Source organism: Streptomyces sp. NPDC087310 (assembly GCF_044744405.1).
GTDB lineage: Bacteria > Actinomycetota > Actinomycetes > Streptomycetales > Streptomycetaceae > Streptomyces.
Genome location: NZ_JBIUYF010000004.1, coordinates 1 through 227,423, shown reverse-complemented (window position 1 = coordinate 227,423; position 227,423 = coordinate 1). Strand labels below are relative to the sequence as shown.

Annotated in this window: 206 protein-coding genes, 4 tRNA genes, 1 rRNA gene, 2 pseudogenes and 2 riboswitches (1 of these 215 running past the window's edge); of the genes and pseudogenes, 77 read left to right on the top strand and 136 right to left on the bottom strand. The window is 70.7% G+C overall.

Annotated features, from left to right (window positions below; translation table 11 throughout):
• The 3 genes from ACIO3P_RS16115 to ACIO3P_RS16105 all read right to left on the bottom strand — a co-directional run.
• A protein-coding gene (locus ACIO3P_RS16115; protein WP_401978166.1) for a hypothetical protein crosses the window boundary here: on the bottom strand, positions 1–113 show its start. Its footprint begins 271 nt before the window's first position; only the first 113 of its 384 coding nucleotides appear in the window; its start codon is at positions 111–113; its stop codon lies off the left edge, out of view.
• Positions 114–218: 105 nt separating this feature from the next.
• Positions 219–620 (bottom strand): DUF3592 domain-containing protein, encoded by a 402-nt coding sequence (locus ACIO3P_RS16110; RefSeq protein WP_401854715.1) that lies wholly within the window; start codon positions 618–620, stop codon positions 219–221.
• Positions 621–734: 114 nt separating this feature from the next.
• Positions 735–959 (bottom strand): DUF3592 domain-containing protein, encoded by a 225-nt coding sequence (locus tag ACIO3P_RS16105; RefSeq protein ID WP_329828564.1) that lies wholly within the window; start codon positions 957–959, stop codon positions 735–737.
• Positions 960–1,187: 228 nt separating this feature from the next.
• Here ACIO3P_RS16105 and ACIO3P_RS16100 point away from each other — a divergent pair, with 228 nt between their 5' ends.
• From ACIO3P_RS16100 to ACIO3P_RS16055, 10 genes are all read left to right on the top strand, one after another.
• Positions 1,188–1,784, top strand: a complete 597-nt coding sequence (locus ACIO3P_RS16100) for a hypothetical protein (RefSeq protein WP_329828563.1) — start codon at positions 1,188–1,190, stop codon at positions 1,782–1,784.
• Between the two features lie 62 nt (positions 1,785–1,846).
• Positions 1,847–3,043 carry a phage tail protein gene (locus tag ACIO3P_RS16095; RefSeq protein WP_401854718.1) on the top strand — a complete coding sequence of 399 codons (1,197 nt, stop codon included), beginning with the start codon at positions 1,847–1,849 and terminating at the stop codon, positions 3,041–3,043.
• On the top strand, positions 3,040–4,335 hold the full coding sequence (locus ACIO3P_RS16090; RefSeq protein WP_401854721.1) for a tape-measure protein: 1,296 nt from the start codon (positions 3,040–3,042) through the stop codon (positions 4,333–4,335). The genes ACIO3P_RS16095 and ACIO3P_RS16090 overlap by 4 nt, the downstream gene beginning before the upstream one ends.
• A 52-nt stretch (positions 4,336–4,387) precedes the next feature.
• A complete protein-coding gene (locus ACIO3P_RS16085; RefSeq protein WP_401792113.1) occupies positions 4,388–5,314 on the top strand; it encodes a phage distal tail protein in 927 nt (308 codons plus the stop codon).
• 94 nt (positions 5,315–5,408) lie between these two features.
• The gene (locus tag ACIO3P_RS16080; protein WP_329828556.1) at positions 5,409–6,545 is read left to right on the top strand and encodes a hypothetical protein; all 1,137 of its coding nucleotides are present in this window, start codon (positions 5,409–5,411) and stop codon (positions 6,543–6,545) included.
• Positions 6,546–6,556: 11 nt separating this feature from the next.
• Positions 6,557–7,675: a hypothetical protein gene (locus tag ACIO3P_RS16075; RefSeq protein WP_329829644.1), complete on the top strand. Its 1,119-nt coding sequence runs from the start codon at positions 6,557–6,559 to the stop codon at positions 7,673–7,675.
• A 4-nt stretch (positions 7,676–7,679) separates the two neighbouring features.
• Complete coding sequence (locus ACIO3P_RS16070; protein WP_329828555.1) at positions 7,680–8,393, top strand: hypothetical protein; 714 nt, start codon at positions 7,680–7,682, stop codon at positions 8,391–8,393.
• A gap of 193 nt (positions 8,394–8,586) precedes the next feature.
• Positions 8,587–10,044 carry a phage tail protein gene (locus tag ACIO3P_RS16065; RefSeq protein ID WP_329828554.1) on the top strand — a complete coding sequence of 486 codons (1,458 nt, stop codon included), beginning with the start codon at positions 8,587–8,589 and terminating at the stop codon, positions 10,042–10,044.
• Between the two features lie 105 nt (positions 10,045–10,149).
• Positions 10,150–11,085 (top strand): peptidoglycan-binding protein, encoded by a 936-nt coding sequence (locus ACIO3P_RS16060; RefSeq protein ID WP_401854724.1) that lies wholly within the window; start codon positions 10,150–10,152, stop codon positions 11,083–11,085.
• 12 nt (positions 11,086–11,097) lie between these two features.
• On the top strand, positions 11,098–11,361 hold the full coding sequence (locus ACIO3P_RS16055) for a hypothetical protein (RefSeq protein ID WP_329828552.1): 264 nt from the start codon (positions 11,098–11,100) through the stop codon (positions 11,359–11,361).
• Between the two features lie 71 nt (positions 11,362–11,432).
• Here the strand turns inward: ACIO3P_RS16055 and ACIO3P_RS16050 are convergent, their stop codons facing one another.
• The 10 genes from ACIO3P_RS16050 to ACIO3P_RS16005 form a co-directional block, all read right to left on the bottom strand.
• Positions 11,433–15,347, bottom strand: coding sequence for a DNA-directed RNA polymerase subunit beta' (locus ACIO3P_RS16050; RefSeq protein WP_329828551.1), 3,915 nt, complete (start codon positions 15,345–15,347; stop codon positions 11,433–11,435).
• 125 nt (positions 15,348–15,472) lie between these two features.
• Positions 15,473–18,955 carry a DNA-directed RNA polymerase subunit beta gene (gene rpoB / locus ACIO3P_RS16045; protein ID WP_329828550.1) on the bottom strand — a complete coding sequence of 1,161 codons (3,483 nt, stop codon included), beginning with the start codon at positions 18,953–18,955 and terminating at the stop codon, positions 15,473–15,475.
• Positions 18,956–19,575: 620 nt separating this feature from the next.
• Entirely contained in the window at positions 19,576–19,959 is a 384-nt protein-coding gene (gene rplL / locus ACIO3P_RS16040; RefSeq protein WP_329828549.1) for a 50S ribosomal protein L7/L12, read from the bottom strand.
• 104 nt (positions 19,960–20,063) lie between these two features.
• Entirely contained in the window at positions 20,064–20,624 is a 561-nt protein-coding gene (rplJ, locus tag ACIO3P_RS16035) for a 50S ribosomal protein L10 (protein ID WP_329828548.1), read from the bottom strand.
• A gap of 247 nt (positions 20,625–20,871) precedes the next feature.
• Positions 20,872–21,807, bottom strand: coding sequence for a hypothetical protein (locus tag ACIO3P_RS16030; protein WP_329828547.1), 936 nt, complete (start codon positions 21,805–21,807; stop codon positions 20,872–20,874).
• 152 nt (positions 21,808–21,959) lie between these two features.
• Positions 21,960–22,682 (bottom strand): 50S ribosomal protein L1, encoded by a 723-nt coding sequence (gene rplA, locus ACIO3P_RS16025; protein ID WP_401854727.1) that lies wholly within the window; start codon positions 22,680–22,682, stop codon positions 21,960–21,962.
• Positions 22,683–22,764: 82 nt separating this feature from the next.
• Positions 22,765–23,199, bottom strand: coding sequence for a 50S ribosomal protein L11 (rplK, locus tag ACIO3P_RS16020; protein WP_023539372.1), 435 nt, complete (start codon positions 23,197–23,199; stop codon positions 22,765–22,767).
• Positions 23,200–23,365: 166 nt separating this feature from the next.
• Positions 23,366–24,241, bottom strand: a complete 876-nt coding sequence (nusG, locus tag ACIO3P_RS16015; RefSeq protein WP_401792104.1) for a transcription termination/antitermination protein NusG — start codon at positions 24,239–24,241, stop codon at positions 23,366–23,368.
• Between the two features lie 72 nt (positions 24,242–24,313).
• Positions 24,314–24,598, bottom strand: a complete 285-nt coding sequence (gene secE, locus ACIO3P_RS16010; RefSeq protein WP_329828543.1) for a preprotein translocase subunit SecE — start codon at positions 24,596–24,598, stop codon at positions 24,314–24,316.
• 108 nt (positions 24,599–24,706) lie between these two features.
• A tRNA-Trp gene (locus tag ACIO3P_RS16005) sits at positions 24,707–24,779 on the bottom strand.
• Between the two features lie 261 nt (positions 24,780–25,040).
• On the opposite strand from ACIO3P_RS16005, the gene ACIO3P_RS16000 reads away from it, so the two are divergent.
• Together ACIO3P_RS16000 and ACIO3P_RS15995 are read left to right on the top strand one after the other, a co-directional pair.
• Positions 25,041–26,267, top strand: coding sequence for a pyridoxal phosphate-dependent aminotransferase (locus ACIO3P_RS16000; RefSeq protein WP_401854729.1), 1,227 nt, complete (start codon positions 25,041–25,043; stop codon positions 26,265–26,267).
• 144 nt (positions 26,268–26,411) lie between these two features.
• Positions 26,412–27,443 (top strand): adenosine deaminase, encoded by a 1,032-nt coding sequence (locus tag ACIO3P_RS15995; RefSeq protein WP_329828540.1) that lies wholly within the window; start codon positions 26,412–26,414, stop codon positions 27,441–27,443.
• Positions 27,444–27,467: 24 nt separating this feature from the next.
• Here the strand turns inward: ACIO3P_RS15995 and ACIO3P_RS15990 are convergent, their stop codons facing one another.
• The 6 genes from ACIO3P_RS15990 to ACIO3P_RS15965 form a co-directional block, all read right to left on the bottom strand.
• Positions 27,468–28,523 carry a UDP-N-acetylmuramate dehydrogenase gene (locus ACIO3P_RS15990; RefSeq protein ID WP_401792102.1) on the bottom strand — a complete coding sequence of 352 codons (1,056 nt, stop codon included), beginning with the start codon at positions 28,521–28,523 and terminating at the stop codon, positions 27,468–27,470.
• A gap of 118 nt (positions 28,524–28,641) precedes the next feature.
• Entirely contained in the window at positions 28,642–29,070 is a 429-nt protein-coding gene (locus ACIO3P_RS15985; protein ID WP_329828538.1) for a MaoC family dehydratase, read from the bottom strand.
• Positions 29,071–29,075: 5 nt separating this feature from the next.
• Positions 29,076–29,528, bottom strand: a complete 453-nt coding sequence (locus ACIO3P_RS15980; protein ID WP_329828537.1) for a MaoC family dehydratase N-terminal domain-containing protein — start codon at positions 29,526–29,528, stop codon at positions 29,076–29,078.
• Between the two features lie 87 nt (positions 29,529–29,615).
• On the bottom strand, positions 29,616–29,780 hold the full coding sequence (gene rpmG, locus ACIO3P_RS15975) for a 50S ribosomal protein L33 (protein ID WP_003956487.1): 165 nt from the start codon (positions 29,778–29,780) through the stop codon (positions 29,616–29,618).
• 93 nt (positions 29,781–29,873) lie between these two features.
• A tRNA-Met gene (locus ACIO3P_RS15970) sits at positions 29,874–29,946 on the bottom strand.
• Between the two features lie 47 nt (positions 29,947–29,993).
• A tRNA-Thr gene (locus ACIO3P_RS15965) sits at positions 29,994–30,066 on the bottom strand.
• 260 nt (positions 30,067–30,326) lie between these two features.
• Between ACIO3P_RS15965 and ACIO3P_RS15960 the strand changes: the two genes are divergently transcribed.
• Both ACIO3P_RS15960 and ACIO3P_RS15955 read left to right on the top strand, forming a co-directional pair.
• Complete coding sequence (locus tag ACIO3P_RS15960) at positions 30,327–31,595, top strand: amidohydrolase family protein (RefSeq protein WP_329828536.1); 1,269 nt, start codon at positions 30,327–30,329, stop codon at positions 31,593–31,595.
• 53 nt (positions 31,596–31,648) lie between these two features.
• Positions 31,649–32,308, top strand: a complete 660-nt coding sequence (locus tag ACIO3P_RS15955) for an SDR family oxidoreductase (protein WP_329828535.1) — start codon at positions 31,649–31,651, stop codon at positions 32,306–32,308.
• 47 nt (positions 32,309–32,355) lie between these two features.
• Here the strand turns inward: ACIO3P_RS15955 and ACIO3P_RS15950 are convergent.
• Positions 32,356–32,437 (bottom strand) — tRNA-Tyr (locus tag ACIO3P_RS15950).
• 237 nt (positions 32,438–32,674) lie between these two features.
• Here ACIO3P_RS15950 and ACIO3P_RS15945 point away from each other — a divergent pair.
• From ACIO3P_RS15945 to ACIO3P_RS15935, 3 genes are all read left to right on the top strand, one after another.
• Positions 32,675–33,163 (top strand): YajQ family cyclic di-GMP-binding protein, encoded by a 489-nt coding sequence (locus tag ACIO3P_RS15945; protein ID WP_329828534.1) that lies wholly within the window; start codon positions 32,675–32,677, stop codon positions 33,161–33,163.
• Between the two features lie 130 nt (positions 33,164–33,293).
• Positions 33,294–33,863 (top strand): methylated-DNA--[protein]-cysteine S-methyltransferase, encoded by a 570-nt coding sequence (locus ACIO3P_RS15940; protein ID WP_401792099.1) that lies wholly within the window; start codon positions 33,294–33,296, stop codon positions 33,861–33,863.
• On the top strand, positions 33,860–34,597 hold the full coding sequence (locus tag ACIO3P_RS15935) for an alpha-ketoglutarate-dependent dioxygenase AlkB family protein (RefSeq protein ID WP_401854730.1): 738 nt from the start codon (positions 33,860–33,862) through the stop codon (positions 34,595–34,597). Before ACIO3P_RS15940 ends, ACIO3P_RS15935 begins: the two co-directional genes overlap by 4 nt.
• Positions 34,598–34,643: 46 nt before the next feature.
• On the opposite strand, the gene ACIO3P_RS15930 is transcribed toward ACIO3P_RS15935, so the two are convergent.
• The 13 genes from ACIO3P_RS15930 to ACIO3P_RS15870 all read right to left on the bottom strand — a co-directional run bounded on the left by ACIO3P_RS15930 (position 34,644) and on the right by ACIO3P_RS15870 (position 46,666).
• Positions 34,644–34,913, bottom strand: a complete 270-nt coding sequence (locus ACIO3P_RS15930) for a GlsB/YeaQ/YmgE family stress response membrane protein (RefSeq protein ID WP_329828530.1) — start codon at positions 34,911–34,913, stop codon at positions 34,644–34,646.
• Positions 34,914–35,143: 230 nt separating this feature from the next.
• Positions 35,144–35,536, bottom strand: coding sequence for a YccF domain-containing protein (locus ACIO3P_RS15925; protein ID WP_401854732.1), 393 nt, complete (start codon positions 35,534–35,536; stop codon positions 35,144–35,146).
• Positions 35,533–36,396, bottom strand: a complete 864-nt coding sequence (htpX, locus tag ACIO3P_RS15920) for a zinc metalloprotease HtpX (RefSeq protein ID WP_401854734.1) — start codon at positions 36,394–36,396, stop codon at positions 35,533–35,535. Before htpX ends, ACIO3P_RS15925 begins: the two co-directional genes overlap by 4 nt.
• A gap of 333 nt (positions 36,397–36,729) precedes the next feature.
• The gene (locus ACIO3P_RS15915) at positions 36,730–38,319 is read right to left on the bottom strand and encodes an NADH-quinone oxidoreductase subunit N (RefSeq protein WP_401854737.1); all 1,590 of its coding nucleotides are present in this window, start codon (positions 38,317–38,319) and stop codon (positions 36,730–36,732) included.
• Positions 38,316–39,983: a NuoM family protein gene (locus ACIO3P_RS15910; protein WP_401792093.1), complete on the bottom strand. Its 1,668-nt coding sequence runs from the start codon at positions 39,981–39,983 to the stop codon at positions 38,316–38,318. The genes ACIO3P_RS15915 and ACIO3P_RS15910 overlap by 4 nt, the downstream gene beginning before the upstream one ends.
• 3 nt (positions 39,984–39,986) lie before the next feature.
• Complete coding sequence (locus ACIO3P_RS15905; protein WP_401854739.1) at positions 39,987–41,990, bottom strand: NADH-quinone oxidoreductase subunit L; 2,004 nt, start codon at positions 41,988–41,990, stop codon at positions 39,987–39,989.
• Positions 41,987–42,355: an NADH-quinone oxidoreductase subunit NuoK gene (gene nuoK, locus ACIO3P_RS15900; protein ID WP_329828523.1), complete on the bottom strand. Its 369-nt coding sequence runs from the start codon at positions 42,353–42,355 to the stop codon at positions 41,987–41,989. Before nuoK (ACIO3P_RS15900) ends, ACIO3P_RS15905 begins: the two co-directional genes overlap by 4 nt.
• Positions 42,355–42,915, bottom strand: coding sequence for an NADH-quinone oxidoreductase subunit J (locus tag ACIO3P_RS15895; protein ID WP_329828521.1), 561 nt, complete (start codon positions 42,913–42,915; stop codon positions 42,355–42,357). Before ACIO3P_RS15895 ends, nuoK (ACIO3P_RS15900) begins: the two co-directional genes overlap by 1 nt.
• Positions 42,912–43,463, bottom strand: a complete 552-nt coding sequence (locus tag ACIO3P_RS15890) for an NADH-quinone oxidoreductase subunit I (protein ID WP_329828520.1) — start codon at positions 43,461–43,463, stop codon at positions 42,912–42,914. The genes ACIO3P_RS15895 and ACIO3P_RS15890 overlap by 4 nt, the downstream gene beginning before the upstream one ends.
• A gap of 2 nt (positions 43,464–43,465) precedes the next feature.
• Complete coding sequence (locus ACIO3P_RS15885) at positions 43,466–44,434, bottom strand: complex I subunit 1 family protein (protein WP_329828519.1); 969 nt, start codon at positions 44,432–44,434, stop codon at positions 43,466–43,468.
• Entirely contained in the window at positions 44,431–45,429 is a 999-nt protein-coding gene (locus ACIO3P_RS15880; RefSeq protein WP_401854743.1) for an NADH-quinone oxidoreductase subunit C, read from the bottom strand. Before ACIO3P_RS15880 ends, ACIO3P_RS15885 begins: the two co-directional genes overlap by 4 nt.
• Positions 45,426–46,055, bottom strand: coding sequence for an NADH-quinone oxidoreductase subunit B (locus ACIO3P_RS15875; RefSeq protein ID WP_401854946.1), 630 nt, complete (start codon positions 46,053–46,055; stop codon positions 45,426–45,428). Before ACIO3P_RS15875 ends, ACIO3P_RS15880 begins: the two co-directional genes overlap by 4 nt.
• 218 nt (positions 46,056–46,273) lie before the next feature.
• On the bottom strand, positions 46,274–46,666 hold the full coding sequence (locus ACIO3P_RS15870; protein ID WP_240045916.1) for an NADH-quinone oxidoreductase subunit A: 393 nt from the start codon (positions 46,664–46,666) through the stop codon (positions 46,274–46,276).
• A gap of 187 nt (positions 46,667–46,853) precedes the next feature.
• On the opposite strand from ACIO3P_RS15870, the gene ACIO3P_RS15865 reads away from it, so the two are divergent.
• From ACIO3P_RS15865 to ACIO3P_RS15845, 5 genes are all read left to right on the top strand, one after another.
• A complete protein-coding gene (locus tag ACIO3P_RS15865; protein ID WP_329828516.1) occupies positions 46,854–48,086 on the top strand; it encodes a sensor domain-containing protein in 1,233 nt (410 codons plus the stop codon).
• Positions 48,087–48,458: 372 nt separating this feature from the next.
• Complete coding sequence (locus tag ACIO3P_RS15860; RefSeq protein ID WP_329828514.1) at positions 48,459–49,766, top strand: sensor domain-containing protein; 1,308 nt, start codon at positions 48,459–48,461, stop codon at positions 49,764–49,766.
• A 201-nt stretch (positions 49,767–49,967) separates the two neighbouring features.
• The gene (locus ACIO3P_RS15855) at positions 49,968–50,648 is read left to right on the top strand and encodes a response regulator transcription factor (protein WP_329828513.1); all 681 of its coding nucleotides are present in this window, start codon (positions 49,968–49,970) and stop codon (positions 50,646–50,648) included.
• Between the two features lie 277 nt (positions 50,649–50,925).
• On the top strand, positions 50,926–52,920 hold the full coding sequence (locus ACIO3P_RS15850) for a 2-oxoacid:acceptor oxidoreductase subunit alpha (RefSeq protein WP_329828511.1): 1,995 nt from the start codon (positions 50,926–50,928) through the stop codon (positions 52,918–52,920).
• A 127-nt stretch (positions 52,921–53,047) separates the two neighbouring features.
• The gene (locus ACIO3P_RS15845) at positions 53,048–54,049 is read left to right on the top strand and encodes a 2-oxoacid:ferredoxin oxidoreductase subunit beta (RefSeq protein ID WP_329829643.1); all 1,002 of its coding nucleotides are present in this window, start codon (positions 53,048–53,050) and stop codon (positions 54,047–54,049) included.
• Between the two features lie 76 nt (positions 54,050–54,125).
• Here the strand turns inward: ACIO3P_RS15845 and ACIO3P_RS15840 are convergent, their stop codons facing one another.
• Positions 54,126–54,566 (bottom strand): helix-turn-helix domain-containing protein, encoded by a 441-nt coding sequence (locus ACIO3P_RS15840; RefSeq protein ID WP_329828510.1) that lies wholly within the window; start codon positions 54,564–54,566, stop codon positions 54,126–54,128.
• Positions 54,567–54,678: 112 nt separating this feature from the next.
• Between ACIO3P_RS15840 and ACIO3P_RS15835 the strand changes: the two genes are divergently transcribed.
• Positions 54,679–55,539 (top strand): SDR family oxidoreductase, encoded by an 861-nt coding sequence (locus ACIO3P_RS15835; protein ID WP_401854746.1) that lies wholly within the window; start codon positions 54,679–54,681, stop codon positions 55,537–55,539.
• A gap of 144 nt (positions 55,540–55,683) precedes the next feature.
• Positions 55,684–56,718 carry an EamA family transporter RarD gene (gene rarD, locus ACIO3P_RS15830; protein WP_401854749.1) on the top strand — a complete coding sequence of 345 codons (1,035 nt, stop codon included), beginning with the start codon at positions 55,684–55,686 and terminating at the stop codon, positions 56,716–56,718.
• A gap of 60 nt (positions 56,719–56,778) precedes the next feature.
• Here the strand turns inward: rarD and ACIO3P_RS15825 are convergent, their stop codons facing one another.
• From ACIO3P_RS15825 to ACIO3P_RS15810, 4 genes are all read right to left on the bottom strand, one after another.
• A complete protein-coding gene (locus ACIO3P_RS15825) occupies positions 56,779–57,837 on the bottom strand; it encodes a vWA domain-containing protein (RefSeq protein ID WP_329828506.1) in 1,059 nt (352 codons plus the stop codon).
• Between the two features lie 90 nt (positions 57,838–57,927).
• Positions 57,928–58,335: a hypothetical protein gene (locus tag ACIO3P_RS15820; protein ID WP_401854753.1), complete on the bottom strand. Its 408-nt coding sequence runs from the start codon at positions 58,333–58,335 to the stop codon at positions 57,928–57,930.
• Complete coding sequence (locus ACIO3P_RS15815; protein ID WP_401854754.1) at positions 58,332–58,568, bottom strand: hypothetical protein; 237 nt, start codon at positions 58,566–58,568, stop codon at positions 58,332–58,334. The genes ACIO3P_RS15820 and ACIO3P_RS15815 overlap by 4 nt, the downstream gene beginning before the upstream one ends.
• Positions 58,565–58,807, bottom strand: a complete 243-nt coding sequence (locus ACIO3P_RS15810) for a hypothetical protein (protein WP_329828503.1) — start codon at positions 58,805–58,807, stop codon at positions 58,565–58,567. Before ACIO3P_RS15810 ends, ACIO3P_RS15815 begins: the two co-directional genes overlap by 4 nt.
• Positions 58,808–58,911: 104 nt before the next feature.
• On the opposite strand from ACIO3P_RS15810, the gene ACIO3P_RS15805 reads away from it, so the two are divergent.
• The 4 genes from ACIO3P_RS15805 to ACIO3P_RS15790 are packed head-to-tail and all read left to right on the top strand — an operon-like array spanning position 58,912 to position 60,354.
• Entirely contained in the window at positions 58,912–59,742 is an 831-nt protein-coding gene (locus tag ACIO3P_RS15805) for a Scr1 family TA system antitoxin-like transcriptional regulator (protein ID WP_401792067.1), read from the top strand.
• Positions 59,739–59,945, top strand: a complete 207-nt coding sequence (locus ACIO3P_RS15800) for a DUF397 domain-containing protein (RefSeq protein WP_401792065.1) — start codon at positions 59,739–59,741, stop codon at positions 59,943–59,945. Before ACIO3P_RS15805 ends, ACIO3P_RS15800 begins: the two co-directional genes overlap by 4 nt.
• Positions 59,942–60,148 carry a DUF397 domain-containing protein gene (locus ACIO3P_RS15795; RefSeq protein WP_401854757.1) on the top strand — a complete coding sequence of 69 codons (207 nt, stop codon included), beginning with the start codon at positions 59,942–59,944 and terminating at the stop codon, positions 60,146–60,148. The genes ACIO3P_RS15800 and ACIO3P_RS15795 overlap by 4 nt, the downstream gene beginning before the upstream one ends.
• Positions 60,145–60,354 (top strand): DUF397 domain-containing protein, encoded by a 210-nt coding sequence (locus tag ACIO3P_RS15790; RefSeq protein WP_401854759.1) that lies wholly within the window; start codon positions 60,145–60,147, stop codon positions 60,352–60,354. The genes ACIO3P_RS15795 and ACIO3P_RS15790 overlap by 4 nt, the downstream gene beginning before the upstream one ends.
• A gap of 9 nt (positions 60,355–60,363) precedes the next feature.
• Here ACIO3P_RS15790 and ACIO3P_RS15785 read toward each other — a convergent pair.
• Together ACIO3P_RS15785 and ACIO3P_RS15780 are read right to left on the bottom strand one after the other, a co-directional pair.
• Positions 60,364–61,465 (bottom strand): annotated as a pseudogene (locus tag ACIO3P_RS15785) (winged helix DNA-binding domain-containing protein).
• A gap of 204 nt (positions 61,466–61,669) precedes the next feature.
• Entirely contained in the window at positions 61,670–62,437 is a 768-nt protein-coding gene (locus ACIO3P_RS15780; RefSeq protein ID WP_401854761.1) for an SDR family oxidoreductase, read from the bottom strand.
• Between the two features lie 75 nt (positions 62,438–62,512).
• Between ACIO3P_RS15780 and ACIO3P_RS15775 the strand changes: the two genes are divergently transcribed.
• Complete coding sequence (locus ACIO3P_RS15775; RefSeq protein ID WP_401854763.1) at positions 62,513–63,133, top strand: TetR/AcrR family transcriptional regulator C-terminal ligand-binding domain-containing protein; 621 nt, start codon at positions 62,513–62,515, stop codon at positions 63,131–63,133.
• Positions 63,134–63,356: 223 nt separating this feature from the next.
• Positions 63,357–64,415 carry a M28 family metallopeptidase gene (locus ACIO3P_RS15770; protein ID WP_401854766.1) on the top strand — a complete coding sequence of 353 codons (1,059 nt, stop codon included), beginning with the start codon at positions 63,357–63,359 and terminating at the stop codon, positions 64,413–64,415.
• Positions 64,416–64,509: 94 nt separating this feature from the next.
• Here ACIO3P_RS15770 and ACIO3P_RS15765 read toward each other — a convergent pair whose 3' ends face one another.
• The 4 genes from ACIO3P_RS15765 to ACIO3P_RS15750 all read right to left on the bottom strand — a co-directional run bounded on the left by ACIO3P_RS15765 (position 64,510) and on the right by ACIO3P_RS15750 (position 69,283).
• Positions 64,510–65,457 carry an ABC transporter permease gene (locus ACIO3P_RS15765; protein WP_401854768.1) on the bottom strand — a complete coding sequence of 316 codons (948 nt, stop codon included), beginning with the start codon at positions 65,455–65,457 and terminating at the stop codon, positions 64,510–64,512.
• The gene (locus tag ACIO3P_RS15760) at positions 65,444–66,409 is read right to left on the bottom strand and encodes an ABC transporter ATP-binding protein (RefSeq protein ID WP_329828492.1); all 966 of its coding nucleotides are present in this window, start codon (positions 66,407–66,409) and stop codon (positions 65,444–65,446) included. Before ACIO3P_RS15760 ends, ACIO3P_RS15765 begins: the two co-directional genes overlap by 14 nt.
• 160 nt (positions 66,410–66,569) lie before the next feature.
• Positions 66,570–67,898: an outer membrane lipoprotein carrier protein LolA gene (locus ACIO3P_RS15755; protein ID WP_401854770.1), complete on the bottom strand. Its 1,329-nt coding sequence runs from the start codon at positions 67,896–67,898 to the stop codon at positions 66,570–66,572.
• Positions 67,899–68,272: 374 nt separating this feature from the next.
• A complete protein-coding gene (locus ACIO3P_RS15750; protein ID WP_329828490.1) occupies positions 68,273–69,283 on the bottom strand; it encodes a polyprenyl synthetase family protein in 1,011 nt (336 codons plus the stop codon).
• A 155-nt stretch (positions 69,284–69,438) separates the two neighbouring features.
• Here ACIO3P_RS15750 and ACIO3P_RS15745 point away from each other — a divergent pair, with 155 nt between their 5' ends.
• The 4 genes from ACIO3P_RS15745 (at position 69,439) to ACIO3P_RS15730 (ending at position 75,220) form a co-directional block, all read left to right on the top strand.
• Positions 69,439–70,956: a peptide MFS transporter gene (locus tag ACIO3P_RS15745; RefSeq protein ID WP_401854772.1), complete on the top strand. Its 1,518-nt coding sequence runs from the start codon at positions 69,439–69,441 to the stop codon at positions 70,954–70,956.
• A 31-nt stretch (positions 70,957–70,987) separates the two neighbouring features.
• Complete coding sequence (locus tag ACIO3P_RS15740) at positions 70,988–73,081, top strand: CocE/NonD family hydrolase (protein WP_401854775.1); 2,094 nt, start codon at positions 70,988–70,990, stop codon at positions 73,079–73,081.
• A gap of 167 nt (positions 73,082–73,248) precedes the next feature.
• Positions 73,249–74,472, top strand: a complete 1,224-nt coding sequence (fahA, locus tag ACIO3P_RS15735) for a fumarylacetoacetase (RefSeq protein ID WP_329828487.1) — start codon at positions 73,249–73,251, stop codon at positions 74,470–74,472.
• A 112-nt stretch (positions 74,473–74,584) separates the two neighbouring features.
• Positions 74,585–75,220, top strand: coding sequence for a Uma2 family endonuclease (locus ACIO3P_RS15730; RefSeq protein ID WP_399290135.1), 636 nt, complete (start codon positions 74,585–74,587; stop codon positions 75,218–75,220).
• A gap of 107 nt (positions 75,221–75,327) precedes the next feature.
• Here the strand turns inward: ACIO3P_RS15730 and nuoN are convergent, their stop codons facing one another.
• From nuoN to ACIO3P_RS15660, 14 genes are all read right to left on the bottom strand, one after another.
• Positions 75,328–76,980 carry an NADH-quinone oxidoreductase subunit NuoN gene (gene nuoN / locus ACIO3P_RS15725; RefSeq protein ID WP_329828485.1) on the bottom strand — a complete coding sequence of 551 codons (1,653 nt, stop codon included), beginning with the start codon at positions 76,978–76,980 and terminating at the stop codon, positions 75,328–75,330.
• Positions 76,977–78,554, bottom strand: a complete 1,578-nt coding sequence (locus ACIO3P_RS15720; RefSeq protein WP_401854778.1) for an NADH-quinone oxidoreductase subunit M — start codon at positions 78,552–78,554, stop codon at positions 76,977–76,979. The genes nuoN and ACIO3P_RS15720 overlap by 4 nt, the downstream gene beginning before the upstream one ends.
• A 6-nt stretch (positions 78,555–78,560) precedes the next feature.
• Positions 78,561–80,456 (bottom strand): NADH-quinone oxidoreductase subunit L, encoded by a 1,896-nt coding sequence (gene nuoL, locus ACIO3P_RS15715; RefSeq protein WP_401854781.1) that lies wholly within the window; start codon positions 80,454–80,456, stop codon positions 78,561–78,563.
• A gap of 14 nt (positions 80,457–80,470) precedes the next feature.
• Positions 80,471–80,770 carry an NADH-quinone oxidoreductase subunit NuoK gene (gene nuoK, locus ACIO3P_RS15710; RefSeq protein WP_129773108.1) on the bottom strand — a complete coding sequence of 100 codons (300 nt, stop codon included), beginning with the start codon at positions 80,768–80,770 and terminating at the stop codon, positions 80,471–80,473.
• Positions 80,767–81,702 carry an NADH-quinone oxidoreductase subunit J gene (locus ACIO3P_RS15705; protein ID WP_329828481.1) on the bottom strand — a complete coding sequence of 312 codons (936 nt, stop codon included), beginning with the start codon at positions 81,700–81,702 and terminating at the stop codon, positions 80,767–80,769. The genes nuoK (ACIO3P_RS15710) and ACIO3P_RS15705 overlap by 4 nt, the downstream gene beginning before the upstream one ends.
• Positions 81,699–82,280 (bottom strand): NADH-quinone oxidoreductase subunit NuoI, encoded by a 582-nt coding sequence (gene nuoI, locus ACIO3P_RS15700; RefSeq protein ID WP_329829640.1) that lies wholly within the window; start codon positions 82,278–82,280, stop codon positions 81,699–81,701. Before nuoI ends, ACIO3P_RS15705 begins: the two co-directional genes overlap by 4 nt.
• 76 nt (positions 82,281–82,356) lie before the next feature.
• On the bottom strand, positions 82,357–83,757 hold the full coding sequence (gene nuoH / locus ACIO3P_RS15695; protein WP_329828480.1) for an NADH-quinone oxidoreductase subunit NuoH: 1,401 nt from the start codon (positions 83,755–83,757) through the stop codon (positions 82,357–82,359).
• Positions 83,754–86,279 carry an NADH-quinone oxidoreductase subunit G gene (locus tag ACIO3P_RS15690; protein ID WP_329828478.1) on the bottom strand — a complete coding sequence of 842 codons (2,526 nt, stop codon included), beginning with the start codon at positions 86,277–86,279 and terminating at the stop codon, positions 83,754–83,756. Before ACIO3P_RS15690 ends, nuoH begins: the two co-directional genes overlap by 4 nt.
• Positions 86,276–87,643 (bottom strand): NADH-quinone oxidoreductase subunit NuoF, encoded by a 1,368-nt coding sequence (gene nuoF / locus ACIO3P_RS15685; protein WP_401854785.1) that lies wholly within the window; start codon positions 87,641–87,643, stop codon positions 86,276–86,278. The genes ACIO3P_RS15690 and nuoF overlap by 4 nt, the downstream gene beginning before the upstream one ends.
• Positions 87,643–88,545, bottom strand: coding sequence for an NADH-quinone oxidoreductase subunit NuoE (gene nuoE, locus ACIO3P_RS15680; RefSeq protein WP_329829639.1), 903 nt, complete (start codon positions 88,543–88,545; stop codon positions 87,643–87,645). The genes nuoF and nuoE overlap by 1 nt, the downstream gene beginning before the upstream one ends.
• Before the next feature lie 35 nt (positions 88,546–88,580).
• Complete coding sequence (locus ACIO3P_RS15675) at positions 88,581–89,948, bottom strand: NADH-quinone oxidoreductase subunit D (RefSeq protein ID WP_329828476.1); 1,368 nt, start codon at positions 89,946–89,948, stop codon at positions 88,581–88,583.
• Entirely contained in the window at positions 89,948–90,763 is an 816-nt protein-coding gene (locus ACIO3P_RS15670) for an NADH-quinone oxidoreductase subunit C (RefSeq protein ID WP_329828474.1), read from the bottom strand. Before ACIO3P_RS15670 ends, ACIO3P_RS15675 begins: the two co-directional genes overlap by 1 nt.
• Positions 90,760–91,314: an NADH-quinone oxidoreductase subunit B family protein gene (locus tag ACIO3P_RS15665; protein ID WP_313944763.1), complete on the bottom strand. Its 555-nt coding sequence runs from the start codon at positions 91,312–91,314 to the stop codon at positions 90,760–90,762. Before ACIO3P_RS15665 ends, ACIO3P_RS15670 begins: the two co-directional genes overlap by 4 nt.
• A gap of 19 nt (positions 91,315–91,333) precedes the next feature.
• The gene (locus ACIO3P_RS15660; protein ID WP_329828472.1) at positions 91,334–91,693 is read right to left on the bottom strand and encodes an NADH-quinone oxidoreductase subunit A; all 360 of its coding nucleotides are present in this window, start codon (positions 91,691–91,693) and stop codon (positions 91,334–91,336) included.
• Positions 91,694–92,551: 858 nt separating this feature from the next.
• On the opposite strand from ACIO3P_RS15660, the gene ACIO3P_RS15655 reads away from it, so the two are divergent.
• Positions 92,552–93,409: a C40 family peptidase gene (locus tag ACIO3P_RS15655; RefSeq protein WP_329828470.1), complete on the top strand. Its 858-nt coding sequence runs from the start codon at positions 92,552–92,554 to the stop codon at positions 93,407–93,409.
• A gap of 354 nt (positions 93,410–93,763) precedes the next feature.
• Complete coding sequence (locus tag ACIO3P_RS15650; RefSeq protein WP_329828468.1) at positions 93,764–94,315, top strand: glycoside hydrolase family 25 protein; 552 nt, start codon at positions 93,764–93,766, stop codon at positions 94,313–94,315.
• Positions 94,316–94,397: 82 nt separating this feature from the next.
• Here ACIO3P_RS15650 and ACIO3P_RS15645 read toward each other — a convergent pair whose 3' ends face one another.
• The 4 genes from ACIO3P_RS15645 to ACIO3P_RS15630 all read right to left on the bottom strand — a co-directional run bounded on the left by ACIO3P_RS15645 (position 94,398) and on the right by ACIO3P_RS15630 (position 99,192).
• Complete coding sequence (locus tag ACIO3P_RS15645; protein WP_401854788.1) at positions 94,398–96,767, bottom strand: ATP-binding protein; 2,370 nt, start codon at positions 96,765–96,767, stop codon at positions 94,398–94,400.
• 111 nt (positions 96,768–96,878) lie between these two features.
• A complete protein-coding gene (locus tag ACIO3P_RS15640; RefSeq protein ID WP_401854790.1) occupies positions 96,879–97,511 on the bottom strand; it encodes a DUF6879 family protein in 633 nt (210 codons plus the stop codon).
• On the bottom strand, positions 97,504–97,773 hold the full coding sequence (locus ACIO3P_RS15635; RefSeq protein ID WP_329829638.1) for a hypothetical protein: 270 nt from the start codon (positions 97,771–97,773) through the stop codon (positions 97,504–97,506). Before ACIO3P_RS15635 ends, ACIO3P_RS15640 begins: the two co-directional genes overlap by 8 nt.
• 126 nt (positions 97,774–97,899) lie before the next feature.
• A complete protein-coding gene (locus tag ACIO3P_RS15630; protein ID WP_329828464.1) occupies positions 97,900–99,192 on the bottom strand; it encodes a geranylgeranyl reductase family protein in 1,293 nt (430 codons plus the stop codon).
• A 98-nt stretch (positions 99,193–99,290) separates the two neighbouring features.
• Between ACIO3P_RS15630 and ACIO3P_RS15625 the strand changes: the two genes are divergently transcribed.
• Complete coding sequence (locus ACIO3P_RS15625) at positions 99,291–99,809, top strand: GNAT family N-acetyltransferase (RefSeq protein WP_329828463.1); 519 nt, start codon at positions 99,291–99,293, stop codon at positions 99,807–99,809.
• 103 nt (positions 99,810–99,912) lie between these two features.
• Here ACIO3P_RS15625 and ACIO3P_RS15620 read toward each other — a convergent pair whose 3' ends face one another.
• From ACIO3P_RS15620 to ACIO3P_RS15605, 4 genes are read right to left on the bottom strand one after another with little or no spacing between them, the layout of a single operon-like run.
• On the bottom strand, positions 99,913–100,605 hold the full coding sequence (locus ACIO3P_RS15620) for a demethylmenaquinone methyltransferase (protein ID WP_401854793.1): 693 nt from the start codon (positions 100,603–100,605) through the stop codon (positions 99,913–99,915).
• Between the two features lie 38 nt (positions 100,606–100,643).
• Positions 100,644–101,759, bottom strand: coding sequence for an acyltransferase (locus ACIO3P_RS15615; RefSeq protein ID WP_401854796.1), 1,116 nt, complete (start codon positions 101,757–101,759; stop codon positions 100,644–100,646).
• Positions 101,759–104,080 carry a bifunctional polysaccharide deacetylase/glycosyltransferase family 2 protein gene (locus ACIO3P_RS15610; protein ID WP_401854798.1) on the bottom strand — a complete coding sequence of 774 codons (2,322 nt, stop codon included), beginning with the start codon at positions 104,078–104,080 and terminating at the stop codon, positions 101,759–101,761. Before ACIO3P_RS15610 ends, ACIO3P_RS15615 begins: the two co-directional genes overlap by 1 nt.
• 4 nt (positions 104,081–104,084) lie before the next feature.
• On the bottom strand, positions 104,085–104,501 hold the full coding sequence (locus ACIO3P_RS15605) for a hypothetical protein (protein ID WP_401854799.1): 417 nt from the start codon (positions 104,499–104,501) through the stop codon (positions 104,085–104,087).
• A gap of 280 nt (positions 104,502–104,781) precedes the next feature.
• Between ACIO3P_RS15605 and ACIO3P_RS15600 the strand changes: the two genes are divergently transcribed.
• A complete protein-coding gene (locus ACIO3P_RS15600) occupies positions 104,782–105,807 on the top strand; it encodes a chitinase (RefSeq protein ID WP_401854801.1) in 1,026 nt (341 codons plus the stop codon).
• 130 nt (positions 105,808–105,937) lie between these two features.
• Here ACIO3P_RS15600 and ACIO3P_RS15595 read toward each other — a convergent pair whose 3' ends face one another.
• The 5 genes from ACIO3P_RS15595 to ACIO3P_RS15575 form a co-directional block, all read right to left on the bottom strand.
• Positions 105,938–109,087: a glycoside hydrolase family 2 TIM barrel-domain containing protein gene (locus tag ACIO3P_RS15595; RefSeq protein WP_401854804.1), complete on the bottom strand. Its 3,150-nt coding sequence runs from the start codon at positions 109,085–109,087 to the stop codon at positions 105,938–105,940.
• A 147-nt stretch (positions 109,088–109,234) separates the two neighbouring features.
• Positions 109,235–109,729 (bottom strand): imidazolonepropionase-like domain-containing protein, encoded by a 495-nt coding sequence (locus ACIO3P_RS15590; protein ID WP_401854806.1) that lies wholly within the window; start codon positions 109,727–109,729, stop codon positions 109,235–109,237.
• A 39-nt stretch (positions 109,730–109,768) separates the two neighbouring features.
• Entirely contained in the window at positions 109,769–110,968 is a 1,200-nt protein-coding gene (gene mqnC, locus ACIO3P_RS15585; RefSeq protein WP_329821849.1) for a cyclic dehypoxanthinyl futalosine synthase, read from the bottom strand.
• 115 nt (positions 110,969–111,083) lie between these two features.
• Complete coding sequence (locus ACIO3P_RS15580) at positions 111,084–112,871, bottom strand: serine/threonine-protein kinase (protein WP_401854808.1); 1,788 nt, start codon at positions 112,869–112,871, stop codon at positions 111,084–111,086.
• A gap of 119 nt (positions 112,872–112,990) precedes the next feature.
• Positions 112,991–113,887 carry a menaquinone biosynthetic enzyme MqnA/MqnD family protein gene (locus ACIO3P_RS15575; protein WP_401854950.1) on the bottom strand — a complete coding sequence of 299 codons (897 nt, stop codon included), beginning with the start codon at positions 113,885–113,887 and terminating at the stop codon, positions 112,991–112,993.
• A 414-nt stretch (positions 113,888–114,301) separates the two neighbouring features.
• On the opposite strand from ACIO3P_RS15575, the gene ACIO3P_RS15570 reads away from it, so the two are divergent.
• Positions 114,302–114,505: a cold-shock protein gene (locus ACIO3P_RS15570; protein ID WP_329821845.1), complete on the top strand. Its 204-nt coding sequence runs from the start codon at positions 114,302–114,304 to the stop codon at positions 114,503–114,505.
• A 328-nt stretch (positions 114,506–114,833) separates the two neighbouring features.
• Here ACIO3P_RS15570 and ACIO3P_RS15565 read toward each other — a convergent pair whose 3' ends face one another.
• The 3 genes from ACIO3P_RS15565 to ACIO3P_RS15555 form a co-directional block, all read right to left on the bottom strand.
• Positions 114,834–116,999: an AMP-dependent synthetase/ligase gene (locus ACIO3P_RS15565; RefSeq protein WP_401854952.1), complete on the bottom strand. Its 2,166-nt coding sequence runs from the start codon at positions 116,997–116,999 to the stop codon at positions 114,834–114,836.
• A 280-nt stretch (positions 117,000–117,279) separates the two neighbouring features.
• Positions 117,280–119,592 carry an ABC transporter permease gene (locus ACIO3P_RS15560; protein ID WP_401854810.1) on the bottom strand — a complete coding sequence of 771 codons (2,313 nt, stop codon included), beginning with the start codon at positions 119,590–119,592 and terminating at the stop codon, positions 117,280–117,282.
• Positions 119,589–120,299, bottom strand: coding sequence for an ABC transporter ATP-binding protein (locus tag ACIO3P_RS15555; protein WP_401854813.1), 711 nt, complete (start codon positions 120,297–120,299; stop codon positions 119,589–119,591). Before ACIO3P_RS15555 ends, ACIO3P_RS15560 begins: the two co-directional genes overlap by 4 nt.
• A gap of 196 nt (positions 120,300–120,495) precedes the next feature.
• On the opposite strand from ACIO3P_RS15555, the gene ACIO3P_RS15550 reads away from it, so the two are divergent.
• Entirely contained in the window at positions 120,496–121,359 is an 864-nt protein-coding gene (locus ACIO3P_RS15550; RefSeq protein ID WP_401854815.1) for a sensor histidine kinase, read from the top strand.
• Positions 121,360–121,370: 11 nt separating this feature from the next.
• Entirely contained in the window at positions 121,371–122,126 is a 756-nt protein-coding gene (locus tag ACIO3P_RS15545; protein WP_401854817.1) for a response regulator, read from the top strand.
• A 58-nt stretch (positions 122,127–122,184) separates the two neighbouring features.
• On the opposite strand, the gene ACIO3P_RS15540 is transcribed toward ACIO3P_RS15545, so the two are convergent.
• The 5 genes from ACIO3P_RS15540 to ACIO3P_RS15520 all read right to left on the bottom strand — a co-directional run bounded on the left by ACIO3P_RS15540 (position 122,185) and on the right by ACIO3P_RS15520 (position 125,746).
• A complete protein-coding gene (locus ACIO3P_RS15540; protein ID WP_329821836.1) occupies positions 122,185–122,481 on the bottom strand; it encodes a DUF4229 domain-containing protein in 297 nt (98 codons plus the stop codon).
• Positions 122,482–122,552: 71 nt separating this feature from the next.
• Positions 122,553–123,083 (bottom strand): GNAT family N-acetyltransferase, encoded by a 531-nt coding sequence (locus tag ACIO3P_RS15535; RefSeq protein ID WP_329821835.1) that lies wholly within the window; start codon positions 123,081–123,083, stop codon positions 122,553–122,555.
• A gap of 14 nt (positions 123,084–123,097) precedes the next feature.
• Complete coding sequence (mqnE, locus tag ACIO3P_RS15530; protein ID WP_401796893.1) at positions 123,098–124,291, bottom strand: aminofutalosine synthase MqnE; 1,194 nt, start codon at positions 124,289–124,291, stop codon at positions 123,098–123,100.
• 84 nt (positions 124,292–124,375) lie between these two features.
• The gene (locus ACIO3P_RS15525; RefSeq protein WP_329821833.1) at positions 124,376–124,828 is read right to left on the bottom strand and encodes an Lrp/AsnC family transcriptional regulator; all 453 of its coding nucleotides are present in this window, start codon (positions 124,826–124,828) and stop codon (positions 124,376–124,378) included.
• Positions 124,829–125,038: 210 nt separating this feature from the next.
• Complete coding sequence (locus tag ACIO3P_RS15520; protein ID WP_401854819.1) at positions 125,039–125,746, bottom strand: UbiX family flavin prenyltransferase; 708 nt, start codon at positions 125,744–125,746, stop codon at positions 125,039–125,041.
• A 106-nt stretch (positions 125,747–125,852) separates the two neighbouring features.
• On the opposite strand from ACIO3P_RS15520, the gene ACIO3P_RS15515 reads away from it, so the two are divergent.
• A complete protein-coding gene (locus ACIO3P_RS15515; RefSeq protein WP_401854822.1) occupies positions 125,853–126,476 on the top strand; it encodes a rhomboid family intramembrane serine protease in 624 nt (207 codons plus the stop codon).
• 51 nt (positions 126,477–126,527) lie between these two features.
• Here the strand turns inward: ACIO3P_RS15515 and mqnP are convergent, their stop codons facing one another.
• The gene (mqnP, locus tag ACIO3P_RS15510) at positions 126,528–127,430 is read right to left on the bottom strand and encodes a menaquinone biosynthesis prenyltransferase MqnP (protein WP_329821831.1); all 903 of its coding nucleotides are present in this window, start codon (positions 127,428–127,430) and stop codon (positions 126,528–126,530) included.
• Positions 127,427–128,878: a menaquinone biosynthesis decarboxylase gene (locus ACIO3P_RS15505; protein WP_329821830.1), complete on the bottom strand. Its 1,452-nt coding sequence runs from the start codon at positions 128,876–128,878 to the stop codon at positions 127,427–127,429. The genes mqnP and ACIO3P_RS15505 overlap by 4 nt, the downstream gene beginning before the upstream one ends.
• An 85-nt stretch (positions 128,879–128,963) precedes the next feature.
• Here ACIO3P_RS15505 and ACIO3P_RS15500 point away from each other — a divergent pair, with 85 nt between their 5' ends.
• Both ACIO3P_RS15500 and ACIO3P_RS15495 read left to right on the top strand, forming a co-directional pair.
• On the top strand, positions 128,964–129,380 hold the full coding sequence (locus ACIO3P_RS15500; protein WP_401854955.1) for a PLD nuclease N-terminal domain-containing protein: 417 nt from the start codon (positions 128,964–128,966) through the stop codon (positions 129,378–129,380).
• 31 nt (positions 129,381–129,411) lie between these two features.
• Positions 129,412–129,876, top strand: coding sequence for a nucleoside deaminase (locus tag ACIO3P_RS15495; protein ID WP_401854958.1), 465 nt, complete (start codon positions 129,412–129,414; stop codon positions 129,874–129,876).
• Between the two features lie 86 nt (positions 129,877–129,962).
• On the opposite strand, the gene ccsB is transcribed toward ACIO3P_RS15495, so the two are convergent.
• The 7 genes from ccsB to hemL all read right to left on the bottom strand — a co-directional run bounded on the left by ccsB (position 129,963) and on the right by hemL (position 138,131).
• Positions 129,963–131,054, bottom strand: coding sequence for a c-type cytochrome biogenesis protein CcsB (gene ccsB / locus ACIO3P_RS15490; RefSeq protein ID WP_401854825.1), 1,092 nt, complete (start codon positions 131,052–131,054; stop codon positions 129,963–129,965).
• Complete coding sequence (locus ACIO3P_RS15485; RefSeq protein ID WP_401854827.1) at positions 131,051–132,841, bottom strand: cytochrome c biogenesis protein ResB; 1,791 nt, start codon at positions 132,839–132,841, stop codon at positions 131,051–131,053. Before ACIO3P_RS15485 ends, ccsB begins: the two co-directional genes overlap by 4 nt.
• Positions 132,842–132,875: 34 nt before the next feature.
• A complete protein-coding gene (locus ACIO3P_RS15480) occupies positions 132,876–133,673 on the bottom strand; it encodes a cytochrome c biogenesis CcdA family protein (protein WP_401854829.1) in 798 nt (265 codons plus the stop codon).
• Positions 133,674–133,677: 4 nt separating this feature from the next.
• Complete coding sequence (locus tag ACIO3P_RS15475) at positions 133,678–134,298, bottom strand: TlpA disulfide reductase family protein (RefSeq protein ID WP_329821825.1); 621 nt, start codon at positions 134,296–134,298, stop codon at positions 133,678–133,680.
• Positions 134,299–134,485: 187 nt separating this feature from the next.
• Positions 134,486–135,757, bottom strand: coding sequence for a hypothetical protein (locus ACIO3P_RS15470; protein WP_329821823.1), 1,272 nt, complete (start codon positions 135,755–135,757; stop codon positions 134,486–134,488).
• 278 nt (positions 135,758–136,035) lie between these two features.
• Positions 136,036–136,683 carry a histidine phosphatase family protein gene (locus tag ACIO3P_RS15465; protein ID WP_329821852.1) on the bottom strand — a complete coding sequence of 216 codons (648 nt, stop codon included), beginning with the start codon at positions 136,681–136,683 and terminating at the stop codon, positions 136,036–136,038.
• Positions 136,684–136,787: 104 nt separating this feature from the next.
• Entirely contained in the window at positions 136,788–138,131 is a 1,344-nt protein-coding gene (hemL, locus tag ACIO3P_RS15460; protein WP_329821821.1) for a glutamate-1-semialdehyde 2,1-aminomutase, read from the bottom strand.
• A 116-nt stretch (positions 138,132–138,247) separates the two neighbouring features.
• Between hemL and ACIO3P_RS15455 the strand changes: the two genes are divergently transcribed.
• Positions 138,248–138,823, top strand: coding sequence for a hypothetical protein (locus tag ACIO3P_RS15455; protein ID WP_329821820.1), 576 nt, complete (start codon positions 138,248–138,250; stop codon positions 138,821–138,823).
• A gap of 243 nt (positions 138,824–139,066) precedes the next feature.
• On the opposite strand, the gene ACIO3P_RS15450 is transcribed toward ACIO3P_RS15455, so the two are convergent.
• The gene (locus tag ACIO3P_RS15450) at positions 139,067–139,573 is read right to left on the bottom strand and encodes an NUDIX domain-containing protein (protein WP_401854831.1); all 507 of its coding nucleotides are present in this window, start codon (positions 139,571–139,573) and stop codon (positions 139,067–139,069) included.
• Positions 139,570–139,836, bottom strand: coding sequence for a hypothetical protein (locus ACIO3P_RS15445; RefSeq protein WP_401854833.1), 267 nt, complete (start codon positions 139,834–139,836; stop codon positions 139,570–139,572). Before ACIO3P_RS15445 ends, ACIO3P_RS15450 begins: the two co-directional genes overlap by 4 nt.
• Before the next feature lie 1,038 nt (positions 139,837–140,874).
• On the opposite strand from ACIO3P_RS15445, the gene ACIO3P_RS15440 reads away from it, so the two are divergent.
• The 3 genes from ACIO3P_RS15440 to ACIO3P_RS15430 all read left to right on the top strand — a co-directional run bounded on the left by ACIO3P_RS15440 (position 140,875) and on the right by ACIO3P_RS15430 (position 143,785).
• On the top strand, positions 140,875–141,213 hold the full coding sequence (locus ACIO3P_RS15440; protein ID WP_329822503.1) for a MerR family transcriptional regulator: 339 nt from the start codon (positions 140,875–140,877) through the stop codon (positions 141,211–141,213).
• Positions 141,214–141,741: 528 nt separating this feature from the next.
• Positions 141,742–141,945 carry a cold-shock protein gene (locus ACIO3P_RS15435; RefSeq protein WP_401854835.1) on the top strand — a complete coding sequence of 68 codons (204 nt, stop codon included), beginning with the start codon at positions 141,742–141,744 and terminating at the stop codon, positions 141,943–141,945.
• Positions 141,946–142,270: 325 nt separating this feature from the next.
• Positions 142,271–143,785 carry a DEAD/DEAH box helicase gene (locus ACIO3P_RS15430; protein WP_401854837.1) on the top strand — a complete coding sequence of 505 codons (1,515 nt, stop codon included), beginning with the start codon at positions 142,271–142,273 and terminating at the stop codon, positions 143,783–143,785.
• A gap of 152 nt (positions 143,786–143,937) precedes the next feature.
• Here ACIO3P_RS15430 and ACIO3P_RS15425 read toward each other — a convergent pair whose 3' ends face one another.
• Positions 143,938–146,025 (bottom strand): M4 family metallopeptidase, encoded by a 2,088-nt coding sequence (locus ACIO3P_RS15425; RefSeq protein WP_401854840.1) that lies wholly within the window; start codon positions 146,023–146,025, stop codon positions 143,938–143,940.
• A gap of 326 nt (positions 146,026–146,351) precedes the next feature.
• Between ACIO3P_RS15425 and ACIO3P_RS15420 the strand changes: the two genes are divergently transcribed.
• Positions 146,352–146,864, top strand: coding sequence for a lamin tail domain-containing protein (locus ACIO3P_RS15420; protein ID WP_401854843.1), 513 nt, complete (start codon positions 146,352–146,354; stop codon positions 146,862–146,864).
• Between the two features lie 99 nt (positions 146,865–146,963).
• Here ACIO3P_RS15420 and ACIO3P_RS15415 read toward each other — a convergent pair whose 3' ends face one another.
• The 4 genes from ACIO3P_RS15415 to ACIO3P_RS15400 form a co-directional block, all read right to left on the bottom strand.
• Complete coding sequence (locus tag ACIO3P_RS15415) at positions 146,964–149,327, bottom strand: M4 family metallopeptidase (protein WP_401854845.1); 2,364 nt, start codon at positions 149,325–149,327, stop codon at positions 146,964–146,966.
• A 652-nt stretch (positions 149,328–149,979) separates the two neighbouring features.
• Positions 149,980–155,001: a DNA repair ATPase gene (locus ACIO3P_RS15410; protein ID WP_401854961.1), complete on the bottom strand. Its 5,022-nt coding sequence runs from the start codon at positions 154,999–155,001 to the stop codon at positions 149,980–149,982.
• 126 nt (positions 155,002–155,127) lie between these two features.
• On the bottom strand, positions 155,128–157,233 hold the full coding sequence (locus ACIO3P_RS15405; protein ID WP_401854847.1) for a flotillin family protein: 2,106 nt from the start codon (positions 157,231–157,233) through the stop codon (positions 155,128–155,130).
• A gap of 117 nt (positions 157,234–157,350) precedes the next feature.
• Positions 157,351–157,989, bottom strand: a complete 639-nt coding sequence (locus ACIO3P_RS15400) for a hypothetical protein (RefSeq protein WP_401854849.1) — start codon at positions 157,987–157,989, stop codon at positions 157,351–157,353.
• Positions 157,990–158,243: 254 nt separating this feature from the next.
• Between ACIO3P_RS15400 and ACIO3P_RS15395 the strand changes: the two genes are divergently transcribed.
• Positions 158,244–158,519, top strand: coding sequence for a hypothetical protein (locus ACIO3P_RS15395; RefSeq protein ID WP_401854852.1), 276 nt, complete (start codon positions 158,244–158,246; stop codon positions 158,517–158,519).
• Between the two features lie 81 nt (positions 158,520–158,600).
• On the opposite strand, the gene ACIO3P_RS15390 is transcribed toward ACIO3P_RS15395, so the two are convergent.
• The 5 genes from ACIO3P_RS15390 to ACIO3P_RS15370 form a co-directional block, all read right to left on the bottom strand.
• On the bottom strand, positions 158,601–159,629 hold the full coding sequence (locus ACIO3P_RS15390; RefSeq protein ID WP_401854853.1) for an alpha/beta hydrolase family protein: 1,029 nt from the start codon (positions 159,627–159,629) through the stop codon (positions 158,601–158,603).
• A 13-nt stretch (positions 159,630–159,642) separates the two neighbouring features.
• Positions 159,643–159,993: a hypothetical protein gene (locus ACIO3P_RS15385; RefSeq protein WP_401796838.1), complete on the bottom strand. Its 351-nt coding sequence runs from the start codon at positions 159,991–159,993 to the stop codon at positions 159,643–159,645.
• A gap of 14 nt (positions 159,994–160,007) precedes the next feature.
• Positions 160,008–160,508, bottom strand: a complete 501-nt coding sequence (locus ACIO3P_RS15380; protein ID WP_401854963.1) for a TetR/AcrR family transcriptional regulator — start codon at positions 160,506–160,508, stop codon at positions 160,008–160,010.
• Positions 160,509–160,663: 155 nt separating this feature from the next.
• Entirely contained in the window at positions 160,664–160,921 is a 258-nt protein-coding gene (locus tag ACIO3P_RS15375; protein ID WP_401854856.1) for a hypothetical protein, read from the bottom strand.
• Positions 160,918–161,913, bottom strand: a complete 996-nt coding sequence (locus tag ACIO3P_RS15370; RefSeq protein ID WP_401854858.1) for a zeta toxin family protein — start codon at positions 161,911–161,913, stop codon at positions 160,918–160,920. The genes ACIO3P_RS15375 and ACIO3P_RS15370 overlap by 4 nt, the downstream gene beginning before the upstream one ends.
• Positions 161,914–162,178: 265 nt before the next feature.
• On the opposite strand from ACIO3P_RS15370, the gene ACIO3P_RS15365 reads away from it, so the two are divergent.
• Entirely contained in the window at positions 162,179–163,495 is a 1,317-nt protein-coding gene (locus ACIO3P_RS15365) for a geranylgeranyl reductase family protein (protein WP_401796828.1), read from the top strand.
• Positions 163,496–163,534: 39 nt separating this feature from the next.
• Here ACIO3P_RS15365 and cobN read toward each other — a convergent pair whose 3' ends face one another.
• Positions 163,535–167,191: a cobaltochelatase subunit CobN gene (gene cobN / locus ACIO3P_RS15360; protein ID WP_401854860.1), complete on the bottom strand. Its 3,657-nt coding sequence runs from the start codon at positions 167,189–167,191 to the stop codon at positions 163,535–163,537.
• 34 nt (positions 167,192–167,225) lie between these two features.
• Positions 167,226–167,413, bottom strand: a riboswitch (cobalamin riboswitch).
• 85 nt (positions 167,414–167,498) lie between these two features.
• On the opposite strand from cobN, the gene cobG reads away from it, so the two are divergent.
• The 3 genes from cobG to ACIO3P_RS15345 are packed head-to-tail and all read left to right on the top strand — an operon-like array spanning position 167,499 to position 171,172.
• The gene (gene cobG / locus ACIO3P_RS15355; protein ID WP_401854863.1) at positions 167,499–168,914 is read left to right on the top strand and encodes a precorrin-3B synthase; all 1,416 of its coding nucleotides are present in this window, start codon (positions 167,499–167,501) and stop codon (positions 168,912–168,914) included.
• A 12-nt stretch (positions 168,915–168,926) separates the two neighbouring features.
• Entirely contained in the window at positions 168,927–169,568 is a 642-nt protein-coding gene (locus tag ACIO3P_RS15350; RefSeq protein WP_401854864.1) for a precorrin-8X methylmutase, read from the top strand.
• Entirely contained in the window at positions 169,565–171,172 is a 1,608-nt protein-coding gene (locus ACIO3P_RS15345; RefSeq protein ID WP_329822481.1) for a precorrin-2 C(20)-methyltransferase, read from the top strand. Before ACIO3P_RS15350 ends, ACIO3P_RS15345 begins: the two co-directional genes overlap by 4 nt.
• Here ACIO3P_RS15345 and ACIO3P_RS15340 read toward each other — a convergent pair.
• Positions 171,085–171,903: a cobalt-precorrin-6A reductase gene (locus ACIO3P_RS15340; protein WP_401854965.1), complete on the bottom strand. Its 819-nt coding sequence runs from the start codon at positions 171,901–171,903 to the stop codon at positions 171,085–171,087. The two genes, ACIO3P_RS15345 and ACIO3P_RS15340, sit on opposite strands and share 88 nt — an antisense overlap.
• A gap of 17 nt (positions 171,904–171,920) precedes the next feature.
• Between ACIO3P_RS15340 and ACIO3P_RS15335 the strand changes: the two genes are divergently transcribed.
• Both ACIO3P_RS15335 and ACIO3P_RS15330 read left to right on the top strand, forming a co-directional pair.
• A complete protein-coding gene (locus ACIO3P_RS15335) occupies positions 171,921–173,072 on the top strand; it encodes a cobalt-precorrin-5B (C(1))-methyltransferase (protein WP_401854866.1) in 1,152 nt (383 codons plus the stop codon).
• A 172-nt stretch (positions 173,073–173,244) separates the two neighbouring features.
• A pseudogene (locus tag ACIO3P_RS15330) lies at positions 173,245–173,859 on the top strand (N-acetylmuramoyl-L-alanine amidase); the annotation flags it as partial.
• An 85-nt stretch (positions 173,860–173,944) separates the two neighbouring features.
• On the opposite strand, the gene cobM reads toward ACIO3P_RS15330, so the two are convergent.
• From cobM to ACIO3P_RS15315, 3 genes are all read right to left on the bottom strand, one after another.
• Positions 173,945–174,718, bottom strand: a complete 774-nt coding sequence (cobM, locus tag ACIO3P_RS15325) for a precorrin-4 C(11)-methyltransferase (RefSeq protein WP_401854867.1) — start codon at positions 174,716–174,718, stop codon at positions 173,945–173,947.
• On the bottom strand, positions 174,715–176,061 hold the full coding sequence (cbiE, locus tag ACIO3P_RS15320; protein ID WP_401854870.1) for a precorrin-6y C5,15-methyltransferase (decarboxylating) subunit CbiE: 1,347 nt from the start codon (positions 176,059–176,061) through the stop codon (positions 174,715–174,717). Before cbiE ends, cobM begins: the two co-directional genes overlap by 4 nt.
• A gap of 95 nt (positions 176,062–176,156) precedes the next feature.
• On the bottom strand, positions 176,157–176,885 hold the full coding sequence (locus ACIO3P_RS15315) for a TetR/AcrR family transcriptional regulator (RefSeq protein WP_401854872.1): 729 nt from the start codon (positions 176,883–176,885) through the stop codon (positions 176,157–176,159).
• A gap of 99 nt (positions 176,886–176,984) precedes the next feature.
• Between ACIO3P_RS15315 and ACIO3P_RS15310 the strand changes: the two genes are divergently transcribed.
• Positions 176,985–177,620 (top strand): NAD(P)H-binding protein, encoded by a 636-nt coding sequence (locus ACIO3P_RS15310; RefSeq protein ID WP_329822476.1) that lies wholly within the window; start codon positions 176,985–176,987, stop codon positions 177,618–177,620.
• Here ACIO3P_RS15310 and ACIO3P_RS15305 read toward each other — a convergent pair.
• Both ACIO3P_RS15305 and ACIO3P_RS15300 read right to left on the bottom strand, forming a co-directional pair.
• Positions 177,610–178,434 carry a CbtA family protein gene (locus ACIO3P_RS15305; protein WP_401854875.1) on the bottom strand — a complete coding sequence of 275 codons (825 nt, stop codon included), beginning with the start codon at positions 178,432–178,434 and terminating at the stop codon, positions 177,610–177,612. The two genes, ACIO3P_RS15310 and ACIO3P_RS15305, sit on opposite strands and share 11 nt — an antisense overlap.
• Positions 178,435–178,480: 46 nt before the next feature.
• Positions 178,481–178,720 carry a CbtB-domain containing protein gene (locus tag ACIO3P_RS15300; protein ID WP_329822474.1) on the bottom strand — a complete coding sequence of 80 codons (240 nt, stop codon included), beginning with the start codon at positions 178,718–178,720 and terminating at the stop codon, positions 178,481–178,483.
• 37 nt (positions 178,721–178,757) lie between these two features.
• Positions 178,758–178,914: riboswitch (cobalamin riboswitch) on the bottom strand.
• Between the two features lie 21 nt (positions 178,915–178,935).
• Here ACIO3P_RS15300 and ACIO3P_RS15295 point away from each other — a divergent pair.
• A complete protein-coding gene (locus tag ACIO3P_RS15295; RefSeq protein WP_401854878.1) occupies positions 178,936–179,598 on the top strand; it encodes a histidine phosphatase family protein in 663 nt (220 codons plus the stop codon).
• A gap of 47 nt (positions 179,599–179,645) precedes the next feature.
• On the opposite strand, the gene ACIO3P_RS15290 is transcribed toward ACIO3P_RS15295, so the two are convergent.
• Both ACIO3P_RS15290 and ACIO3P_RS15285 read right to left on the bottom strand, forming a co-directional pair.
• On the bottom strand, positions 179,646–179,909 hold the full coding sequence (locus ACIO3P_RS15290; protein ID WP_329822472.1) for a GlsB/YeaQ/YmgE family stress response membrane protein: 264 nt from the start codon (positions 179,907–179,909) through the stop codon (positions 179,646–179,648).
• Between the two features lie 83 nt (positions 179,910–179,992).
• On the bottom strand, positions 179,993–180,595 hold the full coding sequence (locus ACIO3P_RS15285) for a TIGR03086 family metal-binding protein (RefSeq protein WP_401854879.1): 603 nt from the start codon (positions 180,593–180,595) through the stop codon (positions 179,993–179,995).
• Between the two features lie 79 nt (positions 180,596–180,674).
• Here ACIO3P_RS15285 and ACIO3P_RS15280 point away from each other — a divergent pair, with 79 nt between their 5' ends.
• On the top strand, positions 180,675–181,472 hold the full coding sequence (locus tag ACIO3P_RS15280) for a DUF6597 domain-containing transcriptional factor (protein WP_401854881.1): 798 nt from the start codon (positions 180,675–180,677) through the stop codon (positions 181,470–181,472).
• Between the two features lie 152 nt (positions 181,473–181,624).
• On the top strand, positions 181,625–182,359 hold the full coding sequence (locus ACIO3P_RS15275; protein WP_329822469.1) for a Mut7-C RNAse domain-containing protein: 735 nt from the start codon (positions 181,625–181,627) through the stop codon (positions 182,357–182,359).
• A gap of 30 nt (positions 182,360–182,389) precedes the next feature.
• Here the strand turns inward: ACIO3P_RS15275 and ACIO3P_RS15270 are convergent, their stop codons facing one another.
• Positions 182,390–182,884, bottom strand: a complete 495-nt coding sequence (locus tag ACIO3P_RS15270; RefSeq protein WP_329822468.1) for a hypothetical protein — start codon at positions 182,882–182,884, stop codon at positions 182,390–182,392.
• 86 nt (positions 182,885–182,970) lie between these two features.
• On the opposite strand from ACIO3P_RS15270, the gene ACIO3P_RS15265 reads away from it, so the two are divergent.
• Positions 182,971–183,327, top strand: coding sequence for a YnfA family protein (locus ACIO3P_RS15265; protein WP_329822467.1), 357 nt, complete (start codon positions 182,971–182,973; stop codon positions 183,325–183,327).
• A gap of 70 nt (positions 183,328–183,397) precedes the next feature.
• The gene (locus ACIO3P_RS15260) at positions 183,398–184,171 is read left to right on the top strand and encodes an SDR family oxidoreductase (protein ID WP_329822466.1); all 774 of its coding nucleotides are present in this window, start codon (positions 183,398–183,400) and stop codon (positions 184,169–184,171) included.
• Positions 184,172–184,295: 124 nt separating this feature from the next.
• Here the strand turns inward: ACIO3P_RS15260 and ACIO3P_RS15255 are convergent, their stop codons facing one another.
• On the bottom strand, positions 184,296–185,489 hold the full coding sequence (locus tag ACIO3P_RS15255; RefSeq protein ID WP_329822465.1) for an RtcB family protein: 1,194 nt from the start codon (positions 185,487–185,489) through the stop codon (positions 184,296–184,298).
• 162 nt (positions 185,490–185,651) lie between these two features.
• On the opposite strand from ACIO3P_RS15255, the gene ACIO3P_RS15250 reads away from it, so the two are divergent.
• From ACIO3P_RS15250 to ACIO3P_RS15240, 3 genes are all read left to right on the top strand, one after another.
• Positions 185,652–186,530, top strand: coding sequence for a DUF3558 domain-containing protein (locus ACIO3P_RS15250; protein WP_329822464.1), 879 nt, complete (start codon positions 185,652–185,654; stop codon positions 186,528–186,530).
• Between the two features lie 146 nt (positions 186,531–186,676).
• The gene (locus tag ACIO3P_RS15245) at positions 186,677–187,495 is read left to right on the top strand and encodes a DUF3558 domain-containing protein (protein ID WP_329822463.1); all 819 of its coding nucleotides are present in this window, start codon (positions 186,677–186,679) and stop codon (positions 187,493–187,495) included.
• 178 nt (positions 187,496–187,673) lie between these two features.
• Positions 187,674–189,248: a DUF2637 domain-containing protein gene (locus tag ACIO3P_RS15240; protein WP_401854884.1), complete on the top strand. Its 1,575-nt coding sequence runs from the start codon at positions 187,674–187,676 to the stop codon at positions 189,246–189,248.
• A gap of 66 nt (positions 189,249–189,314) precedes the next feature.
• Here the strand turns inward: ACIO3P_RS15240 and lysS are convergent, their stop codons facing one another.
• Complete coding sequence (gene lysS, locus ACIO3P_RS15235; RefSeq protein WP_329822461.1) at positions 189,315–191,060, bottom strand: lysine--tRNA ligase; 1,746 nt, start codon at positions 191,058–191,060, stop codon at positions 189,315–189,317.
• Between the two features lie 211 nt (positions 191,061–191,271).
• On the opposite strand from lysS, the gene argS reads away from it, so the two are divergent.
• Positions 191,272–193,044, top strand: a complete 1,773-nt coding sequence (argS, locus tag ACIO3P_RS15230; protein WP_401854886.1) for an arginine--tRNA ligase — start codon at positions 191,272–191,274, stop codon at positions 193,042–193,044.
• A 23-nt stretch (positions 193,045–193,067) separates the two neighbouring features.
• Here argS and ACIO3P_RS15225 read toward each other — a convergent pair whose 3' ends face one another.
• Entirely contained in the window at positions 193,068–193,919 is an 852-nt protein-coding gene (locus ACIO3P_RS15225; RefSeq protein WP_329822459.1) for a helix-turn-helix transcriptional regulator, read from the bottom strand.
• Positions 193,920–194,004: 85 nt separating this feature from the next.
• Between ACIO3P_RS15225 and ACIO3P_RS15220 the strand changes: the two genes are divergently transcribed.
• Both ACIO3P_RS15220 and ACIO3P_RS15215 read left to right on the top strand, forming a co-directional pair.
• Entirely contained in the window at positions 194,005–194,811 is an 807-nt protein-coding gene (locus ACIO3P_RS15220; protein ID WP_401854889.1) for an SDR family NAD(P)-dependent oxidoreductase, read from the top strand.
• Between the two features lie 315 nt (positions 194,812–195,126).
• A complete protein-coding gene (locus tag ACIO3P_RS15215; protein ID WP_401854891.1) occupies positions 195,127–196,287 on the top strand; it encodes a methyltransferase domain-containing protein in 1,161 nt (386 codons plus the stop codon).
• Here the strand turns inward: ACIO3P_RS15215 and ACIO3P_RS15210 are convergent.
• From ACIO3P_RS15210 to ACIO3P_RS15195, 4 genes are all read right to left on the bottom strand, one after another.
• Positions 196,192–197,058 (bottom strand): peptidoglycan recognition protein, encoded by an 867-nt coding sequence (locus tag ACIO3P_RS15210; RefSeq protein ID WP_401854894.1) that lies wholly within the window; start codon positions 197,056–197,058, stop codon positions 196,192–196,194. The genes ACIO3P_RS15215 and ACIO3P_RS15210 overlap by 96 nt on opposite strands.
• A gap of 66 nt (positions 197,059–197,124) precedes the next feature.
• Complete coding sequence (locus ACIO3P_RS15205; RefSeq protein ID WP_401854896.1) at positions 197,125–197,631, bottom strand: MarR family winged helix-turn-helix transcriptional regulator; 507 nt, start codon at positions 197,629–197,631, stop codon at positions 197,125–197,127.
• Positions 197,632–197,665: 34 nt separating this feature from the next.
• Positions 197,666–198,580, bottom strand: a complete 915-nt coding sequence (locus ACIO3P_RS15200) for an NADP-dependent oxidoreductase (protein WP_401854899.1) — start codon at positions 198,578–198,580, stop codon at positions 197,666–197,668.
• A gap of 1,377 nt (positions 198,581–199,957) precedes the next feature.
• On the bottom strand, positions 199,958–200,461 hold the full coding sequence (locus tag ACIO3P_RS15195) for an ATP-binding protein (RefSeq protein WP_401854901.1): 504 nt from the start codon (positions 200,459–200,461) through the stop codon (positions 199,958–199,960).
• Positions 200,462–200,572: 111 nt separating this feature from the next.
• Here ACIO3P_RS15195 and ACIO3P_RS15190 point away from each other — a divergent pair, with 111 nt between their 5' ends.
• Together ACIO3P_RS15190 and ACIO3P_RS15185 are read left to right on the top strand one after the other, a co-directional pair.
• The gene (locus tag ACIO3P_RS15190; RefSeq protein ID WP_401854903.1) at positions 200,573–201,400 is read left to right on the top strand and encodes a helix-turn-helix domain-containing protein; all 828 of its coding nucleotides are present in this window, start codon (positions 200,573–200,575) and stop codon (positions 201,398–201,400) included.
• A complete protein-coding gene (locus tag ACIO3P_RS15185; RefSeq protein WP_401854905.1) occupies positions 201,397–201,636 on the top strand; it encodes a DUF397 domain-containing protein in 240 nt (79 codons plus the stop codon). Before ACIO3P_RS15190 ends, ACIO3P_RS15185 begins: the two co-directional genes overlap by 4 nt.
• 48 nt (positions 201,637–201,684) lie before the next feature.
• Here ACIO3P_RS15185 and ACIO3P_RS15180 read toward each other — a convergent pair whose 3' ends face one another.
• Positions 201,685–202,095, bottom strand: coding sequence for a hypothetical protein (locus tag ACIO3P_RS15180; RefSeq protein ID WP_401854908.1), 411 nt, complete (start codon positions 202,093–202,095; stop codon positions 201,685–201,687).
• 42 nt (positions 202,096–202,137) lie between these two features.
• Positions 202,138–203,352 (bottom strand): IS110 family transposase, encoded by a 1,215-nt coding sequence (locus tag ACIO3P_RS15175; RefSeq protein WP_401854911.1) that lies wholly within the window; start codon positions 203,350–203,352, stop codon positions 202,138–202,140.
• A 528-nt stretch (positions 203,353–203,880) separates the two neighbouring features.
• Between ACIO3P_RS15175 and ACIO3P_RS15170 the strand changes: the two genes are divergently transcribed.
• The 4 genes from ACIO3P_RS15170 (at position 203,881) to ACIO3P_RS15155 (ending at position 207,287) form a co-directional block, all read left to right on the top strand.
• On the top strand, positions 203,881–204,255 hold the full coding sequence (locus tag ACIO3P_RS15170) for a hypothetical protein (protein ID WP_401854914.1): 375 nt from the start codon (positions 203,881–203,883) through the stop codon (positions 204,253–204,255).
• Between the two features lie 156 nt (positions 204,256–204,411).
• A complete protein-coding gene (locus ACIO3P_RS15165) occupies positions 204,412–205,239 on the top strand; it encodes a rhamnogalacturonan acetylesterase (protein WP_401796738.1) in 828 nt (275 codons plus the stop codon).
• 19 nt (positions 205,240–205,258) lie between these two features.
• A complete protein-coding gene (locus tag ACIO3P_RS15160) occupies positions 205,259–206,029 on the top strand; it encodes an alpha/beta fold hydrolase (RefSeq protein WP_401854916.1) in 771 nt (256 codons plus the stop codon).
• 82 nt (positions 206,030–206,111) lie between these two features.
• The gene (locus ACIO3P_RS15155; protein WP_401854918.1) at positions 206,112–207,287 is read left to right on the top strand and encodes a serine hydrolase domain-containing protein; all 1,176 of its coding nucleotides are present in this window, start codon (positions 206,112–206,114) and stop codon (positions 207,285–207,287) included.
• Between the two features lie 22 nt (positions 207,288–207,309).
• Here ACIO3P_RS15155 and ACIO3P_RS15150 read toward each other — a convergent pair whose 3' ends face one another.
• The 8 genes from ACIO3P_RS15150 to ACIO3P_RS15115 form a co-directional block, all read right to left on the bottom strand.
• Positions 207,310–208,479 carry a hypothetical protein gene (locus tag ACIO3P_RS15150; protein WP_401854921.1) on the bottom strand — a complete coding sequence of 390 codons (1,170 nt, stop codon included), beginning with the start codon at positions 208,477–208,479 and terminating at the stop codon, positions 207,310–207,312.
• Positions 208,480–208,539: 60 nt separating this feature from the next.
• Positions 208,540–209,496 carry an STM4015 family protein gene (locus ACIO3P_RS15145; protein ID WP_401854923.1) on the bottom strand — a complete coding sequence of 319 codons (957 nt, stop codon included), beginning with the start codon at positions 209,494–209,496 and terminating at the stop codon, positions 208,540–208,542.
• Positions 209,497–209,592: 96 nt separating this feature from the next.
• Complete coding sequence (gene hemB / locus ACIO3P_RS15140) at positions 209,593–210,582, bottom strand: porphobilinogen synthase (RefSeq protein WP_329822444.1); 990 nt, start codon at positions 210,580–210,582, stop codon at positions 209,593–209,595.
• A 198-nt stretch (positions 210,583–210,780) separates the two neighbouring features.
• On the bottom strand, positions 210,781–212,439 hold the full coding sequence (locus ACIO3P_RS15135; RefSeq protein WP_329822443.1) for a uroporphyrinogen-III synthase: 1,659 nt from the start codon (positions 212,437–212,439) through the stop codon (positions 210,781–210,783).
• Positions 212,436–213,449: a hydroxymethylbilane synthase gene (hemC, locus tag ACIO3P_RS15130; protein ID WP_401854926.1), complete on the bottom strand. Its 1,014-nt coding sequence runs from the start codon at positions 213,447–213,449 to the stop codon at positions 212,436–212,438. Before hemC ends, ACIO3P_RS15135 begins: the two co-directional genes overlap by 4 nt.
• On the bottom strand, positions 213,446–214,822 hold the full coding sequence (locus ACIO3P_RS15125) for a glutamyl-tRNA reductase (RefSeq protein ID WP_329822441.1): 1,377 nt from the start codon (positions 214,820–214,822) through the stop codon (positions 213,446–213,448). Before ACIO3P_RS15125 ends, hemC begins: the two co-directional genes overlap by 4 nt.
• Positions 214,819–215,637 (bottom strand): redox-sensing transcriptional repressor Rex, encoded by an 819-nt coding sequence (locus tag ACIO3P_RS15120; RefSeq protein WP_329822440.1) that lies wholly within the window; start codon positions 215,635–215,637, stop codon positions 214,819–214,821. Before ACIO3P_RS15120 ends, ACIO3P_RS15125 begins: the two co-directional genes overlap by 4 nt.
• Positions 215,638–216,003: 366 nt before the next feature.
• Positions 216,004–216,282 (bottom strand): glutaredoxin family protein, encoded by a 279-nt coding sequence (locus ACIO3P_RS15115; RefSeq protein WP_329822439.1) that lies wholly within the window; start codon positions 216,280–216,282, stop codon positions 216,004–216,006.
• Positions 216,283–216,441: 159 nt separating this feature from the next.
• Between ACIO3P_RS15115 and ACIO3P_RS15110 the strand changes: the two genes are divergently transcribed.
• The 3 genes from ACIO3P_RS15110 (at position 216,442) to ACIO3P_RS15100 (ending at position 220,130) form a co-directional block, all read left to right on the top strand.
• Entirely contained in the window at positions 216,442–217,398 is a 957-nt protein-coding gene (locus tag ACIO3P_RS15110) for an HAD family hydrolase (protein WP_401796723.1), read from the top strand.
• Between the two features lie 393 nt (positions 217,399–217,791).
• Positions 217,792–218,586, top strand: coding sequence for an ECF subfamily RNA polymerase sigma factor, BldN family (locus ACIO3P_RS15105; protein WP_329822437.1), 795 nt, complete (start codon positions 217,792–217,794; stop codon positions 218,584–218,586).
• Positions 218,587–218,894: 308 nt separating this feature from the next.
• The gene (locus tag ACIO3P_RS15100; protein WP_329822436.1) at positions 218,895–220,130 is read left to right on the top strand and encodes a DUF5667 domain-containing protein; all 1,236 of its coding nucleotides are present in this window, start codon (positions 218,895–218,897) and stop codon (positions 220,128–220,130) included.
• A 127-nt stretch (positions 220,131–220,257) separates the two neighbouring features.
• Here ACIO3P_RS15100 and ACIO3P_RS15095 read toward each other — a convergent pair whose 3' ends face one another.
• The 9 genes from ACIO3P_RS15095 to rrf all read right to left on the bottom strand — a co-directional run.
• Positions 220,258–221,355 carry a lysophospholipid acyltransferase family protein gene (locus tag ACIO3P_RS15095; protein WP_329822435.1) on the bottom strand — a complete coding sequence of 366 codons (1,098 nt, stop codon included), beginning with the start codon at positions 221,353–221,355 and terminating at the stop codon, positions 220,258–220,260.
• Positions 221,348–222,394, bottom strand: a complete 1,047-nt coding sequence (locus ACIO3P_RS15090) for an NAD-dependent epimerase/dehydratase family protein (protein ID WP_329822434.1) — start codon at positions 222,392–222,394, stop codon at positions 221,348–221,350. Before ACIO3P_RS15090 ends, ACIO3P_RS15095 begins: the two co-directional genes overlap by 8 nt.
• A gap of 204 nt (positions 222,395–222,598) precedes the next feature.
• Positions 222,599–222,697: a 30S ribosomal protein bS22 gene (locus tag ACIO3P_RS15085; protein WP_003948845.1), complete on the bottom strand. Its 99-nt coding sequence runs from the start codon at positions 222,695–222,697 to the stop codon at positions 222,599–222,601.
• Positions 222,698–222,878: 181 nt separating this feature from the next.
• Positions 222,879–223,088, bottom strand: coding sequence for a helix-turn-helix domain-containing protein (locus ACIO3P_RS15080; RefSeq protein WP_158575903.1), 210 nt, complete (start codon positions 223,086–223,088; stop codon positions 222,879–222,881).
• Between the two features lie 128 nt (positions 223,089–223,216).
• The gene (locus tag ACIO3P_RS15075; protein WP_329822433.1) at positions 223,217–224,032 is read right to left on the bottom strand and encodes a phosphatase; all 816 of its coding nucleotides are present in this window, start codon (positions 224,030–224,032) and stop codon (positions 223,217–223,219) included.
• A gap of 121 nt (positions 224,033–224,153) precedes the next feature.
• Entirely contained in the window at positions 224,154–225,326 is a 1,173-nt protein-coding gene (locus ACIO3P_RS15070) for an acetoin utilization protein AcuC (protein ID WP_401854930.1), read from the bottom strand.
• Positions 225,295–226,503 (bottom strand): MFS transporter, encoded by a 1,209-nt coding sequence (locus ACIO3P_RS15065; protein ID WP_401854932.1) that lies wholly within the window; start codon positions 226,501–226,503, stop codon positions 225,295–225,297. The genes ACIO3P_RS15070 and ACIO3P_RS15065 overlap by 32 nt, the downstream gene beginning before the upstream one ends.
• Positions 226,504–226,570: 67 nt before the next feature.
• Positions 226,571–227,257, bottom strand: coding sequence for an HAD family hydrolase (locus tag ACIO3P_RS15060; protein ID WP_401854935.1), 687 nt, complete (start codon positions 227,255–227,257; stop codon positions 226,571–226,573).
• 74 nt (positions 227,258–227,331) lie between these two features.
• Positions 227,332–227,423 (bottom strand): 5S ribosomal RNA (gene rrf / locus ACIO3P_RS15055); the annotation flags it as partial.

The following is a 227,423-nucleotide window of genomic DNA, read 5'->3' as shown; positions in this document are numbered from 1 at the left end:
TCCTCGCAGAGCGCAGTCGCCTCCACGCCTCTCTCTCGAAGAGACCTCCTCTTGAGCTGCAAGGGAATTTCAGCGAGCGCTGCGACCCCCACAGGAATCGCGAACACGAGCATCGGTATCCAGAATTCCGAAATATCTGGGCTTGATCGCATCAAATCCCCCCACCGAGATTAACCAGCACAGCACAGCACAGCACAAATCAAGCGAGTTCCGGCCGTTCAGAACGTGAACAAGAGCCCTGTCGCAGGCGCCAGAAAGAGTGCGACACCTATAGAGAGTATGAGCGTGTCGTAGCCGACCCGATTAGCCGCTTCGAACGAAAGCATCGCGCGCCGGGAGTTCTGAGGGTCATACAGGATTTCCACAACGTCCCCCACCTCGACCGGCGCAACCGTATATTTCGAGGACTTGACGGAAGCCCTCATCCCATCCCCCGCCGAGTACTCACAGATAACCCCGACATATCCTCCGGCCGGCCAGTAGTGATTCACGCACTCACCCTCGACACGCCTCCCAGAGCGTTCCAGTCCTCGCCCTTTACGTAAAGCGTAAAGGTTGACGAAGACCACCACGAGAGGCGGCAAGGCGAACATGACAAGCATAAACCTGATGACATTCACAGGTGCTCCTGCAGTCGATGGCATGGAGATGGGCCGCCGCCCTCATTTTCGCGGCGCCCGGTGGGGCTCTGCCGGGTAAGACCCCCCCGAGCCCCACCGCCCTGGCCGGCTTCTTCAGCCGAAGCGTATGACCCCGTACAGCGACAGCAGGACTCCGACGATCGCGAAGAAAGCGGTGACCGGGAGAGTGGGAAGGCGAGGCGCCTTGTCCACGAGATGCATCCGATGCGGATGCTTCGGGTCGTACACGACCTCGACCTGGTGCCCGACCCGAATCCCCAGGGACTTCCCCCGTACCGATCCTTCGGCGACCTTCCCGTTCCGGACTACCGGACCCATGTCATAGATCGTTTCGCCGAACTCCCCCGACCGGGACCCTTTACATGTGACGAAGGCCCGCTCACGACGCTTGAGCCCCCGCAGGTCGGAAACAAGGAGGGCCATTCCGAAACAGAAAAATCCTAAACCGCTGAAAAGAACCCAGTAGAGCACTGATTTTCCTTACTTTTCGCGAAATCTCATGATCCCGGGAGTGAATACCGATGAGCACAGGAAAGGGGGATCCCCATGGGAAGTGAAATGCAACCGGAAGTCGCGGGGAAGCTCCACTCACTGCAGGAGACCAAGGCCGACACCAGTTTCGTCGTGGAGGAGCTCAAGAAGAGGGCGGAAATCACCTACGTCGACAAGCTCCGGAAGGACGTCGACAAGAAGTGGGCCGAAAAAGAGAAGGAGGACAGCGAATGGAAATTCGAGTGGAACAAGGTTCTCGAAATCGCCATCATCGCCCAAGCTCTCACCGTATTTAAACTGGAAATTCCACCTCTCATAAACACCGAAGCTCTGGGCGACACCTTGCTGGGGAGATTCGGAATCACCCGGAACAAGTGGGGTGTGTTGTGGAGAGGGAAGAGCGACACGGACATCCTGTTCAAGTCCGTCGAACGTCTTCAGGCCATGACCACCGGAGCACACGAGAAGATCCACCATTCGAATCGCCGGATCAACACCCTCGAAACCAAAATGGGCCGCGCCGGAAGCGCGTCCCGAACCACCCGCAGCGAGATCCAGCGGGCGGCCCGGCCGGGTGCCTCGGGCAGTGAACTCGACCAGCTCGCGCGGCTCGAACGGCATGTCGCGGCGCTGGCGCAGGCCCTGGGCTGAGCCTCACCACCCCTCGGGCACCTCCACTCCCCCCAACCCGCCACCTAAAGATTGGACGCAACGTGTCTCTTGTACAAGCCCTGGGGCGCGCTTCGGGTTCTCTCCGGGGACTCACATCAGGGATCAACTCAGCGACCCGCGCCGCCGACGGGCTCCGGCAGAAGGCCACGTCCGGGGAAGCCGGGCTCAAGAAGCTTCAGGGGGGTGCCCAGTCCTCCGCGCGGGAGCTGAGCACCCTGAAGACCAGGGCCGACAGTGCCGCCAAGTCGCTCACCAAGGCCGGGCAGGCCGGGCAGAAGGGCGGGACGCAGGTCGGGAAGTTCAAGTCCGGGGCCGACAAGGCGTCCAAGGGTATGGACGGGCTGAACAAGTCGATGAAGGGCAACCTCATCGGCGTGCTGCTCGGGCTGCTCGCGCCGTTGATCGAGAAGGTCGTAGAGACGGCCGCCCGCTCGAAGACCATGCAGAAGGTCATGAAGACGGCCTTCGACGCGATCAAGAAGGTCATCAGCGCGGTCATGAAGGCGATCGGCCCGATCATGAAGAAGGCCGGCTCGCTGATCAAGTCGGTCTGGAACGGGATCAAGTCGGCGGTCTCCACCGTCGTCAAGGCCGTCGGCACGGTCATCAGGACGTACTTCAACGCCTGGAAGAAGGTCATCACCACGGCGATGAACGCCGTCAAGAGCGTGATCTCCAGCGTCTGGAACGGCGTCAAGAAGATCATCTCCCCGGTCGTCTCCTGGATCAGGAACGTCGTCCCGCAGGCGTTCAGCGCCGTCAAGAGCAAGCTCTCCAGCATCTGGGGCGGCCTCAAGGGGATCGCCTCCCGGGCCTTCAACTCCGTGAAGAGCGCGGTGAAGTCGCCGCTCAACGGGGTGATCGACCTCATCAACACGGCCATCAGGAAGCTCAACGGCATCAAGGTCTCGATCCCCGGCTGGGTCCCCGGTGTCGGCGGCAAGACCTTCGGGGTGAACCTGCCGACCATTCCGCGGCTGGCCGAGGGCGGCATCGTCACCCCCCGGCGCGGCGGTGTGGCAGCCCTGGTCGCGGAGGCCGGGGAGGCCGAGGCCGTACTGCCGCTGTCCAAGCTCGACCGGCTGCTGCGCCACACCGCCCGTCAGGGCCGGGCTCAGGCGTTCGGGGCCGGGGCCGTGGGCGGCGGGCTGCTCATCGAGAACTACCACGAGGCGGCCGGCAGCGATCTCCGGGAGACCGCGATGGCGCTGATGTTCCTGTCCAAGGCGCGCGGATGAGCGCCGCGGCGGCGAGCCCCGGCGCGGCGGCCGGCCGGGATCCGCTCGCCGGTGTCGGCCCCGCCCTCGCCGCCTTCCGTACCCAGCTCGGCCAGGGCGGGCGCGCACTCCAGTCGCTGCGGCAGAACGTTCAGCGGTCCGCCACCGCGGCCGGCCGGATCAGGTCCGGTGCCGAGAGCGCCACGAGCGGGCTCCGGCAGGTCAAGGGGCGTGCCGAGACCGCCGGGCAGGCGCTCACCAAGGTCGGCAGATCGGCCGGGAGCGCCGGCACCCAGGTGCGTACGGGCGGCTCCAGGGCCAAGGGCGTCGCGGGGGCGCTGTCGCCCCTGGCCACCGGCAGCGGGCTGTTCGGCGGGCTGGCGGGAAAGCTCGGCTCCGGCGCGGGCACCGTCTCCAAGATCATGGGGCCGTTCGCGACGGGGCTCACCGTCGCCGCCGGGGCCATGACCGCCGTCAATGTCGCCCTGCGCGCCAATCCGCTGGGCTTCGTCATCGGCCTGATCACCCCGATCGCCGCGTATCTGATCGATCTGGCCGTCAACTCCCAGACCGGTCAGCGGATCATGAAGCAGGTCTTCGACCAGGCGCTGAAGGTGATCCAGGGGATCTGGGCCTTTCTGGGCCCGGTCGTGAGGCTGTACGCGAAGACCGTCTCCGCCGCCTTCAGCACCGTACGCAACGTCATCGGCGGGGTGCTGAAGGTGCTCGGCCCCGCGCTGTCCCAGGGCTTCGGCCGGGCCCGCAGCGCCGTCTCCACCGCGACCCGCGCCCTCACCGGGCTGTTCCGTTCGGCGTGGAACGGTCTGAAATCCGGCGTCCGGCCGGTGCTGAACTGGATCACCAGGGACATCCCGCGCGGCTTTCAGCGGGTGAAGGACGCCCTGTCCCGGGCCTTGAACGGCATGGGCGACTTCGTCACCAGCGCCATGCAGGCACTGCTCTCCGTCATCAAGGGCCCTCTCAACGGCCTGATCTCGTTCGCCAACTGGGTCATCGACGGCCTCAACAAGCTCAGCTTCTCCGTTCTCGGCAAGAAGTTCGGGGTGAACCTCCCGAAGATCCCGCAGCTCGCCGAAGGCGGCGTCGTCCTGCCCTCGGGCGGCGGCCCGCACTCCGGCGCCGTACTCCCGCTGTCCGCGCTCGACCGGCTGCGGCCCGCCGAGCCGGGACACGGCCCGTCCACCGGCCGCTCGGCGCACCGCACCGTCCTGCCCTGCTACCACGAGCCCGAGGGGCGCAGCGCGCTGGTCATCGCCGGGGACCTGCTGTTCCTGAACCGGACCGCCGCATGAGTACCCACACCGGCGCCCGCTACGGCTCCCTTACGAAATGAGGTGACGGCCCATGGCCGAGACCACAACCGCATACCAGGAAGATCCTTCCCCCGGCTCACTGATCACCCGCGACGGGCAGATCCAGTGGGCCGGACTGCTTCTCGGTCCCGGTACCCCGTTCGAGATCGATCGCGCCGGCCTCAGCGGCTGGGACGATCTGCCCGGCATCGACGTCGGTGATGTGCCCCGCCCCGACCAGCACGGTTCCTGGCCCGGCTCGCGCTGGGCGCAGCCCCGGCTGGTCGACGCGACCGTCTGGCTGCTGCCCGCGTCCCGGGCGAACGCGCGTGCCACCCTCGGCGAGTTCCGGTCCGGCACCGGGCTGGACGGCGCCGAACGGTGGCTCGCGGTCCGGCTGCACGGGGAGACCCTGGCGGTACGGGCCCGGATCAGCCGGCGTGTCGTACCGCAGGACCGTTCCTTCCTGGTGAACGGCACGTCGAAGACCAGCCTTCAGTGGACCGCCACCGATCCGCGCCGCTTCGGCACGGACGAACAGGGGGCACGGACCGGTCTGCCCTCCGCCGAGCCGGGCGTCGACTGGCCGGACGGCGGGCTGGACTGGCCGCTGGACTGGGGTACGGCCGGTTCGAACGGCTCCCTCACCGCCGTCAACTCCGGGGATACGGCGGCCCATCCGCTGATCGAGTTCCGCGGGCCCGTGCAGCGTCCCTCGCTGACCAGGCTGTCCGACGGGCGCCGGCTCCAGTACGACATCACGCTCGCCGCCGACGACGTCCTGACCGTGGACACCTGGACCGGGACGGTGGTCCTCAACGGCACCGCCTCGCGTCTCTACACGGCCACCGCGGCCTCGGCCCCCGAGCAGTTGTTCCTCCTGGAGCCCGGCGAGACCTCGCTGGCCTTCCGCTCCGAGGACGCCGCGCCGGACCCGGCGGCGCAGACGACGGTGCGGTGGCGCCACTCCCACTGGTGACGCACGCCCCCGTACGCCCCGCCCTACCGGTGACGCACGCCCCCGTACGCCCCGTACACCCCGCCACACCCCACCCATCCGCAGAGGAGACCTCATGCCCATCCGTTCCGCATGGCTGCTCAACCGCTCCGCCGACGGCACCGCCACCGGCCAGTCCCGTACCGACACCCGGCTCGCGCCGCTCGGCGCCATGACCCCGTCCGGCCAGCTCACCACCCGCGGCGGCGTGCTGCCCGGCTCGCCGGACGGCAGGTACGTCCTGTCCGGGCTGTACGTGTACGGGGAGTCGGCCGGGATGACCGCGACCGTCGCCTCGGGCCGTGCCGTCGTGCACAGCAGCGAGGCAGCCGGTTCCTACCCCGTCGCGGTCACCGAGTACACCCCGCTCCTCCTCGCCGACGGCGACCCGGCCAACCCGCGGCTCGACCTCGTGGTGCTGCGGGTGTACGACGAGACGCAGGACGCCGGGGGACGTACGGAGGCCGCCCTGGAGGTCGTCCAGGGCACCCCGTCGCCCACCCCCGCCGCCCCGGCGATCCCGGCCGCCTCCCTGGCGCTGGCCACCGTCCGGGTGCCGGCGGGCGCCTCGGCGGGCAGCGGCGGGATCGACTGGTCCTCGGCCGTCTCCGATCTGCGCCGTACCACGGTCGCGGTCGGCGGCATCCTGCCGGAGGAGTGGGCCCGCGCCATCCCGGGCGCCTACCCGGGCCAGTACCGGGACATCGGTGAGGGCGGTCTCCAGCGCTGGGACGGTACGGCCTGGCAGCCGTACCCGCCGCTGCCGCGCTGGCGGGACTGGACGCCGGTCTGGACGACGTCCAGCGGCCTGGCGACACCGTCGTACGGCAACGCGGCGCTGCGGTGCCGTTACGTCCAGACGGGGACCGTGGTGCACGGGTCGTTCGACATCGTCTTCGGTACGACCACCCGGTTCGGCACCGGCGCCGCCTCCACCGACAACTGGCGCTTCAGCCTGCCGGTGACGGCCGCCGCGGGCTCGCAGGCCGCGGGCTTCGCCGGTCTCGTGGGCACCACCAACAAGGACCGGTACATGGCCCGGGTCCGGCTCACCACCACCAGGACGCTGGAGCTGGAGATGGCCTCCGGTTCGGCCGGGACCCTGGCGGGCCCGTTCGGCGGCATCGTGGACGCCCTCACCCCGTGGCCCTGGACCGACACCATGCGGATCTCCGGCACCTTCACCTACGAGGCGGCGGAGGCGGCCCTGTGACGCCGACGCCGATGCCCTCGGGGGCGCTCAGGACCCCCGGCACCGCCGTCTACCGCGCCCTGTTCTGCGATCTGCGCACCGACCAGGTGCTCGACGTACTCCCGCTCACCGACGCGAAGTTCGACGACTTCATCGGGAAGGCCGGTTCCCTCACCGCGACGATCCCGCTGGCCGACGCGGCCCTCGCCGAACGGACACGGGACGCGCTGGTGCCCGGCCGTACGGCGGTCTGGCTGGAGCGGAACGGGGACATCTGGTGGGGCGGCGTGCTGTGGACCAGTACCCCGCAGATGGACGAACAGGGCCGGCTGACCGTCCAGTTCCAGGCCGGCACCTTCGACTCGTACCTCGATCACCGGATCCTCTCCGCCGACCTGGTCGGCGCGGGCACCGAGCAGTTCGACATCGTCCGGCTGCTGATCGACCACGTACAGGAGCAGCCCGGCGGGGACATCGGGATCCGGTACGGGACCGAGACGTCCGGGATACGGAGGGACTTCGCGTACGCCTACAGCGGGCTGGCCCGGGTCAAGGAACTGCTCGACAAGCTCTGCCAGTTCGACGACGGGTTCGAGTGGCGGATCCACTGCTACCGCGACACGGAGGGAAAGCGCGTCAAACAGCTTCAACTCGGCCATCCGGTGATCACCACCGGTCGTACGGAGATCGTCCTCGATCATCCGGGTCCGGTGCACACCTACAGCCTGCCGTCGGACTCGACCGTGCAGGCCAACGTGTGGGTGGCGCGCGGCGAGTCGAGCAACAGCGACCAGTCGCAGGAGTCCGAGCCGCTGACCGTGAGCGTGGTCAGCGACGAGGACATCGCGGGCGGCTGGCCCCGGCTGGAGCAGACCTCGGACCACACCTCGGTGAACGACGCGGCCGCTCTCGGCTCCCTCGCCCGCGCCGAGCTGTCCCGCCACCGCGTCCCGGAGACGATCCCGGAGCTGACGGTGTGGATGGACGGCCGGATCACGCCCGCGCTGATGGGCGCCCGGATCCGGCTGCGCGTCCACGACCTGTGGCACCCCGGCGGCTCGGACACCCGGTTCCGGGTCGTCGGGCTCGCCGTCAATCCGCCGCAGCGGGCCAAGCCCGAGACGGCCACGCTCTACCTGGAAGGGATGTGACACCGTGGCGATCATCCCCGTCGACCTGCTGGACCGGATCCGGACGCTGGAGCGGCAGGTACGCGACCTGATGGGCAGCGCCAACACCCGCCCGGCGATGAACCAGATCCTGGGCGGCGACGTCGTCATCGGCGACGGCGGCCGGCTGCGGGTGCGCACCGGCCAGGGCGACGACCTGCTCTACCTGGGCCGGGTCCAGCCCGACCGCGCCGAGGGGGCCCCGCAACAGGGCCTGATGGTACGGAGGGACGACGGCTCCCTCGCCCTGACCGTCTGGACCGGCACCCCGGACACGCTGCCCGTCCAGCCGGTCCAGATCCTCGACCGCAAGGGCAATGTGGTCGTCGCCGACGACGCCGTGGGACACGGGCTGGCCAGGCCCTATGTGCCCTACCCGCTGCCGCAGCCGGTCGCCGCCGACCGGTGGGAGTCCACCGGCGCGACCGACTGGGCGACGCTGTACCGGGGTACGGGCATCGCCCAGCACGCGCGCCTGTACTGCCGGATCGCCGCCGAGAGCGCCGGGAGGGCCGAGCTGCGGCTGACGGCCGACGGCGTCCAGGTGGGGCCGGCCGGTGACGCGCGCGGCCTGGAGTTCACGGCGGTCCTGGACGTGGCGTACGACGCGACCGTCACCTTCGAGGTGCAGGCGCGGGTCCTCGCGGCGGGCGACACCGTGCGCTGCCGGCCCCTCGCCCTGTACGGCGTGCAGTCCTGACGTACGGCCGCGCGTGACGGGCCGTACGAGCCCCGCGTCCCGACAGTTACGGCCCCACGTGACGGGCCGTATGACCCGGCGTCCCGCGCGGTACGGCCCCGCGTCCCGACCGTACGGCTCCCCCTGTGCGCGTCCCGACCGTACGGCTCCCCCGTGCGCGCCCCGACCATCCCCCTCCCAAGGAGGTACCCGAGTGCTGCCCGAATCCATTCCCACGGTGACCGTCACCGCGCGCTATCTGACGCCGGACGGCAACCCCATGACCGGCCAGGTCGAGTTCCGGCCGCCGGCCCTCCTCACCCACGCCGAGGCCGACCTCTTCCTCGGCGGGCCGACGCGGGCGACGCTGGACGGCGAGGGCGCGATCAGGGTGGTGCTGCCCGCCACCGACGGTCCCGGCTGGAACCCCGAAGGGTGGACGTACACCGTCACCGAGAAGCTGGGCGCCCTGGCCCGGCCGCGCACGTACCGGATCGTGCTCGCCACCGGCCAGGAGACCGTCGACCTCGCCGATCTCGCCCCGGTGGACCCGGCCACCCCCAACTACGTGGCGGTACCGGGGCCGGCCGGGCCCGCCGGGGCACCGGGGCCGGCCGGGCCCGCGGGCGAGCCCGGAGCCGTACATTCCGTCAACGGTCACGGCGAGCCCGACATCACCCTCACCGCCGCCGACGTGGCCGCGGTACCGGCCGCGGCGGCCGGCGCCCGGGGCGGCGTGGCCACCCTGGGCGCGGACGGGCTCGTTCCGCTCGGCCAGCTCCCCGCCGCCTCCGGCGGAGCGGTCGCCTCGGTCAACGGCAGGTCCGGCGCGGTCGTCCTCACCGCCGCCGACGTCGGCGCCCTGGACGCGCCCGCCGCCGACCTGCGCTATCTGCGGCTCGGCGGCGCGCCGGTCACCTCCGTCAACGAACGTACGGGGGCGGTCGCGCTCACCGCCGGTGACGTGGGCGCCGTCGCGGCCGGGTCCGCGGTGCTGCTGGACGGGAACCAGACGGTCCAGGGCACCAAGACCTTCGCCGCCCCGCCCGCCACCACCGCCAACCCGGCCACCGCCGACCAGTTGGTCCGGCGCGGCTACCTGGACACGGTCGCCGGGGCGGGCACCTGGTCACCGGCCGCGATGGGCTTCTCCGGCTGGGCGTTCGACCCGGCGGCGGCCTCCGGCAGCACCGTCCAGTACTGCATCAACGGCTGGGTGTACCTGATCGGCATCCCGCTGCACGCGGCCACCACCGTACGGAACGTGGTCTTCTACGTGCCCGGTTACGCGGGGACCGGCCTCAGCGCCAGCTCGTTCGCCGGGCTGTACACGGCGGCCGGGGCCCGCGTCGGCCTGACCGCTCCCCTGACCACCCCGATCAAGGCCACCGAGGGGCAGACCGTCGTCTGCCCGCTGACCAGCGCGTACAACGCCGCCGCCGGCAACTACTGGGTGGCCCTCCTGATCAACGGGCCCAACCCCAGCAACAGCGGTCCCGCCTTCATGCGGGGCTCCAGCATGGGTGAGACCCCCGGCGGGAGCGCCCGGATGCCGGGGTCGTTCATCCGCCACGGCCGGATGAACGTGACCGGCCAGACCTCGCTGCCGGCCTCCTTCACCCCCTCGACCGTGGTCGCCGACTCCAACGCCATCTGGGCCGCCCTGTCCTGACCGCCCGCCCGCCCCGTACCACCGCCCGCCCCACGTGTGCCCCGTACCGGAAGGGCCGGTACGGGGCACACGCGTCCGGCCGTCCACCACCCGAAAGGAAACCTCATGGCCACCCCGCTCTCCGCCGACCAGATGGTCACCGCCCTGCGCGCCGAGGGCGTCACCGTCGTCGAACACCCCGGCTGGCGCACCCACCACCGCAACCACAAGGGCGCCTGGGGCCCGCTGAACGGCGTGATGATCCACCACACCGTCACCAGTGGCACCACCAGCTCCGTCGCCCTCTGCTACCGCGGCTACGCCGCCCTGCCGGGACCGCTCTGCCACGGCGTCATCGCCAAGGACGGCACCGTCCACCTGATCGGTAACGGCCGCGCCAACCACGCGGGCGGCGGCGATCCGGCCGTACTCCGGCGGGTGGTCGAGGAGGACTACGGAGAACGCCCGCCCGCGCCCCGCCACCACGAGGGGAGCACCGGCGCCGCCGACGGCAACGCGCACTTCTACGGCTTCGAGTGCGTCAACCTCGGCGACGGGAAGGACCCCTGGCCCACGGCCCAGCTCACCGCGATCGAACGGGTCTCCGCCGCGATCTGCCGCGCCCACGGCTGGAGCGCGAAGAGCGTGATCGGGCATACGGAGTGGTCCGACCAGAAGGTCGACCCGCGCGGATTCACCATGGCCTCCCTGCGCACCCGGATCGCCACCCGGCTCGGCGCGGCGCCCGCACCCCCGGCCCCTGTACCCCCGACGCCGACATCACCGACGCCGCCGAAGACCACCACCCCGCGCCACCAGCCGTTCCCCGGCGCCGCGTTCTTCACCGAGCGCCGCAGCTCGCCCGTGATCACCGCCATGGGCCGGCGGCTCGTCGCCGAGGGCTGCTCCGCCTACACGGTCGGCCCGGGACCGCGGTGGACCGAGGCCGACCGGCGCTCGTACGCCGCCTGGCAGCGCAAGCTCGGCTTCCGCGGCGCCGACGCGGACGGCAGACCGGGACAGACCTCGTGGACCGCGCTGAAGGTCCCGTACACCGACTGAAGGAGGGTGCCCATGACCGACACCGAAGCGAACAGCCCGGTCACCGTCGCCGTCGAACTGGAGCGGCTGCGCGGCACGCTGGAGGCGGGGTTCGCCCGCACCGACGGCTCGCTGGCGCTCCTCGTGCAGCGCAGTGACCAGACCGACCGGCAGCTCGCCGACCACGAGGCGCGGCTGGACTCCCTGGAGCGCGCCCGCTGGCCGCTCGCGAACATCGCCGCGCTGACGGCCACCTGCGGACTCGCCGTCGCCGCCTGGGAGCTGGCCGTACGGTGACCGCGCGGCCCGCGGAAACGCCGGAGGGCGGCCACCCCGTACGGGATGGCCGCCCTCCGTCCGCTCACGCCTTACTGGTTGTACGGACCGTAGTCGTAGTCCTCCAGCGGTACGGCCTGGCCGGAGCCCGTGCCGAACGGCGAGTAGTCGATGTCGTCGTAGCCGACGGCCGAGTACATCGCGGCCTTGGCCTCCTCGGTCGGCTCGACCCGGATGTTGCGGTAGCGGGACAGGCCCGTACCGGCCGGGATGAGCTTACCGATGATGACGTTCTCCTTGAGGCCGATCAGGGAGTCCGACTTGGCGTTGATCGCCGCGTCGGTCAGGACCCTGGTCGTCTCCTGGAAGGACGCCGCCGACAGCCACGACTCGGTGGCCAGCGACGCCTTGGTGATACCCATGAGCTGCGGACGGCCGGAGGCCGGGTGGCCGCCTTCCGTGACCACACGGCGGTTCTCGGTCTCGAACTTCGACCGCTCCACCAGCTCGCCGGGCAGCAGCTCCGCGTCGCCGGACTCGATGATCGTCACGCGGCGCAGCATCTGCCGGATGATGATCTCGATGTGCTTGTCGTGGATCGACACGCCCTGCGAGTTGTAGACCTTCTGGACCTCGCCGACCAGGTGGACCTGGACCGCGCGCTGACCGAGGATCCGCAGCACGTCGTGCGGGTTGGTGGCACCGACGGTGAGCTTCTGGCCCACCTGGACGGCGTCGCCCTCGCCCACGAGCAGACGGGCACGCTTCGAGATCGGGAACGGCGTCTCGTCGCTGCCGTCGTCCGGGGTGACGACGATCTTCTTGGTCTTCTCGGTCTCCTCGATACGGACGCGGCCCGCCGCCTCCGAGATCGGGGCGACACCCTTGGGCGTACGGGCCTCGAAGAGCTCGACGACTCGGGGCAGACCCTGCGTGATGTCGTCACCGGCCACACCACCGGTGTGGAAGGTACGCATCGTGAGCTGGGTACCGGGCTCACCGATGGACTGGGCGGCGATGATGCCGACCGCCTCACCGATGTCGACCAGCTTGCCGGTGGCCAGCGAGCGGCCGTAGCAGAAGGCACAGGTGCCGACCGCGGACTCGCAGGTCAGGACCGAGCGGGTCTTGACCTCCTCGACCCCGGCTGCCACGACGGCGTCGATCAGGACATCGCCCAGGTCGACGTTTGCCGGCGCGATGACCTTGCCGTCGACGACGACGTCCTCGGCGAGCATCCGCGCGTACACGGACGTCTCGACGTCCTCCGCCTTGCGCAGCACACCGTCGGCGCCGCGCTCGGCGATCCGCAGCTTCAGACCGCGGTCGGTGCCGCAGTCCTCCTCGCGGATGATGACGTCCTGCGAGACGTCCACCAGACGACGGGTCAGGTAACCCGAGTCGGCGGTACGCAGGGCGGTGTCGGCCAGACCCTTACGGGCACCGTGGGTGGAGATGAAGTACTCCAGCACGGACAGACCTTCACGGAAGGACGCCTTGATGGGACGCGGGATCGTCTCGTTCTTGGCGTTGGACACCAGACCACGCATACCGGCGATCTGACGCATCTGCATCATGTTTCCACGAGCACCCGAGTTGACCATCATGAAGATGGGGTTGGTCTTCGGGAAGTTCGCGTTCATCGCCTCGGCGACCTCGTTGGTCGCCTTGGTCCAGATCGCGATGAGCTCCTGGGTGCGCTCGTCCTTGGTGATCAGACCGCGCTCGTACTGCTTCTGGACCTTCTCGTCCTGCGCCTCGTAACCCTGGACGATCGCCTTCTTCGCCTCGGGCACGACGACGTCCGAGATGGCGACGGTGACGCCGGAACGGGTCGCCCAGAAGAAGCCGGCCGCCTTCAGGTTGTCGAGCGTCGCCGCCACGATGACCTTGGGGTAGCGCTCGGCGAGGTCGTTGACGATCTCGGAGAGCTGCTTCTTGCCGACCGAGTAGTCGACGAACGGGTAGTCCTCGGGCAGCAGCTCGTTGAAGAGCGCGCGGCCCAGGGTCGTCCGCAGCCGGAACGGGTCGCCCTGCTGCCACGGCACCGCGGTGCCGTCGGTGTCGGCCTCCTCGGAGACCGGCGGGGTCCAGCCGCGCGGCGGGATGGTGCCCACCGGGAAGCGGATGTCGACCTTGGCCTGGAGCGACAGCTCGCGGTTGTCGAACGCCATGGTGGCCTCGGCGGTGGAGCCGAAGGACCGGCCCTCGCCCTTGACGACGCGCTCTTCCTCGTCCGTGGTGAGGAAGAAGAGGCCGAGCACCATGTCCTGGGTGGGCATGGTGACCGGACGGCCGTCGGCCGGCTTGAGGATGTTGTTCGAGGACAGCATCAGGATGCGGGCCTCGGCCTGCGCCTCCGCGGAGAGCGGCAGGTGGACGGCCATCTGGTCACCGTCGAAGTCCGCGTTGAACGCGGTGCAGACGAGCGGGTGGATCTGGATGGCCTTGCCCTCGACGAGCTGCGGCTCGAACGCCTGGATACCCAGACGGTGCAGGGTGGGCGCACGGTTCAGCAGCACCGGGTGCTCGGCGATGACCTCTTCGAGCACGTCGTACACGACCGTACGGCCGCGCTCGACCATGCGCTTCGCCGACTTGATGTTCTGCGCGTGGTTCAGGTCCACCAGGCGCTTCATCACGAACGGCTTGAAGAGCTCCAGCGCCATGGCCTTCGGCAGACCGCACTGGTGCAGCTTGAGCTGCGGGCCGACGACGATCACTGAACGGGCCGAGTAGTCGACACGCTTGCCGAGCAGGTTCTGACGGAAACGGCCCTGCTTGCCCTTGAGCATGTCGCTCAGGGACTTCAGCGGGCGGTTACCGGGACCGGTGACCGGACGGCCGCGGCGGCCGTTGTCGAACAGCGCGTCGACGGCCTCCTGGAGCATCCGCTTCTCGTTGTTCACGATGATCTCGGGGGCACCGAGGTCGAGGAGACGCTTGAGGCGGTTGTTCCGGTTGATCACACGGCGGTACAGGTCGTTCAGGTCGGAGGTCGCGAAGCGGCCACCGTCGAGCTGCACCATCGGACGCAGGTCCGGCGGGATCACCGGCACGCAGTCCAGCACCATGCCCTTGGGGCTGTTGCTGGTCTGGAGGAACGCGGAGACGACCTTGAGGCGCTTGAGCGCACGGGTCTTCTTCTGTCCCTTGCCGGTACGGATGATCTCGCGGAGGCGCTCGGCCTCCTCGTCCAGGTCGAAGGACTCCAGGCGCTTCTGCAGCGCGGCGGCGCCCATCGAACCGTCGAAGTAGGTGCCGAAGCGGTCGCGCAGCTCGCGGTAGAGCAGCTCGTCGCCCTCCAGGTCCTGGACCTTGAGGTTCTTGAAGCGGTTCCACACCTCGTCGAGACGGTCGATCTCGCGCTGCGCGCGGTCCCGGAGCTGCTTCATCTCGCGCTCGGCGCCTTCGCGCACCTTGCGGCGGACGTCGGCCTTGGCGCCCTCGGCCTCCAGCTCGGCCAGGTCGGTCTCGAGCTTCTTGGCGCGGGCTTCGAGGTCGGAGTCGCGACGGTTCTCGGTCTGCTGGCGCTCGACGGAGACATGCGCCTCCAGCGACGGCAGATCGCGCGTACGGCGCTCCTCGTCCACGAACGTGATCATGTACGCGGCGAAGTAGATGACCTTTTCGAGGTCCTTCGGCGCGAGGTCGAGCAGGTACCCGAGGCGTGAGGGCACGCCCTTGAAGTACCAGATGTGGGTGACGGGAGCGGCCAGCTCAATGTGGCCCATCCGCTCACGGCGCACCTTGGCGCGCGTGACTTCCACGCCACAGCGCTCACAGATGATGCCCTTGAAGCGGACACGCTTGTACTTGCCGCAGTAGCACTCCCAGTCCCGGGTCGGACCGAAGATCTTCTCGCAGAAGAGTCCGTCCTTCTCGGGCTTGAGCGTGCGGTAGTTGATGGTCTCCGGCTTCTTCACTTCGCCGTGCGACCAGGTCCGGATGTCGTCCGCGGTGGCAAGGCCGATCCGCAGCTCGTCGAAGAAGTTGACGTCGAGCACTTGTCGTCAATCCCTCTTTCGGGGGTTCGAGCCCCTCGCGTCAGCGAGTAGATGGGGCACTTCAGCAATGGTCTGAACGGGTCCGGGGAGAGCCGGCCGGATCGGGGATCCGGCCGGCGAACCCGTCAGACCTCTTCGACGCTGCTCGGCTCTCGCCGGGACAGGTCGATACCGAGCTCCTCCGCCGCGCGGAAGACGTCCTCGTCCGTGTCGCGCATCTCGATGGACATGCCGTCCGAGGACAGCACCTCCACGTTGAGGCAGAGCGACTGCATTTCCTTGATGAGCACCTTGAAGGACTCGGGAATGCCGGGCTCAGGGATGTTCTCGCCCTTGACGATGGCCTCGTAGACCTTCACGCGGCCGGTCACGTCGTCGGACTTGATCGTCAGCAGCTCCTGGAGGGCGTACGCGGCGCCGTAAGCCTCCAGCGCCCACACCTCCATCTCACCGAAGCGCTGGCCACCGAACTGAGCCTTACCACCCAGCGGCTGCTGGGTGATCATCGAGTACGGGCCGGTCGAGCGGGCGTGCAGCTTGTCGTCGACCAGGTGGTGGAGCTTGAGGATGTACATGTACCCGATCGAGATCGGGTCCGGGAACGGCTCACCGGAGCGGCCGTCGAACATCCGGGCCTTACCGGAGCCCTTGACCATCCGCTCGCCGTCGCGGTTCGGGATCGTGGACTCGAAGAGACCCGAGATCTCGTCCTCGCGGGCACCGTCGAAGACCGGGGTGGCGACGTTGGTGCCGGGCGCGACCTCGTCGGCGCCGATGGACTTCAGCCGCTCCATCCACTCCTCGTTGCCCTCGACCTTCCAGCCCTGGCTGGCGAGCCAGCCGAGGTGGATCTCCAGGACCTGTCCCGGGTTCATTCGGGACGGGACACCCAGCGGGTTGAGGATGATGTCGACCGGGGTGCCGTCCTCCAGGAACGGCATGTCCTCGATCGGCAGGATCTTCGAGATGACGCCCTTGTTGCCGTGACGGCCGGCGAGCTTGTCGCCGTCCGTGATCTTGCGCTTCTGGGCGACGTAGACGCGGACGAGCTGGTTGACGCCGGGCGGCAGCTCGTCGCCCTCCTCGCGGTCGAAGACGCGGACGCCGATGACCTTGCCGACCTCGCCGTGCGGCACCTTCAGCGAGGTGTCGCGGACCTCACGGGCCTTCTCGCCGAAGATCGCGCGGAGCAGGCGCTCCTCCGGGGTCAGCTCGGTCTCACCCTTGGGCGTGACCTTGCCGACCAGGATGTCCCCGGCGACGACCTCGGCACCGATACGGATGATGCCGCGCTCGTCGAGGTCCGCGAGGACCTCCTCGGAGACGTTCGGGATGTCCCGGGTGATCTCCTCGGGGCCGAGCTTGGTGTCCCGGGCGTCGACCTCGTGCTCCTCGATGTGGATCGAGGAGAGGACGTCGTCCTGGACCAGCCGCTGGCTGAGGATGATCGCGTCTTCGTAGTTGTGGCCCTCCCACGGCATGAACGCCACGAGGAGGTTCTTGCCGAGCGCCATCTCACCCTGCTGGGTGGCGGGCCCGTCGGCGAGGACCTGGCTCTCGACGACCCGGTCGCCCTCGTTGACGACAACCTTCTGGTTGACCGAGGTGCCCTGGTTGGAGCGGGAGAACTTGGCGATGCGGTACGTGGTGTACGTACCGTCGTCGTTGGCGACGGTGATGTAGTCCGCGGAGACCTCCTGGACCACACCTTCCTTCTCCGCCTTGACGACGTCACCGGCGTCGACCGCGCAGCGGTACTCCATGCCGGTGCCGACGAGCGGCGCCTCGGACGTGATCAGGGGCACGGCCTGACGCATCATGTTCGCGCCCATGAGGGCACGGTTGGCGTCGTCGTGCTCCAGGAACGGGATCATCGCGGTCGCGACCGACACCATCTGGCGCGGCGAGACGTCCATGTAGTCGACGTCGTCGCCGGGGATGTAGTCGACCTCGCCGCCACGGCGGCGGACCAGCACGCGGGGCTCCGTGAAACGCATCTCCTCGGAGAGCGTCGCGTTGGCCTGCGCGATGACGAAGCGGTCTTCCTCGTCGGCGGTCAGGTAGTCGACGTCGTCGGTGACGACGCCCTCGACGACCTTGCGGTACGGCGTCTCCACGAAGCCGAACGCGTTGACCCGGCCGTACGAGGCGAGCGAGCCGATCAGACCGATGTTCGGGCCTTCAGGGGTCTCGATCGGGCACATGCGGCCGTAGTGCGACGGGTGCACGTCACGGACCTCGAAGCCGGCCCGCTCACGCGAGAGACCACCCGGGCCGAGCGCCGACAGACGGCGCTTGTGGGTGAGCCCCGACAGCGGGTTGTTCTGGTCCATGAACTGCGAGAGCTGGCTGGTGCCGAAGAACTCCTTGATGGAGGCGACGACCGGCCGGATGTTGATCAGGGTCTGCGGCGTGATCGCCTCGACGTCCTGAGTCGTCATGCGCTCACGCACGACGCGCTCCATCCTCGCCAGACCCGTACGGACCTGGTTCTGGATGAGCTCGCCGACGTTACGCAGACGACGGTTGCCGAAGTGGTCGATGTCGTCGGTCTCGACGACGATCTGGGTGCCGCTCTCGCCGACCGTCTCGGTCTCGCCGGCGTGCAGCTTGACCAGGTACTTGATGGTCGCGATGACGTCGTCGGTGGTGAGGACGCCGGCGTCCAGCGGCTCGTCGGCGCCGAGCTTCTTGTTCACCTTGTAGCGGCCGACCTTCGCGAGGTCGTAGCGCTTCGGGTTGAAGTAGAGGTTCTCGAGCAGCGTCTGGGCCGCCTCGCGCGTCGGGGGCTCGCCCGGACGCAGCTTGCGGTAGATGTCGAGGAGCGCGTCGTCCTGCCCCTGGGTGTGGTCCTTCTCCAGGGTGGCGCGCATGGACTCGTACTCGCCGAACTCCTCCAGGATCTGCTCGGTCGTCCAACCGAGAGCCTTGAGGAGGACGGTCACGGACTGCTTGCGCTTGCGGTCGATGCGGACACCGACCATGTCGCGCTTGTCGATCTCCATCTCCAGCCAGGCACCCCGGGACGGGATGATCTTGGCGGAGAAGATGTCCTTGTCGGACGTCTTGTCGATGGAGGAGTCGAAGTAGACACCCGGCGAGCGGACGAGCTGCGACACCACGACACGCTCGGTGCCGTTGATGACGAAGGTGCCCTTGTTCGTCATGAGCGGGAAATCGCCCATGAAGACCGTCTGGGACTTGATCTCGCCGGTCTCGTTGTTGGTGAACTCTGCGGTCACGAAGAGCGGGGCGGCGAACGTGAAGTCGCGGTCCTTGCACTCGTCGATCGAATTCTTCGAGGGCTCGAAGCGGTGGTCGCGGAAGGTCAGCGACATCGACCCGGAGAAGTCCTCGATCGGGGAGATCTCCTCGAAGATCTCCTCCAGACCGGACTTCCTGGGGACGTCCTGCCCACTCTCGACAGCCGCCTCGACACGAGCCTTCCAGGCGGGGTTGCCGAGCAGCCAGTCGAAGCTCTCGGTCTGAAGCGCCAGAAGGTTCGGAACCTCAAGCGGCTCCTTGATCTTTGCAAAGGAGATGCGCAGCGGGGCAGTGCTTGCGCCGTTGTTCGTATTCGTGGTCGAGGCGTTGCGCGAGGCGGCCAAGAGGGGGTCCTTCCGAGGGCTCGGACTCACTACGCGCGTACCGGTGTCCCAAGCTGGACATCGAGAGGGAAAGCCCAGTTCAGAGCTTTTCTTTCACCGATGCTCATGCGAGGGGGTGCCCCTGGTGACGGGCAGGGAGCAGCTAACAGGCAGCGCAAAGGGTCAGTGTAGCCACTTGGCACACTGATGTCCAGAGCGGGTTTTCCGACACCCTCGTTGTTCTCAACACCCTTGTCTCAACCACTGCGAGCCTCGCGCCGCAGGCGCACACCTTTACTGCCCTCTTCGTCACCGATCCATGCCTCGGATGCGGATCGATTGTGACGACGCGTCCTGAGAATTGCGCGCTCCGTGCGGTTCGTCAAGGCCCCCCACCCCATGCGGAAGGTCACTGGGCGTACGGCGGCACGGCGATGATCACGATACTCGCCGACGGCCGAAGAGCAAGGCACCCCCTGCGGGAACGCGGAAGGGCGACCACCCGACTGGGTGATCGCCCTTCATGTCAACGCCGCGCCGACGGGACCCCGCGTGGGGGGCCCTACGGCGCCGGGACTGCCTCCGTGTCCGCCCGAGCCCCTCGCGGGGCCCTCAGCGGCCGGTGACGGACCCGTACGGGGTCACTTGACCTCGACGGAGGCGCCGGCGGCCTTGAGGGACTCGGCAGCCTTCTCGGCGGCCTCCTTGGCGACCTTCTCGACGACGGGCTTGGGGGCGCCGTCCACGAGGTCCTTGGCCTCCTTGAGGCCCAGGGAGGTGAGCTCGCGCACAACCTTGATGACCTGGATCTTCTTCTCGCCGGCACCCGTGAGGATGACGTCAAACTCGTCCTGGACCTCTTCGGCCTCGGCGGCGACAGCGGCGCCACCGGCGGCGGCAGCGGCGACCGGGGCGGCGGCCGTGACGTCGAACTTCTCCTCGAAGGCCTTCACGAAGCCGGAGAGCTCGATGAGGGTCATGTCCTCGAACTGCGCGAGCAGCTCGTCCTGGGTGAGCTTCGCCATGATGGCGGTCCTTCCACTAATTCGGCTGGTGCCGTATGTACAGTTCCGCGGGCGTACCGGCCCGCTGTGACCGACCGGGTGTGATCACCCGGGACCGAGCGTGATTACTCGGAGTCGGCCTCGACGGGGGCCGGCGTACCGGCACCGTCCTGCTCTTCCTTCTGGGCACGAAGAGCTTCCGCGGTGCGGACGAACTTCGACGGAAGCGCCTGGAAGAGAGCGGCAGCCTGCGACTGCTTGCCCTTCATGGCACCGGCCAGCTTGGAAAGCAGAACCTCACGGGACTCGAGGTCCGCGAGCTTCTTGATCTCGTCGGCGCTGAGCGCCTTGCCGTCAAGGACACCGCCCTTGATGACGAGATTCGGGTTCTCCTTGGCGAAGTCACGAAGACCCTTGGCCGACTCCACCGGGTCACCGGTGACGAAGGCAACCGCCGTCGGACCCGCGAACAGGTCGTCCAGCGTGTTGATCCCGGCCTCGTTGGCCGCGATCTTGGTCAGCGTGTTCTTCACCACGGCGTACTGGGCGTTCTCACCGAGAGAACGACGCAGCTCCTTGAGCTGCGCCACGGTGAGACCCCGGTACTCGGTCAGCACGGCGGCGTTCGAGCTGCGGAACTGATCCGCCAGCTCGGCTACCGCGGCAGCCTTGTCGGGCCTTGCCATGAGCGTCGGCCTCCTTCCGGGTGATGAGGACCGCTCAGAAGGGGCTGGGCAAAACGAAACGCCCCGGCGCAGGCGCACGGGGCGTAGCTCGACCGAATGGGATCCGGGAGCTTTCCACAGTCACCTACGCGGGTCGTCCGCAGCTAGCGGATCCTTCGGCCGCCGCACCCTCTTACGAGCACACGGCAACGACCAGCGGTCTTTGGCTTCTGGGGAAGAATACGTGAGGGTGGTGCGGTACGGCAAATCAGCTTGCGGCGCCCGCGGTGGACTCGTCGCCCAGGCCCGCCATCATCTCGGCGAGGTCGAAGGTCTCACCGGCCGGCGGGGCCGTGACCTGCGTCTTCGCCCCGTAGTCCGAGTAGTGCGTGGAGATCTTCATCGTGCCCTCGGTGGTCTTCATGCCGATGTCCATCTTCACCGGGTAGTTGTCCTCGTTGACCCAGACCTCGGTGTCGTACGTCTCCATGCCCGACTTCTTCAACGAGTCGATGAGGGCCTTGCGCTCCTGCGCGTCGAGGACGGCGAGCGAGTCGTTGGACTTCATCATCTCGTCGACGCTCAGCGTGCCCTTGTAGTGCTCGGCGTCGACGCCGTCCACCTTCTCGGAGCCGACATGCTTGAGCTGCGGCGAGTCGAGCAGCAGGGCGAGCTGCTGGGCCGGGTCCTGGTTCATGTTCTCCAGGCCGCCGGTCATCTGCTTCTCCAGCGCCTTGTCACCCGACGCCTCGGCCACGGCGGCCACGTCGAGCTTCATCCAGCGCTTGCCCTCCATCTCCTTGGCGGCCTCGGCGCCCATGTCCATGTACATGACGTCGTCGACCCAGACCATGCGGATCTCCGAGAGACCGGAGGTCTCCGCGCTCAGCGCGTCGCCCTTCATCGTCATGTCCATCAGGCTCGGGTCCCACCCCATGACCCCGGACATCTCGATGTCGCCCTTGACCATGCCCGTCGACTCCGGCATCGACAGCGTCATCCGGACCTTGGCGGACTTCGCCTCGGAGGTCTTCTTGTAGGCCGCGGTGATGACCTCGGAGGCGCTGGACCCGGCCGGGGCCTTCTCGGCCGCCGGTGCGCTCTTCTTCTCCGTACCGCCGTCGCCCTGACACCCCGCGACACCGGCCATGACGGCCACCGCGGTCAGACAGACGCCCCCGCGCTTCCATACGGACGTGTTCATGAGTCCCACCCCTTGTCGTACGTTCAACTGCTGTGAACGGTAACGCACAGGTCTGACACAGCCTCGTACCCCGAAAGCCGGGCCCCGCACCTCCGGAGAGGTGCGGGGCCCGGCTTTCGTGCGTACGGTGCGACCCGCGGCTGCCGTCAGAGTCAGACGGAGGCCGGGTCCTCCTCGACGAGGAGGTTACGGGTGCGGTTGGCGTCCAGCGGAACGCCGGGGCCCATCGTGGTGGCCAGCGTGGCCTTCTTGATGTAGCGGCCCTTGGCGGAGGACGGCTTGAGACGGAGGATCTCCTCCAGCGCCGCGGCGTAGTTCTCGACCAGCTTCGTCTCGTCGAAGGAGACCTTGCCGATGATGAAGTGCAGGTTCGAGTGCTTGTCGACGCGGAACTCGATCTTGCCGCCCTTGATGTCGTTCACAGCCTTCGTGACATCGGGGGTGACGGTGCCGGTCTTCGGGTTCGGCATCAGACCACGCGGGCCGAGGACGCGGCCGAGGCGGCCGACCTTGCCCATGAGGTCCGGGGTGGCGACGACGGCGTCGAAGTCCAGACGGCCCTTCGAGACCTCGTCGATCAGTTCGTCGGCGCCGACGATGTCGGCGCCCGCGGCACGCGCGGCCTCGGCACGGTCACCGGTCGCGAAGACCAGGACCCGGGCGGTCTTGCCGGTGCCGTGCGGAAGGTTCACGGTGCCACGGACCATCTGGTCGGCCTTGCGCGGGTCGACGCCCAGACGCATGGCCACCTCGACGGTGCCGTCGAACTTGGTGGTGGTGGTGTCCTTGGCGATACGGACGGCTTCGAGCGGGGCGTACGTACGCTCCCGGTCGATCTTCGCGTCCGCGCCGCGGAGAGCCTTGCTGCGCTTCACTTCTTCTCCTGGTGTTTCTTCAGGTGTGGAGTTCGTGGTGCGGGCCGCGCTCGGCCCTCCCACTGGGGTGTGCCCTGCTGGGTCAGCCCTCGACCGTGATGCCCATGGAACGGGCGGTGCCGGCGATGATCTTCTCGGCGGCGTCCAGGTCGTTGGCATTCAGGTCGGGCATCTTGGTCGTGGCGATGTCGCGCACCTGGTCGCGGGTGAGCTTCGCGACCTTCTTGACGTGCGGCTCGCCGGAGCCCTTGTCCACACCAGCGGCCTTGAGGATCAGCTTGGCGGCCGGCGGAGTCTTGGTGATGAAGGTGAAGGAGCGGTCCTCGTAGACCGTGATCTCCACCGGCACGACCATGCCACGCTGCGACTCGGTCGCGGCGTTGTAGGCCTTGCAGAACTCCATGATGTTGACGCCGTGCTGGCCCAGCGCGGGGCCGACCGGCGGAGCCGGGTTGGCCGCGCCGGCACTGATCTGGAGCTTGATGAGCCCCGTGACCTTCTTCTTCTTGGGAGGCATTGCTCTCTCCGGGTCCATTTGAGAGTTTTCAGCCCGCCGTCCGGTCATCCGGATGGAGGCATACCGCACAACGATAACGGGTATAGCCGTACGGCCAAAAACCGACAGGTCAGACAGGCGTGAACCCCTGTCTGACCTGTCGGAAGTAGGTGTTCCGGAAGAAGGATCAGTTCTTCTGGATCTGGTCGAAGCTCAGCTCGACCGGGGTCTCGCGACCGAAGATCTCGACCAGGCCCTTGACCTTCTTCGAGTCCGCGTTGATCTCGTTGATCGTCGCCTGGAGGGTGGCGAAGGGGCCGTCGGTGACGGTGACCGAGTCGCCGACCTCGAAGTCCAACACCTGGACCTCGACCTTGCGCGACGGCGCGGGCTTGCCCTCGGCCTCGGCCGCCTCGCGGGCGGCCTTCTCCTCGGCCTCCGGGGCGAGCATCTTGACGATCTCGTCCAGGGTCAGCGGGTACGGGTCGTAGGCGTTGCCCACGAAGCCGGTGACGCCGGGGGTGTTGCGGACGACGCCCCAGGACTCGTTCGTCAGGTCCATACGGACGAGAACGTACCCGGGAAGCTTGTTCTGGCGGACGTTCTTACGCTCGCCGTTCTTGATCTGGACGATCTCTTCCTCGGGGACTTCAGCCTGGTAGATGAATTCCTCGACGTTGAGCGAGACGGCGCGCTGCTCCAGGTTGGCCTTCACGCGCTTCTCGTAGCCCGCGTAGGTGTGGATCACGTACCACTCGCCGGGCAGCCCGCGGAGTTCGTCACGGAGGGCGGCGACCGGGTCGGCAGGGGCCTCGGCGACGGCTTCCGCCTCGTCGTCGGCCTCGTCGTCAGCGGCCTCGTCGTCCGCTTCCGCGGAGTCCTCGGCTGCCTCTTCGGTCTCGTCCTCGACGTGCAGCGCGGCCTCTTCGGCCGGCTCGCCCGCGGCGACGTCAGCGGCTTCGGCCTGGTCTGGCTCGACAGCGTCCGCCGCCTCGACGATGTCGGTCTGGTCCTCTCGGGACTCCACCGACTCGCTGGCGTCGTTCAGTTTCGGGTCAGACACGGTGGCTGCTTCTTCCTGGCTCAATGGGTGGAACACGCGAAAGGGGCGCCGCACGGGGCGCCCTTCGCGGGATCAGCCGAAGACGTACTTGATTGCTTGCTGGAAGCCATAGTCAATCACGGTCACCAGACCGATCATGACGACCACGAAGACAATCACCACGGTGGTGTACGTCGTTAGCTGGTTGCGAGTCGGCCAGACGACCTTGCGCAGCTCGGCGACGATCTGTCGGTAGAAGAGCGCGAGACGGCCCAGGGGGCCCTTCTTGCCGCGCTTTCCGCCCTTGCGGGGCTTCTTCGACTCGGCGGACTCATCGTCGGCATCAGGCTTGTCGATGGAGCCCACGGCATCCGCCACTCTCTCTCACCTGATTCCGGGTCGTGACCGTGCCGCGCCCGGGGGAGCCGCACGGCGATGCATTGAATGTACGTACATGCGCACACATCCTGGCGAAGATGTGTGTAGCAGGGCCGGAGGGACTTGAACCCCCAACCGCTGGTTTTGGAGACCAGTGCTCTACCAATTGAGCTACGACCCTTTGCGTTCTCCCTCAACCTACCGCATACGACCGGATGCACGGAGTGCCCGGTACGTCTTCGGAGCTGAAGGCCAACGACCAGTGAGTGTACGTGGTCATGGGCCGTGCGTCGAACAGCTTCCCCCTGGAGCCTCAGAGGGACGTCACGGGGACGTCGCGCGAAGCGATCATCCTCTGATGCGTCCATCCGCCCGTCCCCTTTCTGTTCAGAGCATGAAACGTGTGTGCCACGGAGGTTTCAGGTCTGGGACCATGGGCCCCATGAGCCCTGCAACCCCTCCCACCGAGCGCCGGGTCTCCGCCCGCATCGGCGCGATCTCCGAGTCCGCGACCCTCGCCGTGGACGCCAAGGCCAAGGCCCTGAAGGCCGCCGGGCGTCCGGTGATCGGCTTCGGCGCGGGCGAGCCCGACTTCCCGACCCCCGGCTACATCGTGGACGCCGCGGTCGAGGCTTGCCGTAACCCCAGGTTCCACCGCTACACGCCGGCCGGCGGACTCCCCGAGCTGAAGGCCGCCATCGCCGCGAAGACGCTCCGCGACTCCGGTTACGAGGTCGACGCGTCCCAGGTCCTCGTCACCAACGGCGGCAAGCAGGCCATCTACGAGGCGTTCGCCGCCATCCTGGACCCGGGCGACGAGGTCATCGTCCCGGCTCCGTACTGGACGACCTACCCCGAGTCGATCCGGCTGGCCGGCGGTGTCCCGGTAGAGGTCGTGGCCGACGAGACCACGGGCTACCGCGTCTCCGTCGAGCAGTTGGAGGCCGCCCGTACGGAGCGTACGAAGGTCGTGCTCTTCGTCTCGCCGTCCAACCCGACGGGCGCCGTCTACAGCGAGGCCGACACCGAGGCCATCGGCCGCTGGGCCGTCGAGCACGGCCTGTGGGTGCTGACGGACGAGATCTACGAGCACCTCGTCTACGGCGACGCCGCCTTCACCTCGCTGCCGGCCGTCGTCCCCGAGCTGCGCGACAAGTGCATCGTCGTCAACGGCGTGGCCAAGACGTACGCCATGACCGGCTGGCGGGTGGGCTGGGTCATCGGCCCCAAGGACGTGGTCAAGGCCGCGACCAACCTCCAGTCGCACGCCACGTCCAACGTCTCCAACGTCGCGCAGGCCGCCGCCCTCGCCGCCGTCTCCGGCGACCTGGAGGCCGTGGCCGAGATGCGGACCGCCTTCGACCGGCGCCGCAGGACGATCGTCCGGATGCTCAACGAGATCGACGGCGTGCTCTGCCCGGAGCCCGAGGGCGCCTTCTACGTCTACCCGTCGGTGAAGGCCCTGCTCGGCAAGGAGATCCGCGGCACCCGCCCGGCGACCTCCGTCGAGCTGGCCGCGCTGATCCTGGACGAGGCCGAGGTCGCGGTCGTCCCGGGCGAGGCGTTCGGCACGCCCGGGTATCTGCGGCTGTCCTACGCGCTCGGTGACGAGGATCTCGCCGAGGGCGTCGGGCGTCTCCAGAAGCTGCTGGCCGAGGCCAAGGACTGACGCCTCCGCACGCTCCCACCAGCGACTGAACGGGTCTCCGGCCACCGGCCGGGGACCCGTTTCCCTTCCGTATCCGCGTTCGGACAAGATCTCGATCGGGGAAAGTGGCTGCCGGTGGCTCTTTTCATGCGGCAAAATCCATGGATGGAGAGCACCACCCCCCGCCCCAGGGACCTCAGCCTGCTGCCCAAGGCCCATCTGCATCTGCACTTCACGGGTTCGATGCGGCCGGCGACCCTGCTCGAACTCGCCGACAAGTACGGCGTCCATCTCCCCGACGCGCTGACCGGCGGCGAGCCCCCGAAGCTGCGCGCCACCGACGAACGCGGCTGGTTCCGCTTCCAGCGGCTGTACGACATCGCCCGGTCCTGTCTGCGGACGCCCGAGGACATCCAGCGGCTGGTGCGCGAGGCCGCCGAGGAGGACGTACGGGACGGCTCCGGCTGGCTGGAGATCCAGGTCGACCCCACCTCGTACGCCCCGCACCTGGGCGGACTGATCCCGGCGATGGAGATCATCCTGGACGCCGTGGACGCCGCGTCCAGGGAGACCGGGCTCGGGATGCGCGTGCTGGTCGCGGCGAACCGGATGAAGCACCCGCTGGAGGCCAGGACCCTGGCCCGGCTCGCGGTGCGGTACGCGGACCGGGGCGTCGTCGGCTTCGGGCTCTCCAACGACGAGCGCCGGGGCATGGCCAGGGACTTCGACCGGGCCTTCGCGATCGCCAGGGACGGGGGGCTGCTGGCCGCGCCGCACGGCGGCGAGCTGACGGGGCCCGCGTCCGTACGGGACTGCCTGGACGACCTGAGCGCCTCCCGGATCGGGCACGGCGTCCGCGCCGCGGAGGACCCCAGGCTGCTGCGCAAGCTCGCGGAGCGCGGGGTGACCTGCGAGGTCTGCCCGTCCTCGAACGTCGCGCTGGGCGTCTACGAGAAGCCCGAGGACGTCCCCCTGCGCACACTGTTCGACGCCGGGGTCCCGATGGCGCTGGGCGCTGACGACCCGCTGCTCTTCGGCTCCCGGCTGGCGGCGCAGTACGAACTGGCGCGGCTCCACCAGAACTTCGCCGACGCGGAACTGGCCGAGCTGGCCCGTCAGTCGGTACGGGGCTCCGCGGCGCCGTCCGCGGTCCAGGAGAAGCTGCTGGCGGGGATCGACGCCTGGCTGGCTTCCTGACCCCCCGCCGGTGGCGCCGGGGCCTCAGAGGCTGACGCCCACCGTCACCGGTTCGTTGACCAGGGTGATCCCGAAGGCGTCGTACACCCCGGCGACGACCTCGCGCGCGAGGGCGAGCAGGTCCTCCGTGCGCGCGGCGCCCCGGTTGGTGAGGGCGAGGGTGTGCTTGGTGGAGATCCTGGCCGGGCCCGTGCCGTACCCCTTGGTGAAACCGGCCCGGTCGATCAGCCACGCCGCCGAGGTCTTCGTGCGCCCCTCCCCCTCCGGGAAGCCGGGGGGTGTCACGTCGTCGCCGAGGCGGGCCCTGACGCGCGCGGTGAACTCCGCGTACTGGCGGTCGGTGAGGATCGGGTTGGTGAAGAACGACCCCGCGGACCAGGTGTCGTGGTCCTCCGGGTCGAGCACCATGCCCTTGCCGGCCCGCAGCTTGAGGACGGTGTCCCTGGCGGTGGCCGCGGGGACCCGGTCGCCGGGCTCGACACCGAGGGCGCGGGCGGTCTCGGCGTACTTGAGAGGGGCGGAGAGGCCGTCGGCGTCCTCCAGGCCGAAGCGGACCCGCAGCACCACCCAGCGCCCGGGGTGCTGCTTGAAGCGGCTGTGACGGTATGAGAAGCCGCACTCGGCGCCGGTGAGCGTCACGGTCTCGCGGGCGGCGCGGTCGTACGCGACGACCTCGGTGACGGTCGTGGAGACCTCCTGGCCGTACGCGCCGACGTTCTGGATCGGGGTGGCGCCGGCCGAGCCCGGGATGCCGGCCAGGCACTCGACGCCCGCGAGGCCCGCTTCGACGGTCCGGGCGACTGCGTCGGTCCAGACCTCACCGGCGGCCAGTTCCAGCGCCGTACCGTCGAGCGTGAAGCCCTTGGTGGCGATGCGCAGGGCCGTGCCGTCGAAGCCCCGGTCGCCGATGACCAGGTTGCTGCCGCCGCCGATGATCAGGAGCGGGGTGCCCGCGTCGTCCGCCTCCCGTACGGCGGCGATCACCTCGTCGTCGGTGACGGCGGTGACGAGCCGGGCCGCGGGACCGCCGAGGCGGAAGGTGGTCAGGGGGGCGAGAGGGGCGTCGCGGAGTTCGTGCACGGGCACCAGCGTAAGGGGTGAATTGCCACACCCAGGGAGCTCGCCCAGGAAGCGGTAAGGGGCGCCCGGCCATTGCGGGCGCCCCTTACCTGCGGCCTGTAGGCCGGTGGTGCGTGTGTCAGGCGAGCCGGACGACGGCGCGGGCCATACCCAGCACCTTCTGCCCCGCGCTCATCGCCGTCAGGTCCACGCGGACCCGGCCCTCCTCCAGCTTCGCCGCGACCTTCGCGCTGACCTCGACCAGCGCGCCCGTCTCGTCGTTGGGCACGACGACGGGCTTGGTGAAGCGGACGCCGTACTCGACGACGGCCCCCGGGTCGCCGACCCAGTCGGTCACCACACGGATCGCCTCGGCCATGGTGAACATGCCGTGGGCGATGACGTCGGGGAGGCCGACCTCCTTGGCGAACTTCTCGTTCCAGTGGATCGGGTTGAAGTCCCCGGAGGCACCGGCGTACCGCACCAGCGTGGCGCGGGTGACGGGGAAGCTCCGCGCCGGCAGCTCCGTACCGACCTCGACGTCGTCGTAACCGATCTTCGCGGTCATCGCTCTCACGCCCCCTCGGCGGCGCGCGCCACCAGCTTGGTCCACGCGGTCACCACGTGCTCGCCGGCCTCGTCGTGCACCTCACCGCGTACGTCGATGATGTCGTTCCCGGCGAGGGACTTGATCGCCTGGATGGTGGAGGTGACGCTCAGCCGGTCCCCCGCGCGCACGGGGCGGGTGTACGCGAACTTCTGGTCGCCGTGGACGACCCTGCTGTAGTCCAGACCGAGCTGCGGATCGGCGACGACCTCGCCGGCCGCCTTGAACGTGATCGCGAACACGAAGGTCGGCGGGGCGATCAGATCGGTGTGCCCGAGCGCCTTGGCGGCCTCCGGGTCGGTGTACGCCGGATTGGGGTCGCCCACCGCCTCGGCGAACTCACGGATCTTCTCCCGGCCGACCTCGTACGGCGCGGTGGGCGGATAGCTCCGCCCCACGAAGGACTGATCGAGCGCCACTGACTCGCTCCCTCCCTGATGTAAGTGACCACTACAAACGACGCGAGGCCGTCCCCAACCGGGGACGGCCTCGCGTACGAGCCTGATTCAGCGCGTTTCGCGGTGCGCGGTGTGCGAGTTGCAGCGCGGGCAGTGCTTCTTCATCTCAAGACGGTCCGGGTTGTTACGCCGGTTCTTCTTGGTGATGTAGTTCCGCTCCTTGCACTCCACGCAGGCCAGCGTGATCTTCGGGCGGACGTCGGTGGCAGCCACGTGAGTGCTCCTTGGACGGACAACGGATGAAAGGATGAACGCATAAAAGAGTAGCCGATCGAAGGACCGACCCCACAATCGGCTACTTTTGTGTAGCGGTGACCGGACTTGAACCGGTGACACAGCGATTATGAGCCGCTTGCTCTACCGACTGAGCTACACCGCTTCGATGCTGGATCTCCTCGCCCGAAGGCGAGGATCACCGAACATCTGAGCCCCAATACGGAATCGAACCGTAGACCTTCTCCTTACCATGGAGACGCTCTACCGACTGAGCTATTGGGGCGAGCGATGAAGACATTACACGGTCGCCCGCCGATCGCCCAAATCCGTTTCGTGGCCCGTCGCCCCAGGTGTCCCACCCCGTGTCACACGCCACTTCCGGCCCCGGTTCGACCTGGTCGCGGCGCCCGTCCGGGCGGCTCCCCGCGGGCTCGCCGGTACGACTATTTCGCTCCTCCGCGAAGCCCGGCCGGGGCGCCCCTAGGCTCGGCTCCGCGCTCCGTGATCTTGCACGCGGCGCGGACCACCTCCCCCAGGAGCCCGATGCCCGACAGCCAGCCGCAGCCGCCCGACGGGGCCACGGCCGACACCCCCGCGCTCGTGCTCTGCGGCGCCCGGCTCGCCGACGGCCGCATCGTCGACGTACGGATCGGCGCGGGCCGGATCGAAGCCGTGGGCACGGCGGGCAGCCTCCCGCCGGGCGGCGCCTCGCGCGTGGACCTCGGCGGCTATCTGCTGCTGCCCGCCCCCGCCGAACCGCACGCCCACAGCGACACCGCGCTCACCGCCGACCGCGCCGCCGAGCGGCCCGTCCCGTACACCTCCGAGGACGTGCAGCGGCGCGCCACCGAGGCCGCGCTCCTCCAGCTCGGCCACGGCGCGACCGCGCTGCGTTCCCACGTACGCATCGGCGACGCCCAGGAGCTGGGCCGGCTCGCCGCGGTCCTCCAGGCGCGGCGCTCGCTGCGCGGGCTCGCCGATCTGACCGCCGTGGCCGTGCCCCGGCTGCTGACCGGGCTCGCGGGCGCCGACGGGCTCGCGATGCTGCGCGACGCGGTGACGATGGGCGCCGGGGTGGTCGGCGGCTGCCCGGACCTCGACCCCGATCCGACGGGGTACGTGGAGGCGGTGCTGGAGGTCGCGGCGGAGCACGGCTGCCCCGTCGACCTGCACACGGAGGGCGCCGAACCGGCCAGGATCGCGCGGCTCGCGGCGCTGGCGGGCGGGGTGCCGGCCGGGGTGACGCTCGGCCCGTGCGCGGGGCTGGCCGCGCTGCCCGCCGAGGTGGCGGCGCGGGCAGCCGACCAGTTGGCGGCGGCCGGGGTGACGGTGGTCTGCCTGCCGCAGGGCGGCTGCGGGGGCCTGGAGCGGCGCGGCACGGAGCGGGTGGGCGGGGCGCGCGGGGTGGCCCCCGTGAGGCTGCTGCGGGCGGCCGGCGTACGGCTCGCGGCGGGCGGCGGGGCGCTGCGGGACGTGTCGAACCCGGTGGGGCGCGGGGATCCGCTGGAGGCCGCGTACCTGCTGGCCTCGCAGGGCGGGGTGCGCGCGGCGGACGCGTACGGCGCGGTGAGCGGGGCGGCGCGGGCGGTGATGGGGCTGCCGGAGGTACGGGTGGAGGCGGGCTTCCCCGCGGAGCTGCTGGCGGTGCGCGGGGAGCGGATCGAGGGGGTGCTGTCGCTCGCGTACAGCAGGATCGTGATCCACCGGGGGCGGGTGGTGGCGCGGACGAGTGCGGTACGGGAGTACTGCGACTCGGCCGAGGCGGGCGGGCCGGAGCTGCCGCGCCAGGGCCGGCCGGGCGGGGGCCCGTGAGCGGGGGCGCGCCCGTGCGGCGGGGCGCGACGGCGCGACGTACGGTCGTGAGCATGCGAATCGTGATTGCCGGAGGACATGGTCAGATCGCGCTGCGGCTGGAGCGTCTGCTCGCCGCGCGCGGACACGGGGTGGCGGGCATCATCCGCGACCCCGGTCAGGCGGAGGAGTTGCGGGCCCTGGGCGCCGAACCGGTCGTCCTGGACCTGGAGTCGGCCTCGGTCGAGGAGGTGGCGGAGGTGCTGGCGGGCGCGGACGCCGCGGTGTTCGCGGCGGGCGCGGGCGGCGGCAGCGGCGCGGCCCGCAAGGAGACGGTGGATCTCGGCGCGGCGGTGCTCTTCGCGGACGCTGCGGAGCGCGCGGGCGTACGCCGTCACGTGGTCGTCTCGTCGATGGGCGCCGACCCGGACCATCGGGGCGACGAGGTCTTCGACGCGTACCAGCGTGCCAAGGGCGCGGCGGACGTCTCCGTACGGTCGCGGTCCGGGCTGGACTGGACGATCCTGCGGCCGGGCGCGCTGACGAACGACGCGGGTACGGGCCTGGTCACGCTGGCGGAGTCGACGGGGCGGGGCGCGGTGCCGCGCGACGACGTGGCGGCGGTGCTGGCGGAGCTGCTGGAGGCGCCGGGCACGGTGGGCCGGACGCTGGAGCTGATCGGCGGCGCGGTCCCGGTGGCGGACGCGGTGAAGGCGGCGGCCAACGGCGGCTGACCGTACGCGAATGGCCCCTTCCTAAGGAAGGGGCCATCTCGATCGCGTGGCGGCGCCAGGATTCGAACCTGGGAAGGCTAAGCCGGCGGATTTACAGTCCGCTCCCATTGGCCACTCGGGCACACCGCCATGGGATGTCGCTGCCGTCCGAGCTGCCCTTTTCGGGGCCGTGCTCCTTGGCAACGACGTAAACGATACCCGATGCCAGGGGGTGCTCCGCCACCGGATTGTTCCGCGCTCGGGGCGGTCCCGGGTGACTAGGCTTTACGGCGACGGCGTCGGCGGCACCTCGACTGCGCCCGGCGACAACCGGCAGCACAGCAGCACCCATACAGGCAGACAGACCGATACAAGGAGCCACAGGACATGGCCGACTCCAGTTTCGACATCGTCTCGAAGGTCGAGCGGCAGGAGATCGACAACGCCCTCAACCAGGCCGCGAAGGAGATCTCGCAGCGCTACGACTTCAAGAACGTGGGGGCCTCGATCGACTGGTCCGGCGAGAAGATCCTGATGCAGGCGAACTCCGAGGAGCGGGTCAGCGCGATCCTCGACGTCTTCCAGTCCAAGCTGATCAAGCGCGGCATCTCCCTGAAGGCGCTGGACGCCGGCGAGCCGCAGTTGTCCGGCAAGGAGTACAAGATCTTCGCGTCGATCGAGGAGGGCATCTCCCAGGACAACGCCAAGAAGGTCGCGAAGATCATCCGCGATGAGGGCCCGAAGGGCATCAAGGCGCAGGTGCAGGGCGACGAGCTGCGGGTCAGCTCGAAGAGCCGTGACGACCTCCAGACCGTGATCGCCCTGCTGAAGGGGCACGACTTCGACTTCGCGCTCCAGTTCGTCAACTACCGCTGAGGACGGCGGTTCGGGGACCGCGCCCGGAGGGTGGGTGCGGTGTCCGAATACCGCCAGCTTCGCGGGTTCCGGGGGCGCAGACTCGTCACTGAGCGGTCGTTGAAACACACCGCGTGGAGAGGAACGAGTGATGACAGTCACCTTGAACACCTTGAACAGCTCGAACAGCTCGAAAGCCTTGAGCGCCTTGAGCGCGACCACCTTGTACACCACGGTCGACAGCCCCCTGGGCGAGGTACTCCTGGCCGGTGTGGAGTCCGCCACGGCACCGGGCGGTGTGGCGCTCGCCTCCCTCTCCCTGCCGGGGCAGAAGGGCGCGGCGGTCGTCCAGGACGACTGGGTCCGCGCGCCCGAGGCGTTCGCCGGGATCGTGGGGCAGCTCCGGGCGTACTTCGCCGGTACGTCGACGGGCTTCGACATCGAGTACGCGGCCGGCGGCACGGAGTTCCAGCGCCGGGTCTGGGCCGCGGTGGACGCCATCCCGTACGGCGTGACGGTGACATACGGGCAGATCGCGGCGCGGGTCGGCGCGTCGGGCGCGGGGGTGCGGGCCGTGGGGACGGCGATCGGGCGCAATCCGCTGCTCGTCGTACGGCCGTGTCACCGCGTGATCGGCGCGGACGGGGCGCTGCGCGGGTACGCGGCCGGGCTGGAGCGCAAGGAGCGGCTCCTCGGCCTGGAGGGCGCGCCGGCGGCATGAGCACCGGCGCGGCGGGAGGCGCCGTCACGGGCGAAGGGCCGGGCGGGGAGGGGCTGTTCCCCGAGCCGTTCGCGACGGGCCGGGCGCGTACGGTCGTGGCGCCCGGGGCCGTGCATGTCCCGGGCTGGCTGTCGGCCGAGCGGCAGCGGGAGTTGGTGGCGGTCTGCCGGGGGTGGGCGCGGGGGCCGGTGCCGATCCGGCACACGGTGCTGCCGAGCGGTGGCGTGATGTCCGTACAGACGGTGTGTGTCGGCTGGCACTGGCGGCCCTACCGGTACACGCGGAGCGCGGGGGACGTGAACGGCGCGCGGGTCGCGGAGTTCCCGTCCTGGCTGACCGAGTTGGGGCGCGCGGCGCTCGTGGACGCGTACGGCGATCCGGCGGCCGGTGCCGCGTACGCCCCGGACACGGCGCTGATCAACTTCTACGATGGCGACGCGCGGATGGGGATGCACCAGGACAAGGACGAGAGGTCCGCGGCGCCGGTGGTCTCCCTGAGCATCGGCGACAGTTGTGTCTTCCGGTTCGGCACCGCGGAGGGCCGGGGCCGCCCGTACACGGATGTGCGGCTCGCCTCCGGTGACCTCTTCGTCTTCGGAGGGGAGTCGCGCTTCGCGTACCACGGGGTGCCCAAGGTGTATCCGGGGACGGCGGGGCCGGGGACGGGGATGAGCGGCGGCCGGCTCAACATCACCCTGCGCGAGACGGGCCTGACGGACCCTTCCGGGACCTGAGGCCCGCCCGCAGGCGAGGACCCGCCCGCGAGGCCCGCCCGCCGGTTCAGCGGGACCGTGAGTGGCCGAAGAGGAGCCGGTAGACGACGAGCAGGACGAGCGCGCCACCGATGGCGGCGATCCAGGTGGCCCCGTCGTAGAAGTCGTTGCTGATCGGCCGGTCGAGCCATTTCGCCGAGATCCAGCCGCCGATGAAGGCTCCCGCGATCCCGATGAGGGTCGTCCCGATCAGCCCGCCGGGGTCCCGGCCGGGCAGCAGAATCTTGGCGGCGGCGCCGGCGAGAAGTCCGAGAATGATCCAGCTTATGACACCCATGCCCTGAACCTGCCTTTCTTGCGGTATCGCCCTCAATGACGCCGCAGAGGCGGGCCGTGGTTGCGATGCGTACGGTGCTCAGCAGCCCGGGGCGCGAGGCACGGCCGGACGGACTCCTGATGCTGAGTGATCAACTACCCAGCATTCCCTGGGGCATACGTCCGCATTCGGTAACAGCCCCGAGGGTGTCGTCGGGGCTGCCGGGCATGCCGGGGCTGTTCGAGGATCCGTCAGCGGGCGGTGAAGGGCTGGTCCGTGGAGACGATCTCCTTGCCGAGCGGCATCAGGGAGAGCGGGATCAGCTTGAAGTTGGCCAGGCCCAGGGGGATGCCGATGATCGTGACGCACTGGAGGACGCCGGTGACGATGTGGCCGAGCGCGAGCCACCAGCCCGCGAGGACCAGCCACAGGACGTTGCCGACGCACGAGGGCGCGCCGGCGCCGGGGCGGTCGACCGCTGTGTAGCCGAAGGGCCACAGCGCGTAGACGCCGATACGGAAGGCCGCCACGCCGAAGGGTATGCCGATGATCGTGACGCACAGCAGGACGCCCGCCAGCATGTACCCGAGGAAGAGCCAGAAACCGCTCAGGACGAGCCAGATAATGTTCAGGATTGTCTTCATGCTCGCGGACCTGCCATCTGTTCTAGTCGGGCGATGCGCTCCGCCATCGGCGGATGCGTGGAGAACAGTTTCGAGAATCCCCGACCTGGACGGAAGGGGTTCGCGATCATCATGTGGCTGGCTGTCTCGATCCGCGGTTCGGCCGGCAGCGGAAGCTGTTTCGTTCCGGCTTCCAGCTTACGCAACGCGCTCGCCAGAGCGAGCGGGTCGCCCGTGAGCTGGGCTCCGGACGCGTCCGCCTCGTACTCGCGTGAACGGCTCACGGCGAGCTGGATGACGGAGGCCGCGAGCGGCCCCAGGATCATGATCAGGAGCATGCCGAAGACGCCGGGGCCGTCGTCGTCGTCCGAGCGGCCTATGGGGATGAGCCAGGCGAAGTTCACCAGGAACATCACCACGGACGCGAGGGCTCCGGCGACCGACGAGATCAGGATGTCGCGGTTGTAGACATGGCTCAGCTCGTGGCCGAGGACCCCGCGCAGCTCCCGCTCGTCCAGGATCTGGAGGATCCCGTCCGTACAGCAGACGGCCGCGTTGCGCGGGTTGCGGCCGGTGGCGAACGCGTTGGGCGCCTGTGTGGGTGAGATGTACAGGCGCGGCATGGGCTGGCGCGCGGCCGTCGACAGCTCACGGACGATGCGGTAGAGCTGCGGCGCCTCGAATTCGCTGACGGGGCGTGCGCGCATCGCGCGTAGAGCCAGCTTGTCGCTGTTCCAGTACGCGTACGCGTTGGTGCCGACCGCCACGACGAGCGCGACGATCAGACCCGTACTGCCGAAGAGACTGCCGATCGCGATGATGAGTGCGGACAATCCCCCGAGGAGTACTGCGGTCCTGAGCCCGTTGTGCCGGCGGTGCACGGTACGCCCTCCAAGTCATGCGGCAGGGGAACCCTTTTGCCTGGTGCTGCTCCACTCTCCAGTGGACCCTTCCGTACAGGTCAACGCGAGGCGGGCGGTCCGGGTTCCCTGGGGTCTCTCGTTCGGGTCTGGCTGGATCAGGGAGCGGGTTCTGGTGCCGTGGATCGCAAGGCGGAGGAGGGAGGCGACGCGGAGCGTCGTGGACCGACGACAACACCGCGAGGCGCGGCACCAGGGCACGCGAGCCCAGCCAGACCCGAACGAGAGGCCCTAGCACCCGGACGGGGGCGTAGGCCGTCCGGGTGGTGGTGGCTTTCCGGTCGTGGCTTTCTCTCAGAAGAGGCTGACGCCGGCGAAGCGCAGGACCAGTTGCGGCGCGCCCGAGAGGGCGATGCCCGCGGCGGCGGTCAGCGCGATGGCCACGGTGAGGGCGGGCGCCGGGGTCAGGGCGGCCGTACCCGTGTCGGCGGTCACCGCCGTGGGGGCGTCGGCGCTTTCCGGCTGCCCCTCCGGGGAGCGGAAGAGGACCGCCGTCCACTGGAGGTAGTAGTAGAGCGCCACGACGACGTTGAGGGCCATGACGACGGCCAGCCAGCCCAGTCCCGCGTCGACCGCCGCGGAGAAGACGGTGACCTTGGCGAACAGGCCGATGATGCCCGGCGGCAGCCCGGCCAGGCAGAGCAGGAAGAAGCCCATCGCGAGCGCGGCGAGCGGCCGGCGGGCGTAGAGGCCCTGGTAGTCGGCGATGCGGTTCAGCGGCTTCGTACGGACCACGAGCGCGACGACGGCGAACGCGCCGAGGTTGACGACGGCGTACATCAGGGCGTACGCGACGGTGGAGCCGATCCGGTCCGTCCCGCCGCCCCCGCCGCCGCTCGCGTCCCCTCCCCCGCCGTACGCGGCGGCGGCGATCGGCACCAGGAGGTAGCCGGCCTGGGCCACGGACGACCAGGCCAGCAGCCGTACGGCGCTCCACTTGCGCGTGGCGGACTGCCGGAGTGCGGCCACATTGCCGAGCGTCATCGTCAACGCGGCGAGGACGGCGAGGACCGGCCCCCATACGGCGTGGTACGAGGGGAACGCGACAACGGTCACCAGGATGAGGCCGGAGAAGCCGACGGCCTTGCCGACCACGGACAGATAGGCGGCGATGGGCAGCGGCGCGCCCACATAGGTGTCGGGCACCCAGAAGTGGAAGGGCGCGGCGGCCGTCTTGAAGGCGAAGCCGACGAGGGTGAGGGCGACGCCCGCCTCGGCGAGGGTGGAGAGCTGTCCGGGGACCTCGTCCAGCTTCGTGGCGATCTCGGTCAGGTGCATGGTGCCGGTGGCCGCGTACACGAAGCTGACGCCCAGCAGCATGACGGCGGTCGCGGTGACCGAGGAGAGGAAGAACTTCAGCGCGGCCTCGGAGGAGAGCCGGTCGCCGCGCCGGAGCCCGACCAGGGCGAAGGCGGGCAGGGAGGCCACTTCGAGCGCGACGACGAGGGTGGCCAGGTCGCGCGCGGCGGGCAGCAGCGCCGCGCCGGCCGCCGAGGCGAGCAGCAGGAACCAGAACTCGCCCGCGGGGAGCTGGCGCGTGTCGTGGTACGAGAGCAGCGCGGTGAGCAGCGCCCCTCCGAGCACCAGGAGCTGGATGACCAGCGCGAAGTGGTCCGCGGTGTAGCTGCACACATCCGGTGCGGTGGTGAGGCAGAAGGTGGCGCGGTCGCCGTCGCGCAGCGGCAGGAGCGTGCCGAGCGCCGCGACGAGGCCGGCGATCGCGAGACCGCCGAGGAGCGGCTTGCGGTGGTCCGGTACGAAGAGGTCGGCGACCAGGATGATCAGGGCGACCACCGCCACGAGGGTGGGGGGCGCGATCGCGAGCCAGTCGACGGACTGGACGAGGCCGGCGGCGGCGCCGGCGCTCTCGGCGGCCACGGTCACGACTTGCCTCCTGCGAGGAGCTTCTGCACGGCGGGGTCGGTGAGGCCGAGGAGGACCGCGGGCCAGAGACCGGCGAGGACGGTCAGTGCGACGAGCGGGGTCCAGGCGGCGATCTCGTAGGTCTGTACATCGGCCACGTCGGGGAAGTGCGGTGCGCCCGCGCCCGTGGTTCCCGGGGTGTCCCGCGTTTCCTCGGCCTTCCCGGGTTCCGCGGCGCCTTCCGGCTCGTGGGGCGGCACGCCCATGCAGACGCGGCGCACGACGACCAGCAGGTACGCGGCGGTGAGCAGGGTGCCGAAGGCGGCGACGGCCATGAAGGTGAGGAAGGCGGGGCGGCTCAGCCCCTCCGCCGGGTCGAACGCGCCGAACAGGGCGAGCATCTCGCCCCAGAACCCGGCGAGCCCCGGCAGGCCGAGCGAGGCGACCGCGGCGAAGGCGAGCAGCCCGCCGAGGCGGGGGGCGCGGCCGTACAGCGCGGCGCCGGTCGCTCCGGCGAGGGTGTCGAGGTCGGCGGTGCCGTACCGGTCCTTGAGGGCTCCGACCAGGAAGAACAGCAGGCCGGTGATGAGGCCGTGGGCGATGTTGGCGAAGAGCGCGCCGTTCACGCCGGTGGGCGTCATCGTCGCGATGCCGAGCAGGACGAAGCCCATGTGGCCGACGGAGGAGTAGGCGATCAGCCGTTTGAGATCGCCGCCCGCGCCCCGCTTGGCGAGGGCGAGGCAGGCGAGGGAGCCGTAGATGATGCCGACGACGGCGAAGGCGGCGAGGTACGGGGCGAAGACCCGCATTCCGTCGGGGGCGATGGGCAGGACGATCCGGACGAATCCGTACGTACCCATCTTGAGCAGGACGCCGGCGAGGAGGACGGATCCGACGGTCGGCGCGGCGGTGTGGGCGTCCGGCAGCCAACTGTGCAGGGGCCACATCGGGGTCTTGACCGCGAGCCCGAGACCGATCGCCAGAACGGCGGTGACCTGCACGGATGTGCTGAGACCTGAGCCGTTGTCAGTGGCGAGTGCCATCATGTCGAATGTGCCGGCCTTGACCCCGATGAGGAGCAGGCCGAGCAGCATGACGACGGATCCGAGCAGTGTGTAGAGGATGAATTTCCAGGCGGCGGCCTGCCGGCCGCCGGTGACGCCTTCCGAGCCGCCCCAGCGGGCGATCAGGAAGTACATCGGGATCAGCACCATCTCGAAGGCCAGGAAGAACAGGATCAGATCGAGGACGGCGAAGGTCGCGAGCGTGCCGGATTCGAGCACGAGCAGCAGGGCGACGAATGCCTTGGGCGAGGGGCCCTTGGGCATCTTGAAGTAGCTGTAGAGCGCGCAGAGGAAGGTCAGCAGCGCGGTCAGGACCAGAAGGGGGAGTGAGATGCCGTCGACACCGAGGTGGATCCGCACGTCCAGTGCCGCGATCCAACTGATGTCCGTGGTGGCCTGCATCCTCGACGGCTGGTCGTGGTCGAAGCCGAGCGCGAGGACGATCGCGGCGATGAGGATCGCGCCGGTCACGGTCACGCCGTGGCGCAGGACGGCCTGGTCGGGGCTGCTGCCGCGCAGCCCGGGCGGGGCCGGGAGCAGGGCCGCGACGGCGCCGACGAGCGGGCCGACGATGATCAACGCGAGAAGGAACTGCATCACGGACTCACTGATATCGATCACGGCTCACGCTCCGGCGGCGACGAGTACGGCGGCGATCGCCAGGACGACGGAGCCGGCCAGCAGGGCGCTGAGATAGGTCTGCACATTGCCGGTCTGGGCACGGCGTACGGCGCTGCCCAGCCAGCGGGTGCCGGTGCCCGCGCCGCGTACGTAGGTGTCGACCACCTCGCGGTCCAGGAAGCGGACCAGCTCGGCGGCGGCCAGGACGGGGCGTACGAACAGGCGGTGGTAGACGGCGTCGAGATGGAAGCCGGAGGCCGCGTGGCGGTGGAGCGGGCCCAGCACCAGCCGTCCGGGGTCCGCCGGGTCGTCGGCCGCCGAGATGGAGCCGTAGGTGGCGGTGTGGGTCTCGATGGCCTCCGCCTCGGTGAGCGCGGGCTCGGTGTGCGGATGCGCGGTGACGGCGCCCATCGGCGTACGGGCGGCGAGCGCCGTGGTGTGGCGCCAGCAGCCGTAGACGATCAGGCCGCCGGCGAGACCCGCGCCGGTGCCCAGGACGGAGGTGGTGAGGTTCGGGGCGAGGCTGTGGCCGTCGAACCACTCGGCGAGATATCCGACGGTCAGACCGAAACCGAGGGAGGGAAGGGCCAGCACCCACAGGACGGCGCTCATGGACACGGGCTGTCTGCCGTGGTCGGGGGCCTCGGTGCCGTGGCCGCGGAAGGCCAGCAGCCAGAGGCGGGTGGCGTACGCGGCGGTGAGCAGGGCGGTGAGGAGTCCGGCGACCAGCACCGTCCAGCCGGCGGCCCCGGGGGCGGCGGATTCGTCGAGGGCGGCGTGCTCGGCGGCGACCAGGACGGATTCCTTGGAGAAGAAACCGGCGAAGGGAGGGATCGCGGCGAGCGCGAGCAGGGCGACGGTCATCGTCCAGTACGCGTCGGGGATGCGCCGGGGCAGGCCGCGCATCCGGGACATGGTGGCCAGCGAGTTGGTGCCGGCGGCGTGGATGACGACACCGGCGCCGAGGAAGAGGAGGGCCTTGAACGCGCCGTGCGAGACGAGGTGGAAGACGGCCGCGCTCCGGTCGCCCACGGCCAGGGCGCCCGACATGTAGCCGAGCTGACCGATGGTCGAGTAGGCGAGGACCCGCTTGATGTCGTCCTGGGCGAGGGCGGCGAGCGCCGAGCCGACCATGGTGACCGCGGCCATCACTGCCAGGACGACCAGCGCCGCCTCCGAGGCGGCGAAGACGGGGAGGAGCCGGGCGACGAAGTAGATGCCTGCCGCGACCATGGTGGCGGCGTGGATCAGCGCGGAGACGGGCGTGGGGCCTGCCATCGCGTCGGGCAGCCAGGTGTGCAGCGGGAACTGGGCGGACTTGCCCGCCACTCCGGCGAGCAGCAGCAGCGCCACGAGGGTGGGGTGGTCGAGGCCGCCGTCCGCGACGGTCTTCAGGACGCCGGTGATCCGGAACGTGCCGGCGTCGGCGGCGAGCGCGAACAGACCGATCAGGAAGGGGACGTCGCCGAGCTTGGTGACCAGGAACGCCTTGAGGGAGGCGGCGCGCGCCTCGGGCGTCTCCCAGTAGTGGCCGACGAGGAAGTACGAGCAGATGCCCATGATCTCCCAGCCGACCAGCAGCACCATCAGGTCGCCCGAGTAGACGACGAGCAGCATCGCGGAGGTGAAGAGCGAGACCAGAGCGGCGTACGAGGGGTAGCGCGCGTCACCGCGCAGATAGCCCGTCGAGTAGATCTGCACGCACGACGCGACGACGCCGACGAGGACGGCGACCAGGGCCGCGAAGCCGTCGATGTGCAGGGCGAGGTCGATGGGGACCGAGCCGGTGGGGGTGAGCTGGGTCGCGGCGTCCAGCGGCGCCTTCCCGCTGCCCGCGCCACCGCCCTGGCGTACGGCCACGATCACGGCGAGCGCGGCGGCGGCCAGGGTCGGCAGAATCGCCAGGGGGCGGACGAACCCGGGGGCGGTACGGCCGAGCAGCAGCCCGGCGACGGCGCCCAGGAACGGCAGGACGGGGACGAGGACGGCGAGGGTCGTGGTGGTCACGCGGTGGCCTCAGTCTTCTGCGTCGGAGCCTGCTGCGCCGGGGTGGCGGTCCCGTCGGGCCCCTCGGCGGTGTCGCGGAGCCGGTCGATGTCCGAGGAGCCCCGGTTGCGGTAGACCATCAGCACGATGGCCAGGCCGATGCCGATCTCCGCGGCGGCGATGGCGATGACGAAGAGGGTGAGCGCCTGGCCGGTGTGGAGCGTGTCGCGGAGCCAGACGTCGAAGGCGACGAGGTTGAGGTTGACGGCGTTGAGCATCAGCTCGACGGACATCAGGACGAGGATCGCGTTGCGGCGCGCGAGCACCCCGTACAGACCGACACAGAACAGGAGGGCCGCGAGCACGGCCGGGTAGGCGAGATGCATCAGCGCCGCTCCTTGCGGGACAGGACGATCGCGCCGACGAGGGCGGCCAGCAGGAGGACGGAGAGCGCTTCGAAGGGCAGCACCCAGTTCCGGAACAGGAACGCTCCCGTGACCTCGGTGGAGCCCTGGGCCGCGCCCCGCAGGTCGATCCAGGTCGTACGGAACGCGTCGACGACGACCCAGACCAGACAGACGGCGGCGACGGCGGCCACCCCGAGCGCGAGCGGGCGGTTGCCCGAATCGGCGTCCGGGGAGTGGCCGATGGGCGCCTTGGTGAGCATCAGACCGAAGAGGAGGAGGACCACCACGGAACCGAGATAGATCAGGACCTGCACCCAGGCGATGAACTCCGCCGTCAGCAGGAGGTACTCCACGGCCAGGCCGCCGAGCGCGACGACCAGCCAGAGGGCGGCGTGCACGAGCTGCTTGGTGGTGACGGTGATCAGGGCCGCGCCGAGGGTGACCAGACCGACGAGGACGAAGGCGATCTCGACGCCGGACGGCGACAGGAAGGCGTGTCCGGTGGCCGCGGAGGCCGCCGCGGTCGCTGCGAGGCTCACTCCCCTGCCTCCCGTTCCTGCTGGGCCGCCGCGGCGAGCTTCTCCACGGCCTTGCGGGCCGCGCCGAACTCCTTGGGCTCCTCGGCGGCGGGGTCGAGCGCGGGCGGCGCCGGCACCGTCCACATCCACTCGCGGAGCTTGTCCCGCTCGTGGGTGAGTTCGAGGATGTCCGTCTCCGCGTACTCGAACTCCGGTGACCAGAACAGCGCGTCGAAAGGACAGACCTCGATACAGATACCGCAGTACATGCAGAGCGAGAAGTCGATGGCGAACCGGTCGAGGACGTTACGGCTGCGCTCGCGGCCACCGGGGGCCGCCGCCGGGACCGTCTCCTTGTGGGAGTCGATGTAGATGCACCAATCGGGGCACTCACGGGCGCAGAGCATGCAGACCGTGCAGTTCTCCTCGAACAGGCCGATCACGCCCCGGGAGCGGGGCGGGAGTTCGGGCTGCTTTTCGGGGTACTGCGCGGTGACGGTCTTCTTCGTCATCGTCCGCAGGGTGACGGCGAGGCCCTTGGCCAGGCCGGATCCGGGGATCGGGGACATGGTTAGCTGATCGCCACCTTCACGATGCCGGTGAGCGCGATCTGCGCGAGAGCGAGGGGGATGAGTACGGTCCAGGCGAGTTTCTGGAGCTGGTCCTCGCGCAGCCGCGGGTAGCTCACCCGCAGCCAGATCACGACGAAGGCGAGGACGGCGGTCTTGAGGAGGGTCCAGACCCAGCCGAGACCGTCGGCGCCGAGCGGGCCGTGCCAGCCGCCGAGGAAGAGGACGGTGGTCAGTCCGCACAGGACGACGATGCCCGCGTACTCGGCGAGCAGGAACAGGGCGAAGCGCAGCCCGGTGTACTCGGTGTAGGCGCCGAAGATGATCTCGGAGTCGGCGACCGGCATGTCGAAGGGCGGACGCTGGAGCTCCGCGAGGCCCGCGGTGAAGAAGACCAGCGCGCCGACGATCTGCCAGGGCAGCCACCACCACTGGAAGGCGTCGAGGATGCCGATCAGGGAGACGGTGCCCGCGGCCATCGCGACGGACGCGGCGGCGAGCAGCATGGGCAGTTCGTACGCGAGGAGCTGCGCGGCGGTGCGCAACCCGCCCAGGAGGGAGAACTTGTTGGCCGAGGCCCAGCCCGCCATGAGCGAGCCGAGCACACCGATGCCCATCACGGCGAGCACGAAGAAGATGCCCGCGTCGACGACCTGGCCGACCGCGCCCTCGCCGGGACCGATCGGGATCACGAGGACCACGAGGAGGTACGGGAGGAGGGAGACGGCCGGGGCGAGCTGGAAGACCCGCCGGTCGGCCTCGGCCGGGACGATGTCCTCCTTCTGCGCGAACTTCACCCCGTCCGCGACGAGTTGGGCCCAGCCGTGGAATCCGCCCGCGTGCATGGGGCCGAGGCGGCCCTGCATATGGGCCATCACCTTGTGTTCGGCCTGTCCGACCACGAGGGGGACGACCATGAACACGGCGAAGACGATGACCAGCCGGAGGGCGACGTCGAGTACGTCGTTCACGCGTCTCCTTCCGGTTCCGGTCGGTCGTTCTCGGGGCGGGGCTCGGGTTTGGGTGTGGCGTCGGGCTCGGGCTCCGCTGCCGGTTTGGCCGTCGGCTCCGGTTTGGTTGCCGACCCGGGCTCGGGTTTGGCCGTCGGCTCGGGTTCCGTGCTGGCCGGGGCCGGGCTCGGGCGGCGCCAGGGCGCGTCCGGGGCGGGCCGTTCGGGGCGCTGGGAGGTCGAGCCCTCGGAGACGCTGCGCGCCCGGCGGGCCGGGGCCGCCGGGGGCGGGGCCGCGCCCGGCGTCGTACCGGCGGCTTCGTCCGCCCCGGCGCGCGGGCGGCGCGCCGGGCGGTCACCGGCGGCAGCGGCCCCGGCGGCACGGGCGCCGCGCGCGGGGCGGGCCGGGGCCGGGGGGAGCTGGCCCTTGAGGGGGCCCCATTCGTTCGGGTCGGGGACGCCCGGCGGGAGCATCTGGCGGCGCTTGGGGCCGCCGTGCTCGGACTCGCCCGGCTCCTTGGCGCCCGGCCACGCCTTCGCGACGCGGGCCGCGAGGACGAAGTCCTTGCGCAGCGGGTGTCCTTCGAAGGTCTCGGGGAGCAGGAGCGGGACGAGGTTCGGGTGGTCGGTGAAGGCGACGCCGAACATCTCGTGCGTCTCCCGTTCGTGCCAGCCCGCGCCCGCGTAGACGCCGATGGCGGTGGGCAGGACGGCCGCGTCGTGCGGGACGGTCGTCCGGACGAGCAGGCGGCGGACCTTACCCGGTGCGACGGCGACGACGTGGGCGCAGACCCGGAAGCCCGTGCCCGGCTCGTCGACGGCGCTCAGCCAGTCGAAGTAGGTGCAGCCCAGGGTGGACCGGGCGGTTTCGAGGGCGCTGATCCAGGACGCGGCGGGCACGTCGACCGTGAGCAGGTCGTACGCCAGCTCGGCCGTGGCACCCTCGCCGAAGATCTCGGCGGCGGCGTCGGGCAGCCGGTCGTAACCGGCCGCGGCGGCCTGGTCGGAAGCGCTCACGACGCCGACTCCCCTGTCGCGCCCGTCGTACCCGGACCCGAACCGGAGTCCGGACCCGTACCCGGGGTCGGCGGGGCCGGGACCAGGCCGCTGCGCAGTGCGGCGGTGGAGGGCCTGCCGCCCGTCGCGTACCGCTCCTTGAGCGATTCGCGGGCGATCTTCTCCTGGAGCTTCAGGATGCCCTGGAGCAGCGCCTCGGGGCGCGGCGGGCAGCCCGGTACGTAGACGTCGACCGGGATGATCTGGTCGACTCCCTTCGTCACCGAGTAGGAGTCCCAGTACGGGCCGCCGCAGTTGGAGCAGGCGCCGAAGGAGATCACGTACTTGGGCTCGGGCATCTGCTCGTACAACCGCTTGACGGCCGGGGCCATCTTGTCCGTGACCGTGCCGGAGACGACCATCAGGTCCGCCTGGCGCGGCCCCGGCGCGAAGGGGATCACGCCGAGCCGGATGAAGTCGTGCCGGGCCATGGAGGCGGCGATGAACTCGATCGCGCAGCAGGCGAGTCCGAAGTTGAAGACCCAGAGGCTGTAGCGGCGGCCCCAGTTGAGGACGACCTTCATCGGCTCGGGCGCCAGCCGGGAGAGCACCCCGAGGCGTTTCGGCTCCGGCAGCGGTACGGGCACGGAGACCGGCGTGGCGCCGTCGGCCGGAACGGATCCGGAGACCGGGACGGGCCCGGAAGCCGGGACGGATCCGGAGGCCGGGACGGGCCCGGAGACCGGGACGGGCCCGGAGACCGGGGCGGATCCGGAAGCCGGGACGGATCCGGAAGCCGGGACGGGCCCGGAGGCCAGGGCGGCTCCGGGAGCCGCGGCGGGGCCTGCGGCCTGGTCGGCGGGGGTCACGTCCATTCCAGGACGCCCTTCTTCCATGCGTAGAGCAGTCCCACGGCCAGGAAGCCGAGGAAGATGAACATCTCGACCAGCGTCGTGGCCCCGTACCCGGGCGCGGCGAACACGGTCGCCCACGGGAACAGGAAGATCGAGTCGACCGCGAAGATCACGTAGAGGAACGCGTAGACGTAGTAGCGGACCTGTGTGTGGGCCCACCCCTCGCCCACCGGGTCCACCCCGCATTCGTACGTGAGCAGTTTCTCCGGCGTCGGCACCACCGGCCGCAGCAGCCGGCCAGCTCCGAAGGCGACGGCGACGAACAGCACACCGACGACCGCGAGCAGCCCGACGACCGAATAGCTCTGGAAGTAGTCCGACGCGAGAACGGTCGGTTGCGACACGTCCGCCCCTCGCTCCCTGACCTCATAGCGACTTCATCGACTTCTTCGACGATCTGTACGCACGGGAGTCTAGGCCCTGCTAAAGAATCAGTAAGCAGCCCGTCTCTCTTAGTGGGGTTATCCCCACCGTCAACTGACCCAGCCACCCCATGGCGCCCGGCTTCCGGGCCGGGCACGCTTGGTGCTTATGACCGCGAGCCTGACCGCCCACAACGGCCTCCCCGATGACGATCGGCCGCCCCCCGCGCGTTTCGCGTACGACCGGCACACCTGGAAGGAGATCGCCTATCTCCTGAGCAATCTGCCGGTGGCCGTGGCCGGTTTCGTCTACGCGACGTTCACGGTGCTCACCGGCGTGGGCCTGTCGGTGACCGTCATCGGGCTGCCGTGGCTGGTCGCCGGACTGACGGGCGCGCGGCTGCTCGGCCGGGCGGAGCGCGCGCGGGCGCGCGCGCTCCTGGGCGTACGGATCGACGAGCCGAGCCCCCTGCACGGCTCCGGGGGCCGCAGGCGCCGCCGGAAGGGACGGGCGGCCGGTGGGCGCGGCGGCTCCGAGGGCTTCTTCGGCTGGGTGTGGGCCGGGCTGAAGGACCCGGTGGCCTGGCGGACGTTGCTGTACGAGTTCATCCGGCTGCCCTGGGGGGTGCTGACGTTCTCCGTCACGCTGGTGGGGTTCGTCGTGCTCTGGCCGGTGCTGCCGCATATCGCGCGCGGGCTCACCAACGCCGACCGGGCCATGGCGCGCGGCCTGCTCTCGCCCTCCGACGAGCTGGAGCGGCGGATCGCGGAGCTGGAGTCGGACCGCGGGGTGGTCGTGGACACCGCCGCCGCCGACCTGCGCCGTATCGAACGCGACCTGCACGACGGAGCGCAGGCCCGCCTCGTCGCCCTCGCGATGGGGCTCGGGCTCGCCAAGGAGAAGCTGCTGGAGGACCCGCGGGCGGCGGCCGACATGGTGGACGAGGCGCACGGCGAGGTGAAGCTCGCCCTCCAGGAGCTGCGGGACCTCGCGCGCGGCATCCACCCGGCCGTCCTGACCGACCGGGGGCTCGACGCGGCGCTGTCGTCCATCGCGTCCCGCTGCACGGTCCCGGTGAAGGTGACCGTCGATCTGGGTGAGCGGCCCGCCGAGGCGATCGAGGGCATCGCGTACTTCACCGTCTCCGAACTGCTCCAGAACATCAGCAAGCACAGCGCGGCGCGGTCTGCGGCCGTCGACGTGTGGCGCGCGGACGACCGGCTGCTGATCCAGGTACGGGACGACGGGCGCGGCGGCGCGCGGCTGGACGGCGGTACGGGGATGTCCGGGCTGGCCGAGCGGCTCGGCGCGGTCGACGGGCTCTTCGTACTCGACTCCCCGGAGGGCGGCCCCACGGTCGTCACCGCCGAACTGCCCTGGCGTGAGCGCGGCAGGGCCTGACCCCCCGCCGCCCGCCCCCTGCGCTCGACCTCTCCCCTCTCCCCTCTCCTCTCTCCCTCCCCTGTGGGGCTCACGGACCGTCCGTGGGCCCCACACGCGCATCACGCGCACCATCGGTCACTCCACTCTCACGGGGGTGGGGAAAACCCCAGGGTGAAGAGGGATACCGGCCTCATGGTGCGGTGCCCGGCGCGCCGGGAGCATGGACGTACAGCAAGGCCCCCCTCGCACTCCTCGCCCCTCCTCGCCCCTCCTCGCGCTCCCCTCGCGCTCCCCCTCTCGCCTCGCTCCTCGCTCCTCGCCCCTCGCCCCTCGCCCCTCGCCCCTCGCCCCTCGCCCCTCGCCCGCAGACTCGCAGAACGGACACCTCAGATGGCCATCGACTACGGATCGCGGTCACGCCCCCACGTTCTCCCCCTGCCCCTGCGCGCCCCCGTCGAGGGCCGTATGTGGCGTGAGTTCGGTTATCTGCTGCTGAGCCTGCCGATCAGCGTGGCGCTGTTCGCCTACGCGGTGGCCATGACCGCCGCCGGTGCCGGGCTGCTCGTCACCTTCCTCGGCATCCCCGTGCTGGCCGCCTCGCTGGCCGGCTGCCGCGCCTTCGGCATGCTGGAGCGGACCCGCGCGCGGGCGCTGCTGGGCCTCGACGTGGCGGAGCCCGCGCCGGCCAGGGGCGAGAAGAGCGGGCTGCTGTCCTGGGTGGGCGCGATCCTGAAGAGCGGGGTGTCCTGGCGCCATCTGCTGTACGCGGTGCTGCACCTGCCGTGGGCGGCGTTCGCGTTCGTGGTCTCCGTGACGTTCTGGTGCGTGAGCTGGTCGCTGTTCCTCTATCCGCTGTACCAGTGGATGTACCCGGCCCACTGGGGCCAGCCCGGCATGGGGATCAACACCGACGGCAGCGGCTTCTATGTCGACACCCCCTTCGAGATAGCCGTCACCAGCGTCCTCGGGTTCCTGCTGGTGCTGGTCTCCCCCTGGCTGATCCGCGGGCTGACGGGCGTGGACCGGCTGATGGTGCTCGGTCTGCTCGGCCCGTCGCTGCTGGCCAGCCGGGTCTCCGAGCTGGAGTCCGACCGCGGGGTGGTCGTGGACACGGCCGCCGCCGACCTGCGCCGTATCGAACGCGACCTGCACGACGGAGCGCAGGCCCGCCTCGTCGCCCTCGCGATGGATCTGGGGCTGGCGAAGGAGAAGCTGGCGGAGGACCCGCAGGCCGCCGCCGTCATGGTGGACGAGGCGCACGGCGAGGTGAAGACGGCTCTCCAGGAGCTGCGGGACCTCGCGCGCGGCATCCACCCGGCCGTGCTCACCGACCGGGGGCTCGACGCGGCGCTCTCCGCCATCGCGTCCCGCTGCACGGTTCCGGTGGCGGTGGACGTCGACCTGCCGGCCAGGCCCGCCGCGGCGATCGAGGGCATCGCGTACTTCACCGTCTCCGAACTGCTCCAGAACGTCAGCAAGCACTCCCGGGCCCGGCGGGCCACGGTGGACGTCTGGCAGACCGAGGGCCGGCTGATGCTCCAGGTCACGGACGACGGCGTGGGCGGGGCGGACGCGGCGGCGGGCAGCGGGCTCGCCGGGCTGACGGAGCGGCTGGACGCGGTGGACGGCGTCCTGGTCGTCGACTCCCCGGCCGGCGGCCCGACGACGGTCACGGCGGAACTGCCCTGGCGCGGCTGACCGAACACGACGGGCGGAACAGGACCACGTAAGAAACGAACGAGCGGCGCGAGCGCGCACCGCCCCCGGGGCTCCGGCCTCCGGGGGCTTCCGCGTGCCGTGCCTGCCACGGCCGGGCGGAATTAGGTGCTGGTTGCCACGGCGCCATCCGAATACTGGGATGCTGGAGGACGCAGGGGCGGACACACTTCGACATGGGGGATGAAGGTCGTGGAGGACAGGGTGCGGGTGGTCATCGCCGAGGACTCAGTGCTGCTCAGGGAGGGCCTGACCCGGCTGCTGACCGACCGTGGGCACGACGTGGTCGCGGGTGTCGGTGACGGGGAGGCCCTGATCAAGACCGTCGGGGAGCTGGCGGACCGGAACACCTTGCCGGACGTGGTGGTGGCGGACGTACGGATGCCGCCGACCCACACGGACGAGGGGGTACGGGCGGCCGTGCGGCTGCGCCGGGACCATCCGGGGATAGGCGTGCTGGTGCTGTCGCAGTACGTCGAGGAGCAGTACGCCACCGAGCTGCTGGCGGGCAGCAGCTCGGGCGTCGGCTATCTGCTCAAGGACCGGGTGGCCGAGGTCCGGGAGTTCGTGGACGCCGTGGTCCGGGTGGCCAGGGGCGGTACGGCGCTGGATCCCGAGGTGGTGGCGCAGCTCCTGGGCCGGAGCCGGAAGCAGGATGTGCTGGCCGGGCTGACGCCGCGTGAGCGCGAGGTGCTCGGGCTGATGGCCGAGGGACGGACGAACTCGGCGGTCGCCAAGCAGCTCGTCGTGAGCGACGGGGCGGTGGAGAAGCATGTGAGCAACATCTTCCTGAAGCTCGGTCTTTCGCCGAGTGACGGGGATCACCGCCGGGTGCTGGCCGTGCTGACGTATCTGCGGAACTGATCGGTCCGCTCCGGGGCCGGTGACACCGTCCGCGTCCGCGCGCCGTAGGTCGTAAGCCCTACACCCAAAGACTGAGGGCGGAGCGCTCGGCGCCGGGAAGACCAAGGGGCGGATAGACCGTAACAAAAACGACAAATTGGTACGACACGGCGTCTCAAAAGAGCGTCCGCCATATGGCTGTCCCAAGGAAGGCGACCCTTACCCACGTAGGGTGGTATCCGGACTGCCGGGCGGCCGGTCAGTCCCGAGCCGCCGCCTCGTAGGGAGGTCCAGTTCAGTGACCAGCCAGGTCAGTAGCCCAGCCGAGCAGGCCGATGAGGCCAACGACGCGAGCGATCCGAGCGATTCCGGCGATGCGCGCCCGTCGGGCAGCGGCCCGACAGGCGCGACGACCGAGGGGAACGACGGCAGGGCCGGTGAGAAGGAGGTCCGCCGGCTGGAACGGGTGATCATCCGTTTCGCGGGTGACTCCGGTGACGGGATGCAGCTCACGGGTGACCGGTTCACCTCCGAGACCGCCTCGTTCGGGAACGACCTGTCGACCCTGCCGAACTTCCCCGCCGAGATCCGGGCCCCCGCCGGGACCCTGCCGGGCGTCTCCTCGTTCCAGCTCCACTTCGCCGACCACGACATCCTCACCCCGGGTGACGCGCCCAACGTGCTGGTCGCGATGAACCCGGCGGCGCTGAAGGCCAACATCGGCGACGTGCCACGCGGCGCGGACATCATCGTCAACACCGACGAGTTCACCAAGCGCCCCATGGCCAAGGTCGGTTACGCGGTCTCCCCGCTGGAGGACGGCTCGCTCGACGGCTACCAGGTCCACCCGGTGCCGCTGACGACGCTGACGATCGAGGCGCTGAAGGAGTTCGGGCTCTCCCGCAAGGAGGCGGAGCGTTCGAAGAACATGTTCGCGCTCGGTCTTCTGTCGTGGATGTACCACCGGCCGACCGAGGGTACGGAGCGCTTCCTGCGGGCCAAGTTCGCGAAGAAGCCGCAGATCGCCGAGGCGAACGTGGCCGCGTTCCGCGCGGGCTGGAACTTCGGCGAGACGACCGAGGACTTCGCGGTCAGTTACGAGGTCGCCCCGGCGGGCGCCGCGTTCCCGGCCGGCACGTACCGCAACATCTCGGGGAACCTCGCCCTGTCGTACGGTCTGGTCGCCGCCGGCCACCAGGCGGAGCTGCCGCTCTACCTCGGCTCGTACCCGATCACCCCGGCCTCCGACATCCTGCACGAGCTGTCCAAGCACAAGAACTTCGGTGTACGGACGTTCCAGGCCGAGGACGAGATCGCGGCCATCGGCGCGGCGCTCGGCGCGGCCTTCGGCGGCTCGCTCGCCGTGACGACCACCTCGGGCCCCGGCGTGGCGCTCAAGTCGGAGACGATCGGGCTCGCGGTCTCCCTGGAGCTGCCGCTGCTGGTCGTCGCCATCCAGCGTGGCGGCCCCTCCACCGGGCTGCCCACCAAGACGGAGCAGGCGGACCTGCTCCAGGCGATGTACGGGCGCAACGGTGAGGCCCCCGTCCCGGTGGTCGCGCCGCGCACCCCGGCGGACTGCTTCGACGCGGCGCTGGAGGCGGCGCGGATCGCGCTGGTCTACCGCACGCCGGTGTTCCTGCTCTCGGACGGTTACCTCGCCAACGGCTCCGAGCCCTGGCGCATCCCGGAGCAGGACGAACTCCCCGACCTGCGGGTGCGGTTCGCGACCGGCCCCAACCACGAGCTGGCCGACGGCACCGAGGTGTTCTGGCCGTACAAGCGCGACCCGCAGACGCTGGCCCGCCCCTGGGCGGTGCCCGGCACACCCGGTCTCGAACACCGGATCGGCGGTATCGAGAAGCAGGACGGCACGGGCAACATCTCGTACGACCCGGCCAACCACGACTTCATGGTCCGCACCCGTCAGGCCAAGATCGACGGCATCCAGGTCCCCGACCTGGAGGTGGACGACCCGGACGGGGCGCGCACGCTCGTCCTCGGGTGGGGGTCCACGTACGGTCCGATCACGGCGGCGGTCCGCCGGCTGCGCAAGGCGGGCGAGCCGATCGCCCAGGCCCATCTGCGCCATCTCAACCCGTTCCCGCGCAACCTGGGAGACGTTCTCGCGCGGTACGACAAGGTCGTGGTCCCGGAGATGAACCTCGGTCAGCTCGCGACGCTGCTGAGGGCGAAGTACCTGGTCGACGCCCACTCGTACAACCAGGTCAACGGCATGCCGTTCAAGGCGGAACAGCTCGCCACGGCCCTCAAGGAGGCCATTGATGTCTGAGACGACGACGTCCGACGTGGCATCGGGCGGCGCCCCGCGCCTGCCGGGTGCGCCTGGCGCGTCCGGTCCTGCGCCCCTCGCGGGCGAACTGCTGACCCTGGTCCCCAAGGCCACGGCCAAGCAGTCCATGAAGGACTTCAAGTCGGACCAGGAAGTGCGCTGGTGCCCCGGCTGCGGTGACTACGCGGTGCTGGCCGCGGTCCAGGGCTTCATGCCCGAACTGGGCCTGGCCAAGGAGAACATCGTCTTCGTCTCCGGCATCGGCTGCTCCTCCCGCTTCCCGTACTACATGAACACGTACGGGATGCACTCGATCCACGGCCGCGCCCCCGCCATCGCCACCGGGCTCGCGACCTCGCGCCGCGATCTCTCGGTGTGGGTGGTCACGGGGGACGGTGACGCGCTCTCCATCGGCGGCAACCACCTCATCCACGCGCTGCGCCGGAACGTCAATCTGAAGATCCTGCTGTTCAACAACCGGATCTACGGACTGACCAAGGGCCAGTACTCCCCCACCTCCGAGGTCGGGAAGATCACCAAGTCGACGCCGATGGGCTCGCTCGACGCGCCCTTCAACCCGGTGTCGCTGGCGATCGGCGCGGAGGCCTCGTTCGTGGCCCGTACGGTCGACTCGGACCGCAAGCACCTCACGGAGGTGCTGAGACAGGCCGCGGACCACCCCGGCACGGCGCTGGTGGAGATCTACCAGAACTGCAACATCTTCAACGACGGCGCCTTCGAGGTCCTCAAGGACAAGGAGAAGGCCGAGGAAGCCGTGATCCGGCTGGAGCACGGGCAGCCGATCCGCTTCGGCGCCGGCGGTTCGAAGGGCGTGATCCGGGACCAGGCGACCGGCGACCTCCAGGTCGTGGCCGTCACCCCGGAGAACGAGTCGCGGATCCTCGTCCACGACGCGCACACGGAGAGCCCGACCACCGCGTTCGCGCTCTCGCGGCTCGCGGACGCGGACACCCTGCACCACACGCCGATCGGTGTGCTGCGCAGCGTGCGGCGGCCGGTGTACGACACGCTGATGTCGGACCAGCTCGACGCGGCCGTCGAGCAGCGCGGCAAGGGCGATCTGGCGACGATGCTCGCCGGTGGCGACACCTGGACGGTCGTCGGCTGACGCGACCGCGTCCTCACGAGGCCCGGATCTCCCGATACGTACCCCTGGGTACGGACTACGTGCCCCTGGGTACGGACTAGGAGGTCCGGGCCTCGTCGTGCGCCCCGGCGCGCTTCTCGTCGTACACCTCGCGGGCCTTGAGGACCTCCTCCGCGCGCCGCTCCGTCCAGCGCGCCAGCGCCCACACCTGCTCGGCGGCCTCCTGCCCCAGCGCGGTCAGCGTGTAGTCGACGCGTGGCGGGATGACGGGCCTGGCGTCACGATGGACGAAGCCGTCGCGTTCCAGGGTCTGGAGGGTCTGCGCGAGCATCTTCTCGCTGACGCCGCCGATCTCGCGCCGCAGCTCGCTGAAGCGGTACGAGCGCTCCAGCAGGGCGGCGAGGACGAGCACGCCCCAGCGGCTGGTGACGTGCTCAAGGATCAGCCGGGAGGGACACACCTGCCGGTTCACATCGGGCTGCACGCGGTTCGTATCAGGCTTCACGCGGTTGATATCGGGCTTCACGCTTACGTCCATGCCAGTACCTTACTTTGAAGTGGGTACTTTCCCCAGGTTAGTGCCCTCCGTAGGGTGAGTGACAGAACGCGAAGACAGGCACAGCACCCCGCACGAACTGGAGAGACCCCCCATGAGCATCGTCGTCACCGGAGCCACCGGACACCTCGGCCGTCTGGTCATCGAGGCCCTGCTCGCCGCCGACGTCCCTGCCGACGGGATCGCCGCCGTCGTACGGAACAAGGAGAAGGCCGCGGGCCTGGTGGCGAGCGGGGTCGAGCTGCGGGTCGCCGACTACGACGACCCCGCCTCGCTGAAGAACGCCTTCCGGGCCGGCGACCGGGTGCTGCTGATCTCCAGCAGCGAGGTCGGCAAGCGCGCGGCCCAGCACGGCGCCGCCATCGACGCCGCGAAGGCGGCGGGCGTGGCCCAGCTCGCCTACACCGGTGTCCTCGGCGGCCCCGACGCCGACTTCGACCTGGCCGCCGAGCACCGGGTGACCGAGCAGCTCATCCTCGACTCGGGGCTGCCGTACACCTTCCTGCGCCACGGCTGGTACACCGAGAACTACACCGACAACCTGGCGCCCGTGCTGGAGAACGACGCCGTTCTCGCCGCCGCGGGCGAGGGCCGGGTCGCCTCCGCGACCCGCGCGGACTACGCCGCCGCGGACGCCGCCGTACTGACCGGCGACGGCCACCTGAACAAGGCGTACGAGCTGAGCGGCGACACGGCGTGGTCCTTCGCCGAGTACGCGGCGGAGCTGTCGCGCCAGACCGGCAGGACCATCGCGTACAACAGCGTGCCGGAGGAGACCCTGCGGGGGATCCTGGCCGGCGCCGGGATCCCCGAGCCGCTGCCGGCCATCCTCGCCGACGTGGACCGGGCGATCGAGCGCGGGCGCCTCGCCGCCACGCCGGGCGATCTGGCGCGGCTCGCGGGCCGGCCGACCACCCCGCTCGCCGACACGATCGCCGAGGCGCTCAAGGGCTGACGGCCCGCCAGGCCCCGTCGTTCCCGACCCGTGCCCGTCATGACCGTATGACGATACGGACATGACACCGCGCCCCGTGTCCCGCTACCGTCGTCGAGGACGAGCCGAGGACGGGCTCGCGGCGGCACGGGGCGGGGAGGGCCAGTGAAGTCGGAGAACGAACAGCGGGCGGGGCTGCTGTACGGGATCGGCGCCTACGGGATGTGGGGACTGGTCCCGATGTTCTGGCCGCTCCTCAAGCCGGCCGGGTCGATGGAGATCCTCGCCCACCGGATGGTCTGGTCGCTGGCCTTCGTGGCCGTCGCGCTGCTGGTGCTGCGCCGCTGGGCCTGGATACCGGAACTGCTCCGGCGGCCCCGCAAGTTGGCGCTCATCACGGTGGCCGCCGCCACGATCACCGTCAACTGGGGCGTCTACATCTGGTCGGTCAACGCGGGCCATGTGGTCGAGGCGTCCCTCGGGTACTTCATCAACCCCCTCGTGACCATCGCCATGGGTGTGCTGCTGCTCAAGGAGCGGCTGCGCCCCGCCCAGTGGGCAGCGGTCCTCATCGGCTTCTCGGCGGTGGTGGTGCTCGCCGTGGGGGCCGGGCGGCCCCCGTGGGTCTCGCTGACGCTGGCCTTCTCGTTCGCCACGTACGGCCTGGCCAAGAAGAAGATCAACATCGGCGGTCTGGAGTCACTGTCGGCCGAGACCACGGTGCTGTTCCTCCCCGCCCTCGGCTATCTGGTGTGGCTGAGCGCGACCGGCTCGGCCACCGTCGGCTCGGAGGGCGCCGGGCACGTCGCGCTGCTGGCGTCGACCGGGCTCGTCACCGCCGTACCGCTGATCTGCTTCGGCGCGGCGGCGATCCGCGTACCGCTGTCGACCCTGGGGCTGCTCCAGTATCTGGCGCCGGTCTTCCAGTTCCTGCTGGGCGTCCTCTACTTCCACGAGGCGATGCCCGCCGAGCGCTGGGCGGGCTTCTCGCTGGTGTGGCTGGCGCTGACGATCCTGACCTGGGACGCGCTGCGGACGGCACGCAGGACACGGGCGGAGGCGGTACGACTGGCCGCGCTCGCCCGGCAGAAGGCGAACGCCCCCGCCCCCTCGGCCACCGACCCGGCCGCCCTGCCCCTCACGCCCCCGCTCACCTCGCCGCTCACCCCCGAACCGGCGGCCGGGGACCCGGAGCGCTGACCCCCGGGGCTCACGGCGCCGCACCCCGGACCACCCGCGCCACGGCCCTTTCCGCGCATGTCAGAGCATGATCAGCAGGCGCGTCTTCGCCTTGAGCTTCCTGTTCACCGAACGGCTCTGCACGTACACCTCCAACTTGGGGTTACGGCCCGCCTTCACGGAGACGGTCCCCTGGATGCCCGTGCCGAACAGAAGGCTGCGCGCCGCGTCGCCCGTGTACGCGCGGTCGGTGTCCTTCTCGACCACGATGACTTCCTTGTCGGGCTGCACCTGAACCCGGGTGCCGAGCTGGTAGTAGCAGGACCCGCGCTCGTACGTCACGCCCGGATGCGAATCGACGAAGGCCCGGATCTCCATCTCCGTGTCGACCTTCAGGAGTCGATACGTGTCGGCCGGGACCGGTTCGAGGTTCGCCCGCACATCGTCGACGGATATGTCCTGGCCGACCGCGAACAGGTTCTTCGTACCGCGCACGCCCTGCTCGCGGCCACGGAGGAAGCTGGTGGCCGCCGCGCGCACGGTACCGATCGCCTCCTCGACACCCGCCTGGGAATCCGCGTCCCAGATGGCGATGTTCCCGGCCGGGAAGCCGTAGTTCTGAGCGGTGCGCTTCGCCAGGGAGTTGGGGACGAGGATCGCGGACGTCCAGTGGCCGGGAAGCCCGCCCATCTTCGCCGCGATCCTGTCGAGCCAGGGGCCGAGGATGGTCATGTCGCCGTTGTGCCGCCGGTCGCCGCCGGAGGCGTTCTCCTCGCCGTCCGTCACCACGATCTGGAGGAAGCTGTGCTCGCCGTACTCCTCCCAGATGTGCCCCAGGTCGTCCAGAGACTTCAGAGATGCCTCGATGAGGGCCGTGGCGCCGTTGTTGACCTTGTACAGGCCCTGCATGGACGGCAGATGCTTCACGTCCATGTCCCAGACCAGGTTCTCCACCTGGTGGTCGAAGGAGTAGAGGCTGATCCGGGTCTCATGACCGAGGCTGTCCGACTCCGCCTTCAGGCCCGCCACGAACTCGTCCACGACACGGATGAGTTGGCTCTGGTGCGGACGCATGGAACCCGAACAGTCCACGACCAGCGCGACGTGATTGACCTTGTGCTGGATCTTGTTGACGGACATGTTTCCACTCCTTCTCCGGGGTTCCCCAAGCGATGTCCCCACACTATGGGGAGGCACTGACAACGGCCCCTGACGGACGATCACCCCAGGTCAGACGGCCCACGGCCCCGACCCCGGACTCGGTACGCACACCGATACGGGCAGCACCCTGAAGAGGTAGACCCCGCTGTGGTCAGCGGCGCTGAGAGCGAACTCCCCGCCCGCGACGAGTTGGTTCCGCGCCGCCCTCTGCGCCTCGGGATCACGGCACCACGACCGGAGTTCGGCGGGCACGTCCGGCACCCGGTTTTCCGCCGGTACGAGCGTGCCCACGGGGATCCACCCGGAACGCGGATCGGGATCGAGGCCGGAGGCGATACGCCGGGCCTGACGGCGCAGAAAGGTCATGGCGTGATCCGGGGACGTCGCCTGCCGGACGGCGAGGAGGACGCGTACCCACGTACCGTTGACCGGCCCCTCGCCGACCACGGTCACGTTGTAGAGACGTACGGCCCTCACGTCCGCCTCCGGGCGGCCGGCCGCTGCTTCCGGTGCAGCTTCGCGAGGGCACGGAGCTGAGCCCGCTCCCGCGCGGTCGCCGGACGGACCGAGATCAGCGTGGCCTGCCAGGTGAGCCCCGAAGGCCGGACCAGACAGACCACGGGCCCGGCGAAGGAGCGGATGACACCCGGCATGTCCGTCCTCCGGTCGAACACCGCCATGCCCACCCAGAGTTCGTACCCGGGCGTCATGTCGCGTCCCCCGCCCGGCGGTGCGGATGCGCCGCGATCTGCCGGGCGCAGTCCATCGCGGTGGTCGTACCGATCCCGCGATGAGCGTTGTCCCGGCGACTGGCCCACCAGGCACAGAGCTCACAGCCGGGCACGGGGGCGAGGTCGACCGGGGGGTACGGCGCGGCCGGCGAGATCCCCAACCGGCGCCGCTCCACGGGGGACATGGGTTCGTTGGGGGTGGGGGCGTCTCCGGACACGGTCCGCTCCTCTCCGTAGCGATTCCACTACTCAGGGCGGTCAGCGTGGCGTAGAGTCGGGACGTCTTCAACTTATCCAGATGGACAGGCAAGTTAGGTGCCAGATGGTGAACCGAAAGGAACTGGATCCCGAGCGGTCGCCGAGTGCGGCTTTTGGGGCGCGTCTTCGCAGCTTGCGTGATGAACGCGGTTGGACTCAGGACGAGTTGGCGGAGCAAATTGGATGCTCCGGAGCTCATATTTCTGCCGTCGAAACTGGTCGGCGAACTCCAAGTCAACAGTTTGCGGCAAGTGCTGACAGGGCGTTTGGAACGGGAGATCGACTCGAACGCCAGAGCCGAGCTGTCAGGTACAGAGCCCTACTGGAGGGATTCCCGGAGTACGTCACTCATGAGGCGAGAGCGGCAGAGATCAGACTCTACGAAGTCGGTGTCATACCTGGCCTGCTCCAGACACACGAGTACGCATCGGCGCTCGGAGACAGCACGGTGATACGAGGCGTCGCCTCGCAGGAGCAAGCCGACGAACGGATTGCGCTGGTTGCCCAGCGTCAAGCGTCACTCGCACGAACCCCGCCCCCACTGGTCTTCGTGGTACTCGATGAAAGCTGCCTCCGCCGCCCCATCGGGAACAGTGCCCTCATGGACGCTCAGTTTGCTCGGCTTATCGAGTTCTCCGAGCAGCCGAACACTGTATTTCAGGTTGCCCCCTTCGACATCGGGGTTCGTCGTCCGATGAGCTTGCCGGTAACCGTGCTCACGATGCCGGATCGCTCGCTCATGTCGTACGCCGAGTCCGCTCAACGAGGCCATCTTGAGCGGGACAACACATCGGTCCTGCCCCTCCTGACGGACTACCATCAACTACAGGCCGAAGCGCTGTCGCGAGCGGCGTCCGTGGCCATGATCCGCCAGTTACGAAAGGGCACCCCGTGACGACCGAATCTCCCCGTTGGTTCACGTCCTCCTACAGCGAGAACGGCGGCCAGTGCATCGAGGTCGCTGCCAACCTCGCCGTCTCACAGGGCATAGTCCCCGTCCGGGACTCCAAGAACCCCCACGGCCCTACCCTCGCGCTCGCCCCAGACGCATGGGCGGCATTCGTCGGGGGCGTTCAGCAGGGAGCCCTCACCCCGTGACGACCGAAACCCCCCGCTGGTTCACGTCCTCCTACAGCAGCAACGGCGGTGCCTGCGTGGAGGTGGCCACCAACCTCGCCACCACACACGGCACCGTCCCCGTCCGAGACTCCAAAGACCCCCACCGGTCCGCCCTCACACTCACCCCGAGCGCATGGGCGGCATTCGTCGGGGGCGTTCAGCAGGAAGCCCTCACCCCGTGACGACCGAAACCCCCCGCTGGTTCACCTCCTCGTACAGCAACAACGGCGGTGCCTGCGTCGAGGTCGCCGCCAACCTCGCCGTCTCACACGGCATCGTCCTCGTCCGGGACTCCAAGAACCCCCACGGCCCCGCCCTGGCACTCACCCCGGGCACCTGGGGAACCTTCGTCGCCGGTCTCCGGCAAGGTGCCTTCCCGACCGCCTGAACCCCGCTCTCAGTTCCCGGTGTCGAGGTGCACCTGCTCGATGCCGTCGTCCAGGAAGGCGGCCAGGTCCTGGGCCTCGGCGTGGACCGCTTCCTGTTCCGGGGCGGTGAGGGGGCGCAGGGGGCTGACGCGGAGTCGGTGGTCGCGCGCGGTCCATGTGGCGGTGACGCGGCCGTCGACCAGGACCGTGCGGTGGCCCGCGACGGACAGGCCGAGGGTGGGCGGCGTCGATGATGCGGCTGCGGTCCTGGTAGCCGAGGATCGCGTTGTCGAAGGCCGGGAGGAACCGGACCGGCGCCGGGGTGTCCGGGTGGGGGCGGGGCGCGTCGGGCAGGTCGAGCAGTTCGCGGCCTCGTTCGTCGCGGAGGGCGACCAGTTCGCCCCGGGCCCGTGCGGCCTTGATCGCGGCGGGAAGACCGGCGAGGCCGCACCAGGCGCGCAGGTCCGCACCGGCGGCGGGCCCGTACGCGGCGAGGTAGCGGTGGAGCAGGCGCTGCCCGACGGGGTCGTCGGCGTCGGCGGGCAGGGGGTCGATGTCCCGTTCCAGCCAGGTGGCCATCGGCAGGTTGCGTACGCCCGCGGTCCGCTGCCAGAGCCCGCGGGGCGGGAGTTGGGCCATCGGGATGAGGGCCGCGACGAGCAGTTCGCCCAGGGCCCGGCGTGGTGGGCCGGGCCAGCGGTCCTCGACGGCCTGGACGAGCTCGCTCATGGTGCGGGGCTGCCCGTCGGCCATGACCGCGCGGCCCGCGGCGGCGACCTCGGCCAGGTCGATGCCGGCCAGTTCGCTCCGGTAGGTGCCCAGGACCCGCTGGCGCAGCATGGCGTCGTGGCGGGCTCGCCAGGCGAGCGCGTCGTCGGCGGTGACGAGGTGGACGGTGCGCCGCATCAGGTGGGTGCGTACCACCGTACGGCCGGTCAGCGCGTCGTCCAGCCGCTCGGGTGTGAAGCCGGACATGCGGGACCACAGCCCGGTGAAGGGTTCCTGGGGCTCCTGCGCCTGGAGGCCGCACAGGTGGGCCACCGCCTCCGCCACGGAGGTGTCGGCTCGTGTGAGCAGGTGCTGCCGGGCGAGGGTGGCCCGGTTGAGGGCGCGGGCGTCGAGGACGGTCATGGCGCGGTGACCTCGGTGCCGGTCCGTCCCAGTTTCCGGGACATGGGCTGCTCCCTGCTTCGGTGGAGTGAGTCCGCCGCGACCAGGAGCGATGCCTCCCGAACGGCTCGTACGCCACGATGGCAGGGGTGGAGGACAGGATGTGTCCTCTACTGCTGGGGCGAGGGGCGGGCCGGCCCCCTGGGCGTCATGCGGCGCCGCGCGTCATGCGGCGCCGCCGTTGGCGTAGAGGACCTGGCCGTTGATCCAGCGGGCGGGCCCGGCGAGGAAGGCGACGGTTTCCGCGATGTCGGCCGGGGTGCCGAGGCGTTCCATCGGGGACTGGGCCGCGATGGCGTCGACGACCTGCTGCGGCTTGCCGTCCAGGAACAGCGGCGTGGCGGTCGGGCCCGGCGCGACGGCGTTCACCGTCACGTCACGGCCGCGCAGTTCGCGGGCGAGGATCAGCGTCATCGCCTCGACAGCGCCCTTGGTGGCGGCGTAGGCGGCGTACGTGGGCAACTGGAGCCGGGTGACGGACGTGGAGAAGTTGACCAGCGCGCCGCCGGGGCGCAGGGTCCGGGCGGCCAGTTGGGAGACGACGAACGTTCCGCGCACATTGGTGCGGTGCATACGGTCGAAGTCGGCGAGGTCCAGCTCAGCGACCGGCGCCAGCAGCATGATGCCGGCCGTGTTCACGACCACGTCGACCCCGCCGTACCGCTGCTCGGCCGTCTCGAAGAGCGCGGCCATCTCCTGTTCGTCGGCGACATCGCCGCCGAACGCGGTCGCGGTCCCGCCGGCCGCCGTGACGGCGTCCACGACCTCCTGGGCCCGGGACGCGTCGCGGCCGTAATGCACGACCACGGCGAGGCCGTCGGCGGCCAGGCGTTCGGCGACGGCGCGGCCGATGCCCCCGGAGGCTCCGGTGACGATCGCGACGCGTGGGGTGGGTGCGGTGGTGGCGTCCATGATGTTCGGCCTCTCGTTCATTAATGGACTGTTCGTCCATTTAAAAATGTAGACTGGCCGTCCACCTACCGCAAGCCGAGGAGAGGAGTGGGACGGATGGAGCCGACGGAGCAGCCGACGGAGCAGTCGAAGGAGCCCGTCCGGCGCGGCCGGGGCAGGCGGCCCGCCGCGCAGGTGCGGCAGGCGGTGCTGGAGGCGGCCGGCGCGATCCTGTTCGAGGCGGGGCTGGCCGAGGTCACTTTCGAGAAGGTGGCCGCCCGCGCGGGCGCGAGCAAGATGACGCTGTACAAGTGGTGGTCCTCGCCGGGCGCCCTGGCCTTCGAGGCGTACTTCGCGTCCGTCGAGGACACCCTCAGGTTCGCGGACACCGGCGACATCGAGCGTGACCTCACCGCCCAGCTCCACGCCTTCGTCGGCCTGCTCACCGAACCGCCCGCCGGGCAGGTGATCGCCCAGCTCGTCGGCGCGGCGCAGACCGATCCGGCCCTGGCCGCCGCCCTCACGACGCACTACACCCATCCGCGCCGCCTCCTCGCGGTCGAGCGGCTCACCCGGGCGCAGCGCCTCGGCCAGATCCGTGCCGATGTGGACCCCCAGGTGGTGGTGGACCAGCTCTGGGGCGCCTGCTACCACCGCCTTCTGCTGCCGGACGAGGTGCTCGACACGGCTTTCGCGGACGCCCTGATCCGTAACCTCCTGCGCGGCATCCAGAGGTGAGGCAGGAGGGGGTGTCCGCTCAGCGAACACGCCTGACCGGTTCGTGCTCTTGACGCAGAGTCAAGCTCTCCCCCACCATTCACCACGCGCAGCGCACCATCAGCTTTCGCACGCTCCAGCAGCTTCAACGCCTCACGCCACTGACGTCGTGGGGCGTCTCGCACGTTCCGTCCCGTCCCCGTTCGGAATCCGGAGCCCCCACATGAAGCTCTCCGTTCCTGGAATGCGCCGCACGACCGGCCCCACGCCCGGTCCGATATCCGGCTCGGCGCCCGCCTCGGCATCCGGCTCGGCGCCCGGTCGAATACCCGGCCGCAGAACGACCGCCGCCGCGACGGCCGCGGCCACCGGGCTCGCCCTCGTCGGGCTGCTCGGCGCCGCCGCCCCGGCCCAGTCGGCGACCGCCCCGGCCCCGGCGGCCGCCTCGGCCGCCGTGCTCGCCGCGCCCGACATCCCGCTCGCCAACGTCAAGGCGCACCTCACCCAGCTCTCGTCGATCGCCGCCGCCAACGGCGGCAACCGCGCCCACGGCCGGGCCGGCTACCTCGCCTCGCTGAACTACGTGAAGGGCAAGCTGGACGCGGCCGGGTTCACCACCTCCGTACAGCAGTTCACGTCCGGCGGCGCCACCGGCTACAACTTGATCGCCGACTGGCCGGGCGGCAACGCGAACCAGATCGTCATGGCCGGCTCGCACCTCGACTCCGTCACCGCGGGCGCCGGCATGAACGACAACGGCTCCGGCTCGGCCGCCATCCTGGAGACCGCGCTCGCCGTCTCCCGCGCCCAGCTCAAGCCGACGAAGCACCTCCGGTTCGCCTGGTGGGGCGCGGAGGAGCTGGGGCTCGTCGGCTCCCGGTACTACGTGAACAACCTGCCGACCGCCGAGCGCGCGAAGATCAGCGGCTATCTGAACTTCGACATGATCGGCAGCCCGAATCCGGGCTACTTCGTCTACGACGACGACCCGACGATCGAGCAGACCTTCAAGAACTACTACGCGGGCATCGGCATCTCCACGGAGATCGAGACCGAGGGCGACGGCCGCTCCGACCACGCCCCGTTCAAGAACGTGGGCATCCCGGTCGGCGGGCTCTTCAGCGGCGCCGACTACATCAAGACGGCCGCGCAGGCGCAGAAGTGGGGCGGCACCTCGGGACGCGCCTTCGACACCTGCTACCACCGCTCGTGCGACAGCCTGTCGAACATCAACGACACCGCGCTCGACCGCAACAGCGACGCCGTCGCGTACGCGGTCTGGACGCTCTCGGGCGCCGCGTAGCCCCCGTAACCCCGCGCCCAGCACCTGCCCCTCCCGTACGCCGCCGCGCGTACGGGAGGGGCGTACGGGAGGGGCTTCGCGGTCCGGGGCGCCCTCAGGTCGTGATGTCCCGCGTGGTCAGGCGCGCCCAGGCCGCCGAGCCGAACACCGCCGCGTACAGCACCTGGAGCCCCAGGTTCTCGGCGATGCCGTCCCAGAGGACGGGCTCGCGCAGCAGGTCCGCGAAGGACAGCCAGTAGTGCGAGAAGAGATACGGCTGTACGGCGTGGAGCTGCGGGATCGCGTCCAGGATCTGCACCGTGATCAGCAGGCCGACCGTCGCCGCCATCGCCGCGATGCCGCTGTTGGTCAGGGTCGATATGAAGAGCCCGAGCGCCGCGACCCCGATCAGCGAGGCGGCCACGACCAGGGCGATCAGCCCGGCCCGCGCGATCCCCTCGCCGAAGGAGATCCGGACGCCGGAGATCGTGGTGACGTCACCGAGCGGGAAGAGCAGCGCCCCGACGGCGAGCGCGGACGCGGCCACGACCACCGTCGCGACCAGGCAGAACGCCAGGGTGGAGGCGTACTTGACCAGCAGCAGCCGGGTACGTCCCGCCGGGGCGACCAGCAGATAGCGCAGCGTCCCGCCGTTGGCCTCGCCCGCGATCGCGTCGCCCGCTATGACGCCGACGGCCATCGGGAGGAAGACCGGCAGCGTCGCGGCGAGCGCGGCGAAGACCAGGAACAGCCCGTTGTTGGTGACCTGCCCGATGAAGGCGGGCCCGCCGCCCCGGCCGCCGCCCCCTCCGCCGCCCGTCTCGATCTTCACCGCGATGCCGATGAGGACGGGGACGGCGGCGAGCACGCCCAGCAGGGCGAGGGTGCGCCAGCGGCGGAAGGTGACCGACAGCTCGGAGCGGAGCAGCCCGAACGTCCACAGCACCCGCGGTGCCGACAGCGCCCGCGTCCCCGCGTCAGCCTGCGTCCCCGTGTCGGCCCGCGTCCCTGAGTCGGCCCGCGTCCCCTCGTCGGACTGTGTCCCCGCGTCAGCCCGCGACATCGAAGCCCTCCCCCGTCAGCGCGACAAAGGCGTCCTCCAGCGAGGCGCGCTCCTGGCCGAAGGCCCGTACCCGCACCCCCGCCCGGACCAGCGCGGCGTTGAGCTCGGCCGGGTCCACCGGCTCCCCCTCGCCCGCCGGAAGCTCGCCGGTGACCCGGTCTCCCGCCACCACCACGTCCGTGACCCCGCACTCCTTCAGCACCCGGGCCGCCTCGCCCGGGTCGGGGGTCGTGACGGCGAGTGCGCCCCGGGTCCCGGCCGCCAGCTCGGCGACCGTCCCCTGGGTGATCAGCTTCCCCTGGTTCATCACGGCGACATGGGTGCAGACCTGTTCGATCTCGTCGAGGAGGTGCGAGGAGAGGAAGACCGTCGTGCCGTCCGCGGCCAGCTCCCGCACCAGCGTCCTGATCTCCCGCATGCCCTGCGGGTCGAGCCCGTTCGTCGGCTCGTCCAGCACCAGCAGGGCGCGCGGGCGCAGCAGCGCGGAGGCCAGCCCGAGCCGCTGCTTCATCCCGAGGGAGTACGCCTTCGCCTTCTTGCCCGCCGCCGCCGTCAGCCCGACCCGCTCCAGCGCCCCGGTGACCCGGGCGGCGCGGGTGCGGGGATCGGCCGTCGGGTCGGCGGAGTCGTACCGTACGAGATTGTCCCGGCCGCTCAGATGCCCGTACAGCGCGGGCCCCTCGATCAGCGCCCCCACCCTGGGCAGCACGGTGCGCGAGGCGCGCGGCATGCGGTGGCCCAGGAGCGTGGCGGATCCCGCGGTGGGCTCGATCAGGCCCATCAGCATCCGGATGGTGGTGGTCTTGCCCGAGCCGTTGGGCCCGAGGAAACCGAAGACGCTGCCCGCGGGCACCGTCAGATCGAGATGGTCGACGGCGAGCTGGCCGCCGCGGTAACGCTTGGTCAGGCCGCGCGTCTCGATGACCGTCGCCGGTACCGGTACCGCTGTCATCCCGCTCCCCCCTTCTCCCCCAGCCCATGGGCCCGTCGATGGGCCCGCTCCGTGGGCCCGTCCGTGGTGCCGTCCATGGTGCCCTCCCGAGAACGGACCGGCCCCGGTCAGCGTTCCGCCCCGCCGCGTGGTGCACACGGCGGGGCGGTCCGTCACTGCGTCACTTGGCCTGGTCGGCCGCCTTGATCAGCGCGTCCTTGGTGACCGCGCCGACGTAGACCTTGCCGTCGTCGGTCATCAGCGCGTTGACGATACGGGTCTGGAAGACCGTCCCCGATCCGAACTTCCCGGTGACCTTGTCGCCGAGCGCGTCCATGAACTGCTGCGCCTCGGCCGGGACGTCCTCCGGCTTCACCGCGCCGGCCTTGGAGTCGGCGGTGGAGTCGGCCTTCGCGCCCGCGCCACCGTCCGGTGACGACAGGGCGTACACCGTGCTCCAGCCCTTGCCGATGACCTTCACGTCGCCGTCCGAGCCGCCGAGCGCGCCCAGCGCACCGAGGCTGCCCGGCCCCAGGGGCAGCTCCTTGGCCGAGTTGTCCGCCCCGTGCTCCTTCGCCGCCTTACCGGCGTCGCTCTCCTCCGTCACCTTCGCGCCCTTGGGGGGCGTGAAGTCGAAGGTACCGGCGGCGGGCTTGGCGAAGTCGACCTTCGTGAAGCCCACGTCGACCACGGCCTTACCGCCGCTGCTCGGCGCCAGCGTGAACTTGAGCGGCGTACCCGTCTTCGCGTCCACCGCGACCGTGATGGAGCCGACCGTGGAACCGCTCTGCTTGGGCTTGATCAGCAGCCGGTACGCGTCCCGCCCGGCCACCTTCGACGTCCCGTCGACGGTCACCGAGGTCGTGTCGCCCGCGGCCTTCAGCGCCTGCTCGGCGAAGTCCTTGGGGGTGGTGGGGGCGCCCTTCGGGGCGGTCCTGTCCTTGTCCCCGGAGCCGTCGGACCCCTTGCCGCCCTTGGCGCCCTCCGGCGCGGTCGCGTGGTAGGCCGCGTTGGAGCCGCTGTCGTACGCCCACACCTCGTCGCCGTTGTGGATCAGGCTGTACTCGGAGGTGTCGTCGAGGATCGACAGCCGCTGCTTGTCGGGGCCGTCCGTCGCCACCCGCAGGGTGTGCGTGCCGGAGGCCAGCTCCGTCAGCTTCGTGCCGGGGTCCGCCGATTCGCCGCCCTGGCCCGGAGTCTCGCCCTTCGGGGCGAAGGAGCCCGCCAGGTCGCCGAGGTTGTCCAGCGCCGGGATCCCCAGGTTCGTGCTGATCTTCACCGTGCCGGAGAGCTGCTCGGTGTCCGACGCGGCGATCTTCTCGATGAGCTGCTGCGCGCTGATCTTCGGCAGTTCGGGGTCACCGGTCGCGGCGAGCGCCGGGACGAGTCCGATGGTCGCCGCGGCCACCCCCGCCACCGCGACGGGGAGCGCGTAACGTGCCGCCTTGCGGCGGGCGGCGCCGGGCTCCCTGTCTTCCTCGGTCGCCGGTGCGCTGTCGTTCGGTGCCATGTGTGCCCTACCTCCGTGGTCGGCGGCCTTCCGTCCGTTGCTCTTGTCCACTCCTCGCCGCCATTCTCACCCGAATTGGTCAGGAGTGGTGTTGTCCATCTGACCAAATCGGGGGTGCGGAAGCGTCAGACCCCGGGCGCAACTTCCCGTACTGCTCTGGGATGACATACGGATGAGACGACTCCGGCATCCCGTAGGGGACACCCCGGCGAACGAGGGACGCCTGCGCCGGGCGAGTGAGGACGGCGGGCGGGGCGGACCCAGGTACCAGAACCCACGGAAAACGGCCCGCCCCCGGCCCGTACGACCCTCAGCCCGCGCGGCCCTCGAAGCGCGCCGGCCCCGGCCCGTACGCCCCTGAACCCGTACGACCCTCAGCCCGCGCGGTGGACCACCGCGTCGCACAGCTCCATCAGCGCCGACTTCGCGTAGCACTCCGGCAGCGGCGCCAGCGCCGCGCGCGCCTCCTCCGCGTACCGCACCGTGTCCCGTCGCGCCTGCTCCAGCGCCGGATGGGCGCGCAGCAGCCGCAGGGCCTCGGTGAGGCGCCCGTCGTCCGCGAGGTCGCCGTCCAGCAGCTCGACCAGGGCCAGGTCCTCCGGTCTGCCGTGCTGCTCCGCCTGGGCGCGCAGCAGCAGCACCGGCAGCGTGGGAATGCCCTCGCGCAGGTCCGTGCCGGGCGTCTTGCCGGACTCGTGGGAGTCGCTGGCGATGTCGAGGAAGTCGTCGGCGAGCTGGAAGGCGATGCCGAGCCGCTCCCCGTACTGGGTGAGGATGTCGACGACCGTCTCGTCGGCGCCGGACATCACCGCGCCGAAGCGCCCCGCGACCGCGATCAGCGAGCCGGTCTTGCCGCCGATGACGTCGAGGTAGTGGCTGACGGGGTCGATGCCGCCGCGCGGGCCCGCGGTCTCCAGGATCTGGCCCGTCACGAGCCGTTCGAACGCCTGCGCCTGGATACGGACGGCCTCGGGGCCCAGGTCCGCCAGGATGTGCGACGCGCGGGCGAAGAGGAAATCACCCGTGAGGACGGCGACCGAGTTGTCCCACCGGGCATTGGCGCTCTCCACCCCGCGGCGTACCTCGGCCTCGTCCATGACGTCGTCGTGGTAGAGCGTCGCGAGATGCGTCAACTCGACGACGACGGCGGCCGGGACGACCCCGGGCGCGTACGGGTCGCCGAATTGTGACGCGAGCATGACCAACAGTGGCCGGAATCGTTTGCCGCCCGCCCGTACGAGGTGCTGCGCGGCCTCCGTGATGAAGGGCACCTCGCTCTTGGTGGCATCGAGGAGTCCCGCCTCGACGGCCGCCAACCCGGTCTGGACATCGGCCTCAAGAGCCTGGTCCCGCACGCTCAGCCCGAACGGCCCGACGACGGTCACGAGAGGTACTCCTGTCTGCTGACGATCACACGGATTGTCGATGTGTCGCTGCCATCACTCAAGTCAGCGTATCCGGTCGCCTTTCGATCACCATGGGCGCCTTCCCGGCTTCGCCGGTATGTTCGGGATCGACCTTTCGACCAGGAGCGGCCCTTTTGTCAGGAACGACGACCGACCTCGAAGTGAACGACGAACCACCCGACGGGCAACCCCCGCCGGGTGACGACCGCGCCTTCCTCGGCCACCCCAGGGGACTGGCGACCCTCTCGGGTCTGGAGGTCTGGGAGCGCTTCTCGTTCCTCGGCATGCAGGCCGTCCTCGTCCTCTACTTCGTCGCCACCGTCCACGACGGCGGCCTGGGCATGGCGCCCGGCACCGCCGCCTCCGTCTCGGCCGCGTACGGAACCCTCGTCTACCTGCTCTCGGTGGCCGGCGGCTGGCTCGCCGACCGCATCCTGGGCTCTTACCGCGCCGTCCTCTGGGGCGGCGTCCTGATCGCCGTCGGGCACTACGCCATGGCGGTCCCCACCGCCGCCATGACCTGGGTGGGGCTCGGCCTGATCAGCGCGGGTACGGGGCTGCTCAAGCCGAACGTCTCCGCCATGGTCGGCAAGCTCTACCGTACGGAGGACGAGCGCAGGGACGCCGGCTTCGCCCTCTACTACATGGCCATCAACATCGGCGCCTTCCTCGGCCCTCTCGTCACGGGGTGGCTCGGCGACCACGCGAGCTGGCACTGGGCGTTCTCCGCCGCGGCCGTCGGGATGACCCTCGGGCTGATCCAGTACGTGGCGGGCAGACGCCATCTCGCCGGGCGCAAACACGCCGCCGAGTTCGCACTGGCCCCCGCCGCCCTGCGCCGTGCCGTACGGCTGATGGCCGCGGGCGCGGCGGTGACGGCCGTCGTGGCCGTGGCGCTCGCCCTGGCCGGATGGCTCACCATCGGCCGCTTCGCCGACGTCCTCACCGTGCTCTCGGTGATCGCGCCCGTCGTCTACTTCGTGGTGATGTTCCGCAGCCCGCGCGTGACAGCGCGGGAGCGCGGCCGGCTCCGCCCCTATGTGGTGCTCTTCCTGGCGTCGGTGTTCTTCAACTTCATCCTCTTCCAGGCGTACTCCACGATGATCCTCCTGGCGTCGACCAACGCCGACACCTCGATCCTCGGCTTCCACTTCCCCGCGAGCTGGTACGCCTCCGCGCTCGGCGCCTTCGAGGTCGCGCTCGCGCCGGTCGTCGCCGCGGTCTGGGTACGGATGGGCCCGCGCCAGCCGCACGCCTCGAACAAGATCGCGATCGGGGTGATCCTCGGCGGGCTGTCCTTCCTGCTGATGGTCCTGCCCACATCCGGACACCACGGCGCCGACTACCGGATGGCCGCGTGGTGGATCGTCGCCTCGTACCTGCTGCTCGGCCTCGGCGACATCCTCGTGGAGACCTCCGGCCTCTCCGCCTCCACCAAGCTCGCGCCACGGGCGTTCGCCAGCCAGACCATGGCCCTCTGGTTCCTCTCCCTGGCGCTCGCCAACGGCATCCAGGCCCAGACCGTGAAGTTCTACGGGCAGGTCTCGCAGCCCGCGTACTTCGGCGTCAACGGGGCCGTCGCGGTCCTGGCGGGCCTCGCCGTGATCGCCGCCGCGCCCTGGCTGCGCCGCACGATGCACCCCGTCCACTGAGCCCCCACGCCCCCGTATCGAGGTGACCGGCATGCCCCCCACCGCCCGCACACCCTCCGTCCGCACACCCACCGTCCGCACACCCACCGTCCGTACCCCTGTCATCCGCACCGACTTCCCCTACGGGACCACCCACGAGGACGTACGGATCCCGCTCTCCGACGGCACCCTCCTCTACGCGCGCGTCTGGCGCCCCGTCACCGACGAGCCCGTCCCCGCCCTGCTCGAATACCTCCCGTACCGGCTCAGCGACTGGACGGCGCCCCGCGACCACCAGCGCCACCCCTGGTACGCGGGGCACGGCTACGCCTCCGTACGCGTCGATGTACGCGGTCACGGCAACAGCGAGGGGCTGCCCGGCGACGAATACGACGCGACCGAGCTGGCCGACGGTGTCGAGGTGATCGACTGGCTCGCCGCGCAGCCCTGGTGCACCGGGAAGGTGGGCATGTTCGGGATCTCCTGGGGCGGCTTCAACGCGCTCCAGCTCGCCGCCCTCGCCCCCGAACCGCTCAAGGCGATCGTCACCGTCTGCTCCTCCGACGACCGGTACGACAACGACGTCCACTACATGGGCGGTTCGGTCCTCGCCGTGGACATGCACGCCTGGGCGGCGACGATGCTCGCCTTCGTCTCCCGGCCGCCGGACCCGGCGTACGTGGGCGGCGCGTGGCGCGAGATGTGGCTGCGGCGCCTGGACGCCGTCGAACCGTTCCTGCACACCTGGCTGGACCACCAGACCCGCGACGCGTACTGGAAGCACGGCAGCGTCTGCGAGGAGTACGGGGCGATCCGGGCCGCCGTGCTGGCCGTGGGCGGCTGGCACGACCCGTACCGGGACACCGTGCTGCGGCTTGTCGAACACCTCGACCCCGGGCGGGTACGGGGGCTGATCGGGCCCTGGTCGCACCAGTACCCCGACCGGGGGCTGCCGCCGGGACCGGCCATCGGCTTCCTCCAGGAGACCCTGCGCTGGTGGGACCAGCATCTCAAGGACCGGGACACGGGGGTGATGGCCGAGCCGCTGCTGCGCTCCTGGATCAGCGACTCGCACCCGCCCGCGACGGTCTACCCCGAGCTGCCGGGCCGCTGGGTCGGCGACCGCGCGTGGCCCTCCCCGAACGTGACGCCGACGCCGTACTCCCTCCGGGGGGATCCGATTGTCGTCAACTCGCCACAACACACCGGTCTGGACGCGGGCCGCTACTTCCCGTTCGGCAACGACGCGGATCTGCCGCCCGACCAGCGCGACGAGGACGCCAAGTCGGCCTGCTTCGACTTCCAGGTGGCGGGCAGCACGGCGGGCGGCGAGCCGATCGAGATCCTCGGCCGCCCGCGCGTACGGCTGAGACTCCGGTCCGACGCCCCGGCCGGCCAGGTGATCGCCCGGCTGTGCGACATCGCGCCGGACGGCTCCTCCACCCTGGTCACCCGGGGCGTCCTCAACCTCTCGGCCCGCAACGGCCGCGACCGGATCGACCCGTGGCCCGAGGGCGCCACCGAGGACGTCACCTTCGAGCTGAACGGCATCGGCCACGCCTTCCCGCCCGGCCACCGCATCCGGCTCGCGGTCTCCTCCGCGTACTGGCCGTGGATCTGGCCGCAGGCCGGGTCGGCGGGCTTCACCCTCGACCCGGCGGGCAGCTCGCTCGAACTCCCCGTCCGCACACGTGGAGGGACGGAAGCGGGCGCCGACGAGGGCGCCATCTCCTTCGAACCGCCGGAGCAGGCCGAGCCGTTGGGCGTCTCCTTCCCCGCGACGCTCGACGAGGAGCGCCCCGAACGGCTGGTGGTACGGGACGTCGCCGCGGGCGTCTGGCGGCTGGAGGTCGATCCGCGCTACGGCGGCTCGCGCTTCTACCCGGACGGGCTGGAATTCTCCGAGGACGCGCGGGAGACGTACACGATCCAGGAGCGTGACCCGCTCTCCGCGCGCACGCTCTCCCATTGGACGATCCGGCTGCACCGGCCCGACCTGGCCTGGGACACCCGGGTCGAGACACGCTCCGAGATCCGCTGCGACGCGGACGACTTCATCGCCACCGACGAGGTGATCTGCCGCGTCGGCGAGGAGGTCGTCCACCACCGCACCTGGGAGAAACGAATCCCCCGCACAGCGGGCTGAGCCACCCGGCCCCGCACCCCGCCCCCACTCCGTCCCCGCCTCGCCCTCGCGCCCAATCCCCGCGCCCACCTCGGCCTTTCGGTCGATGCGAGCCTTTTATTACCGCCTCAGTCGGGCAACACCGACGTAACGTGTCCCGTATCGATCCGGAAAGCGAGGCAGCACCGATGCCCGAGCAGAGCCCGCTCGAAACGGCCGAGGGCGATCCCTTCGGCCCGCACAACCTGCCGTACGGAGTCTTCTCGACCGCCGACGAGCCCGACCGACGGCGGGTGGGGGTGCGCATCGGCGATCATGTGCTCGACGCGGGGGCGGCGGCGCTGGCGCTAGGCTCCCCGTACGCGGCGCTGCTGGCCAGGCCCAGCCTCAACCCGCTGATGGCGGCCGGGCGCACGGCCTGGCGCGATGTCCGCCGGGCGCTCACCGCCTGGGTCACGGTCCCCGCGCACCGCGTCGACATAGAGCCCCTGCTCCACCCGCTGGGCGCGGTCACCCTGCATCTGCCGTACGAGGTCGCGGACTACGTCGACTTCTACGCGAGCGAGCACCACGCCACGAACGTGGGCCGGATCTTCCGCCCCGACGGCGAGGCGCTGACCCCCAACTGGAAGCACCTCCCGATCGGTTACCACGGCCGGGCCGGCACGGTCGTCGTCTCCGGCACGGAGGTGACGCGCCCGGCGGGCCAGCGCAAGGCGCCCGCCGACCCGGCGCCGGTCTTCGGCCCTTCCACGAAGCTGGACATCGAGGCGGAGGTCGCCTTCGTCGTCGGTACGCCGTCCCCGCAGGGCTCCTCGGTGGAGCTGGCGTCCTTCCGCGACCATGTCTTCGGGCTGTCCCTCCTCAACGACTGGTCGGCGCGGGACATCCAGGCGTGGGAGTACGTGCCGCTCGGCCCGTTCCTGGGCAAGTCCTTCGCCACGTCCGTCTCGGCGTGGGTGACCCCGCTGGAGGCCCTGGACGCCGCCCGGGTGGCGCCCCCGGCCCGTACGGTCCCCGTTCTCCCCTATCTGGACGACGCGGAGGACGAGGAGCCCGGCGGCTTCGATCTGCGGATCTCGGTGGCGCTCAACGGAGAGGTGATCTCCGAGCCCCCGTTCTCCACGATGTACTGGACAGCCGCGCAGCAGCTCGCCCATCTCACGGTCAACGGCGCCTCCCTGCGCACCGGGGACGTCTTCGCGTCCGGCACGGTCAGCGGGCCCGCGCGCGAGCAGCGCGGCTGCCTGCTGGAGCTGACGTGGAACGGTACGGAGCCGATCGAACTGCCCGGCGGCAAACGCACCTTCCTGGAGGACGGCGACGAGGTCACCCTGACCGCCTGGGCCCCGGGCCCGGACGGCACGAAGGTCGGCCTGGGCGAGGTGAGGGGCCGCATCGCCGCCGCGTGAGCCATGCCCCCGTCAACGCCACGTGACCCGATCACCCGTTCGTAGGGGGTTATCCCGGTATCCGCCGGTTACGCTGGATGGAGCCGCGAGACTCCGTCCTATGGGAGCACTGATGAGCGTGGAACCCGAGACCGAGCCTGAGGCTCCGGGCCCTGACGCCCCGAGCCGCAGGTGGCCCGTCCCGCCACCAGGCGGATGGACCGGCGACGACCTGGACGAGCTTCCGAACCTGCCTCCGCACACGGAGCTGATCGACGGGAGCCTTGTTTTCGTGAGTCCGCAGACCCTTTTCCATTCGCTGGCAGTCAGCTTCTTCGAGTGGCAGCTCAGGTCGCAGGCCCCCGCCGGAATCCTTGTCCTTCGTGAATTCACGATCGACATCGACTGGCAGAACCGGCCCGAGCCGGATGTCGTCGTCTGTCACTCGAAATACATGCGTGACCACGAACAAACCCGGATCCCGGCCGAGTCGGCGCTCCTCGCGATTGAAGTGGTCTCACGGGAGTCGAGGTCACGGGACCGGGAAACCAAACCACTGAAGTACGCGCGTGCCAAGATCCCGCACTACTGGCGGGTGGAGAACAGTGGTAACGGCGAAGCCGTTGTCCACGTCTTCGAACTGGAGCCGGCCACCGGTGTCTACGTGAGCACGGGCATTTTCCGTGACTGGATGAAGGTCCCCGTCCCGTTCCCGGTGGATCTCGACCTCACCACGATCATGCCTCGACCGGACGCCGACGGCGCCTGAGCAGTGAGAACGGCCGGGCCCGGCGCCTCCCCCGAGGAGGTGCCGGGCCCGGCCGTGTGTACGCCGTACGGACGCGGTGCGCGCCCCGTGGGCGCCCAGCCGCGCCGCTACCGTACGAAGCCTCCCGCCTGGCTCGCCAGGTCGAGGAAGTACTGCGGGGCGACGCCCAGGACCAGGGTGACCAGGACGCCCACGCCGATCGCCGTCATCGTGAGGGGCGACGGCACGGCGACCGTGGGGCCCTCCGGCTTCGGCTCGCTGAAGAACATCAGCACGATGACCCGGATGTAGAAGAACGCCGCGATGGCCGAGGCGATCACACCGACCACCACCAGCGCGCCCGCGCCGCTCTCGGCCGCCGCCTTGAAGACCGCGAACTTCCCCGAGAAGCCCGAGGTCAGCGGGATCCCCGCGAAGGCCAGCAGGAAGACGGCGAAGACCGCGGCCACCAGGGGCGAACGCCGGCCGAGCCCCGCCCACTTGGACAGGTGCGTCGCCTCGCCGCCCGCGTCACGGACCAGGGTGACGACCGCGAACGCGCCGATCGTCACGAACGAGTAGGCCGCCAGATAGAAGAGGACGGACGAGATCCCGTCGCCCGTCCCCGCGATCACCCCGGCCAGGATGAAGCCGGCGTGCGCGATCGAGGAGTACGCCAGCAGCCGCTTGATGTCGGTCTGGGTGATGGCGACGATCGCGCCGCCCAGCATCGTGATGATGACGACGCCCCACATCACCGGCCGCCAGTCCCAGCGCAGGCCCGGCAGCACCACGTACAGCAGGCGCAGCAGCGCGCCGAACGCGGCGACCTTCGTCGCCGCCGCCATGAAGCCGGTGACCGGGGTGGGCGCGCCCTGGTAGACGTCCGGGGTCCACATGTGGAACGGGACGGCGCCGACCTTGAAGAGCAGCCCCATCAGGACCATCGCACCGCCGATGAGCAGCAGCGCGTCGTTGCCCATGGTGTCCGCGAGGGCCGGGCTGACGTTCTGGACCGTGCCGTCGACGACCTCGGCGATCCGGGCGTACGAGACGGAGCCCGCGTACCCGTAGAGCAGCGCGACCCCGAAGAGCAGGAACGCCGAGGAGAAGGCGCCCAGCAGGAAGTACTTGACGGCGGCTTCCTGCGACATGAGCCGCTTGCGGCGGGCGAGGGCGCACAGCAGGTAGAGCGGGAGGGAGAAGACCTCCAGCGCGATGAAGAGCGTCAGCAGGTCGTTGGCGGCCGGGAAGACCAGCATGCCGGCCACCGCGAACAGCAGCAGCGGGAAGACCTCGGTGGTGGTGAACCCGGCCTTGACCGCGGCCTTCTCGCTGTCGCTGCCCGGTACGGACGCGGCCTGCGCGACGAAGGAGTCGACCCGGTTGCCGTGCGTCTCCGGGTCGAGCCTGCGCTCGGCGAAGGTGAACACGGCGACGACGGACGCCAGCAGGATCGTGCCCTGGAGGAAGAGCGTCGGGCCGTCGATGGCGATGGCGCCCATCGCGGCGATGTGCTTCTTCGTGGTGCCGTATCCGCCCGCCGCGAGCCCGACCACCGCCGCGAAGGACGCGGCGAGGGCGACGACGGAGAGGAAGAGCTGCGCGTGGTAGCGCGCCTTGCGGGGGACGAACGCCTCGGCCAGGATGCCCAGGACCGCGGCGGCCACCACGATCAGCACGGGCGAGAGCTGCGCGTACTCGATCTTCGGGGCCGGGATCTTGGCGATCCCGTCGGCCGCCGTCGTTGTCCACAGGCTGTGGACGACAGTCGCACTCATGGAGCGGCCTCCACCTCGGGCTCGGGATCGGTCTTCTGTACGTCGGACATCGTGTGCTCCACCGCCGGGTTGACGATCTCGGTCAGCGGCTTCGGGTAGACGCCCAGGAAGAGAAGCAGCGCGATCAGCGGGGTGACGACCACCAGCTCCCGGATCCGCAGATCCGGCATGGTCCTGACCTCGTCCTTCACCGCGCCGGTCATCGTGCGCTGGTAGAGGACCAGGACGTAGAGCGCGGCGAGCACGATGCCGAAGGTGGCGATGATGCCGACCACCGGATACCGGCTGAACGTGCCGACCAGGACGAGGAATTCACTCACGAACGGGGAGAGCCCCGGCAGCGAGAGCGTGGCGAGCCCGCCGATCAGGAACGTGCCCGCGAGGACCGGGGCTACCTTCTGCACCCCGCCGTAGTCCGCGATGAGCCGCGAGCCGCGCCGCGAGATCAGGAAGCCGGCCACCAGCATCAGCGCGGCGGTGGAGATCCCGTGGTTGACCATGTAGAGCGTGGCGCCCGACTGGCCCTGGCTGGTCATCGCGAAGATGCCCATGATGATGAAGCCGAAGTGCGAGATCGACGCGTAGGCGATCAGCCGCTTCATGTCGCGCTGGCCGACCGCGAGCAGCGCCCCGTAGATGATGCTGATCAGCGCCAGCACCAGGATCGCCGGGGTGGCCCACTTGGACGCCTCGGGGAAGAGCTGGAGGCAGAAGCGGAGCATCGCGAAGGTGCCGACCTTGTCGACGACCGCGGTGATCAGTACGGCGACGGGCGCGGTGGCCTCGCCCATGGCGTTGGGCAGCCAGGTGTGCAGCGGCCAGAGCGGGGCCTTCACCGCGAAGGCGAAGAAGAAGCCGAGGAACAGCCAGCGTTCGGTGTTCGTGGCGATCGACAGGGTGCCGTTGGCCCGCGCGTCCGCGATCTCGGAGAGCGAGAAACTGCCCGCGACCACGTAGAGGCCGATGACGGCGGCCAGCATGATCAGGCCGCCGACCAGGTTGTAGAGGAGGAACTTGACGGCCGCGTACGAGCGTTGGGTCGCCGCCGCCTCGTCCCCGCCCGCATGAGCGCGGTCGCCGAAGCCGCCGATGAGGAAGTACATCGGGATGAGCATGGCTTCGAAGAGGATGTAGAAGAGGAAGACGTCGGTGGCCTCGAAGGAGAGGATCACCATCGCCTCGACCATCAGGATCAGCGCGAAGAAGCCCTGGGTCGGCCGCCAGCGGCGGTTCGGGTTCACGTCCTCCAGCGGGTCGGCGTCGTGCCAGCCCGCCAGGATCACGAACGGGACCAGCAGCGCGGTGAGCGCGAGGAGCGCCACCCCGATACCGTCCACGCCCAGTTCGTACCGCACCCCGAAGTCCGCGATCCAGGCGTGGGACTCGGTGAGCTGGTAGCGGGCGCCGCCGGGCTCGAAGCGGACCAGCACCACGGCGGCCAGTGCGAGGGTGGCGAGCGAGAAGAACAGCGCCAGCCACTTGGCGCCGGTGCGCCGGGCCGCCGGGACGGCCGCCGTGGCGATCGCCCCGATCGCGGGCAGCGCCGCCGTCGCGGTCAGAAGGGGGAACGACATATCCGGTTACACCGCCCTCATCAGCAGGGTCGCGGCGATGAGCACTGCCGTACCTCCGAACATCGAGACCGCATAGGTGCGGGCATAGCCGTTCTGCAGCTTGCGGAGCCGTCCTGAGAGTCCGCCGAACGAGGCCGCGGTCCCGTTGACCACCCCGTCGACCAGGGTGTGGTCGACGTAGACCAGGGAGCGGGTGAGGTGCTCGCCGCCGCGGACCAGGACGACGTGGTTGAAGTCGTCCTGGTAGAGATCGCGGCGGGCGGCGCGGGTGGCGAACGAGCCGCGCGGGGCGACCGCGGGGACGGGCTGACGGCCGTACCGGAACCAGGCGACGGCGACGCCGATGACCAGGACGACCATGGTGGCGCCGGTGACGGCGCCCGCGCTGATCGGCGCGTGTCCGTGGTCGTGTCCGGTGACGGGCTCCAGCCAGTGCAGGAAGCGGTCGCCGATGGAGAAGAACCCGCCGGCGAAGACCGAGCCGAACGCCAGGACGATCATGGGGATGGTCATGGACTTCGGGGACTCGTGCGGATGCGGTGGGTTGCCCTTCTCGTCGGGCTGCCAGCGCTTCTCGCCGAAGAAGGTCATCAGCATCACGCGCGTCATGTAGAACGCGGTGATCGCGGCGCCCAGCAGGGTGACGGCGCCGAGGATCCAGCCCTCCGTGCCGCCCTTGGCGAAGGCCGCCTCGATGATCTTGTCCTTGGAGAAGAAGCCGGAGAGACCGGGGAAGCCGATGATCGCGAGATAGCCGAGGCCGAAGGTGACGAAGGTGACGGGCATGTACTTCCGCAGGCCGCCGTACTTCCTCATGTCGACCTCGTCGTTCATGCCGTGCATGACCGAACCGGCGCCGAGGAAGAGCCCGGCCTTGAAGAAGCCGTGCGTCACCAGGTGCATGATCGCGAAGACATAGCCGATCGGGCCGAGGCCCGCCGCCAGGATCATGTAGCCGATCTGCGACATCGTCGAGCCCGCGAGGGCCTTCTTGATGTCGTCCTTCGCGCAACCGACGATCGCACCGAACAGCAGCGTCACCGCGCCGACCACCACGACCGCCAACTGGGCGTCCGGGGCCGCGTTGAAGATCGCGCCGGAGCGGGTGATCAGGTAGACGCCGGCGGTGACCATCGTCGCCGCGTGGATCAGGGCCGAGACCGGGGTCGGGCCCTCCATCGCGTCGCCCAGCCAGGACTGGAGCGGCACCTGGGCCGACTTGCCGCAGGCGGCCAGCAGCAGCATCAGGCCGATCGCCGTCAGCTTGCCCTCGGTCGCGTCGCCGGTGGCCGCGAAGACCGGGCCGAAGGCGAACGTCCCGAACGTCGTGAACATCAGCATGATCGCGATCGACAGACCCATGTCACCGACACGGTTGACGAGGAACGCCTTCTTCGCCGCCGTCGCCGCGCTCGGCTTGTGCTGCCAGAACCCGATGAGCAGGTACGAGGCGAGGCCCACGCCCTCCCAGCCGACGTACAGCAGCAGGTAGTTGTCCGCGAGGACCAGCAGCAGCATCGCCGCCAGGAACAGGTTCAGATAGCCGAAGAAGCGGCGCCGCCGCTCGTCGTGCTCCATGTACCCGATCGAGTAGATGTGGATCAGGGTGCCCACACCGGTGATCAGCAGGACGAAGGTCATCGACAACTGGTCGAGCTGGAAGGCGACGTCCGCCTGGAAGCCCTCGACGGGGATCCAGGAGAACAGGTGCTGGTGCAGGGAGCGGTCCTCGCCGCTCCTGCCGAGCATGTCGCCGAAGAGCACGACGCCGATCACGAAGGACGCGGCGGCCAGCAGTGTGCCGAGCCAGTGGCCCGTGCGGTCGAGCCGGCGACCGCCGCACAGCAGTACCGCCGCTCCGAGCAGAGGCGCCGCGACGAGCAGCGCAATCAAGTTCTCCACGATTCAGCGACCCCTCAGAGCTTCATCAGGCTGGCGTCGTCGACCGAGGCCGAGTGGCGGGAACGGAACAGCGAGACGATGATCGCGAGCCCGACCACGACCTCCGCGGCGGCGACGACCATCGTGAAGAACGCGATGATCTGGCCGTCGAGGTTGCCGTGCATCCGGGAGAAGGCGACGAACGCCAGGTTGCAGGCGTTGAGCATCAGCTCGACGCACATGAAGACCACGATCGCGTTCCGCCGGATCAGCACACCGGCGGCGCCGATGGTGAACAGCAGGGAGGCGAGGTAGAGGTAGTTGACCGGATTCACCGCTTGACCTCCTTGTCCGCGCGATCGGCCCCCGTACGGCCGGATCCCGTACCGCCGGAATCCGAACCGCCGGGATCCGCGGGGTCGAGGCCCCTGCGGCCCAGCCGCTCCGACGACCGCTGCTCCAGCGCCTTCAGGTCGGCGATGGCCTCGTCCGACACGTCGCGGATCTGGCCGCGGTCCTTCAGCGTCCTGCTGACCGTCAGATCGGACGTGGTGCCGTCCGGCAGCAGGCCCGCGATGTCCACCGCGTTGTGCCGGGCGTAGACACCGGGGGCGGGCAGCGGCGGCAACTGGCCGCTCCGTACCCGCGCCTCGGCCAACTCCCGCTGGGTTTTGGCCCGCTCGGTGCGCTCCCGGTGGGTGAGCACCATCGCGCCGACCGCCGCGGTGATCAGCAGCGCGCCGGTGATCTCGAAGGCGAAGACGTACTTCGTGAAGATCAGGGCGGCCAGGCCCTCGACGTTGCCGCCCGCGTTGGCCTGGCCGAGCCCCGTGAAGGAGTTCAGCGAGGCGTTGCCGATCCCCGCGACGAGCAGCACACCGAAGCCGAGCCCGCAGGCGGCGGCCCACCAGCGCTGGCCCTTCAGCGTCTCCTTGAGGGAGTCGGCCGCGGTGACACCGACCAGCATGACCACGAAGAGGAACAGCATCATGATCGCGCCGGTGTAGACGACGATCTGGACGACGCCCAGGAAGTAGGCCCCGTTGGCGAGGTAGAAGACCGCCAGGATGATCATGGTCGCGGCGAGGCAGAGCGCGCTGTGCACGGCCTTCTTCATCAGGATCGTGCAGAGCGCGCCGACCACGGCGACCGTGCCGAGGATCCAGAACTGGACGGCCTCACCGGTCGAGGTGAGCGACCCGGCGGCGAGCGAGGGCGTCAGCGGGCCCGCCACGGACGGCGCCAGGGAACTTGCCAGGAGGCTCATGCTTCGGCCCCCTCGTCCTGCGGCTTCTCACCCTTGCTGACGGCCACCTGACGGACCGTGCCGGGCGCGGCCTCCGTGACCAGTCCCCGGTAGTAGTCCTGCTCGTCCGTGCCGGGGAAGATCGAGTGCGGCGACTCGACCATGCCCTCCTCCAGGCCGGCGAGAAGCTGCTCCTTCGTATAGATGAGGCTCTCGCGGGAGCTGTCGGCGAGCTCGAACTCGTTGGTCATCGTGAGCGCCCGGGTCGGGCACGCCTCGATGCACAGGCCGCAGAAGATGCAGCGCGCGTAATTGATCTGGTAGACGCGGCCGTAGCGCTCCCCCGGGGAGTAGCGCTCCTCCTCCGCGTTGTCCGCGCCCTCCACATAGATCGCGTCCGCCGGGCAGGCCCACGCGCACAGCTCGCAGCCGATGCACTTCTCCAGGCCGTCCGGATGGCGGTTGAGCTGATGCCGGCCGTGGAAGCGCGGCGCCGTGACCTTCGGCGTCTCCGGATACTGCTCCGTCAGCCGCTTCTTGAACATGGCCTTGAAGGTCAGCCCGAAGCCGGCCACCGGATTCCGCGGCGGACGCGGGATGTCGCCGCCCGGAACGTCCTCCTGGGGGGCGTTCCCCTGCGGATCGCTCCGCTGCGGGAGGTTCTCCTGCGAAGAGTCAGACACTGCCGGCCTCCTTTCCGTCACTCTCGGTACCGTCACTCACAGTATTGACCCCGCCACTGACAATCAGCTCCCGCTCGCGTCGCGGCTGCCTGCGCGGCACCGGCGGCAGCGTCTGTCCGGGCAGCGGCGGTACGGGGAAACCGCCCGCCATCGGGTCGAAGGCCGGTGGCTCCGGTTCGTGCTCCGCCTCGGAACGCTCCTTCCTGTCGCGGAAGATGTCCGCGATGAAGGAGAGCAGCAGGAGCGCGATGATCGCCGAGGCCACGTACAGCAGGATCGTCTGGAAGGAGTAGTTCTCGTTGCGCAGCGCCCGTACGGTCGCGACGAGCATCAGCCAGAGCAGCGAGACCGGGATCAGGACCTTCCACCCGAGCTTCATGAGCTGGTCGTAGCGCACGCGGGGCAGCGTGCCGCGCAGCCAGATGAAGAAGAAGAGCAGCAGTTGGACCTTGACGACGAACCAGAGCATCGGCCACCAGCCGTGGTTCGCGCCCTCCCAGAAGGTGGAGATCGGCCACGGGGCGCGCCAGCCGCCGAGGAAGAGCGTCGTCGCGACGGCCGAGACGGTCACCATGTTGACGTACTCGGCGAGCATGAACATCGCGAACTTGATCGACGAGTACTCGGTGTTGAAGCCGCCGACCAGGTCGCCCTCGGACTCCGGCATGTCGAACGGGTTGCGGTTCGTCTCCGCCACCATCGTGATGATGTAGATGATGAAGGAGACCGGCAGCAGCAGCACGTACCAGCGGTCCGCCTGCGCCTCGACGATCGCCGAGGTCGACATCGACCCGGAGTAGAGGAACACCGAGGCGAACGCGGCGCCCATGGCGATCTCGTACGAGATCATCTGCGCGCACGAGCGCAACCCGCCGAGCAGCGGATACGTCGACCCCGAGGACCAGCCCGCGAGGACGATGCCGTAGATGCCGACCGAGGCGACCGCGAGGATGTAGAGCATCGCGATGGGCAGGTCGGTGAGTTGCATCGTGGTGCGCTGGCCGAAGATCGAGACCTCGTTGCCCGCGGGCCCGAAGGGGATCACCGCGATCGCCATGAACGCGGGGATCGCCGCGATGATCGGCGCGAGGATGTAGACGGCCTTGTCGGCGCGCTTGACGATGATGTCTTCCTTGAACATCAGCTTCGCGCCGTCGGCGAGCGACTGGAGCATGCCCCAGGGGCCGTGCCGGTTGGGGCCGATGCGCAACTGCATCCAGGCGACGACCTTGCGCTCCCACACGATGGAGAAGAGCACGGTCAGCATCAGGAACGCGAAGCAGAACACGGCCTTGACGAGCACGAGCCACCAGGGGTCGCGGCCGAACATCGACAGGTCCTCGGCGGCGAGGACGCTCCCCGGGGCCGCCGCGATTGAAGCGAAGGCGGTCATGCGCGCACCTCCGGTGCTGCGTCGGCGGGGCCGTCCTGCGAGGGGCCGGCCGGTTCCGCGGGGCCGATACGTACGAGCGTCCCCGGCAGCGAGCCGGTGTCCGCGAGGACGCCGCCTCCCGTGGAGTTCAGCGGCAGCCAGACCACCCGGTCGGGCATCGCCGTCACCGCCAGCGGAAGGGTGACCCTGCCCGCGGGTCCGGTGACGGTCAGGTCGTCGCCGTCCTTGACGCCCGTCTCGGCGGCCGTCGCGACGGAGAGCCGGGCCACCGCCGCATGGCGCGTGCCCGCCAACGCCTCGTCGCCCTGCTGGAGAAGGCCCTGGTCCAGCAGCATCCGGTGGCCTGCGAGAACCGCCTCGCCGCCGCCGGCCCTGGGCACCGGAACGGCCGATTCCGTCGGTTCGGTGGCGCGGGGGCCCTCCCAGCCGCCGAGCCGGTCGAGTTCGGCGCGTACGGCACGCAGGTCCGGCAGCGCGAAGTGCACGTCCAGGGTGTCGGCGAGCATGTGCAGCACGCGCGCGTCGCTCGGCGCGAGCCGCCGCGTCATCTGCTCCGGCTTCAGCGCCGCCTCGAACAGCCGTGTCCTGCCCTCCCAGTTGAGGAAGGAGCCGGGCTTCTCCGCGACCGCCGCGACCGGGAAGACCACATCGGCCCGCTCGGTGACCTCGCTGGGCCGCAGCTCCAGCGAGACCAGGAAGCCGACCTCGTCCAGCGCGGTCCGCGCGCCCGCCGGGTCGGGCAGGTCCGCGATCTCGACGCCCGCGACCAGCAGCGCGCCCAGCTCGCCGTTGGCGGCGGCCCGTACGATCTGGCCGGTGTCGCGGCCGTACCGGTGCGGCAGTTCGCGTACGCCCCACACCGCCGCGGTCTCCTCGCGGGCCCGCGGATCCGTGGCCGGCCGGCCACCCGGCAGCAGCGAGGGCAGCGCGCCCGCCTCCAGCGCGCCGCGCTCACCGGCCCGCCGCGGGATCCACACCAGCCGGGCGCCGGTCGCGGTGGCGGCGCGCGCCGCCGCGGTGAGCCCGCCGGGGACGGCCGCGAGCCGCTCCCCGACGACGATCACGGCGCCGGGCTCGCGCAGCGCCCGCGCCGCGGCCGTACCGTCCGCGTCGAGCCCGGTCTCCGAGGCCAGCGCGTCCAGCCACTCGGTCTCGGTGCCTGGCGCGGCGGGCAGCAGCGTGCCACCCGCCTTCGACAGGCCCCGGGTGACGTGCGTGGCCAGGGAGAACGTCCGCTGGCCGTGCTTGCGGTGCGCCTTGCGCAGCCGCAGGAAGACGCCGGGCGCCTCCTCCTCGGACTCGAAGCCCGCGAGCAGCACCGCCGGGGCGGCCTCCAGCGTGGTGTACGTGATCCCCGTGCCGTCGAGGTCATGGCCCCGGCCCGCGACGTACGCCGCGAGGAAGTCGGCCTCCTCGCCGCTGTGCACACGCGCGCGGAAGTCGATGTCGTTGGTGTCGAGGGCGACCCGCGCGAACTTGGCGTACGCGTACGCGTCCTCGACGGTGAGCCGGCCGCCCGTCAGGACGCCGGTCCTGCCCCGGGCCGCGCCCAGGCCGCGCGCCGCGGCCTCCAGCGCCTCCGGCCAGCTCGCCGGTTCGAGGACGCCGTCCGCGTTCCGCACCAGCGGGGTGGTGAGCCGGTCGGGCTTCTGCGCGTACCGGAAGCCGAAGCGGCCCTTGTCGCAGAGCCACTCCTCGTTGACCTCGGGCGCGTTGGCCGCCATCCGCCGCATGACCTTGCCGCGCCGGTGGTCCGTACGGGTCGCGCAGCCGCCCGCGCAGTGCTCGCAGACGCCCGGCGAGGAGACCAGGTCGAAGGGGCGGGAGCGGAAGCGGTACGCGGCCGAGGTGAGCGCGCCGACCGGGCAGATCTGGATGGTGTTGCCGGAGAAGTACGACTCGAAGGGGTCGCCCTCGCCGGTGCCGACCTGCTGGAGGGCGCCGCGCTCGATCAGCTCGATCATCGGGTCGCCGGCGATCTGGTTCGAGAACCGGGTGCAGCGGGCGCAGAGCACGCACCGCTCCCGGTCGAGCAGCACCTGCGTGGAGATCGGTACGGGCTTCTCGAACGTACGCTTCTTGCCCTCGAAGCGGGTGTCGGGGTCACCGACCTGCATGGCCTGGTTCTGGAGCGGGCACTCGCCGCCCTTGTCGCAGACCGGGCAGTCCAGCGGGTGGTTGATGAGCAGCAGCTCCATCACCCCGCGCTGCGCCTTCTCGGCGACCGGCGACGTCAACTGCGACTTGACGACCATGCCGTCGGTGCAGGTGATCGTGCAGGACGCCATCGGCTTGCGCTGGCCCTCGACCTCGACGATGCACTGGCGGCAGGCGCCGGCCGGGTCGAGGAGCGGATGGTCGCAGAAGCGCGGGATCTCGATGCCGAGCTGCTCGGCGGCGCGGATCACGAGCGTCCCCTTGGGGACGGAGATCTCGATGCCGTCGATCGTCAGCGAGACGAGATCCTCGGGCGGAACCGCGGCTTCACCGCCCCCGGAGGGAGCATTCGTCGTCACCGTCATGCGTTCACCTCCAGGTGCGGGTTCTGGTCTGCCCACACGGTGGACTTCGCGGGGTCGAAGGGGCAGCCCTTGCCGGTGATGTGCTGCTCGTACTCCGCGCGGAAGTACTTGAGCGAGGAGAAGATCGGGGAGGCGGCGCCGTCGCCGAGCGCGCAGAAGGACTTGCCGTTGATGTTGTCGGCGATGTCGTTGAGCTTGTCGAGGTCGGACAGCTCGCCCTTGCCCTCCTCGATGTCGCGGAGCAACTGGACCAGCCAGTACGTCCCTTCGCGGCACGGCGTGCACTTGCCGCAGGATTCATGCGCGTAGAACTCGGTCCAGCGGGTGACGGCCCGTACGACACAGGTCGTCTCGTCGAAGCACTGGAGCGCCTTCGTGCCGAGCATGGAACCGGCGGCGCCGACGCCCTCGTAGTCGAGCGGGACGTCGAGGTGCTCGTCGGTGAACATCGGGGTCGAGGAGCCGCCCGGCGTCCAGAACTTGAGGCGGTGCCCGGCCCGGATGCCGCCGCTCATGTCGAGGAGCTGGCGCAGCGTGATGCCGAGGGGGGCCTCGTACTGGCCGGGGTTGGTGACATGCCCGCTGAGCGAGTAGAGCGTGAAGCCCGGGGACTTGTCGCTGCCCATGGACTTGAACCAGTCCTTGCCCCGGTTGAGGATCGCGGGAACCGAGGCGATGGACTCGACGTTGTTCACCACAGTGGGGCAGGCGTACAGGCCCGCCACCGCCGGGAAGGGAGGACGCAGCCGGGGCTGTCCGCGACGCCCCTCCAGGGAGTCGAGCAGCGCGGTCTCCTCACCGCAGATGTACGCGCCCGCGCCCGCGTGCACGACGACATCGAGATCGAGCCCGCTGCCCAGGATGTTCGTGCCGAGGTACCCCGCCGCGTACGCCTCGCGCACCGCCTCGTGGAGCCGGCGCAGTACGGGGACGACCTCGCCGCGCAGATAGATGAAGGCCCGCTGCGAGCGGATCGCGTAACAGGCGATCACGATGCCCTCGATGAGGGAGTGCGGGTTGGCGAAGAGAAGGGGGATGTCCTTGCAGGTGCCGGGCTCCGACTCGTCCGCGTTGACGACCAGATAGTGCGGCTTGCCGTCGCCCTGCGGGATGAACTGCCACTTCATCCCGGTGGGGAAGCCGGCCCCGCCGCGCCCGCGCAGACCCGAGTCCTTGACGTACGCGATGAGGTCGTCGGGCGTCATGGCCAGCGCCTTGCGCAGCCCCTCGTACCCTTCGTGCCGCTCGTAGGTGGCCAGCGTCCAGGAGTCGGGCTGGTCCCAGAAGGCGGACAGGACGGGCGCGAGGAGCTTCTCCGGGCTCGTCCCGTTCCCGTTCTCGTTGAGCTCGGTGGCCATGGTCATCACTCCCCCTCCTCGGCTGCGGGTCCGGCCGGGTGGTCCGGGTCGGAGGCCGAGGTCTGCTGCGGCGCGTCGTGCGAGCTGAGGTGCTCGGCGCCCGGCTGGGGCGCGTCCTGCGGCTGCCGGTCCTGGGGGGCGGCGTCGCGTGGTGGCGCGTCCTGGGGGCCCCTGTCCTGGGGCTGCCGGTCCTGCGGCTGCCGGTCCTGGGGGTCCGCGCCGTCCCGGGGGCGTACCACCCGCTGCGGCGCCTCACCCCTCGCGAGCCGCAGCCCGACCAGCGAGGCGGGGCCGGCGCCGCCGGTGGCCTCGACGGCGCCGGGGCGCTCGTCGGGGAAGCCGGCCAGGATGCGCGACGTCTCCTTGTACGTGCACAGCGGCGCGCCCCGGGTGGGCGCCACGGTGTGTCCGTCGCGCAGGTCGTCGACGAGCCGCAGGGCGGTGTCCGGCGTCTGGTTGTCGAAGAACTCCCAGTTGACCATCACCACGGGCGCGAAGTCGCAGGCCGCGTTGCACTCGATGTGTTCGAGGGTGATCTTGCCGTCGGGGGTCGTCCCGTGGTTGTCGACGCCGAGGTGCGCCTTCAGCTCCTCGAAGATGGCGTCGCCGCCCATCACCGCGCAGAGCGTGTTGGTGCAGACGCCGACCTGGTACTCGCCGCCGGGCCCGCGCCGGTACATGGAGTAGAAGGTGGCGACGGCGGTGACCTCGGCGGTGGTCAGGCCGAGCTGTTCGGCGCAGAAGGCCATCCCCGTACGGGAGACGAACCCCTCCTCCGACTGCGTGAGGTGGAGCAGCGGCAGCAGCGCGGAGCGGGAGTCCGGGTAGCGGCCGATGATCTCCTTGGCGTCCCCTTCGAGCCGGGCGCGTACCTCGTCCGGGTAGGCGGGGGCGGGAAGCTGCGGCATCCCGAGGCTGACCTCGGCTTTGGGCGGTGTGGCGGTCACCGGTCGACGCCTCCCATCACGGGGTCGATGGACGCGACGGCGACGATGACGTCGGCGACCTGGCCGCCCTCGCACATCGCCGCCATGGCCTGGAGATTGGTGAAGGACGGATCGCGGAAGTGCACGCGGTACGGGCGGGTGCCCCCGTCGGAGACGACATGCGCGCCGAGTTCGCCCTTGGGCGACTCCACGGCGGCGTACGCCTGACCGGCCGGGACCCGGAAGCCCTCCGTCACCAGCTTGAAGTGATGGATCAGAGCCTCCATGGACGTGCCCATGATGTTCTTGATGTGGTCGAGGGAGTTGCCCAGGCCGTCCGGGCCGAGCGCGAGCTGCGCGGGCCAGGCGATCTTCTTGTCGGCGACCATCACCGGGCCCGGCTCCAGCCGGTCCAGGCACTGTTCGACGATCCGCAGCGACTGGCGCATCTCCTCCAGGCGGATGAGGAAGCGGCCGTACGCGTCGCAGGTGTCGGCGGTCGGGACGTCGAACTCGAACGTCTCGTAACCGCAGTACGGGTCGCTCCTGCGCAGGTCGTGCGGGAGCCCGGCGGAGCGCAGGATCGGCCCGGTGGCGCCCAGCGCCATGCAGCCGGTCAGGTCGAGATAGCCGACGTCCTGCATACGGGCCTTGAAGATCGGGTTGCCGGTGGCGAGCTGGTCGTACTCCGGCAGGTTCTTCCGCAGCGTCTTCAGCAGCTCGCGCAGGGAGTCGACGGCGCCCGGGGGGAGGTCCTGGGCGAGCCCGCCGGGACGGATGAACGCGTGGTTCATCCGCAGCCCGGTGATCATCTCGTAGGCATCGAGAATCAGTTCACGATCGCGGAATCCGTAGATCATGATCGTGGTCGCGCCCAGCTCCATCCCGCCGGTGGCGAGACAGACGAGGTGCGACGAGAGCCGGTTCAGCTCCATCAGCAGGACGCGGATGAGCGTGGCCCGGTCCGGGATGTCGTCCTCGATGCCGAGCAGCTTCTCGACGCCCAGGCAGTACGCCGTCTCGTTGAAGAACGACGTCAGGTAGTCCATGCGCGTGACGAAGGTGGTGCCCTGCGTCCAGTTGCGGAATTCGAGGTTCTTCTCGATACCGGTGTGCAGATAGCCGATGCCGCAGCGGGCCTCGGTGACGGTCTCGCCCTCGATCTCCAGGATCAGCCGCAGCACCCCGTGCGTGGAGGGGTGCTGGGGACCCATGTTGACGACGATCCGCTCGTCGTCGGCCTTGGCGGCGGACTGGACGACCTCGTCCCAGTCGCCGCCCGTGACCGTGTAGACGGTGCCCTCGGTGGTCTCCCGGGCGGAGGCGAGCGCGTCGAAGGCGTCCGGGGCGGAGTCCTGCGACGCGGAGGGGTGTGAAGTGGTCATCAGGAGTACGACCTCCGCTGGTCCGGAGCCGGGATCTGGGCGCCCTTGTACTCGACGGGGATACCGCCGAGCGGGTAGTCCTTGCGCTGCGGGAAGCCCTGCCAGTCGTCCGGCATCATGATCCGGGTCAGGGCGGGGTGGCCGTCGAAGATCAGGCCGAAGAAGTCGTACGTCTCGCGCTCGTGCCAGTCGTTGGTCGGATAGACCGCGACCAGGGACGGTACGTGCGGATCGGCGTCCGGGGCGGAGACCTCCAGGCGGATCAGCCGGCCGTGGGTGAGCGAACGCAGGTGGTAGACGGCGTGCAGCTCACGGCCCTTGTCGTCGGGGTAGTGGACGCCGGACACCCCCGTGCACAGCTCGAAGCGCAGGGCCGGGTCGTCGCGCAGGGTGCGCGCCACCTGGACGAGGTGCTCGCGCTCGATGTGGAAGGTCAGCTCGGCACGGTCGACGACCGTCTTCCCGATGGCGTTCGCGGGGACGAGGCCCTGCTCCTCCAGCGCGCCCTCCAACTCGTCGGCGATCTCGTCGAAGACCCCGCCGGGGCCGCCGTACGGGCGGGAGGAGGCGCCCGGCAGCGTCACGGTCCGTACGAGACCGCCGTAACCGGAGGTGTCCCCGCCGTTGTTGGCGCCGAACATGCCCTTCTGTACGCGGATGGGCTCGTCAGCCCGGCCGCGCGCGGAGGGAACGTTCGCCCCGGACGCCTGCTCGTCGCTCCCCGGCGCCTGCTCGCCGCTTCCGGACGGCCGGTCGCGGTGCTTGTCGTCCCCGGGCCGCCGCTCGTCATCCCCGGATCGCTGCTTGTCACTCACCGCAGCAGCCCCTTCATCTCGATCAACGGGAGCGCCTTGAGGGCCGCCTCCTCCGCCTCGCGGGCCGCTTCCTCCGCGTTGACCCCGAGCTTGGAGCTCTGGATCTTCTGGTGAAGCTTGAGAATGGCGTCCATCAGCATCTCGGGACGTGGTGGGCAGCCGGGCAGATAGATATCGACAGGGACGACATGGTCGACGCCCTGCACGATCGCGTAGTTGTTGAACATCCCGCCCGACGAGGCGCAGACCCCCATGGAGATCACCCACTTGGGGTTGGGCATCTGGTCGTAGACCTGCCTCAGGACGGGCGCCATCTTCTGGCTCACCCGCCCCGCCACGATCATCAGATCGGCCTGGCGCGGCGAGCCGCGGAAGACCTCCATGCCGAACCGCGCCAGGTCGTACCGCCCGGCGCCGGTCGTCATCATCTCGATGGCGCAGCAGGCCAGACCGAACGTCGCGGGGAAGACGGAGGACTTCCGTACCCAGCCCGATGCCTGTTCGACGGTGGTCAGCAGGAAACCGCTCGGCAGCTTCTCTTCGAGTCCCATTGGTGGCCCCTCAGCCCCTTTAGTCCCATTCCAGACCGCCGCGCCGCCACACATACGCGTAGGCGACGAAGACGGTGAGCACGAAGAGCAGCATCTCCACGAGCCCGAAAATCCCCAGGGAGTCGAAGGTGACCGCCCAGGGGTAAAGGAAGACGACCTCAATATCGAAAATGATGAAGAGCATCGCCGTCAGGTAGTACTTGATGGGGAATCGGCCGCCCCCGGCCGGCGTCGGCGTGGGCTCGATGCCGCACTCGTACGCTTCGACTTTCGCCCGGTTGTAGCGCTTTGGGCCGATAAGCGTGGCCATGACCACGGAGAAGATCGCAAACCCGGCCCCGAGGGCGCCGAGCACGAGGATGGGTGCGTAGGCATTCACGCCCCTCAGCTCCTTCCAGTCGTCCTTGACCGTTGGATCGCACCGGGCGGACCGCCTCGCCGCCTCGTCGCGGATCGCCGAAGATCGCGCACATGTGAGGCAGTTCACAAGCCCGGCTGCCCCGCATCCTATGCCCGGTGGGCTGTGATCTGCGACACGGGGTACAGCGGCGACTTTGTGATCTCCACCACCTGACGAAGGATCATGAAGCCGGATGAGGGGTGATCTTCATACGCGAAGCGGCCACGTGATCACCAGACGTGACATTCGAGCCCGTCGGTGCTGGCCAGAGGCGTGTCGCTCTATCAAGAGATGCACCGTACAAGCAAATTGGCGATGAGACACTTTCGAGTGATACGGCGCCGGGGGTCACCCGGGCGAGGGACCGGCGGGCTCCAGGTGGACCGATGTGGATATGTGCACGCATTCACGAGCAACCCGGCGCGAGCGCGGAGACACCCTCCGGGCATCCCTCGCGCGAGCGCGCGAGGGACAGAACGACCCCGGTGAAGCACCGGAAAGACCTCGACCGGGAACGCCTTACACCTCATGTGACCGGACCGACGGTCGAACAGTGACCGAGCCGTTATCTGCGAGACGGGAAAGTGACCTGCGCCACTTCACTCAACCCCCCAAAGAAGGGGGCTTGGCCATGAGTGCGAAGCAATGGTAGGCGACAGGCAATTCGGACGTTTATCGGAAAGCCCATGATCACGGCCATGATCACCCTTGCCCGGTTTGCCCGTTACGGCGTCAATAAGAGCTCGCGGAAAGCGGATTCACAGATTCCGGACGCAACTGTGGCGCACCCCACGTTTCTTGACGGGAACCCGGGCTGACCTGATAGCCGTTGGTCTCATGTCCCACACCGCTCAGATACCCAGCCATCGGAAACCCCGCAGGAGCACCCCGCGCGTCACCCTTCGGGCCGGAGTCGCCGGTGGCGTCCTCAGCACGATCGCGGTCGCAGGTGCCGCCGCGCCGGCGAACGCCGAGCCGGTGACCGAGACCATCGAAATGCCCACCCTCACCGCCGGCCTCGCCGGTGACTTCGCCCGGTCCGCCGACGCGACCCAGCGAGTGGCCAACACCCTGGACCTCCAGGCCCAGCAGGACGCCGCAGCCGCGAAGGCGGCCAAGACCGCCAAGACGGCGAAGGCGGAGGCCGAGCGCAAGGCCGAGGCCAAGCGGAAGGCCGAAGAGGCGAGAGTGAAGGCCGCCAAGGCCGCGGAGGCCGCCGAGCGCGCCTCCCGCTCCACCGAGCGCACGACGCTCGCCTCCACCTCGAACTCGGACTCCGGATCCAGCACGGGCTCGTCCTCGTCCTCGAACACGGTCTCCGAGACCACCTCGCAGGCCACCGGCTCCGCCGCGTCCGTCGTCGCCTTCGCGCAGGCGCAGGTCGGCGACGCGTACATCATGGGCTCCACGGGCCCGAACGCCTGGGACTGCTCCGGCCTCGTCCAGGCCGCGTTCAGCCAGATCGGCGTCGACCTCCCCCGCGTCTCGCAGGACCAGTCGGTGGCGGGCACGCAGGTCTCCCTGGACAACCTCCAGCCGGGCGACATCCTCTACTGGGGTGGCGCGGGCAGCGCGTACCACACGGCGATCTACATCGGCGGCGGCGAGTTCATCGGCGCGCAGAACCCGAGCAAGGGCGTCGTCAAGGCTTCCCTGGACTACGACCCGCCGAGCGGCGCGGTCCGCGTCCTCTAATACGGCCCACGCCCCACGCCCCACGCCCCACGGCGAAGACCCGCACCCCGCCCCGGGGATGCGGGCTTCCGCCGTTGAGGCGCGCCCGGGGTGCGTCGTGGCGGGTGGGCGGCCTGTCGGGGTGAGCCAGGGGTGAGCGATGGCGGGCGGTCCGCCCTCCTCCCTGGTTCGATGATCGCGGCTCCGGGGTGTGCGTCCAGGGCTCCGGCCCTGATCCTCAAGATCTGATCAAGCTCGCACTTAACCCGATCGAGTGATGGCAAGCTAACTCCTCCTGGGTAGAAGACACTTACGTCATTTCGCACCACACGCCAGACGATCCCTACATCGTCTGGCCAGGAGGAAGCTCCCCCCATGACCATAAAAGGCATCGACGTCTCGTCGTATCAGAGTTCGAACTACACCACCTCCGGCTTCGACTTCGTGTTCGTCAAAGCCACCGAAGGCACCTCGTACATCAACCCGAGGATGTCCGCCCAGGCCGCTCACGGCCGGGCGGCCGGGCTTGTTGTCGGGTTCTACCACTTCCTGCGGGGCGGGAACATGAAGGCCCAGGCCAGGTACTTCGTCGAGGAGTGTTCCAGCATCGCCTACGACCCCCTCTTCGCGGACTGGGAGGACAGCGATGTCTCCAACGCGGAGAAGGACGCCTTCCTCGCCGAGGTGAAGCGGCTGCGCGGGGAGACGCATCGCGTCGGGCTGTACTGCAACCGGGACTACTGGCTGAACCGCGACACGACCAGCAACGCGGGCGACGCCCTCTGGATCGCCGACTACGTGACCGCCGGGAAGCCCCGGATCCAGGCCGCGTGGAAGTTCCACCAGTACACCGACAGCCCGCTCGACACGAACCTCGGTCAGTTCGCCGACCGTGCCGCGCTGAAGAAGTGGGCCAGAAAGGGCTGAGGTCCCCCACCGGGTCCGGGTCCCCGCCCCGGCACCGGTCGATCCGCGCCCCGGATCCCTGCCCGTGCGCCACGACGCCGCCCTACGTCACCTCGCTCAGCCGTAGTGCCACGCGTTCGCGTGTCGCCGCAGCACGCGGATCGTCGTAAGCGGCGAGGAGTTCGAGCGCCCTCGTCCAGTGCTGTCCCGCGGTGTCTCCCTCCGTGCCTGCCTCCGCGTGACGCAGCGCCGCGCCCAGTCCTTCAAGCGCTATCGCCTCGTGCCATGCGTCGCCCAGTTCGCGGTGGACCGCGACGGCCGCACGGTGGAAGTTGACGGCCTCGTCGGGACGGCCGAGCAGCGCGTAGGTCTCCCCCGCCCCCTGCCAGGCCAGTGCCTCACGGCTTCGGTCGCCCAGCCGACCGTGCAGCATCGCCGAGCGCTGATAGGCAGTGAGCGCGTCGCCGTACCGCGTCAGCGCCCGGTGCGCGTTGCCGAGAGCGATCAGCCACCAGCCTTCCGCGACATGGCTGCGCAGATCCAGGGCGATCCGTACCGCTTCCTCGGCGGTCCGCAGGGCGTCCTGGAACTCTCCACGATCCAGGTGAATTGCGCTCAGGATCCAGAGAGCGTTGCCGATGCTACGTGCGTTCCCTCGCCGCCGGTGAAAGGACAAGGCACGCTGAAGGCGCTCGGCGGCCTCCGCAAGGCGACCGGCCTGATAGTGGGCTTGCGCGAGATTGGTGTCGGACACGGCTTGCCAGTGCGTCTCTCCCAGCTCTCCGAAGAGCTCGGATGCCTGCTCCAGCGGGGCTTCCGCGCCGGCGAGCTGTCTCTTGCGCAGATGCACCAGGCCCAGGGCATTGAGTGAATTGGCTTCTCCGTATCTGTCGTTCACCTCCTGCCGGATTTCGAGTGCCGCCTGATGGCAGGAGAGACTGTCGGCCAGCATGTTGATGTCGGTGTATGCGAATCCCAGGTCCTCCAGGAGGATGGCCTCCGCCGGGCGGTCGCCGAGGCGACGGGCGGCGGAGAGACCGATCCTGCCCATGGCCATCCAGTCCGCGGTGAGGGCGGAGGGCGCCTTCGCATTCCAAAGGATCGCCGGCAGCCGCCAGGCATGGGCGTCAAGGCCGGATGCCTCGGCTGCCCGGACCATGGGCAGAAAGTTGGCCTGCTCCTGTTCCGACCAGTCGACGGCCTGGTCGTAGTCCGCGAGGACCAGCGGTGATACGCCGTCTCCGGGAGGGTCAGTGACGAGGTGCTCCTCGTCGGGCGAGATCCACACCTGGGCCGCGTCGGACGTGTGCACGTACCATTCGAGAAGGCGGAGAAGCGCGTCCTTCCGGCCCTCCGGGGACACCTCCCGCCGCACCTGATCTCTGGCGTAGGCGCGTAAAAGGTCATGGAATTCGAACCGGTTCGGTGCTTTCTGTTCCAGGAGATGTGCGCCCATCAGTGTGTCCAGGAGTTGACGCGCACGACGCACTTCGACGCCTGCCAGGGCTGCTGCTGCTGCGGCGGAGATCCACGGCCCGGGGTGCAGCCCCAGCAAGCCGAACATCCGGGCGGCGGCCGGTGGCAGGGCGCGATAGGACCAGGCGAACACCGCGCGTACGGCCTCGGATTCTTCCTCGTCCCCGGCGCTCAGAGCGTCCCACAGCGCCGATTCGTCCCGCAGATCAGCGATCAGTTCGTCCAGCCGCATGTGTGGTTGATTGGAGGCGCGTTCGGCGGCGATGCGCAGGGCGAGTGGCAGGCGGGCACACAGCCGGGCGAGTTCGGCCAGTTGATAGCTGTCGTCGGACCGGTGGTCGGCGGTGATGGTACGGAGCAGGGCGACCGCCTCCGGCTCCGCCAGGGTGCCGAGGGTCAACCGGTCCGCACCGTCGCGGATGGTGAGTCCGGACAGCCGCCCACGGCTGGTGACGACCGTCAGGCAGCGGGCGTTCCCCGGCAGCAGCGGACGGACCTGGGCGACCGTGGCGGCATTGTCCAGGACGATCAGCATGCTGCGGTCGGCCAGCAGGGAGCGGTAGAGCGCGGCGGCGGCTTCGGGATCAGGAGGGACCGCGTCGGGCGGAGTCCCCAGCGCGATCAGGAATCGGGGCAGCAACTCCGCTGCGGTGAGCGGCGCTCCGGGATCGTAGCCACGTAGATTGGCGTAAAGATGCCCGTCGGGGAAGCGGTCTGCCACCTGGTGTGCCCAGTGCAGAGCGAGCGAGGTCTTGCCCGATCCGGCTGTGCCGACGATGACGTGTACGGAGACGTCGAAGAGTTTCCTGCGGTCGTCAGGGGGCGCCGGGCCTCCGACGCCTGACAGCGCCGTGTCCAGCTTCTGCAACTGCTCCGCGCGATTGACGAAATTCCTGATGTCCGCCGGGAGTTGGCGGGGTCTTGGGCTCTGGCCGCGGTGGCTGCCTTTGTCGTAGCCATGGAAGTGGATATCGCCGGTGACCTGTCCCGCCTGCACCACATCACGAGAGGTCCCCGACAGGTCGGAGTGTGTCCCGGCGGGGTTCGCCTGTCGGCTGCTTCTCGTGGTTCTCGGGTTCTCTTCGCCCTCACCGCTCCTGGTGATCTTCTACTCCCCTTCCACCCGAGGAGGAGGCAGATGTGCCACATGGCGATCGACGTAGGAAATGATGTCCTCGCCGTCCTCGTACAGCTCCTTGATGAAGCCTTCCCAGCGCCCGATGAGACCGGAATCGGCGAAACGAATGCCCCCGTCCAGAAGTCCGGCCTCGGTGTAGACGACCTCGTACAGAACCTGGCTTCCCAGAACGACGATCTCCGGCAGCGGAGCAGTGGCCTCCAGCGCCTTGAGCTGGTCGCCGCCGACCACACGAATCGGAAGCCCGCACTCGGCCTGAACCCGAAGGGAGTTCAACTCCCACTGGAGATACGGAGTCAGCGGCTCTTCCACGATCCGGACACGGTGGAAGACGCTGCCCCGCGCTCGGTCCTCCTGGGCGACCTGGGCCCAGTACGTGGTGCCGTTCTCCGCCATGAGCCGTAGAGCTTCGCTCCAGTCACCGCGTCGAAAGGCTTCCCAACTGGGCGAGCCCAGCTCCTCGAAATGCTGTCTCCGCTCGAACTTCCAACTGTCCCGGCCGGTGATCGTTTCGTCGCGCTGCCGGAAGTCACGTCGGTACTGGTCCAGGAGAAGCCGCTCTCCCTGATGCTCTTCAAACGTGAGAACGCTACGATCACGCATCCGCGATATCCGGCTTCGCCGCGCGCACCATGCATCCGGGGATGACGACCAGTCGCTCATCGTCAGCGATCGACGCACCTGCCGGGATACGGAGCCGGTACGCGTCCGTGAGGTCCCTGCCTACGACAGCGATGTCACCGTTGTCCAGCTCCCAGATGTCGGGGCATCCGTCTTTCCCATTGGTGACGTCCAGTTCCTCCGCCGATTTCCCTAACCGTCGTGAAAACGACGCCGACGGATCGGCCTCCCAAGGACGGGCCATGTGAACACCCTTTCGATAGGCGTCGATCACATATGAAGTGGCCTCGATTCTAGGAAACCTGACGACTCGACAGTAAGGACATGACGAGCCAACACCCCAAACTTTCGGGTGAGTTGCCGAGCCGCGTCACGCCTTCGGCGCCACCTTGGAAAGCCCGTTGATGATGCGGTCCATCGCGTCGCCGCCCGTCGGGTCCGTCAGGTTCGCCAGCATCTTGAGCGTGAATTTCATCAGCAGTGGATGCGTCAGTCCGCGTTCCGTCGCGAGTTTCATGACCTTCGGGTTGCCGATGAGCTTCACGAAGGCGCGGCCCATCGTGTAGTAGCCGCCGTAGGTGTCCTTGAGGACCTTCGGGTAGTGCAGCAGGGCCAGTTCGCGCTGGGCGGGGGTGGCGCGGGCGTGGGCCTGGACGATGACGTCCGCCGCGATCTGGCCCGACTCCATGGCGTACGCGATGCCCTCGCCGTTGAACGGGTTGACCATGCCGCCCGCGTCGCCGACCAGGAGCAGGCCCTTGGTGTAGTGCGGCTGGCGGTTGAAGGCCATCGGGAGCGCTGCGCCGCGGATCGGCATCGTCATGTTGTCGGGGGTGTAGCCCCAGTCCTCGGGCATCGACGCGCACCACGCCTTCAGCACCTCGCGCCAGTCCAGCTCCTTGTACGCGGAGGAGGAGTTGAGGATGCCGAGCCCGACGTTGGACGTACCGTCGCCCATGCCGAAGATCCAGCCGTAGCCGGGCAGCAGCTTGTCGGGGCCCGGGCCGCGTCGGTCCCACAGCTCCAGCCAGGACTCCAGGTAGTCGTCGTCGTGGCGGGGCGAGGTGAAGTACGTCCGTACCGCCACGCCCATCGGGCGGTCCTCGCGGCGGTGCAGCCCCATCGCGAGCGACAGCCGCGTCGAGTTGCCGTCGGCGGCGACGACGAGCGGCGCGTGGAAGGTGACCGGGGTCTTCTCCTCGCCCAGCTTGGCGTGGACGCCGGTGATCCGGCCCGTACGCGCGTCGGTGATCGGGGCGCCGACGTTGCAGCGCTCGTGCAGCCGGGCGCCGGCCTTCTGGGCCTGCCGGGCGAGCTGCTCGTCGAAGTCGTCGCGCTTGCGGACCAGGCCGTAGTCCGGGTACGAGGCCAGGTCCGGCCAGTCGAGCTGGAGCCGTACGCCGCCGCCGATGATCCGCAGCCCCTTGTTGCGCAGCCAGCCGGCCTCTTCGGAGATGTCGATGCCCATCGACACGAGCTGCTTGGTGGCGCGCGGGGTGAGACCGTCACCGCACACCTTCTCGCGCGGGAACGCGGTCTTCTCCAGCAACAGGACGTCCAGGCCCGCCTTGGCGAGGTAGTACGCGGTCGTGGCACCGGCCGGACCGGCTCCGACGACGATGACGTCCGCGGTGTTCTCGGAGAGGGGCTGGGGCTCGGTCACAGCGGGTTCTCCCGAAGACTCGAAATCGTGTACCGGACGGCACTGGTCCTGTGCAGTCTATGGGTGCGTACTGATCCCCCCAGTGAAGGGCTGCCGCCATGACCCATGTGACCGAACCGCTCCCCGTGGTGCAGCTCCGCGTCCCCACCGAGGAGGACGCCTTCGCCTGGCACCGCGTCTTCGACGACCCCGAGGTGATGGAGTTCCACGGCGGTACGCCGGCCGAGATGTCCGTGTACGAGGAGCTGACCGCCCGGCAGCGACGCCACGACGCCGAGCACGGTTTCTGCCTCTGGACGATGCTGGACGGGTCCGGGGAGGTGATCGGCTTCACGGGCGCCCAGCCCTGGCCGCACGCGTCGTTCGGGCCGGTGGGCGAGATCGAGATCGGGTGGCGGCTGGGCCGGGCGCACTGGGGCCGGGGGTACGTGACCGCCGCCGCGCGGACCACGCTGGAGCGGGTACGGGCGGCGGGCGTCGGCCGGGTCGTGGCGATGGTGGACTCCCGTAACGCGCGCTCGGTCGCGGTGACGCGGCGGCTGGGGATGGAACGGGCGGAGACATACGTCGGACCGGTGTCCCGGCAGGAGGCGCACTGCTACCGGTTGGAGTTGTGAGTCGAGGAGTCGAGGAGTCGAGGAGCCTATGAGTCGAGGAGCCTATGAGTGGGGCGCGCCCTTGCTCGTCGGGTGCGAGTGCCCGGAGCCGGGCCCCGAACCGTCAGGCCCGTACGCCCCGGTGCAGCGCCACGATCCCGCCCGTCAGGTTCCGCCACGCCACCTTCGACCAGCCCGCGCCCTGGAGCCGGGACGCCAGCGCGGGCTGGTCGGGCCAGTCGCGGATGGACTCGGCGAGGTAGACGTACGCGTCCGGGTTGGACGAGACGGCGCGCGCGGCCGGCGGGAGCGCCCGCATCAGGTACTCCGTGTAGACGGTCCTGAAGGGCGCCCAGGTCGGGTGCGAGAACTCGCAGATCACGATCCGGCCGCCCGGCTTCGTCACCCGGTACAGCTCGCGCAGCGCCTCGTCCGTGTCCTGGACGTTGCGCAGGCCGAAGGAGATCGTCACGGCGTCGAAGACCTCGTCGGCGAAGGGCAGCTTCGTCGCGTCGCCCGCCGTGAACGGCATCCACGCGTGCCGCTTCTTGCCCTCGCGCAGCATCCCCAGCGAGAAGTCGCACGGCACGACGTACGCGCCGGTCGCGGCGAACGCCTGGGAGGAGGTGGCCGTGCCGGCCGCCAGGTCGAGGACCCTCTCGGCCGGGCGCGCGTGCACCGCCTTGGCGACCTCCTTGCGCCATCGCCGGTCCTGGCCGAGCGAGAGCACGTCGTTCGTGAGGTCGTAGTTCTCCGCCACGTCGTCGAACATCGAGGCGACTTCGTGCGGCTGCTTGTCCAGGGAGGCTCGGGTCACGTTGTTCAGTGTGACAGGGCTGGACCCGCCGACCGGTGTCAGGGCAGCAGTCTCGGCGGTCGTTTCGCCGCCACGTCCTCCACCCACCCGAAGAGCGCCACGGCCGCCGCGATCAGCACCCAGGCGATCCCGAACTGGAACCACGCGCTGTCGAGCGGCAGGTCCCGCTCGAAGGCGGGGATGTTCCACATCACGTCGATCACCGGCACGCTCACCATCAGCGCGACCTCGTGCCAGAGATAGATCGTCACCGCGCGCGCGTTGAAGACCCGGACCACCCGGTCGGCCACGGGACGGCGCGCGAGCCACCCGAAGTCCGGCCGGAACCGCAACAGCAGCACCACGAACCCCGCGGACCACAGGGCCTGCGCGAGCGGGATGTCGTCCAGGTCGTACGTACCGTCCACCCGGTGGTGGAACGCCCACCACGCGCCGACCGCCATCACCGGGAGCGCCACCGCGACCACGCGCCCCGGGCGGAGCCGGTCGAGCACCCCGTCGCGGTGCGCGAAGCCGAGCAGCCAGCAGAAGAGGAAGACGGACAGATCGCTGAGCGCGGCGCCGAGCCGCCCGTCCGGCAGGGTCCACAGGGTCTCGAAGACCACGACCGGGACGAGCGACAGCAGGAGTACGGGGAGCGGCGCGCGCCGGAAGAGCCTCAGCAGGACGGGCGAGAGCAGGACGAACCACAGATACGTCCGCAGGTACCAGAGCACCGCCCACGCCTGCTCGCCCCAGGCGTCGCCGGGCGGGTCCCCGACCGGCAGCACCCAGTAGACGGCGTCGGCGCCCGGCAGCCACCCGTGCTGCGCCATGGCCACGACGAGTACGGCCCCGAACACCCACATCGGCACCAGCAGCCGCCGCAGCCTGCTCCGGATCACCTTCCCGGCGGGCCGCTCCAGGGATCGCGCCATCAGCGACCCCGCGAGCGCGAACATCACCCCCATGGAGGGGAAGACCAGGCCCAGCCAGGGCCACTCGAAGGTGTGGTATGTGACGACGCGGATCAGCGCCAGGGCGCGCAGCGCGTCCATGTATCGGTCCCGGCCGATGGGAGGGGGAGCCGAGCCCGGGGTACGGGGTACTGGCGCCGCGGCTGCCGCTCGTACCGCCTCCGGCGGCAGCGCCCTCCTGCGGTGCGCGCCCGCCATCAGGCCGCCCCCGACCCGGGGCGCGGCGCGCCGACCTCACCGGTGCGCTTGAGCTTCTGCCAGCGCAGCCGGCCGCCTGTGAGCGCGGTGACGCTGGAGTGGATCAGCACCAGATACATCAACTGCCGGTACGCGATCTGTTGCAGCGGCATCATCAGCAGATACCGGTACTTCTCCTTGTCGAGCCGGAACGCGTAGGCCGCGCAGAGCAGTTGGACGAGGAGGACCGCCAGCCACGCCAGCAGCGACGCCTGGAAGTCGACGAAGATCATCGCGTAGACGGTGAACACGTCGATGAGCGGGGCGAAGACGGGCGTGACGATCTGGAAGAGCACCACCAGCGGCATGCCGACCCGGCCGAACCGGCCCGAGGGCCCCTTGTCCAGGACCGATCCGCGGTGCTTCCACAGCGCCTGCATCGTGCCGTAACTCCAGCGGTAGCGCTGGCGCCAGAGCTGTCCCACGCTCGCCGGCGCCTCGGTCCAGGCGCGCGCGTGCTCCGCGTACACGACCCGCCAGCCGGCCCGGTGCAGCGCGATGGTGATGTCGGTGTCCTCGGCGAGGGTGTCCTCGCTCATGCCGCCGACTTCGAGGACGGCCCGGCGGCGGAAGGCGCCGATCGCGCCGGGGATGGTGGGCATGCAGCCGAGGACGTCGTACATCCGCCGGTCGAGGTTGAAGCCCATCACGTACTCGATGTGCTGCCAGGCCCCGATGACGGTGTCGCGGTTGCCGACCTTGGCGTTGCCCGCGACGGCGCCGACCCGCTCGTCACCGAAGGGCTGCACCAGCTCCCGTACGGTGTCGGGCTCGAAGACCGTGTCGCCGTCCATCATCACCACGATGTCGTGACCGGCCTGGCGCACCCCGTTGTTGAGGGCGGCGGACTTGCCCGCGTTCTCCTGGCGGATGACCCGTACGTTGGGCAGCCCCAGGGACTCCGCGATCTCGGCGGTGCCGTCGGTAGAGCCGTCGTCCACGACGACGATCTCGATCGGATGGCTGCTCGCGGCGAGGGAGTGGAGCGTGTTGGCGATGCACTCCTTCTCGTTGTACGCGGGCACGATCACGCTCACCGGTTCGTACACCGGCGGCCCCCATGTGAAGCGGCGTCTGTTGCGCTGCCGGTGGTGGCGGCGGGCGAGGAGGAGCATCAGCCCGAACCGGGCCATCACGGCGACGCCGACGACCGCGAGGCCGGTGGCGAGACCGGGGACGGACCACTCGGCGACGGCCACGGCGGCGATCAGGGCCTTGCCCTCCCAGAGGGTGGTGCCGGTGGCCTTGCGGTGGGCCATCTGCGCGATGTTGACGCCGGAGTTCGCGTTCCCGGCTCCGTTCGCGCTCGTGTCTCCGTTCGTGTTTCCGGCCCCCGGTGGGCCTGCGGGGCCGCCCCCGGCGGTGCCGCCGGCCGACTGGTCCGCCGCGCGGTCCGCCTGCTGGGCGCCGCTGACCGTCGTGAAGGTGTAGCCCTTCGCCTTCATCTTCTTGATGTACCGCGGCAGCGCCTTCAGCGTCTCCGTACGGTCGCCGCCCGCGTCGTGGAAGAGCACCGCCGCCCCGTCGCCGTCCTTCGGCGTCGCCCACTTGATGATCTTGCTGACGCCCGGCTCCTGCCAGTCCTCGCTGTCGGTGTCGATGAAGACGCTCGTGTACCCCATCGCGCCGAGGCGCTGGTAGATCGGCCAGCTCTCGTTGTCGATCGCGTCGTTCTTCGAGGAGTACGGGGCCCGGAACAGCGTCGTCGTGATCCCCGCGGCGCCCGCCAGCGCGAGTTGCGTCTGGGCGATCTCGCGTTTGACGCGGGAGGCGCTCTGGTACGAGAGATCGACATGCGTGAAGGTGTGGATACCGACCTCGTTCCCCTGGTCGACCATGTCCTTCACCACGCCCGGATAGCGCGAGACCATCGAGCCGATGAGGAAGAACGTGCCGGGCACGTCCTGGTCGTTCAGGATCTTGAGGACCTTCTCCGTGTACTCGGGATCGGGCCCGTCGTCGAAGGTCAGCACGATGGTCTTGTCCGCCACGGACTGGGTGCGCACCCGGCCGCCCGCGAAGCTCAGGATGGGACCGCCGTCGGCCACGCTGTCGGGGACCTCGCTGTTGCTCGCGTCGGAGCGGATCCGCTGGTCGCCGCCGACCTCGGAGCGCAGATAGCCGTCGAGCAGCAGCACGCTGACGAGGCCGACCAGCAGCAGCAAGGCGAAGATCACCCGGGGCTTGGGGATCGCCTGGCGCCCGACACGCTCGATGCGGGAGGGGGTGGCGTGCCGGCGCTTGCCCGCGGGGGTGGGGGCGGGGGTGGGGTTCTGGGGCATCGGCTCAGTCGTCGCTGCCGGTGGAGGCGGAGGCCGAGACGGAAGGGGCCACGGAGGCCGCGGCCGAAGGGGGCGCCGTGGCGGGCGCCGTGGGCGGGGCCTCCCCCGCGCCGGGCGGCGGGGCGCCGCCCGGCGGTCCGTACCCCGTTCCCTCCTGGGCGGCGGCCGGTCCGCCGTCGAACGGCAGGATCTCCGACGGGCTCAGGGAGATCCCGCCCATGAAGGCGAGCCCCAGGACGGCGACATACCCGAGGGTGACGACGCCCAGCGCCATCCCGGCGCGGCGCAGCAGGCGGGCCCGGCGCCCGGAGGCGTCCACGAAGACGGGGCCCGCCTGGGGGCGGCCGGCACCACGTTTACGGCGCCGGTCCGGCCGGTCCGGGCGTACCGGGCGTTCCTCAAGGGTGGGGTCAGAATGCATGCGAGCAGATTGGCCACCCTTTATGTGCGAAACCTGTGCCTGTGACGACGCGTTCCTATGAATTCTTTCTTTTCCTGTCAGCGAGCTGAGAGGGATACGGTCCGACGATCATCAGGAGGTATTCGCGATCCCCCCGAACGCGCTGCTCGGAATGGGGGGTTGGGGTTTTCCACCGAACCGCCCTGCTCGAACTGTGTGCTCCGTCACCACATTCCGGTGTGGGAGGCTCCTGCCCTCCGGCACATTCTTCGAGAACACACGAGAGCGGGTGTATTTCTCCATGCCGAGTTCGCGGAGTTACGGGCGTACGGTCACCTGGGCGGCGGGGCCGGCCGCGCTCGCGCTGGCCTGCACGTCCTGTGCGACGGGCACCGCCGCGGACGCCGGCCCCGGGGACAGGGCCGCCGGGAACGGGGCGACCGCCGCCACGGCGACGGCGTTCGCCCCGTACGTCAGCGCCACCACCGCCGCCGACACCGACGGTTCCGGCTCCCCCGACACGTACAACCTGGCCTTCGTGGTCACCGGCGACGGCGAGGGCTGCACCCCGGCCTGGGGCGGTACGGCGGCGTACGACAGCGCGGCCGTCAAGGCCCGTGTCGCGAAGCTGACGGCGTCGGGCGCCGATGTCCGGGTCTCCTTCGGCGGCGCGGCGGGCACCGAACCGGCGCTCGCCTGCGGCGGTGTCGACGAGCTGGTGGCCGCCTATACGAAGGCGCTCGACGCCGTGGGCGCGACGAAGGCCGACTTCGACATCGAGGGCGACGCGCTCACCGACAGCGCCTCGATCGCCCTGCGGAACAAGGCGATAGCACGGCTCCAGGAGGAGCGGGACCTGGACGTCACGTACACCCTGCCGGTGATGCCCGACGGGCTGGAGAAGAGCGGCATCGCGCTCCTCTCCGACGCGGCGGAGCGCGGCGTGCGGCTCTCCGCCGTCAACATCATGGCGATGAACTACGGCTCCACGTACACCGGGAACATGGGCGCGTACGCGGAGCGGGCGGCGCGGGCGGCCCATGGCCAGATCGCGTCCACGCTGGGTCTGTCGTCGGCGCGGGCGTGGAAGTCGCTCCACATCACGGCGATGGCCGGCGTCAACGATGTCGCGGGCGAGACCTTCACCCTCGCGGACGCCGCACGGCTGCGCCGCTTCGCCCGGGAGCAGGGGGTGGGCGCGCTCTCGATGTGGGCGACGTTCCGGGACCGGGCGTGTGCGGACGGGGTGTCGACGGCCGAGGCGTCCGACACGTGCAGCGGCGTCGAGCAGACGGCGGGGGCGTTCGCGAAGGCGCTGGCGGGCTGATCTCCCACCGGCGCCCCGCGTCGAAGCACCCCCGCGTCTCACCCCCGCCGCCTCGCCCCCGCCGCCTCACTCCCGCGTCGAACGCCCCCGCGCTCTCAGGCGTCCGCACGTCTCGAACGCCCCCGCGCTCTCAGGCGTCCGGAGCGTCCAGTGCGCTGATCCGCTGGGCTCCGTCGGCCGCCCCCGGGTGGCGGCTCGTCAGGTCCAGTCGCAGCCGGGAGCCGCGTACCGGGTCGAAGGTGATGACGGTGGGCGCGTCCGAGGTGGTGGCCCAGGTGATCGCCGCCCCGCGCACCGGGACGTAACGGCGCCCGTCCCAGCAGGACACCTCGACGGAGGCGGGCAGGGTGTGGGTGGCGTCGGTGGTGAAGGAGACCTCGACGCGACGGAACCTCCGCTTCCCGGCCCAGGTCACCGAGACCCAGTCGGCCGCCCTGGCCCCGTTGAAGGCGGGCAGCAGCCGTGTGGCGGGCTTGTTGAAGGCGTTGGACCAGCCGGTGGCCGGATCGCCGTCCAGCATCGCCGCGGGCAGCGTCCCCGGCGCCCCCGAGTAGCTCGCGTCGGCCAGCGGGTACGCCGGGGCGCCGGGGCCGGGGTCGGGCGCGAAGGGCGGCGTGGGCGTGACCGGCTTCGAGGTTCCGCCGGTGGCCCGTACGGTGACGGTGCCCTTGCGCAGCCCGGCCGAGCGGGCGGTGACGGTGAGGGGCCCCGCGGCGGTGCCGGAGCGGACGATGGCCAGGGCCTTGCCGTGGAAGGCGGTGCGCGTGCTCGCCTGGTACCGCTCGGCGCTCTCCTGGCGTCCGTTGTCGACCCCGGCCAGCCGGCCGCCGGTGACCTGGAAGGAGATCAGGTGGTCGGCGTCGGGCACCACGACGCCGTGCCGGTCGGTGATCTCCGCCGTCACGAAGCAGAGCGACGTGCCGTCGGCCTTCAGGGTCGTACGGTCCGGGGTGAGCCGTACGGAGTGCGCGGGGCCCGCGGTGCGCAGCACATCGGTGGCGACCACCCGGCCGCCCTCCCGGGCCACCGCCTTCAGCTCTCCCGGCGCGAACGGCACCTTCCAGATGAGGTGGAGCTTCCCGGCGCTGCCGCCCGGACTGGTGTAACTGCCGGGGTACGGCCCTGTGGTGACGGTCCGGTCGTCGCCGGTCGCCTCGGTGGTCTCCAGGTACGCGCGGCCGTCGGCGGTCCTCTTGGTGTCGAACCGGCGGACCCCGAGCGACGTGCCGTCGAGGAACAGCTCCACGGTCGCGACGTTGGAGTACGCCCACACCTCGACGGTCTCGCCCGCCCGGTGCCCGGTCCAGTCCATGGGCAGCAGATGGACCATCGGTTCGGCCGTCCACTGGCTCCTGAAGAGGTGGTACATGTCCTTGGGGAAGCCCGCGGTGTCCACCGCGCCGAAGAACGACGCCTTGACCGGGAACACGTCGTACGGCGTGGGCTCGCCGATGTAGTCGATGCCCGACCAGAGGAACTGTCCGGCGAAGTACCTCCGGTCCCGGTCCTTCTTCAGGCCGTACTCGCCGCTCATCGTCCACGCGGCGAGGTTGTTGTCGTACGAGGACGTCTCGCGCTTTCCCGGGGTGTGGTTCTCACCGGTGTTGAGGTGCTCCGGCTCCTGGTAGCTGCCGCGTGTGGAGGTCTCGGAGGAGGACTCGGACTCGAAGAGGAACAGGTGCGGGTACCGGGCGTGCAGGGCGTCCACCGAGGCGGCGGTGTTGTAGTTGAGCCCGAGGCCGTCGATCTTGGCGAGCATGAGGTCGGCGGGGGAACCGACGGCGGGCAGGTCGCGGTACTTGTCGGAGCCGATGACGACGGGCCGGGTGTCGTCCAGTGCCCTGACGGCGTCGATGAGGCGCTGGGCCATGCCCAGGCCCTCGGTGGTGGTCGAGTCGGTGATCTCGTTGCCGATGGACCACATGACGACGGCCGGGGAGTTGCGGGCCGCGAGGACCATCTCGGCGATGTCCGCCTCGCAGTGCTCGTCGAAGAAGCGCCCGTAGTCGTAGGCGTTCTTGCCCCTCTTCCAGCAGTCGAACGCCTCCACCAGCATGATGATGCCGAGCCGCTCGCAGACCGCGATCATCTCGGGCGAGGGCGGGTTGTGCGACGTGCGGAAGGCGTTGACGCCCATGGACTTCATGATCTTCATCTGGCGCAGCAGGGCGTCGGTGCTGACGGCGGCGCCGAGGGCACCGAGGTCGTGGTGGAGGTCGACGCCCTGGATCTTGGCGTACGCGCCGTTCAGCGAGAACCCGTGGTCGGGGTCGATCGTGAAGTGGCGGAAGCCGAAGGGGGTGCGGTAGGTGTCGGCGGTCCTCCCGTCGACCCGTACCTCCGTTTCGAGCGCGTAGAGCCGAGGGGTCTCGAAGGACCACAACTGCGGCCGCGTGACGTGGAGTTCGTGGGTGGCGGTCTCCGTGGCGGCGGCTCCGACGGTGAGGGTGGAACTCGTCCTGGCCACCGTGCGGCCCTCGGGGTCCTTGACCGTGGAGACGACGGTGACCGGTGTCCCGGTCTCCGACGCGTTGACGACGCCGGTCAGCGCGCGGACGGTCGCGCGCCCGGCGCGCAGGGTGGCGGCCAGCTCCGGCGTGGTCACCTGGGTTCCCCAGCGCGCCACGTGCACGGGGTCCGTGACGACCAGCCGGGCGTTGCGGTAGATGCCGCTGCCCGAGTACCAGCGGCTGCTGGGCAGCCGGTTGCGCACCTTGACGGCGAGTACGTTCGGGGTCGAGCCGTCCGTGTGCAGCAGGTCGGTGAGGTCGAGGGCGAAGCCGGTGTAGCCGTACGGGTGCTCTCCGACGAGCTGCCCGTTGCAGTAGACGGACGAGTCCATGTAGACGCCGTCGAACTCGACGGATATCCGCCGGCCCGCCGACTCGCGCGGCAGCGTGAAGGATCTGCGGTACCAGCCGAGGCCGCCGGGCAGGAACCCGGTGTGGCTCCGGGTGCCCGACTCCGTCGTCGGGGTCAGCTCGATGCTCCAGTCGTGCGGCACCGCGACCGTACGCCAGCCGGAGTCGTCGTGGCCGGGGTCGTGCGCGTCGTCGTAGGCGCCGGTCGGATCGGTGATCCCCCCGGGGTTGACGAGGGCGAAGCGCCAGCCGTCGGTGAGCGGAATGCTCCGCCGCCCCGGCCTGCCGAGGGGCGCGGTGGCGAAGTGCGCGGTGGCGCCCGGCGCAGTCGCGCCCTGCGCGGGGGTGGCCGTGGCGAGCGCTCCGGCCACGGGTGCGACGGCTCCTGCGATCAGTAATGACCTGCGAGTGACGCCCATGCGATCCCCTTTGATCGGCCTGTTGGGTTCAGCGCACAGATTCTGACAGTTTCAAACAGGTGCATGTCAAGGGTGCGTACGCCCGTACGGGCCCGAGCGGGAGGAGTCGGTGGAAGGAATCAGGCGCGGCGGACCGAGTGGCGGGGGTCAGGCGCGGCGGTGGACCAGGCGTCCCGCGCACACCGTGGCGACACAGCGCCCGTCCGCGTCGAACACGGCGAGGTCCGCGCGGCCCCCCGTCCCGGCGATCGCGGGGCGCCGGGCGGCCGGCGAGTCCGACAGGACGACCACGCCCACCCGCGCGGCGGCGGCGCGGAGCCCCGGGTCGTCCGCGACGTACGCGTCGAGCACCGCGACCGCGCCCAGCTTCAGCACGGCGTGGATCCGCTCGCGCGGGCTCGGGGCGTCGGGCAGGGGCCCTTCGTGGACCCGCCCGGGTCCGAGGACGCCGGACCACTTCCGTACCCGCGCGCCCGGGAACCGTACCCGCAGCTCCTCGAACGTACCGACCGCGACGATCCGGTCCCCGCCGACGACCACGGCGCCGCCCGCGAGCGGCTCACCGCCGCCGTCGTCGCCGTCCCAGGTGCGGTCGCCATCCCAGGTGCGGCGGAGCACGTCGGCCGCGTGCAGGGTCTCCACCTCAGCGCCTCACGGGAGTCGAAAGCCGGTACGACGGCGTCAGTTGGTGGCGATGAGCTTGAGCTCGGGGTGGGCCGTGCCGCCCTCGATCGCCGTCGACGAGATGTGCGACGCCACCCGCTCGTCGACCGGGTCGTTCGCCGGGTCGTCGTGCACCACCAGGTGCTCGTACGTCGTGGCGCGCTGCGCCGGGACCCGGCCCGCCTTGCGGATCAGGTCGATGATCTCCATCCGGTTGGAGCGGTGCTTCGCACCGGCCGAGGAGACGACGTTCTCCTCCAGCATGATCGACCCGAGGTCGTCCGCCCCGTAGTGCAGCGAGAGCTGGCCGACCTCCTTGCCGGTGGTCAGCCACGAGCCCTGGATGTGGGCGACGTTGTCGAGGAAGAGCCGGGCGATCGCGATCATCCGCAGGTACTCGAAGAGCGTGGCCTGCGTCCGGCCCTTCAGGTGGTTGTTCTCGGGCTGGTAGGTGTACGGGATGAACGCGCGGAAGCCGCCCGTCCGGTCCTGTACGTCGCGGATCATCCGCAGGTGCTCGATGCGCTCGGCGTTGGTCTCGCCCGTGCCCATGAGCATCGTGGACGTGGACTCGACGCCCAGGCCGTGCGCGGCCTCCATGATCTCCAGCCAGCGCTCGCCGGACTCCTTGAGCGGCGCGATCGCCTTGCGGGGCCGCGCGGGCAGCAGTTCGGCGCCCGCGCCCGCGAACGAGTCGAGACCGGCGGTGTGGATGCGCTGGATGGCCTCCTCGACGGAGACCTGGGAGATCCGGGCCATGTGCTCGATCTCGGAGGCGCCGAGGGAGTGGATGACGAGCTGCGGGTACGCCTGCTTGATCGCCGCGAAGTGCTTCTCGTAGTACTCGACGCCGAAGTCCGGGTGGTGCCCGCCCTGGAACATGATCTGCGTACCGCCCAGCTCGACGGTCTCCGCGCAGCGGCGCAGGATGTCGTCGAGGTCGCGGGTCCACCCCTTGGCGGTGTCCTTGGGCGCGGCGTAGAAGGCGCAGAACTTGCACGCCGTCACACAGACGTTGGTGTAGTTGATGTTCCGCTCGATGATGTACGTCGCGATGTGCTCCGTACCGGCGTACCGGCGGCGGCGTACGGCGTCGGCCGCGGCGCCCAGCGCGTGCAGCGGCGCCGAGCGGTAGAGGTCGAGAGCCTCCTCGGGGGTGATGCGCCCACCCGCGGCGGCACGGGCCAGAACGGACGTGAGGTCGGCCTTCTCGGTCACCGGGGCGGGTCCTTCCCAAGGGGTTGTCACGACCGATTCAGCCTACGCCAGGGTGCGCGGTGGTCGGCGGGCGCCATGGCGGGCGGGCGCCGGCAGGTGCCCACGCGCCCACCGCTCACTCCTTGGTGAGGGTGCCCTTCGGGGTGCCCGCGGCGTCCTCGGCGGACTCGTAGCGCAGGGTGGTGCCGGAGGTGCGCGTGAAGGTCAGCTCGGCCACACCACCCGTGGTGCACAGCGACTCCGTACTCCGCTTCGACTCGTCCGTACGCTCCTCGACGCGCACCACGTCGGCGGTGGCGGAGACCAGCTTGCCGACGCCGAAGCACTCCACGGTGGTGCCGAGGACAGTGATCCGGCTCGTCGTACGGACGATGTCGTCGCCCTTCGCGCCCTTGGCGAATTCGGCGGTGACCGTGCCGTGCGGGAGCCCGCTGCGTTCGGTGACCGGCCCGCTCCAGGTGCCGACGAAGGCCGCGGGGACCTCGGCGGCGGGTGCGGGCGAGGTCCGTCCCGAGGGGGCGCCCGAGGAAGGGTCGCGGGTGGCGGGGGTGGTCCCGGACGGGCGGCCCGCGGCGCTGTCGCCGCCGGACGTGTCGCCGCGCATCTGGTCGAGGAGCAGCGTGCCGCCGACCGTCACCGCGGCCAGGGCGCCCGCCACGACGAGGGAGACGGTGCAGCTCACCCTGCGGACGGGGCGGCGGGGTGCGGTGAGCGGTGGAGCGGTGGCCGGTGCAGCGGTCGCCGGTGGGGTGGTCGCCGGTGGAACGGTGACCGGTGGGGTGGTCGGCGGCGGTGTGGGCGGCTCAAGAGGCGGCGGTACGGGCGGCGATACGGGCGGTGGCGTGGCCGGCTCGACGGGCGGGCCGAAGGACCCGAGGGGCGGGCCGCCGACCGAGGCGCTGCTGAACGGCACGGGACCGGTCTGCTCGGGGAGATACGCGACGGCCCGGTCCTGCGCCGGAGGCCCGGACGGGTGGGGGCCGTGCCCCGTCGTCTCCAGGTCCAGCAGCCGCACCACCGCCCGGCTGACCTCCTCGACCAGCGGCCCCGGCAGCCAGCCGCCCGCCACCAGCGCCCCCGCGCCGTCGGGGGCGAGGAGCCGCCCGACCTCCGCGGGAGCGGGCCGCGCCGCCGGGTCCTTGGCCAGGCAGCGGGCGACGACCTCGCGCAACTCGCCCCGCAGCGCGCCGAGATCGGGCTCCTCGTGCACCACCTTGTAGAGCAGCGCGGCGGCCGAGGAGTCGCCGGGGAAGGGGCTCGCGCCCGTGATGGCGTACGTGAGGACCGCGCCCATCGAGAACACGTCGGCCGCGCCGCCGACGTCCCGGCCGAGGATCTGCTCGGGCGCCATGTAGCCCGGCGAGCCGACCGAGACGCCCGTGGAGGTGAGCGAGGTGGTGCCGTCGGTGGCGCGGGCGATACCGAAGTCGATCAGCCGGGGGCCGTCCAGGGCGAGCAGCACGTTGGACGGCTTGACGTCCCGGTGGATCAGCCCCAGGGCGTGGACGGCCGCCAGGGCCTCCGCGAGTCCCGCGCCCAGCGCCCGTACGGACGTCTCGGGCAGCGGCCCGTGGCCCGCGACGGCCTGGGTCAGCGAGGGGCCCGCCACATAGCCGGTGACCACCCACGGAACGTCCGCCTCCGGGTCCGCGTCCAGCACGGGCGCCGACCAGCGCGGCCCGCCGGGACCGGTGCCGACCCGCCGCGCCGCGTCCACCTCGCGCCGGAAGCGGGCCCGGAACTCCTCGTCGGTCGCGAAGTGCGGATGGACGGCCTTGACCGCGACCGTACGGCCGCCCGCCGAGCGCCCGAGATAGACCCGGCCCATCCCGCCGGCGCCCAGCCGCCCGAGCAACCGGTACGGGCCGATGGCCGACGGATCGCCTGTGTCGAGCGGCTGCATGCCCGTTCCCCCTGTCAACGGCGTGCCCGTGTTCCTGTGTGCCTGTGTGCCTGTGTTCCCGAGTACCTGTGTGCCTGAGTGCCTGTGGGAGCACCTTAGGAGTGACGACCTCGTAGTTGTCAGGCGGTCAGCAGTTCCACGTGGACATCGGCGGGGAATCCGGTCGTCGGTCCCGTGCGGCGCGCGAACTCCGCGACACCGGCGAGCTGATCGGGGCCGAAGCGGAAGTCGAGCGTGGTGAAGTACCGCTCCAGCAGTTCCGCGTCGAACACCTCCCAGCGGGCGGCGTGCTTGGCGACCGACGCCACCTCCACCAGCGAGAGGTCCCGGGAAGCGAGGAACGTCTCGTGCACCTCCCGTACGACCTTCGGCTCGCGCGCCAGATACTCCTTGCGCGCCGCCCAGACCGCGAAGACGAACGGCAGCCCGGTCCAGTCCTTCCACATCTGCCCCAGGTCATGGACCTGGAGGCCGAGCCGGGGCGCGTCGTGGAGCGAGGCGCGCAGGGCGGCGTCGCCGATGAGGACGGCCGCCTCGGCCTCCTGCATCATCAGGCCGAGGTCCGGCGGGCAGGTGTAGTAGTCGGGCTGTACGCCGTACTGCTCGCTCAGCAGGAGCTGGGCCAGCCGTACCGACGTACGGGACGTGGAGCCCAGGGCGACGCGGGCGCCGTCGAGCCGGTCCAGCGGCGTCTGCGAGACGATCACGCACGACATGACGGGGCCGTCGCAGCCGACCGCGAGATCGGGGAAGGCGACGAGATCGTCGGCGTTGCGGAGGAATTCGACGAGGGTGACGGGGGCGATATCCAGCTCGCCGCGCACCAGCCGTTCGCTGAGCTTCTCCGGGGTGTCCTTCGTCAGTTCCAGATCAAGAAGGGTTCCGGTCCTGGCGAGCCCCCAATAGAGGGGCAGGCAGTTCAGGAACTGGATATGGCCGACGCGCGGCCGGGTGCCGCGGCCGCCGCCCGCGCCGCCGCCCGCGCCTTCGGCCTGGCCTGGCGCACCGGGCGCCACTGTCGCCACCGGTGCCTCTTCTGTCGCTTCTGCCGCTGACTTTTCCTCTGGACTGTCCACAGCGCGAGGCTAGACCCGCGCCGTACGGGGAAGTGCTCCGGGGGCGCGGAGCCGGTCCGGTGTCGCCCCGGCCGGCCACCGCCGGCGATCTCCTCGGCCGCCTGCTGTGGGCCCGCTGTGGGCCCGTCGGCGACCCCGTTTCGTCAGCACGCGGGGCCCTTATACAAACGTCCGGGTGAAGTGATCTTTCCCTCTACCGCTGCGCACATGGTGCGTGCTAGGCTCGCCGCAAGTTGCAGTTTGGTTTCCCTTGCAGTACAGAGCCTGCGGAGCATGTGACCCGCAGGCTTTTGTAGTTTTCAGACTTCTTTGCAGGTTCTGGAGCAGGGCAACCCTTTGGCCCAAGGAGGGCTTATGGCTACCGGAACCGTCAAGTGGTTCAACGCTGAAAAGGGCTTCGGCTTCATCGCCCAGGACGGCGGCGGCCCGGATGTCTTCGTCCACTATTCCGCGATCAACGCAAGCGGCTTCCGAGCCCTTGAGGAGAACCAGGTAGTGACCTTCGACGTCACTCAGGGCCCGAAGGGCCCGCAGGCGGAGAACGTCACCCCGTCCTAGTTGCCAGGTCGCCAGGTCGGTCGATCGCGGACGTCTTACACGCAGTACCCAAGGAGCCCTGCTTCTCCCACTCAGGTGGGGGAAGGCGGGGCTCCTGCCTTTATCCCGCCCTTACCCCGTTTCCCGTACCCGCTCCATCCCCGTCCCATCCCCGCACCGCCCGCGTCCCACTCGCATCCCGCCCGCGTCCCGGAATTCCCCGAAGAATCCAAGGGCCAAGGGCCGAGGACCAAGGGAACACCCGTTCACTCCGTTATTCACTCCGGTTCACTGGTGCACCGTATACAACCCTTTACGTGTACGGACCGGCTTACGTGTACACCTCGGGTCACGCGTACAGCTCGGCGATCTCCGCCGCGAAGTCCTCGGCGATCGCCGCACGCCGCAGCTTCAGCGTGGGCGTGAGATGGCCTGCCGCCTCCGTGAAATCCCCTTCGAGGACCCGGAAGCGGCGGATGGACTCGGCGCGCGAGACCAGCCGGTTCGCCTCGTCGATCGCCCGCTGGAGCGCGGCGCGCAACTCCTTGTCGTGGACGAGGGCGGCGAGCGGGGCGCCCTGCTTCCCCCGCATCATCCGCCAGTGCGCCAGGCCCTCCGGCTCCAGAGTGATCAGGGCGCCTGCGTAGGGGCGGTTGTCGCCGACCACCAGGCACTGGCTGACCAGCGGGTGGGCGCGCAGCCAGTCCTCCAGCGGCGCCGGGACGATGTTCTTGCCGCTGGACGTGATGATGACGTCCTTCTTGCGCCCGGTGATCGTCAGATAGCCGCCCTCGTCCAGGGACCCCAGGTCCCCGGTGGCGAACCACCCGTCCCGCTCGTCGGCCGGTCCCGGACCGGACCCCGACCCCGGACCGGACCCCTGGTCCGGCTCCAGGGTCCGTACGGCCTCGCCGCGCTCGGCGTCCCAGTAGCCCGCGAAGACATGGCCGCCGCGCAGCAGCACCTCCCCGTCGTCCGCGATCCGTACGGAGGTGCCGGGCATCGGCCAGCCGACCGTGCCCAGCCGGGGTTTGAGCGGCGGGGTGACGGTCGACGCCGCCGTGGTCTCCGTCAGCCCGTACCCCTCGAAGGTCACGACCCCGGCGCCCGAGTAGAACGCGGCCAGCCTGCGCCCGAGCGGGGAGCCGCCGCAGATCACGTACTTCACCCGCCCGCCCAGGGCCGCGCGGATCCGCCGGTAGACCAGCGGTTCGTAGAGCGCGCGCAGGGCCCGCAGCCCGAACGACGGGCCGGGGCCCTCGCCGTGGCCTGCCGCCTCCACCGCGGCGCCGTACGCCTGGGCGATCCGCGCGGCGCGGTCGAAGGACGCGCCCCGGCCCATCCGCTCCGCCGTGGCACGGCCGGTGTTGTAGACCTTCTCCAGGACGTACGGGATGGCCAGCAGGAACGTCGGCCGGAACCCCGCCAGGTCGGCGAGCAGGTCCTCGGTCCTGATGGAGGGCGCGTGGCCGAGCCGTACCCGGGCGCGCAGACAGCCGATCGCGACCATCCGGCCGAAGACGTGGGAGAGCGGCAGGAAGAGGAGGGTGGAGAGCGTGCCGGACGCGTCGGACGGGGTGGACGGGGTCAGTGAGGTGACGGGGGCGGAGGCGGAGCCGTCCGCCGGGTCCGCCCGGTCCGCCGGAGTCGTCGCCGGGGCGTAGCGCGCCTGGCCCGGCGCCTTGAAGACGGGGTGCAGCAGCTCGATCGCGTTGTCGACCTCCGCGAAGAAGTTGCCGTGCGTGAGGACGCAGCCCTTGGGGCGTCCCGTGGTCCCCGAGGTGTAGCTGATGGTCGCGACGGAGTCGGGCCCGAGGGCCGCGCGCCGTACGGTGACCTCCGCGTCCTGGACCTCCCGCCCCGCCGCGCACAGCGAGTCGACGGCCCCCTTCTCCACCGTCCACAGCCGGGTGAGTCCGGGCAGCCGCTCCCGCTCCTGGCTGATCAGCCGCGCCTGGATCCCGTCCTCGACGACACAGGCCACGGCGCCGGAGTCCTGGAGGATCCAGCGGACCTGGAAGGCCGAGGAAGTCGGGTAGATGGGTACGGTGACCAGTCCGGCGGCCCAGGCGGCGAAGTCCAGGAGCGTCCACTCGTACGTCGTACGGGACATGATCGCGAGCCGGTCGCCGGGGCGCAGCCCTTCCGCGATCAGCCCTTTGGCGACGGCCAGCACCTCGTCGGCGAAGGCGGTGGCCGTGATGTCCTGCCACTCCGCGCCGCTGCCGCTGCCGCCGTTCCTGTCGTTCCTGCTCCTGCCGCCGACCCTGCCGCCGCTCCTGCCGCGCGACGGCGCGGACTTCGCCGCCGGTCCTGCCCCGGGCCGCTTACGGCTGATGACGACCGCGTCCGGCGCCTCACGGGCGTTGTCGAAGGGGATTCCGGCGAGCGAGCCGCGCCGTACGGGCCGCGCGAGCGGCGGTACGGACACCTCCCTGACCACCCCGTCCTCCCACCGCTTCACCGGCTCGACCAGCGGCGGTACGGAGTCCGGTACCGGCAGCGGTACGGGCACGGCGGGGGCGGGCGGAGCGTCGGCGGGCAGGGCGTCGGACACGGGCGTGCTCCTCCAGTGCGTGCAGCAGACCGCGCTCGCAGGACGGCCCCCGCGACGAACTCGCCTTTCAACAACCTTACTTAATGGTCAAGCTACGACCGCGCGGAGAGTCAGGACAACGGCCGCCCGCTATCTGCACTTCTCCGGCACAGCACCCGGCCGATTCCTCACCGAAAACCTCGGACTTCCGCGGCAACTGGATCGCGGCAACGAGGCACCGGCAACGGGCGCGCCCCCGCTACTCGTTGTGCAGCACCTCCGCGATGGTGAGGCGCGCCGCCGACCGCGCCGGGACCAGCGCGCCGAGCACGGCGATCGTGACGCCCGCCAGCGCCAGGCCGGTCATCTGCGGTACGTGCCAGACGCTCTTCATCGACTCCGGGAACGCGATCACCCCGACGTTGTCCACGACCAGCCGGTGCGCCACCATCCCGAGCGGGATCCCGAGCACTCCGCCGGCCGCGCCCAGCCCCGCGACCGAGGTCACCGTCATCGCCACGGTCTGGCGCGGTGTCATCCCGATCGACTTGAGCATGCCCAGGTCCCTGCGCCGCTCCCGGGTGTTGAGCAGGACGGTGTTGAGGACGCCGAGCGCCGCGACGACGGTCAGCAGCACGGTGAACACCGTCGAGAAGGTGACGACGGCCACGACGGCCCCGGCGCTCGCGGTGATCAGCGACGGGCGCAGAGCCGGATCGATCGCCTCGACCGCCTTCAGGTACGTCCGGGTGTCGGTGCCGGGGGTGAGCCGGACCGTGTAGCCGAAGACCGGTGTGTCCGGGGCCAGTTCGGCCATGGTCCGCCGCCCCGCCTCGAAGGACCGCGCGTCGCCGTCGATGACCTGGCCGACCACGGTCACGGGGAGCTGCCGGCCGTCCAGGTACAGGGTGGTCCGGTCGCCGACCGTGAGCCCGTTCTCCTTCAGGAACGCGGGTCCCGCCGCGATCTCGCGCCGCCCGTCCGGCCAGCGCCCTGCCACGATCCGGTCGGCGAGGGGCCGGGTGTCCCCCCAGTAGAAGTCGAGGAAGCGCGTGGTGGTGGCCCCCGCGAGACGCACCTTGGTGAGCGCGCGGACCGTGATCCGGTCCGTACCGGGCACCGCGCGCAGCCGCGCCTCGATCGCGCGGTCACCGGGCTTCGACGCCGCCCCGCCGGCCTCGGGCTCCCTCATGTCCACGTTCACCCGGTCGGCGCCGTCGCCCGGGGCCGCGTCGGCGTACGCGACCATCGTGCTGGTCAGGCCGGTGGTCAGGGTCACGGTGGTGACCCCGAGGACGATGGCCGCCATGGTCAGCAGCGTCCGGCCGGGGCGGGCGAACGGCTGGCCGAGCCCCAGGCTCACGGGGCGCGGCAGCCGCGTACCGCCGAGCCACCGCTGCACCCGCAGCCCGCGCCCGGTCCGCGGCGCGCTGCCCGCGCTGATCGCCCGCGCGGCGGGCAGCCGGTGGGCGCGCAGCGCGGGGATCAGCGCGGCGAGGACGACGAGGGCCGGCAGGGCGAGCAGACAGCCGACGGAGAGCCAGGGGCTGACGCCGATGGACGCGGTGCCGGTCTCGATCCCGCCGAAGGCCAGTTGGAGGATGGGCGGTGCCAGTACGTTGCCGAGCGCGGTGCCGAGGACGCAGCCGGCCACGGCGGGCACGGACACCATCGTCAGATAGACGGCGACGACCTGGCGCGGGGTGAACCCGAGCGCCTTGAGCACGCCGATGTGCCGGTACCCGGAGACCACCGCCCCGCTGACCACGTTCCCGACGATCAGGACCGAGACCAGCAGCCCGAGCACCCCGAAGAGTGTCATGAACGGGAGGTACGCGTCGGCCTGCGCGGAGAATGCCTGCTTGAGGGTGAGGTAGGACTGCGAGCCGGTCAGGGCGTCGGCGGGCAGCCCCGCGGTCGCGGTGTCCAGAGCGGCGCTGAGCCGCGCCTGTGTCCCCGTACCCGCGTCGGAGAAGCGGTAGAGCATCTGGGCCGAGGCCGGGTGCAGCGCGGCGACCTGTTCGGGCGTCACCCAGCCGCCCGCGGACCGGCTCATACCGGCCGCGAACCCGACGACGGTGAGCGTGGGGGCCCCGGGCGTCCTCAGCTCGGTCCCCAGCATGTCGGGGTCGGGCGTGCCCTGGATGGGCCATTCCACGACGAGTTCCCCGGGCGCGGTGGCCCAGCGGCCGGTCAGGAGACGGATGCGGTCCACCGGGCCCGCCGGGTCGGCCCGCCCGACCACGGTGAGCGGACCGCCGGGTCTGCCCAGCCAACTGTCGGGCACGTGGAGGACGGCCTGGCCGAACGGCCCCGCGGCGGCGGCGACCCCGGGCCGCCCGGCGGTCCTGGCGAGCCGCTCGTCCGGCACCTTCGCCGCGTCGAAGCCCACCACCGCGTGCGCGCCCCGCTGTTCGGCGAAGGCCCGGTCGAAGGGGGCGGAGGTGGCGTCGAGCACGGCCAGCGCGAGCAGCACGGTCACGGTGGAGCACAGGACGACGAGACCGATGACGAAGGTCTGGAGCCCGCGGCGCCGCACCGCCCCGCGCGAGGCCCGCCACACGGCGCTCATCCGGCCGCCTCCAGTGCGCTCGTACGGGCCACCCGGCCGTCGGCGACCTCGACCAGGCGGCTGGCGCAGCGCGTGGCGAGATGCGGGTCGTGGGTGACGATCAGCAGGGTCTGGCCTATCTGGTTGAGGTCGATCAGCAGGTCCATCACCTGCTCGCCGGAGCGGCTGTCGAGGGCGCCGGTCGGTTCGTCGGCGAGGAGCAGCGCCGGACGGTTCATCAGCGCCCTGGCCACGGAGACGCGCTGGCGTTCGCCGCCGCTGAGGGTCGCCGGGTAGTTGTTCCCGCGGTCGGCGACGCCCAGTTCGTCGAGGAGTTCCAGGGCGCGCAGCCGGGCCTGCCGGGCCGGGGTACCGGTCAGTTGGGCGGCCAGCGCCACGTTGTCCAGCGCGGGCAGGTCGTCGATGAGGTTGAAGAACTGGAAGATCATCCCGATGTGCCGCCGCCGGAACAGCGCCAGCCCCGTCTCGTTCAGCTCCCCCAGGTCCTGGCCGTTGACCTCGACGGTGCCGGAGGTCGGGCGGTCGAGTCCCGCGACCATGTTGAGCAGGGTGGACTTGCCGCAGCCGGAGGGCCCCATGACGGCGACCGCGTCGCCCGCCCGGATCTCCAGCTCCATCCCGTCCAGGGCCTTGGCCTCGCCGTACTCCTTGTGCACGCCGTCCAGCCGTACGACGATCCGTGGGCTACCGCCCTCATCAGTTGTCATGGCACGAACCTAGAAGCGGCACCGGGCCCCGGCGTCACGCGCGGGATGTATCCGGCTCCGCCCGTCATCCCGGCGATGTACGAAGCCGCACCGGGAGAATGACGCGGAACGCGCCGACCGCTGCGAAGCTGAGGGCGGTTCGAGGGGCGGTTCGAGGGGCGGTTCGAGGGGCGGTTTCGAGGGACGGGGGCCCGAGGTGGTGGTGGGATGGCTGGTCGCGGCCCTGGTGGCGGCGTGCGCGGCCGTGGGGTGGCTGGGTGTGCTGCTCGGCCGGGCCCGCCGGTCGCACCGGGCGGCCGTGGAGGAGCGGGGCTGGCTGCTGGAGCGGGAACGGGAGAGCGCGGCGCGTACCGCGGTCGACGCCGAACGGTCCCGGATCGCCGCGGAGCTGCACGACATCGTCAGCCACAACGTGAGCCTGATGGTCGTTCAGGCCGGAGCGGCCCGGGAGGTGCTGGCCACGCTGCCCGACGAGGCCGCGACCGCGCTCGGCGCCGTCGAGACCGCCGGGCGGGACGCGATGACCGAGCTGCGGCATCTGCTCGGACTGCTCGCCCCGGCGCAGGGCGGCGAGGACGAGCCGTACGGTACGGACGCGTACGGATCCGACGCGTACGGTACGGGCCTGGCGCCGCAGCCGAGTCTGCGGCGGCTCAGTCCGCTGATCGACCGGATCGCCTTCGCCGGGCTGCCCGTGGAGGTACGGATCTCCGGGGAGCCGCGCCCGCTGCCGGCCGGCATCGACTCCACCGCGTACCGGATCGTCCAGGAGGCGCTGACCAACGCGCTCAAGCACGGGGACGGGGTGAAGGCCGAGGTGACGGTGCGGTACGCGGAGCGCCATCTGCGGGTCGAGGTGCTGAACAGCGGGCCGAGCGCGCTCTCCGGCGGCGGGACGGCGCCCCCTGACCGCCCGGCCGCGGCTCCGGCGGACGGCGCGGGCCGGGGGCTGATCGGCCTGCGGGAGCGGGTGGCGGTGTACGGCGGCGACCTGGACGCCCGGCGCCGGCTCGGCGGCGGCTACCGCGTCCGCGCCCGGATCCCGCTGGACCGGCCGTGACAACGCCGGCCGTGACGACGCCGTACGGGACGGCAGCGGGCGGGACGGCAGCGGGCGGACGCGGCCCCCGCGTCGTGATCGCCGACGACCAGGAGCTGGTCCGTACCGGCTTCTGCCTGATCCTGCGGGCGCGCGGTATCGATGTCGTCGGGGAGGCGGCCGATGGCGCCGAGGCGGTGGAAGCGGTGGGCGCGCTGCGGCCCGACGTCGTGCTGATGGACATCCGGATGCCCGTGATGGACGGTCTGGAAGCCGCCCGCCGCGTGCTCGCGCGGGCTCCGGAGTGCCGGGTGATCATGCTGACCACCTTCGACCTCGACCAGTACGTCTACGCGGCCCTCGCCGCCGGTGCCAGCGGCTTCCTCCTGAAGGACGTCACCCCGGCGCATCTCGCCGCCGCCGTACGCCTCGTGGACACGGGTGACGCGCTGCTCGCGCCGTCGATCACGCGCCGCCTGGTGGAACGTTTCGCGTCCGGCGCGCCACAACCCGACGGGAAACCCCGCTCCCCGGCCGTCCACCGTGATCTCGCCGCGCTGACGCCCCGTGAGCACGAGGTGCTGACGCTCCTGGGCCGGGGGCTCTCCAACACCGAGCTGGCGCGGGCGCTGACGCTCAGCGAGGCCACGGTGAAAACCCACGTGGCCCGGATCTTCGCCAAGCTGTCCCTGCGCGACCGCGCCCAGGCCGTCGTCCTCGCCTACGAGACGGGGCTCGTCGCCCCCGGCGACCGGGACCTGCCCCCGGAAGCCGGAGCCGACCGCTGACCGACCACTGAGGCCGGTCCCCCGCCGGACGCCGTTATCAGACGCCTTACGGACGCCGTTACCGGACGGCGCCGTCCTCCTGCGCCCGGTTGGCCTCCAGCCGGGCCTTCGCGGTGTCGACCTTGTCCACGATCTGCTCGGACATGGCGTCGCGCTGCTTGCGCAGCAGGATGAAGCTGAGCGGCGCCGAGATGACGATGGCGAGCAGCAGCACCCAGACGAAGTTCGAGTCCCCGAGCCCCTTGGGCAGCACACCGACCTGGACCAGTCCGGCGACGACGACGAAGCTGGCGACGAAGATACCCAGGCGCATCGCGGTGTACCGGAGGGTGGCACCTGTTTTCACAGCGGTCACGACGGGCCTTCTCTCTTCTTCCTGACGTCTTATATGTGCGAAAGGCGTACGAACAGTGAAGCACGCACCGTTCAGGGCCGGTCCAGCGGGAGCAGCATCGTGATGTCGTCGCGGTCGTCGCCCGGGGCGACCCTGATCGCGTCCGGCACGCGGCCGACCTCCTTGTAGCCGCAGGCGGCGTAGAACGCGTCCGCGCCCGTGCCGCCCCGGCAGGTGAGCCGTATCGACTCGATGCCCTCGACGGAGCGCGCCCCGTCGGCCGCCGCGGCCATGAGGTCGCGGCCGTACCCCTTGCCCTGGTGACGCGGGTGGACCATCACCGTGTACAGCCAGAGCCAGTGGCGCATCAGCCGGTGGGTGTTGAGGGTGAGGAACGCCGCCGCGGCGACGGCGCCCTCCTCGTCGTACCCGACCAGCAGCCGGGTGCGGCCCTCGGCCATCGCCGCGAGGTGCTTGACCAGCTCGGGCCGTATGTCCTCGGCCGTCACCGGCGGTACGAAGCCCACCGCGCCGCCGGCGTTGGAGACGTCCGTCCACAGGGCGAGGACCCCGTCGCGCAGGGCGCGGTCCACCGCCGGATCCAGCTCGAACACGAGCGCCATCGGAACGTCCCGCCTCAGAGCCGCATCGCCTGCGGAGTCTCCCGGCGGTCGGCGTCCGGCCCCGGGTACTCGCGGATGATCTCGTAGCGGGTGTTCCGCTCGACGGGCCGGAAGCCCGCGTCACGGATGAGGTCGAGCAGATCCTCACGGCCGAGCTTGTTGGGCGTGCCGTAGTTGTCCGCGTCGTGCGTGATCTTGTACTCGACGACCGAGCCGTCCATGTCGTCCGCGCCGTGCTGGAGGGCGAGCTGCGCCGTCTGCACGCCGTGCATCACCCAGAAGACCTTGACGTGCGGGACGTTGTCGAAGAGCAGCCGGGAGACCGCGAAGGTCTTCAGCGCCTCGGCGCCGGTCGCCATCGACGTACGCGCCTGGAGGCGGTTGCGGACCTTGCCGTCCTGCATGTCCACGAAGTCGTGCTGGTAGCGCAGCGGGATGAAGACCTGGAAGCCGCCGGTCTCGTCCTGGAGCTCGCGCAGCCGCAGGACGTGGTCCACCCGGTGCCGGGGCTCCTCGATGTGCCCGTACAGCATCGTGCACGGGGTCTTGAGCCCCTTCTCGTGCGCGAGGCGGTGGATACGCGACCAGTCCTCCCAGTGGGTGCGGTGGTCGACGATGTGCTGCCGGACCTCCCAGTCGAAGATCTCGGCGCCGCCGCCGGTCAGCGACTCCAGGCCGGCGTCGATCAGCTCGTCGAGGATCTCGGAGGCGGAGAGCCCCGAGATCGTCTCGAAGTGGTGGATCTCGGTGGCGGTGAACGCCTTGAGGGAGACCTGGGGCAGGGCTTCCTTCAGCGCGCTGAGCGAGCGCGGGTAGTAGCGCCACGGCAGCGTCGGGTGGAGGCCGTTGACGATGTGCAGCTCGGTGAGGCTCTCGCCCTCCATCGCCTTGGCGAGGCGGACGGCCTCCTCGATGCGCATCGTGTACGCGTCCTTCTCGCCCGGCTTGCGCTGGAACGAGCAGTACGCGCACGACGCGGTGCACACGTTGGTCATGTTGAGGTGCCGGTTGACGTTGAAGTGGACCACGTCGCCGTTCTTACGGGTCCGCACCTCGTGGGCGAGCCCGCCGAGCCAGGCGAGGTCGTCCGACTCGTACAGGGCGATGCCGTCCTCGCGCGTCAGCCGCTCGCCGGCCAGGATCTTGGCTTCCAGCTCGCGCTTGAGACCCACATCTTGGACAGATGCAGTCATCAGGCCGCCTCCCATACGTCTACCAATCGGGCCTGCCGAGCCTACGCCCCCCGACCGACAGAACCCGAAGCGGCCCTCGGTCCGCCTCGCGCCGCGCGCTCAGTCCTCGGGCAGTCCGCCCACCCTGTTCTCCCACTTCGTGGAGAGAACGATGGTCGTACGGGTCCGGGAGACGCCCTTCGTACCGCTCAGCCGCCCGATCGTCTTCTCCAGGCCGTCGACGTCGCTCGCGCGCACCTTGAGCATGTACGAGTCGTCGCCCGCGATGAACCAGCAGTCCTCGATCTCCTCCAGGTCGCGCATCCGGCGCGCCACGTCCTCGTGGTCGGCGGCGTCGGAGAGCGAGATCCCGATCAGCGCGGTGACCCCGAGGCCGAGCGAGGCGGAGTCGACCGTGGCGCGGTAGCCGATGATGACGCCGGCCGCTTCGAGACGGTTGATGCGGTCGGTGACGCTGGGCCCGGAGAGCCCGACGAGCCGGCCCAGCTCGGCGTACGAGGCTCTGCCGTTCTCCCTGAGGGCCTGGATGAGCTGCCTGTCCACGGCGTCCATATGCCTGGAACCTTCCATTATTCAGTGATCTCGCAAAGATATAGAGAGAATCTAAGGCACGAAGAGGTGAAGTCCTGCGAATTTACCAAATGATCAAAAGAATGATCGGCCGTCGCCCACCGCTCGGCTCACCACCGTCGGTTCGCCGATCGGCTCGCCACTCGTCGGTTCGCCGCTCGGCTCACTGCTCACGAGAGCCCCCAGCTCTCCTCACTGCTCACGAGAGCCCCCCAGCTCTCCCTCCCAACGGCGGTACAGCCCGTGCGCCACCCCGGCCGCGTCCAGCACCCGCCCGGCGACGAAGTCGACCAGGTCCTGGATGTGCGTCGCCCCCGCGTAGAACGCCGGGGAGGCGGGCAGCACCACCGCGCCCGCCTGGTCCAGCGTCACCAGGTGCCCCAGCGTCTGGCCGTTCAGCGGCGTCTCCCTTACGGCGACGACCAGCTTCCCGCGCTCCTTCAGCGTGACGCTCGCCGCCCGCTGGAGCAGGTCCTTGGAGAGCCCGAGCGCCACCCCGGCCACGCACGCCGTCGAGGCGGGCACGATCAGCATCCCCTTCGACGGGTACGAACCGGAGGAAGGACCGGCCGCCAGGTCCCCGGCGGCCCAGTACCGTACGTCCGCGAGGGAGGGCGCCAGGTCGCCCGTGAAGGTCCCCGGCTTGCCGTCCGCGCCGCGTGCCAGCCAGGCGGCCAGATCCTCCCGCCAGTGCGCGTCCCGGAAGGCGACGCCCGCCTCGTCGAGCAGCGTCAGCCGGGACGCCCTGCTGACGACGAGGTCGACGCTCTCGCCGGCCGCCAGCAGCCCGCGCAGCACGGCCGCGGCGTACGGCGTCCCGGACGCGCCGGAGACCCCGACGACCCAGGGCCGCCTCGGCGGGGGCGGGCTGTGGTGGTCTGCGTACGATCCGGGCTTCACGCGTCCGAGCCTATCCGGCGGCCCCGGTCAGGAACCGACGGCCGGGTCCCGGACGTTCTCCGCAGAAGGGAGCACATGGATCACCGTGGACCACAGGGGGCCTGCGATGCCGTACCCGTCCGTCGGACCGACCACCTCGACCGCCTCGACCCCGCGGACCCGCGGCGACCGCGTGAAGGGCGCCGCCGCCCTGATGGCCGGCTGGATAACGCTGCTCTGGATCCTGGAGGCGGTCAACAGCGCGACGGGCTCGCTGAGCACGTACGGGCTGAGCCCGCGCGACATCGGCGAGCTGCGTGACGTCATCCCGATGGCGTTCCTGCACCACGGCTTCGACCATCTCGCGTCCAACACCGTGCCCCTGCTGATCCTCGGCTTCCTCGCCGCGCTCAACGGGCTGCGGCGGTTCGCCGCCGTCGTACTGACGATCATGGTCGTCGGCGGTCTCGGCGTCTGGCTCACCGCCGCCGACCACTCCGTCACGGCGGGCGCCTCGGGCGTGGTCTTCGGCCTGCTCGGCTATCTGCTGGTCCGCGGCTTCGTGGACCGCAGCGCGGTGGACATGGTGACCGGCCTGCTGGTGCTCGCGGTGTACGGCTCGGCGCTCTGGGGCGTCCTGCCGACCAACCCGGCGGTGAGCTGGCAGGGCCATCTCTTCGGGCTGATCGGCGGGGTCATGGCCGCCTTCATGTTCCGCAGGCAGCCGCCCATGAACGAACTCATAGGCTGACGCACCCCCACACCCCGCTCACCTCGGAGGGTGAGCCTCGGAGGGTGAGCCTCAGAGGGTGAGGCCCCGCACCAGCAGGTCCAGCAGCGCGCAGACGAACAGGGCGATCCCGATGAACCCGTTCACGGAGAAGAACGCCCGGTTCAGGCGCGACAGGTCGCGGGGCTTCACGATCGTGTGCTCGTAGAGGAAGGCGCCCGCGACGATCACCAGCCCGGTCCAGAAGAACACCCCGGCGCCGGTGGCCAGCGCGTACCAGACCAGCAGCACCGTCGTCACGGCGTGGCACGCGCGCGCCCCGTACAGCGCCCCCGGGATCCCGAAGCGCGCCGGTACGGAGAGCACCCCGTGGGCCCGGTCCGCCTGGACGTCCTGGCAGGCGAAGATCAGGTCGAAGCCGCCGATCCAGATCCCGACCGCCAGGCCCAGGATCACCGCGTCCCACGACCAGGACCCGGTGACGGCGAGCCAGGCGCCGACCGGGCCGATGGCCTGGGCCAGACCGAGGATGGCGTGCGGGTAGTTCGTGAACCGCTTCCCGTACGGGTAGACCACCATCGGGATCACGGCGATCGGCGCGAGAGCGAGGCAGAGCGGGTTGAGCGCCGCCGCGGCGCCGAGGAAGACGACGACGGCGATCAGCGCGCCCGTCCACGCCGACCGTACGGAGACCGCGCCCGTCACCAGCTCGCGCCCCGCCGTGCGCGGATTACGGGCGTCGATCTCGCGGTCGATGATCCGGTTGCACGCCATCGCGAACGTACGGAGCCCGACCATCGCGACCGTGACCAGCAGCAGCCGGCCCCAGTGGACGTTCCCGTCGAGCTGGAACATCGCGGTCAGTGCGGCGATGTAGGCGAAAGGCAGCGCGAAGACCGAGTGCTCGATCATCACGAGCCGCAGGAACGCCTTCGTCCGGCCCGGCTGCGGTACTGCCGCCGCTGCGCTGGTCACAGCCCGTACTCCCTCCACCGGCGGTCGACCTTCGCCGCCGTCTCCGGGTCGGACTCGACCATCTCCGGCCAGCCCCCGTCCCGTGTGTACCCCTCCTCGGGGAGCTTGCGCGTCGCGTCGATCCCCGCCTTGCCGCCCCAGAACTGCTGGTAGGACGAGTGGTCGAGATGATCGACCGGGCCCTCCACGACGGTGAGGTCGCGCGCGTAGTCGGTGTTGCCCAGCGCCCGCCAGGACACCTCGTGCAGATCGTGCACATCGCAGTCCGCGTCCACGACCACGATGAGCTTGGTCAGCGACATCATGTGCGCGCCCCAGATGGCGTGCATCACCTTCTGTGCGTGTTTGGGGTACTTCTTGTCGATCGAAACGATCGCACAGTTGTGGAAGCCGCCCGACTCGGGGAGGTGGTAGTCCACGATGTCCGGCACGATGATCTTCAGCAGCGGCAGGAAGAACCGTTCCGTCGCCCGCCCCAGCGGCCCGTCCTCCGTCGGCGGCCGGCCGACCACGATCGACTGGAGCAGCGGCCTCTTCCGCATCGTCACACAGTCGATGGTGAGCGCGGGGAACTCCTCCTGCGGGGTGTAGAAGCCGGTGTGGTCCCCGAACGGGCCCTCCGGCAGCGTCTTCCCCGGCTCCAGCCACCCCTCGATGACGACCTCGGCGTTGGCCGGGACCTGGAGCGGCACGGTCTTGCAGTCGACCATCTCGATCCGCCGCCCCTGCACGAACCCCGCGAACAGGTACTCGTCGATGTCGCCGGGCAGCGGCGCGGTGGAGGCGTACGTCACGGCGGGCGGGCAGCCGAACGCGATCGCGACCGGCAGCCGCTCCCCGCGCTTGGCCGCCACCTGGTAGTGGTTGCGGCTGTCCTTGTGGATCTGCCAGTGCATCCCGATGGTGCGCCGGTCGTGGCGCTGGAGCCGGTAGAGCCCGAGATTGCGGACGCCGGTCTCCGGGTGCTTGGTGTGCGTCAGCCCGAGGTTGAAGAACGAGCCGCCGTCCTCCGGCCAGGTGAAGAGCGCGGGCAACTGGTCGAGGTCGACGTCGTCACCCGTGAGGACGACTTCCTGGACGGGCGCGTCCTTGATCTTCTTCGGCGGTACGTGCGCCATCGCGCCGAGCTTCCCGAACGCCTCGCGCACCCCGATGAAGCCCTGCGGCAGCTCGGGCTTGAGCAGGCCGCCGATCTTGTCGCTGATGTCGCTGTACGCCTTCAGCCCGAGCGCCTTGAGGAGCCGGCGGTCCGTCCCGTACACGTTCATCGCCAGCGGCATCGAGGAGCCGCGCACGTTCTCGAAGAGCAGCGCGGGACCGCCGGCCTTGTTCACCCGGTCGACGATCTCCCCGACTTCCAGGTACGGGTCGACTTCGGCCTTGATGCGCTTGAGGTCGCCGTCGCGCTCCAGCGCCCGGAGGAGCGAGCGAAGATCGTCGTAAGCCATGGGATCCAGTATCTGCTACTCGGTACGCTGGACCTGTCACGGGGGCCGCGATCCGGTCTCGAACTCCACGACCAGGGGGAGCGCCATGCTTCGGGTGCTGATGATTCTGGTGCCGCTGGGCCTCAGCATCTACGCGTTCATCGACTGCATCACCACCGAGGAGAAGGAGGTCAAGTACCTCCCGAAGCCCATCTGGGCGATTCTGGTGCTGCTCTTCCCGCTGGTCGGCTCGGTGGCCTGGCTGATCGTGGGACGGGAGCGTACGGCGACGGTGCGGGGCGGCGGCTGGGTGGCCCCGGACGACAACCCGGACTTCCTGAAGTCCCTCAAGGACCGTAAGGACGACGCCTCCCACTCCAAGGACAAGGCCGCCGAGGCCGCCAAGGAGGACGACTCCGCCCACCTCGAACAGTGGGAGGCGGACCTGCGCCGCCGCGAGGAGGAGATCGAGCGGCGCGAACGGGGCGGCGGCAGCGCGGACGACACCCCGCCGAAGCCCTGACGGCCTGAGAGCCCTGACGGCTGTGGACGGGATCGGCGAGGCGCGGGCGCGGGTGTGGCTCGCGACCGCCGTCGAGGAGGCGCGGGCCGGACTGGCCGAGGGCGGCGTCCCGATCGGCGCGGCGCTGTACGGCGCGGACGGGGCGCTGCTGGGCCGGGGCCACAACCGGCGCGTACAGGACGGTGATCCGTCCCTGCACGCCGAGACGGCCGCCTTCCGCGCCGCCGGGCGGCAGCGCTCGTACCGGGGCACGACGATGGTGACGACGCTCTCGCCGTGCTGGTACTGCAGCGGGCTGGTGCGGCAGTTCGGGATCTCGCGGGTGGTGATCGGCGAGGCGGAGACCTTTCACGGCGGCCATGACTGGCTCGCGGAGCACGGCGTGGAGATCGTGCTGCTCGACGCGGCGGAGTGCGTGGCGCTGATGCGGGAGTTCATCGGGCGGAGCCCGGAGCTGTGGCACGAGGACATCGGCGAGGACGTCGGCGGGGGCTGAGCAGCGCCCCCTTGTCGGCGGACGGACGAAGAGGCGCCCCGCGCGGAAGTGATCCGCGCGGGGCGCCTCTTCGCTTCTCGCTCGGGTCAGACGCCCGCGTACGAGTGCTTGCCGGAGACGAAGATGTTGACGCCGTAGTAGTTGAACAGCCAGCAGCCGAAGGCGATCAGCGCCAGATAGGCGGCCTTGCGGCCCTTCCAGCCCGCCGTGGCGCGCGCGTGCAGGTAGGCGGCGAAGGCGACCCAGGTGATGAAGGACCAGACCTCCTTGGGGTCCCAGCCCCAGTAGCGGCCCCACGCGTCGCCCGCCCAGATCGCGCCCGCGATGATCGTGAACGTCCAGAGCGGGAAGACGGCGGCGTTCACGCGGTACGCGAACTTGTCGAGCGTCGCCGAGGCGGGCAGCCGCTCCATGACGGAGGTGGCGAAGGCGCCCGGGGTGATCCCGGCGGCCAGCTTGGACTCGTACCGCTCCCGGAAGAGGTAGAGCAGCGTGGAGACCCCGCCGACGTAGAAGACCGCGCCGCAGAAGATCGCGGTGGAGACGTGGATCCACAGCCAGTACGAGTGCAGGGCCGGTACGAGCTGGTCGCTGGCGGTGTAGAGGACCGTGACCGCGAGGCCGAGGTCGAGCAGGACCGTGGTGATGAGCGGCAGGCCGAGCCAGCGGACGTTCTTCTTCAGCAGGAGGAAGCAGAGATAAACCCCGACGACGACCGTGGAGAAGGTGATGTTGAACTCGTACATGTTGCCCCACGGCGCCCGCTGCACGGACAGCGCGCGGGTGACCACCCCCGCCGCCTCGATCGCCCAGGCGAGGACGGTGAGGGAGACGGCGATCCGGCCGTACAGGTCGCCCTGTTCGTCGCCGGCCGCCGCGCCGGGGCCGTCCGGGATGTCGCGGACCCCGGACGCGGAGCGGGTGATGATCTTCGGCCGCTCCAGGACGGCGGTCGAGCCGCCCTGCTGCTGCGCCGTGACCTGTACGGAGGCGGCCGTACCGCCCCGGGCGTCGCCCGTCAGCGCGGCGGCCGTACGGGCGACCTTGCTGCGGCTGCCGAACAGCCACTCGGCGATATGGGCGAAGAAGGCCAGCAGGTAGACGGCCATGGCCGAATAGATCAGGACGTTGCTGGTGGAGGCCAGGCTTTCGTTGGTTGCTGCGGCGGCGAGAGTCACTTCTCAGCCCCTTCGACTTCGGCAGTCTCACGTGCGGGTGCAGGCGCGCTGGGCGCCTCTGAATGGAGGGTGCTGGCCAGGTCGGCCAGTTCCTCGGGGAGCTTGGCGGACTCGCTGCGGCCGAGGCCCGCCATCTCGACCACGGTGACGCCGTCGGCGCCCCGTACGGCCCGGACCCATACCCGGCGCCGCTGGATGAAGAGCGATCCGGCCAGTCCGGCGATGGCCGCGATCGCTCCGGCGAGCGCCCAGCCGTCGCCGGGCTGGTGCGAGATCTGGAACGTCGCCCACTCCTTGACGTCCTTCTCGAAGGTGATCGAACCCGCGCCGTCCGGCAGGGAGAGCTTGTCGCCCGGCAGCAGGGTCTTCTTCAGCACGTCCCCCTTGGCGTTCTTGAACGCCTTCATCTTGCGGGTGTCGAGCTGGTACACGTTCTGCGGCACACCGGCGTCCACACCGAGGCTGCCGTGGTACGCGCCCACGTTGAGGACGGGGAAGTCGAGCGCGGGGAACCGCGAGAACATCTTGTTGGCGCCGCCCTCGCCGCCGCCGTAGGTGGGCACGAAGAAGGCGGCGAAGCCGAGCTGCTCCTTCTTGCCGTTCTTGTCCCGGTAGCCGTCCATGACCTTGATGGCGCCGGTGGACGACGCGTTGCTGTCGATGGGCAGCAGCGGGACCGCGCCGTTGAAGACGACCTCGCCGCGGCCGTCCCTGACGGTGACGACGGGCGCGTACCCGTGACCGATCAGATAGACCTTCGAGCCGTCGACCACCAGAGGCTCGTTGACCTTGATGACCGACTTGCGCTCCGCACCGTCCGCGCCGTCGGTGTAGCGGATGTTCGCCTGGTACGTACGGGGCGTGCCGACCTGGGGTCCGCTGCGCTCGTACGTACCGGTGAACCTGTCGAGCCGGAAGCTGAAGGGCGCGAGGTCGTTCGTGTCGAAGAGCGAGCCGGACCTGAAGTCGTCGTACTGGGTGAGGGTGTTGGCGAAGCCGTCGCCCTCGACGACGAGCTTGCCGCCCTCGGACTTGTAGAGCTGCCCGGCGGCGAAGGCGAGGAGCATCACGATCAGCGCGATGTGGAAGACCAGGTTGCCCGTTTCGCGGAGGTACCCCTTCTCGGCGGCGACGGCGTCCCCGGCGACATCGGCCCGGAAGCGGCGCTTCTTCAGGATCGCGAACGCGGCGGTACGGACGTCCTCGGGCTCGGCGGTGGTACGCCACGTGGTGTACGCGGGCAGCCGGGAGAGCCGCTTGGGCGCACCCGGCGGACGGCCCCGCAACTGGCCGACGAACTGCCAGGTGCGCGGGACGATGCAGCCGATGAGCGAGATGAACAGCAGGATGTAGATCGCGGAGAACCACACCGAGCTGTAGACGTGGAAGAGCTGGAGGTTGTCGTAGATCGGCGCGAGCGTCTCGTGGCGGTCCTTGAAGTCCTGGACCTTCAGCTCGTCGACGCTGGTCTGCGGGATCAGGGAGCCGGGGATGGCACCGAGGGAGAGCAGGAAGAGCAGGATGAGCGCGACGCGCATCGAGGTGAGCTGGCGCCAGAACCAGCGGGCCCAGCCGATGATCCCGAGGGTGGGGCCGCCGATCGTGGCGTCGTAGCGCTCCTCGCGGGGGGCGGTGGAGAGCTGGGAGCCGGCGGCGCCGAGTTCGCGGGCGTCGGCGGAGGCGGCGCTGTCCTGGTCGGTACTGGTGCCGGTACTGGTGCCTTTGTCGTCACCGGTACTGGTCTCGGTGTCGGTGTCGATCTCGGGGTCGGTCTCGGTGTCGCTCATGGATTTCCCGCTCGTGGACGCCTTGCTCATGGAACTAGATCCCCACCGTGAAGCCGTTGGACCAGGTCTGCGTCGCCTGCACGATGCCGTCCCACGCACCGGTCAGCAGCAGCAGACCGGTCGCGATCATCATGACGCCGCCGATCCGCATCACCCAGGTGTAGTGGCGCTTGATCCAGGCGAAGGCGCCGAGCGCCTTGCGGAAGGCCACCGCACCGAGCACGAACGGCACGCCCAGACCCAGGCAGTACGCGACGGTCAGTATGGCCCCGCGGCCGGCGCTCGCCTGTTCGAACGCCAGCGCGTTGACGGAGGAGAACGTCGGACCGAGGCACGGCGTCCAGCCGATCCCGAAGAGCGCGCCCAGCACGGGGGCGCTCGCGAGGCCGGTCATCGGACGCCGGTGGAAGCGGAACTCCCGCTGGGTGAGCCAGGGCATCAGCCCCATGAAGAACACGCCCATGGCGATCATGAGCACGCCGAGCACCTTGGAGAGGGTCCCGCGGTACTCCTGGAGCGTTCCGCCGAAGTAGCCGAAGAGCGCCCCGCCCGAGACGAAGACGGCGGTGAAGCCGAGGACGAAGAGGGAGGCCCCGGCGAGCATCCGGCCGCGCCGGGCGTCCGCCAGATCGGTGCCGCTGACGCCGGTGACGTACGAGAGGTAGCCGGGCACGAGCGGCAGTACGCACGGGGAGAAGAAAGAGACCAGCCCGGCCAGCAGCGCGATCGGCAGGGCGATCAGCAGCGCCCCGCTGAAGACGGTCTCGTTCCTGCCGGTCGCCTCGGCGAGGAACTGGGCCTGGGCGAGGGTGTCGGCCTGGAGAAACTGCACGGGATCACTTCTCCGCGATCAGCGGGTCGATCATCTTCCGCAGTTTCTCCTCGTTCAGCGCCATCAGGGAGCGCGCCGCGATCTTCCCTTCCCGGTCGAGCACGATCGTGGAGGGGATGGACTGCGGGTTCAGGCTGCCCTTGGGGAAGCCGCTGACGATGAGCTTGCCCGTCGGGTCGTACAGGCTCGGGTAGGCGATGCCGTAGTCCTTCTCGAAGGCGACCGCGGGGCCCTTGTTGGCGTCCCGGGTGTTGATCCCGACGAAGGCCACGCCCTTCGACTCGGTCTCCTTGGAGACCTTCGCGAAGTGCGGGGCCTCGGCGCGGCAGGGCGGGCACCAGGACCCCCAGACGTTCAGCACGACGACCTTGCCCTTGAGGTCGGCCACGTCGAGCTGCTTGCCTTCGAGGGTCTCGCCCGCGATCTTGTTGACCGACTGGCGGTCCGCCGACGCGACGGTGGAGATGCCGCCGGTGTTCGTCACGAAGTTGGTGTCACCGCCGCCGCCGGACTTGCCGCCGCTGCCGCAGGCCGTGAGCGTCATCGCCGACGCGACGGCGACGAGGGGCAGGGCGGCGCGGAGCCGACGGTCCGAACGGCGTCGTGGGGCGCGGCCTGAGTTCATGTGAAAAGTTTCGCATGGTCGATTCGAGGATCTTGGGCACCCCCCTGCATGCCCGTAAAGCCCGAAGTAAAGATTTCCACGGCGGCCGGGGCACGCCGGACGCCTTGTTTCCTGGTCGCCTCCGGATGTCGTCCCCGGTTACCTCCGACGTCGTCTCCGGTGTCGCCTCGGGCGTCGTCCCCGGCGCTCAGCGACGCGTGGACGCGCTGTCGGAAGCGCCGGCCCCGGCGGTCTTCGTCAACGCGTTCCAGCCGCCGGCCGGTACCTGTCCGACGCCGAGCGTACGGAACTGGTCGAGCACCGCCGGGTCCTGGACATCGAGCCAGTCGGTGAACTGCCGGAACGACACCAGGCGTACGTCCTTCTTGCCCGCCATGCCCTTCAGGGCCTCTTCCACGGCATCCATGTAGATGCCGCCGTTCCACTGCTCGAAGTGGTTCCCGATGAAGAACGGCGCGCGATTCGTCTCGTACGCGCGGTTGAATCCGGCGAGATACGCCTCGGCCGCCTGCCTGCGCCATTCCGGATAGCGGGAGGTCATTCCGTTGGTCGAGTTCTTCGACTGGTTGGCGAGCATGTTGTAGTCCATGGAGAGGACTTCGAAGGAATGCCCGGGGAACGGCACGGCCTGCAGCGGGAAATTCCATACTCCCCCGAGCTTGTCCGGCCAGACCTGGGTACCGCCGGGCGAGCTGGCGTCGTACCGCCAGCCCAGCTTGCGGGCCGTCGGCAGCAGGTTCTCCTGGCCGAGCAGACACGGCGTACGGCCGCCGACCAGCTCCTTGTGGTAGTCGAAGGGCAGCGGGTCGAGATCGGTCCAGCCGGTGTTCGTACGCCACTGGGTGACGAAGGAGACGGCCTGGTCGATCTCGTTGCGCCACTGCTCCGGGGTCCAGTTCCCGACGGTGCCGGTGCCGCCGCAGAAGTGCCCGTTGAAGTGGGTGCCTATCTCATGGCCGTCCAGCCACGCCTGGCGGACGTTCTTGAGGGTGTCCTTGATGTGGTCGTCGGTGAGGTACCCGATGTCGGAGGCGCCGACGGGGTTGTTCGGCGGGCGGTAGAGGGTCTTCTTCGACTCCGGCAGCAGGTAGAGGCCGGAGAGGAAGAAGGTCATCGCCGCGCCGTGGTCCTTGGCGAGTTCGAGGAAGCGCGGGAAGAGGCCGTTGCCGACCTCGCCCGCGCCGTCCCAGGAGAAGACCACGAACTGCGGCGGGGTCTGACCGGGCTCCAGCGGCACGGGCGCGCCCGGCTGGTGGGGCTGCTTCCCGGTGTCGGAGGTGGAACCGTCCCCGATGAGCCTGACGTCCTTGGACGCGGGACGCCCGTTCGAGTTTCCGCCACTGGCCTTGTCCGCACCGCTGCCCTGCGACGCGTGGCCGGTGGAGCAACCCGCGATACCCATCGCGGCGGCGGCTCCCATTCCGGCTCCCAGCAGACTCCTCCGACTCATGTGGCGCATTACAGATCCCATCCGCGCTCGTTCGCTCGTATGTGCGCCGCTCGTAAATCCTTACGAGCGGCAACCCGTATGAGCTGCTACCGAACGCGGAGGTTCCTAAACTTGTCCCACTTTTTCGTACGTAACAGCGACTGTGACAAACCCGATCTCAGCCGCTGAGACCGACCCGAGCCGACGAAATCCAGCCAGGACGGTGAGGTGCCGCCGGCCCGGGGGCCCGGATCCCGGAGAGGACGCCGGCCCGGCGAGGATGTCGGCGAGGATGCCCGGCTGGGCCTTCAGGCCCCGAACGCCTTGGCCCCGCCCTTCACCGGCCGGGCACCGGCGAGCAGATGCGCCGGTACGAGATCGCGGGCCGGCTCGGAGTAGCCGACCGAGACGATCTTGTCGCCCTGATAGGTGAAGCTCGTCAGGGAGGCGAGGGTGCACTGCCGGCGCCGCGGGTCGTGCCAGAGCCTGCGCCGCTCGACGAAGCTCCGCACGATCCAGATCGGCAACTGATGGCTGACACAGACGGCCTCGTGACCGCGGGCCGCGTCCCGCGCGGAGGTCAGCGCGCCCATCATCCGTACGACCTGGTCGATGTACGGCTCGCCCCAGGACGGCTGGAAGGGGTTGGTGAGGTACTTCCAGTTGCCCGGTCGGCGCAGCGCGCCGTCGCCGACACCGAAGGTCTTGCCCTCGAAGACGTTCGCGGCCTCGATCAGCCGGCCGTCGGTGTCGAGGGTCAGCCCGTGCGTCTTGGCGAGCGGGGCGGCGGTCTCCTGCGCGCGCTCCAGCGGGGAGGAGACGACATGGGTGATGTCGCGCTCCGCGAGATGCTCGGCGACCCGGTCGGCCATCCGGCGCCCCAGCTCGGAGAGGTGGTAGCCGGGGCGTCTCCCGTACAGGACACCGTCCGGGTTGTGCACCTCCCCGTGCCGCATCAGATGGACGACAGTGATCTCCTCACCGCTCACCGCGCCGCTCCTCCCGCTCTTCCCGCTGTTCCCGTTCTTCCCGCTGTTCCCGCTCTTCCCTGAACTCTGGCTCATGCGGCACTCTCCGGCCGGGTGTCGGGGTCCGTGGCTTCGGCGGCGGCGCGCGCGGCGGCGGGCAGCGCGGCGGCGATCCGCTCGACGGCCCGCTCGTCGTGGGCGGTGGAGACGAACCAGGACTCGAAGGACGACGGCGGCAGGTAGACGCCGTCGGCAAGCATCGAGTGGAAGAACGGGGTGAAGCGGAAGGACTGCTGCCGCTTGGCCCCCTCGTAGTCACGTACCTCGTCGGCCGTGAAGAAGACGGAGAACATGTTGCTCGCCGTCTGCACCCGGTGGGCGACGCCCTCCTTGGTCAGCGCCTCCGTCACGAGCCCCTGGATCTGGGCGGAGACCGCGTCGACCTTCTCGTACGCGGCGTCGTCGAGCAGCCGGAGCTGCGCGAGGCCGGCGGCGGTGGCGACCGGGTTCCCGGAGAGCGTGCCGGCCTGGTAGACCGGCCCGGCGGGGGCGAGCCGCCCCATGACATCGGCGCGACCGCCGAACGCGGCGGCGGGGAAGCCGCCGCCCATGACCTTCCCGAAGGTCATCAGGTCGGGCGTGACGCCGTCGACTCCGTACCAACCGGCCTTGGACGTACGGAAGCCGGTCATCACCTCGTCGGAGATGTACAGGGCGCCGTCGGCGGCGCAGATCTCCTTGAGCCCGGCGTTGAACCCGTCCCGCGGCGGTACGACGCCCATGTTGCCCGGCGACGCCTCGGTGATCACGCAGGCGATCTCACCCGGGTGCGCGGCGAAGGCCCGGCGCACGGCGTCGAGGTCGTTGTACGGCAGGACGATCGTGTCCCCGGCCTGCGCGCCGGTCACCCCGGGCGTGTCCGGCAGCCCGAACGTCGCGACCCCGGAGCCGGCCGCGGCGAGGAGCGCGTCGACGTGCCCGTGGTAGCAGCCGGCGAACTTCACGACCTTCGCCCGCCCGGTGAAACCGCGGGCGAGCCGGATGGCCGACATGGTCGCCTCCGTACCGGAGGACACGAGCCGCACCTGCTCGACGGGCGCGACCCGGGCCACGATCTCCTCGGCCAGCGCGACCTCACCCTCACCGGGAGTACCGAACGAGGTACCCCGCGCGACCGCCGCCTGCACGGCCGCGATCACCTCCGGGTGGGAATGGCCGAGGATCATCGGCCCCCAGGAACATACGAGGTCGACATATTCACGACCGTCCGCATCGATGAGGTATGGACCGTTACCGGACACCATGAACCGGGGCGTACCCCCCACCGCGCCGAAGGCACGGACAGGAGAGTTCACGCCTCCGGGCGTCACGAGGGCCGCACGGTCAAAGAGTGTCTGCGAAACTGGGGCGTCATAGGGGAAGCTCACGCAATCCATGGTGTCAGAGGCTCGGACGTATCTGCGGACAGGTGTTTCACCGGACGTTCGTGGGGGAGGTCACTGTCACGATGATCGGGTTGCGCGGCCGGGGCTGCGAGTGGTCGGGTGGAGATATGCATCGCGGTGGCGGACTGGGCGAGGGTACAGACGACCTGGGTCCCGAGCCTGCCCGGCGAGGGAAACACCGACGCGGCGAGCGCCACGAGCGCGACGCGCGCGAGGAGGCTCCGGAAATCAGGAGTGGTGGCCGGGTGGGGGTGACCTACAAATACTTCGGCGCGCCCGACGGAGCCACGGCAGCACGCGTCCCCATCTCCATGCGCCCGGAGGAACTGGGCGGCGACGAGCTGGGCATGGGCGGCATGTTCACGAAGATCAAGCCCGAGACGATAGCGGCGATGGTCCTGACGGGCATACAGGGCATGCCCCTGCACAAGGTCCCCCCGCTCGAACTCGTCGTCCTGCACCCGGACTACGCGGTCGTGAAGCTCCCGATGACGGTGGTGGACCCACTCCGCGGCATCGGCGAGGAATCGGTGGGCGCGGCGGCCTTCATCTGGTCGACGGTCCCGGACCGGGGCGGCCCGAAGGACGCGTACAACGTCTACCAACTGCTCCACGAATGGCAGGACTTCTCACACCGGCTCCACGAGGCGGGGCATCAGCCGTACTGCCTGGTGTGGCCCTGACGCAGGGTCTCGCGGCGTTGGGGCGGGGCGCTTTCGGGGCTCCGCCCTGGTTCTTGCGGCGGGGGCGGAGCCGCCGGGCGGCCAGGGCACATTGAGGGCACATCAGCTCTCTCCGGGACACCGATGCGCCCTGGGCGTCTCGGCCATCCTCCGACTCGGCTTTTGTGAGGGCGACGTCGATCGGCTTACGGGCGCGGGTCTCCCTTGGACGAACAAGCCATCACCTTCAGCCCATATCGCGCTTCACCAGGCCGCCGCACCGTCATGCAGATACACGGGTTGTCCCCCGTCCAATGCCCGTACTGCGGCATCCAGCCGGTACCGCATTCGCGTACGCAGCAGTTCCCGTGCCTTGTTCAGGGTCACGAAGCGGGCTTCGGACAGTTCCTCGTCGTGCGGGCGCAGTTCCTCGGCGGCGTCGAGGGTTCCGCCGTCGAAGATGAACGCGATCTGGTCGTCCCACGGGCCGTGCGGTGCGACCCAGTCCACGACCAGCAGTCCGCGTACGTGGATGTCCCTGCCCAGTTCCTCCCGCAGTTCCCGCCTGACCGCCTGATCCGGGGGCTCGTTCGCCTCGGCCATGCCGCCCGGCAGGTCCCAGCCCGGCTTGTAGGTCGGGTTCACGAGCAGCACGCGTCCAGACGGATCGCGTAGGAGCACATCCGCCGCGACACGCTTACGGGCCTGCTTGGCGTTGCCCTCGGCGAGGTACGCGTTCCAGGCGTCGGGGTCGGCGGGTGTGGGCCTCATGCAGGGATCCCTCCCCTGGGCGTCATGATGTCGGCGAGCAGCAGCATTCTCGCGCGCCGCGCGTCATCGAACCGTGTCAGGTACTCCCGTACCGGCCGGTACCCCGTGTGAGGTTCCAGAAGTCTGCGGAGGCCGTCGAGTTGGTGCGCGACACGGATCCATCCCAGGGTGGGGCTTGTGCTGAGCAGATCGTGACCGACGTCCACGGCGGCGTCGAGGTCTGACCGGAGCACATGGATGCCGGCCAGGGTGATGCGGCTCAAGGCCAGAGAACGAGCCCGGCCCTCCTCCCGGAGCCGTACTGCGTCCTCACAAGACTTTCGAGTAGATGTAGATCCTCGGTGCTCGCGTGCGCCTCGGCAACGGCGGTTGCGGAGCGAGCAGTTGCGACGTTGCCCCTCATGGTGCCCATCAGGTCACCCTGGTCCCTGAATCGTCCGTGCCCGTTCTGTCTGCTCGGCTCTTCCGCCCCGGCCTGTGGCGTTCTGTGACGAGACTGGGCCGGGCGTGCTGGTCGGAGCGGGCTTCCCTGGCCTAGGTGGGGGCCGCCGTATGCCCCTTCAGCGGTCGAGGCCGACTATCTCTCCACCTGGAGCAGGGAAATCTATGTCGGCCAGGGTAGACATTCAGTGGTGGTGTGGTTATGGTTTCTCTCGTAGCCGAGATCGAGCAGGGCCTGGCAGAGATGAACTGCCGGGCAGCAGTACTCGCAGTCGCAGGACGGTGCGGTGGTGGAGTACCGAAGCCAGGTTTGTTGCAGGACGGCGACGGGACTGACGACCGGACCGGGTGGCCCGTGGTGATGAGGGGCCGCCATGAGCGGTACCGCAGTGGCAGTACCCGAAGGTGCAGTTCGCAGTACCCAGCAGTGAAGTCAGTGTGCAACACCTTGGTGAAGGCGTCGGCTGCGGACGCGCGCACCGGGAAGTTCGGCAGTGGGGTTCCAAGCCAGGGCAGACGCAGGACGGGCGACGGGGCTGGCTGCCGAAGAGTGGCGCTGCGGCAGGCCACTGAGCAGTTCGTATCACCAGCAGTGACCCCAGAGGGAAGAACGGAGGAGCCAGGCGCCATCAGGATCGCCCGGGCGGAAGCCTTGAGCCCGGGTACCGCAGGACATCGATAGCGAGGTGGTCTCCGGTCAAGCAACCGCGATCCCCGCACACCCGACAGCAACCCGGTCGGGTCCGCGGAAACAGAAGGCCGGCGCAGTATCTGAGCCGGCGGATGGTGTAGCAGTTCCTTCGGGGCCCTGGTGCCATATGGCACCAGGGCCCCTCGACGCGTTCCGCAGAGAGGTGCAAATGACAGCAGACGACTCGTACGACCGTCTCGACGACGACGACTACCCCGCCTACACCATGGGCCGGGCCGCCGACATGCTCGGCACCACCCAGGGCTTCCTCCGCGCCATCGGCGAAGCCCGCCTGATCACCCCGCTCCGCTCCGAGGGTGGCCACCGCCGCTACTCCCGCTACCAGCTCCGCATCGCGGCCCGCGCCCGGGAACTCGTCGACCAGGGCACCCCGATCGAGGCCGCCTGCCGCATCGTCATCCTCGAAGACCAGCTCGAAGAAGCCCAGCGGATCAACGCCGAATACCGCCGCGCCGCCGAATCGGTGAATCCACCGCCCGCGGTCTGAGGTGGTGCGCGCCCGCCGGGTACCGGCGGGTCGCGCACACCCATGTCGGGGGCGCATGGCTCGTTCTTCCGGTGACAGGGCGCGCGGACGAGGAGCGTCCGCGTCAGCCTTCCCGGTTCGGAAGTCCCCCCTTCGCCCACGTCTTCGGCGTGGGCGTTCCACGTTGCCGCGCGGCCGAGAACCTGGGCGGTCGCCCCGAGCCGTGAAAAGCGAGCGCTCCTCCTGAAATGCTGCACTACAGGTGGATCGATATCTATGGCCGCCAAGTAAGGGTTTAAGGGGTCATGCGAGGAGTGTTTTTACCGCAACGAACGGAGTGGAATTATTTAACGCACCCAGGCCGCTACCACATGCTACTGTCACCTTCAGTTGCAGTCTTGGTTCCCAAAATTCCTCCGCGTCTTCGGTTTTTCTCTGCCGCTGGAAGCGTTCTTGTATTTCCGGTGATTTTCCGGGCGGGGCATCATCACGGCGACCCGGTATCCGCGCATCGCGGGTCCCGGCGTACTGCCCCAAAGGAGATATGACATGGCATCCGGCACCGTGAAGTGGTTCAACGCAGCCAAGGGTTTCGGCTTCATCGAGCAGGACGGTGGAGGCGAGGACGTGTTCGCCCACTTCTCGAACATCGCCGCCCAGGGCTTCCGCGAGTTGACCGAAGGCCAGAAGGTCACCTTCGACATCGCGGCGGGCCAGAAGGGCCCGACGGCCGAGAACATCATTCCCGGCTGACGCTGCGGCGCACTTCGTGGCTGGGTCCCGCATCCCTCGGGGTGCGGGACCCAGCCACGGGCGTTTCCCGCAGACGTTTCGCCTGTGGGACACCCACCGCCCGCAGTCCTCCTCCAGGGATGCGGGCCTCTTCGAAGCCACACCCGTCGGCGTCCTGGATCTCTCATCCGCATGACGTCACCTATTTCCAGGCCCGCACCGCACTCCGAATTCACTGCAGGCCGGATTCACTTTCGCATTCCATTCGGCCCGTTCTTGTGATTCTCCGCGCTGCTCTTCCGCTGCGAGAATTCCTTGATACGTGCCGTATCAAGGAAGGTTCTGAATGAACCCCACACGTACGAACGACCGCTCCTCCCGCACCCGCAGCCGTACCGGCGGCCCCGCTTTCGGCTCCGGTGCCGGTTCGGGCCGGGGCAGCCGCTTCAGCTCGCCCGCCCCGAGCCGTTCCGGGGGCGCACGCCGCTCGGACGGCTACGGCCGGCGGCCGGCAGCGGTACAGGGCGAGTTCGCCCTGCCGAAGACGATCACTCCGGCGCTGCCCGCCGTCGAGGCGTTCGCCGACCTCGACATGCCCGAACCGCTGCTGAGCGCGCTCACCGCGCACGGTGTGAGCGTCCCGTTCCCGATCCAGGGCGCGACCCTGCCCAACACCCTCGCGGGCCGCGACGTCCTCGGGCGCGGGCGCACCGGCTCCGGGAAGACCCTCGCCTTCGGCCTGGCCCTGCTGGCCCGCACCGCCGGACAGCGCGCCGAGCCCCGCCAGCCGCTGGCTCTGATCCTCGTGCCGACGCGTGAGCTGGCGCAGCAGGTGACCGACGCACTCACCCCCTACGCCCGCTCGGTGAAGCTGCGCCTGACCACTGTCGTCGGCGGAATGCCGATCGGCAGGCAGGCCAGTGCGCTGCGCGGTGGCTCCGAGGTCGTCGTCGCGACGCCGGGCCGCCTCAAGGACCTCATCGACCGCGGTGACTGCCGGCTGGACCAGGTCGCGATCACCGTCCTGGACGAGGCCGATCAGATGGCGGACATGGGCTTCATGCCTCAGGTCACCGCCCTGCTGGACCAGGTCCGCCCCGAGGGCCAGCGGATGCTGTTCTCCGCCACCCTCGACCGCAACGTCGATCTTCTGGTCCGCCGCTACCTCACCGACCCGGTCGTCCACTCCGTCGACCCGTCCGCAGGTGCGGTCACCACGATGGAGCACCACGTTCTGCACGTCCACGGCGCCGACAAGCACCGGACGACGACGGAGATCGCAGCGCGTGAGGGCCGCGTGATCATGTTCCTGGACACCAAGCACGCCGTCGACCGGCTGACGCAGGACCTGCTGAACAGCGGTGTCCGGGCCGCAGCCCTGCATGGCGGGAAGTCGCAGCCTCAGCGCACCCGGACCCTGGCCCAGTTCAGGACCGGGCACGTCACCGTGCTCGTCGCGACGAACGTCGCGGCGCGCGGCATCCACGTCGACAACCTCGATCTCGTCGTCAACGTCGACCCGCCGACCGACCACAAGGACTACCTCCACCGCGGCGGCCGTACCGCGCGGGCAGGCGAGTCCGGCAGCGTCGTCACCCTGGTCACCCCCAGCCAGCGCCGCGACATGACCCGCCTCATGTCGGCCGCCGGCATCGTGCCCCGGACCACCCAGGTCCGCTCCGGCGAGGAGGCACTCAGCCGGATCACCGGCGCCCGGGCCCCCTCCGGTATCCCCGTGACGATCACCGCGCCGGCGGCCGAGCGGCGTAAGCGCGGCGCGCCCTCGCGCGGCCGACGCAGCCCCGCTTCGGCTGCCCGGCGCGTGACCGTGCGGCAGTCCTCCTTTGACGCGGCGGCCTGAGGTTCGTCCGTCTTGACAGGTGACCGCGGTGGGGAAGAAAGAGCACTGCCCCGGATTCTCGCGGTGTCGGGCGAGGAGTTCCGTCTCGCCTCACCCAACACCGCGCGCACGTCAGCGACATCAGGACGTCAGAAGGTCCGAAGGTCCGAAGGTCAGAACGTCATGCTCCAGCGGTCCAAGTAGCCCGGGTCGACCGTGAAGATGCCCGGCGTGTTGTCCGTGACGCGGAGTTTCCAGGTGCCGTTGGCCGGGAGGGATGAGGCGTCGACCGTGTACGTGGTGTGGAGTTCCGTGCCCGTGTCCCAGATGAAGTCCTTGACCAGGATCGCCGTGCCGTCCTCGTTCACCAGGTGGAGGATCTGGCCGCCGATGAAGTCGTGGATCAGGTCGACCGTGATCTTCAGGTCGGTGGGGGCGTTGCCCTCGTGGCCTGTGATGGTGAGCGGGGCCTCGATGGTGGCCCAGTTGGGGATGTCGTAGCGGGCCGGGTTGACGAAGTGGTTGCCGCCTGAGGCGAGGACGGTCCAGGGGAAGGGGAGGGTCAGGGTGTCCTGGGTCGTGGTGGTGATTGTGATCGTCGGGGTGTAGGCGCCCGCGGTGGTGGGGGTGCCGGAGATCAGGCCCGTGGTGGGGTCGATGGTGAGGCCCGGCGGGAGGCCCGTGGCCGTGTAGGTGAGGGCGCCCGGGCGGGAGGTGGTGGCCTCGATGCGGCGGGTGGTGGGCTGGCCGGTGGCCGCGTCGCGGGTGGACGGGGCCGCCGCGGCGATGTGGTTGACGTAGCGGGGGCCGACGTTGACGGCGGCCCAGGCGTTGCCGACCGCCTCGTATCCCGCGCTGTCGCGGCCGAAGAGGTCTTCCGCGGCCCGGAGCGTGGCGGTGCGGGCGCCCGCGTAGTCGGTGGAGCTGGTCATGTAGAGGGTCAGCGCCCGGTACCAGACGCTGGTCGCGAGCGGCAGGCCCAGGGGGGCGACCGGGGTGTTGTCGTAGGTGGGGCTGTCGTACGCGATGCCGTTGATGGTCTTCTGCCCGCTGCCCTCGGCGAGCAGGTAGAAGAAGTGGTTGCCGATGCCGGAGCTGAGGTGCGGGTCGAGCTTGCGGGTGCCGGACGTCCAGTGGTCCTGTGAAGTTCCCCTGTCCGAGGCGTCCTTGGAGGGCTGATCCATGTAGCGCAGGGGCTTGCCCGTACCGCGCAGGTCGGCCAGTTCTCCCATCAGGTAGTCGGGTACGTCGTTCGGGTTGTCCGTGAAGAACTCCACGGCCGCGCCCATGATGTCGCTCGTCGCCTCGTTCAGACCACCGGACTCACCGGAGTACGTCAGGTTCGCGGTGGCGTAGGTCAGGCCGTGGGTCATCTCGTGGGCGGCGATGTCGAGTGAGGTGACCGGCCGGGCGTTGCCGATGCCGTCGCCGTACGTCATGCAGAAGCAGGAGTCGTTCCAGAAGGCGTTGGCGTACCCGTTCCCGTAGTGGACGCGGGAGCGCGCGCCGACGCCGTCGCCCCTGATGCCCGCCCTGCCGAACCGCTCCTGGAAGAAGTCCCAGGTCTGCTGCGCCCCGTACGCCGCGTCCACGGCCGCCGTCTGGCGGTGGGCGGGGGTGCCGTCGCCCCAGAGGTCGTCGGCGTCGGTGAGCAGTACGCCGGATCCGCCGGCCGAGATGTCGTACGTACGGTGGCTGCCGCGCCCCGCGTCGGTCAGTTCGTACAGGTCCCCGTTGCGTACGGAGCCGATGTCGACCCGGCCGTTGTACTGGCCCTCGCCCACGCCGGGGTGGATACGGTCGAACTCCTGGAGCTTCCGTCCGTCCGCCGCGTCCGTGATGACGTGGAGTTCGCTGGGGGTGCCGTCCTTCCGTTCGCCCTTCTCGACGGATTCCCAGGCGAGCGTGGGCGCGCCACCCTCCCCTGCCCAGATCACCTTGCGCCGTGTGCCGTCGGGCGGTGTCTCGGGGGTCAGCTTCGCCGTGGTCGTCGGTACGGAGAGCGGCGCGTCCAGCGCCTGGGTGACGGTGGCCGCCGCCGCCTTACCGGGCTTCTCGTGGACGACCAAGTCGCCGCCCAGGACCGGGAGTCCGGCGTACGTCCGCTCGTAGCGGGTGTGGACCGTGCCATCCGCGTCCTTGGCGACGTCCTTCGGGATCAGCTTCTCCTCGGCGCCCAGTTTGAGGGTGCGGGCCGTGTCCGGGCTTGTCCTCGTCGCCGACTTGAGGAGGTCCGCGCGCTGTTCGGGAGTCAACGGCACCGGTCTCGCGCCGGGGTTGGGGGTCGCCGATATACGGGGCGGGGCTGGGGACTTCGTGGATGGGGACGGGGACGCGGTCGCGGGGGGTGTGGTGGCGGTCAGTGCGGTCAGAGTGGTCAGAACGGTCAGTGTGAGTGCCGCTGCTGTTGCTTTTGCTGTGCGTGGCTTACGTGTCATTGCGGTGCGTCAGCTCCTCTGTGGGGCCCTACGCACGGCGTGTCTCTGATTTCCTGAAAAACACACCATAACGCCAGGGCGGACATAGTCTGTGCGTCTGCCGGGCTGCCATTGGGGGGTGCCCGGCCTGAGATCAATGGGGATTGCTCATGCGCCGCACCCGCACGCTCACCGCCGCCGCTCTGGCGGTCGCCGCCGGGGTCGTCCTGCTGCCGACACAGGCACAGGCACAGGTACAGACACAGGTGAAGGCACAGGTAAAGGCACAGGCACGGACACACGTACTTGCCGCGGCCGGCTCCGTGCATCTGTACAAGATCTATTACGACTCGCCGGGCACGGACAAGCGTTCCAACGCGTCCCTGAACGCCGAGTACGTGCAGATCAGGAACACGACGTCGAAGGCGGTCTCCCTGAAGGGCTGGACCCTCGTCGACGCGTCGAACCACAGGTACGTCTTCGGTACGTACAGCCTCGGCAAGGGGAAGACGGTGACCGTACGTACCGGTAAGGGGAAGGACACGGCCGCCAACCGGTACCAGAACCGCGCGGCCTACGTGTGGAACAACGACAAGGACACCGCGACGCTGAAGAAGGCGAACGGCACCAAGGCGGACACCTGCTCGTACAACTCGACCAAGGTCGACTACAAGATGTGCTGACCCTTCAGATGTGCTGACCCTTCCGGGTCTCGTCCCCGCCCGTCCGTTGCTGCGGGCGAGCGGGGACCTCGGGATGAACGCGGACGTCCTGGAGCTACGTCAGCTTGTGAAGTTCAGGGCCCAACTGTCGATGTAGCCCGTGTCCGCCTGGTAGACGTCCCGCACCCGCAGCTTCCACGTACCGTTCGCTTCGATCGCCGACGCGTCCACCGTGTACGTCGCGTGCACGTTGTCGGCCGAGTCGGAGCTCGCGCTGTTCTTCAGGCGGTGGACCGTGCCGTCCGAGCCGACCAGGTCGATCTCCAGGTCGCCGCGCCAGGTGTGGATGATGTCGACCGTCACCTTGAGGTCGGCGGGAGCGTTGCCCTCGCGGCCCGTGACGACGAGCGGGGACTCGGCGGCCGGGCCGCCGCCGTCCGGGATGTCGACCCGGCCCGGGTTGACGAAGAAGTCGCCCCCGGAGGCGATCACCGTCCACGGGAAGGTCGCCGTCGCGCCGCCGCCGTCCGTCGTGCTGACGGTGATCTCGGGCGTGAAGTCGCCCGCCTCGGTCGGGCTGCCGGAGACCACGCCCGTACCGGAGTCGATCGTCAGGCCGGCGGGCAGGCCGGTGGCGCTGTACGTGAGTCCGCCCGGACGGCTCGTCGCCGCGTCGACGGTGAGCGTGGCCGGCTGGCCCACGGCCGCCTTCTGGGCGGTCGGCGGGGTCAGGGCGATGTGGTTGACGAACCGGTTGCCGACGTTGACGGCCGCCCAGGTGTTGCCGACCGCCTCGTACGCCTCGCTGGAGCGGCCGTACAGGTCCTCGGCGGCCTGGAGGGTGGCGGCGCGGGCGCCCGCGAAGTCCGTCGTGCTCGTCATGTAGAGGGTCAGCGCCCGGTACCAGACGGTGAAGGCGTTGTGCAGGCCCAGGCCAGGGACGGGCAGGTCGTCGTAGGTGGGGCTGTCGTAGTCCTGCCCGTTGACCGTCTTCTTTCCGCTGCCCTCCGCGAGGAGGTAGAAGAAGTGGTTCGCCACACCGGAGGAGAAGTGCGGGTCGAGGCCCTCGGTGCGGGGGCTCCAGTAGTCCTGGGAGATGCCGTCCTTGGAGGGCTGATCCATGTAACGCAGCGGGGTGCCGTCGCCGTTGATGTCGATGCGTTCGCCGACCTCGTAGTCGGGTACGTCGAGGGGGTTGTCGGCGAAGAACTCCACGGCGGCGGCCATGATGTCGCTGCTGCCCTCGTTCAGTCCGCCGGACTCACCGTTGTTGTAGTACAGGTCCGCGGTGGCGGAGGTGACCCCGTGCGTCATCTCGTGGGCGGCGACGTCGAGTGCGGTCAGCGGGTTGGCGTTGCCCGCGCCGTCGCCGTACAGCATGCAGAAGCAGTCGTCGTCCCAGTAGGCGTTGACCACTTGGTTGCCGAAGTGGACGCGGGAGGAGGCGCCGACGCCGTCGCCCGCGATGCCGTCGCGGCCGAACTGGTCGTGGTAGAAGTCGTAGGTGACCTGCGCGCCGTAGGCCGCGTCCACGGCCGCCGTCTGCCGGTTGGTCACGGTCGTGTCGCCCCACACGTCCTCGGGGCTGGTGACGAGGGTGCCGTCGCCGGAGGTGGCGCCGTTCAGGTCGTACGTCTTGTGGTTGCCGCGCCGGGAGTCGGTCAGCTCGTAGAGGTCCCCGTTGCGTACGCTGCCGATCTCGACCTCGCCGCTGAACTGGCCGTGCCCGATGCCCGCCTGGATCCGGTCGAACTCCTGGAGCTTCTTGCCGCTCTTCGCGTCGGTGACGACATGGAGTTCGGTGGGGCCGCCGTCCTCCCGTACGCCCTTCACGACGGACTCCCACGCCAGCGTGGAGGCCCCGTCCTTCGCCCAGATCACCTGTCGCGGCGCGCCGTCGGGGGTCGCCTTCCCGGTGCCCGCGTCGGCGGCGGCCTTCAGGGACGACTTCCGCGCCTCGGCGGCGGGGACGGCGGCCCGGGTCGTCGGTACGGAGAGCGGCGCGTCCATCGCGTGGGTGACGGTGGGGGCCGCCGCCTTACCGGGCTTCTCGTGGACGACCAAGTCGCCGCCCAGGACCGGGAGTCCGGCGTACGTCCGCTCGTAGCGGGTGTGGACCGTGCCGTCGGCGTCCTTGGCGACGTCCTTCGGGATGAGCTTCTCCTCGGCGCCCAGCTTGAGGGAGCGGGCGGTGCCCGGGCTGGCCTTCGTCGCCGACTTGAGGAGCTCCGCGCGCTGCGCGGGGGTGAGGGCCACGTTTCTGGCCCCGGGTCTGGGCTCCGCGGCTATCGCGCCGGACGCGCCGGAGCGTTCTTGTGACGCGGCGGGCGAGGCGGGCGCCGCCGACGCGGGGAGCGCGGTGACGACCAACGCCGCCAGCGTGAGGGCGGCGGTGGCCGCCGTACGGGTCCTGGCGGTGAGGGAGTTGATACGGGAAGCGGTATCAAAAGCAGTACGGGAGGGGGTACGGGAGGTGTTCTTCACTCCTGGTGCTCCTTCTGTCCGGGCGTCCGGGGACGGCCGGCTGGAACGGGACCGGGCGGCTCGATGTGCCGTCCGGCGAGGAGAGGTGCGATGGCGCCCGTGCGGGGGTGCGGCCCGGGCGACGGTGCCCGGCCGGGGTGCGTACGGGCGCGGCGGCGGCCCGTGCGGAGTGCGGCACATACGGTGTACGGCGGGTGCCGAATGCCGGAAATGCCGTCAGAAATTGCTGTGTACAGGTAGGTGCCGCGCGTAAAGGGCGCTTCGCAAATCGTTTCAGCGGCGGGCGCGCTTGTCAGCAACGCATCGAATGGTTGTCCGAAAGAAGGTCGGCCCCTCGGGGCCCGACGCACCGCATATGCCAGCGATCACATGGGCCTTTACGTGGTCGCAACAGACCGCGCCCGCCGGTGCTTTGGCCGCTTCCGACCCCTGGCAGACGCCCTGGCAGGGCTCTCAACAGGGGTTCTGCGAGAAGTTCGGGGGCCCAACATGTCGGGGCGGGGCGGAGATGTCGCCTCCGCCCCGCCCCGCCCCCCGATCCCCCCTCTTCCCCCGGCCCGGTGCCCCCGCGGCCCCCGCACTCCCCCGTACGCTGATCGGCTCATCCGACATGACACCGTGATGCCAAGCGTCAACCTTCTCGCACGCTCCGTCAACAGGGCGTCGCCCCGTGTGATCGTTCCCGCGTGATCGCGGACTCCACCGCGCCCACCCGATCGGCGAGCACCCCGAGCGCCGCGACCGCCCGCGACAGGGGGTCGTCCGCCGGGGAGCCGAGCGCCGCCGACCGTACGTACGCCGCCTTGACCGCCGCCCACCGGTCCGCCTGCCCGGGGCTCAACGTCCCCCGGAGTTCCGCGAGTTTGAGGAGGTTCGCCTCCGCGCCCGTCGTCAGGGTCTGGGCCTCGCCCGCGTAGTGATCGGCGACGACGGCCGCCACCTCCGCGTCGTTCATCACCGCGTCCAGCCGGGCCACGATCTTGTTCATGTTCCGGTACGAGCCCTGAAGCAGGAACGGCGGCTCCGTACGGGACGCCTCCGCCTGCGCCGCCGAGGCGATGTACGCCGCGTTGACGGCGAGGACCGTCTCCCGCGCCGTCAGCACATGGCGCAGGACGGCGACGACACGGTCCGACTCGGCCGGTGCGTACGGATGGACGAGCCGGTCGGCCCGCGCCGTCGGGTCCCCGGCCGCCAGCCGTACGAAAAGGTCCAGGTCGGCACGGTCGCGGGCGGCGAGCGGGGCCAGCACCGGGTGGGCGGTGAGGGCGTTCTCCACGAAGCTCAGCGCGAAGACGTCCTCCTTGCCCGTCAGCACCTCGCCCAGATTCCAGACGTCCGCCCGGTTGGCGAGCATGTCCGGGATCCGGAAGCGGTGGCCGGACTCGGTGTACGGATTGCCCGCCATGCACACCGCGAAGCGCTTCCCGCGCAGGTCGTACGTCCGCGCCTCCCCGTTCCACACGCCCTCCATCCGGCGCTGCGCGTCGCACAACGGGATGAACTGCTGGAGGAGTTCGGGCGAGGTGTGCTGGATGTCGTCCAGGTGGAGGAGGGTGTTGTTGCCGCTCTCCAGCGCGAAGTTGATCTTCTCGACCTCCTGGCGCGCGGTCGCGTTCGGCGCCTGCTCCGGGTCGAGCGAGGTGACGGCGTGGCCCAGCGCCGGGCCGTTGATCTTCACCAGGACCAGGCCGAGCCGGTCCGCGACGTACTCCATCAGCGTCGTCTTGCCGTAGCCCGGCGGGGAGACGAGCAGCAGCAGGCCGTGCGAGTCGGTGCGCTTCGTCTCGCCCGCCGTGCCGATCTGCCGGGCGAGGTTGTCCCCGATGAGCGGCAGGTAGACCTCGTCGATGAGCCGGTTGCGTACGAAGGACGACATGACGCGCGGCCGGTGATCGTCCAGCCGCAGCCGGGCCCGCTCGGCGGCGACCAGCGCGCCGCGCCGGCGCTGGTACTCCCGGAAGCCGGGGGCCACGCGCTCGCGGAAGTCGGCCGTACGGGCGAGGAGTTCGTCGATCCGTACGGTCAGACGGCGGCGCTCGATCCTCGGGTGGCTGCCGAGCAGACCCTCGACGGTCTCGCTGAGCGGCGCGGCCGAGTCGTGGCGGCCCAGGCCGGGGCAGAGCTCCACGGCCACGGCCTCCGCGAGATCGCCCTGGAGGTCATCGCCTTGGAGGTCACCGCTCTGGAGGACGCCTTGGAGTTCACCTTGGAGGTCGCCTTCGAGGTCACCCCTCTGAGCTGCGGGGACACCGCTCGACTCCACGTACGCCGTCAGCCAGTTCTCGACAATCTGGCGCCGCGTGTCAAGGTCCTCCTCGCCCAGACCGTCGAGATCGTCGTCGTACGCGGACGTGCCCACCGCGCGGCGGAACGCGGCGAGCAGCGTCCGGGCGCCCGCGCTGGTCACAAAGCCCTTCGGGCCGCTGGTCAGCTCCTCGAAGAGGTACGCCGCGCTGAGCGGGCCGCCGCCGTACGGGGCCATCACCCCGGCCAGTTCGGTGCGGAGCGCCGCGATCGCGGGCGCGAGGCCGAACGTCGCGCGGGCCCGCGCCATCGAGACCGCGCGCCGCGTCCATGCCTCCCGCGCCTCCTCCGTCGTGCCGTGCGCCCAGAAGAGCTGGGCGGCGGCGCGCGCCTCGGGCGGGAAGCGCAGCAGCCCGGCCCCGGCGCCCAGCCGCAGCAGCGCGCCGAGGATGAGCGTGGCGTCGTGGTCGTGGACGCCCCGCTCGTACCCCTCGTCGTACGCGGACTCGGCCGACTTCCGTACGAAGGCCGGGAGCTGATCCGCCTCCGGCAGGCCCTCCGGGCCGTGCTCCGCGAGCAGCCGCGCCGCCAGGTACTCGCCCCGGTAGACGTCCGCCGACTCCGAGGGCAGGGTCTGCGTCCAATAGGCGCGGGTGGCAGCGAACTCCGGGTCGGTGACGGGGGCGCGGTAGTCGGTCCCGGTGAGGGCGAAGGCCAGCCCCACGCCCGTCGCACCGCCCCGTCGCCCGTCCGGTACGAGCGTCAGCTCCAGCGGCTGCGTGTTCACCGCGAAGCGGTGCCGCCCCAGGCGGATCAGGGTGCCGCCGTCCGCGTACAGGTCGGCCCGGTCGCGCAGGGCGCGCGCCGCCTCCTGGCGCCCCGCCTTGAGCCGTCCCTCCAGCTCCTCCGCCCGTACGGTGTCGCCGAGTTCGCGCAGCTCCGCCACCGTACGGCGGACCTTCGCGGCCATCGGGTCGGAGGCGAAGTACGTGCTGATCGCGTCCGCGGAGCCCAGCGTCGCGGCCCGGCGGGCGATGGTCTCCAGCACCCGGTGCGCGGAGCCGCCCAGCCGCTCGGCCCGGCGGGCCCGCGCGTCCTGGAGGCTCTGCTTGCGGGCGGCGAAGGCGTCGTACACCTCGGTGCGTCCGGCGGCCAGCTCCGCCAGGAAGTCGTCGGACTCGGCGAACCGCGCCTCCAGGTTCTCCAGCCGCAGCAGCAGCGCCGCCATCTGCTCGTCGCAGGCGTCGGGGGTGTCGGCCACGGCCATCGCGCCCGCGACCGCCTGCCCCAACAGGGCGCTCTCGGCGGCGAATTCGGCGCGTCCCTCGTGGTCGAGCAGTTCCCCGCGGCGCGCGTCGAGCGTGGCGCGGGCGGTGTTGACGCCGCCCAGCACCCCGGCGATCCGCTCCAGGATGGACGTACGGACCGTGGCGTCGCCGATCTCCAGACCGGCCACCACCTCGGTGACCGTCCGCAGCCCGGCGGCCAGCGCGTCCAGGCGCGCGGTGAGCGGCGCGGCCTCCGCGACGGTGGCGAGTGCGTCGCCCTCGGCCGTCAGCCGCCCGATCTCCTCGTGGTACCCGGCGAAGGCGTCCGCGCCCCGCAGGAAGCCCACCGCGCGCTGCGCGAACGACGTGACGTCCCCGGCCAGTTCGGCCGCGAGGGCGTCCACGGCCGCGGTGTCCGCGTACCGCCGCTCCTTGAGCGTCAGCACATGCCCGTGGGCGTCACGGAGTCCGGTGAGCCGCTCCACCCATCCGGCGGCGGTGCGCGGGGCCTCGCCGCGCGCCCGGCGCACCAGCGCGGCGGCCCCGGCGGCCGACTCCGCGAGCGCCTCGGCCGCCTGCCGGGTCAACGTCGTCACGGTCTCGAACTCGGCGAGCACCTGCCCGGCGGTGTCCCGTACCCCGGCCAGCGGCTCGCGCAGATCGCCCACGTCCGGGTCGCCCAGCCAGTGGTAGGCGTCGGTGGCGCGCACACAGGCGGCGCGCAGCGCCCCGTACACCTCGGCCGAGGTGGACACGGGGTCGGCGGCGGAGCGGGCCAGCGAGAGGCAGTCGGAGATGCCGCGCACCAGATCGGCGTTGCCGATGCGCGCGAGCGGCCCCTCCCCGGCGGGGGCCGCGGCGGCGTACGTGTCGGAGACGAACGGAGAGCGCCAGACCTGGACGGGATGGACCCGCGCGGCCTCCTCCGTCTCCCCCGCCGTCGCCGGGGCGGAGCGCAGGGTGACGAGGGTGCCGTCCTCGAAGAGCGCGTGGCCGCGGCAGGGCAGCGGGGCGGCGGCCTCCTCCCGGATCAGGTTGTACGGGAGCAGCAGGCCCCGGCCCCGGGCGCGGTCGTGGAACGCGTACAGCACGTCCTCGCCGTTCGGGGAGCGCGTCTCGCGCTCGAACTCCATGCCCTCGGTGTCGAGTTCGAAGGTCCTGTGGGCGCCTGTGGCGAGGACGTGTCCGCCGGGGAAGATGATCCCCTGGTCCTCGGGGAGCCGCCGGCACGCCTGCCCGAGCGCGTCGAGCCGCAGAGCCGTCCGGGTGGCGGGGTGGACGACGAGATGGCGTCGCGTCTCCTCCTTGTACGGGCGGACGCGCAGCAGGATCAGGGCGCCGGCCCGCGCGTACTCGATCTCGGCGTCGGCCAGCGACTGGAGCGGTTCGGTGACCGGCTCGGTGTACAGCGCCTCGTCGGCGGCGTCGTCGCCCCCGGCCCTGACGGTGAGGGCGCCGCCGACGGTCGAGACGTGCAACCGGCCGCCGTCGACGGCGGCATACGGGTGCGCGCCGGGGATCTGGTCCTCGCGGCTGGTCGCCGTCCAGGTGAAGTCGTGGGCGGGCGGCGGGACATGGTCGCGCTCGCCGCGCGCGTCGAGGAACTCGACCACGGTGTCCGCGCCTTCACCGGAGAGCGCCCAGCGCAGCACGCGGATGTCGTCGGCGCTCTCGCCGGTCTGGAAGACGGCGAGCAGCCGGCCGCCGGCGCACCGCAGCCGGCGCAGCCGGGCGTCGCGGAAGTAGCGGTACAGCTCCGCGAACTCCCTTACGAAGCGCGGGTCGTCGAGCAGTCCGGGCACGGCGTCCGGCGGCAGCGGGTTCAGCTCGCGGTCGTACAGGGCGAGGACGTCCCCGACCTCGACCGCCGCCCCGGGGCCGCCGCCCGGCCGCCCGTGGTGGCCGAGGAGCAGCGCGCCGCCGACGGCGACGAGGTCGCGGGGCACGCCGGGCCGCTCGGTGCGCAGGTGCTCGGTGCCGGTGAGGGCCAGCTCCGTGGAGCCGAACGCCGCGACGCGGCGGGAGTTCAGCTCCTCGGCCCGGCGGGCCAGCTCCTTGGCCTGGGCGCCGAGCCGGTCGCGCAGCACCTCGTACGTACCGGCGTCCATGGCATGCGTACCGGCATCCTGCGCGCCTGCCGCTCCCGTACCGGTTTCCATCGGACTCACTTCTCACTCTCCCCGCGCCTCAAGCTTCTTCCGTACACCCGCGTCACGACGCGCGGATCCGGATCCACCGACCCCCGTGCGGCAGCTCCGGACCCGCGCGCCCCCGAGACCGGGGTCTCAGGCCGTGACCGCGCCGTTCGGGGCACCGTTCGGTGCGCCGTTCAGCGCGGAGAGCGGGGTGTCGGAGAGGCCCAGCCGCTCGACCTGTTCCAGCAGCCGGCCGAGCTGTCCGGTCTGTGCGCCGCCGCCGGACTTCATCAGCTTCATCAGCAGCGCCGACACCGTCAGGTTCTGCACATCGGCGGTCGAGACCGAGCCGAGGACCCGCGTCAGGTCCTCCGGGAAGCTGGCCGTGCCGTCCAGCCACGGCTTGCCGAGCGCCCGCGCCGTCTCCGAGTGCTGGACGAAGCCGTCCACGCTCTTGCCGAGCGAGATCGACGAGACGAGCCGGTCGAAGAAGACGGAGTCCCCGCCGACGATGCTGACGTCGGCGTTCTCCAGGCCGGTGGCGAGGATCGTGGCCTGCGCCTCCGCGATCTGCCGCTGCACGTCCAGCCCCGCGAGCCTGATCTCCTTGTCGGCGGCCAGCCGCAGCCGGTACTCCTCGTGTGTACGGGACGCGTCGTCCAGCGCGGCCATCGCCGCCGCCTTCTCCGTGAGCCCCGCCGCCTCGGCCTTCAGCTTCTCGCCGATCATCGCGGCGTCCGCCGTGGCCTGCGCCCGTACGCCCTCGGCCGCCGCGAGGGCCTTCAGCCTGGCCCCCTCCGCCTCGGCGCGCAGCCGCGCCTCGGTGGCGCCGGCCTCCGCGAGGCCCGCCTTCTCGATGACGTCCGCCTCCTTGTCGCGGACCTGGACCGCCGCGAGGCCGGGCGCCGCCGTCTCCGCCTGGACGCCCTCCGCGAGCCGCAGCTTGGCCTGCGAGTCGAGATCGGCGGCCTTCAACCGCGCCTCGGCGAGCGTGAGTTGCTCCGCCGCGTGGTGGCGGGCGGCGACCTCGGCCGCCTCGGCGGCCTTGATGTCCTTGACCAGCTTCTCCTGGGCCTCCGCCTCGGCGGCGATGATCACCGACTGGCGGGTGCGCTCGGCCTCCTCGACGATCCGGAGCTTCTTGATCGACTCCTCCTGCTCGGCGACCGTACGGTCCACGGCGATCCGTTCGCGGATGACGTCGGCCACCTCGCGGCGCTCCGCCTCGACCTCCTTGTCCTTGGAGATACGGCTCAGCTCGGTCTCGCGCTCGCGCCCGATGACCTCCAGGACGCGGTCCTTCTCGATGCGCTCGTTCTCGACGGCGATGACCCGCTCGCGGTTCTTCTGCGCCACGGCGATCTCCCGCGCCTGGTTCTCGCGCTGCACGCCGAGCTGCTCCTCCGTACGGAGGAACGCGGTCTGCGCGCCGAGCCGTTCCTCCTCCTGCACCTTGGCCGTCGCGGCCTCCTCGCGGGCGCGGAGCGTCTCCACCTCGCGGTGCTGCTTGATCTCGGCCTCGGCCTGGCGGCGTTCCAGCTCCAGGATGGTCTCGCGGGCGTCGACGTTCTGCCGGGTGATCTCCTTCTGCTCCGTACGCTGGAACTCGTTGGTACGGACGTGCTCGACGGCCGTCAGCTCGGTGATCTTCCGGATGCCCTGGGCGTCGAGGATGTTGGCGCCGTCGAGCTGTGTCATCGGGGTCTGCTCAAGGAAGTCGATGGCGGCGTCGTCGAGGTGGTAGCCGTTGAGGTCCGTGCCGATGACGCGGATGATCCGGTCCCGGAACTCCTCGCGCTTGGTGTAGAGGTCGACGAAGTCGAGCTGCTTGCCGACCGTCTTCAGCGCCTCGGAGAACTTCGCGGCGAAGAACTCCTGAATGGCGATCTTGTCGCTGGCCCGCTCCGTGCCGATCGCCTGGGCGACCTTGATGACGTCCTCGACGGTCTTGTTGACCCGTACGAAGAACGAGATGTGGATGTCGGCGCGGATGTTGTCCTGGCAGATCAGGCCCTCGCGGCCGGTTCTGCGGATCTCGATGATCTTCACCGAGATGTCCATGTACTCGGCCTTGTGCAGCACCGGCAGGACGACGGCGCCGGTGAAGGTCACGTCGACCTTCTTGGTCTTGGAGATGATCAGCGCGCGGCCCTGCTCCACCTTGCGGAAGAGCCGGCTGATCACCAGGAAGAGGGCGATGGCGACGAGCAGGGCGACGGCGACGAGCACGCCGAGGCCCAAGGAGATGGCATCCATGAGGAATCCTCGAAAAGAGTGCGAGCGTGGTGACGGTGAGGGCGGTCCGCGGCGCCGGTGAGGGCACGGCGGCAGGACCGGAGGCGGTGATACGGGCCGGGCGGGACAGCCGCTGGGTCAGCGGGCGGAACGCGGGTCGAGCGCCGGGTCGTACGGGCCGACCCAGAAGAACTCGCCCTCGGCGTCGAACGCGTACAGCAACCCCGTGGACCCGGCGGCCAGATGCGCGGCCCGGTCGGACTCGGCGCGCCTGACCTGGACGAGCGCGGTCGAGCCGTCGGCCGCCGCGACCTCGGCCTGACCGAAGTCGGCGGAGACGGAGCCGGTACGGATCATGCAGGTCAGCCCGATGAAGTCCAGCCGGGACGGCGGCGCCTGTTCAGGAACGAGGTCGCGCAATCGGCGTACGAGCAGCCGGGTGACCCCCCAGGCGATCAGCGCGGCGCCGGCGAGCACGGCGCCCGACCAGAGCGTACGGACGGTCCCGGGCTCCACGGAGCGGCGCACCAGCACCGATCCGGCGAGGCTCACGAACCAGGCCGTGGCGATCAGCACCGACACGGGCACGGCGACCGGGACTCCCCCGAGCCCGCCGCCGGCCGAGGCGTTCAGGTGCGCGGAGGCCACGTACCCGGAGAAGGAGTCGTGCTCGGCCGCGCCGACGACGACCAGCAGCCAGAAGCCGATGACGACGAGGAGGGCGGCGCCGAAGAGCACGGCGGGGAACCCGAGAGCGGCGCCGAAGAACTCACTCATCCCGTCCCCACCCCCCAGGTGTCCCGTCACTCCCGTACGGCCGTACCGCCGCTGCTCGCGTGCGTACGTCATCGCCCCGGCGCGGGACACGCTTCCGTGTCCCGGCACCAGGGTTCTTCCCCCGATCTTCCCCCGTCCGTGCTGTGGCCATTCTGTGTGACAAGGGCATGTGCGCGCATTGCCGGATCCCGGCAATATTTACGTTTTCTTAATGCCGGGCGCGCACGGGAGCTGAGGAACCGTCAGACCGCCCCATGATCTGCAACGCCCCGTGGCTCGGAGCGCTCCCCACCGCGCTGGGCGCCCCCGGCCTCCGGCCCCGCCGCTGGGTCGCGGTGGCCGCGGTCCCGCTCTCCCTCAGCAGCGACGACACGACCTTCTTCGGCCCCGTGCCGGTCGGGCCCGGCGACGCCCCGGACTCGGTCCACCTGGTCGGCACGCTGCCCGCCCGCAGCGCCCCCGACCGGGAGCCCCCGGCCTGGTGGGCGGAGCTGGACGGTTCCCGCGCGGTCGTCGTGACGCTCGCCTGACCCCCGGTGCCCCCGGCCGCCGGTGCGGTCCGCCGCCCGCGCGCCCTGGGGACACCGGCGCGGGGGCGGCCTCGGCCGGCGTCAGTGTCGAGCGAACCGGCGCAGGGCGTCGAGTACGGGCGGCGCGAGCGTGTTCGGGTGGTCGGCGTCGTGCAGCAGATGGTCCACACCCGGCAGCGTCACTCGGCCCGGTCCACCGGCATGCGCGTGGCGCAGGGCGGCCTTCAGGGCGTTCGTCGTGGCACAAGGTATCTGGGCGTCGTTCGTGCCGCACGTCAGCAGCACCTTGGTTCCCGGCCGGAGTGCGGCGGCGGCGTCCGGTGGGTGGACGGCGTCGTCGCTCTCCACGAAGCGGGCGTTGGGGCCTTGGAGTGCCTCGAAGAGCCTGGCGACCGCGGGCGGCAGGCCGGTGGTCTCGACCGGTCGGTGTTCGCGCAGGGAAATGACGGCGGCATCGATGGCCGCGTCGGCGGCGCGTTGCTGCTCCGGTGTGAACTGGCCCTGCCGGGTCGCTTCGGCGATCTGGGCCTTGAGCTGGAGCGCGAGCAGGTCCAGCATGCGGATCGCCTGCGGTTGCAGAAGCGCCAGGCCGGTCGGGCGCGGGCGGACGGTGCCGCCGAGCAGCAGTCCCGTCATCGCGCCCTCGCTGTGTCCCACGACCAGCAGCGCGCGCGGGTCGGTCTCCGGCTGATCGCGCAACAACTCGTAGGCGGCCCGTGCCTGGCGGACGAATGCCGGGTAGTCGAGGTCTTCCGGGTGGCCCTGGTAGGCGCCGAGTCCGGTGCGGCCGGTGCCGTACTTGTCGAACCGCAGCGTGGCGATTCCGTCCCTGTCGAGCGCGTCGGCCACCTGCGCCAGGGTGTCCGGCACGGCCCCGGGCGGTTGGTTGCCGTCGCGGTCGGTGGGCCCGCTGCCGGGCAGCAGCAGTGCCGCCCGCAGCCGTTGCCCGGCACGGTGCTCGGGAATGTGCAGGGTGCCGTACGCGGTCGTACCGTCGGCCGTGAAGACGACCTCACGGTCGGCGGCAGGCACGAGACGGGGCGCCGCCTCGGCCGGAGTGGCGGTGACGACGGCCAGTGCCATCAAAGCCGCTGCCAAGGGGCGAAACATGGGCCTGCCTCCTTCAGACAAGGGCGTTCTCGACCAGGGCAACAGTGGCGCGGGGGTCGTCGACCTGGAGAACCAGGCGTGCGTACTCCTCGTCGGCGAGTTCGACCACGACAGCCTTCGACGGATCCTTGACGTCCCAGAAGACCTTTTCGCCGTCCCGGTGGAAGGTGCCCGCGGTGATCACACCGGGTACCCGGGAGCCCGGCGCGCGGATTCCCTTGGGGTCGGTGGCGATGCCGGGGTCGGCGGTCGCGCCACGGACGTTGGCCAGCGGGATGGTCAGGCTGTCCTTGAAGGCCCAGAGCTTGTCGAGCCCCTCGATCACGACGACGAGGTCGTCGCCGTCGATACGTATCAGTGCCATGTCAGGTTCCCTTCTCAGGTGAGAGAGCCGAGGTGTCGGGTCAGCGCGGTGGCGGCGTTGTCGGGGTTGCCGCGCACGAGGATGCCCAGCGCGGCGGCGGTGAGGGCGGCGGCCAGGTCGGCGGGAGCGCCGAGCGCGTCGGCGATCGCCCGGTCGACGGCGGCCAACGCGGCCGTCACCTCGGAGGCGACCTCGTCGTCGACCGGTGCGCGTTCGATCGCCGCGAGCAGAAGCAGGCCGAGGTCGGCCGAGGTGACGAGCCGCAGCGCGGCCGCGGCATCCGACGCGCCGGCAAGGGCGTCGAGCAAAGGGCCGACGTCATCGGCGAGGTGGCGACGCAGAGCGGTCAGGTAGAGGCCGCGCTTGCTGCCGAACGTCTTGTACAGGCTGTTGCGATGCACACCGAGGTGGCTGACGAGGTCGTCAACGGACACGCCGTCATACGCCCGTCCGCCGAACAGCCCCACGGCGGCACGCACCGCTTCGTCCTCGTCGAATGCTCTTGGCCTGCCCATGACCACCACGGTAGACAGTTGAGGAACGAGCAGTCAAGAACGATCGTTCCTCAATCTTCTGCGTGGCAGAGGGCAAGGGCAGCGGTCCCATGGCGCCGGCCGCCGACGCCGAGGTGATCAAGGGCGGGACCCTGACATCACCGGGTCCCGCCCCGTCAACCAGGCTTGTTCTCCGCCCCGTTGGTCGCCGCGTACAGAAGCGCCTCGTACTGCTCGTCCGTCAGTTCGTGCCGGGCGTACGCCATGACGACCTCCTCGAACGAGTCCGGGAGCGGCGGTTCCGGATCGGCCAAAGCCCGGCCCTGGCGCGGGGCCGGGTGGCGCCAGGTGAGGCGTCGGAACCGCCCCGCGACCTGCTCCAGGGTCATGGCGCCGGTGCGCAGGGCGGTCAGGAGGTCGGTGACCTCGCTCATTTACCGGGTACGGCGTTGCCCCGGCCGGAGGCGATCAGGGTGGGCTCGGCGCCGGCGGAGTCCCAGAGGGACCAGGTGTTGAAGAGGTTCTTGGTCTCCTCGAAGGCGCGGCGGTTGACGCTGCCCCATTGCGGGTCGGCGCCGGCACGGATCAGCGCGGGGGGTACGTAACGCCCGCCGCAGCCCTCTCCGTTGCGGAACGCCTCGTGGCCCTTACGGTGCCGCTGGTCGGCGCGTTGCACGCTCATCTCCACCGGGATGTCGACGAAGAGGGCGGCGATGTCGCCGTAGCCCGCCGCGCGCATGGGCGTCAGGCGGGCCTCGACCGAGCCGCGGGAGGACATCGAGAAGTCCCAGACGATGTTCTTGCGTGCCTGGTAGGCGCGGGAGGCGACCATGTTGGCGATCAGCTTGGACTCCTCCTGTACGAGGGTGCTGGCCTCCAGCGGGGTCAGGCCCCTGGCGGCGGGGATCATGCGGCGCTCGCACATGACGTCCTTGACGTCGTCGGCGCTCACGACCAGGTACTGGGAAAGGTCGACACCGGAGTAGCGGGTGAGGACCGTGGTCTTCCCGGCGCCCATCGGCCCGCCGGTGAGGATCGCCCGGCCCTCGTCCGGTACGGCCGCGCCGCGCGCGTACAGCTCGTCGGCGACCTCGCGCTGGAGGCGTACGCGGGAGGCGAACCAGTGTTCACGGTCGCCGCCGACCGTGTAGCGCACGGCGGTCTCCTGGCCCTCGGCCAGGGCCCGGTCCAGGTTGCGCTGGACACTCGCGACGTGCCGGTTCCACTGCGCGTCGGTCAGCGGGGTCTTCGGCGCCGCCTGGGCCGCCTGAGTAAGAGCGGCGGACGGACCGGCGGAGTGGCCGACGGCCTGACCGGCGGGGCCGGCGAACAGCAGCGCCAGCGCGGCCAGCAGGCCGAGCAGGGCGCGCAGCGGTCCACGGGAGGGGGCGGGGGAAGAAGAACGAGGGGGAAGGAGTCTTAACACGTCGGCATCCCTGGAACGTGACGAATGAGGGGCAGATGGCGCCACACCACCCTGTATGCGGATGAGAACGGATCAGCCGTACCGGTCGGGCATCGCGCCGTCCGGAATCGTCCCAGTACGCCACGGAACACACCCGCGCCGACACACCGGTGTCCGGGCGGGCCGTCCCGGGAGGCCGTGTTCCGCACCGGCGCTTCGTGACCCATGATGACGTGAAGAATCGCGATTTCGGTGCGGCTCCGACTGTCCCAAGAGGGGGTTCCTGGTGAGCGCGTCAAGGGAGACGGAAGCCGAGGTGATCGTGGTGGGTGCGGGTCCGGCGGGTTCGGCCGCCGCCTGTCACCTGGCCAGGGCGGGCGTCGACGTACTGCTTCTGGAGAAGTCCCACTTCCCCCGGGAGAAGGTGTGCGGGGACGGTCTGACCCCGCGTGCGGTGCACCAGTTGATCCGTATGGGGGTCGACATCAACGCCCCGGGGTGGATGCGTTCACGCGGTATGCGCTGGGTGGCCGGGAGCCACCGGGTCCACATCGAATGGCCCAGCCTGGGGAGTTACCCCGATTTCGGTCTCTCGCGCAGCCGGCACGACTTCGACGACATCCTGGCCCGGCACGCGGCAGCCGCCGGAGCACGGCTGCACCACGGTGTGAGGGTGACCCATCCCGTACTCGACCGCTCCGGCCGCGTCATCGGTGTCAGCGGCGTCAGCGTGCCGGCGGGCCCGAAGAAGGCGAAGGAACCGGACGAGCCGACCGTCTACCGCGCGCCGATCGTCATCGCCGCCGACGGCGCCTCGGCCCGCCTCGCCCTCGCCCTGGGGGTGCAACGGGACAAGAACCGGCAGCTCGCGACGGCCGCCCGTCGTTACTACCGCAGCCCGGAGCGTTCCCAGGACGAGTATCTGGAGCTGTGGGCCGACCTCCGCCTCCCGGGGACCGACCGTTACCTGCCCGGATACGGCTGGATCTTCCCCATGGGCGACGGCAGGGTCAACGTGGGGCTCGGCGCGCTGCCCCATCGCCGGTACGGAAAGGTCGAGTTGCGCACCGCCCTCGACGAATGGCTGGCCCGCACCCCGTACGCGTGGGGGCTGCGCGAGGAGAACGCCGAGGGCCCCGTACGGAGCGCGGCGCTGCCCATGGGCTTCAACCGCCATCCGCTGTACACCCGGGGGCTCCTCCTGGTCGGCGACGCGGGCGGCATGATCAGCCCCTGGAACGGCGAGGGCATCGCCCAGGCCCTGGAGGCGGGCGAGGTCGCGGCCGGGAGCGCGGCGCTCGCCCTGGCGCTTCCCCAGGGGCCGAAGAGGGAGCGTGTGCTGCTCAACTATCCCGTGGAGATGACCCGCCGGTGGGGGCGCTACTACCGCCTCGGCAACACCGTCGCCGACCTCGTCTTCAGCCGGTCGGGCTTCCAGCCGGTCCTCAACCGCTATGTCCTGGGCTCGCCCTTCCTGCTCAAGACCCTGGCCCGGCTGCTCACCGACCTCACCGACAAGCCGTCGCGCGACACGATCGACCACCTGATCAACACAGCGGTCCGCCTCGTCCCGACGCCACCGGTCCGACGTAAGCCCCGGTGACCCGGCGACCCGGTGACCGAGAGAACACGGGCCCGCCCCTCAGTCGTCCTCGCTCTCCAACTCCCCCTCCGTCTCCAGGAACACCTTCCGCAGCGCGTCCAGCACCCCCGGGTCCGGCTTCTCCCACATGCCGCGCGACTCGGCCTCCAGCAGCCGTTCCGCGATGCCGTGCAGGGCCCAGGGGTTGGCGTCCTGGAGGAACTGGCGGTTCTCCGGGTCCAGGACATACGTCTCGGTCAGCTTGTCGTACATCCAGTCCGCGACGACGCCGGTCGTCGCGTCGTACCCGAAGAGGTAGTCGACCGTCGCCGCCAGTTCGAACGCGCCCTTGTAGCCGTGGCGGCGCATCGCCTCGATCCAGCGCGGGTTGACCACGCGGGCGCGGAAGACGCGGGACGTCTCCTCGACCAGGGTGCGGGTGCGGACGGTTTCCGGGCGGGTCGAGTCGCCGATGTACGCCTCGGGGGCCGTGCCCTTCAGGGCGCGTACGGTGGCGACCATGCCGCCGTGGTACTGGAAGTAGTCGTCCGAGTCCGCGATGTCGTGCTCGCGCGTGTCGGTGTTCTTCGCCGCCACCGCGATGCGCTTGTACGCGGTCTCCATCTCGCCGCGCGCCGGGCGCCCGTCGAGTTCGCGGCCGTACGCGTAGCCGCCCCACACCGTGTAGACCTCGGCGAGGTCCGCGTCCGTACGCCAGTCGCGGCTGTCGATGAGCTGGAGGATGCCCGCGCCGTACGTACCGGGCCGGGAGCCGAAGATACGGGTCGTGGCGCGCCGTTCGTCGCCGTGTTCGGCCAGGTCGGCCTGGGCGTGGGCGCGGACGAAGTTGGACTCGGCGGGCTCGTCCAGCGCGGCGACGAGGCGTACGGCGTCGTCCAGCAGCCCGATCGCGTGCGGGAACGCGTCGCGGAAGAAGCCGCTGATGCGCAGGGTGACGTCGATACGGGGACGGTCGAGCTCCGCCAGCGGGACCGCCTCCAGGCCCGTGACCCGGCGCGAGGCGTCGTCCCAGACCGGGCGTACCCCGAGCAGCGCGAGGGCTTCCGCGATGTCGTCGCCCGAGGTGCGCATCGCGCTCGTCCCCCACAGGGAGAGCCCGACGGAGGTCGGCCAGTCGCCGTTGTCGGTGCGGTAACGGGTGAGGAGGGAGTCCGCGAGGGCCTGCCCGGTCTCCCAGGCGAGGCGGCTCGGTACGGCCTTGGGGTCGACGGAGTAGAAGTTACGTCCGGTCGGCAGGACGTTGACGAGGCCGCGCAGCGGGGAGCCCGACGGGCCCGCCGGGACGAAGCCGCCGCTCAGGGCGTGCACGACATGCTCGATCTCGTCGACCGTGCCGGCCAGGCGCGGGACGACCTCGCGGGCCGCGAAGTCGAGGATGTCGGCCACCGGACCACCCAGGCCCGAGGCCACCGACGACACCGCCGCCGGGTCCCACTCCGCGTCCTCCATCGCCTGGACGAGCGCGCGGGCCCGCTCCTCCGCGTCGTCGGCCGCGGTGCGGGTGGCGGCCGACTCGTCGAGGCCGAGGGCTTCGCGCAGCCCGGGCAGGGACGACGTACCGCCCCAGATCTGCCGGGCGCGCAGGATGGCGAGGACGAGGTTGACGCGTGCCGCGCCGGTCGGGGCGCCGCCGAGGACGTGCAGTCCGTCGCGGATCTGCGCGTCCTTGACCTCGCAGAGCCAGCCGTCGACGTGCAGCAGGAAGTCGTCGAACCCTTCGTCGTCCGGGCGCGCTTCGAGCCCGAGGTCGTGGTCGAGCTTGGCGGCCTGGATCAGCGTCCAGATCTGGGCGCGGATCGCGGGCAGCTTCGCCGGGTCCATGGAGGAGATCGCCGCGTACTCGTCGAGCAACTGCTCCAGGCGCGCGATGTCGCCGTACGACTCGGCGCGCGCCATCGGCGGTACGAGGTGGTCCACCAGCGTGGCGTGCACGCGCCGCTTCGCCTGCGTCCCCTCGCCCGGGTCGTTGACGAGGAACGGGTAGATCAGCGGCAGGTCGCCGAGCGCGGCGTCCGGCGCGCAGGAGGCGGACATCCCGGCGTTCTTGCCGGGCAGCCACTCCAGGTTGCCGTGCTTGCCCAGGTGGATCATGGCGTCGGCGCCGAACCCGCCGTCGTGGCTGGACGCCTGGATCCAGCGGTACGCGGCCAGGTAGTGGTGCGAGGGCGGCAGATCGGGGTCGTGGTAGATCGCGATCGGGTTCTCGCCGAAGCCGCGCGGCGGCTGGATGAGGATCAGCAGATTGCCGCGCCGCAGGGCGGCGAGCACGATGTCGCCGTCCGGGTCGCCGCCCGCGCCGACGCGGCTGCGGTCGAGGAACATCTCGCCGGGCGGCGGCCCCCAGTGCCGCTCGACGGAGGCGCGCAGATCGGCGGGGAGCTGTGCGTACCAGCGCCGGTAGTCGGCGGCGGGTATGCGGACGGGGTTACGGGCGAGCTGCTCCTCGGTGAGCCATTCCTGGTCGTGGCCGCCCGCGTCGATGAGCGCGCGGATCAGCTCGTCGCCGTCGCCGGACTCCAGGCCGGGCACCGGCTCCGTACCGAAGTCGTAGCCGTCCGCGAGCAGTCGGCGCAGCAGGGTGACGGCGCTGGCGGGGGTGTCGAGGCCCACGGCGTTGCCGATGCGGGAGTGCTTGGTGGGGTACGCGGAGAGGACCAGCGCGACGCGCTTCTCGGCGTTCGTACGGAACGCCAGCGTGGCATGGCGTACGGCGATCCCGGCGACGCGCGCGGCCCGCTCGGGGTCGGGTACGTACGCGGGCAGCCCGTCCTCGTCGATCTCCTTGAAGGAGAACGGGACGGTGATCAGCCGGCCGTCGAACTCCGGTACGGCGACCTGCGAGGCGGCGTCCAGCGGCGTCAGCCCCTCGTCGCTCTCCTCCCAGGCCGCGCGGCTGCTGGTGAGGCAGAGTGCCTGGAGGATCGGTACGTCGAGCGCGGCGAGCGCGCCCGCGTCCCACGCCTCGTCGTCGCCGCCGGCCGACGCCTGGGCGGGCTTGGTGCCCCCCGCGGCGAGCACGGTGGTGACGATCGCGTCGGCCTCCCCCAGGGCGGCCAGCAGCTCCGGCTCGGGCGCGCGCAGGGAGGAGACGAAGATCGGCAGGGGCCGGGCGTCGGCATCCTCGATCGCCGAGCACAGGGTCTCCACGAAGGCGGTGTTGCCGCTCATGTGGTGCGCGCGGTAGTAGAGGACCGCGACCGTCGGGGCCTTCTCCGTCACCACGTGGCCCGGCCGGCCGATACGGGGCGGACGGACGCGCCGCTCCAGCCGGCCCCAGGTGGGCGCGGCGGCGGGCGGCTCGAAGCCGTGGCCGGTCAGCAGCACGGTGTCGGAGAGGAACCGGGCGAGCTGTTCCAGGTTGGCGGGCCCGCCGTGCGCGAGATAGGCGTGCGCCTCGGCGGCGATCCCGATGGGGACGGTGGACGCCTCCATGAGCTGCGCGTCGGGCGCCTGCTCACCGGTGAGGACGACGACGGGGATGTCCCGGGCGAGGAGGGCGTCGATACCGTCCTGCCAGGCGCGCAGACCGCCGAGGAGCCGTACGACGACGAGGTCGGCGTCCTCCAGCAGTCCGGGCAGTTCGTCGAGCGCGAGCCGCGCCGGGTTGGCGAACCGGTACGGGACCGGACCGCCCGCCGCGTTGGCGGCACGGGCGCTGAGCAGATCGGTGTCGGACGTCGACAGGAGCAGAAGCATGCGGCGTCTTGCCTTCCTCGGGGTCCGCGCCCCGGGCGGGTGTGGAGGACGGCGGGAGTTCCTGGCTCACCCGACGACCGGATTGCTACGACCGGATCACTCCGGCCGGAGCTGTCGGGTTCACAGTGGCGGGACCGCGCCGGGTTCGCACCGGGCTTCCTCCCCATGACGCCGTCACTGGCGTGTGACGGGCCTGACGGCCCGCCGTCTGCATAGTAAGTGCTGAGGTCACGGGCGGGGAGGGCGCCCGGTCGGGACGGCGGACGAGAAGGGGGCGGGCGGGGGCCACCTGGGTATGCTCGCGGCCATGCCGCCCACCTCGCCAACACCCGTGAACCGGGACGAAGCCGCCGCGCGCGCTCCGTTCCGGGGCGCGGCGCGGGATGCCGTAGGGGAGTCCGTACGGGACAGCCTCCCGGACGCCGTACGGGAGGCCGTACGGGTACGAGGGGATGCCTGCCCCGGTGCGCTGCGGCTGCACCACGCCGACGACGGCGCCCTGGCCCGGCTCCGGCTGCCCGCAGGGCTGCTGACGCACCGCCAGGCGCTCGCGCTGGCCGACGCGGCGGAGCGGCTGGGCGACGGCCACCTGGACCTCACGTCCCGGGGCAACGTGCAGCTCCGGGGGCTGGGCGCGAGCTGCGGCGGCGAGTTGGCGGACCTCCTGCACGAGGCGGGACTGCTGCCGTCGGAGGAGCACGAGCGGATACGGAACATCGTCGCCTCACCGCTGGCCGGACTCGACGGACTCGGCGCGGGCGACGTGCAGTTGTGGGCCCGGCGGCTGGACGGACTGCTGTGCGCGAGCGAGGCGGCGACGGAGCTCTCCGGGCGCTTCCTGTTCGCGCTGGACGACGGCCGGGGCGATGTGGCGGCGCTGGGCGCGGATGTGACGTTGCTCGCACGGCGGGACGGCACGGCAGAGGTGCATATAGGGGCATCCCGCCCGCCGTACGGAGAACAGGCGGTACGGGCGGTACGCGTCCCGGCCGCCGACGCCCCGCGCGCGGCCCTGCTGGCGGCCGAGACCTTCCTCACGGCGGCGCGGGCGAGCGGCACGGGCGCCTGGCGCGTAGGGGACCTGCCGGCCGGGGCGGCCCGGGGGCTGGCGGCAGCGGTGGCGGAACGCCTGACGGCGGCCGGAATCGAGGTCCTGGCGGGGGACGCGGGGGACACGCGGGGTGCGGCGGAAGCCCCTGCCCCCGGGCTGATCCGCTCCCCCGACGGAACGGTCGCGCTCTCCGTGTACCCCCGGCTCGGCCGGCTGAGCGTGGCGCAGTGGCGACATCTGCTTTGTAAGAGCAGTGCTCCGGACGAGAGCCCTGCTCTGCGGCTGACGCCCTGGCGCGGGGTGATCGTTCCCGGCCTGGCTCCGGACGCCGCCGCCGACCTGCTCGGACGGCTCCGTACCGCCGGACTGGTCACCGAGCCCGACTCCCCCTGGCTCGGCGTCGGCGCCTGTACCGGGCGGCCCGGGTGCGCCAAGGCGCTCGCGGACGTGAGGGCCGACGCCGCCGCGTCCGTGGCCGCCGGCCGGGACGGCGACCGGACCGGCCTGCCCGTGTACTGGTCGGGGTGCGCGCGGCGCTGCGGTCATCCGCAGGGCGACCGGGTGGACCGGGTCGCGACCGGCGAGGGCCGCTACACCGTCTCCGTACACAAGCGGAACACGCTGGACGAACGGGACGAGCGGGACGAGAACGTGAAGACAACACAGTCGTGACGACGTGACGAGATGAGCGAGACCACAGTGTTCGACTATGAGAAGGACGGCGCGGCGATATACCGCCAGTCGTTCGCCACGATCCGCGCCGAGGCGGACCTCGCCGGGCTGCCCGCCGACGTCTCCCAGGTCGCGGTGCGGATGATCCACGCCTGCGGCATGGTCGACCTCGTGCGCGACCTGGCCTTCACCCCCGGTGTGGTGGCCCGTGCCCGCGAGGCGCTGCGCGCGGGCGCGCCGATCCTGTGCGATGTGCGGATGGTCGCGAGCGGGGTCACGCGCAAGCGGCTGCCCGCCGAGAACGACGTGGTCTGCACGCTCTCCGACCCGGCCGTCCCGGCCCTCGCCGCCGAGTTGGGGACGACGCGCAGCGCCGCCGCCCTGGAGCTGTGGCGGGACCGGCTGGACGGGGCGGTCGTCGCCGTCGGCAACGCGCCGACCGCGCTCTTCCGGCTGCTGGAGATGGTCGAGGCGGGCGCGCCGCGCCCGGCGGCCGTCATCGGCGTCCCGGTGGGCTTCATCGGCGCTGCGGAGTCCAAGGACGAGCTCGCCGGGCACCCCTCCGGTCTTGAACACCTGGTCGTACGGGGACGGCGCGGCGGCAGCGCCCTCGCGGCGGCGGCCATCAACGCGATCGCGAGCGAAGTGGAATGACCGAGAACAGCAGCCTCCCCGCCGGCCGTCTGTACGGCGTCGGCCTCGGCCCCGGCGACCCGTCCCTGATGACCGTACGGGCGGTGCAGGTCATCGCCGAGGCGGATGTGATCGCGTACCACAGCGCCCGCCACGGCCGCTCCATAGCGCGCTCCATAGCCGCCGAGCATCTGCGCGCGGACCACATCGAGGAGCCGCTGGTCTACCCGGTCACCACCGGCACCACCGACCATCCGGGCGGCTACCAGGGCGCGATGGACGAGTTCTACGCGGAGTCCGCCGCCCGGCTCGCCGTCCATCTCGACGCGGGGCGCACGGTGGCGGTGCTCGCGGAGGGCGATCCGCTCTTCTACGGCTCGTACATGCACATGCACAAGCGGCTGGCCGACCGCTATCCGACCGAGGTCATCCCCGGGGTGACCTCGGTGAGCGCCGCCGCGGCGCGGCTCGGCACCCCGCTCGTCGAGGGCGAGGAGGTGCTGACGGTCCTCCCTGGCACCCTGCCCGAGGAGGAGCTGACGGCCCGGCTGGCCTCGGCGGACTCGGCGGTCGTGATGAAGCTGGGCAGGACGTTCCCGGCCGTACGGCGGTCGATCGAGCGGGCGGGGCGGCTGGCGGACGCGCGGTACGTGGAGCGCGCGACGATGAGCGGGGAGCGCACGGGCGCGCTGGCGGAGACGGACCCGGAGTCGGTGCCGTACTTCTCGGTGGCGGTGCTGCCGAGCCGCGTGGACCGGACCCCTGCCTCTTCCCCCGCCGCCTCCGGTGAGGTGGTGGTCGTGGGAACGGGCCCGGCGGGTCCGCTGTGGCTCACGCCCGAGACGCGCGGCGCGCTGGCCTCCGCCGAGGATCTGGTCGGCTACACCACCTATCTGGACCGCGTTCCGGTCCGCCCGGGGCAGCGGCGGCACGGTTCCGACAACAAGGTGGAGTCCGAGCGCGCCGAGTTCGCCCTCGACCTGGCGCGGCGGGGCCGCCGCGTGGCCGTCGTCTCGGGCGGTGACCCGGGCGTCTTCGCGATGGCCACGGCCGTCCTGGAGGTCGCGTCGGCCGACCCGTACCGGACGATCCCCGTACGGGTCCTCCCGGGCGTGACCGCGGCCAACGCCGCCGCCGCGCGCGCCGGCGCGCCCCTCGGCCACGACTACGCCGTGCTCTCGCTCTCCGACCGCCTCAAGCCGTGGGAGGTCATCGCGGAGCGGCTGCGCGCGGCAGCGGCGGCCGACCTGGTGCTCGCGCTCTACAACCCGGGCTCCGCCAGCCGTAACTGGCAGGTCGGCAAGGCCCGCGAACTGCTGCTGGAGCACCGCGCCCCGGACACCCCGGTCGTACTGGGCCGCGATGTGGGCGGGGCGGAGGAGAGCGTACGGATCGTCCGGCTGGCGGAGCTGGACCCGGCGCAGGTGGACATGCGGACGATCCTGATCGTCGGCTCGTCGCAGACGGTGACGGTACGGCGCGGAGCCGGCGAGGGCGGCGAGGTCGGCGGCGAACAGATCGTCTGGACGCCCCGCCGCTACCCGGAGCCTTCCGCCCCGTCCCCGTCCCTGTCTCCATCCCCGGAACCCTCCGTGGCGTCCTCCGTGGCGTCCTCCGAGAAGTGAGCCACCCACGCCACCGCGTCCTCGGCGGTCTCCGCGACGGCCACCCCCTCCGGTACGGGCGGCCGTCGCACGACCACGACCGGAATCCCCGCCTCCCGGGCGGCGGTGAGCTTGGGCGCGGTGGCCGCGCCGCCGCTGTCCTTGGTCACGACGACGTCGATCCGGTGCCGGCGCAGGATGTCCCGCTCCCCGTCGAGCGTGAACGGCCCCCGGTCGAGCAGGGTCTCCGTACGGGCGGGGTACGGCGGTTGCGGGGCATCCACGGACCGTACGAGGAACCAGTGGGCGTCGAGATCCGCGCCCGCGAAGGCGGCGAGCCCCATCCGGCCGGTGGTGAGGAAGACCCTGCGGGATCCGCCGAGCCCGCGCAGCGCCCCGGCGGCCTCCTCCAGCGAGCCGACCGTACGCCAGTCGTCGCCCGGCACGGGCGCCCAGGAGGGGCGGCGCAGCGCCAGCAGGGGAACGCGGGCGGTGGCGGCGGCGAGGGCGGCGTTCGCGCTGATCGTCGCGGCGAAGGGATGGGTGGCGTCGACGAGCGCGTCCACGCGGTGCTCGCGCAGCCAGCGCGCCAGCCCGTCGGCCCCGCCGAACCCGCCGATACGCACCTCGCCCGGTGGCAGTACGGGCCGGGTGACGCGTCCGGCGAGGGACGTCGTCACACGCCACCGGGGGTGGAGCAGCTCCGCGAGGCGCCGCGACTCGGTGGTCCCCCCGAGGATCAGCACGTGCAAGGGCAACGGTTCTCTCCATGACTGAGCGGCAAACAGGGACGGGTACGGGTACGGGCACAGGAGCGGGCGCGGGCGGGCGCAGCGCCCAACTCAAGCACACCGGTCTGCGCTCCGGCTGGACGACCGGCGCCTGTGCGACGGCGGCGACGACCGCCGCGTACACCGCCCTGCTGACCGGCGACTTCCCCGACCCGGTGACGATCACGCTGCCGAAGGGGCAGACCCCGGCGTTCGCGCTGGCCACGGAGGAACGGTCCGCCGGGGCGGCCACGGTGGGCGTGGTCAAGGACGCGGGCGACGACCCGGACGTCACGCACGGCGCCCTGGTCCGCGCGACGGTACGGCTGCTGCCGCCGGGCGCGGGCGTCGTCTTCCGGGCGGGCCCCGGCGTGGGTACGGTGACGCGCCCCGGGCTGCCCCTGGAGGTCGGCGAACCGGCGATCAACCCGGTCCCGCGTCAGCTCATGCGGGCGCATGTGGCGGAGGTGGCGGGGCGGTACGGCGGCACGGGCGACGTCGAGATCACGGTCGCCGTGGACGACGGCGAGGAGATCGCCCGCTCGACGTGGAACCCGCGCCTGGGCATCCTGGGCGGCCTGTCCATCCTCGGCACGACGGGGGTGGTCGTCCCGTACTCCTGCTCGGCGTGGATCGACTCGATCCGGCGGGGCGTGGACGTGGCGCGCGCGGCGGGCCGTACGCATGTGGCGGGCTGCACGGGCTCCACCTCCGAGAAGACGGTCGTGGCCGTGCACGGCCTGCCGGAGGACGCGCTGCTGGACATGGGCGACTTCGCGGGGGCGGTCCTCAAGTACATCCGGCGCCATCCGGTCGACCGCCTGACGCTCTGCGGCGGCTTCGCGAAGCTCTCGAAACTGGCGGCGGGCCATCTCGACCTGCACTCGGCGCGCTCCCAGGTGAACAAGGCGTTCCTGGCGGAACTGGCCTCGGCGGCGGGCGCGGACGAGACACTGGCGACCCTGGTGGCGGAGTCCAACACGGGCCTGGAGGCGCTGCGCCTGTGCGAGGCGGCGGGCGTCGCGCTGGGCGACGCGGTGGCGGTACGGGCCAGGGCGGAGGCGCTGGCGGTGCTGCGGGGGGCGCCGGTGGAGGTGGACGTGATCTGCATCGACCGGGCGGGGGCCGTGGTGGGACGCAGCGAGCGGTAGGGCTCGGGTTCCGTGCGTCCGTGCGGCGGTCGGCGGTCGACGGGCGGCGGTCGACGGGCGGCGGTCGGTGGTCGGCAGTCGGCGGTCGGCGGTTACGGGAACGTCAGCGAGCCGTCCTGGTGAACGCGGCCCGGCACGGCCACGTACACCACGGCGGAAAGGAATCGATCCCATGGCAGCACCACTGTCCGCCTCGGCCTTCCTCACCGCCCTGCGCGCCGAGGGCGTGAAGATCAAAGAGGTCGGCGACTGGCGTACGCACAACCGTAATCACAAGGGCCCCTGGGGCCCGGCCAACGGCGTGATGGTCCACCACACCGTCACCTCGGGCACCACGGGCTCCGTGGCGCTCTGCCGTGACGGGTACGCCGCCCTGCCGGGGCCGCTCTGTCACGGCGTCATCGACAAGACCGGTGTCGTCCACCTCGTCGGGTACGGCCGGACGAACCACGCCGGGGGCGGCGACCCGAAGGTCCTCGCACGCGTGATCGCGGAGGACTACGGCGACCGGCCGCCCAAGCCCACCCAGGGCAACACCGGCGGCGCGGACGGCAACGCCCGCTTCTACGGCTTCGAGTGCGTCAACCTCGGTGACGGGAAGGACCCGTGGCCCGCCGCCCAGCTCGACGCGGTCGAGCGGGTGGGCGCGGCGATCTGCCGGGCGCACGGGTGGAGCGCGCTCAGCGTCATCGGCCATCTCGAATGGTCCAACGACAAGATCGACCCCAAGGGGTTCGGGATGCCCGGCATGCGCGACCGGATCGCCCGGCGGCTGAAGACCTCCCCGCCCAAGAAGTGAGCGTCGGCGGGACACGGTGACGGCGGGACACGGAGTGCGCCTCCGTGTCCCGCTGTTCCCGTGCGTCCAGGGGTCAGGCGGGCGAGCACCCGTGGTCGCCATCCCCGTCCCGGTCCCGGTCCGCCGAGTACAGGTGGCTGTCCCTGAACTGCTCAGCGCCCAGCGTCCTGCCCACCATGATCACCGCCGTACGCACCACACCCGCCGCCTTCACCTGCGCGGCGATGGAGTCCAGCCTGCCCCGCAGCACCAGTTCGTCGGGGCGGCTGGCCATCGCCACCACCGCCGCCGGGCACTCCGCGCCGTAGTGCGGCAGCAGTTCGTCCACCACCCGGTCCACGTACCGCGCCGCCAGGTGCAGCACCAGCAGCGCGCCGCTGCGCCCCAGCGTCGCCAGGTCCTCGCCCTCCGGCATCGGGGTGGCCCGCTGGGCGATCCGGGTCAGGATCACCGTCTGACCGACCGTCGGTACGGTCAGCTCCCGCTTGAGCGCGGCTGCCGCCGCCGCGAACGCCGGTACGCCCGGGACCACTTCGTACGGCACGCCCGCCGCGTCCAGCCGCCGCATCTGCTCGGCGACGGCGCTGAAGACGGACGGGTCGCCGGAGTGCAGCCGCGCCACGTCATGGCCCTCGCCGTGCGCCCTGACCAGCTCGGCGGTGATGCCGTCGAGGTCCATCCTGGCGGTGTCGATCAGCCGCGCGTCCGGCGGGCAGTCGGCCAGCAGTTCGCGCGGGACGAGGCTGCCCGCGTACAGGCACACCCGGCACTCGGCCAGCCTGCGGGCGCCGCGCACCGTGATCAGGTCGGCGGCGCCGGGGCCGGCGCCGATGAAGTACACCGTCATCGTTCGTCTCCTGATCCTGGTTCTGGTCCCGATCCTGGTTCTGATCGGGATCCCGATCCCGATCGCGATTCTCCGGCCGGGGCCACCGGTTCCTTCGATTCCTTCGATTCCTTCGATTCCTTCGGTTCCTTCGGTTCCTTCGATGTCTTCGTGACCGCCCACTGCGTGACCGGCATCGCCTGCCGCCACCCCGTGAAGCCGCCGACCGGCGCCGCGTGCGCGACCGCCAGCCGTACCAGCTCCCCGCCGAACCGCCGGTACCGTTCGGCCAGCAGCGCCTCGGACTCCAGCGTCACCGTGTTCGCGACCAGCCGGCCGCCCACGGGCAGCGCCTCCCAGCAGGCGTCGAGCAGCCCCGGCGCGGTCAGCCCGCCGCCGATGAACACCGCGTCGGGCACGGGCAGTCCGGCCAGCGCGGCGGGCGCGGCGCCGACGGCGACGCGCAGCCCGGAGACGCCGAGCGCCCGCGCGTTACGGCCGATGCGCTCGGCGCGCGCCGGATCGCGCTCCACCGACACCGCACGGCAGGACGGGTGCGTACGCATCCACTCGACCGCGATGGACCCGGACCCGCCGCCGATGTCCCACAGCAGCTCCCCCGGTTCGGGGGCCAGCGCGCCCAGCGTGGCGGCGCGCACATGACGCTTGGTGAGCTGGCCGTCGTGCTCGTACGCGGTGTCCGGCAGCCCGGGTACGGCGCCCAGGCGCGGCGTCCCGGGTGCGCGGCGGCAGTCGACCGCCACGACGTTGAGCGGGTCACCGGCGGGCTCGTCCCACGCGTCGGCGGTGGCGGCGAGGTGCCGCTCCCGGTCCGACCCGAGCTGTTCGAGTACGTGCATCCGGCTCGGCCCGTAGCCGCGCGCCCGGAGCAGCTCCGCCACCTCGGCGGGCGTCGCGGCCCCCGCGCTGAGCACCAGCACCCGGCGGCCGTCGTGCAGGGCCGCGGTGAGCCGGTCGGCGGGACGGCCGACGAGCGTGACGACCTCCGTGTCCTCCACCGGCCAGCCGAGCCGGGCGCAGGCGTACGAGACGGACGACGGATGCGGCACCACCCGCAGCGCCGCGGCGCCGACGACCTCGCCGAGCGCCCGCCCGATCCCGTAGAACATCGGATCCCCGCTGGCCAGCACCGCGATGCGGCGCCCAGCGTGCGCGGCGAGCAGGCCGGGCACGGCGGGGCGCAGCGGGGACGGCCACGCCACCCGCTCCCCCGCGCACTCGCTCCGCGGCAGCAGGCCGAGCTGCCGGTCGCCGCCGATCACCACGTCCGCGCCGCGCAGGGCGTCCCGGGCGTCGCCGGAGAGCCCGGCCCAGCCGTCCGCGCCGATCCCGACCACGGTCACCGGCAGGCCGGACGGGGACGGGGGCGATGGCGCATCAGGGGGCGGGACACTCACTGTCGTACACCTCTGAACTGGGAGAAGACCGATCTCGCACTCTACTGTCCGCCCGCCCCCGGCCCCGCGACGGGCCCCGTGACGGGTGCTGCGACAGGTGCCGCGACGGGTGCCGCGGGACCCGGTGGCGCGATGCCCGCCAGCAGCGCCCGTACCGTCTCCCGCGTGAAGTCCGCCTCGTCCGCCGGGCGCACCACCCCCTCCGGGGGGTCCTGGGCGAAGAACAGGTCGAGGAACGCCCGGTGGAAGCACGCGCCGATCAGGAGCATCGCCGCCGCGTCGGGGTCGATGTCCTCCGCCACGCGGCCGAGCCGCTGTTCCGCGCGCAGGTACCCGGCCAGGCAGTGGGTCGCCTCCTGTGGGCCCGCTTCGGCGAGGTCGAGCTTGGCGCGGTGGGCCGCGAGCAGGCCGGGGCTGGCGAAGAGCGACGCCGCCATCGGGAACGAGCGCCGGTAGAAGAGGACGCCCACCCGGGCCACCTCCTCCAGATGCCCGGCCACCTCCCCCTCGCCGACCCGTCCGGGCAGCCGCGCCAGCGCGTCCGTGAAGCGCGGGGCGCGTTCGTGCAGGACCCGGACGAAGATCTCCTCCTGGTCGCGGAAGTACTTGTAGAGCGTCGCCTCCGAGCAGCCGGCCTCGCGCGCGATCTGCTTGGTCGTCGTACGGGTCAGTCCGACGCTGCTCATCAGGTGCGCCGCCGCGTCGAGGATCCGCGAGCGCGTCAGGGCGCCACCGGTCAGGGGCGGCGGGGAGGCTGCTTCTTGATCCATGGCAGGAATCGTACTGATGTCATTTCATCACGTGAGTGAGTGTTCACTCACCGCCTGGGTAAGGGTTCACCCACACACGAAGAGGAACGGAGAGCGGCCATGAATCTCGCGGTGCTCGGCGCCACCGGTGGCGTCGGGCGGCAGATCGTCATCCACGCCCTGGCGGACGGCCACAAGGTGAAAGCAGGGGTACGGGACCCGGCCCGGCTGGATCTGGCGGACGAGCACCTCACGGTCGTCCGCGCGAACGCACTGGACGCCGTCTCGGTCGGGGAGGTCGTCGGCGGGGCCGACACCGTGCTCTCCGGCATCGGCCCCGCCGTCCGCCATGACCCGGTCAGGCCCGCGTCCACCGCCGCGCGGGCGACGGTGGAGGCGATGACCGCGGCCGGGGTGCGGCGCCTCGTCGTGGTGAGCGCGGCGCCGCTGAACCGTACGGGCGCGGCTCAGACCTGGCTCGCGCACCGGGTGATCACGCCCATGATGTGGGCGGTCCTCAGGGAGGTGTACACCGACCTGGAGCTGATGGAACGGACCCTGGCCGACAGCGACCTGGACTGGACGTCCGTACGGCCGCCCCGGCTGACGAACGGCGCGGGCAGAGGCATCTACCGGCACGCCGTCGACGCGGGCCCGCCCGGCAACCACATCGCCCGCGCGGACGTCGCCCGCGCCATGCTGGACTTCATGGCGGCGCCCGAGACGGTCCGCCACGTGGTGGGCGTCAGCGACTGACCTCCCCCACGGCCCCCATGGTGGCCGGCGCCGAAGCGGAAGCCGAAGCGGGATCCGTCCGCGCCCGGAGCGCCTTCTCGGCCAGCCCCCCGAAGATCAGCCCGAAGGCCGTCCACAGCAGCGCCTGCACACCGAGCGACGCGAGCCGGAACTCCCACAGCAGCGCGGCGGGGAACGACGCGGGAACGGCGTCGGTGTTGGCGGGCAGCACCAGACACGCCAACGCCAGGACGGCCACGTAACCGCCGCCCGCGACGAGCGACGCGTTCCAGTTGCCGAGCCGCGGCGCCAGCCGTCTGCCCGCGATGACGGCGGCGACCGCCAGCAACACACTGAGCAGGATCATCAGGAAGAACAGCGTGGTGCGTTTCCCGATGGTGTCCGGGCTGCCGACGGCGGGCGGCGCCGCCGGATACTTCAGGAACGGCACCAGATAGACGGTGGTGAAGGCGGCCCCCGCGACCAGGGCGGCGGTCGCCCGCGGACCGAACCGGCCGATCCTGCCCAGGCTCACGGCGAAGACCAGCGAGGCGATACCGCCCAGGGCCACCCCGTACACCAGCACGCCGGTGGCGAGCCCGAACGTCGACTGGACCGGCCTGCTGACCAGTTCCTCCTCTTCCTCCTCGGCCGCGGCGGAGTCCCCCGCCCCGCCGTGCTGATGCGCCGGGGCCGACCGGGCCTCCTCCTGCGCGATGGAGTCCCGTACGGACGGCTCACCCGCGAAATAGGCCAGCGTGAAGGCGAGAAGCCCTGCCAGCACGCCCGCGACCATGCCGCGGACCAGGAGGTTTCTGACGGTGGAGGCATGCATGCGCGTATATCTCCGTTATCTCCGTGCTCCGTGGTTCGCCGTCAGGTCAGTGGCAGGGGAAGCCGAGGAGATGACGGCCGTCGTGCACCCACTCGTGCACACCGGCACCGGAGATCACCGACGTCGCGCCCTGCTCGGCGCCGACGAAGTAGAGCAGCACCAGCATCAGGGTGCCGACGAAGACCGCCCACGGCAGAACGGCGCGCAGTGGAAGCGGAGCCGGAACGGCGGCGGTGGACGAGGTGGGCGAAACGGCCGTGGTCGTGGGCGCAATGGACTGAGCCATGGCACATCCTCCTTGGGGAACTCGCGTCCCGTTGCATGGAGCTCGAACGACGGCCTTCGGGTCTGACTCACCGGACCCCCGCCGCGTGTGACGCGGCCGGCACCCGGCATACAGTGGCGCGACCGTGCCGGAATCTCACCGGACTTCCGTCTCGCCGTCGTGGATATCGACGTGAAGGTACCGCGAACCGGCAGACGGGCCAAGGGGGCCTTGTCATGACGATCCGCGTCCTGCTCATCTCACCCGCCATGGGACCGGCCCTGCGCGCGGCCCGCTTCGGCGAGGAACCCGAGCAACCTGAGCAACCCGCGCAACCGGAGGCGCCCGGCCCGCCCGACCCCGGGCCGGGGAGCGCGGTGGACGCCGCCGGGGTGCGTCAGACCCAAGCCGTACGGGAGGACTTCCTCCGCGGCGCCCGAACGTCCGCCGTGTACGTCTCGCCCTCGCCCCGCTGCCGTACGACCGCCGGCCTGCTCGGCCTGGACGCCCGGCCGCTGACCGACCTGGCGCCGTGGGCCATGGGCCGCTGGCAGGGCAGGACCCTCGACGAGGTCGCCGCCGAGGAACCGCGGTCGGTGAGCACCTGGCTCACCGACCCGGCCGCCGCGCCGCACGGCGGGGAGTCCCTGCTCGCGCTGTACGCCCGTGTCGGCCGGTGGCTCGACGCGCTGGACCCCGGCACGCCCCGGGTGGTCGCCGTGACCGAACCGGACATCGTGCGCGCCGCCGCCGTCCACGCCCTCGGCGCGCCCGCCGGTGCGTTCTGGCGGTTCGACGTACGGCCGCTGACCGCCACCGAACTCACCGGGCGGGACGGCCGCTGGAACCTGCTCGGCGGCCGTCCGCTCGCCGGCGAGGAGGCCGGAGAGGAGATCTGAGGCCAGCGGACCTGGGGATCAGATCCGAGGCTCAGCGGATCCGAGGGTCAGCCGCGGCCCTTGGCGCGGTCCAGCGCGGCCACACCCACGGCCGCCAGGCCGACCTGGATGACCAGCTCGATCCAGTCGAAGCCCCTGGTGTCCGCGACGCCGAACGCCGCCGCGACGAACGTACCGACCAGCGCCGCGACGATACCCACGGCGATGGTCCACAACACCCCGATGCGCTGGCGCCCGGGCACCACGAGCCGTCCGAGCACACCGATAACGATGCCGACGACGATGGCGACGAAAATGCCGGAAATCTCCATGTCCCCTCCTCTTCGCCCATTACTGCCGAAAGTGCGAAAGTCGTGCTCGTCGACCGTGTGCCCGCCTTACGGACGCCGAACCCTCAGCCGCGCGGCGACGTCCAGTGGGGGTCGCGTCCGGTCAGCGCCAGCAGTACGTCGAACGCGGCGGCGTCCTCCGCCACCGCCACCGGCTCCCCGAACACCCCCATCTTCCGGGCCATCGGCGCCAGCGCCCCGAACTCCGCGACGAGCACCCCGACGAGCGAGGCGTCCGGCTCGTACGGCTGCCCCGTCGCCCGCGCCAGGTCCCACGCGTGCACCGTCAGATCCCCGAGCACCATCGAGCCGACCGTCCTGGCCGGCAGCCCCATCGCCCCCGACGTGCCCTCCTCGGCACCCGGCGCGTCCCAGGCGTCGACGAGCCGCGCCGTCTCCGCGGCGAACCGCTCACGCCACTCCCCCGCGAGATGCTCGGGGGCGGCGCCGAAGTCGGCGTCCCGCTTCGCGGCGAGCGCCTGGAAGTTCACGACGACCTGGAAGAGATGGTCCGCGAGGGCGTGCACGTCGTACGCGGCGCACGGCGTCGGCGCGCCGAGCTGGTCGTCGCCGATGCCACGGACGACGGGGAGGGCACGGTCCGCGGCCACCCGCAACAGCGCGCTGATCTTGGTGTCGGTCTTGTCGGTGTCGGTCTTGTCGCTCATGGCTCCGACCGTAGGAACGGTAAGACCGTGCGTCTTGAACAAACGCGACACGTGAACAAACGCGACATAGGATCCGGCCATGGCTGGTCCACGGCGTGACACCCGGGGCATCGTCGACGCCCCCGGACTCTTCGCGCGCGTACGGTTCCGCCGCCGCGAGCCCGCTCCGGCGCTGCGGCCGTATCTGGAGCACTACTGGCTGATCGACTGGGACCTGGAGCAGCCGTACGTCTCCCACGTGGTGCCGCACCCCTCGGTGAACGTGGTGTTCCAGCGCTCCGGCACCCTCGCCCCGCACGGGGAGGTCGCCGGCGTCGGCCTGGAGCTGTTCACCCAGGAGCTGGCGGGCCGCGGCCGGGTCTGCGGGGTCCAGTTCCGGCCGGGCGGCTTCCGGCCCTTCGCGCCGCACCGGCCCGTCGCGGAGTGGACGGGGCGCCGGATCCCGGTCGCCGACGTCCTGCCCACGACGGACACGGACATCGCGGCGATCCTGGACCCGGACGACGAGGACGCGCGGGTGGCCGCGCTCGACACCCACCTGCTGGGCCTCACACCGCGCCCCGACCCGCAGGCCCTGCACGCCATGGCCCTCGTCGACCGGATCAGGACGGACCGTACGATCCGGCGCGTCGCCCGCCTCACCGAGGAGGAGGGCGTCTCGGCGCGCTCGCTGCAACGCCTCTTCGCCGCGTACGTGGGCGTGGGCCCCAAGTGGGTCATCCTGCGCTACCGCATCCACGAGGCCCTGGAACGCGCGGAGTCGGGCGCCGTCGACTGGCCCGCGCTCGCCGCCGACCTCGGCTACAGCGACCAGGCGCACCTCGTCCGGGACTTCACCGCGACGGTGGGGGTCCCGCCCACGGCGTACGCCCGCTGACGCGGCGGAGAAGCCGAGAAGGCCGAGAAAGCGGAGAAGGCCGAGGAGGGCGACAAGGCCGGGAAGGCCGCGGCGGAAGCCCCGTTGCCGGACCACCCCGCACGGCCGGGAAATGCCTGGCCCGCCCGGTCGCGCGGTGGCATCCTGGCGGCGTGAACGGACCGGAGATCCAGATCGCCATCGCCCCCGAACTGCGCCTCTTCGTCTCGGCCGAGCGCCGTGCGGGACGTACGGCCCTGCGCACCGACGGCTCGTCCACCCTCGGCCACGCCGTCGAATCCCTCGGCATCCCGCTCACCGAGGCGGGACCGCTGCTGGTCGACGGCCGCGAGGTGCCCTTCTCGCACATCCCGGCCGCGGGCGAGTCCGTGGACGTACGGTCCGTGCCCCGGCCGCAGCCCGTGCCCGGCGCGCCCCTGCGCTTCCTCCTCGACGTCCACCTCGGCACCCTCGCGCGCCGGCTGCGGCTGCTGGGCGTCGACGCGGCGTACGAGAGCGAGGACCTGGGCGATCCGGCCCTGGCCACGCTCTCCGCCGCCGAACGCCGGGTGATGCTCTCCCGCGACCGCGGGCTGCTGCGCCGCCGCGAGATCTGGGCCGGCGCGTACATCTACAGCGACCGCCCGGACGACCAGCTCAGGGACGTGCTCCAGCGCTTCGCCCCGGTCCTCGCGCCCTGGACCCGCTGCACCGCCTGCAACGGCGAACTGGGCCCGGCGGACAAGGAGTCCGTGCAGGAACAGCTCCAGCACGGCACCCAGCGCGGCTACGACGTCTTCGCCCGCTGCGCGGCCTGCGGACGGGTCTACTGGCGCGGCGCCCACCACGCCCGCCTTGCGGCGATCGTCGACGACGCGGTACGCGAGTTCGGCGACGCGGCGGCGTGACCCGGGGCCGAGGGCCCGGGACCCAACTCCTCAGAAGGCGTACCGGTCCCCGGTGTCCGGCGCGAGGACCCGGTGCCGGTGGTTCTCCAGGTTGAGGTCGTCCGCGCCGCCGTTCCACGCGGTGTCGATCCGTACGACGATCTCGTCCGGCCTGCCGGTCGTCCGCAGATCGAGCGTCAGCTCGCTGCCCCGCCCGATCGGCCTGAGCAGCCCCGTACGGCACAGGACCGTACGGTCACCGCCCCACAGACACGTGGGCGGCAGCGCCTGGCCCGCGGCGACCGGGGCCGAGAAGTCGAGCCGTACGGTCGCGTCGGCCAGCCCGGACGGGCCGTGGTTCTCGGAGCCGAGGAGGACCACGAGGTGCCCGCCCGACAGCGACACATGCCCGTGATGGGCGAGATCGGCCTCGACGGCGGCGGCGTTCCTCCCCGGCACACCCGCTCCCGCACCCGGGGCCGCGCCCATGGCCACCGCCGAGGCGGCCGACACCAGTACCAGCACCACTTTCCGCATGACACCCATGAGCGGAACATAGTGATCATCACACTGTCATTCGGGCCACGCGCCCACCCAGCACGCCCACATCACCCGCATGGCAGGCTGTGCGCATGCTCGTGCTCCGCTCCGCCGCCCTCTTCCTCCTCGCCGCCGTCTTCGAGATCGGCGGCGCCTGGCTCGTCTGGCAAGGCGTACGCGGCGACGGCGCGATCGGCAGCGGCGGACGCGGCTGGGTCTGGATCGGCGCCGGAGTCATCGCCCTCGGCGCCTACGGCTTCGTCGCCACGCTCCAGCCCGACGGCGAGTTCGGCCGGATCCTCGCCGCGTACGGCGGGATCTTCGTCGCGGGCTCGATCGTCTGGGGCATGGTCGCCGACGGCTACCGCCCCGACCGCTGGGACGTCTCGGGGGCCCTGATCTGCCTGGCCGGCATGGCCGTGATCATGTACGCGCCCCGAGGCCACTGACCGTTTCCCGCCCCGCCGCGCGCCGCGCCTATCCTGGCCGGAGTCGATCACACGCGCGAGGAGTTACGTCATGAGCGCCACGGGGACCCCCATCGCCGTCATCACCGGAGCGAGCAGCGGCATCGGCGCCGCCACCGCACGGCACCTCGCCGCCGCGGGCCACCACGTCGTCGTCACGGCACGCCGCAAGGACCGGATCGAGGCCCTCGCCGCGGAGATCACCGCCGCGGGCCACCAGGCCACCGCGTACGCCCTCGACGTCACCGACCGCGCGGCGGTCGACGCCTTCGCCGCCGAACTGGACCGCTTCGACTCCGTGAACGTCCTGGTCAACAACGCGGGCGGCGCGCTCGGCGCCGACCCCGTGGCCACCGGCGACCCGGCCGACTGGCGGCAGATGTACGAGACGAACGTCATCGGCACCCTCAACCTCACCCAGGCCCTGCTCCCCGCGCTCACCGCGAGCGGCGACGGCACGGTCGTCGTCCTCTCCTCCACGGCCGGCCACGGCACGTACGAGGGCGGCGCGGGCTACGTCGCCGCCAAGCACGGCGCCCACGTCCTCGCGGAAACCCTCCGCCTGGAGATCGTCGGCACCCCGGTCCGGGTGATCGAGATCGCCCCCGGCATGGTCAGGACCGAGGAGTTCGCCACCACCCGCTTCCGCGGCAACGAGGAGAAGGCCGCCAAGGTCTACGAGGGCGTGGCGGACCCCCTGACCGCCGACGACGTCGCCGACACGATCACCTGGGCGATCACCCGCCCGAGCCACGTCAACGTCGACCTCCTGGTCCTCCGCCCGCGCGCCCAGGCATCCAACACGAAGGTGCACCGCGAGCTGTGAGCGCTCTTCGGCCGGGACACCGTCCCGGCCTAAGAGGCCCCAAGGCCCCACGGCTCCAAGGCCCCACGGCCCCACGAGCACAGCCCGGCTCGGCCCCCACGAGCACAGCCCGGCCCGGCCCCTCTCAGCCCTTCACGCAGATGACCTGCTTCAGCTTCGCCACGACCTCCACCAGGTCCCGCTGCTGGTCGATGACCTGCTCGATCGGCTTGTACGCCGCCGGGATCTCGTCCACGACACCGGAGTCCTTCCGGCACTCCACGCCCCGCGTCTGCTCCTCCAGGTCCTGCGTCGAGAACCGCCGCTTCGCCGCGTTACGGCTCATCCGCCGGCCCGCGCCGTGCGAGGCCGAGTTGAACGACGCCGCGTTCCCGAGCCCCTTCACGATGTACGAACCCGTGCCCATGGACCCCGGGATGATCCCGAAGTCCCCGCTCCCGGCCCGGATCGCGCCCTTCCGGGTGACCAGCAGGTCCATGTCCTCGTACCGCTCCTCCGCCACGTAGTTGTGGTGGCAGGAGATCACCGGGTCGAAGGCCACCCGGGCCTTCTTGAACTCCTTGCGGACCACGTCCTGGAAGAGCCCCATCATGATCGCGCGGTTGTACTTCGCGTACTCCTGCGCCCAGAAGAGATCGTTCCGGTACGCCGCCATCTGCGGGGTGTCCGCGATGAAGACGGCCAGGTCCCGGTCGATCAGGCCCTGGTTGTGCGGCAGCTTCTGGGCCGTGCCGATGTGGTGGTCGGCCAGTTCCTTGCCGATGTTCCGGGATCCGGAGTGCAGCATCAGCCAGACCGCGCCCGACTCGTCGAGACAAAACTCGATAAAATGATTACCTGATCCGAGCGTTCCCATCTGCTTCACCGCGCGGTCCTCACGGAACTTGACCGCGTCGGCGACTCCCCCGAACCGCTCCCAGAAGTCCCCCCATCCCGCCGTCGGGAATCCGTGCAGCCGCCCCGGGTCCACCGGGTCGTCGTGCATCCCCCGGCCCACCGGAATGGCCTGTTCGATCTTGGAGCGCAGCCGGGACAGGTCGCCCGGCAGGTCGTTCGCCGTCAGGGACGTCTTCACCGCCGACATTCCGCAGCCGATGTCCACGCCCACCGCCGCCGGGCAGACCGCGCCGTGCATCGCGATGACCGAGCCGACCGTGGCGCCCTTGCCGTAGTGGACGTCCGGCATCACGGCGAGGCCCTTGATCCAGGGCAGGGTGGCGACATTGCGAAGCTGCTGCATCGCGCCGTCCTCGACCGTCGCCGGGTCGGCCCACATCCGGATGGGGACCTTCGCGCCCGGTACCTCTACGTACGACATATTTCCTCAATTCCCCCGAAAGTCTGGATAACGCAAAAACCGGAGCCAAGGCAGCCATAGGGGACGGCCGACCAGCGTCGACGGCTTCGCGTGCGATAGACATTGTGTCCATCGACCGCCATCCGGCGGCAAGCAGTTTTGGCGAGAAGGGAGCCCGGGACCGTGCGGTTCAAGGCGCGACGCGCGTACGTACCCGGCCTGGCGGCGCTCCTCGTGGCGGCCGTCGCCGGCTGTTCGGCCGGCAGCGGCGACGACAGCTCGGCCGGCGACTCCAAGCCCGGCGAGACCACCAGCGCGACCGCGGCCCAGCCCGGCAAGTACCGGACCCTGCGCGAGGCGTGCGGCTCGGTGCCGCGCTCCACGCTCAAGGACCTGCTGCCGGGCGCCGCCTCGCTCCCCGAGGACCAGCAGGAGAAGGCGTACCAGGGCGCGGCCGCCGTCACGTACGACACCGACCGGCGCGTGGGCTGTAGCTGGAAGGCCGATTCGCCCGCCGCGTCGAACCAGCTCGTGATCGATGTCGAGCGCGTCGTGTCGTACGACCCCGCTGTGAGCGACGACACCCGCGCGCAGGAGGTCTACGCGAAGAAGGAGGCGGGCGCGAACATCGCCCCCGCCACCCCCTCCGCCTCCTCCTCCGGTTCGCCGGATGCGTCCGGCTCTCCCGGTGCTTCGGACGCCCCCGGCGCCTCCGACAGCGCCGCGGACCCCGGGCCGCAGACGGTCTCCCCCTCCGCCACGGCCTCCGGAACGGCGTCCACCTCCGCATCCGCGGGCGCGACCGCCACCGCCACCGAAGGTCTCGAACCGCGCGTCCTCGACGACCTCGGCGACGCCGCCTTCCTGGACGACGTCCTCGCCCGCTCCGGTTCGGCCGCCCAGCACCGCACGGTGAGCGTGGTGTTCCGCACATCGAACGTGATCGTGACCGTCCGGTACACCGAGCAGCCGGCCCTCTCCACCGAGGTCCCCGACAGCAAAGAACTCCAGGACAAGGCGCGGGGACTGGCCCGTACGCTCGTCGACCAGCTCAACGAGTAGGGACGGGCGGGGGCGGGTACGGCCCGCCCGCCGCCCCGCACCGGAGTCCGGCTCCGGGCCCCGCGGGGCGGGCGCGGCAGTTACCGTGGCCGCACGCGACCGCACGAGAGACCGCACGCGACCGCCTCAAGGACCCTGAAGGAACCATGCACCGATCAGCCTCGCGACTCACCCGCATACTCGCCTGCGCAGCCGTTCCGGTGATGCTCGCCGTCGCCGGCTGCTCGTCCGACTCCGGCGACAAGAGCGACGCGGACAACTCCACCACCCCCTCCCGCGCCCCGTCCCCCACCGTCGCGCCCGCGAAGTTCAGCGCGCTGCCCGACGCGTGCAAGACGGTCAGCGGCAAGACGGTCGACTCGATGGTCCCGAAGGCCAAGGTCAAGGGCGGCACGGAGGGCAAGTCCAGCGACGTCGCCACGCGCGGGAGCTGCTCCTGGAACGGCCTGGACGACAAGGGCGTCAAGGGGTCCCAGTACCGGTGGCTCGACGTCTCCCTCATGCGGTACGACTCCGACACGACGCTCGGCAGCGGTGCCAAGCGGGCCGGTGAGTACTACACGAAGGAGCTCGCGAGCGCCCAGGGCACCGAGACGGCCAAGGACGTCAAGACGGCTCCCGGGGCCGGCATCGGTAACGAGGCGAGCACAATCACGTACACGCTCAAGAAGAGCGACGCGAACTTCTCGTACGCCACCGTCGTGGCCCGTACGGAGAACGTCGTCATCACCCTCACCTACAACGGCACGGGCTACGCGGGCGCCAAGTCCCCCAGCGTCGCCGATCTGTCGAAGGACGCGGTGAGCGCCGCGAAGGAGGCCGTGGCGGCGGTCTCCGGCGGCGCCGGCGGGGCGGACGGCTCCGGCGGCTCGGACGGCGCCGACTCCTCGTCGAGCAAGTCGCCCGGCAAGCCGGAATCGTCCGGCGCGCCCGTGGACTCCGACGCCAAGGCAAAGTCCGAGTAAACACGATCACGGTCGCCGACCGCCCCTTTTTCTCCCCTTTTGCCGGGAACGCGGCCCTCTCCGGAGGGCCGCTCCCCGCTCCCCGCGCCACGTCATCCGCACACATGTGCCAGGCTGTGCCCGCCAGATGACGTCAGGACGTCATGTACCTGATGCCGAAAACGGGAGGGGATCGCGGGTGGCCGCGATGGAGCTGACACGTACGCACCGGATACTCATCGGGGTCGTGGTCACCGGAGCGGTGATCATCGCCGCGATCGGTTTCGCGGGCTCCTACGCCGCCGTACGCGAACTCGCCGAGCTCAAGGGCTTCGGAAAATTCTCACTGGTCTTCCCGATCGGTATCGACGCGGGTATCTGCGTACTGCTCGCGCTGGACCTGCTCCTGACCTGGATGCGGATCCCGTTCCCCCTGCTGCGCCAGTCGGCCTGGCTGCTGACGGCCGCCACCATCGCCTTCAACGGCGCGGCGGCCTGGCCGGACCCGCTCGGTGTCGGGATGCACGCGGTCATCCCGCTCCTGTTCATCGTGTCGGTCGAGGCGGCGCGCCACGCGGTGGGCCGGATCGCGGACATCACCGCCGACAAGCACATGGAGGGCGTACGGCTGACGCGCTGGCTGCTCTCGCCCGTCCCCACGTTCATGCTGTGGCGCCGGATGAAGCTGTGGGAGCTGCGGTCGTACGAGCAGGTCATCAAGCTCGAACAGGACCGGCTCATCTACCAGTCGCGCCTCCAGGCCCGGTTCGGCCGCAACTGGAAGCGCAAGGCGCCCATCGAGGCGCTGATGCCGCTGCGGCTCGCGAAGTACGGCGTACCGCTCGCCGACACGGCCCCCTCGGGGCTGGCCGCGGCCGGGATCGAACCGGTGCTGCTGCCGCCCGCGCCCACCCCCGAGCCGGTGCCGGCCCTGGCCGAACTCCCGCAGGCCAAGGCCGAGATACCAGCGGCGCCGGTCCAGGAGCAGCCCCAGGTGCAGGGGCCGGTACAGGACCGGGCGCCGGTGCAGGGGCCGGACCAGCAGCAGGACCAGCAGCAGGACCAGGAACAGCCTCAGCAGGTCCAGCAGGTCCAGCAGGTCCAGCAGGTCCAGCAGCCGCAACTCCCGCAGCAGCAGCGGGAGATCCCGGCCGCCACACCTGAGCGCCTCCAGAAGCAGCCCCAGCAGCAGCCCCAACAGCAGCCCCAGGCGCAGCAGTCGCCCCAGCAGCAGGGTCCCGGGCCCACGCAGGTGAGCCCCTGGTTCGCGGCGCCGCAGGTGCCCGAGGGCGCGTACGAGGGTGCGTACAACCCCACGTACGTCGAGGGACTTGAGCCGACCCCGGTGCGGGTCCCCTCCGGCCCGGAAGGCACCCCCGACGGCGGCCCCGTCCCCGTGCCGGGGCGCAACCGCCGTCCCCTGGGCGGCATTCCGGGCCAGGTGTCCCCGTCGCAGTACGCCGAGCCCCAGCAGCAGGACCAGGGCCAGGGCCAGGGCCAGGCCCGGCCGGAGGAGGCGGTCGAGGACCAGCCCGTCTCCGGTCTGCCGGACGACATCACCCGTGAGGAGGCGTACTTCAGCGCCTTCCGCAAGTACGTCAACGAGTACGGCGGCTTCCCCAACGCCCGTCAGTTCGGCATCTACTTGATGGACCTGTACGGCATCACGGGGCGTGGCGGCAACCCGCTGAGCGAGAACTCGCTCAAGCCCTATCTCAAGGACTTCGGCTCCCGCTACCAGTCGGAGCTGGACAACAACGAGTACATCGCCTGAGCGAGTCGTGTGAGTGTGGGGAGGGGAGTTCTCCCCTCCCCACACTCACACCCACACCGGCACCGCTCAGGCGCCGAGCAGCTTCCGTACCCGGTCCGCGCCGACCGCCAACAGCAGGGTGGGCAGCCGCGGCCCGGTCTCCCGGCTCACCAGCAGCCGGTACAGCAGCGCGAAGAACGACCGCTGTGCGATCTTCAGCTCGGGCGTGGGCTTGGCGTCCGGCTCCAGGCCCGCCATCACCTTGGGCACGCCGTAGACGAGCGTCGTCAGCCCGTCCAGCGACCAGTGGCTGTCCAGCCCTTCGAGCAGCCGCCGCAGCGACTCGCGCCCCTCGTCGTCCAGCGAGCCCAGCAGCTCCTCGTCGGGCTCGGCGCGCACGATCGTGCGTGCCTCGGCCGGCACCTGGCTGGTGATCCAGTTCTCCGCGCGGTCGAGCCGGGGGCGCGCCTCCTCCAGTGAGGACAGCGGGTGCTCGGGGTCCAGCTCGCTGAGGATCCGCAGGGTCTGCTCCTCGGCGCCGGCCGTGATGTCCACGACCGAGGCGAGGGTGCGGTACGGCAGCGGGCGCGGCGTGCGGGGCAGCTCTCCGGCGGCCGTGGTCGTCGCCCGGGTGTACGCGGCGGCGTCGGCCGGGAGGACGGAGCCGTCGGCGACCTTGCGCTCCAGCGCGTCCCACTCGTCGTACAGCCGCTGGATCTCCTGGTCGAAGGCGATCTTGAACGACTGGTTGGGCCGGCGGCGCGCGTACAGCCAGCGCAGCAGCGGCGCCTCCATGATCTTCAGCGCGTCGGCCGGGGTGGGTACGCCGCCCTTGCTGGACGACATCTTCGCCATCCCGGAGATGCCGACGAAGGCGTACATCGGGCCGATGGGCTGCACCCCGTCGAAGATCTCGCGCACGATCTGGCCGCCGACGACGAACGAGGACCCGGGCGAGGAGTGGTCCACCCCGGACGGCTCGAAGATCACGCCTTCGTACGCCCAGCGCATCGGCCAGTCGACCTTCCAGACCAGCTTGCCGCGGTTGAACTCGCTGAGCGCGACGGTCTCGGAGAAGCCGCACTCCGCGCAGGTGTACGTCAGCTCCGTCGTCGCGTCGTCGTACGCGGTGACGGTCGTCAGGTCCTTGCCGCAGCCGCCGCAGTACGGCTTGTACGGGAAGTAGCCGGCCGAGCCGCCGCTGCCGTCGTCCTCGGCGGCGGCGCCGGAGCCCTCGGCGGCCTCCAGCTCGGCCTCCTCGGCCTTCTTCTGGCTCTGCTTCTGCTGGTTCTTCGGCTTGTCCTTGGTCCGGTACCGGTCGAGGATCGCGTCGATGTCCGCGCGGTGCCTCATCGCGTGCAGGATCTGCTCGCGGTACACCCCGGAGGTGTACTGCTCGGTCTGGCTGATCCCGTCGTACGTGACGCCCAGCTCGGCCAGCGCCTCGGTCATCGCGGCCTTGAAGTGCTCGGCCCAGTTCGGGTACGCGGACCCGGCCGGGGCGGGCACCGAGGTCAGGGGCTTGCCGATGTGCTCGGCCCAGGACGGGTCCGTACCGGGAACGCCCGCCGGGACCTTGCGGTAGCGGTCGTAGTCGTCCCAGGAGATCAGGTGCCTGACCTCGTACCCGCGCCGGCGGATCTCGTCCGCGACGAAGTGCGGGGTCATGACCTCGCGGAGGTTCCCCAGGTGGATCGGGCCCGAGGGGGAGAGACCGGACGCGACGACGACGACCGGTTTCGTGCCAGGCGCACGTCGCTCCGCCTCGGCGATGACATCATCCGCGAAACGGGAGACCCAGTCGGTCTCGGTGCTCTGAGCCACGATCGGCACGTCCTTCTTCTTTCCTCGTACGCTCAAACGATCTCGTACGCCCAACAAACCTGGCGTCCGCCATTGTCCCAGGTACCACCGACAGAGCGAAAATGGCTTTGTTCCCCATGGGATACTGGGAGGACTTTCTCGCGGAACGTGCGGACTCGCGGACACGCGGACTCGCGGCCTCCGCGGCACACCCTCCCCCGACAGGAACGGCACCCAGCCCATGGCCCCGGTCACTTCCCTCGCCTCGACCGTCGATCAGCGCATCGCGGACGCTCTCTCGGCTGCCCTGCCGGAGGCCGGTTCCGCCGATCCGTTGCTGCGCCGAAGCGACCGGGCGGACTACCAGGCCAACGGCATCCTGGCGCTCGCGAAGAAGCTCAAGGGCAACCCCAGAGAGCTGGCGGCGCAGGTCGTGTCGGCGCTGACGGCGCCCGGCCTGATCGAGGAGATCGAGGTCTCTGGCCCCGGCTTCCTCAACATCACGGTCGCGGACCGGGCGATCATCGAGACCCTGGCGGCCCGCGCGGCGGACGACCGGCTCGGCGTCCCGTACGCGGAGAAGTCCGGCACGACGGTGGTCGACTACGCGCAGCCGAACGTGGCGAAGGAGATGCACGTCGGGCATCTGCGGTCGGCGGTGATCGGCGCGGCGATGGTCGAGATCCTGGAGTTCACGGGCGAGCGGGTGGTGCGGCGTCACCACATCGGCGACTGGGGCACCCAGTTCGGCATGCTCATCCAGTACCTGATCGAGCACCCGCACGAGCTGGACCACGACGCCACCGCCACCGCCGCCGAGCTGGACGGCGAGACGGCGATGTCCAACCTGAACCGCCTCTACAAGGCGTCGCGGGCGCTCTTCGACGGCGACGAGGCGTTCAAGGCGCGCTCCCGGGACCGGGTGGTGCACCTCCAGGCCGGGGACAAGGAGACGCTGGCCCTCTGGCAGCGCTTCGTGGACGAGTCGAAGATCTACTTCTTCTCGGTCTTCGACCAGCTCGACATGGAGATCCGGGACCCCGACATCGTCGGCGAGTCCGGCTACAACGACATGCTGGAGGAGACCTGCCGGATCCTTGAGGAGTCCGGCGTCGCGGTCCGCTCCGAGGGCGCGCTGTGCGTCTTCTTCGACGACGTGAAGGGCCCGGACGGCAACCAGGTCCCCCTGATCGTCAAGAAGACGAACGGCGGCTACGGCTACGCGGCCACGGACCTCTCCGCGATCCGCGACCGGGTGGGCAACCTGGACGCGTCGACCCTGCTGTACGTGGTGGACGCGCGCCAGTCGCTGCACTTCAAGATGGTCTTCGAGACGGCCCGCCGGGCCGGCTGGCTGAACGACGAGGTCAAGGCGGTCCAGCTCGCCTTCGGTACGGTCCTGGGCAAGGACGGCAAGCCGTTCAAGACCCGTGAGGGCGAGACGGTCCGGCTGGTCGACCTGCTGGACGAGGCGGTCGAGCGGGCGACGGCGGTCGTCCGGGAGAAGGCCCGCGACCTGAGCGAGGACGAGATCGCCGAGCGCGGCAAGCAGGTCGGGATCGGCGCGGTGAAGTACGCCGACCTGTCGACGTCGGCGGCCCGTGACTACAAGTTCGACCTGGACCAGATGGTCTCGCTGAACGGCGACACGTCCGTCTACATCCAGTACGCGCACGCCCGTATCCGCTCCATCCTCCGCAAGGCGGGCGACACGGCCCCCCTGGCCCACCCGGAGCTGTCCCTGGCCCCGGCGGAGCGGGCGCTCGGGCTGCACGTGGACCAGTTCGGCGAGGTCCTGGCGGAGGTGGCGTCGTCGTACGAGCCGCACAAGCTGGCCGCGTACCTGTACCAGCTCTCGTCGCTGTTCACGACGTTCTACGACCAGTGCCACGTCCTGAGCGACGACAACCCGCGCGAGCTGGTGGAGAACCGCCTCTTCCTCTGCGCGGTCACCGCCCGCACGCTGAAGCAGGGCCTGGCGCTGCTGGGCATCCAGGCGCCCGAGCGCCTCTGAGGGATCGCGCTCGGTCTCCCCGGTCAGCCGGGCACGTCCATGCGCTGTGTGCCGATCACCGACAGGAGCCGTAGCTGCTCCTGCGCCGGGGTGCCGGGTTCGGCCGTGTAGATGACGACCTGCTGGTCCCGGTCGGCGATGTCGAGGACATCGCAGTTGACGGTGATGGGGCCGATCAGCGGGTGGGTGATGGTCTTGGTCAGGGCGGGCTCGGTACGTACCTCGTGGGCGTCCCACAGCCGGGCGAACTCCGCGCTGCCGGAGAGCAGGTCGCCCACCAGCGCGGCCACCTCGGGGTCGTCGGGATAGCGCGCGGCCACGGCACGCAGGTGCCGGGCGGCGGAGTGGGCGAACGCCTCCGCGTCCGCCGGGACCTGGAGCAGCCGCTGCCCCCGGTGCGGTTCCAGGAAGGCCCAGCGCAGGAGGTTGCGCTCCGGCCGGGACAGCGCGGAGAAGTCCGCGACGAGCGCGGCGGCCAGGTCGTTCCAGGCGAGCACCTCCTGCGTCGCGGACAGGACCATCCCGGCGGCCTGCGGCAAGCGCTGCAAGAGGTCGAGGATGCTCTGCCGCACCTCGCGCGAGGGCCCGGACGGCGGGGCGGGCGGGGCGCCGGCGAGGTGGTGGAGGTGGTCGCGCTCGGCATCCGTCAGGCGCAGGGCCCGGGCCACCCCGGCGAGCACCTCGCCCGACGGGCGCGGGGCCCTGGCCTGCTCCAGGCGCGTGTAGTACTCGGTCGAGACGTACGCGAGCTGGGCCACCTCCTCCCGGCGCAGCCCCGGGGTACGGCGGCGCGGACCGGCGGGCAGCCCGACATCGCCAGGGGCGATCCGCTCGCGCCTGCTGCGGAGAAATCCGGCGAGTTCGTGTCGGTCCATACCTCCAGTGTGCGCGGCGCCGGGGCCCCATCCAGGTACCGCCGGTGCCTGGATACGCCCCGCCCGCGGTCGCAGGCTTACCGACATGGACCACACACAGACCCCCACCCCCGCTCCCACCCCCACCGCGCAGGGCCTGCTGGCCGGCAAGGTCGCCTTCCTCACCGGCGCCGGCCGCGGCATCGGCGCCGCCGCGGCCCGCCTGTTCGCCCGGGAGGGCGCCCGGGTGCTCCTCGCGGCCCGTACGGAGGCACAGCTCAAGGCGGTGACCGAGGAGATCCGGGCATCGGGCGGCACCGCCGACCACGTGGTGTGCGACCTGGCCGACGCGGCGAGCGTACGGGCCGCCGTCGACCGCACCGTGGAGCTGTACGGCCGCCTCGACGTCGCGTTCAACAACGGGGCGATCGGCCAGCACCCCGGCCCGATGGACCTGACCGAGGAGGCGGAGTTCGACGCCCTCTACGACGTGAACCTCAAGGGCGTCTGGCGGGCTCTCGTCGCCGAGGTCTCCGCGATCCGGGCCACGGCCGGCACGGGCGCCATCGTCAACGTCTCGTCCGTCGGCAGTTGGAGGGGCAACCCCGTGCTGCCCGCCTACGGCGTGATGAAGCGAGGGGTGAACAGCCTCACCGAGTCGGCCGCCGTGACGTACGGCCCGGAAGGCATCCGCGTCAACGCCGTCGCCCCCGGCGGCACGCTCACCGACATGCTCCACGACTGGGACGCGGAGACGCCGGGCGTCATCGACCAGGTGAGGGCACACACCCCGCTGCGCCGCGCGGCCGACCCCGCCGAGATCGCCGAGGCAGCCGCCTGGCTCCTCAGCGACCGCGCCTCCTACGTCACCGGGGAGGTCCTGGCGGTCGACGGCGGCCTGCGCGCGGCCTGACCGGGGGGCGCGGCCTGCCGTGGGCGAAAGAGCAGGTCGGACCGGTGCGGCGCCGCCACGCTCAACCTCGGCACAGGCGCAGAGCCGCCTGCGCGCCCCCTCTTCGCCACCGCACGCAACCACCGACCGGCGGCGGCCCCTTTCCTCCGCCGGCACGCTCCGATACGCTCAGTAACTCATAGTAATCAGATGCGTGAAGGAGGCCCGGATGGCCGGTGATCACGGCGGCAAACCCGACACAGCGGAGAGCGACGGCCACAAGCCCGACAGGCCCATCCCTCCGCCCGATCCGAAGCGTCCGGAGACACCGAAGCGGTGAGCGGAGAAGGCTCTGCGGCGCCCCTCGCCGACCGGTTGACCCGAGCCGGGCACCTCACGCCCGCGTGGCGTGACGCCTTCGCCCGGGTCGACCGGGCACGGTTCCTCCCCGACCGCGTCTGGATCCGCGGCGAGGACGGCTACCACCCGGTCGACCGCACCGCCGAGCCCGCCCGGTGGGGCGCCCTCGCCCACGACGATCAGGCCCTCGTCACCCACGTCGAGGACGTCCGCATCGAAGGGGACGGCAGCGAGACGGCGCGCGTCCCGTGCAGCTCCGCGAGCATGCCGCGCGTCGTCGCGCTCATGCTCGACGCCCTCGACGTCGCCGACGGCATGAGCGTGCTGGAGATCGGCACGGGCACCGGCTACAACGCCGCGCTCCTCTCCGAGCGGCTCGGCGACCGCCACGTGGTCTCCGTGGAGGTGGATCCCCGTATCGCGGACGCGGCGCGGGCGAACCTGAAGAGCACCGGTTACGCGCCCACCGTCGTCACCGGCGACGGCACGCTCGGCAGCCCCGCGCACGCGCCGTACGACCGTACGATCGTCACCTGCGCCCTGCATACGGTGCCGTACGCCCTGGTCGAGCAGACCGCCCCCGGCGGGGTCATCGTGCTGCCGTGGGGAACGGGCCTCTACAACGGCGTGCTCCTGCGTCTCACCCGGGCCGGGGACGGCACCGCGAGCGGCCCGGTCGTCGGTGACTCCGCGTTCATGTGGAACCGGGGCGAGACGCCCCACCGCGACGTGATGGCCACCGTACGAACGCGGCCCCCCGCGACCGCGCCGAAGCGCGCGACCACCGGCCTCGACCCCCGCTCCGTCCTCGGCGACGAGGACGCCGCCTTCACCGCCGGTCTGCTCGTCCCCGACTGCCGCTTCAGCGTCGGCCACGGCCCCGGCGGCGAGTTCACCCTCTGGCTGGCCGACCACTCCACCGGCTCCTGGGCGAGCGTCGACCATGTCCCGGGCGCGGACACCCATCCCCTCCACCAGCACGGCCCCCGCGCCCTGTGGAGCGAGGTGGAGGCCGCGTACGCCTGGTGGCAGCGGGCCGGCTCACCGGTCCGTACCCGGTACGGGCTCACCGTCACCCCCGCCGGACAGCGCCTCTGGCTCGACGCCCCGGGGCACGCCCTGCCCGCGCACCCCTGACCCGACCGGACCGCCGCCCACCGGACCGGGTCCGGGCCGCAGGCGGGCCGTCTCCTCGCGCAGGCGGGGCAGCGCGTCGTACAACGCGTCGCCGGGGCAGGTGGTGTCGTACTCGTCGCGGTGGCCCGAGATCACGCTCAGCTCGACCTGCGTGCCCTCCGGATACCGGCTGCCGTCGCTGCTGGAGACCAGCCGTGTCCGCCCCCTCGGGTCCACCCCGGGCCCCAGTTTCCACGCCGCCACCGCCGCCATGGCCCGGAGCATGCGCGCGGGAACGGGCTCGCCCTTCTCGAAGTGGCCGAGGGCGGCGATGCCGACGCTGCGCTCGTTGAAGCCCTTCGTGTGCGCCCCCTTGACCGCCCGGTCGACGCCGCCCGCGCGCCCCTCGTAGATGGTTCCGCAGCGGTCCACGACGAAGTTGTAGCCGAGGTCGTCCCATCCCATGCCGTTGATGTGGTGCCGCTCCATCGACAGCAGCATGGCGGGCACGTCGGTCGCGCAGTCGTAGTTGTTGGAGTGCAGCGTGTGGTGCACGAACACGGCCTGTACGGGACCGGTGTACAGCGGTTTCTCCCGTACGGCCCCCTCGTCCGCCCGCCAGACCCGCCGCTCCACCACGGGCGGCCTCGGCGCCCCCTCCGGCCGGGCGCGCGCTTCGCGGCGGGCCGGGGCCGACCGGTCGCGGTCGGGGGCGTCGCAGGTCACGAGGAGGAGCCCCGGCAGGCAGAGCGCTGCCGCCACCCTGACCCGGTCCGCCCTGCGTCGCCCCATGGCCCCACATTGCGCCCGCGTCCGCCGCACCGGGCTGCTGTGTACGCCGGCCGGGTGAACGAACCCCTACCCGGCAGATGCCTGCCGGCTGTGGTCCCTGACCGACTTCTCGATGGTGTGCGCACACGCGGTGAACATCTCGACCTGGTCATGGGTCAGATCGCGTACGGAGATCTTCTCCAGGGCGCGCCACATGTCGGCGATGGGCTCCCGCAGGGCGCGACCGGCATCGGTGAGGCTGACCACCATGACCCGCCGGTCGTGGGGAGCGGGCTCCCGGGTGAGCAGTCCGGCCTCCTGCATGCGGCGCAGCGACTTCGAGACGGTGGAGTGGTCGAGGCCGGCACGCTCCAGAAGTTCCGCCTGTGTCTGACCGTCGCGGTCGAAGAGCTGCATCAGCAGCAGTTCCTGTCCCGGGTGCAGGTTCAGGGCGCGCAGCATGGCGGCGGCGTGGCCGCGGTGGGCGCGGGCGAGCTGGAAGATGGCGTAGCTCATTCGCCCGTCGCGCGCCGCGTCCGGGAGCTCCGGGAGCTTCGGCAGCTCCGGGAGCTCCGATGAGGTGGTGTCGGGCATTGCTGCTCCCTGGTCACAAGAGTGGGGTGATCGGTCAGTTGACGGTGAGGACGATTTTGCCTCGGTTGTGGCCGCCGTCGCTGGCCTGCTGCGCCATGGCGGCTTCCGCCAGCGGGTACGTGGCGCTGATCGTGGTCACCAGTGTGCCGTCGGCGGCCTGCTGGGCCAGCTCGGCCAGCCGAGCCGCGGAGCGGCGCTGCGGGCCCTCGGCGAAGATGACGCCGAGTTCGCCGGCGCGGAAGTCGGCGGTGGTGACGATACGGTCGGTGCCGCCGCGCAGGGTGATGGAGTCCTCCAGTGCGCCCTTGCCCGCGGCGTCGAAGACGGCGTCCACCCCATCGGGGGCGAGCTCGCGGACCCGCTGGACCAGGTCGTCCCCGTAGACCAGCGCGGTCGCGCCGAGCGAGGTGACGTACTCCTGGTTGGCCGGTCCGGCGGTGCCGATGACACGGGCGCCGCGTGCGACGGCGAGCTGGACGGCGATGGTGCCGAGCGCGCCGGACGCCCCGTGGATCAGGAGCGTGTCACCGGAGGTGACGTCGAGCAGGTCCAGCACGCGTTCGGCACCGTCACTCGCCACGGGCAGGGCGGCGGCGTGCGTCCACGTCAGACCGGCCGGCTTGGGCGCGAGGACGGCCGCGGGTGCCACGGCGTACTGGGCGTAGGAGCCGGTGTCGGACCAGCCCAGGACCTCGTCCCCCACCTTCAGGTGGTCGACGCCCTCCCCGACGGCGTCGACCACACCGGCGATCTCACCGCCGGGCACGGCGGGCAGCGTGGTGGGGAAGATGGCCTCCATGCCGCCGGAGCGGATCTTGCCGTCCACCGGATTGACGCCGACCGCCTGCACCCGCACCCGGACCTGGCCGGGGCCGGGCCGAGGAACGTCGATCTCCGCCTCGTGCAGAACCTCGGTGCCGCCGAACGCGTCGAAAACAATGGCCTTCATGACGGTGGTCTCCTCAGGTGTCCTCAAGTGGGATGCCGCACCGACCACTTTCCGTGGCCAGCCACATAAAAGTAGCACCGATTGTGTGGCTAGCCAAGTAATTGCTTGGGAGGGGCGGAGGGCGCGGGCGGAGGACGGCGGGCGCGGCGCGGGCGCGGCGCGGCGCGGGAACAGCAGCGTGGGTGCGGGCTGGCCTGTCGGGGTGAGCCGGGGGTGTTTTATGGCGGGCGGTCCGCCCCCTCCCTGGTCCGATGATCGCGGCTCCGGGGCGCGCGTCAAGGGCGCTTCGCGTCGGCTCCGCCGATTCCGCTTCGCTCCACCCTTGACCCCCACCCCTCCACCGCTGAAAAAGGCGTGGGGAGGGGGCGGGGGGGAGGGGCCCCCTGGGAAACACGCCTGTCCCTTCGCTCCGTTCCAGGCTTGCGGCTCGGTTCGCCCTGCGGGGCGCGCAGCAGTGGAGTGGGGTGGCCCGGCTTTCGTCAAGCGTCTACCGACCGGTCGCGCGCTGGGCTTCATGCCCCGCTGGTCATTCGCCGTGGGTGGGGCGGTGGCGAATGGAGCTCGGCCGGGACCGACTTGACGGAGAGCGCCGACTTGGCGGAACCGGGTGCGATGCCGGGGCGGGGTGAGACGTCAGGGCGGGGCGGGACGCGGCACCGGGAGACCGATAGGGCACTTCCCCACCCAAAAAGCATGCGTTATGCCCCAGTTTGCCCGGGTCGACTGGGCAGTTGTCCATCCGTTGCTCCGTTCCTGCGCGCTCCCGGCACACCGAATCGGAAAGCGCAGGCACACAGGCCCGCCCCGGTCGCCACTCCGGCACCCCGCACGCTGCGCCCACCCCGATCACCGGACCTTCAGCACGAGCGAACCCGCCCACAGCACCGGTAGACCCATCGAACACTCCCCCGACCATAAGGCGCAGGATATGCCCCAATTTGCCCCATCCGGCTGACGGGTTGGCAACCCAATGTTCCACCCCTGCGTACATCCACCCGACCCCTCCACAACGGCGGGTGACCAGCGGGGCATGAAGCCCAACCGCCATCCGGTGGAGAGCCGCTTGACGAAAGCCGGGCCACCCCACTCCACTACCGCGCGCCCCGCAGGGCGAACCCACCCGCAAGCCTGGAACGGAGCGGAGGAACAGACGTGTTTCCCAGGGGGCCCCTCCCCCCCGCCCCCTCCCCACGCCTTTTTCAGCGGCGCAGGGGTGTGAGTCAAGGGTGGCCGAAGGCCATCGGCGAAGCCGACGCGAAGCGCCCTTGACGCACACCCCGGAGCCGCGATCATCGAACCAGGGAGGGGGCGGGCTGCGGCGCCCAACTCACCACTGGGCAGCACACCCGGCGTCACGGTCACGGAGTCACCGCGCGCTCAGTCCGAGGGCAGCAGCTCCCCGCAGTCCTCGGCCCGCTTGCGGAGCGCGGGAGGCAGCGCGTCATCCGCCGCTTCGCGAACCTCCTCGCGCCGTACGGCGAACTCGCACCACACGACTTTCCCGGGCCGCCGATCACTTACCCCCCACCGGTCCGCGACCGCCGCCACGAGCAGCAGCCCGCGCCCGCCCTCCCCGTCCTCGGCATCCTCCGTATCCGCGATCTCCGGCACACCGGACCCGCTGTCGTGCACCTCGACACGGAGTACGTCGCCGTCGTACCGCAGGAAGAGCCGGAACCCCCGGCCGGGCGGAACGCCGTGCAGCAGGGCGTTGGTTGAAAGTTCGCTCACGCAGAGCAATACGTCCCCGAACGGGAACCCCTCGGTCAGGGCCCAGTCCGTCAGGGCCCAGCGGGTGAACTCCCTGGCGGCGGGGACGGACCGTCGGTCACGACGGAAGAACCGCTCTCTCATCACACAATGGCGAGTTGTTTCATTCACGAACCGACCGTCGCAGAGTGTGACTAGGCTGGAACAGTGCGTGGACCGGTACGAATCGTTGGTACCGGTCCAAGAGGATCATGTACCGGCCTTTGTGGAGAGTTGAATGACATGAACGCCAGGAGCCGCTCCAACGCGAAGAACGCGTCAGTGATGAAGATGCTGGGTGCCCAAGTGGCGGCGTTCCGCCGGGCAGCGGGGCACACCCAGAAATCGCTGGCCGCACTCGTCATTCTCGATGAGGAGACCATCCGTTCGATCGAGGGAGGGAGGCGACCGCTCAAGAAGGACCTTGCCGCGACGCTGGATGAACTGCTGGATACCAAAGGTGCGTTGTCAGTGGGGCTCGCCAACTTGCCGGAGATCGACCTGTATCCCCTGTGGTCCGAGCAATACATGGACCACGAGCGTGAGGCGATCTCTCTGTCCTCGTACGACAGCGGCGTGGTGAGCGGTCTGCTCCAGATCGAACCCTACGCACGGGCGTTGTTCCAGGGACGCGTTCCGGCCTTCAGCGTGGACGAGATCGAGACCAAGACCGCCGCCCGTATCGAGCGCCAGGAGATCTTTCATCGCAAGGTCCCGCCAACGCTCAGCTTCGTGATCTGGGAGCCGGTGCTTCGCTTCCCTCTCGGAGGCCCAAAGGTCCACCGCGAACAACTGGAACATTTGCGCGCGTGTGCCGAACTTCCCGGTCTCACAATCCAGTTCCTGCCCCTCGACCGGACATCTCACGCCGGAGTCAGCGGCCCCTTTCTCCTGCTGGAAACTCCCGACCACCAGCACCTCGCCTACGCGGAATCGCAGCGTGGAAGCCACTGGATCTCCAACCCTGACGACGTATCCACCATGTCCTGCAAATATGCGATGCTGCGAACGCAGGCCCTCAACACCGAGGATTCCATTGGCCTGTTGGATCATCTCCTGGGAGAGCTATGAGTAACGATCTCAACTGGTTCAAGTCCAGCTTCAGTGACGACGAGGGTGGTGTCTGCCTCGAAGTCGCCTACGACTGGAGCAAGTCCAGCTATAGCACCGAGCAAGGCGGCGACTGCGTCGAGATAGCCCCCTGCCCCCACGCCGTGCACATCCGCGACTCCAAGAACCCCACCGGCCCGATCCTCACCCTCTCCCCCGCCGCCTGGGCCTCCTTCACCCCGCACGCGGCCCGCTGAGGACTGATGCTCCTATTGGTAGTCAAGGGAGCCGAGACCTGATGGTGGTCAGGTTCGGTAGGGGTGAAGAGCGACGCTCTCCGTTCCGACGTTGATCTCCACCCAGGACTCGTCCATGCTGCTGGGGATGGGGGATGCCAGGTCGAACAGCACGGACCAGTGGCCCATCTGGAGGTAGGCGGCTCCGTCGTCTGTCAGGTGAAGGTGGCCGCGCATGATCACCCGGTCGCCTTCCTGCCAGAGTTCCGGCTCGGTGGCAGCGGCTGGCCGGGTGTTCTGGCCCCAGTGGAGGTCCGCGTCGACGGTCCATTCGATGAGGTGCTGGCCGTCGGCTTCTTGCAAATCACCGCGCCAGAGCACCACGGCGGACCCGATGGGGGTGTGAAGCCGAATTGTCGTGTGCTGCTGCGGGGCCTGCGGCAGGCTCTCTGTGCGGACGAGCATCGCCTCATCATCCATGACGTCACGTCCTGGGACCGTGGAGCGGTCGGGCTGCCGAGGTCAAGCGGCGGTGAGCCAGTCCCGGTAGGCGTCTGCGAGGTCGTCGTCGCGGCGTGTGCCGCGTTCGATGCAGGAGATCACGGCCGGCCAGACGCTGAAGTGTTCTGCGACGGTGGTCAGGGTGATGTTCTTGGCCTGGCGTGCGGGCCGGAGGTCGGAGATGTCCGGGACGGTGACCGGTGTGGTGAGGTAGCGGAAGATCTCCCGGGCGATCGCGCGCTTGAGGAGGCGGATGATCTCTTTCTTCGTGCGTCCGGCGGCGGTCTGCCGGGCGACGTATTCGCGGGTGCGGGCGTCGCTGGACATGCGGACGAGGGCGATGCGGTAAAGGGCGGAGTTCGCTCCGTGGTCGCCGCCGCGGGAGAGACGGTGGCGGTTGGTCCTGCCGCTGGAAGCGGGGACGGGTGCGACGCCGCAGAGGGCCGCGAAGGATGCCTCCGTTCGCAGCCGGTCGGGGTTTCCGCCGGCGGTGACCAGGAGCTGGGCCGCGGTGTCCGGGCCGACACCGAACGCGGCTCGCAGGCCGGGGTTGTGCTCGGTTGCGGCGGCGTCCAGAGCGGCGGTGAGGGTGTCGTGTTCCGCGGTCAGGGCCTGGACCCGGCGGGCGAGGGTCTTCAGCGCGGTCAGGAGGGCGACGCGCGGTCCGTCGCCGGTGGGACGGAGTCGGGAGAGGGCGTCGACCTGTGTCCTGCCGCGCAGGGCGAAGTACTTGACGCGGATGTCGTCCGGGGCGGTGATGAGGATGTGCGCGATCTGGTTCAGGGTGGCGGTGCGGGCCTTGACGGCGGACCGGGCAGCGTTGTGGAGGGCACGTATGCCGCTGACGGTGTCGTCCTTGGGGATGACCGATGCCCGGCCGGACAGTGCGGCGCGGGCTGCTGCGTATGCGTCGATGGGATCGGACTTGCCGATCCGGCGCCGTTCGGCCTTGTCGGGCCGGTTGACCTCGACCACGGTGAGGCCGGCGTGACGGGCGGTGCGGGTGAACCCGAGGCCGTAGGAGGAGGTGCCCTCGACCCCGACGGCCATCACCGTGCCATGGGCGTTCAGGAACGCGGTCGCCGCGGCGTATCCGGCTGCGGTGGTCGGGAACTCGGCGTCGGCGACGTGGCCGCCCCGGTCGGTGATGACAGCGACGTGGATCGTGTCCGCGTGGGAGTCCACTCCGCCGAACACCGCGTCTTGTTCTGCGGCGGTCGTGATCGTCGCTGTCATCCTGGGAGCTGCCTTCCTAGCCGGAGGTGACACTGGCCAGGTGGGTCAGACAGGACATTGAGGGGGCCTGCGGCCAAGCTCCTATCAGGTCATGTTCCACCTGGCCGGAGCCATGGAGAAAGGGCCCGGCAGCCGGACAGAACAGTCGCAGGACAGTCCAGCAGGACGTCAGTCAGACCCTGAGCCACGACCACCGGAACCCGCTACGAGTATCAATGTCAGACCCCCCTGCCATGCTGTGAACCATGACAGCAGCCAAGGGTTCATCCCCTTCCGCCGCCACGCCCGCAGCCGCCATGGACGCCCTGCTGTGGCGGTGGGTGGAGCACGTCAATCGGGACGGCGAGACAGGGATGGTGCGGCCCGAATGGTTTGTGTGCGTCGGGGAGTTGGAGGTGGCGGAGGAGGTCACCTGGTTCGGGATGGCGACCCAGGGGCGCTGGGTTCACAGCGGGCTGCTCACCGGCTCCGGCCGGGTTCCGGTGTACGCGGGGTTCTACTGGTCCCGGGGGGGACCACGGACCGGCGGTGGCCCGGGTCGGGATGGTGGTCCTGCCGTTGGCGGAGCCCGACCGGATTCTCGCGGCCGAGTGGGGCGAGGGGTACAACGGCTACGAACCGGCGCCGCTGGACGGATACGCCGTCCTGTGCAGCAGCCCGTTCGAACCGGGGCACGTCCGCGGCCGTGACGCCGAGGCCGATCTCCGCGAGGCCAAGCGGATCATCGCGGCCGGTGACGCCGCGGGCCGGCGGATCAACTTCGCCGAGATCGTCACCGATCCGGACCGCGGTGGCAACGCCCTGTTCTTCCCGGTCGAGGGGGAGGAGCGGAACGGTTACGAGGCGCTGGAGGAGGACGGGACGGTCGTCTGCCTCGCCTTCCTCTCCTACGACTTCGGCTGACGCGGACGGGATCGGACGGGATCGGACGGGTCCGGGCGGTCGCCCCCTCCCGGTCTTTCCGGTCGCCAACCTTTCCGCGGCCCGCCAACCTTTCCGCGCCCGGCGGCGACATCCGACTGACGACGGCACCACCCCACACCCCGTCAGGAGTCCCGGATGTCCCCCACCACGCCCCGCTCCCACCCCTTCGCCACCGACCGCAGGCGTTTTCTCCTCGGTACCACCGCCGCGCTCGGGGCCGGAGCCGCCACCGTGCTCGGGCTGCCCGGCACCGCGTCGGCGAGAAGTGCGGCCACCGGCACCCTCTACATCGCCAGTGACTCCACCGCGCAGACGTACAACTCCGGCTACTACCCGCAGGCCGGCTGGGGGCAGACGCTGCCCGCGTTCTTCTCGTCCAACATCACTGTCGCCAACCGGGCCATCGGCGGACGGAGTTCGCGGTCGTTCATCGAGCAGGGGCGGCTCGCCGCCATCCATCAGGTGATCAAGGCGGGCGACTACCTCTTCGTACAGTTCGGCCACAACGACGCGACCGTCGGCAACGCCGAGCGCTACACGTCGCCCGCCGACTACAAGGAGTATCTGCGCAACGACTACATCCGGGCCACCCGTGCCCGGGGGGCGACCCCCGTGGTGGTGACACCGGTGTCGCGGCGGTCGTACAACGCGTCCACCGGGCAGTTCAACGTGTCGTTCCCCCAGTACGTGAACGCCGCCAGGGCCGTGGCCGCCGAGGAGGGGGCGCCGCTGGTCGATCTGTCGGAGCTGAGCCGTGTCCACCTGAACGGCGTCGGCATCGAGGCGTCCAAGAAGGTCTTCCTGTGGCTCAGCCCGGGGCAGTACCCGAACTTCCCGAACGGCATCTCCGACGACACCCATTTCCAGCAGAACGGCGCCACCCAGATGTCCCGCCTCGTCGCCCAGGCCGTGGCGCGGCTCGGGCTGCCCCTCTCGGGGGAAGTGAAGCCCGCCGCGCTCTGAACCGTGCTTCGATGGCGCGATGGATCACACACCTGTTCACTTGCCCGTCCTGCACTGGGGTCGACAGGACGCGCCCCGGCGCGTCCTGTTGCTCCACGGTCTGACGTCGGCGGCGGCCTGCTGGTGGTACGTGGCGGACGAACTGGCCCGCGCCGGCTGGTCCGTCACCGCGGCCGACCTCCGGGGGCATGGGCTCGCGCCACGGACCCGGCGCTACGACATCGGCGGGTTCGTGGCCGACGTACTGGCGCTCCGGCCGCCGGCGCGCCCGGACGGAACCGCCGCGTGGGATCTCGTCGTCGGGCACTCGCTGGGCGGCCTTGTCACCACCGGCGCCGCGAGCGCCGCGCCCGACTGGGCGGACCGGCTGCTGCTGCTCGACCCGGTGATCGCCGTACCCGAGGAGGCGGTCGAGGGCTTCGTCGGGGCGCTCTCCGAGGAGGTGCGGAACACCGACCCGGAGGCGATGCTCGGGGAGAACCCGGAGTGGCACCCCGAGGACGCGTTCCTGAAGGCGCAGGCCGCGCGCCGGACGTCGACGTACGTGGTCGAGTCGGTGCTGCGGGGCAACGCTCCCTGGTCGTACGAGCAGGCGCTGGCCGCGTATCCGCACCCTGTCACCGTGCTCGCCGCCGATCCGGACCGGGGGGCGGTCTTCAGCGCCGAGCAGGGGCGCCGTATCGAGGAGGCCCGCACCGGATTCCGCTGGTCGGTGGTGAAGGGGGCGGGGCACGCCGTGTACCGGGACAACCCTGACGCGGTGGTCGCGGCGGCCCTGGAATCCCCCTGATCTCCCGTTCCCGCCGGATCCGATGATTTCCGGCCGTGTCGGAGGTCTGCCTTCCCACCACACCCTGGAGAAGGTGGACCGTATGAACGACAAGAGCCTGAGCGATGTCCTTGATGCCCACGTCAACAGCGGATCCGTCCCCGGGGTCGTGGGTCTGGTGGCGCACGGTGACGGGCGGGAGCCGGAGGTGGCGGCGGTCGGTTCCGTCGATACGGCCGGGGGCGCTCCGATGGCCCGCGACTCGATCTTCCGGATCGCCTCGGTCACCAAGCCCATCACCGCCGCCGCGCTCCTGATGCTGATCGAGGACGGGCTGATCGGGCTGCACGACCCGGTCGCGGCGTGGCTGCCGGAGCTGGCCGCGCCGCGTGTCGTCCGTACGCCCGGGAGTCCGGTGGACGACGTGGTTCCGGCCGCGGCGCCGATCACCGTCTTCGACCTGCTCACCTTCCGCGCCGGGTGGGGCTTCCCCTCCGACTTCTCGCTCCCGGCCGTCAAGGCCCTCTTCGAGGAGCTGACCCAGGGGACGCCGGTGCCGCTGCACGGGATGGAGCCGGACACCTGGATGGAGAAGCTGTCCCGGGTCCCGCTGCTGCACCAGCCGGGCGAGGTGTGGCTCTACAACACCTGCTCGGACATCCAGGGGGTGCTGATCGCCCGGGTCGCGGGCCGTCCGCTGCCGGAGTTCCTGGCGGAGCGCGTCTTCGAACCGCTCGCCATGAAGGACACCGGTTTCGCCGTGCCGGCCGCGAAACTCGACCGCTTCACCAGCTACTACCAGCGGGACGGGGACAGCGGTCCCGGCAGGGGCCTGGACCTGGTCGACGCCCCGGACGGGCAGTGGAGCAGCCCGCCGTCGTTCCCGTCCGGCGCGGGCGGACTGGTGTCGACCGCCGACGACCTGCACGCCTTCGCGCGGATGCTGCTCGCCGAGGGCCGCGCGGGCGACCGTACGCTGCTGACGCCCGCGTCGGTCGCGCGGATGACCACCGACCACCTCACTCCGGCGCAGCGCGAGGCGAGCGGGCTGTTCACGGAGGGGCAGGGGTGGGGCTTCGGCGGCTCGGTGGACGTCATGGACTCCTCGCCCTGGAACGTACGGGGCCGCTACGGCTGGGTCGGCGGCACGGGTACGGCCGCGCACCTCACCCCGTCCACCGGCGCGGTGACGATCCTGCTCAGCCAGGTGGCCATGACCGGCCCGACCCCGCCCGAGCTGATGCGGGACTTCTGGCGGTACGGGGCGGGCGCGGCCTGAGGCACCGGGCCCCGGAGCTCCGTCAGGCCGCGGCCGAGCCCCGTATCTCCGGGTACGCCACCTCTTCGGGCAGCCGGTAGCCGAACTCCCTCAGCCGCGCCGCGACGTCCGCCGGGGTACGGCCCGTCAGGCTCGCGCAGCGCAGGACGTTTTCGAGGAGGACGTCGTCCAGGAGCGAGCGGTCCGGGTCGAGTGTCGCCAGCAGCCGGACGTCCGCCTCGTCCGCGGTCTCCGGCAGCCTCACGTGTCCGGGCATCCAGTGGCCCATCTCGGCCAGCCGTGCGGCGATGTCCGCGGGGCTCCGTCCGGTGGCCAGGGCCGCGCGCAGGACGTGCCGGGGCTGAACGCCGACCACGTCGTTCGTGGCCAGCCAGGGGCTCATGCCGTCGAGTCGTTCGCTGAGCATGACGTAGTCGTCCCCCTTCGGGGTGTCCGGTACGCCGCTCGGGACGCGGTGGCCCAGCTCCACCAGGCGGGCGACGATGTCCGACGGGGTGCGGTCCAACTGCTGGGCGATGTCGAGGATGTGCCCGACGGTCACGCGTCCGTCCCCGATGATCCGCTTGTCCTCCGGTTGCGGGGTGTACGGCAGGCGGCAGCCCAGCTCGGCCAGGCGCTTGGCGGCGGTGTGCGGGCTGCACCTCAGTTCATGGGCGGCGGTGATCACATGCCGGGGCGGCACCTCGTCGCCCCGCTCCAGCCACGCCCCCTCGCCGCCGGAGCCCTTGCGGATCAGCAGGATGTCCCGGGGGTCGGGGGTCTCGGGCAGCGGGCGCGGGCCGGTGCCCGAGACCTGGTAGCCGAAGGAGATCAGCGTGCGCTCCACATCGGCGGGGCCCCGGCCCACCCGCCCGGCCGCGTCGACGATGTGCCGCAGCGTCACGGGCGTACCGACGCCGATCCAGACGAGGTGGTGGTCGGTCCTGCCGCCCGCGTTGGCCAGCAGGGCGTCCTCGCGGTCGACCGTCCGGGGCAGCGGCCCCTCGGGGCGCTCGATGTCGGTGAAGCCCAGCGCGGTCAACCGCTCCACCACGGCGTCCGCGCTCCACCCCACCCCGGCCGCCGCGTACAGGACGTGTCCGTACGGCACCTTGCTGTCGGCCTCCCACCAGGGGGACTCGCCGGCCGCGCGGAGGCTGGTGATCCGGTTGTCGTCCGGATCCTCGAACGCGGGCTCGTACCTGTACCTCATCGTGACGCCTTTCGAAGGGGGGTGGGGGTGAGGGCGGGAGCGGCCGCTACATAGCGGTGCTCATTCGGCCACCGCTATGTAGCGGCCGCTCTCTTCCCCGAATTCGCGAAGGTCGTCGTCCTCGTCCTGCCGCCCGCGAAGGTGCACCCGGACCCCCGCCGGCTCCAGCGTCGTCCAGAGCCGCAGCATCATGTCCCTGCTGAGGAAGTGGTGCGAGAGATCGAGCAGTTCGAGGTGGGTCAGCGGCTGTCCGTGCAGCAGCGCCTCCGCGCCCTCGTCGGAGAGCATGCCCATCGACAGACTCAGCGAGGCCAACTGCTCCACGACGGGCGCCGAGGCGAACGCGGCGGCGATCTCGTCCTGGAGGGGGCTGTTCTGCACGCCCAGGTGGCGCAGCTTCGGCTTGCCCACCCCCGTGAACAGCGGGGCCAGGTCCTCGACGGTCGTGCCGCCCCCGTACCAGTCGTCGCCGAGCCACAGCTCCAGGCGCTCCAGCTCGGGCAGTTCGGCGGCGGCGATGTGCGCCGCCGCCTGCCGGGGCAGACCACTCGACTCGACGCGCAGCACACGGAGCCCCGGGTGGCCCGTCACGGGGAATTCCAGGCCCTCCCCGCCGCGTATCGCCAGCTCCCGCAGCCCGGGGAACGCCTCCAGGAAGGGCGCGAGATCGCTCTGGCCCACGGAGGAGATCATCGCCTCTTCGTCCTCCACGTCACCGAGGAAGACCGCCTCCAGCGAGGTGAACCGGGAGCTCAGCTCGGTCAGGTGGCGCTCCGCTCCGCCACCCTCGGAGTCGTACCACGGGAAGCCGAAGATGACCGCCCGTACCTTCTCCAGCTCGACATTCCCGACGAAGCGCTCCCAGCAGACGTCGTAGTCCTCGTCGGTCACGTAGGCCCCGCACTGGAAGCGCCAGGCGACGCCGGCCGGGTCCGGCAGCTCCGCCGGGTGGGCGAACGGCGGAACGGTGAACGCGGGAAGCCCGTGGAACTCCCGGACGTGCTGGACGTGCGACAAGGCGAGGCTCCCGGGGCTCGGTGCGCGGCTGCTCGGACACCTGACGTTCTATCAGCAGCCACCGACAACCGGCCCCGCCCCGGCGGAACACGCAGGTCAGAGCCTGCGCGCGGCCTCCGTCGCCCAGTACGTGAGAATCATGGACGCGCCCGCGCGCTTGATCCCCGTCAGGGTCTCCAGGATCGCCGCGTCCCGGTCGATCCAGCCCTTCTCCGCCGCCGCCTCGACCATCGCGTACTCACCGGAGATCTGGTACGCGGCGACCGGCACGCTCGCCTCGTCCGCGATCCGCGCCAGGATGTCCAGGTACGGGAGGGCCGGCTTCACCATCACCAGGTCGGCGCCCTCCTCCAGGTCGAGCGCCAGCTCCCGCAGGGACTCGCGGGCGTTGGCCGGGTCCTGCTGGTACGTCTTGCGGTCGCCCTTCAGGGACGAGCCGACGGCCTCGCGGAACGGGCCGTAGAACGCCGAGGAGTACTTCGCCGTGTACGCGAGGACCGCCACGTCCTCCTTGCCGATCGTGTCGAGCGCGTCGCGGACCACGCCGATCTGGCCGTCCATCATGCCGCTGGGGCCCACCACATCGACGCCCGCGTCGGCCTGGACCTGGGCCATCTCCGCGTACCGCTCCAGCGTCGCGTCGTTGTCGACCCGGCCCTCACCGTCCAGCACCCCGCAGTGGCCGTGGTCCGTGAACTCGTCCAGGCACAGGTCGGACATGACGAGCAGGTCGTCGCCCACCTCGGCCTTCACGGCGCGGATCCCGGCCTGGAGGATCCCCTCGGGGTCCGTGCCCGCCGACCCCGTCGCGTCCTTCTTGGCCTCCGCGGGGACACCGAAGAGCATGATGCCGGAGACCCCGGCCGAGACCGCGTCCACCGCCGCCTTCCGCAGGGTGTCCAGCGTGTGCTGGACCACGCCGGGCATCGTGGCGATCGGCGCCGGCTCGCTGATCCCCTCGCGTACGAACGCGGGGAGGATCAGGTCCGCCGGGTGGAGCCGGGTCTCCGCGACCATCCGGCGCATCACCGGGTTGACGCGCAGCCGCCGGGGCCGCGAACCGGGGAAGGATCCGTACACAGTCATCGTCAGTCGCCTCTCGCCCCTCTTGGATGTCCTTACGGGCGCGTCCTGCGCTTGCGGGGCCTCCTTCGACGATAGCCCCGGGCGTCCCGTGCCCTTACCGACACCGGGACCGGGAAACTCCCCCACCGGAAACACAAAGGAGCGCGGCCCGGCCGCCTCAGCGACCGGGCCGCGCTCCATGTCTCTCCCGTACGGACCTCAGGTCGTCGTACGGCGTCTCCTGCTGCCGGGACGGCGCTCGCTCGGCCGGGTGACCGTTTCGCCCGCCTCCTTGGCCGCCTCCCGGCGCTGCGTGCCGAACGCGGCCAGCGCCTCCGCCAGCTTGTGCACCGACGGCTCCGGCGCCAGGACGTCGACGCGCAGCCCGTGCTCCTCGGCGGTCTTCGCCGTCGCGGGGCCGATGCACGCGATCACCGTCACGTTGTGCGGCTTGCCCGCGATACCGACCAGGTTCCGGACCGTCGAGGACGAGGTGAACAGCACGGCGTCGAACCCGCCGCCCTTGATCGCCTCACGGGTCTCGGCCGGCGGCGGCGAGGCGCGCACGGTGCGGTACGCCGTGACGTCGTCGACCTCCCAGCCCAGCTCGATCAACCCCGCCACCAGCGTCTCCGTGGCGATGTCGGCGCGCGGCAGGAACACCCGGTCGATCGGGTCGAAGACCGGGTCGTACGGCGGCCAGTCCTCCAGCAGCCCGGCGGCGGACTGCTCACCGGACGGTACGAGGTCGGGCTTCACGCCGAAGTCGACGAGCGAAGCGGCGGTCTGCTCGCCCACCGCGGCGACCTTGATCCCGGCGAAGGCACGGGCGTCGAGCCCGTACTCCTCGAACTTCTCCCGTACGGCCTTGACCGCGTTGACCGAGGTGAACGCGATCCACTCGTAGCGGCCCGTGACCAGGCCCTTGACCGCGCGCTCCATCTGCTGGGGCGTACGCGGCGGCTCGACCGCGATGGTCGGGACCTCGTGCGGCACCGCGCCGTACGACCTGAGCTGGTCGGAGAGCGAGGCGGCCTGCTCCTTCGTGCGCGGGACGAGCACCTTCCAGCCGAACAGCGGCTTGGACTCGAACCACGCGAGCTGGTCGCGCTGTGCCGCGGCGCTGCGCTCACCGACCACGGCTATGACCGGCCGGTGTCCCTCCGGGGAGGGCAGCACCTTGGCCTGCTTCAGGACCTGCGCGATCGTCCCGAGCGTCGCGTTCCACGTCCGCTGGCGCGTGGTGGTACCGGCGACGGTGACGGTCAGCGGGGTGTCCGGCTTACGGCCGGCCGCGACCAGCTCACCGGCGGCGGCGGCCACCGACTCCAGGGTGGTGGAGATGACGACCGTGCCGTCGCTGGCGCCGACCTCGCTCCAGCAGCGCTCGCTGGCGGTCCTCGCGTCCACCATGCGTACATCGGTGCCCTGGGCGTCGCGCAGCGGTACCCCGGCGTACGCCGGCACACCGACCGCGGCGGCGACGCCGGGGACGACCTCGAAGGGGATGCCCGCGGTGGCGCAGGCGAGCATCTCCGTGCCCGCGTCGCCGTCGAGCCCGGGATCGCCCGCGACCGCACGGACCACCCGCCTGCCGCCCCGCGCGGCCTCCATGACAATATTGGCCGCATCCCGGATCGCGGGGATCCCGGCGGCTGCTGACGCATCGTCAACAACCGTCAACGCGGGGGTGCTCACGCCCGCCCTCGCATGGCTCCGTACGACGTCGAGCACATCAGGCTCGGCGATCAGTACGTCAGCCCCCGCGAGCGCCTCGACGGCGCGGAGTGTCAGCAGACCCGGATCTCCGGGTCCGGCACCTAGGAAGGTGACGTGCCCCGATGCGGAGCAGGCCGGAAGGTCGGTGGTGGGGCTCAATGTGCTCGCTCCCCCATAAGACCGGCCGCACCCTTGGCGAGCATCCCGGACGCGAGTTCGCGCCCGAGCGCGAGCGCGTCGTCGAGCGACGTGGGTACGGGACCGGTGATGGACTGCTGCACCAGCGTCGAGCCGTCGGTCGTGCCGACGACGCCGCGCAGGCGCATTTCGTTGACAACCTGTCCGTCGGCCAGCAGGTCGGCCAGCGCACCCACAGGTGCGCTGCAGCCGGCCTCCAGGGCGGCGAGCAGGGAACGCTCGGCGGTCACGGCGACCCGGGTGTACGGGTCGTCGAGCCCGGCGAGCACAGCGGCGAGGTCCACGTTGACCGCGGCGCACTCCACTGCGAGGGCCCCCTGGCCGGGGGCCGGCAAAACGGTGTCGACCGGCAGGAGGTCGGTGACTTCGTCCGACCTGCCGATGCGATGGAGTCCGGCGGCGGCGAGCACGACGGCGTCGAGCTCCCCGCTGCGGACGAAGCCGATCCGGGTGTCTATGTTCCCGCGGATCGGCACGGTCTCTATGGTCAGCCCGTGACTGCGCGCGTACGCGTTGAGCTGCGCCGCGCGGCGCGGCGACCCCGTACCGACGCGCGCCCCGTCGGGCAGCCCCTTGAAGAGCAGCCCGTCCCGGGCGATCAGCGCGTCCCTGGGGTCCTCGCGGCGCGGCACGGCCGCCAGCGTCAGCTCGTCGGGCTGCGCCGTCGGCAGGTCCTTGAGCGAGTGCACGGCGAAGTCGACCTCGCCGCGCAGCAGCGCGTCACGCAGCGCGGTGACGAAGACGCCCGTACCGCCGATCTGCGCCAGGTGCTCGCGCGAGGTGTCGCCGTACGTGGTGATCTCGACCAGCTCGACGGGGCGCCCGGTGAGCCGGCGCACCGCCTCCGCCACCTGGCCGGACTGCGCCATGGCGAGCTTGCTGCGCCTCGTGCCCAGCCTCAGGGCCTTGTCGGGCCTCAACGGCTCCTCGGGCTGTGAGGCCGTCTCGGGCCTCGGTGCCTTCTCGGTCATACTCGCCCTCTGCCTACACCGTCGGTGTCATTCAGGTCGGCCCGGCTGACGGCGGCGACCGTCTGCGGGTCGAGGTCGAAGAGTTCGCGCAGCGCGTCCGCGTACCCGGCGCCGCCGGGCTCGCTGGCGAGCTGCTTGACCCGCACGGTGGGCGCGTGCAGGAGTTTGTCGACAACGCGGCGCACGGTCCTGGTGACCTCGGCGCGCTGTTTCTCGTCGAGGCCGGGGAGCCTGCTTTCGAGGCGGGCGACCTCGCTGTTCACCACGTCGGCGGCCATGGCGCGCAGCGCGACCACGGTCGGGGTGATGTGGGCGGCGCGCTGGGCGGCGCCGAAGGCCGCCACCTCGTCGGAGACGATGGTGCGGACCTGGTCGACGTCGGCGGCCATGGGCGCGTCGGCGGACGCCTCGGCCAGCGTCTCGATGTCCACCAGCCGTACGCCGTCGAGGCGGTGCGCCCCGGCGTCGATGTCGCGGGGCATGGCGAGGTCGAGAAGGGCGAGCGGCGCCGGGCAGCCACGGGTCCGCAGCGCGTCCTCGACGGCGTCGGCCGTCAGGACGAGGCCGGTGGCGCCCGTGCAGGAGACGACGACATCGGCGTGGGCCAGCTCGCCGGGGACGGCGGCCATGTCCACGGCGCGGGCCGCGAAGGCCCGCCCGCCGGGCGCGGTCAGGCTGTACTGGTCGAGGATCTGTACGAGCCGCTCGGCCCGGGCGGCCGTGCGGTTGGCGACGACGATCTCGGCGACCCCGGCGCGGGCGAGGGTCGCGGCGGCCAGCGAGGACATGGAGCCCGCGCCGATCACCAGCGCGCGCTTGCCCCTGGCCCAGGCGTCCACGTCGGTGCCGGTGGCGAGCTGTTCGAGGCCGAAGGTGACGAGCGACTGCCCGGCCCGGTCGATCCCGGTCTCGCTGTGGGCCCGCTTGCCGACCCGCAGGGCCTGCTGGAACAGGTCGTTGAGGAGACGGCCCGCGGTGTGCAGCTCCTGGCCGAGCGCCAGCGTGTCCTTGATCTGGCCGAGGATCTGGCCCTCGCCGACGACCATCGAGTCCAGACCGCAGGCCACCGAGAAGAGGTGGTGGACGGCGCGGTCCTCGTAGTGCACGTAGAGATAGGGGGTCAGCTCGTCCAGCCCGACGCCGCTGTGCTGGGCGAGGAGGGTGGACAGCTCGGCGACCCCGGCGTGGAACTTGTCGACGTCGGCGTACAGCTCGATGCGGTTGCAGGTGGCGAGGACGGTGGCCTCGGTCGCCGGCTCCGCGGCGAGCGTGTCCTGCAACAGCTTGACCTGCGCGTCCGCGGAGAGCGACGCGTGTTCGAGGACGCTCACCGGCGCGCTGCGGTGACTCAGTCCGACGACCAGGAGACTCATGCCGGCATCACCGCGGGGACGTCCCCGTCGGGTCCCTTCCGGCCGGAGGGGGCGGTGTCGGCCGGAGGCGCCGATGTCGTCTCGGCCACGCCCGCGGTGGACGCGCGCTCGGCGGGCGTCATCGCCGCGAGGGCGGCCTCGGCGGCGGCGCCCTCACCGGCCTTGCGCTGCTCGTGGAAGGCGAGGATCTGGAGTTCGATGGAGAGGTCGACCTTGCGGACGTCCACGCCTTCGGGCACGGACAGCACGGTCGGCGCGAAGTTCAGGATCGAGGTGACACCGGCGGCGACCAGCCGCTCACAGACCTGCTGGGCGGCGCCCGCGGGGGTCGCGATGACCCCGATCGAGACGCCGTTGTCGCTGATGATCGTCTCCAGCTCGTCCGTGTGCTGGACGGGGATCCCGGCGACGGGCCTGCCCGCCATGGCGGGGTCCGCGTCGATCAGCGCGGCGACCCGGAAGCCACGGGAGGCGAACCCTCCGTAGTTGGCGAGCGCGGCGCCGAGGTTACCGATACCGACGATCACGACCGGCCAGTCCTGGGTCAGCCCCAGCTCACGCGAGATCTGGTAGACGAGGTACTCGACGTCGTAGCCCACACCGCGGGTCCCGTAGGAGCCGAGGTACGAGAAGTCCTTGCGCAGCTTCGCGGAGTTGACCCCGGCGGCGGTGGCGAGCTCTTCGGAGGAGACCGTGGGTACGGAACGCTCGGAGAGAGCGGTCAGCGCCCGCAGATACAGCGGAAGCCTGGCGACGGTGGCCTCGGGGATTCCTCGGCTACGGGTCGCCGGTCGGTGAGTTCGGCCAGTTGCCACGGTGCTCCAACGGGATGAGCTGGGCTGCAGGCGGCCGTATGTCCCAGGACCGCCCCGTCGAATGCAGGCTATGTCTTTGTGAACGCGTGCACAAAGATTGTGTCCGCTTTGTCCGAGCAAAGTGACCGGGGTCACGCGTCCCGATCCGGCCATCCCGGAACCGGGGACCGCTTCAGCCCGTTGCACACACGAAGGGGGCAAAACCGCACACACTCCTCACGAATACGCCCCCGCGACCGCTCCCCACACACTCCCGGTACCCACCCCGGCACCGGCGGCGAGCCACCCCGCGCCCGGATGGCGCGCGGCGAAATGATCACCGAAGAGAAGCCTGCAAAGCGCCCACGATGGTAACCGTCTTTCGCGTCACGCCCCCAGTTCGCGCCGGAGCCGCTCCGCGTCCACGCGCCAGAACGTGTGCTGCTCGCCGTCGACCAGAACCACCGGGATCTGCTCCCAGTACGTACGGTGCAGCGCCTCGTCCCGCGTGATGTCCTTCTCCTCCCAGGAAGCACCGGTCTCGGCACAGACCGCCTCGACGACCGCGCGGGCGTCGTCACAGAGATGACACCCCGGCTTCGAGACAAGCGTCACCCTCCGCTCGCCGGCCTTCTTCTTCGTCGTACGCCGCAACAAAGGACTCATGGACCCCATTGTCCGCCCGGCGGGCGCCGGGACCCGGCGGTTGTCCACAACCGGGCCTCATTGGCATGATCACCGCATTAACGCACAGGTCGCGGAGAGTTCACCCCCCGTCGTCCCCGCCCGTCCGGAACCACCGAACAGAATGGCTATGCTCACGCTATGGCCGCACTGGGATGGCTCACCCCCCGTAAGCGCTCCGCCACCGCGAGGAGCGTGCTCGCAGGCGAGGCCGCAGCCGAGGCAGGACTCAAGTCCACGCAGGAGGCGCAGGAAGCGCGCGAGGCGCGGGGCGGGGAATCCGCCGCCGGCACGGCCGACGAGGCGCCGGACTTCCCCGTCGCCGGGGACGACCGCGCCGCCGCCTTCTTCGACCTCGACAACACCGTGATGCAGGGCGCCGCGATCTACCACCTCGGCCGCGGCCTGTACAAACGGAAGTTCTTCCAGCGCCGCGAGCTGGCCCGCTTCGCCTGGCAGCAGACCTGGTTCCGGCTCGCCGGCGTCGAGGACCCGGCCCATATGCAGGACGCCCGCGAGAGCGCCCTGTCCATCGTCAAGGGCCACCGGGTCTCCGAGCTGATGTCCATCGGCGAGGAGGTCTACGACGAGTACATGGCCGACCGCATCTGGCCCGGCACCCGCGCCCTCGCCCAGGCCCACCTGGACGCCGGCCAGCAGGTGTGGCTGGTGACCGCCGCGCCCGTCGAGACCGCCACGATCATCGCCGGCCGCCTCGGCCTGACCGGCGCCCTCGGCACCGTCGCCGAGTCGGTCGACGGCGTCTACACCGGCCGGCTCGTCGGCGAACCGCTGCACGGCCCCGCCAAGGCCGAGGCCGTCCGCGCGCTCGCCGCCGCCGAGAACCTCGACCTGGACCGCTGCGCCGCGTACAGCGACTCGCACAACGACATCCCGATGCTCTCCCTGGTCGGACACCCGTACGCGATCAACCCGGACGCCAAACTCCGCAAGCACGCGCGGAAACTGGACTGGCGGCTGCGCGACTACCGCACCGGCCGCAAGGCGGCCAAGGTCGGCATCCCCGCCGCGGCCGGGGTCGGCGCCCTCGCCGGCGGCACGGCCGCCGCGGTCGCCCTGCACCGCCGCCGGCGCTGACACCCCGGCCGCCAGGCCCCCAGGCTCGCGTCAACCGGGCCTGGACACCCCGTCAACCGGACGACACGCTCGTCGGCACATTCGCCACAACGGACGGCCCCGTGGGAACACCCGCGGGGCCGTCCGCACATCTGCACGCCGTCACTCAGGCACAACCCATCACGAGAGCAAGCAGATCTTGACGCAATCCGATCAGTAAATGGTCACGATGTGCTACTAAATCCGCCTCCTAGGCGGCACGGAAGCGACGTAATCGATGATTTGAGCAACTGGGTGTAGCGCTGCCTGTACGAAGCGTTATTCTCCTCAGACGCATACCGGACCCCACGCGTCGCCACGACGGGTGAACGGTCCCGCACTGCACGTGATGGAAGCTCTGCCTCTGGGAGTCCCGTGTACCCACACGTCGGGGTTGACGCCTCGGGCCTGGCTACGCTGCGCGCAACGGTCCTCGACCACTTGCGCGGCTTCGTCCCCACCGCGTACGCCGTCCCCGCCTTCGCCGCACCGGCCCCTGCCGAGAGCGGCCCTATCGGACCTTGTTACGCCCTGGCGAGTGGTGGTGCGGCCGTCAGCAGACGGGGCGGCCGCAGCAGCTCCGCCGCCTCGACCACCGCCCGCCGGCCCAGCGCCGACAGCGACAGCGCCCGCATGATGGAGTTAGTCGAGCGCGCCCAGGCCGGTGAGGCCGAAGCCTTCGGCCGGCTGTACGACCAGTACAGCGACACCGTCTACCGCTACATCTACTACCGCGTGGGCGGAAAGGCGACCGCCGAAGACCTCACCAGCGAGACGTTTCTGCGCGCCCTGCGCCGCATCTCCACCTTCACCTGGCAGGGCCGTGACTTCGGCGCCTGGCTGGTCACGATCGCCAGGAACCTGGTCGCCGACCACTTCAAGTCGAGCCGCTTCCGGCTGGAAGTGACCACCGGCGAGATGCTCGACGCCAACGAGGTCGAGCGCAGCCCCGAGGACTCCGTCCTGGAGTCCCTCTCGAACGCGGCGCTCCTCGAAGCCGTACGGAAGCTCAACCCCCAGCAGCAGGAGTGCGTCACGCTGCGCTTCCTCCAGGGCCTCTCGGTCGCCGAGACCGCCCGGGTCATGGGCAAGAACGAAGGAGCGATCAAAACCTTGCAGTACCGGGCAGTCCGTACCCTCGCCCGACTGCTCCCCGAAGACGCCCGCTGACCCGCCCCGCGCCCGGCACCGCCCCTACCCCCACATCCACCCCCACATCCACCCCCACACCTGCACCCACCCCCACGCCCGCCGCCGCCACGGACCCAACTCACAGTCGGTGACGCCTCGATGACGCACTGGTCCGATCATCCTCCGTCCGTAACCCAAGTGCCGCGCCGCTCGTTGTGCGGGATGCAGGCTCCCTGCGGTCACGCCATGCCCGCAGCCACTCACTCTTTCGTGTGGATGCGCTCAAGGCGTGCAACCTTCCGGACCCCCAGGGGAGTCGATCGTCATGACGAGAGGAGGTGCCGCCAGTGATCGCGAACGTTTCGGCACACCGGCGGGCGAACGCCTTCGCCCAGGCCCTGGACGACCAGACGCTCCAGGGCGCGGCGGCCGAACAGCCCGCCGATTCGGCCGAACCGGCCGGACAGGGGCGGCTGTTGGCCCTGGCGAGTGGTCTCGGTGAACTGCCGAAACCCACGCTGGACCCCGAGGTCAAAGTGGTGCAGCGGGCTCAGCTCGTGGCCGCCATGGAGGCCATGCTGCTGGAGGGCACAGCCACGGGGGAGGTGAGGCCGAGCCCTACGGTGCCCGAGCAGCGGAGGTCGGGCCGCGGCGCCCACCGCGCGTCCCCGCTGCGCAAACTGCGGCCGAGATCCCGCTGGACCAAGGGGCTCGCGGCCGGCGGGCTCACGGTCGGGGTGGCCGCGGGTGCCTTCGGCGGTGTGGCCGCCGCCAGCTCCGACGCCCTGCCCGGTGACTCGCTGTACGGGCTGAAGCGCGGCATGGAGGACTTCAAGCTCAACCTGGCGGGCGACGAGTCCGACCGCGGCGAGCTCTACCTCGACCACGCCTCGACCCGCCTCAGCGAGGCACGCCGGCTGATGGAGCGAGGCCGCTCCGGCCAGTTGGACCACGAATCCCTGGGCGAGATCCGCCGCACCCTGGGCGGAATGAAACACGATGTCACCGAGGGCCACCGGCTGCTCCACGAAGCCTACGAACGGGACGGCTCGCTCGGCCCGATCGCCACTCTCTCCTCGTTCTCCGCCTCGCACCGCCAGACCTGGAACGGGCTGCGCGACCGGCTCCCCCTCCAGCTCACGGACGTCGGCAACGAAGTGAGTTCGGTGTTCGACGCCATAGACCAAGAGGTCGCCCCGCTCCAGTCCCTCCTGCCCCAGGCACCCGAGAAACACCGGAACACCACCCGCCCCGGCTCCACCCAGGACTCCACGGGGGGCGGCCACCCGCGGAAGGACCACCCCGCACCCGCCACCCCGAGCAGGAGCGGCGGTACGGACAGCGGCTCCGCACACACCGAGGAGCGGCCGGACCCGTCGAGCCCCGGCTCGTCCACCTCGTCCGAGGACGGCCTGCTCGGCGGCGCTACGGGCGGCCTGCTCGACCCGCCGCAGAACAGCGTCACCCCCTCGCCGTCCGAGAACGACAACAGCACGGACCGCCCCGGCCCCGACATCACGATCCCGCCCCTGCTGCCCGACCTGCTCCCAGGGCTCGGCATCAAGGCGGAGGACGCCGACTAGGGTTCGGCCCGGTGGGCCGGGCGGGCGGGCCACAACAGGCCCGTCCGGCCCACCGGAACAGCGAGAAGACAGTGCAAGAGGGTCAAGACAGTCCGTACAGGGCAGCGGAAACGGCTCAGAATCAGAATCAGAAGAAGACGGACCGCCGCTGCACCAGCAGCTTGTAGAGCGTGTGCTGGATCTGCTCGCGGACCTGATCCGTCAGGTTGAACATCAGCATCGGATCCTCCGCCGCCTCCGGCGGATAGCCGTCCGTCGGGATCGGCTCACCGAACTGGATCGTCCACTTCGTCGGCAGCGGCAGCGCGCCCAGCGGCCCCAGCCACGGGAAGGTCGGCGTGACCGGGAAGTACGGGAGCCCCAGCAGCCGCGCCAGCGTGCGCGCGTTGCCGATCATCGGATAGATCTCCTCGGCGCCCACGATCGAGCACGGCACGATCGGCACCCCCGCCCGCAGCGCCGTCGAGACGAACCCGCCCCGGCCGAAGCGCTGCAGCTTGTACCGGTCGCCGAACGGCTTCCCGAGCCCCTTGAACCCCTCCGGCATCACCCCGACGACCTCACCGGCCAGCAGCAGCCGCTCCGCGTCCTCCGCGCACGCCAGTGTGTGCCCGGCCTTCCTGGCCAGCTCGTTGACGACCGGCATCATGAAGACCAGGTCCGCCGCGAGCAGCCGCAGATGCCGGTCCGCCGGATGGTTGTCATGGACGGCGACCTGCATCATCAGCCCGTCCAGCGGCAGCGTGCCCGAGTGGTTGGCCACCACGAGCGCCCCGCCGTCCGACGGAATGTTCTCGATGCCCTTCACCTCGACACGGAAGTACTTTTCGTACAGCGGCCGGATCAGCGACATCAGGACCTGGTCGGTCAGTTCCTTGTCGTAGCCGAACTCGTCGACCTCGTACTCGCCGGTGACCCGGCGGCGCAGAAACGCCAGCCCGCCCGCGAGCCGCCGCTCCCAGCCCCCCGCGCCGTCCTCCGTGGCCGCCACCGGCGCCCCGGAGTCCTGCGTCCCGGCCCGCTCGCCGTCCTCGGGCCCGTCGCCCGCCCGTGGCTCCGGTACGGGCGTCAGCGGCCCCTGAGCGCGCCGCGACGCACCGTCCTTGCCGGAATGCTGCCGCCGGCCGCCACCGCCCCCGGAGCCCGGGCCCGTCCCGCCGCCCGAACCGCCGCCGCGCCGCGACCTCGGCTCCTCTCCGAAGGGGATGACCTTGGCATCAGCCATGTCCGGGGCGCTCCTTGCTCACGAGGGTGGAGAGACGGTCGACGGTACGGCCCACCGTCTCCGGCGGCAGCAGCCCGGCGTCCCGGCCGCGCGCGAAGTCCGCGAAAGCCTCCGCGGTCGTATACGACGGTACGAAGCCCAGTGTCTCGCGCATCTGGACCGTACTGACGACCCGGCCGTGCGTGAGCAGCCGGATCTGCTCCGGCGAGAAGTCCGTCACCCCGACCGCACGCAGTGCCGTACCGACCCAGGTCACCGCCGGCAGCGGAACCGGCACGGTGGGCCGTCCGAGGCGCCGTGAGCACTGCGAGAGGGTCAGCACGCCGTCCCCGGCCACGTTGAACGTGCCGCTGTTGAGCGTCCCGCGCCGCGGCGCCTCCGACGCGATCAGCAGGACGTCGAGCGCGTCGTCCTCGTGCACGAACTGGAGCCGCGGGTCGTAGCCGAAGACCGTCGGCAGGACGGGCAGCGAGAGGTACTCGGCGAGCGGGGAGTCCGCGGAGGGCCCCAGGATGTTCGCGAAGCGCAGCACACAGACCGCCACGTCGGGCCTGCGGCGCGCGAAGCCGCGTACGTACCCCTCGACCTCCACCGCGTCCTTGGCGAAGCCGCCGCTCGGCAGCGACTTCGGCGGTGTGGTCTCCAGGAAGACCGCCGGGTCCCGGGGCGCCGAGCCGTAGACGCTCGTACTGGACTTCACCACCAGCCGCTGTACGGACGGCGACTTCTGACAAGCGCCGAGGAGCTGCATCGTGCCGATGACATTGGTCTCCTTGACCGCCGCCCGGCCGCCCGCGCCCAGCGGAGTCCCCGTCACATCGAGATGGACGACGGTGTCGACCGCGTGCTCGGCCAGGACCCGCGCGATGGCGGGCCGGCGGATGTCCGCCCGGACGAATTCCGCGTCGCCCAGCGCGTGCCCGGGGGTCTCCGCGTCCACGGCGATCACCCGGTCCACCCCGGACTCCCGTTGCACGCGCCGTACGAAACGGCCGCCGAGCTGCCGGGCCGCCCCGGTCACGAGCACGACCTTGCCCAAGATCAGCGCCTTCCCCTAGACCTCCGGATCCGCCAGACCACCGGATCCGCCACGGACCTCCGGATCCGCCACGTCACCGTAGCGGGTGGCCGTCACGATGTGACGACCGCCGGACCCGCCGCGTCCCACTTTTGACCGACAAACAACCGTGGCCCTCCCACCATGTCGGTGAAAGGGCCACGAATGCGCGTACAGCTATCGCACTTACTTCTTGTTGCGACGCTGAACGCGGGTGCGCTTGAGCAGCTTGCGGTGCTTCTTCTTGGCCATCCGCTTACGCCGCTTCTTGATAACAGAGCCCACGACTACCCTCGCTCACTTCTCTTCACTCGGTGCGGGGCGTCTGGGCCCACACGACCTACGTCGGCCTAGCCTACCCGCCGCCGAGTGAGGGACGTAATCCGAGGGAAACCCCGGTCCCCCCTCCCGGCGACATTCGCCCTCCGACAAGCCCTGGAGGGCCGAACGCCGCCGGTCACGGGCACTACGCGGACTCGACCCCCACAAAGGACTCGCGGAGGTACTCGTGAACCGCTTGCTCCGGCACCCGGAAGGACCTGCCCACCCGGATCGCCGGCAGATGACCGCTGTGCACCAAGCGGTACACGGTCATCTTCGACACTCGCATCACCGAGGCGACCTCCGCCACGGTAAGGAACTTGACCTCATTGAGAGGCCTCTCGCCAGCAACCATGATCCACCTGTACCTTCCGCACCCGACGGCCACCGGCTTCCCCTCCGGTAACTCTTCGTCGCTGTGCGCTCACATCCCAGACTAGGGGCGGGTGATGCGAGTGGGGAAGAGGAGCAGCCTTCGGCCGCCTACTGTGACAGACACGCCCGATTGAGTACATAGCGTGTAAGCGGCAGGTAGTAATCGGACCGCACGGCGTCATCAACCGGAACGGCCACCGACACCCGCCCCTCCGCCTCCCCGACGAAGAGCGCGGGATCGTCCGTGTCGGCCAGACCGATGGCCTCGATACCGAGCTGACCTGCCCCGCAGACCCACCCGTGGTCCCCGACGACAAGCCCGGGAAGCGGCCCTCCGGCCTCCGCCAGGGCCTCCAGCACGGCCCGAACAGGCAGCGGCGAGTGGGTATGTGCGCCGGTCTCACGCCCCGCGCGCCGCACGCCGGGTTCCCGCACCAGAGCGACTCCCCGTACGTAGTCGAGGTTGTACGTGCGTACCCCGAACCGGGTCGTTATGTCGATACATCTCCCCTGCGCCGGGGTGAGGACGAGACATCCCGCCGCCGACAAAGCGTCTGCCAACCCCGCGTAGAAGCCGAGCAGCCGGTGCGGATGCCCCGTACCCAGCAGCACCGGAATCCGCCGCGCCGCCGCCTCGCGCAAGCGCTCCGCGAACGCGGCCAGCGCCCTCAGCGTCAGCTCCGGATCAATCACATCAGGCCCCGACACATGATCGGAATCGCTCGACACCCCGCACTTCTCGGCCATCAGACGGAGCAAGTCCCGTTCGTCCCATGCCCATTCGGGATCGATTCCGATCATCACCCGCGGATCCCGCGCGGCGAAGAGACGGTAACTGCGCAGGCTCTCCTCGCGCGACGTCGCCACAGGACCGGCCAGCCTGGCCGCCAGAAGATGCGCCCGCAGGGCACCGGTGCTCAACACCCCACCGATGCTGCCGCCTTGCCCGAGGCACCGGGCCGGAACCCCGGACAGACCGCACGGTTGGCGTAACGACCACTACGGGGTTACGGGGCTACGGACTGCGGGGGCTACGGAACGACCGTTACGCCAGCAGCCCCCGCAGCGGGAACGCCGCCTTACGCGTCGCCAGCACCGCCTGGTCCAGCCGGTCCGCCGGGTCGTACCCCGACTCCCACGACCGCCAGGCCGGCGTCCGCCCGTCCGTCATCCGACCGGGCCCCCGCTGCCGCGTCCGCGCATACACCTCGTGCCGCCAGGACTCCGGCAGCTCCGACAGCGGATCGACCGGCGCGTGCGCCGCGATCCCCACCAGATGGGTCCAGGACCGCGGCACCACATCGACCACCGCGTACCCGCCCCCGCCGAGCGCCAGCCACCGCCCGCCGTCCACGTACTCGTGCGCCAGATCGTGACAGGACGCCTGCACCGCCCGCTGCGCGTCCAGCGACACGGCGAGATGCGCGAGCGGATCCTCGAAGTGCGTGTCCGCGCCGTGCTGGGTCACCAGCACCTCGGGCCTGAAGTCCGCCAGCAGCTCCGGCACCACCGCGTGGAACGCCCGCAGCCACCCCTCGTCCCCCGTGCCCGCCGGCAGCGCCACATTGACCGCACCGCCCTCTCCCGCACCGGCGCCGGTCTCCTCAGGCCAGCCGGTCGCCGGGAAGAGCGTCCGGGGATGCTCGTGCAGCGACACCGTCAGCACCCGCGGGTCCTCCCAGAACGCCGCCTGCACACCGTCCCCGTGGTGCACGTCCACATCGACGTACGCGACCCGCTCCGCGCCCAGCTCCAGCAGGCGCGCGATCGCGAGGGCCGCGTCGTTGTAGACGCAGAACCCGGACGCCGCCGCCGGCATCGCGTGGTGCAGCCCGCCCGCGAAGTTCACCGCGTGCGCGCACTCCCCGCGCCACAGCGCCTCCGCCGCGCCCACCGACTGCCCGGCGATCAGCGCCGACGCCTCGTGCATCCCCGCGAACGCCGGATCGTCCACCGTCCCGAGCCCGTACGACGCCTCGGCGGCCCGCGGGTCGAGCGAGGCACGCCGTACCGCGTCCACGTACTCCTGGCGGTGGACGAGCCGCAGCGTCGAGTCCCCGGCGGGCGGCGCCGCGACGACGTCGACCGCTCTGTCCAGCCCGTACGCCCGCACCAACCCCATGGTCAGCGCCAGCCGTACCGGATCCATCGGATGGCTCGGCCCGAAGTCGTACGCCGTGACCGCGTCATCCCACATCAACCGTGCGCGCCCGCTCATGCCCGCCACCGTATCGGTCCTCCTCCGCGGCGAACGAGCGGGCGTACACCAGTGTCACGAGGACCATCACCATCGGCACGAGCATCGCCCCGCGGTAGCTCCACGCATCGCCCAACGCCCCCACCAGCGGCGACCCGATCAGAAACCCCACGTAGTTGAAGACGTTGAGCCGGGCCACGGCCGCGTCGCTCGCCCCCGGGAACAACCGCCCGGCCGCCGCGAACGTCTGCGGCACGAGTACACACAGCCCGAGCCCCAGCAGCGTGAACCCGAGGATCCCCGTCCACGCCCCGGGAGCCAGCGCCACCACGGCGAACCCGCTCCCCGCCAGCACGGACCCGCACCGCACGACGACCACCGACCCGAACCGCCGCACCCCGAGATCCCCGACCGCGCGCCCCAGCAGCGTGGTGACCATGTAGGCGTTGTACGGAACGGTCGCCAGCTCCTCCGAACTGCCCAGCACGTCCTGGAGGTACTTGGCGCTCCAGTTCGAGACGGTGGAGTCACCGATGTACGCGAAGCACATGACCAGGCAGAGCGGCAGCAGCACCCGGAAAGCCACCGGCGTACGGCTCTCCGCCTCCCCCGCGCCGGCCGCCGCCTTCCCCGTATCCACCGCGTCGACATACCAGCGGGATCCGACGAGCGCGGCCGGCAACAGCACCACCACGACGGGCAGATACGACACGAGCAGCGGCAGATGCCAGTGCGCCCCCGCCCAGGCCAGCGAGGCCCCGGCGATCCCGCCGAGGCTGAAAGCCGCGTGGAAACCGAGCATGATGCTGCGCCCGTACTCCCGCTGGAGACTGACGCCGAGCATGTTCATCGACGCGTCCAGCGCACCGACGGCGAGCCCGAACGCCCCCAGCGCGAACGCGAGCTGCCAGACGGCGTCCCCGGCCCCGACGCCGAGCAGGGCCAGCAGGACGACGGGCTGCGAACACCGCAGCACAAGCCCGGGCCGTACCCGTGCGACCACCTTCTCGGTGGCGACGCTGCCGACACCGGCGAGCACGGGCACGGCGGCGAGGTAGAGGGGGAGGAGACCGTCGGATATCCCGTACCGGTCCTGGATGGCGGGGATACGGGTGACCAGAAGGGCAAAACTCACCCCCTGGACGAAGAAGCTGAGCGCCAGGGAGAACCGACCGTGCCGCAAACGCACATCTGTCATGGCCGGACAGCGTAGGACGCCCGTCTACCCATGGGTAGGTGGATCAGGCAACGGATCGGACAACGGATCAGGCGAGCAGCCCCGGCAGCTCGGCCATCCTGGCGAAGTACCCGGTGGCACCGGGCAGTTTCCCGGCGGGCGTCATCGCCGTGAACGCGAAGACGTCCATGCCCGCGGCCTGGGCTGCCCGGACCCCGAGGGGGCTGTCCTCGACCACGGCACACCGCTCGGGGTCGACGCCCATCCGCGCGGCGGCGTGCAGGAAGAGATCGGGCGCCGGCTTCCCCCGCCCGACGTCCTGAGCACTGAAGACGACATTGTCCGCGCCGTCCTCCCCGCCGGTTCCGCCACCGCTCTCCCGGTGCGGGAACAGCCGGTCGAGGCCGGTCTTCCGGTGCCCGACCCGGATCCGCTCATGGCTGCCGGACGAGGCGAGGCAGTACGGCACACCATCGGCGGCCAGCTTCTCGATCACCTCGACGACACCGTCGACCGGCGTCAGCTCCCGCTCGAAGGCGGCGAAGACCCGCGCGTGCAGCACCTCGTCGAAGTCCGCGGGCAGCCGCTGCCCGGTCCGCTCCTGTACGAGATCGTGGACGCGGTGCACTGCGGCCCCCATGAAGTCCTTCAGGGAGTCCTCGTAGGAGGTGGGATGGCCAAGCTCGGTGAGATAGCCGGCCAGGATGGTGTTGGAGAGCCGCTCGCTGTCGACGAGGACACCGTCGTTGTCGAAGATGACGAGTTCGTAGCGCATGCCACCGAGCCTAAACGGGTCTGGAACGCAGAAATGCCCCGCACCAGAAGGTGCGGGGCATTCCCACAATAATTGTTCGGCGGCGTCCTACTCTCCCACAGGGTCCCCCCTGCAGTACCATCGGCGCTGTGAGGCTTAGCTTCCGGGTTCGGAATGTAACCGGGCG

Bases quoted from the DNA above. Each gene is read 5' to 3' on its own strand.
- ACIO3P_RS16105 (WP_329828564.1), bottom strand. From the start codon at position 959: ATGGGTCCGGTAGTCCGGAACGGGAAGGTCGCCGAAGGATCGGTACGG.
- ACIO3P_RS16100 (WP_329828563.1), top strand. From the start codon at position 1,188: ATGGGAAGTGAAATGCAACCGGAAGTCGCGGGGAAGCTCCACTCACTG.
- ACIO3P_RS16090 (WP_401854721.1), top strand. From the start codon at position 3,040: ATGAGCGCCGCGGCGGCGAGCCCCGGCGCGGCGGCCGGCCGGGATCCG.
- ACIO3P_RS16085 (WP_401792113.1), top strand. From the start codon at position 4,388: ATGGCCGAGACCACAACCGCATACCAGGAAGATCCTTCCCCCGGCTCA.
- ACIO3P_RS16080 (WP_329828556.1), top strand. From the start codon at position 5,409: ATGCCCATCCGTTCCGCATGGCTGCTCAACCGCTCCGCCGACGGCACC.
- ACIO3P_RS16075 (WP_329829644.1), top strand. From the start codon at position 6,557: ATGCCCTCGGGGGCGCTCAGGACCCCCGGCACCGCCGTCTACCGCGCC.
- ACIO3P_RS16060 (WP_401854724.1), top strand. From the start codon at position 10,150: ATGGCCACCCCGCTCTCCGCCGACCAGATGGTCACCGCCCTGCGCGCC.
- ACIO3P_RS16055 (WP_329828552.1), top strand. From the start codon at position 11,098: ATGACCGACACCGAAGCGAACAGCCCGGTCACCGTCGCCGTCGAACTG.
- rplL (WP_329828549.1), bottom strand. From the start codon at position 19,959: ATGGCGAAGCTCACCCAGGACGAGCTGCTCGCGCAGTTCGAGGACATG.
- rplJ (WP_329828548.1), bottom strand. From the start codon at position 20,624: ATGGCAAGGCCCGACAAGGCTGCCGCGGTAGCCGAGCTGGCGGATCAG.
- ACIO3P_RS16030 (WP_329828547.1), bottom strand. From the start codon at position 21,807: ATGAACACGTCCGTATGGAAGCGCGGGGGCGTCTGTCTGACCGCGGTG.
- rplK (WP_023539372.1), bottom strand. From the start codon at position 23,199: ATGCCTCCCAAGAAGAAGAAGGTCACGGGGCTCATCAAGCTCCAGATC.
- ACIO3P_RS16000 (WP_401854729.1), top strand. From the start codon at position 25,041: ATGAGCCCTGCAACCCCTCCCACCGAGCGCCGGGTCTCCGCCCGCATC.
- ACIO3P_RS15995 (WP_329828540.1), top strand. From the start codon at position 26,412: ATGGAGAGCACCACCCCCCGCCCCAGGGACCTCAGCCTGCTGCCCAAG.
- ACIO3P_RS15985 (WP_329828538.1), bottom strand. From the start codon at position 29,070: ATGACCGCGAAGATCGGTTACGACGACGTCGAGGTCGGTACGGAGCTG.
- ACIO3P_RS15960 (WP_329828536.1), top strand. From the start codon at position 30,327: ATGCCCGACAGCCAGCCGCAGCCGCCCGACGGGGCCACGGCCGACACC.
- ACIO3P_RS15955 (WP_329828535.1), top strand. From the start codon at position 31,649: ATGCGAATCGTGATTGCCGGAGGACATGGTCAGATCGCGCTGCGGCTG.
- ACIO3P_RS15945 (WP_329828534.1), top strand. From the start codon at position 32,675: ATGGCCGACTCCAGTTTCGACATCGTCTCGAAGGTCGAGCGGCAGGAG.
- ACIO3P_RS15940 (WP_401792099.1), top strand. From the start codon at position 33,294: ATGACAGTCACCTTGAACACCTTGAACAGCTCGAACAGCTCGAAAGCC.
- ACIO3P_RS15935 (WP_401854730.1), top strand. From the start codon at position 33,860: ATGAGCACCGGCGCGGCGGGAGGCGCCGTCACGGGCGAAGGGCCGGGC.
- ACIO3P_RS15930 (WP_329828530.1), bottom strand. From the start codon at position 34,913: ATGGGTGTCATAAGCTGGATCATTCTCGGACTTCTCGCCGGCGCCGCC.
- ACIO3P_RS15925 (WP_401854732.1), bottom strand. From the start codon at position 35,536: ATGAAGACAATCCTGAACATTATCTGGCTCGTCCTGAGCGGTTTCTGG.
- nuoK (WP_329828523.1), bottom strand. From the start codon at position 42,355: ATGCATCTCGCCTACCCGGCCGTGCTCGCGGCCCTCCTGTTCTGTGTC.
- ACIO3P_RS15890 (WP_329828520.1), bottom strand. From the start codon at position 43,463: ATGTCCCCGATCCCCGGATCCGGCCTGGCCAAGGGCCTCGCCGTCACC.
- ACIO3P_RS15865 (WP_329828516.1), top strand. From the start codon at position 46,854: ATGACCGCGAGCCTGACCGCCCACAACGGCCTCCCCGATGACGATCGG.
- ACIO3P_RS15860 (WP_329828514.1), top strand. From the start codon at position 48,459: ATGGCCATCGACTACGGATCGCGGTCACGCCCCCACGTTCTCCCCCTG.
- ACIO3P_RS15855 (WP_329828513.1), top strand. From the start codon at position 49,968: ATGAAGGTCGTGGAGGACAGGGTGCGGGTGGTCATCGCCGAGGACTCA.
- ACIO3P_RS15845 (WP_329829643.1), top strand. From the start codon at position 53,048: ATGAAGGACTTCAAGTCGGACCAGGAAGTGCGCTGGTGCCCCGGCTGC.
- ACIO3P_RS15840 (WP_329828510.1), bottom strand. From the start codon at position 54,566: ATGGACGTAAGCGTGAAGCCCGATATCAACCGCGTGAAGCCTGATACG.
- ACIO3P_RS15835 (WP_401854746.1), top strand. From the start codon at position 54,679: ATGAGCATCGTCGTCACCGGAGCCACCGGACACCTCGGCCGTCTGGTC.
- ACIO3P_RS15825 (WP_329828506.1), bottom strand. From the start codon at position 57,837: ATGTCCGTCAACAAGATCCAGCACAAGGTCAATCACGTCGCGCTGGTC.
- ACIO3P_RS15815 (WP_401854754.1), bottom strand. From the start codon at position 58,568: ATGACGCCCGGGTACGAACTCTGGGTGGGCATGGCGGTGTTCGACCGG.
- ACIO3P_RS15805 (WP_401792067.1), top strand. From the start codon at position 58,912: ATGGTGAACCGAAAGGAACTGGATCCCGAGCGGTCGCCGAGTGCGGCT.
- ACIO3P_RS15780 (WP_401854761.1), bottom strand. From the start codon at position 62,437: ATGAACGAGAGGCCGAACATCATGGACGCCACCACCGCACCCACCCCA.
- ACIO3P_RS15775 (WP_401854763.1), top strand. From the start codon at position 62,513: ATGGAGCCGACGGAGCAGCCGACGGAGCAGTCGAAGGAGCCCGTCCGG.
- ACIO3P_RS15770 (WP_401854766.1), top strand. From the start codon at position 63,357: ATGCGCCGCACGACCGGCCCCACGCCCGGTCCGATATCCGGCTCGGCG.
- ACIO3P_RS15765 (WP_401854768.1), bottom strand. From the start codon at position 65,457: ATGTCGCGGGCTGACGCGGGGACACAGTCCGACGAGGGGACGCGGGCC.
- ACIO3P_RS15760 (WP_329828492.1), bottom strand. From the start codon at position 66,409: ATGACAGCGGTACCGGTACCGGCGACGGTCATCGAGACGCGCGGCCTG.
- ACIO3P_RS15755 (WP_401854770.1), bottom strand. From the start codon at position 67,898: ATGGCACCGAACGACAGCGCACCGGCGACCGAGGAAGACAGGGAGCCC.
- ACIO3P_RS15740 (WP_401854775.1), top strand. From the start codon at position 70,988: ATGCCCCCCACCGCCCGCACACCCTCCGTCCGCACACCCACCGTCCGC.
- fahA (WP_329828487.1), top strand. From the start codon at position 73,249: ATGCCCGAGCAGAGCCCGCTCGAAACGGCCGAGGGCGATCCCTTCGGC.
- ACIO3P_RS15730 (WP_399290135.1), top strand. From the start codon at position 74,585: ATGAGCGTGGAACCCGAGACCGAGCCTGAGGCTCCGGGCCCTGACGCC.
- nuoN (WP_329828485.1), bottom strand. From the start codon at position 76,980: ATGAGTGCGACTGTCGTCCACAGCCTGTGGACAACGACGGCGGCCGAC.
- ACIO3P_RS15720 (WP_401854778.1), bottom strand. From the start codon at position 78,554: ATGTCGTTCCCCCTTCTGACCGCGACGGCGGCGCTGCCCGCGATCGGG.
- ACIO3P_RS15705 (WP_329828481.1), bottom strand. From the start codon at position 81,702: ATGAGCCTCCTGGCAAGTTCCCTGGCGCCGTCCGTGGCGGGCCCGCTG.
- nuoH (WP_329828480.1), bottom strand. From the start codon at position 83,757: ATGACCGCCTTCGCTTCAATCGCGGCGGCCCCGGGGAGCGTCCTCGCC.
- ACIO3P_RS15690 (WP_329828478.1), bottom strand. From the start codon at position 86,279: ATGACGGTGACGACGAATGCTCCCTCCGGGGGCGGTGAAGCCGCGGTT.
- nuoF (WP_401854785.1), bottom strand. From the start codon at position 87,643: ATGACCATGGCCACCGAGCTCAACGAGAACGGGAACGGGACGAGCCCG.
- nuoE (WP_329829639.1), bottom strand. From the start codon at position 88,545: ATGCCGCAGCTTCCCGCCCCCGCCTACCCGGACGAGGTACGCGCCCGG.
- ACIO3P_RS15675 (WP_329828476.1), bottom strand. From the start codon at position 89,948: ATGACCACTTCACACCCCTCCGCGTCGCAGGACTCCGCCCCGGACGCC.
- ACIO3P_RS15665 (WP_313944763.1), bottom strand. From the start codon at position 91,314: ATGGGACTCGAAGAGAAGCTGCCGAGCGGTTTCCTGCTGACCACCGTC.
- ACIO3P_RS15655 (WP_329828470.1), top strand. From the start codon at position 92,552: ATGTCCCACACCGCTCAGATACCCAGCCATCGGAAACCCCGCAGGAGC.
- ACIO3P_RS15650 (WP_329828468.1), top strand. From the start codon at position 93,764: ATGACCATAAAAGGCATCGACGTCTCGTCGTATCAGAGTTCGAACTAC.
- ACIO3P_RS15640 (WP_401854790.1), bottom strand. From the start codon at position 97,511: ATGCGTGATCGTAGCGTTCTCACGTTTGAAGAGCATCAGGGAGAGCGG.
- ACIO3P_RS15635 (WP_329829638.1), bottom strand. From the start codon at position 97,773: ATGGCCCGTCCTTGGGAGGCCGATCCGTCGGCGTCGTTTTCACGACGG.
- ACIO3P_RS15625 (WP_329828463.1), top strand. From the start codon at position 99,291: ATGACCCATGTGACCGAACCGCTCCCCGTGGTGCAGCTCCGCGTCCCC.
- ACIO3P_RS15615 (WP_401854796.1), bottom strand. From the start codon at position 101,759: ATGGCGGGCGCGCACCGCAGGAGGGCGCTGCCGCCGGAGGCGGTACGA.
- ACIO3P_RS15610 (WP_401854798.1), bottom strand. From the start codon at position 104,080: ATGCCCCAGAACCCCACCCCCGCCCCCACCCCCGCGGGCAAGCGCCGG.
- ACIO3P_RS15605 (WP_401854799.1), bottom strand. From the start codon at position 104,501: ATGCATTCTGACCCCACCCTTGAGGAACGCCCGGTACGCCCGGACCGG.
- ACIO3P_RS15600 (WP_401854801.1), top strand. From the start codon at position 104,782: ATGCCGAGTTCGCGGAGTTACGGGCGTACGGTCACCTGGGCGGCGGGG.
- ACIO3P_RS15595 (WP_401854804.1), bottom strand. From the start codon at position 109,087: ATGGGCGTCACTCGCAGGTCATTACTGATCGCAGGAGCCGTCGCACCC.
- ACIO3P_RS15580 (WP_401854808.1), bottom strand. From the start codon at position 112,871: ATGCAGCCGCTCGACACAGGCGATCCGTCGGCCATCGGCCCGTACCGG.
- ACIO3P_RS15570 (WP_329821845.1), top strand. From the start codon at position 114,302: ATGGCTACCGGAACCGTCAAGTGGTTCAACGCTGAAAAGGGCTTCGGC.
- ACIO3P_RS15560 (WP_401854810.1), bottom strand. From the start codon at position 119,592: ATGAGCGCCGTGTGGCGGGCCTCGCGCGGGGCGGTGCGGCGCCGCGGG.
- ACIO3P_RS15555 (WP_401854813.1), bottom strand. From the start codon at position 120,299: ATGACAACTGATGAGGGCGGTAGCCCACGGATCGTCGTACGGCTGGAC.
- ACIO3P_RS15535 (WP_329821835.1), bottom strand. From the start codon at position 123,083: ATGGCGCTCGTGTTCGAGCTGGATCCGGCGGTGGACCGCGCCCTGCGC.
- mqnE (WP_401796893.1), bottom strand. From the start codon at position 124,291: ATGGGAGGCGGCCTGATGACTGCATCTGTCCAAGATGTGGGTCTCAAG.
- ACIO3P_RS15525 (WP_329821833.1), bottom strand. From the start codon at position 124,828: ATGGACGCCGTGGACAGGCAGCTCATCCAGGCCCTCAGGGAGAACGGC.
- ACIO3P_RS15515 (WP_401854822.1), top strand. From the start codon at position 125,853: ATGCCGTACCCGTCCGTCGGACCGACCACCTCGACCGCCTCGACCCCG.
- ACIO3P_RS15505 (WP_329821830.1), bottom strand. From the start codon at position 128,878: ATGGCTTACGACGATCTTCGCTCGCTCCTCCGGGCGCTGGAGCGCGAC.
- ACIO3P_RS15500 (WP_401854955.1), top strand. From the start codon at position 128,964: ATGCTTCGGGTGCTGATGATTCTGGTGCCGCTGGGCCTCAGCATCTAC.
- ACIO3P_RS15485 (WP_401854827.1), bottom strand. From the start codon at position 132,841: ATGAGCGACACCGAGACCGACCCCGAGATCGACACCGACACCGAGACC.
- ACIO3P_RS15475 (WP_329821825.1), bottom strand. From the start codon at position 134,298: ATGAACTCAGGCCGCGCCCCACGACGCCGTTCGGACCGTCGGCTCCGC.
- ACIO3P_RS15470 (WP_329821823.1), bottom strand. From the start codon at position 135,757: ATGCGCCACATGAGTCGGAGGAGTCTGCTGGGAGCCGGAATGGGAGCC.
- ACIO3P_RS15465 (WP_329821852.1), bottom strand. From the start codon at position 136,683: ATGCGGCACGGGGAGGTGCACAACCCGGACGGTGTCCTGTACGGGAGA.
- hemL (WP_329821821.1), bottom strand. From the start codon at position 138,131: ATGGATTGCGTGAGCTTCCCCTATGACGCCCCAGTTTCGCAGACACTC.
- ACIO3P_RS15455 (WP_329821820.1), top strand. From the start codon at position 138,248: ATGCATCGCGGTGGCGGACTGGGCGAGGGTACAGACGACCTGGGTCCC.
- ACIO3P_RS15450 (WP_401854831.1), bottom strand. From the start codon at position 139,573: ATGAGGCCCACACCCGCCGACCCCGACGCCTGGAACGCGTACCTCGCC.
- ACIO3P_RS15440 (WP_329822503.1), top strand. From the start codon at position 140,875: ATGACAGCAGACGACTCGTACGACCGTCTCGACGACGACGACTACCCC.
- ACIO3P_RS15435 (WP_401854835.1), top strand. From the start codon at position 141,742: ATGGCATCCGGCACCGTGAAGTGGTTCAACGCAGCCAAGGGTTTCGGC.
- ACIO3P_RS15430 (WP_401854837.1), top strand. From the start codon at position 142,271: ATGAACCCCACACGTACGAACGACCGCTCCTCCCGCACCCGCAGCCGT.
- ACIO3P_RS15420 (WP_401854843.1), top strand. From the start codon at position 146,352: ATGCGCCGCACCCGCACGCTCACCGCCGCCGCTCTGGCGGTCGCCGCC.
- ACIO3P_RS15410 (WP_401854961.1), bottom strand. From the start codon at position 155,001: ATGGAAACCGGTACGGGAGCGGCAGGCGCGCAGGATGCCGGTACGCAT.
- ACIO3P_RS15405 (WP_401854847.1), bottom strand. From the start codon at position 157,233: ATGGATGCCATCTCCTTGGGCCTCGGCGTGCTCGTCGCCGTCGCCCTG.
- ACIO3P_RS15400 (WP_401854849.1), bottom strand. From the start codon at position 157,989: ATGAGTGAGTTCTTCGGCGCCGCTCTCGGGTTCCCCGCCGTGCTCTTC.
- ACIO3P_RS15395 (WP_401854852.1), top strand. From the start codon at position 158,244: ATGATCTGCAACGCCCCGTGGCTCGGAGCGCTCCCCACCGCGCTGGGC.
- ACIO3P_RS15390 (WP_401854853.1), bottom strand. From the start codon at position 159,629: ATGTTTCGCCCCTTGGCAGCGGCTTTGATGGCACTGGCCGTCGTCACC.
- ACIO3P_RS15385 (WP_401796838.1), bottom strand. From the start codon at position 159,993: ATGGCACTGATACGTATCGACGGCGACGACCTCGTCGTCGTGATCGAG.
- ACIO3P_RS15380 (WP_401854963.1), bottom strand. From the start codon at position 160,508: ATGGGCAGGCCAAGAGCATTCGACGAGGACGAAGCGGTGCGTGCCGCC.
- ACIO3P_RS15375 (WP_401854856.1), bottom strand. From the start codon at position 160,921: ATGAGCGAGGTCACCGACCTCCTGACCGCCCTGCGCACCGGCGCCATG.
- cobN (WP_401854860.1), bottom strand. From the start codon at position 167,191: ATGCTTCTGCTCCTGTCGACGTCCGACACCGATCTGCTCAGCGCCCGT.
- cobG (WP_401854863.1), top strand. From the start codon at position 167,499: ATGCCGCCCACCTCGCCAACACCCGTGAACCGGGACGAAGCCGCCGCG.
- ACIO3P_RS15350 (WP_401854864.1), top strand. From the start codon at position 168,927: ATGAGCGAGACCACAGTGTTCGACTATGAGAAGGACGGCGCGGCGATA.
- ACIO3P_RS15345 (WP_329822481.1), top strand. From the start codon at position 169,565: ATGACCGAGAACAGCAGCCTCCCCGCCGGCCGTCTGTACGGCGTCGGC.
- ACIO3P_RS15335 (WP_401854866.1), top strand. From the start codon at position 171,921: ATGACTGAGCGGCAAACAGGGACGGGTACGGGTACGGGCACAGGAGCG.
- cobM (WP_401854867.1), bottom strand. From the start codon at position 174,718: ATGACGGTGTACTTCATCGGCGCCGGCCCCGGCGCCGCCGACCTGATC.
- ACIO3P_RS15315 (WP_401854872.1), bottom strand. From the start codon at position 176,885: ATGGATCAAGAAGCAGCCTCCCCGCCGCCCCTGACCGGTGGCGCCCTG.
- ACIO3P_RS15310 (WP_329822476.1), top strand. From the start codon at position 176,985: ATGAATCTCGCGGTGCTCGGCGCCACCGGTGGCGTCGGGCGGCAGATC.
- ACIO3P_RS15305 (WP_401854875.1), bottom strand. From the start codon at position 178,434: ATGCATGCCTCCACCGTCAGAAACCTCCTGGTCCGCGGCATGGTCGCG.
- ACIO3P_RS15300 (WP_329822474.1), bottom strand. From the start codon at position 178,720: ATGGCTCAGTCCATTGCGCCCACGACCACGGCCGTTTCGCCCACCTCG.
- ACIO3P_RS15295 (WP_401854878.1), top strand. From the start codon at position 178,936: ATGACGATCCGCGTCCTGCTCATCTCACCCGCCATGGGACCGGCCCTG.
- ACIO3P_RS15290 (WP_329822472.1), bottom strand. From the start codon at position 179,909: ATGGAGATTTCCGGCATTTTCGTCGCCATCGTCGTCGGCATCGTTATC.
- ACIO3P_RS15285 (WP_401854879.1), bottom strand. From the start codon at position 180,595: ATGAGCGACAAGACCGACACCGACAAGACCGACACCAAGATCAGCGCG.
- ACIO3P_RS15280 (WP_401854881.1), top strand. From the start codon at position 180,675: ATGGCTGGTCCACGGCGTGACACCCGGGGCATCGTCGACGCCCCCGGA.
- ACIO3P_RS15270 (WP_329822468.1), bottom strand. From the start codon at position 182,884: ATGGGTGTCATGCGGAAAGTGGTGCTGGTACTGGTGTCGGCCGCCTCG.
- ACIO3P_RS15265 (WP_329822467.1), top strand. From the start codon at position 182,971: ATGCTCGTGCTCCGCTCCGCCGCCCTCTTCCTCCTCGCCGCCGTCTTC.
- ACIO3P_RS15260 (WP_329822466.1), top strand. From the start codon at position 183,398: ATGAGCGCCACGGGGACCCCCATCGCCGTCATCACCGGAGCGAGCAGC.
- ACIO3P_RS15255 (WP_329822465.1), bottom strand. From the start codon at position 185,489: ATGTCGTACGTAGAGGTACCGGGCGCGAAGGTCCCCATCCGGATGTGG.
- ACIO3P_RS15245 (WP_329822463.1), top strand. From the start codon at position 186,677: ATGCACCGATCAGCCTCGCGACTCACCCGCATACTCGCCTGCGCAGCC.
- argS (WP_401854886.1), top strand. From the start codon at position 191,272: ATGGCCCCGGTCACTTCCCTCGCCTCGACCGTCGATCAGCGCATCGCG.
- ACIO3P_RS15225 (WP_329822459.1), bottom strand. From the start codon at position 193,919: ATGGACCGACACGAACTCGCCGGATTTCTCCGCAGCAGGCGCGAGCGG.
- ACIO3P_RS15220 (WP_401854889.1), top strand. From the start codon at position 194,005: ATGGACCACACACAGACCCCCACCCCCGCTCCCACCCCCACCGCGCAG.
- ACIO3P_RS15210 (WP_401854894.1), bottom strand. From the start codon at position 197,058: ATGGGGCGACGCAGGGCGGACCGGGTCAGGGTGGCGGCAGCGCTCTGC.
- ACIO3P_RS15205 (WP_401854896.1), bottom strand. From the start codon at position 197,631: ATGCCCGACACCACCTCATCGGAGCTCCCGGAGCTGCCGAAGCTCCCG.
- ACIO3P_RS15200 (WP_401854899.1), bottom strand. From the start codon at position 198,580: ATGAAGGCCATTGTTTTCGACGCGTTCGGCGGCACCGAGGTTCTGCAC.
- ACIO3P_RS15190 (WP_401854903.1), top strand. From the start codon at position 200,573: ATGAACGCCAGGAGCCGCTCCAACGCGAAGAACGCGTCAGTGATGAAG.
- ACIO3P_RS15185 (WP_401854905.1), top strand. From the start codon at position 201,397: ATGAGTAACGATCTCAACTGGTTCAAGTCCAGCTTCAGTGACGACGAG.
- ACIO3P_RS15180 (WP_401854908.1), bottom strand. From the start codon at position 202,095: ATGGATGATGAGGCGATGCTCGTCCGCACAGAGAGCCTGCCGCAGGCC.
- ACIO3P_RS15175 (WP_401854911.1), bottom strand. From the start codon at position 203,352: ATGACAGCGACGATCACGACCGCCGCAGAACAAGACGCGGTGTTCGGC.
- ACIO3P_RS15165 (WP_401796738.1), top strand. From the start codon at position 204,412: ATGTCCCCCACCACGCCCCGCTCCCACCCCTTCGCCACCGACCGCAGG.
- ACIO3P_RS15160 (WP_401854916.1), top strand. From the start codon at position 205,259: ATGGATCACACACCTGTTCACTTGCCCGTCCTGCACTGGGGTCGACAG.
- ACIO3P_RS15155 (WP_401854918.1), top strand. From the start codon at position 206,112: ATGAACGACAAGAGCCTGAGCGATGTCCTTGATGCCCACGTCAACAGC.
- ACIO3P_RS15150 (WP_401854921.1), bottom strand. From the start codon at position 208,479: ATGAGGTACAGGTACGAGCCCGCGTTCGAGGATCCGGACGACAACCGG.
- hemB (WP_329822444.1), bottom strand. From the start codon at position 210,582: ATGACTGTGTACGGATCCTTCCCCGGTTCGCGGCCCCGGCGGCTGCGC.
- hemC (WP_401854926.1), bottom strand. From the start codon at position 213,449: ATGACCGAGAAGGCACCGAGGCCCGAGACGGCCTCACAGCCCGAGGAG.
- ACIO3P_RS15125 (WP_329822441.1), bottom strand. From the start codon at position 214,822: ATGAGTCTCCTGGTCGTCGGACTGAGTCACCGCAGCGCGCCGGTGAGC.
- ACIO3P_RS15115 (WP_329822439.1), bottom strand. From the start codon at position 216,282: ATGAGTCCTTTGTTGCGGCGTACGACGAAGAAGAAGGCCGGCGAGCGG.
- ACIO3P_RS15110 (WP_401796723.1), top strand. From the start codon at position 216,442: ATGGCCGCACTGGGATGGCTCACCCCCCGTAAGCGCTCCGCCACCGCG.
- ACIO3P_RS15095 (WP_329822435.1), bottom strand. From the start codon at position 221,355: ATGGCTGATGCCAAGGTCATCCCCTTCGGAGAGGAGCCGAGGTCGCGG.
- ACIO3P_RS15080 (WP_158575903.1), bottom strand. From the start codon at position 223,088: ATGGTTGCTGGCGAGAGGCCTCTCAATGAGGTCAAGTTCCTTACCGTG.
- ACIO3P_RS15070 (WP_401854930.1), bottom strand. From the start codon at position 225,326: ATGAGCGGGCGCGCACGGTTGATGTGGGATGACGCGGTCACGGCGTAC.
- ACIO3P_RS15065 (WP_401854932.1), bottom strand. From the start codon at position 226,503: ATGACAGATGTGCGTTTGCGGCACGGTCGGTTCTCCCTGGCGCTCAGC.
- ACIO3P_RS15060 (WP_401854935.1), bottom strand. From the start codon at position 227,257: ATGCGCTACGAACTCGTCATCTTCGACAACGACGGTGTCCTCGTCGAC.